198 protein-coding genes, 8 tRNA genes, 1 rRNA gene and 1 pseudogene (2 of these 208 cut by a window edge) are annotated in these 215,000 nt (G+C 30.6%); 101 read left to right on the top strand and 107 right to left on the bottom strand.

The genetic code is table 11. The features are described from left to right. A 16S ribosomal RNA gene (locus ABNT14_RS02105) occupies positions 1–626 on the bottom strand; it reaches 892 nt to the left of the window's first position. 1,612 nt (positions 627–2,238) lie between these two features. On the opposite strand from ABNT14_RS02105, the gene ABNT14_RS02100 reads away from it, so the two are divergent. From ABNT14_RS02100 to ABNT14_RS02085, 4 genes are read left to right on the top strand one after another with little or no spacing between them, the layout of a single operon-like run. Next, the gene (locus tag ABNT14_RS02100; protein ID WP_101902632.1) at positions 2,239–3,066 is read left to right on the top strand and encodes a prephenate dehydratase; all 828 of its coding nucleotides are present in this window, start codon (positions 2,239–2,241) and stop codon (positions 3,064–3,066) included. Beyond that, complete coding sequence (locus ABNT14_RS02095; RefSeq protein ID WP_101902631.1) at positions 3,066–4,211, top strand: pyridoxal phosphate-dependent aminotransferase; 1,146 nt, start codon at positions 3,066–3,068, stop codon at positions 4,209–4,211. The genes ABNT14_RS02100 and ABNT14_RS02095 overlap by 1 nt, the downstream gene beginning before the upstream one ends. A 52-nt stretch (positions 4,212–4,263) precedes the next feature. Next, positions 4,264–5,112, top strand: coding sequence for a prephenate dehydrogenase (locus ABNT14_RS02090; RefSeq protein ID WP_101902630.1), 849 nt, complete (start codon positions 4,264–4,266; stop codon positions 5,110–5,112). Between the two features lie 20 nt (positions 5,113–5,132). Next, entirely contained in the window at positions 5,133–6,215 is a 1,083-nt protein-coding gene (locus ABNT14_RS02085) for a bifunctional 3-deoxy-7-phosphoheptulonate synthase/chorismate mutase type II (RefSeq protein WP_101902629.1), read from the top strand. Positions 6,216–6,264: 49 nt separating this feature from the next. Here ABNT14_RS02085 and ABNT14_RS02080 read toward each other — a convergent pair whose 3' ends face one another. Continuing rightward, positions 6,265–6,723 carry a hypothetical protein gene (locus ABNT14_RS02080; protein WP_101902628.1) on the bottom strand — a complete coding sequence of 153 codons (459 nt, stop codon included), beginning with the start codon at positions 6,721–6,723 and terminating at the stop codon, positions 6,265–6,267. A 253-nt stretch (positions 6,724–6,976) separates the two neighbouring features. Here ABNT14_RS02080 and rsgA point away from each other — a divergent pair, with 253 nt between their 5' ends. The 6 genes from rsgA (at position 6,977) to ABNT14_RS02050 (ending at position 11,224) form a co-directional block, all read left to right on the top strand. Beyond that, on the top strand, positions 6,977–7,942 hold the full coding sequence (rsgA, locus tag ABNT14_RS02075) for a ribosome small subunit-dependent GTPase A (RefSeq protein ID WP_101902627.1): 966 nt from the start codon (positions 6,977–6,979) through the stop codon (positions 7,940–7,942). Further along, positions 7,943–8,395, top strand: a complete 453-nt coding sequence (gene dtd / locus ABNT14_RS02070) for a D-aminoacyl-tRNA deacylase (RefSeq protein ID WP_101902626.1) — start codon at positions 7,943–7,945, stop codon at positions 8,393–8,395. 59 nt (positions 8,396–8,454) lie between these two features. Beyond that, the gene (locus ABNT14_RS02065) at positions 8,455–9,147 is read left to right on the top strand and encodes a DTW domain-containing protein (protein ID WP_101902625.1); all 693 of its coding nucleotides are present in this window, start codon (positions 8,455–8,457) and stop codon (positions 9,145–9,147) included. Between the two features lie 11 nt (positions 9,148–9,158). Next, positions 9,159–9,797, top strand: a complete 639-nt coding sequence (locus ABNT14_RS02060) for a TatD family hydrolase (protein WP_101902624.1) — start codon at positions 9,159–9,161, stop codon at positions 9,795–9,797. Continuing rightward, positions 9,794–10,510 carry a tRNA threonylcarbamoyladenosine dehydratase gene (locus tag ABNT14_RS02055; protein ID WP_101902623.1) on the top strand — a complete coding sequence of 239 codons (717 nt, stop codon included), beginning with the start codon at positions 9,794–9,796 and terminating at the stop codon, positions 10,508–10,510. The genes ABNT14_RS02060 and ABNT14_RS02055 overlap by 4 nt, the downstream gene beginning before the upstream one ends. 69 nt (positions 10,511–10,579) lie before the next feature. Continuing rightward, on the top strand, positions 10,580–11,224 hold the full coding sequence (locus ABNT14_RS02050) for a YceI family protein (protein WP_101902622.1): 645 nt from the start codon (positions 10,580–10,582) through the stop codon (positions 11,222–11,224). Between the two features lie 61 nt (positions 11,225–11,285). Here ABNT14_RS02050 and lipB read toward each other — a convergent pair whose 3' ends face one another. Further along, complete coding sequence (gene lipB, locus ABNT14_RS02045; protein WP_101902621.1) at positions 11,286–11,990, bottom strand: lipoyl(octanoyl) transferase LipB; 705 nt, start codon at positions 11,988–11,990, stop codon at positions 11,286–11,288. 84 nt (positions 11,991–12,074) lie between these two features. Between lipB and ABNT14_RS02040 the strand changes: the two genes are divergently transcribed. Together ABNT14_RS02040 and ABNT14_RS02035 are read left to right on the top strand one after the other, a co-directional pair. Further along, positions 12,075–16,832 (top strand): GEVED domain-containing protein, encoded by a 4,758-nt coding sequence (locus ABNT14_RS02040; protein WP_101902620.1) that lies wholly within the window; start codon positions 12,075–12,077, stop codon positions 16,830–16,832. Positions 16,833–17,020: 188 nt separating this feature from the next. Next, the gene (locus ABNT14_RS02035) at positions 17,021–17,635 is read left to right on the top strand and encodes a deoxynucleoside kinase (RefSeq protein ID WP_101902619.1); all 615 of its coding nucleotides are present in this window, start codon (positions 17,021–17,023) and stop codon (positions 17,633–17,635) included. On the opposite strand, the gene ABNT14_RS02030 is transcribed toward ABNT14_RS02035, so the two are convergent. Further along, positions 17,627–18,361, bottom strand: a complete 735-nt coding sequence (locus tag ABNT14_RS02030; RefSeq protein ID WP_101902618.1) for a TrmH family RNA methyltransferase — start codon at positions 18,359–18,361, stop codon at positions 17,627–17,629. The genes ABNT14_RS02035 and ABNT14_RS02030 overlap by 9 nt on opposite strands. 72 nt (positions 18,362–18,433) lie before the next feature. Between ABNT14_RS02030 and ABNT14_RS02025 the strand changes: the two genes are divergently transcribed. From ABNT14_RS02025 to folK, 7 genes are all read left to right on the top strand, one after another. Continuing rightward, positions 18,434–20,884 (top strand): BamA/TamA family outer membrane protein, encoded by a 2,451-nt coding sequence (locus ABNT14_RS02025; RefSeq protein WP_101902617.1) that lies wholly within the window; start codon positions 18,434–18,436, stop codon positions 20,882–20,884. Between the two features lie 102 nt (positions 20,885–20,986). After that, positions 20,987–22,054, top strand: a complete 1,068-nt coding sequence (gene fbaA / locus ABNT14_RS02020) for a class II fructose-bisphosphate aldolase (protein ID WP_101902616.1) — start codon at positions 20,987–20,989, stop codon at positions 22,052–22,054. Between the two features lie 188 nt (positions 22,055–22,242). Next, positions 22,243–23,100: an acetyl-CoA carboxylase, carboxyltransferase subunit beta gene (gene accD / locus ABNT14_RS02015; protein WP_101902615.1), complete on the top strand. Its 858-nt coding sequence runs from the start codon at positions 22,243–22,245 to the stop codon at positions 23,098–23,100. 148 nt (positions 23,101–23,248) lie between these two features. Then, positions 23,249–23,518 carry a 30S ribosomal protein S15 gene (gene rpsO, locus ABNT14_RS02010; RefSeq protein WP_101902614.1) on the top strand — a complete coding sequence of 90 codons (270 nt, stop codon included), beginning with the start codon at positions 23,249–23,251 and terminating at the stop codon, positions 23,516–23,518. Between the two features lie 184 nt (positions 23,519–23,702). After that, positions 23,703–25,928: a polyribonucleotide nucleotidyltransferase gene (locus tag ABNT14_RS02005; RefSeq protein WP_101902613.1), complete on the top strand. Its 2,226-nt coding sequence runs from the start codon at positions 23,703–23,705 to the stop codon at positions 25,926–25,928. A 76-nt stretch (positions 25,929–26,004) separates the two neighbouring features. Next, on the top strand, positions 26,005–26,445 hold the full coding sequence (locus ABNT14_RS02000; protein WP_101902612.1) for a hypothetical protein: 441 nt from the start codon (positions 26,005–26,007) through the stop codon (positions 26,443–26,445). Positions 26,446–26,477: 32 nt separating this feature from the next. Then, positions 26,478–27,614, top strand: coding sequence for a 2-amino-4-hydroxy-6-hydroxymethyldihydropteridine diphosphokinase (gene folK, locus ABNT14_RS01995; protein ID WP_101902611.1), 1,137 nt, complete (start codon positions 26,478–26,480; stop codon positions 27,612–27,614). 42 nt (positions 27,615–27,656) lie between these two features. Here folK and gldC read toward each other — a convergent pair whose 3' ends face one another. Together gldC and gldB are read right to left on the bottom strand one after the other, a co-directional pair. Beyond that, complete coding sequence (gene gldC, locus ABNT14_RS01990) at positions 27,657–27,992, bottom strand: gliding motility protein GldC (RefSeq protein WP_101902610.1); 336 nt, start codon at positions 27,990–27,992, stop codon at positions 27,657–27,659. Further along, the gene (gene gldB / locus ABNT14_RS01985) at positions 27,992–28,954 is read right to left on the bottom strand and encodes a gliding motility lipoprotein GldB (protein WP_101902609.1); all 963 of its coding nucleotides are present in this window, start codon (positions 28,952–28,954) and stop codon (positions 27,992–27,994) included. The genes gldC and gldB overlap by 1 nt, the downstream gene beginning before the upstream one ends. A 96-nt stretch (positions 28,955–29,050) precedes the next feature. Between gldB and nadE the strand changes: the two genes are divergently transcribed. Further along, positions 29,051–29,839, top strand: coding sequence for an NAD(+) synthase (gene nadE / locus ABNT14_RS01980; protein WP_101902608.1), 789 nt, complete (start codon positions 29,051–29,053; stop codon positions 29,837–29,839). 400 nt (positions 29,840–30,239) lie between these two features. Here the strand turns inward: nadE and dnaG are convergent, their stop codons facing one another. Then, positions 30,240–32,234 carry a DNA primase gene (dnaG, locus tag ABNT14_RS01975; RefSeq protein WP_101902607.1) on the bottom strand — a complete coding sequence of 665 codons (1,995 nt, stop codon included), beginning with the start codon at positions 32,232–32,234 and terminating at the stop codon, positions 30,240–30,242. Positions 32,235–32,373: 139 nt separating this feature from the next. Between dnaG and ABNT14_RS01970 the strand changes: the two genes are divergently transcribed. Continuing rightward, the gene (locus tag ABNT14_RS01970) at positions 32,374–33,237 is read left to right on the top strand and encodes a leucine-rich repeat domain-containing protein (RefSeq protein WP_101902606.1); all 864 of its coding nucleotides are present in this window, start codon (positions 32,374–32,376) and stop codon (positions 33,235–33,237) included. Between the two features lie 217 nt (positions 33,238–33,454). Here the strand turns inward: ABNT14_RS01970 and clpX are convergent, their stop codons facing one another. The 6 genes from clpX to ABNT14_RS01940 all read right to left on the bottom strand — a co-directional run bounded on the left by clpX (position 33,455) and on the right by ABNT14_RS01940 (position 38,919). Next, positions 33,455–34,693, bottom strand: coding sequence for an ATP-dependent Clp protease ATP-binding subunit ClpX (gene clpX, locus ABNT14_RS01965; RefSeq protein WP_101902605.1), 1,239 nt, complete (start codon positions 34,691–34,693; stop codon positions 33,455–33,457). 112 nt (positions 34,694–34,805) lie between these two features. Further along, entirely contained in the window at positions 34,806–35,465 is a 660-nt protein-coding gene (clpP, locus tag ABNT14_RS01960) for an ATP-dependent Clp endopeptidase proteolytic subunit ClpP (RefSeq protein ID WP_101902604.1), read from the bottom strand. Between the two features lie 131 nt (positions 35,466–35,596). Beyond that, positions 35,597–36,919 (bottom strand): trigger factor, encoded by a 1,323-nt coding sequence (locus ABNT14_RS01955; RefSeq protein ID WP_101902603.1) that lies wholly within the window; start codon positions 36,917–36,919, stop codon positions 35,597–35,599. A gap of 73 nt (positions 36,920–36,992) precedes the next feature. Then, positions 36,993–37,340, bottom strand: coding sequence for a phage holin family protein (locus tag ABNT14_RS01950; protein WP_101902602.1), 348 nt, complete (start codon positions 37,338–37,340; stop codon positions 36,993–36,995). Positions 37,341–37,439: 99 nt separating this feature from the next. Then, positions 37,440–38,204, bottom strand: a complete 765-nt coding sequence (locus ABNT14_RS01945) for an alpha/beta fold hydrolase (protein WP_101902601.1) — start codon at positions 38,202–38,204, stop codon at positions 37,440–37,442. 1 nt (position 38,205) lies between these two features. After that, a complete protein-coding gene (locus ABNT14_RS01940; RefSeq protein ID WP_101902600.1) occupies positions 38,206–38,919 on the bottom strand; it encodes a pyridoxine 5'-phosphate synthase in 714 nt (237 codons plus the stop codon). Between the two features lie 59 nt (positions 38,920–38,978). Between ABNT14_RS01940 and ABNT14_RS01935 the strand changes: the two genes are divergently transcribed. From ABNT14_RS01935 to murI, 8 genes are all read left to right on the top strand, one after another. Further along, positions 38,979–39,632 carry a CBS domain-containing protein gene (locus tag ABNT14_RS01935; RefSeq protein ID WP_101902599.1) on the top strand — a complete coding sequence of 218 codons (654 nt, stop codon included), beginning with the start codon at positions 38,979–38,981 and terminating at the stop codon, positions 39,630–39,632. A 33-nt stretch (positions 39,633–39,665) separates the two neighbouring features. Next, complete coding sequence (locus ABNT14_RS01930; protein ID WP_101902598.1) at positions 39,666–40,562, top strand: NAD kinase; 897 nt, start codon at positions 39,666–39,668, stop codon at positions 40,560–40,562. Between the two features lie 104 nt (positions 40,563–40,666). Beyond that, positions 40,667–41,347 carry a DUF6089 family protein gene (locus ABNT14_RS01925; RefSeq protein WP_101902597.1) on the top strand — a complete coding sequence of 227 codons (681 nt, stop codon included), beginning with the start codon at positions 40,667–40,669 and terminating at the stop codon, positions 41,345–41,347. A 2-nt stretch (positions 41,348–41,349) separates the two neighbouring features. Next, a complete protein-coding gene (locus ABNT14_RS01920) occupies positions 41,350–42,102 on the top strand; it encodes an isoprenyl transferase (RefSeq protein WP_058884303.1) in 753 nt (250 codons plus the stop codon). Beyond that, positions 42,095–44,659, top strand: a complete 2,565-nt coding sequence (gene bamA, locus ABNT14_RS01915; RefSeq protein WP_101902596.1) for an outer membrane protein assembly factor BamA — start codon at positions 42,095–42,097, stop codon at positions 44,657–44,659. The genes ABNT14_RS01920 and bamA overlap by 8 nt, the downstream gene beginning before the upstream one ends. 58 nt (positions 44,660–44,717) lie before the next feature. Beyond that, positions 44,718–45,500 carry an OmpH family outer membrane protein gene (locus ABNT14_RS01910; RefSeq protein ID WP_232114915.1) on the top strand — a complete coding sequence of 261 codons (783 nt, stop codon included), beginning with the start codon at positions 44,718–44,720 and terminating at the stop codon, positions 45,498–45,500. A 59-nt stretch (positions 45,501–45,559) separates the two neighbouring features. Further along, positions 45,560–46,069, top strand: a complete 510-nt coding sequence (locus ABNT14_RS01905) for an OmpH family outer membrane protein (RefSeq protein ID WP_058884300.1) — start codon at positions 45,560–45,562, stop codon at positions 46,067–46,069. Between the two features lie 65 nt (positions 46,070–46,134). Then, positions 46,135–46,923, top strand: a complete 789-nt coding sequence (gene murI, locus ABNT14_RS01900; protein ID WP_101902594.1) for a glutamate racemase — start codon at positions 46,135–46,137, stop codon at positions 46,921–46,923. A 54-nt stretch (positions 46,924–46,977) separates the two neighbouring features. On the opposite strand, the gene ABNT14_RS01895 is transcribed toward murI, so the two are convergent. Next, positions 46,978–47,817, bottom strand: coding sequence for an AraC family transcriptional regulator (locus ABNT14_RS01895; RefSeq protein WP_101902593.1), 840 nt, complete (start codon positions 47,815–47,817; stop codon positions 46,978–46,980). A gap of 149 nt (positions 47,818–47,966) precedes the next feature. Here ABNT14_RS01895 and ABNT14_RS01890 point away from each other — a divergent pair, with 149 nt between their 5' ends. The 7 genes from ABNT14_RS01890 to ABNT14_RS01860 all read left to right on the top strand — a co-directional run bounded on the left by ABNT14_RS01890 (position 47,967) and on the right by ABNT14_RS01860 (position 56,105). After that, a complete protein-coding gene (locus ABNT14_RS01890; protein ID WP_101902592.1) occupies positions 47,967–48,896 on the top strand; it encodes a dihydrodipicolinate synthase family protein in 930 nt (309 codons plus the stop codon). Between the two features lie 317 nt (positions 48,897–49,213). Continuing rightward, a complete protein-coding gene (locus tag ABNT14_RS01885; protein ID WP_101902591.1) occupies positions 49,214–50,740 on the top strand; it encodes an aldehyde dehydrogenase (NADP(+)) in 1,527 nt (508 codons plus the stop codon). 203 nt (positions 50,741–50,943) lie between these two features. Continuing rightward, the gene (locus ABNT14_RS01880) at positions 50,944–51,951 is read left to right on the top strand and encodes a 4-hydroxyproline epimerase (protein WP_101902590.1); all 1,008 of its coding nucleotides are present in this window, start codon (positions 50,944–50,946) and stop codon (positions 51,949–51,951) included. 33 nt (positions 51,952–51,984) lie between these two features. After that, complete coding sequence (locus tag ABNT14_RS01875; protein WP_200809373.1) at positions 51,985–52,260, top strand: DUF3781 domain-containing protein; 276 nt, start codon at positions 51,985–51,987, stop codon at positions 52,258–52,260. An 8-nt stretch (positions 52,261–52,268) separates the two neighbouring features. Continuing rightward, positions 52,269–53,516, top strand: a complete 1,248-nt coding sequence (locus ABNT14_RS01870) for an NAD(P)/FAD-dependent oxidoreductase (RefSeq protein WP_101902588.1) — start codon at positions 52,269–52,271, stop codon at positions 53,514–53,516. A 44-nt stretch (positions 53,517–53,560) separates the two neighbouring features. Further along, the gene (locus tag ABNT14_RS01865; RefSeq protein WP_101902587.1) at positions 53,561–54,853 is read left to right on the top strand and encodes an aminopeptidase P N-terminal domain-containing protein; all 1,293 of its coding nucleotides are present in this window, start codon (positions 53,561–53,563) and stop codon (positions 54,851–54,853) included. A 31-nt stretch (positions 54,854–54,884) separates the two neighbouring features. Then, the gene (locus ABNT14_RS01860; protein ID WP_101902586.1) at positions 54,885–56,105 is read left to right on the top strand and encodes a M24 family metallopeptidase; all 1,221 of its coding nucleotides are present in this window, start codon (positions 54,885–54,887) and stop codon (positions 56,103–56,105) included. Between the two features lie 240 nt (positions 56,106–56,345). Here ABNT14_RS01860 and ABNT14_RS01855 read toward each other — a convergent pair whose 3' ends face one another. The 3 genes from ABNT14_RS01855 to ABNT14_RS01845 form a co-directional block, all read right to left on the bottom strand. Further along, entirely contained in the window at positions 56,346–59,375 is a 3,030-nt protein-coding gene (locus ABNT14_RS01855) for an aminotransferase class III-fold pyridoxal phosphate-dependent enzyme (protein ID WP_101902585.1), read from the bottom strand. Positions 59,376–59,488: 113 nt separating this feature from the next. Beyond that, positions 59,489–60,580: a proline racemase family protein gene (locus ABNT14_RS01850; RefSeq protein WP_101902584.1), complete on the bottom strand. Its 1,092-nt coding sequence runs from the start codon at positions 60,578–60,580 to the stop codon at positions 59,489–59,491. A gap of 4 nt (positions 60,581–60,584) precedes the next feature. Continuing rightward, complete coding sequence (locus ABNT14_RS01845) at positions 60,585–61,556, bottom strand: ornithine cyclodeaminase family protein (RefSeq protein ID WP_101902583.1); 972 nt, start codon at positions 61,554–61,556, stop codon at positions 60,585–60,587. A 134-nt stretch (positions 61,557–61,690) separates the two neighbouring features. On the opposite strand from ABNT14_RS01845, the gene ABNT14_RS01840 reads away from it, so the two are divergent. Further along, a complete protein-coding gene (locus ABNT14_RS01840) occupies positions 61,691–63,001 on the top strand; it encodes a S28 family serine protease (RefSeq protein ID WP_159459530.1) in 1,311 nt (436 codons plus the stop codon). Positions 63,002–63,412: 411 nt separating this feature from the next. Here ABNT14_RS01840 and ABNT14_RS01835 read toward each other — a convergent pair whose 3' ends face one another. The 5 genes from ABNT14_RS01835 to ABNT14_RS01815 form a co-directional block, all read right to left on the bottom strand. Further along, the gene (locus ABNT14_RS01835; RefSeq protein WP_101902581.1) at positions 63,413–65,374 is read right to left on the bottom strand and encodes a protein-disulfide reductase DsbD family protein; all 1,962 of its coding nucleotides are present in this window, start codon (positions 65,372–65,374) and stop codon (positions 63,413–63,415) included. Between the two features lie 18 nt (positions 65,375–65,392). Beyond that, a complete protein-coding gene (locus tag ABNT14_RS01830; protein WP_101902580.1) occupies positions 65,393–65,839 on the bottom strand; it encodes a protein-disulfide reductase DsbD domain-containing protein in 447 nt (148 codons plus the stop codon). Between the two features lie 143 nt (positions 65,840–65,982). Continuing rightward, positions 65,983–66,055, bottom strand: a tRNA-Met gene (locus ABNT14_RS01825). 118 nt (positions 66,056–66,173) lie between these two features. Next, positions 66,174–66,246, bottom strand: a tRNA-Met gene (locus ABNT14_RS01820). Positions 66,247–66,363: 117 nt separating this feature from the next. Then, a tRNA-Met gene (locus tag ABNT14_RS01815) sits at positions 66,364–66,436 on the bottom strand. Between the two features lie 137 nt (positions 66,437–66,573). Between ABNT14_RS01815 and era the strand changes: the two genes are divergently transcribed. Then, positions 66,574–67,455 carry a GTPase Era gene (gene era, locus ABNT14_RS01810; protein WP_101902579.1) on the top strand — a complete coding sequence of 294 codons (882 nt, stop codon included), beginning with the start codon at positions 66,574–66,576 and terminating at the stop codon, positions 67,453–67,455. On the opposite strand, the gene ABNT14_RS01805 is transcribed toward era, so the two are convergent. After that, positions 67,452–67,958 (bottom strand): ABC transporter ATP-binding protein, encoded by a 507-nt coding sequence (locus ABNT14_RS01805; protein ID WP_101902578.1) that lies wholly within the window; start codon positions 67,956–67,958, stop codon positions 67,452–67,454. The genes era and ABNT14_RS01805 overlap by 4 nt on opposite strands. A 114-nt stretch (positions 67,959–68,072) precedes the next feature. On the opposite strand from ABNT14_RS01805, the gene der reads away from it, so the two are divergent. Continuing rightward, a complete protein-coding gene (gene der, locus ABNT14_RS01800; RefSeq protein WP_101902577.1) occupies positions 68,073–69,380 on the top strand; it encodes a ribosome biogenesis GTPase Der in 1,308 nt (435 codons plus the stop codon). A 460-nt stretch (positions 69,381–69,840) separates the two neighbouring features. Beyond that, complete coding sequence (locus ABNT14_RS01795) at positions 69,841–72,234, top strand: GAF domain-containing protein (RefSeq protein WP_101902576.1); 2,394 nt, start codon at positions 69,841–69,843, stop codon at positions 72,232–72,234. A gap of 15 nt (positions 72,235–72,249) precedes the next feature. Here the strand turns inward: ABNT14_RS01795 and ABNT14_RS01790 are convergent, their stop codons facing one another. Beyond that, a complete protein-coding gene (locus ABNT14_RS01790; RefSeq protein ID WP_101902575.1) occupies positions 72,250–73,455 on the bottom strand; it encodes a Pycsar system effector family protein in 1,206 nt (401 codons plus the stop codon). Positions 73,456–73,573: 118 nt separating this feature from the next. Between ABNT14_RS01790 and msrB the strand changes: the two genes are divergently transcribed. From msrB to ABNT14_RS01765, 5 genes are read left to right on the top strand one after another with little or no spacing between them, the layout of a single operon-like run. After that, entirely contained in the window at positions 73,574–74,020 is a 447-nt protein-coding gene (msrB, locus tag ABNT14_RS01785) for a peptide-methionine (R)-S-oxide reductase MsrB (protein ID WP_101902574.1), read from the top strand. 14 nt (positions 74,021–74,034) lie between these two features. After that, on the top strand, positions 74,035–74,574 hold the full coding sequence (gene msrA, locus ABNT14_RS01780; RefSeq protein ID WP_101902573.1) for a peptide-methionine (S)-S-oxide reductase MsrA: 540 nt from the start codon (positions 74,035–74,037) through the stop codon (positions 74,572–74,574). Positions 74,575–74,612: 38 nt separating this feature from the next. Next, positions 74,613–76,178, top strand: coding sequence for a protein adenylyltransferase SelO (locus ABNT14_RS01775; protein WP_101902572.1), 1,566 nt, complete (start codon positions 74,613–74,615; stop codon positions 76,176–76,178). A 34-nt stretch (positions 76,179–76,212) separates the two neighbouring features. Next, complete coding sequence (locus ABNT14_RS01770) at positions 76,213–79,902, top strand: metallophosphoesterase (RefSeq protein WP_101902571.1); 3,690 nt, start codon at positions 76,213–76,215, stop codon at positions 79,900–79,902. A gap of 23 nt (positions 79,903–79,925) precedes the next feature. Then, positions 79,926–80,297: a DUF423 domain-containing protein gene (locus tag ABNT14_RS01765; protein ID WP_101902570.1), complete on the top strand. Its 372-nt coding sequence runs from the start codon at positions 79,926–79,928 to the stop codon at positions 80,295–80,297. Here the strand turns inward: ABNT14_RS01765 and ABNT14_RS01760 are convergent. The 11 genes from ABNT14_RS01760 to ABNT14_RS01710 all read right to left on the bottom strand — a co-directional run bounded on the left by ABNT14_RS01760 (position 80,290) and on the right by ABNT14_RS01710 (position 91,853). Beyond that, positions 80,290–81,138, bottom strand: a complete 849-nt coding sequence (locus tag ABNT14_RS01760; RefSeq protein ID WP_234984987.1) for a hypothetical protein — start codon at positions 81,136–81,138, stop codon at positions 80,290–80,292. The two genes, ABNT14_RS01765 and ABNT14_RS01760, sit on opposite strands and share 8 nt — an antisense overlap. Positions 81,139–81,399: 261 nt before the next feature. Continuing rightward, entirely contained in the window at positions 81,400–83,103 is a 1,704-nt protein-coding gene (locus ABNT14_RS01755) for an alkaline phosphatase D family protein (RefSeq protein WP_101902569.1), read from the bottom strand. Between the two features lie 86 nt (positions 83,104–83,189). Then, positions 83,190–84,014 carry a TPM domain-containing protein gene (locus ABNT14_RS01750; protein WP_101902568.1) on the bottom strand — a complete coding sequence of 275 codons (825 nt, stop codon included), beginning with the start codon at positions 84,012–84,014 and terminating at the stop codon, positions 83,190–83,192. Then, complete coding sequence (locus ABNT14_RS01745) at positions 84,011–84,448, bottom strand: TPM domain-containing protein (RefSeq protein WP_101902567.1); 438 nt, start codon at positions 84,446–84,448, stop codon at positions 84,011–84,013. Before ABNT14_RS01745 ends, ABNT14_RS01750 begins: the two co-directional genes overlap by 4 nt. 6 nt (positions 84,449–84,454) lie before the next feature. Beyond that, on the bottom strand, positions 84,455–85,051 hold the full coding sequence (locus tag ABNT14_RS01740) for a LemA family protein (RefSeq protein ID WP_101902566.1): 597 nt from the start codon (positions 85,049–85,051) through the stop codon (positions 84,455–84,457). A gap of 13 nt (positions 85,052–85,064) precedes the next feature. Then, positions 85,065–85,394: a MerR family transcriptional regulator gene (locus ABNT14_RS01735; protein ID WP_101902565.1), complete on the bottom strand. Its 330-nt coding sequence runs from the start codon at positions 85,392–85,394 to the stop codon at positions 85,065–85,067. 36 nt (positions 85,395–85,430) lie between these two features. Further along, the gene (locus tag ABNT14_RS01730) at positions 85,431–86,399 is read right to left on the bottom strand and encodes a M23 family metallopeptidase (RefSeq protein WP_101902564.1); all 969 of its coding nucleotides are present in this window, start codon (positions 86,397–86,399) and stop codon (positions 85,431–85,433) included. 207 nt (positions 86,400–86,606) lie between these two features. Further along, positions 86,607–87,437 (bottom strand): DUF4249 family protein, encoded by an 831-nt coding sequence (locus ABNT14_RS01725; RefSeq protein ID WP_101902563.1) that lies wholly within the window; start codon positions 87,435–87,437, stop codon positions 86,607–86,609. A 3-nt stretch (positions 87,438–87,440) separates the two neighbouring features. Continuing rightward, the gene (locus ABNT14_RS01720) at positions 87,441–90,239 is read right to left on the bottom strand and encodes a TonB-dependent receptor (protein WP_159459529.1); all 2,799 of its coding nucleotides are present in this window, start codon (positions 90,237–90,239) and stop codon (positions 87,441–87,443) included. A gap of 87 nt (positions 90,240–90,326) precedes the next feature. Then, positions 90,327–91,301: a FecR family protein gene (locus ABNT14_RS01715; RefSeq protein ID WP_101902561.1), complete on the bottom strand. Its 975-nt coding sequence runs from the start codon at positions 91,299–91,301 to the stop codon at positions 90,327–90,329. A 51-nt stretch (positions 91,302–91,352) separates the two neighbouring features. Further along, entirely contained in the window at positions 91,353–91,853 is a 501-nt protein-coding gene (locus ABNT14_RS01710; protein ID WP_101902560.1) for a sigma-70 family RNA polymerase sigma factor, read from the bottom strand. Positions 91,854–92,109: 256 nt separating this feature from the next. Between ABNT14_RS01710 and alaS the strand changes: the two genes are divergently transcribed. After that, on the top strand, positions 92,110–94,737 hold the full coding sequence (gene alaS / locus ABNT14_RS01705) for an alanine--tRNA ligase (RefSeq protein ID WP_101902559.1): 2,628 nt from the start codon (positions 92,110–92,112) through the stop codon (positions 94,735–94,737). 183 nt (positions 94,738–94,920) lie between these two features. On the opposite strand, the gene ABNT14_RS01700 is transcribed toward alaS, so the two are convergent. The 16 genes from ABNT14_RS01700 to ABNT14_RS01625 form a co-directional block, all read right to left on the bottom strand. Further along, positions 94,921–96,207, bottom strand: a complete 1,287-nt coding sequence (locus ABNT14_RS01700) for a cryptochrome/photolyase family protein (RefSeq protein WP_101902558.1) — start codon at positions 96,205–96,207, stop codon at positions 94,921–94,923. Then, entirely contained in the window at positions 96,197–96,682 is a 486-nt protein-coding gene (locus ABNT14_RS01695) for an SRPBCC family protein (protein ID WP_101902557.1), read from the bottom strand. The genes ABNT14_RS01700 and ABNT14_RS01695 overlap by 11 nt, the downstream gene beginning before the upstream one ends. Continuing rightward, complete coding sequence (locus ABNT14_RS01690) at positions 96,683–97,198, bottom strand: glutathione peroxidase (RefSeq protein ID WP_431607943.1); 516 nt, start codon at positions 97,196–97,198, stop codon at positions 96,683–96,685. 51 nt (positions 97,199–97,249) lie between these two features. Next, positions 97,250–97,774 carry a CIA30 family protein gene (locus ABNT14_RS01685; protein ID WP_101902555.1) on the bottom strand — a complete coding sequence of 175 codons (525 nt, stop codon included), beginning with the start codon at positions 97,772–97,774 and terminating at the stop codon, positions 97,250–97,252. 10 nt (positions 97,775–97,784) lie between these two features. After that, positions 97,785–98,462 carry an SDR family NAD(P)-dependent oxidoreductase gene (locus tag ABNT14_RS01680; protein WP_101902554.1) on the bottom strand — a complete coding sequence of 226 codons (678 nt, stop codon included), beginning with the start codon at positions 98,460–98,462 and terminating at the stop codon, positions 97,785–97,787. Positions 98,463–98,498: 36 nt separating this feature from the next. Continuing rightward, positions 98,499–98,765, bottom strand: coding sequence for a TIGR03643 family protein (locus ABNT14_RS01675; protein WP_101902553.1), 267 nt, complete (start codon positions 98,763–98,765; stop codon positions 98,499–98,501). Beyond that, a complete protein-coding gene (locus ABNT14_RS01670; RefSeq protein WP_101902552.1) occupies positions 98,762–100,192 on the bottom strand; it encodes an SDR family oxidoreductase in 1,431 nt (476 codons plus the stop codon). The genes ABNT14_RS01675 and ABNT14_RS01670 overlap by 4 nt, the downstream gene beginning before the upstream one ends. 32 nt (positions 100,193–100,224) lie before the next feature. Further along, on the bottom strand, positions 100,225–100,779 hold the full coding sequence (locus ABNT14_RS01665; protein WP_251009889.1) for a flavin reductase family protein: 555 nt from the start codon (positions 100,777–100,779) through the stop codon (positions 100,225–100,227). A 57-nt stretch (positions 100,780–100,836) separates the two neighbouring features. Next, positions 100,837–102,147: an ABC1 kinase family protein gene (locus tag ABNT14_RS01660; protein WP_101902550.1), complete on the bottom strand. Its 1,311-nt coding sequence runs from the start codon at positions 102,145–102,147 to the stop codon at positions 100,837–100,839. Next, complete coding sequence (locus ABNT14_RS01655; RefSeq protein WP_101902549.1) at positions 102,144–102,797, bottom strand: TetR family transcriptional regulator C-terminal domain-containing protein; 654 nt, start codon at positions 102,795–102,797, stop codon at positions 102,144–102,146. Before ABNT14_RS01655 ends, ABNT14_RS01660 begins: the two co-directional genes overlap by 4 nt. A gap of 4 nt (positions 102,798–102,801) precedes the next feature. Continuing rightward, positions 102,802–103,275 (bottom strand): TspO/MBR family protein, encoded by a 474-nt coding sequence (locus ABNT14_RS01650; protein WP_101902548.1) that lies wholly within the window; start codon positions 103,273–103,275, stop codon positions 102,802–102,804. A 2-nt stretch (positions 103,276–103,277) separates the two neighbouring features. Beyond that, on the bottom strand, positions 103,278–103,973 hold the full coding sequence (locus ABNT14_RS01645) for a lycopene cyclase domain-containing protein (RefSeq protein ID WP_101902547.1): 696 nt from the start codon (positions 103,971–103,973) through the stop codon (positions 103,278–103,280). 23 nt (positions 103,974–103,996) lie between these two features. Next, positions 103,997–104,443 (bottom strand): sterol desaturase family protein, encoded by a 447-nt coding sequence (locus tag ABNT14_RS01640; protein WP_101902546.1) that lies wholly within the window; start codon positions 104,441–104,443, stop codon positions 103,997–103,999. Positions 104,444–104,445: 2 nt separating this feature from the next. Further along, positions 104,446–105,288, bottom strand: coding sequence for a phytoene/squalene synthase family protein (locus ABNT14_RS01635; RefSeq protein ID WP_101902545.1), 843 nt, complete (start codon positions 105,286–105,288; stop codon positions 104,446–104,448). Between the two features lie 2 nt (positions 105,289–105,290). Beyond that, positions 105,291–106,754 (bottom strand): phytoene desaturase family protein, encoded by a 1,464-nt coding sequence (locus ABNT14_RS01630; RefSeq protein ID WP_101902544.1) that lies wholly within the window; start codon positions 106,752–106,754, stop codon positions 105,291–105,293. Positions 106,755–106,896: 142 nt separating this feature from the next. Further along, positions 106,897–107,829 (bottom strand): MerR family transcriptional regulator, encoded by a 933-nt coding sequence (locus ABNT14_RS01625; protein WP_101902543.1) that lies wholly within the window; start codon positions 107,827–107,829, stop codon positions 106,897–106,899. A gap of 70 nt (positions 107,830–107,899) precedes the next feature. Here ABNT14_RS01625 and ABNT14_RS01620 point away from each other — a divergent pair, with 70 nt between their 5' ends. Then, positions 107,900–108,850 (top strand): GSCFA domain-containing protein, encoded by a 951-nt coding sequence (locus tag ABNT14_RS01620; RefSeq protein WP_101902542.1) that lies wholly within the window; start codon positions 107,900–107,902, stop codon positions 108,848–108,850. A gap of 9 nt (positions 108,851–108,859) precedes the next feature. Here the strand turns inward: ABNT14_RS01620 and ABNT14_RS01615 are convergent, their stop codons facing one another. Both ABNT14_RS01615 and ABNT14_RS01610 read right to left on the bottom strand, forming a co-directional pair. Further along, positions 108,860–109,174 carry a rhodanese-like domain-containing protein gene (locus ABNT14_RS01615; protein ID WP_232114830.1) on the bottom strand — a complete coding sequence of 105 codons (315 nt, stop codon included), beginning with the start codon at positions 109,172–109,174 and terminating at the stop codon, positions 108,860–108,862. 8 nt (positions 109,175–109,182) lie between these two features. Next, positions 109,183–110,931, bottom strand: a complete 1,749-nt coding sequence (locus ABNT14_RS01610; RefSeq protein WP_101902541.1) for an aromatic amino acid hydroxylase — start codon at positions 110,929–110,931, stop codon at positions 109,183–109,185. A gap of 113 nt (positions 110,932–111,044) precedes the next feature. Here ABNT14_RS01610 and ABNT14_RS01605 point away from each other — a divergent pair, with 113 nt between their 5' ends. The 4 genes from ABNT14_RS01605 to ABNT14_RS01590 all read left to right on the top strand — a co-directional run bounded on the left by ABNT14_RS01605 (position 111,045) and on the right by ABNT14_RS01590 (position 115,297). Further along, on the top strand, positions 111,045–111,818 hold the full coding sequence (locus ABNT14_RS01605; RefSeq protein WP_101902540.1) for a M48 family metalloprotease: 774 nt from the start codon (positions 111,045–111,047) through the stop codon (positions 111,816–111,818). A gap of 236 nt (positions 111,819–112,054) precedes the next feature. After that, complete coding sequence (gpmI, locus tag ABNT14_RS01600) at positions 112,055–113,572, top strand: 2,3-bisphosphoglycerate-independent phosphoglycerate mutase (protein WP_101902539.1); 1,518 nt, start codon at positions 112,055–112,057, stop codon at positions 113,570–113,572. An 86-nt stretch (positions 113,573–113,658) separates the two neighbouring features. After that, a complete protein-coding gene (gene map / locus ABNT14_RS01595; protein ID WP_101902538.1) occupies positions 113,659–114,462 on the top strand; it encodes a type I methionyl aminopeptidase in 804 nt (267 codons plus the stop codon). A gap of 52 nt (positions 114,463–114,514) precedes the next feature. Next, a complete protein-coding gene (locus tag ABNT14_RS01590; protein WP_101902537.1) occupies positions 114,515–115,297 on the top strand; it encodes a class I SAM-dependent methyltransferase in 783 nt (260 codons plus the stop codon). On the opposite strand, the gene ABNT14_RS01585 is transcribed toward ABNT14_RS01590, so the two are convergent. Further along, a complete protein-coding gene (locus ABNT14_RS01585; protein WP_101902536.1) occupies positions 115,294–116,274 on the bottom strand; it encodes an FAD:protein FMN transferase in 981 nt (326 codons plus the stop codon). The genes ABNT14_RS01590 and ABNT14_RS01585 overlap by 4 nt on opposite strands. A 134-nt stretch (positions 116,275–116,408) precedes the next feature. On the opposite strand from ABNT14_RS01585, the gene ABNT14_RS01580 reads away from it, so the two are divergent. The 12 genes from ABNT14_RS01580 to ABNT14_RS01525 all read left to right on the top strand — a co-directional run bounded on the left by ABNT14_RS01580 (position 116,409) and on the right by ABNT14_RS01525 (position 128,921). Continuing rightward, positions 116,409–117,257: an OmpA/MotB family protein gene (locus ABNT14_RS01580; protein WP_101902535.1), complete on the top strand. Its 849-nt coding sequence runs from the start codon at positions 116,409–116,411 to the stop codon at positions 117,255–117,257. 171 nt (positions 117,258–117,428) lie between these two features. Further along, a complete protein-coding gene (rplM, locus tag ABNT14_RS01575) occupies positions 117,429–117,884 on the top strand; it encodes a 50S ribosomal protein L13 (protein WP_101902534.1) in 456 nt (151 codons plus the stop codon). Then, complete coding sequence (rpsI, locus tag ABNT14_RS01570) at positions 117,884–118,270, top strand: 30S ribosomal protein S9 (protein WP_101902533.1); 387 nt, start codon at positions 117,884–117,886, stop codon at positions 118,268–118,270. Before rplM ends, rpsI begins: the two co-directional genes overlap by 1 nt. 162 nt (positions 118,271–118,432) lie before the next feature. Further along, on the top strand, positions 118,433–119,206 hold the full coding sequence (gene rpsB, locus ABNT14_RS01565) for a 30S ribosomal protein S2 (protein WP_101902532.1): 774 nt from the start codon (positions 118,433–118,435) through the stop codon (positions 119,204–119,206). A gap of 89 nt (positions 119,207–119,295) precedes the next feature. Further along, complete coding sequence (tsf, locus tag ABNT14_RS01560) at positions 119,296–120,264, top strand: translation elongation factor Ts (RefSeq protein ID WP_101902531.1); 969 nt, start codon at positions 119,296–119,298, stop codon at positions 120,262–120,264. Positions 120,265–120,377: 113 nt separating this feature from the next. Continuing rightward, positions 120,378–121,088, top strand: coding sequence for a UMP kinase (gene pyrH, locus ABNT14_RS01555; protein ID WP_101902530.1), 711 nt, complete (start codon positions 120,378–120,380; stop codon positions 121,086–121,088). 48 nt (positions 121,089–121,136) lie between these two features. Further along, positions 121,137–121,691, top strand: coding sequence for a ribosome recycling factor (frr, locus tag ABNT14_RS01550; protein WP_101902529.1), 555 nt, complete (start codon positions 121,137–121,139; stop codon positions 121,689–121,691). Positions 121,692–121,785: 94 nt separating this feature from the next. Beyond that, positions 121,786–124,155 carry an efflux RND transporter permease subunit gene (locus ABNT14_RS01545; protein ID WP_101902528.1) on the top strand — a complete coding sequence of 790 codons (2,370 nt, stop codon included), beginning with the start codon at positions 121,786–121,788 and terminating at the stop codon, positions 124,153–124,155. A 207-nt stretch (positions 124,156–124,362) separates the two neighbouring features. Beyond that, entirely contained in the window at positions 124,363–125,100 is a 738-nt protein-coding gene (locus ABNT14_RS01540) for a LuxR C-terminal-related transcriptional regulator (RefSeq protein WP_101902527.1), read from the top strand. A 226-nt stretch (positions 125,101–125,326) separates the two neighbouring features. After that, entirely contained in the window at positions 125,327–126,760 is a 1,434-nt protein-coding gene (asnS, locus tag ABNT14_RS01535; protein WP_101902526.1) for an asparagine--tRNA ligase, read from the top strand. Between the two features lie 85 nt (positions 126,761–126,845). Further along, positions 126,846–128,318, top strand: a complete 1,473-nt coding sequence (gene rpoN, locus ABNT14_RS01530; protein WP_101902525.1) for an RNA polymerase factor sigma-54 — start codon at positions 126,846–126,848, stop codon at positions 128,316–128,318. Positions 128,319–128,321: 3 nt separating this feature from the next. Next, positions 128,322–128,921 carry a hypothetical protein gene (locus tag ABNT14_RS01525; protein WP_101902524.1) on the top strand — a complete coding sequence of 200 codons (600 nt, stop codon included), beginning with the start codon at positions 128,322–128,324 and terminating at the stop codon, positions 128,919–128,921. Here ABNT14_RS01525 and ABNT14_RS01520 read toward each other — a convergent pair. From ABNT14_RS01520 to ABNT14_RS01495, 6 genes are all read right to left on the bottom strand, one after another. Beyond that, positions 128,916–129,587 (bottom strand): porin family protein, encoded by a 672-nt coding sequence (locus ABNT14_RS01520; RefSeq protein ID WP_101902523.1) that lies wholly within the window; start codon positions 129,585–129,587, stop codon positions 128,916–128,918. The two genes, ABNT14_RS01525 and ABNT14_RS01520, sit on opposite strands and share 6 nt — an antisense overlap. 105 nt (positions 129,588–129,692) lie before the next feature. After that, positions 129,693–130,163, bottom strand: coding sequence for an ExbD/TolR family protein (locus tag ABNT14_RS01515; RefSeq protein ID WP_058884231.1), 471 nt, complete (start codon positions 130,161–130,163; stop codon positions 129,693–129,695). A gap of 18 nt (positions 130,164–130,181) precedes the next feature. Next, positions 130,182–130,808 carry an ExbD/TolR family protein gene (locus ABNT14_RS01510; RefSeq protein WP_101902522.1) on the bottom strand — a complete coding sequence of 209 codons (627 nt, stop codon included), beginning with the start codon at positions 130,806–130,808 and terminating at the stop codon, positions 130,182–130,184. A 6-nt stretch (positions 130,809–130,814) separates the two neighbouring features. Beyond that, positions 130,815–131,252, bottom strand: a complete 438-nt coding sequence (locus ABNT14_RS01505) for a hypothetical protein (RefSeq protein WP_101902521.1) — start codon at positions 131,250–131,252, stop codon at positions 130,815–130,817. Positions 131,253–131,260: 8 nt separating this feature from the next. Then, positions 131,261–131,974: a MotA/TolQ/ExbB proton channel family protein gene (locus ABNT14_RS01500; RefSeq protein ID WP_101902520.1), complete on the bottom strand. Its 714-nt coding sequence runs from the start codon at positions 131,972–131,974 to the stop codon at positions 131,261–131,263. Positions 131,975–132,210: 236 nt separating this feature from the next. Beyond that, positions 132,211–133,251 (bottom strand): asparaginase, encoded by a 1,041-nt coding sequence (locus ABNT14_RS01495; protein ID WP_101902519.1) that lies wholly within the window; start codon positions 133,249–133,251, stop codon positions 132,211–132,213. 108 nt (positions 133,252–133,359) lie between these two features. Here ABNT14_RS01495 and ABNT14_RS01490 point away from each other — a divergent pair, with 108 nt between their 5' ends. Continuing rightward, positions 133,360–134,058, top strand: a complete 699-nt coding sequence (locus tag ABNT14_RS01490; protein ID WP_101902518.1) for a zinc metallopeptidase — start codon at positions 133,360–133,362, stop codon at positions 134,056–134,058. 133 nt (positions 134,059–134,191) lie between these two features. Here ABNT14_RS01490 and ABNT14_RS01485 read toward each other — a convergent pair whose 3' ends face one another. Further along, the gene (locus ABNT14_RS01485; RefSeq protein ID WP_101902517.1) at positions 134,192–134,593 is read right to left on the bottom strand and encodes a SusD/RagB family nutrient-binding outer membrane lipoprotein; all 402 of its coding nucleotides are present in this window, start codon (positions 134,591–134,593) and stop codon (positions 134,192–134,194) included. A 46-nt stretch (positions 134,594–134,639) separates the two neighbouring features. Here ABNT14_RS01485 and ABNT14_RS01480 point away from each other — a divergent pair. Then, a pseudogene (locus ABNT14_RS01480) lies at positions 134,640–135,331 on the top strand (IS1 family transposase). Here ABNT14_RS01480 and ABNT14_RS01475 read toward each other — a convergent pair. Beyond that, a complete protein-coding gene (locus ABNT14_RS01475) occupies positions 135,275–135,670 on the bottom strand; it encodes a carboxypeptidase-like regulatory domain-containing protein (protein ID WP_159459528.1) in 396 nt (131 codons plus the stop codon). The pseudogene ABNT14_RS01480 and the gene ABNT14_RS01475 sit on opposite strands and share 57 nt — an antisense overlap. 239 nt (positions 135,671–135,909) lie before the next feature. Here ABNT14_RS01475 and ABNT14_RS01470 point away from each other — a divergent pair, with 239 nt between their 5' ends. Further along, complete coding sequence (locus ABNT14_RS01470) at positions 135,910–136,512, top strand: TetR family transcriptional regulator (protein WP_101902515.1); 603 nt, start codon at positions 135,910–135,912, stop codon at positions 136,510–136,512. Position 136,513: 1 nt separating this feature from the next. Here the strand turns inward: ABNT14_RS01470 and ABNT14_RS01465 are convergent, their stop codons facing one another. Together ABNT14_RS01465 and lepA are read right to left on the bottom strand one after the other, a co-directional pair. Next, positions 136,514–136,756, bottom strand: a complete 243-nt coding sequence (locus ABNT14_RS01465) for a CBU_0592 family membrane protein (protein ID WP_101902514.1) — start codon at positions 136,754–136,756, stop codon at positions 136,514–136,516. A 119-nt stretch (positions 136,757–136,875) separates the two neighbouring features. Beyond that, positions 136,876–138,672, bottom strand: a complete 1,797-nt coding sequence (gene lepA, locus ABNT14_RS01460; RefSeq protein ID WP_101902513.1) for a translation elongation factor 4 — start codon at positions 138,670–138,672, stop codon at positions 136,876–136,878. Positions 138,673–138,857: 185 nt separating this feature from the next. Between lepA and ABNT14_RS01455 the strand changes: the two genes are divergently transcribed. From ABNT14_RS01455 to dusB, 4 genes are all read left to right on the top strand, one after another. Beyond that, entirely contained in the window at positions 138,858–139,307 is a 450-nt protein-coding gene (locus tag ABNT14_RS01455) for a tetratricopeptide repeat protein (RefSeq protein WP_101902512.1), read from the top strand. A gap of 39 nt (positions 139,308–139,346) precedes the next feature. Next, the gene (locus ABNT14_RS01450) at positions 139,347–139,910 is read left to right on the top strand and encodes an NADPH-dependent FMN reductase (RefSeq protein WP_101902511.1); all 564 of its coding nucleotides are present in this window, start codon (positions 139,347–139,349) and stop codon (positions 139,908–139,910) included. 126 nt (positions 139,911–140,036) lie between these two features. Further along, on the top strand, positions 140,037–140,687 hold the full coding sequence (locus ABNT14_RS01445) for a hypothetical protein (protein WP_101902510.1): 651 nt from the start codon (positions 140,037–140,039) through the stop codon (positions 140,685–140,687). Positions 140,688–140,742: 55 nt separating this feature from the next. Further along, positions 140,743–141,744 (top strand): tRNA dihydrouridine synthase DusB, encoded by a 1,002-nt coding sequence (gene dusB / locus ABNT14_RS01440; protein WP_101902509.1) that lies wholly within the window; start codon positions 140,743–140,745, stop codon positions 141,742–141,744. Between the two features lie 90 nt (positions 141,745–141,834). On the opposite strand, the gene ABNT14_RS01435 is transcribed toward dusB, so the two are convergent. Both ABNT14_RS01435 and rbfA read right to left on the bottom strand, forming a co-directional pair. Further along, complete coding sequence (locus tag ABNT14_RS01435) at positions 141,835–143,037, bottom strand: ABC transporter permease (RefSeq protein ID WP_101902508.1); 1,203 nt, start codon at positions 143,035–143,037, stop codon at positions 141,835–141,837. Positions 143,038–143,075: 38 nt separating this feature from the next. Then, positions 143,076–143,471, bottom strand: coding sequence for a 30S ribosome-binding factor RbfA (rbfA, locus tag ABNT14_RS01430; RefSeq protein ID WP_101902507.1), 396 nt, complete (start codon positions 143,469–143,471; stop codon positions 143,076–143,078). Positions 143,472–143,592: 121 nt separating this feature from the next. On the opposite strand from rbfA, the gene mce reads away from it, so the two are divergent. The 6 genes from mce (at position 143,593) to ABNT14_RS01400 (ending at position 147,299) form a co-directional block, all read left to right on the top strand. After that, positions 143,593–143,994, top strand: coding sequence for a methylmalonyl-CoA epimerase (gene mce, locus ABNT14_RS01425; protein ID WP_101902506.1), 402 nt, complete (start codon positions 143,593–143,595; stop codon positions 143,992–143,994). Between the two features lie 62 nt (positions 143,995–144,056). Continuing rightward, positions 144,057–144,935, top strand: a complete 879-nt coding sequence (locus ABNT14_RS01420) for a cell division protein FtsX (RefSeq protein WP_101902505.1) — start codon at positions 144,057–144,059, stop codon at positions 144,933–144,935. Positions 144,936–144,942: 7 nt separating this feature from the next. Next, on the top strand, positions 144,943–145,185 hold the full coding sequence (locus ABNT14_RS01415; RefSeq protein ID WP_101902504.1) for a DUF3098 domain-containing protein: 243 nt from the start codon (positions 144,943–144,945) through the stop codon (positions 145,183–145,185). Positions 145,186–145,187: 2 nt separating this feature from the next. Continuing rightward, on the top strand, positions 145,188–145,982 hold the full coding sequence (locus ABNT14_RS01410; protein WP_101902503.1) for an undecaprenyl-diphosphate phosphatase: 795 nt from the start codon (positions 145,188–145,190) through the stop codon (positions 145,980–145,982). A 39-nt stretch (positions 145,983–146,021) separates the two neighbouring features. Further along, a complete protein-coding gene (truB, locus tag ABNT14_RS01405) occupies positions 146,022–146,729 on the top strand; it encodes a tRNA pseudouridine(55) synthase TruB (RefSeq protein ID WP_101902502.1) in 708 nt (235 codons plus the stop codon). A gap of 33 nt (positions 146,730–146,762) precedes the next feature. After that, the gene (locus ABNT14_RS01400) at positions 146,763–147,299 is read left to right on the top strand and encodes a hypothetical protein (RefSeq protein ID WP_101902501.1); all 537 of its coding nucleotides are present in this window, start codon (positions 146,763–146,765) and stop codon (positions 147,297–147,299) included. Here the strand turns inward: ABNT14_RS01400 and ABNT14_RS01395 are convergent. The 5 genes from ABNT14_RS01395 to proS form a co-directional block, all read right to left on the bottom strand. Further along, positions 147,273–147,773 (bottom strand): ABC transporter ATPase, encoded by a 501-nt coding sequence (locus ABNT14_RS01395; protein ID WP_101902500.1) that lies wholly within the window; start codon positions 147,771–147,773, stop codon positions 147,273–147,275. The genes ABNT14_RS01400 and ABNT14_RS01395 overlap by 27 nt on opposite strands. Before the next feature lie 115 nt (positions 147,774–147,888). After that, on the bottom strand, positions 147,889–148,140 hold the full coding sequence (gene rpsT, locus ABNT14_RS01390) for a 30S ribosomal protein S20 (protein WP_101902499.1): 252 nt from the start codon (positions 148,138–148,140) through the stop codon (positions 147,889–147,891). A 35-nt stretch (positions 148,141–148,175) separates the two neighbouring features. Beyond that, a tRNA-Glu gene (locus tag ABNT14_RS01385) sits at positions 148,176–148,247 on the bottom strand. Between the two features lie 119 nt (positions 148,248–148,366). Then, positions 148,367–148,438 (bottom strand) — tRNA-Glu (locus ABNT14_RS01380). A gap of 658 nt (positions 148,439–149,096) precedes the next feature. Then, complete coding sequence (gene proS / locus ABNT14_RS01375; protein ID WP_101902635.1) at positions 149,097–150,575, bottom strand: proline--tRNA ligase; 1,479 nt, start codon at positions 150,573–150,575, stop codon at positions 149,097–149,099. A 146-nt stretch (positions 150,576–150,721) separates the two neighbouring features. On the opposite strand from proS, the gene ABNT14_RS01370 reads away from it, so the two are divergent. The 5 genes from ABNT14_RS01370 (at position 150,722) to ABNT14_RS01350 (ending at position 155,747) form a co-directional block, all read left to right on the top strand. Then, positions 150,722–151,882 carry a hypothetical protein gene (locus ABNT14_RS01370; RefSeq protein WP_145993571.1) on the top strand — a complete coding sequence of 387 codons (1,161 nt, stop codon included), beginning with the start codon at positions 150,722–150,724 and terminating at the stop codon, positions 151,880–151,882. A 36-nt stretch (positions 151,883–151,918) separates the two neighbouring features. Then, positions 151,919–153,307, top strand: coding sequence for an OmpP1/FadL family transporter (locus ABNT14_RS01365; protein ID WP_101902498.1), 1,389 nt, complete (start codon positions 151,919–151,921; stop codon positions 153,305–153,307). 102 nt (positions 153,308–153,409) lie between these two features. Then, positions 153,410–154,303, top strand: coding sequence for a NifU family protein (locus ABNT14_RS01360; RefSeq protein ID WP_101902497.1), 894 nt, complete (start codon positions 153,410–153,412; stop codon positions 154,301–154,303). Between the two features lie 12 nt (positions 154,304–154,315). Continuing rightward, entirely contained in the window at positions 154,316–155,044 is a 729-nt protein-coding gene (gene ubiE / locus ABNT14_RS01355; RefSeq protein WP_101902496.1) for a bifunctional demethylmenaquinone methyltransferase/2-methoxy-6-polyprenyl-1,4-benzoquinol methylase UbiE, read from the top strand. A gap of 1 nt (position 155,045) precedes the next feature. Beyond that, entirely contained in the window at positions 155,046–155,747 is a 702-nt protein-coding gene (locus ABNT14_RS01350; protein ID WP_101902495.1) for a porin family protein, read from the top strand. A gap of 253 nt (positions 155,748–156,000) precedes the next feature. On the opposite strand, the gene ABNT14_RS01345 is transcribed toward ABNT14_RS01350, so the two are convergent. The 4 genes from ABNT14_RS01345 to ABNT14_RS01330 form a co-directional block, all read right to left on the bottom strand. Further along, positions 156,001–156,822, bottom strand: coding sequence for a mechanosensitive ion channel family protein (locus ABNT14_RS01345; protein ID WP_101902494.1), 822 nt, complete (start codon positions 156,820–156,822; stop codon positions 156,001–156,003). Positions 156,823–156,857: 35 nt separating this feature from the next. Beyond that, the gene (locus ABNT14_RS01340) at positions 156,858–157,049 is read right to left on the bottom strand and encodes a hypothetical protein (RefSeq protein WP_101902493.1); all 192 of its coding nucleotides are present in this window, start codon (positions 157,047–157,049) and stop codon (positions 156,858–156,860) included. A gap of 5 nt (positions 157,050–157,054) precedes the next feature. Beyond that, positions 157,055–157,624, bottom strand: a complete 570-nt coding sequence (locus tag ABNT14_RS01335; RefSeq protein WP_101902492.1) for an RNA polymerase sigma factor — start codon at positions 157,622–157,624, stop codon at positions 157,055–157,057. Positions 157,625–157,843: 219 nt separating this feature from the next. Next, a complete protein-coding gene (locus tag ABNT14_RS01330; protein ID WP_101902491.1) occupies positions 157,844–158,410 on the bottom strand; it encodes an RNA polymerase sigma factor in 567 nt (188 codons plus the stop codon). A gap of 198 nt (positions 158,411–158,608) precedes the next feature. On the opposite strand from ABNT14_RS01330, the gene ABNT14_RS01325 reads away from it, so the two are divergent. Beyond that, positions 158,609–159,472: a sigma-70 family RNA polymerase sigma factor gene (locus tag ABNT14_RS01325; protein WP_101902490.1), complete on the top strand. Its 864-nt coding sequence runs from the start codon at positions 158,609–158,611 to the stop codon at positions 159,470–159,472. 247 nt (positions 159,473–159,719) lie between these two features. Further along, positions 159,720–160,376 (top strand): ribulose-phosphate 3-epimerase, encoded by a 657-nt coding sequence (rpe, locus tag ABNT14_RS01320; protein ID WP_101902489.1) that lies wholly within the window; start codon positions 159,720–159,722, stop codon positions 160,374–160,376. 84 nt (positions 160,377–160,460) lie between these two features. Here the strand turns inward: rpe and ABNT14_RS01315 are convergent, their stop codons facing one another. Next, positions 160,461–160,880: a CBS domain-containing protein gene (locus tag ABNT14_RS01315; RefSeq protein WP_101902488.1), complete on the bottom strand. Its 420-nt coding sequence runs from the start codon at positions 160,878–160,880 to the stop codon at positions 160,461–160,463. A 112-nt stretch (positions 160,881–160,992) separates the two neighbouring features. Between ABNT14_RS01315 and ABNT14_RS01310 the strand changes: the two genes are divergently transcribed. Further along, a complete protein-coding gene (locus ABNT14_RS01310; RefSeq protein WP_101902487.1) occupies positions 160,993–161,625 on the top strand; it encodes a Crp/Fnr family transcriptional regulator in 633 nt (210 codons plus the stop codon). 108 nt (positions 161,626–161,733) lie between these two features. Here the strand turns inward: ABNT14_RS01310 and ABNT14_RS01305 are convergent. The 15 genes from ABNT14_RS01305 to ABNT14_RS01235 all read right to left on the bottom strand — a co-directional run bounded on the left by ABNT14_RS01305 (position 161,734) and on the right by ABNT14_RS01235 (position 177,746). Then, positions 161,734–161,807, bottom strand: a tRNA-Arg gene (locus tag ABNT14_RS01305). A 15-nt stretch (positions 161,808–161,822) separates the two neighbouring features. Beyond that, positions 161,823–162,269 (bottom strand): GatB/YqeY domain-containing protein, encoded by a 447-nt coding sequence (locus ABNT14_RS01300; protein ID WP_101902486.1) that lies wholly within the window; start codon positions 162,267–162,269, stop codon positions 161,823–161,825. A 70-nt stretch (positions 162,270–162,339) separates the two neighbouring features. Further along, the gene (gene ftsZ / locus ABNT14_RS01295; protein ID WP_101902485.1) at positions 162,340–164,220 is read right to left on the bottom strand and encodes a cell division protein FtsZ; all 1,881 of its coding nucleotides are present in this window, start codon (positions 164,218–164,220) and stop codon (positions 162,340–162,342) included. A gap of 85 nt (positions 164,221–164,305) precedes the next feature. Continuing rightward, positions 164,306–165,658, bottom strand: coding sequence for a cell division protein FtsA (ftsA, locus tag ABNT14_RS01290; protein WP_101902484.1), 1,353 nt, complete (start codon positions 165,656–165,658; stop codon positions 164,306–164,308). After that, on the bottom strand, positions 165,645–166,388 hold the full coding sequence (locus ABNT14_RS01285) for a cell division protein FtsQ/DivIB (protein WP_101902483.1): 744 nt from the start codon (positions 166,386–166,388) through the stop codon (positions 165,645–165,647). Before ABNT14_RS01285 ends, ftsA begins: the two co-directional genes overlap by 14 nt. Positions 166,389–166,390: 2 nt before the next feature. Further along, positions 166,391–167,737: a UDP-N-acetylmuramate--L-alanine ligase gene (gene murC, locus ABNT14_RS01280; RefSeq protein WP_101902482.1), complete on the bottom strand. Its 1,347-nt coding sequence runs from the start codon at positions 167,735–167,737 to the stop codon at positions 166,391–166,393. Continuing rightward, positions 167,737–168,828: an undecaprenyldiphospho-muramoylpentapeptide beta-N-acetylglucosaminyltransferase gene (murG, locus tag ABNT14_RS01275; RefSeq protein WP_101902481.1), complete on the bottom strand. Its 1,092-nt coding sequence runs from the start codon at positions 168,826–168,828 to the stop codon at positions 167,737–167,739. Before murG ends, murC begins: the two co-directional genes overlap by 1 nt. Beyond that, positions 168,812–170,002: an FtsW/RodA/SpoVE family cell cycle protein gene (locus tag ABNT14_RS01270; RefSeq protein WP_101902634.1), complete on the bottom strand. Its 1,191-nt coding sequence runs from the start codon at positions 170,000–170,002 to the stop codon at positions 168,812–168,814. Before ABNT14_RS01270 ends, murG begins: the two co-directional genes overlap by 17 nt. A 14-nt stretch (positions 170,003–170,016) precedes the next feature. Beyond that, complete coding sequence (gene murD / locus ABNT14_RS01265; protein WP_101902480.1) at positions 170,017–171,348, bottom strand: UDP-N-acetylmuramoyl-L-alanine--D-glutamate ligase; 1,332 nt, start codon at positions 171,346–171,348, stop codon at positions 170,017–170,019. Between the two features lies 1 nt (position 171,349). Then, positions 171,350–172,576 carry a phospho-N-acetylmuramoyl-pentapeptide-transferase gene (mraY, locus tag ABNT14_RS01260; RefSeq protein ID WP_101902479.1) on the bottom strand — a complete coding sequence of 409 codons (1,227 nt, stop codon included), beginning with the start codon at positions 172,574–172,576 and terminating at the stop codon, positions 171,350–171,352. Next, a complete protein-coding gene (locus tag ABNT14_RS01255) occupies positions 172,577–174,043 on the bottom strand; it encodes a UDP-N-acetylmuramoyl-L-alanyl-D-glutamate--2,6-diaminopimelate ligase (protein ID WP_101902478.1) in 1,467 nt (488 codons plus the stop codon). Continuing rightward, positions 174,044–176,056: a penicillin-binding protein gene (locus ABNT14_RS01250; RefSeq protein WP_232174790.1), complete on the bottom strand. Its 2,013-nt coding sequence runs from the start codon at positions 176,054–176,056 to the stop codon at positions 174,044–174,046. 10 nt (positions 176,057–176,066) lie between these two features. Continuing rightward, positions 176,067–176,393, bottom strand: a complete 327-nt coding sequence (locus ABNT14_RS01245; protein ID WP_101902476.1) for an FtsL-like putative cell division protein — start codon at positions 176,391–176,393, stop codon at positions 176,067–176,069. Next, on the bottom strand, positions 176,393–177,289 hold the full coding sequence (rsmH, locus tag ABNT14_RS01240) for a 16S rRNA (cytosine(1402)-N(4))-methyltransferase RsmH (protein WP_101902475.1): 897 nt from the start codon (positions 177,287–177,289) through the stop codon (positions 176,393–176,395). Before rsmH ends, ABNT14_RS01245 begins: the two co-directional genes overlap by 1 nt. Next, entirely contained in the window at positions 177,276–177,746 is a 471-nt protein-coding gene (locus tag ABNT14_RS01235) for a division/cell wall cluster transcriptional repressor MraZ (protein ID WP_101902633.1), read from the bottom strand. The genes rsmH and ABNT14_RS01235 overlap by 14 nt, the downstream gene beginning before the upstream one ends. A 203-nt stretch (positions 177,747–177,949) precedes the next feature. Between ABNT14_RS01235 and ABNT14_RS01230 the strand changes: the two genes are divergently transcribed. The 4 genes from ABNT14_RS01230 to ABNT14_RS01215 are packed head-to-tail and all read left to right on the top strand — an operon-like array spanning position 177,950 to position 181,493. Further along, the gene (locus tag ABNT14_RS01230) at positions 177,950–178,714 is read left to right on the top strand and encodes an alpha/beta fold hydrolase (protein ID WP_101902474.1); all 765 of its coding nucleotides are present in this window, start codon (positions 177,950–177,952) and stop codon (positions 178,712–178,714) included. Positions 178,715–178,731: 17 nt separating this feature from the next. Next, positions 178,732–179,343, top strand: a complete 612-nt coding sequence (gene yihA / locus ABNT14_RS01225) for a ribosome biogenesis GTP-binding protein YihA/YsxC (RefSeq protein ID WP_101902473.1) — start codon at positions 178,732–178,734, stop codon at positions 179,341–179,343. Between the two features lie 33 nt (positions 179,344–179,376). Then, complete coding sequence (locus ABNT14_RS01220) at positions 179,377–180,060, top strand: RluA family pseudouridine synthase (RefSeq protein ID WP_101902472.1); 684 nt, start codon at positions 179,377–179,379, stop codon at positions 180,058–180,060. Between the two features lie 56 nt (positions 180,061–180,116). After that, positions 180,117–181,493 carry an aldehyde dehydrogenase gene (locus ABNT14_RS01215; RefSeq protein ID WP_101902471.1) on the top strand — a complete coding sequence of 459 codons (1,377 nt, stop codon included), beginning with the start codon at positions 180,117–180,119 and terminating at the stop codon, positions 181,491–181,493. 68 nt (positions 181,494–181,561) lie between these two features. Here ABNT14_RS01215 and odhB read toward each other — a convergent pair whose 3' ends face one another. Together odhB and ABNT14_RS01205 are read right to left on the bottom strand one after the other, a co-directional pair. Then, a complete protein-coding gene (odhB, locus tag ABNT14_RS01210; RefSeq protein ID WP_180947676.1) occupies positions 181,562–182,773 on the bottom strand; it encodes a 2-oxoglutarate dehydrogenase complex dihydrolipoyllysine-residue succinyltransferase in 1,212 nt (403 codons plus the stop codon). A 36-nt stretch (positions 182,774–182,809) separates the two neighbouring features. After that, positions 182,810–185,581: a 2-oxoglutarate dehydrogenase E1 component gene (locus ABNT14_RS01205; protein ID WP_262509575.1), complete on the bottom strand. Its 2,772-nt coding sequence runs from the start codon at positions 185,579–185,581 to the stop codon at positions 182,810–182,812. A gap of 239 nt (positions 185,582–185,820) precedes the next feature. On the opposite strand from ABNT14_RS01205, the gene ABNT14_RS01200 reads away from it, so the two are divergent. From ABNT14_RS01200 to bioB, 9 genes are all read left to right on the top strand, one after another. Continuing rightward, positions 185,821–185,894: transfer RNA gene (locus tag ABNT14_RS01200), tRNA-Asn, on the top strand. A 67-nt stretch (positions 185,895–185,961) separates the two neighbouring features. Next, positions 185,962–186,035, top strand: a tRNA-Asn gene (locus ABNT14_RS01195). A gap of 57 nt (positions 186,036–186,092) precedes the next feature. Then, positions 186,093–187,217: an aminotransferase class I/II-fold pyridoxal phosphate-dependent enzyme gene (locus ABNT14_RS01190; RefSeq protein WP_101902468.1), complete on the top strand. Its 1,125-nt coding sequence runs from the start codon at positions 186,093–186,095 to the stop codon at positions 187,215–187,217. 6 nt (positions 187,218–187,223) lie between these two features. After that, on the top strand, positions 187,224–187,601 hold the full coding sequence (locus ABNT14_RS01185) for a DUF2007 domain-containing protein (RefSeq protein WP_101902467.1): 378 nt from the start codon (positions 187,224–187,226) through the stop codon (positions 187,599–187,601). Continuing rightward, entirely contained in the window at positions 187,602–188,231 is a 630-nt protein-coding gene (gene bioD / locus ABNT14_RS01180) for a dethiobiotin synthase (RefSeq protein ID WP_101902466.1), read from the top strand. 123 nt (positions 188,232–188,354) lie between these two features. Beyond that, the gene (locus ABNT14_RS01175; RefSeq protein ID WP_101902465.1) at positions 188,355–188,591 is read left to right on the top strand and encodes a GIY-YIG nuclease family protein; all 237 of its coding nucleotides are present in this window, start codon (positions 188,355–188,357) and stop codon (positions 188,589–188,591) included. A gap of 117 nt (positions 188,592–188,708) precedes the next feature. Beyond that, positions 188,709–189,974, top strand: coding sequence for an adenosylmethionine--8-amino-7-oxononanoate transaminase (gene bioA, locus ABNT14_RS01170; protein ID WP_101902464.1), 1,266 nt, complete (start codon positions 188,709–188,711; stop codon positions 189,972–189,974). A 74-nt stretch (positions 189,975–190,048) separates the two neighbouring features. Continuing rightward, on the top strand, positions 190,049–191,206 hold the full coding sequence (locus ABNT14_RS01165) for a beta-ketoacyl synthase N-terminal-like domain-containing protein (protein ID WP_101902463.1): 1,158 nt from the start codon (positions 190,049–190,051) through the stop codon (positions 191,204–191,206). Positions 191,207–191,382: 176 nt separating this feature from the next. Then, positions 191,383–192,483 (top strand): biotin synthase BioB, encoded by a 1,101-nt coding sequence (gene bioB / locus ABNT14_RS01160; RefSeq protein ID WP_101902462.1) that lies wholly within the window; start codon positions 191,383–191,385, stop codon positions 192,481–192,483. Positions 192,484–192,541: 58 nt separating this feature from the next. Here bioB and ABNT14_RS01155 read toward each other — a convergent pair whose 3' ends face one another. From ABNT14_RS01155 to panB, 3 genes are all read right to left on the bottom strand, one after another. Continuing rightward, on the bottom strand, positions 192,542–192,874 hold the full coding sequence (locus ABNT14_RS01155) for a hypothetical protein (RefSeq protein WP_101902461.1): 333 nt from the start codon (positions 192,872–192,874) through the stop codon (positions 192,542–192,544). Between the two features lie 90 nt (positions 192,875–192,964). Then, the gene (locus tag ABNT14_RS01150; RefSeq protein ID WP_101902460.1) at positions 192,965–193,903 is read right to left on the bottom strand and encodes a 2-hydroxyacid dehydrogenase; all 939 of its coding nucleotides are present in this window, start codon (positions 193,901–193,903) and stop codon (positions 192,965–192,967) included. A gap of 45 nt (positions 193,904–193,948) precedes the next feature. Then, positions 193,949–194,767, bottom strand: coding sequence for a 3-methyl-2-oxobutanoate hydroxymethyltransferase (gene panB / locus ABNT14_RS01145; protein WP_101902459.1), 819 nt, complete (start codon positions 194,765–194,767; stop codon positions 193,949–193,951). A gap of 274 nt (positions 194,768–195,041) precedes the next feature. Here panB and ABNT14_RS01140 point away from each other — a divergent pair, with 274 nt between their 5' ends. Then, the gene (locus ABNT14_RS01140) at positions 195,042–195,683 is read left to right on the top strand and encodes an O-methyltransferase (RefSeq protein ID WP_101902458.1); all 642 of its coding nucleotides are present in this window, start codon (positions 195,042–195,044) and stop codon (positions 195,681–195,683) included. A gap of 3 nt (positions 195,684–195,686) precedes the next feature. Here ABNT14_RS01140 and ABNT14_RS01135 read toward each other — a convergent pair whose 3' ends face one another. From ABNT14_RS01135 to ABNT14_RS01085, 11 genes are all read right to left on the bottom strand, one after another. Beyond that, on the bottom strand, positions 195,687–195,968 hold the full coding sequence (locus ABNT14_RS01135; protein ID WP_101902457.1) for a Sec-independent protein translocase subunit TatA/TatB: 282 nt from the start codon (positions 195,966–195,968) through the stop codon (positions 195,687–195,689). 76 nt (positions 195,969–196,044) lie between these two features. Continuing rightward, positions 196,045–196,338 (bottom strand): F0F1 ATP synthase subunit epsilon, encoded by a 294-nt coding sequence (locus ABNT14_RS01130; RefSeq protein ID WP_101902456.1) that lies wholly within the window; start codon positions 196,336–196,338, stop codon positions 196,045–196,047. Between the two features lie 33 nt (positions 196,339–196,371). Beyond that, positions 196,372–197,883 (bottom strand): F0F1 ATP synthase subunit beta, encoded by a 1,512-nt coding sequence (gene atpD / locus ABNT14_RS01125; protein ID WP_101902455.1) that lies wholly within the window; start codon positions 197,881–197,883, stop codon positions 196,372–196,374. A gap of 180 nt (positions 197,884–198,063) precedes the next feature. Next, positions 198,064–199,437 carry an OmpA family protein gene (locus tag ABNT14_RS01120; protein WP_101902454.1) on the bottom strand — a complete coding sequence of 458 codons (1,374 nt, stop codon included), beginning with the start codon at positions 199,435–199,437 and terminating at the stop codon, positions 198,064–198,066. 121 nt (positions 199,438–199,558) lie between these two features. Beyond that, positions 199,559–200,752: a glycine C-acetyltransferase gene (gene kbl, locus ABNT14_RS01115; RefSeq protein WP_101902453.1), complete on the bottom strand. Its 1,194-nt coding sequence runs from the start codon at positions 200,750–200,752 to the stop codon at positions 199,559–199,561. 102 nt (positions 200,753–200,854) lie between these two features. Beyond that, a complete protein-coding gene (locus ABNT14_RS01110; RefSeq protein WP_101902452.1) occupies positions 200,855–203,983 on the bottom strand; it encodes a UvrD-helicase domain-containing protein in 3,129 nt (1,042 codons plus the stop codon). A 236-nt stretch (positions 203,984–204,219) separates the two neighbouring features. After that, positions 204,220–205,380, bottom strand: coding sequence for a metal ABC transporter permease (locus ABNT14_RS01105; protein WP_101902155.1), 1,161 nt, complete (start codon positions 205,378–205,380; stop codon positions 204,220–204,222). Positions 205,381–205,384: 4 nt separating this feature from the next. Beyond that, positions 205,385–206,506, bottom strand: coding sequence for a metal ABC transporter permease (locus ABNT14_RS01100; RefSeq protein WP_101902154.1), 1,122 nt, complete (start codon positions 206,504–206,506; stop codon positions 205,385–205,387). Then, positions 206,506–207,246, bottom strand: coding sequence for a metal ABC transporter ATP-binding protein (locus ABNT14_RS01095; protein ID WP_101902153.1), 741 nt, complete (start codon positions 207,244–207,246; stop codon positions 206,506–206,508). The genes ABNT14_RS01100 and ABNT14_RS01095 overlap by 1 nt, the downstream gene beginning before the upstream one ends. Positions 207,247–207,262: 16 nt before the next feature. Beyond that, the gene (locus ABNT14_RS01090) at positions 207,263–208,174 is read right to left on the bottom strand and encodes a metal ABC transporter solute-binding protein, Zn/Mn family (RefSeq protein ID WP_101902152.1); all 912 of its coding nucleotides are present in this window, start codon (positions 208,172–208,174) and stop codon (positions 207,263–207,265) included. 13 nt (positions 208,175–208,187) lie between these two features. Further along, positions 208,188–208,847, bottom strand: a complete 660-nt coding sequence (locus ABNT14_RS01085) for a metal-dependent transcriptional regulator (RefSeq protein WP_101902151.1) — start codon at positions 208,845–208,847, stop codon at positions 208,188–208,190. A 139-nt stretch (positions 208,848–208,986) separates the two neighbouring features. On the opposite strand from ABNT14_RS01085, the gene ABNT14_RS01080 reads away from it, so the two are divergent. From ABNT14_RS01080 to ABNT14_RS01070, 3 genes are all read left to right on the top strand, one after another. Beyond that, entirely contained in the window at positions 208,987–211,329 is a 2,343-nt protein-coding gene (locus tag ABNT14_RS01080; RefSeq protein WP_101902150.1) for a TonB-dependent receptor, read from the top strand. Between the two features lie 214 nt (positions 211,330–211,543). Then, positions 211,544–214,342, top strand: coding sequence for a TonB-dependent receptor (locus ABNT14_RS01075; RefSeq protein ID WP_101902149.1), 2,799 nt, complete (start codon positions 211,544–211,546; stop codon positions 214,340–214,342). 362 nt (positions 214,343–214,704) lie between these two features. Next, positions 214,705–215,000, top strand: the 5' portion of a protein-coding gene (locus tag ABNT14_RS01070; protein WP_214983688.1) for a hypothetical protein. 1,663 nt of this gene lie beyond the right edge of the window; the window shows 296 of its 1,959 coding nt (coding positions 1–296); it begins with the start codon at positions 214,705–214,707; the stop codon falls past the right edge of the window.

The raw sequence follows: 215,000 nt of genomic DNA, 5'->3' as shown, positions 1-215,000 counted from the left end.
GCAGTTCCATCGTTGAGCGATGGGATTTCACCTCTGACTTAATTGACCGCCTGCGGACCCTTTAAACCCAATGATTCCGGATAACGCTCGGACCCTCCGTATTACCGCGGCTGCTGGCACGGAGTTAGCCGGTCCTTATTCTTACAGTACCGTCAAGGATCTACACGTAGATCGGTTTCTTCCTGTATAAAAGCAGTTTACAACCCATAGGGCAGTCATCCTGCACGCGGCATGGCTGGTTCAGAGTTGCCTCCATTGACCAATATTCCTCACTGCTGCCTCCCGTAGGAGTCTGGTCCGTGTCTCAGTACCAGTGTGGGGGATAATCCTCTCAGACCCCCTACCTATCGTTGCCATGGTAAGCCGTTACCTTACCATCTAGCTAATAGGACGCATAGTCATCTTGTACCCATAAATGTTTAATAGTATTCCGATGCCGAAACACTACATTATGGAGTATTAATCTTCATTTCTAAAGGCTATCCTCCTGTACAAGGCAGATTCTATACGCGTTACGCACCCGTTCGCCGGTCGTCATCTATGCAAGCATAATGTTACCCCTCGACTTGCATGTGTTAAGCCTGCCGCTAGCGTTCATCCTGAGCCAGGATCAAACTCTTCATTGTATATTTTAAATAATATTAATGAATAAGTTTCAAAAGAATTTAACTTCCTTAGAAGTTGTGGTTATTCTACTCTTATTTACGCTGTCAATTTCAATATTTTCAATGAACCTAGTTCTTTTTTAAAAGAACCAGAGATAAGAATAATCTTATCATTTTTTGTAGAAACGTTAGAATCGAACTAACTGACATACTATTGTCATTTCCAAATTTCTTTAATCGTTACGCTTTATGAAAGCGGTTGCAAATATACATTCTTTTATTTGTTTTAAACAAGTAAAATTTAACTTATTTTTTACATTTTATTAAAATGATACTTAACGATATTTTAAGGAACAGTTGTTAACTTTTAAACTTGCGTTTTGTTGTTAGCGGTTGCAAATCTACGTCCTTTTATTGGACTGACAAGGGGTTTTATTTGTTTATTTTAAAAGTATTTTATTAATCGCTGATTACTAGGAGATTGATTTGTGTGTTTTTTTATCTTTTATGTTCTATTAGTTTTAAAAAGTAGGATTCTGCTAAAATTAGCACGTATTAATATCTGAAATTATGGTTTTTTGGCCTGTTAAAAGTGGTTAAAAACAGCTTCGAATGTTTTGTTTTGCTATTTTAGTAATAGATTTTTATTTGTTTTTTTGATTTTAATACTGATAAAGTTCTCGATACTATTTTTTTGAAGGAAAAAAAATCACTCGAACTGACAGTTTATTTTCGTTAATCGGAATTTGCTTCCGATTTTTAGGTTGATTTCTGGGGTTCTCATTTTGATGCGATGCTGAAATAAATTTAGCAGGATGTTTTGAATTACCTAAACAGGATGAAAATCATTAGAACTGACAATTGTTGTTCGTTAATGGGAATTTCGTTTTGAATGCTCCAAACAAGAACAAACCTCACAGGTTTTTAAAACCTGTGAGGTTTAAGTTTTACTGCTCGAAATGATAGTATAAACTTTGCCTAAATTATAGTTAAGTTCTCGAATTATTAAAAAAAGTACAAATGCCTAGCCCCGATTGATGCTTTGTTTGAGCTCTTTTTTTGATTTTTCTTCAAAAAAAAGCGAGTGCGGAAAGCGGGTAATTGCTTCTAGAAAATTATCCCTTTAATATATATTCTTGGGGTTTTCTTGTCATTATATATAGGTGTCAAATTTTCTAATTATTTTACTGCTTCTCCCCTCTTTATTTATGTTGTTCAGATTTATTCTATAAAAAATAACAAAACAAGTCTATTTGTTTGAAATAAAACTTTAAGGTATTTTATTATTCTTATTTAGGGTAAAACACTTGCTTAAATAGAGTTTAATCATCTAAATAAAATCAACCTATTGATTTACAGCAATTAAATACTCTTTGCACTAACAGATATATTTATTATTTCAGTAAATTTCCCTTTTTTTTAAAAAAATACAGCAACAAGTTTTTTTATCTGAGATTAATCTTTAGATTTGTGTTTGTACAACAAATACAAAAATGACGTTACAAAACATCTGGCAAGGTTTCTATTTTTACTTTTATTTTTTTAATAAAGGCTGAGACTTTGTATCGTATTGTTAACTAACAAATATAACTTATAAAGTCTCGATATATCGGGGCTTTTTTTTTGATTTAAAATGAAACAAATTATAGCAATTCAAGGAGCAGAAGGATCTAACCATCATAAAGTAGCTCGTGATTTTTATGGCACTACAATTGGATTAAAAGAATGTATGTCTTTTGATGTTTTAGTAGATAGCTTACTTGATAAAACAGCAGATGTTGGTATTATGGCGTTAGAGAATACTATTGCAGGCTCTATTATTCCTAATTATGCTTTAATTGATAAAAATAATTTACAAATAATTGGTGAAGAATATTTAAATATTCATCATCATTTAATGGCACTTCCTAATCAAAAAATTGAAGATATTACCGAAGTATGTTCGCATCCGATGGCACTACTACAATGTAAAGAGTTTTTAAAAAAACATAAACATATTAAATTAGTAGAAGATGTTGATACTGCCGAAGTAGCCAAAAGAATTGCTAAAAATAACTTAAAAGGAGTTGCTGCCATTGCACCAAAAATTGCAGCGGAAATTTTTGGTTTAAATGTTATTGAAGATGACATTCAAACCATGAAAGAAAATTCAACCCGATTTGTTATTGTACAAACTAAAGAATCTAGTAACGGAATTGATACGATAAATAAAGCTTCCTTGAAATTTGTACTAGACCATAAAAGAGGTAGTTTAGCTACTCTTTTAAATGTATTAAGCGATTGCAAAATGAATTTAACAAAAATACAATCGTTACCAGTAATTGAAGCTCCTTGGAAATACTCGTTTTTTGTAGATGTTACCTTTAATGAATATAAAAATTACGAAAAGGCAATTTCTATTATTAAAATAATGGCAGAAGAATTTAAAGTATTAGGAGCATATAAAAACGGAAGAAAATAATGATTCAACCAGCAAAAAGATTAGATACCGTACAAGAATACTACTTCTCTAAAAAATTAAGAGAAGTTAGAGAGTTGGCAGCAGCAGGAAAACCAATTATCAATATGGGAATTGGTAGCCCTGATTTATTGCCTCCTACTAATGTAATTAATGCTATTCAAGAAAGTTTTGGAGATGCAACTGCTCATAAATATCAAAGTTATCAAGGATTACCTGAATTAAGAAACGCAATTTCTAAGTTCTATAATGAAAAATTTGGAGTAGCCTCTAATCCTGAAAATGAAATATTACCTTTAATGGGTAGTAAAGAAGGAATTATGCATATTTCTATGGCTTTTTTAAATGAAGGCGATAAAGTATTAATTCCAAACCCTGGTTATCCGACTTATACTTCTGTTACTAAATTAGTCGGTGCAACACCACTTTTTTACAACTTAAGTGATACAACTAACTGGCAACCAAACTTTGAAGAATTAGAAAAGTTAGATTTAGAAAACGTAAAAATTATGTGGGTGAATTATCCGCATATGCCAACGGGAACAAACGCAACTTTAGAAACTTTTGAAAAATTAGTAGCTTTTGGTAAAAAACATCAAATATTAATTGTTAATGATAATCCGTATAGTTTTATATTAAATGATAATCCTATCAGTATTTTACAAGTGGATGGTGCTAAAGAGATTGCTTTAGAATTAAATTCATTAAGTAAAACATTTAACATGGCAGGCTGGCGTGTTGGTATGGTTTTGGGTAATGCTAACTTTATCAATCAAATATTAAAGGTTAAAAGTAATATGGATTCTGGTATGTTTTACGGAATTCAAAAAGGTGCTATTGAAGCTTTACATTTATCTGATGAATGGTTTATCGCTCAGAATAAAATATATGAAGAGCGTAGAAATTTAATTTTTAAACTTGCTGATAAATTAAACTGTACTTATAATAAAAACTCAACAGGTTTGTTTGTTTGGGCTAAAATCCCTGAAGGAAAAACATCCGAAGAAACTGCCGATGAAATTTTATACGGAAAAGATATATTTATTACTCCTGGAACTGTTTTTGGTTCGCAAGGAGAAGGTTATATTCGTTTTTCATTATGTATTACAAAAGAAGTAATTAAAGAAGCAATTAATAGATTTGCCTAAATAGGTAAAATAAAATATCATTTCTGTAATAGAAATGCAGTAAAATAATAATATGAACGTATTTGTAATTGGTGTTGGTTTAATTGGTGGAAGCATGGTTTTAGATATTCAAAGAGAATATCCTGAGGCTGTTGTTTATGGAATTGATGCCAGCGAAAATCATTTAGATGAAGCTAAAAAAATTGGCGTAATTCATCATAAATCAACGTTTAGCGAATTAGAAAAAGCAAGTATTGTAATTATTTCAATACCTGTTGATGTTCAAATAGCAATAATACCTAAAGTTTTAGATATTATTGCTGATGATTGTTTAGTTTTAGATGTAGGTTCTACAAAAGCAAACATTTGTGAAGCTATTAAAAATCATCCGAAGCGAAGAAATTTTTTAGCAACACACCCTATTGCAGGTACTGAATTTTCAGGACCAACAGCAGCACATGAGAATTTGTTTAAACAAAAAACAAATATTATTTGTGAAGTAGAAAAAACAGCTTTCAAATTACAAGAAATAGCTTTAGATATTTTCTCAAAATTAGGAATGAGAATTCGTTATATGGATGCAAAATCGCACGATAAACACATTGCGTATGTATCTCATTTATCGCATATCAGTTCTTTTATGTTAGGAAAAACTGTTATCGAAAAAGAAAAAAACGAACGTGATATTTTTGATATGGCAGGTTCTGGTTTTGCTTCAACAGTACGTTTAGCAAAAAGTTCACCAGCAATGTGGACAGCTATTTTTAAACAAAATAAAGACAATGTTGTAGAAACTTTGGATGAGTATATCAATAATTTACAACAATTTAAAGAATTAATACTAGAAGATGATTTTACTGAAATCCATAACGAAATGGAAAGTACAAATCACATAAAACAAATATTAAACGGCATAAAATAAAGGCCATAATAATTATTAAAATGGAAAATACAAAAGAATTAAGAACATGGTTGGATGATATGAATTTAGCACATCCACTAGTAATAGCAGGGCCTTGTAGTGCAGAAACCGAAGAGCAGGTTTTAAAAATTGCACACGAATTAAAAGATTCTGATGTAAACTATTTTAGAGCAGGAATTTGGAAACCAAGAACTAGACCTGGAAATTTTGAAGGTGTAGGTTCTTTAGGTTTAAAGTGGTTACAAAAAGTAAAAGAAGAAACAGGTATGAAAACCTGTACTGAAGTTGCCAATGCAGCCCACGTAAAATTAGCTTTAGAACATGATATAGATTTATTATGGATTGGTGCAAGAACTGCAGTCTCTCCGTTTATTATGCAGGAATTAGCAGACGCTTTACATGGTACAGATAAAATTGTATTGGTAAAAAACCCTATAAATCCAGATTTAGCTTTGTGGTTAGGTGGAATTGAAAGATTATACACTGCAGATATTAAAAACTTAGGAGCTATTCATAGAGGGTTTTCAACTTATGAAAAATCAAAATATAGAAACGTTCCTGAATGGCAAATTGCAATTGAGTTTAAAAATAGATTCCCTGATTTACCTTTAATTTGTGACCCTTCACATATTACAGGAAACAGAGAAATGATTTTTGATGTTTGTCAAACTGCTTTAGATTTAAACTTTGATGGTTTAATGGTTGAAACTCATTTTGACCCTGAAAAGGCTTGGAGTGATGCTGCTCAACAAGTAACTCCTACTAAGTTAAAGCAGATTATGACTGATTTAAAAATTAGAAAAGCAACAGAAACTGATTCTGAATACAGAGAATCTTTAGATAATTTACGTGCTCAAATTAATATTGTTGATGGACAACTAATAGAAATGATGGGCAAAAGAATGAAAGTTGCCGATAAAATTGGTGCTTTAAAGAAAGATATGAACGTTGCTGTTTTACAGTCTAGACGTTGGAATGAAATTCTTGGAAACATGATTCTTGAAGGTGAAAGCAAAGGATTAAGCGAAGAATTTGTTTTAAAAATGTTTAAAGCAATTCACCAAGAATCTATTAATCATCAAGAAAAAATTATTAAAGGATAAAAAAAAGGAGCTTCAATTGAAGCTCCTTTTTTTATAAAAGATTAAGGTATTATTTTAATCTTTTAAAAATATATCTTGTAATAAAAATACCATTTTTATCACCTTTACCTCCATAACTCTCAACTCCTGAATTTACAAAAGCTAAATCCCATCCTTCTTCAACCATGGTATTTATTTTTGAGCTAATTACAGCATCGTTTGCTACAATATTCTGAAATCTAATTCCTCCTATATTAAAGAAGTTTAATAATTTAGTTTCATCGAAGTTTTTTACTCTAATCTCAGCACGGTTAGATTTATTTCTTTTGTCTTTCTTTTTTTCACTAGACCTTGTTGATGTAAAACTCTTATAATCTCTGTCTTCATTAGATGAGATTAATCTTGACCTACCTAATCCATTAGGAATTGTTGATTCTACACTTGTAATAACCTTGTACTCAAATTTTTGAGCGTTTACTGATGTTAAACCTAATGCAATAAATACAATTAGTAATAATGCTTTTTTCATAAAAAATTATTTTATTTTTTTTAATAATTGCACAATATAATCTTTTTAAATTTAAAATATTCAAATTGTATAAGATGCCTAGCCCCGATTGAAGCATTTGTTTGAGCTCTTTTTTATTTTTCTTTTCGAAAAAATAAAAAAAGCGAGTGCGGAAAGCGGGAAATTGCTTCAAATCATTTTTATATCATTAGTAATATTAAAAATCACTCTATTTGATATTATTATTTTACATAAATTTCTGCATCTTTGTGCCATGACAGGAATCGTATATAAATCTACAGGAAGTTGGTATTGGGTAAAGTGTGAGGACGTTTTATACAAATGCCGTATTAAAGGAAAATTTCGACTAAAAGGTATTAAAAGTACCAATCCGATTGCCGTTGGAGACAAAGTTAATTTTGAATTAGAAACCAAGAATAACGAAGAAACAGGTTTAATTACCGAAATTCATGAACGTGATAATTTTATTGTTCGTAAATCGGTAAATTTATCTAAGCAAACACATATTATCGCATCTAATATTGACCAAGTTTTTTTGCTGGTTACTATTAACAATCCGCCTACTTTTACCACTTTTATTGATAGATTTTTAGTTTCTACAAGAGCTTACAGAATTGATACTATTTTAGTTTTTAATAAAATAGATTCTTACGAAATTGAAGAACGTGGTGAAATTTTATACCTAAAAGATATTTATGAAACTATCGGTTACCGATGTATTGAAGTATCTGCAAAGGAAAACACCAATGTTGATAAAATTAAAGAAATGATGCTTGGAAAAACCTCAATGTTTGTAGGACATTCAGGTGTTGGAAAAACTACTTTGGTAAATGCTATTGATACAAATCTGAACTTAAAAACAAAGGAAATTTCAGACCAACATAATCAAGGAAAACACACCACAACTTTTGCAGAAATGTTCGATTTAAGCATCGAAAACTCAAAAGATGCCCGAATTATTGATACTCCAGGTATTAAAGGTTTTGGAGTTGTTGATATTGATAAATATGAATTAGGCGATTATTTTCCTGAATTTTTTGAACTAAAACAACATTGTAAATTCAATAACTGTATTCATGTTAACGAACCTAAATGCGCTGTAAAAGATGCTTTAGAAGAAGATACTATTTCTTGGGAACGTTATAAAAGTTATTTGCAAATTTTAGAAGGTGAAGAAGAACATTATCGTACTGATATTTGGGAAAAAGATAAAGAGTAAATGAAAGCAGTTGTTCAAAGAGTAAATAAAGCTAGTGTAACTATTGAAGGAGAAAAAGTTGCTGATATTCAAAATGGTTTGCTAATTTTAGTAGGCATTACTGATGATGATAATACAGAAGATATTAACTGGTTATCTAAAAAATTAACGAATCTTCGAATTTTTAATGATGAAAATCAGGTGATGAATCAATCTTTAATTGATATTAAAGGAGATGCAATTATCGTTAGTCAATTTACATTACAAGCATCAACAAAAAAAGGAAACAGACCAAGCTACATGAACGCTTCAAAACCTGAAATCGCCATTCCTTTATATAATCAATTTATAAATCAGGTAGAAAACGACTTAGGTAAAAAAGTACAAACTGGTAAATTTGGTGCAGATATGAAAGTAGAACTTTTAAATGATGGACCTGTTACTATTATTATTGATAGTAAAAATAAAGTTTAAAACTACTGTTTTATAGTTAGTAGCAATTCAACAAAAAGATATTCACTTTTAAAGTATAAATGAAAAAACCAAGAAGCAAATGTTACAAATGCATGATGCCTTCATCTTCATGTATTTGTAAATACATTAATCGTTCCCAAACCAAAACTCGTTTTATTATTCTTATGCACCCAAAAGAGTACAAAAAAGAAAGAAACGGAACGGGACGTATGACAAATCTTCAACTTGAAAATTCTGAAATTATAGTTGGTGTAGATTTCACAAATAATAAACGTGTAAATGAAATACTGACTGAAGAAAAAAATTCTTCTTTTTTACTTTACCCTGGAGAAGATACTTTTAATTTATCAATAAGAGAAAGTTCAGACATAATTTCATTTATGGGTGATAATCCACATATTTTTATTCTTGATGGAACATGGCCTTGCGCTCGTAAAATGCTAAAATTAAGTAAAAACTTACAAAAACTAAAAAGAGTAAGCTTTGATAATAAAATAAAATCGAAATTTACGATTAAACAACAACCAGCACCTCTTTGTCTTAGCACTATTGAATCAGTTTATACAGTCTTAAATTTACTTAATCAAAGTAATTTAGAACAATGTAATACAAAGGATTTTCTTATTCCTTTTGAAAAAATGATTGACCATCAAATTAAATGTATGGTAGACACAAATAACAAAGAGCTTATCCCTAAGAATGTTTATAAAAAAAATATGGAAAGAAGTATTATTTTTGAACAAGAAAATTAGTTGTCTTTTTTGTGAAATTTATAAATATTCATACACATACTAATTCTGATGAAAATTTTAGTATTTTAAATTGTTATCCTAATTCAACAGATTTTAATACGCCTTTTTCTATCGGGATTCATCCGTGGTTTATCCTTGAAGAAAGAATTGAAGATGAAGTTCTATTTATCAAAAAAAAGCTACTTCATAAAAATTGTTATGCCATTGGCGAATGTGGTTTAGATAAATTATCTGAAGTAAATTACAGACTTCAAATTCCTGTTTTTAAAGAACATATTAAGTTATCAGAAGAATTAAAAAAACCATTAATTATACATTGTGTAAAAGCTTTTCAAGATATACTCCGTTTGAAAAAAGAATTAAAACCTACGCAAAAATGGATTATTCACGGTTTTAATAAAAATAATCAAATTGCTACTGATTTTATCAAAAATGATTGTTTTTTATCCTTCGGAAAAGCATTGTTAACATCAACTAAATTACAAGAGGTATTTTTAAATATTCCGTTGGATAAAATTTTCTTAGAAACAGATGATGCAAAAATTGATATTTCCACTGTTTATGAAAAAGCAAGTAACATCAAAAAAATTAGCATGAAAAAGCTACAAAAAAATATACATCAAAATTTTAATACAATATTTACAAAATGAGTTGGTTAGAAAGAACAGAGTTATTAGTTCAGAAAGAAGGAATGAAAAAGCTAAAAAAAGCAAACATATTAATTGTTGGCTTAGGTGGAGTTGGCTCATTTGCAGCAGAATTTATAGCAAGAGCTGGTGTTGGAAAAATGACAATTGTTGATGGTGATGCTTTTGATGAAACTAATAAAAATAGACAGTTACCCGCATTAGATAGTACTGTTGGAAAAACAAAAGTAAGCGTAATTGCCGACAGAATTAAAGATATAAACCCTGAAATAGAACTAACAGCAATAGAAGAATTTTTATCACCAGAAAGAGCTTTTGAAATAGTTAGTACTGAATATGATTATGTAATGGATTGTATTGATAGTATTACTCCTAAAATCAATTTAATTGTTGCCGCTAAAAGAAAAAAAGTAAAATTAGTTAGCTCAATGGGTGCTGGTGGAAAATTAGATGCTAGTAAAGTAGTTGTAAAAGACATCAGTAAAACAAAAAACTGTAAAATGGCACGTGCTTTAAAAAAGCGATTAAAAGAACGAAAAGTAAACAAAGGTATTACTGCTGTTTACTCTGAAGAAGTTCAAATTGCCGAAAGCTTACAACTAACAAATGGAGCTAATTTTAAAAAATCTTTTTATGGAACTATTAGCTATATGCCCGCCGCTTTTGGCTTACAAGCTAGTTCTTATGTTATTAACAAAATCTTAACGAAAAAATAATTTCCAAGGAAACTATTTTTAAAGTATATTTGTTCTAAAATAAAAATCAATTATTAAATACAAATAATCATGAAAAAATCAATTTTAGCTATTGCACTTATAGCAATTACTGCCGTTTCTTGTAAATCAGAAAAAAATAAAGTAACAGCTAACCAAGAAGTTAAAGATATTAAAAAAGTAGAAAATGTAATTAGCTCTTATAAAGCAAATATTGCAGAATCTACAGTTACCTGGAAAGGAAACAAACCAACAGGTTCTCATAATGGTACTGTTAGTATTACTAAAGGATTGTTTGAAATTGAAAACAACGTACTTAAATCTGGTGAGTTTGTTATTGATATGAATTCAATTTTATGTGCCGATTTAGAAGTTGCTGATGGTAAAGAAAAATTAGAAAATCATTTGAAAGGTTCTGACTTTTTTGATGTTAAAAAGTTTCCTACAGCTAAGTTTGAAATAGCAAATTCTGAAGTTAAAGATGGAAAATTACAAATAACAGGTAATTTAACACTTAGAGGAACTACAAAGAGTATTACAATTCCTGCAACGGTTACTCAAAGTGAAGGTGTAGCTAGTATTAAAAGTGATATTTTTAGTATTGATAGAACTGATTTTGGAGTTACTTACAAATCTAAAAAAATTGATGCTGCTTTAAAAGATAAATTTATTAACGATTTGTTAGAGATTTCTTTTAATATTAAGGCTAAAAAATAATTTTAGATACATAAAAAAGGGCTGACATTTTATTATGTCAGCCCTTTTTTTGTGTTTAGTTTTATACTTTGATATAAGATTCTACTTCAAAAAGTGTTTTAAAATGTTTTAATATTTTTTGTTTTACCTCAGCTTCTGAAATTTCATAACCTAATTCAGCCTGCATAGAAGTAACTGCTTTGCCTCTAATTCCGCAAGGAATAATATTATCAAAATAACCTAAATTTACATTTACATTTAAAGCAAAACCATGCATAGTTACCCATCTACTTGCACGAATTCCCATAGCGCAAATTTTTCGAGGAAACGGTGTTCCTACTCCTAGCCAAACACCTGTTTCGCCATCGCTACGACCTGCTTCTAAGCCGTATTCGGCAATTGTTAATATAATTGCTTCTTCTAAGAAACGTAAGTATTTATGGATGTCTGTGAAAAAATTTTCTAAATCAAGTATCGGATAGCCTACTATTTGCCCTGGACCATGATAGGTAATATCTCCTCCTCTATTTATTTTATAAAAAGTAGCTCCTTTTTCTTTTAATTGTGCTTCATTTAATAATAAATTACTTAAATCTCCTGATTTACCAAGGGTGTAAACATGTGGATGTTCAACAAATAGAAAATGATTGGGCGTGCTAATTTTCAAGGATTTATTTCTGTTTTCTCGTTTTAAAGAAACGATTTTTTCTAATAATTTAGCTTGATAATCCCAAGTGTATTTATAATCTTTTTGACCTAAATCACTAACTGTTATATTTTTATTCATAAATTTGTATCCTAAAACAATCCCCCAAAGGTACTAAAATTAACACCAAGCTGTTATAACAATGCCTATTAACAATTCATAATTATGATAAAAAAAAATCCTTCAATACTCTTTTTCTTTTTTATTTTTTTAGCAACAAATTCCTTCTCTCAAAATTTTTGGAATACAGCTGTAAAAAAAGAGACTTCTAGTCAACAAGTTAAACCTTTAAGCAGAAAAAATACGCCTGAAAAATACCGTTTAGCAACACTAAATTTAAATGGTCTTCAAAATCATTTAACAGGTTTTAAATCAAAAAGAAGTCAACATATTATAACATTACCTGATTCTGAAGGTAAATTACAACGATTTTCTATTAAAGAAACTTCTTATTTAGCTCCTGAATTAGCGGCTAAATTCCCGATGATTAAGTCTTATTCTGGGCAAGGAATTGATGATCCTACGGCTATTGCTAAAATTAGTTTAGGTGCCAATGGTGTACATGCACTTATTTATTCAGCTAATAAAAGCATTGTATATATCGACCCTTATACGGTTGATAAAAAACAATATATCATCTATAAAAAATCAGCTTTAAAAGCTAAAGAGAATGATTTTAGATGTCAAGTTGAAAGCACGGCTAAAAAAACAATGACTTCATCAATTCAAAAAAGAAATGCCAATGATGGTATTTTAAGAACTTTTAGAATTGCTATTGCCTGTACTAATGAGTATTCATCATTTCATTTAAACAGACAAAATATTGCCAGTTCAGCTACCGATGCTGTAAAAAAAGCAGTTGTTTTATCGGCAATTAATACGACAATGACTCGTGTAAACGAAGTTTATGAAAGAGATTTAGCCGTTAGAATGGTACTTGTAAATAATAACGATGAGTTAATATTTTTAGAAAGTAACGGTGATGATGGTTTAACCGATGATAATGCAGATGCTTTAATTGATGAAAGTCAAGCAAAGTGTGATGCAATTATTGGAGATGCAAATTATGATATAGGTCACACATTTAGCACCGGTGGTGGTGGTTTAGCACAAGTTCGTTCGGTATGTGTTACCGGCTATAAAGCTAGTGGTATAACAGGTAGTTCACAACCCATCAATGATCCTTATGATATTGACTATGTGTGCCATGAAATAGGGCATCAATTTGGAGGTACACACACACAAAATAACGACTGTAACAAATCATCAACCTCTGTCGAACCAGGAAGTGGTTCGACAATTATGGGGTATGCAGGTATTTGTTCACCTAATGTTCAAGGAAATAGTGATCCGTATTTTCATGCAGTAAGTATGGCTCAAATGTGGGCGCATATGCAAAATAGTGGAAGTTGTGCAACACAATCAAGCACTAATAACGATGCTCCTACAGCTAATGCAGGTAAAAATGTAAGTATTCCTAAAGGAACTCCTTTTGTTTTAGAAGGAATAGCTACCGATGCGCAAGGACTTAACAGTCTTACCTATAACTGGGAGCAAATTGATACTCAAAAAGCAACAATGCCTCCTGTTTCAACAAGTACAGCAGGCCCTACTTTTAGGTCTTTAAATCCTACAAAATCACCTAAAAGATATTTCCCTATTTTTGAAGATGTTATAAACGGAACTTCTAACCAATGGATTGTTCTTCCTACGGTAGCTAGAGAATTAAATTTTTCATTAACCGTTAGAGACAACAATGCAGGTGGTGGGAATTCGGCAAGAGATGACATGAAAATTACAGTAACCGATGCAGCGCCTTTTACTGTAACAGTACCCAACACAAATGTTACTTGGATTACAGGAGATCAGCAAACAATTTCATGGAATAAAGGAACAACAGACAGCGCACCAATAAACTGTGCAAAAGTAACTATTAAACTTTCTGTTGATGGAGGTATTACCTTTCCAATTATTTTAAAAGAGAATACTCCTAATGATGGATCTGAAGAAATTACCATACCAAATAATATCACAACACAGGCTAGAATACTTGTAGAGGCTGCCGATAACGTCTTTTATAATGTGAACCCTACTAATTTCACTATTAATTCAACAGATCCTACTTTTTTAATAACCAATAAAACAGCCAAACAAACAACCTGTAAATCAGGAACTAATGCCGTAAATTATACTGTTAATTTTAGTTTTTTAAATGGTCTTAAAGAAACAGTAACTTTAAGTGCTACTAATTTACCTACTGGTGTTACCGCTAGTTTTACTCCAGCAACTATAAACTCCAATGGCGATGCTACCCTAATGCTTAAAAATTTCAGCAACAGTATAGCTCAAGATTACATCTTTAATATTCAAGGGAAATCAGCAAGTGTTACCCAAACAACTCAAGGAGAATTACAAGTAATTCAAGATGTTTTAACAACTGTTAATCCTATCTTTCCAATAGATGCCGATACAGATACTAGTATAGCTCCCGAATTTAAGTGGACACAAGACGATAATGCTACTGCATATCAAATAGAGGTTGCTACTGATGCTAATTTTTCAACTATTGTAATTGACCAACAAGCGAACACCAACGCATATACCTCAACCACTTCATTAGTTGGTAGCACTACCTATTACTGGCGTATAAAGCCTAAAAACTCCTGTGCTGAAGGAACTTTTTCTAAGGTTTATAAATTTACAACCCAAGTACCTTCTTATTGTGCTTCAACATTTACCGATGAAGCTGGAGGTGCCAACCACATTAGCAATGTAACTTTTAATAGCATCAATAATAATTCAGGGAACGATAAGGTAGATGGTTATGAAGATTTTACTTCAAAAAGCACCACTGTAAAAAGAACAGAATCTCATCAAATAAGCGTTACTTTAAATACCGATGGATACCAAGATCATTGTTATGTATTTATCGACTGGAATCAAGATTTTATCTTTAATACTACTGATGAAAGATATGATTTAGGTACCAAATCAGGAGATAAAGTAAATTCAACATATACCATTAATATTCCTAAAAATGCCGCTTTAGGAAGCACTCGAATTAGAGTAGTTTCAGAATATGATGACCCTACTAATGGCTATGGTGATGGCGCTTGCGATTCAAACCACAAAGAAGAATGGGGTGAAACAGAAGATTATACCTTAATTGTAACAGAAAAACCTCAGCCAGACTTTACACTAACAAATACTTCAGGTAATTTTTCTATTTGTAATAAAGCGACTAATCAGCAAGTTTTTACCATGGCTTATAAAGCATTGGTAAAATTCAACGAAAACATTGTTTTTTCAGTTACAGGGCTTCCTGCAAATGCTACGGCTACCTTTTCGCCGAATCCTTTTAAAGAAAATGACACCGTAAAATTAACTGTTTCTAACTTAAAAAATGCAGCTATTGGCGATTACCAAATGGTGGTTACCGCTACAGCATCTTCTATTAAAAAATCAGTAAATATTCCTTTTAATGTAAACAATACGCTTTGTAAATCAGCAGGGAGTATGAGCTCTCAAATTAGCACAACGCTTGTTCGTTTTGGAAGTATTGATAATACCTCTACAAAAACAACAGGATATACCAACTACACAGCAATCGATACTCAGGTTATAAAAGGTGAAGCGTATCCGTTAGTGGTTAATGCAAATTCGGCAGGAAATCAAACGGTACAAACATTTGCTTGGGTTGACTGGAATCAAAATTGTTTGTTTGATGCTAATGAAAAATATGATTTAGGAACAACAAGCAACGCAAATACAGCAACTAAAAATAGTGGATTAAAAATTGCTGTTCCTTCGGATGCTTTATTAGGAACAACCATTTTAAGAATTGTAACTCAAAAAGAAGGTTCTCAAAACTCAAACGAATGTCAATTAGGTTTTAATGGTGAAGTAGAAGATTATACCATTAAAATCACACCCGATTTTACATTAAAAAGCCAAAAACCAGCAATATCTATTTGTAATAAAGCAGTGAATAAAGTAGCTTATAAAATTGATTTTAAATCATTAAATGACTTTAATGAAAACGTTACTTTCTTAGCAGAAAACGCCCCTGAAAATGCTGTTGTAACTTTTAATCCTACAACAATTAACAAAACAGGAGCCTTTACAGTACATATTAATAATTTAAACAATGCCCCTATTGGAAATTATACCGTTAAAGTAATAGCAACTGCTGGTTTACTAAAAAAATCAATTAACTTAACACTTGTTGTTAATGACCGTTATTGCAAATCAAAAGGAAATAGCACTTCAAAAATAAGCCTAACCAACGTTAGTTTTGCAGGGATTAATAATAGTTCAACAAAAACAACTGGTTATTCTAATTTTACTTCGGTTACAACACCTGTTGTTAGAGGTGAGCAATATGATTTAAATATTGAAGTTGATAGCGATGGAAATAACGCACTAAAAACCTTCGGATGGATTGATTGGAATCAAAATTTGATATTTGAAGAAAATGAATCATTTAATTTAACAACAAATAACACTACGATAACCATTCCTGAGGATGCAAAACTAGGCGCAACAATCTTACGTATTTTAACCAGAAAAGAAACTACCGACAAAGAAAATTCTTGTGAGTTTAATTTTGATGGTGAAGTAGAAGATTATACTATTAATATTGATGAAAGTTTTGCGACATCTGCAAATTTATTTACCGATTTAAAAATATACCCTGTACCTTCATACGGAACATTAACCGTAAACTTTAAGGTGAAAGAAAAAAACCTAACCATTATTAAATTAATTGATGCAAGAGGGCAATTATTAGAAACACAAACATTTTCAACAATATCTAGTAATTTTAATAAAGAAATTAAATTTAAAAAAGTAAGCCGCGGAATTTACTTTATACAAATTCAAAATGACGGTAAACTAAGTACCCGTAAAATTATGATGAAATAAAAAAAAATTACATCAAAAAAAAGCGAGCTTAACAGCTCGTTTTTTTTTACACAAACTTTAAATAACAACTTCAAACAACACGCTAAGAACACTATAAGTACAACTAGCTAGCAGCATAAATTGATTCATTAATTTTTGGCTGGCAATACTTTTTTTATGTAATTTTACCGTATTGAAATTCAAAATATATGCATATAGCAATTGCCGGAAATATAGGCGCAGGAAAAACCACGTTAACGAATCTATTAGCCAAACATTACGATTGGGAGCCTCATTATGAATCAGTAGACGAAAATCCTTATTTGGATGATTTTTATGGTGAAATGGAACGTTGGTCTTTTAATTTGCAAGTATACTTTTTAAACAGCCGTTTTCGTCAGGTTTTAGAATTAAGAGAGTCTGGAAAAAAAATAATTCAAGATAGAACTATTTATGAAGACGCTCATATTTTTGCACCCAACCTACACGCTATGGGATTAATGACTAATCGTGATTTTAGTAACTACTCTTCATTATTCGAATTAATGGAAAACTTAGTTACCCCTCCCGACTTATTAATTTATTTACGTGCAGATACAGCTACCCTTCTTGGGCAAATTCACAAACGTGGTAGAGACTATGAAAACGCTATTAGCGTTGAGTATTTAACCAGATTAAACGAACGTTACGAAGCTTGGATTAGTGAGTACACTAAAGGAAAACTACTAATTATTGATGTCGATAATTTAGATTTTATCAATAATAAAAAAGATTTAAAATTTATTATTGATAAAATAGATGCTCAAATTAAGAAGTTAAACTAAACTTCTTTTAAATTCACTTAATAAAATAGCAGTTGCTGTAGCTACATTTAAACTTTCTGTTTTTTGAATATCACCAAATCTAGGAATCGTTAATTTATGTTTTACAATAGCTGCTATTTTATTTGAAATTCCATTTGCCTCATTTCCCATTACTAAAACTGCTTTTTCAGGAAGGTTTGCTTTATAAATATTTTCGCCATCCATATCGGCAGTATAAATGGCTAATGGTGTTTCTGTTAAAAAACTTGGTAAATCAACGTACGAAATATTTACCCTCGTTAAAGATCCCATGGTTGATTGCACTACTTTTTGATTATAACAATCTACCGTATTTTTAGAGCAAACCAACTCGGTAATACCAAACCAATCACACAACCGAATAATAGTTCCTAAATTACCTGGGTCATTTACCTCATCTAAAGCAAGTGTAAAATTAGCGCTATCTTGCTCCTTTTCTTCAGGAATTTTAAACAACCCTAAAACTTTATTTGGTTTTTTTAACGTACTTATTTTCTTTAATTCAACTTCTGAAATAAGCGTACTTTGAACATTATTAGCCATTTCGAAAGAAGCGTCTACCGTAAATATATGCGCTACCTCTACTGATGACTTTAATAATTCGGTAACAACCTTTACCCCTTCAGCAACAAATAATTGATGTTTTTGTCGATACTTTTTTTGCTGTAAACTCGTTATTAACTTTAAATTGTTTTTAGATAAACTCATTATTATTTTTTTAACATATTATAATCACTAAAAAACAGTATTTTTGATACTCAAATACCAGCCGTAAAGTTAATGAAAAAACTTTCTTTCTTCTTTTTATTAGTCATCTTATTCAGTGCTTGTAGTACCATAAAATTTGTTAAAAAAAACGAATTATTACTAACAAAAAATACAGTTTATATTGACAGTGTAAAAAATACAAATCAAAATATTACAGAATTACTAATGCAACGTCCTAATGCAAAAGCCTTAGGAGTTCCATTATCACTGTATTTTTATAATTTAGGAAATCCGAAGGGAGCAAAATCACCCGCGAAATGGGGTTTTAAAAACCCAAAAATATATTCGTTTTTTAAGAAAGGATTTTCTGAAAAACAAAGTATATCTGTAGCTAAATCTTTTATAGGAATCAATCGCTGGTTTTTAAACAGTGGTGAAGCTCCTATTATTATTGATGATAAAAAAACAAAAAAAACTGCGGATAATTTAAATGCCTACTTTCAAACAGAAGGATATTTTAGGGCTAAAGTTTCCTTTAAAAAAGATACTATTGATACTAAAAAAGGTAGTATTTCTTATCAAATAACAAAAGGAAAACCTTCGTTTTTAAGTTTAATTAAAACTAAAATAGCTTCTCCAGCCCTTGATTCTTTGTACAAAAAATCAAAAGAAAACAGTTTTCTTCAAGCAGGAAATCAATATAAAGATGAACATTTTGTTAAAGAAGCAAATAGGCTAGTTACTTTTTTTAGAAATAAAGGAATTTATCATTTTAATGAAAATTATATTTCGTTTGAAAATGATACACTTCAAAATTATCAGAAAACAAAAGTAAACATTAATATTTCTGATAGAGTTATTCCTTTTAAAGTTCAAAACATAAAGAAAATCAATGTATATACCGATTATACCTATAATAAACGAAACAACGTTTACAAAGACACTGTTTTATACAAAGGAATTACTTTTTATGCACATAAAAAATTAAAATACAATCCTAAAATACTTGCACAATCATTATTTATAAAACCAAATACGGTTTATAGTGATTTTTCTAAAAAATTAACTAGAAAACATTTAAGAGGATTAAAAAACTTTAAAACAACCTCTATTCGATATGATGAATTAAATGATACCGAATTAAATGCAAATATTTTTTTAACACCTATTGAAAAATACACTTTAGGTTTTGATGCTGAATTGTCTCGTTCTAATATTAGAAATTTTGATATTTCTTTAAAATATTCGTTAATTAACCGAAATGCTTTTAAAGGTGCTGAAATATTTAAATTCTCTACTTTTGGCTCTTACTTTAATTCTAACAACGGGCTTGGGTGGGAAATTGGCGCTGACCTTACTTTAGGAATTCCTCGTTTTGTAGCACCTTTTGGACTAAAAAGACTTATTCCGAAGAAAATGTTTCCTAAAACAAAATTTTTAATTGGATTGGGTAATCAAAAAAATATTGGATTAGATAATCAGAATATTACCATTGGCTTAGATTATAAATGGGTTTACAACAAGCAAAAATCATTACAACTAGAATTACTCAATGTACAATATATTAGAAACTTAAATGTTAATAATTACTTTAGCATTTATAATTCAGAATATTTTAAGCTGAAACAAGTAGCAACTGCCTCTTCTAAATATAAATTACCTACAAATCAGCCTGGTAACTCAACCGATATTTTACAATTTATGCAAAATATTGCTACCGATGGTTCGTTTAAAAACACCCAACCTTTAAAATATCAGAATAACCTTAATATTTTTAACAGATACAATATTATTACTTCCGATTTTTTAATCCCTGAAATTGCTTTTACCTACACGTATAATAATCAACTAAATAGCAAAGATACTAATTTTTCTTTCCTTAAATTTCGAGTTGCTAATGCTGGAAACTTAATGGGAGTTATATCTAAAAAAACAAATAATCGAAATCAAAAAACAGTTTTAAAAATTCCTATCGCTCAATATTTTAAAGCAGATGTTGAATATAAAAAATATTGGAATTTAGGAAATAATACCGTTTTAGCACATCGTACATTTTTAGGAGCAATTATAACCTATAATAATGCTAGTATTCCTTTTTCACGCAGTTATTTTACAGGTGGTTCTAATGATGTTAGAGCCTGGATAACCTACTCTTTAGGACCTGGAACACGACAACCAGGATTAGAATATAATATAGGAAGTTTAAAATTTTTATCGAGTTTTGAATATCGATTTAACGTTATTGGCGCTTTAAAAGGCGCTTTATTTTTTGATACAGGAAATATTTGGGATATCACCAATTCTAAATATATAGATGATGTTGCTAAATTTAATCAACTAAAATCAATAACAGATATTGCTGTTGGCTCAGGTTTTGGGCTTCGATACGATTTTAGCTTTTTAATTGCAAGATTAGATTTAGGCTTTAAAATGCACGAACCTTATTTAAAAAATGACCGATGGTTTAAAAATCATAATTTTTCAAATTCTATATTAAATATCGGAATTAATTATCCTTTTTAAAAATTTAACAAGTAGCAAGCAGTTATTGTAAACAAAAGCATTTAAAATTTCTTATTTTTGACACGCCTAAAACAACTTAACACAACTAAAAAACATAACACAATGTCTCATACTATTAAAGCTGGAGTTGCCACCGGAAAAGAAGTCCAAGCAATATTTCAATTAGCAAAAGATAAAAAATTTGCCTTACCTGCTGTAAATGTTGTAGGTTCTAGCTCCGTAAATACCGTTTTAGAAACCGCAAAAGAATTAAATTCACCCGTAATTATTCAATTTTCTAATGGTGGTGCACAATTTAATGCTGGTAAAGGGTTATCAAACAAAGATGAAAAAGCAGCTATTGCAGGTGCTGTTGCAGGTGCAAAACACGTGCATTTATTAGCCGAAGCTTATGATATTCCAGTAATTTTACATACCGACCACGCTGCTAAAAAATTATTACCTTGGATTGATGGTTTACTTGATGCAAGTGAACAGTTTTATAAAGAAACAGGAAAATCATTATACAGTTCTCATATGATTGATTTATCTGAAGAACCGTTAGAAGAAAATATCGAAATCTGTAAGAAATACCTAGCTCGTATGAGTAAAATAGGGATGACTTTAGAAATTGAATTAGGAATTACAGGTGGTGAAGAAGATGGTGTTGACAATTCTGACGTTGATGTTTCTAAATTATACACACAACCCGAAGAAGTTGCTTATGCTTATGAAGAATTAATGAAAGTAAGCAATCAGTTTACCATTGCTGCTGCTTTTGGTAATGTTCACGGAGTTTACAAGCCTGGAAATGTAAAATTAACACCAAAAATTTTAAAAAATTCTCAAGAATATATTTCTGAAAAGTACAATGTACCTCATAATACTATCGATTTTGTTTTTCACGGAGGATCAGGTTCTACCTTAGAAGAAATTAGAGAAGCTATTGGTTATGGTACAATTAAAATGAATATTGATACTGATTTACAATACGCTTTTACTGAAGGAGCTCGTGATTATATCTTAGCTAAAAAAGACTATATAGCAAGTCAAATTGGTAACCCTGACGATTCGGAACAACCAAATAAAAAATATTACGACCCACGTAAATGGCTACGTGAAGGAGAATTAACTTTCAAAACCCGTCTAAAAAAAGCTTTTGAAGACTTAAACAACGTAAACACTTTATAAGAATTAAAATAAATTATAACTGATTACATACTGTTATAACAAACTATAAATAAGCACTTAGAACCCTCTAAGTGCTTTTTTTAATTTATAAAAAGTAAAGTTCGCAAAAATAATTTACATTTGTCGTCGGCTCTTTTCTTAAAATGAATGAGTTAATTACTAACAAACAACAAAACATAAACTAAACTATGGCTTGGTTTAAACGTAAAGACAAAGGGATTCAAACCCCTACCGAACAAAAAAAAGATACGCCTAAAGGCTTGTGGTATAAAACTCCAAGTGGTAAGGTTATTGATACAGAAGAATTAAAGAAAAACTTATATGTAAGCCCTGAAGACGGCTACCATGTTCGTATTGGAAGTAATGAATATTTTGAATTATTTTTTGATAACAATAAATTTAAAGAATTAAATTCAGCACTAACCTCTAAAGATCCTTTAAATTTTGAAGATACTAAAAATTATCCCGACCGTTTAAAAGCGGCACAAAAGAAAACGGGGTTAAAAGATGCTGTTCGTACAGCAGTAGGTAAATCAAACGGAAAAGATATTGTGATTGCCGCAATGGATTTCGCTTTTATTGGAGGATCAATGGGATCTGTAGTAGGAGAAAAAATAGCCAGAGCAATTGATTATGCTATTAAAAATCAACTTCCTTTCTTAATGGTCTCAAAATCAGGAGGAGCACGTATGATGGAAGCTTCTTTATCTTTAATGCAATTAGTAAAAACTTCTGCAAAATTAGCACAATTAGCCGAAGCTAAACTTCCGTACATTTCATTATGTACCGATCCTACAACAGGAGGTACAACAGCTTCATTTGCTATGTTAGGTGATATTAATATTGCTGAACCAAATGCTTTAATTGCTTTTGCAGGACCTCGTGTAGTAAAAGATACCACAGGAAAAGATTTACCCGAAGGATTTCAACGTTCTGAATTTGTACTAGAACATGGATTCTTAGACGCAATTTACGAACGTAAAGAATTAAAAAAACAAGTGAATTTATATATAGACTTGATACAAAATCAACCTATTAGAGCGTAAAATTAAAAGTCAGAAATTGCTGACTTTTTTGTTTTTTATCTACACAAAAACAACGATTCTCTCAATTCAACTAAAATTTTATTTGTACATTTGCAACTTCAATGAATAACTCATTGATGTACATAAAAATCATTTAAATAATATTGGAATGTATTTAACAAAAGAAGTAAAAGAAGGATTATTCGAAAAACACGGTAAAAGTAAAGCTGATACTGGAACTTCGGAAGGACAAATTGCTTTGTTCACTTTTAGAATTAACCACTTAACGGAGCACTTAAAGAAAAATCGTAAAGATTTTAACACAGAGCGTTCATTAGTGAAAATGGTAGGAAAACGTAGAAGCTTACTTGATTACTTAAAGAAAAAAGATATTACAAGATATCGTGCTATTATCAAAGAATTAGGAATTAGAAAATAATTCTCACAAAAAGAGGCTCTATAAACGTGCCTCTTTTTTTATACCTAAAAATTCATTTCTGTCTAACTAATAGAAATTTATATAAAAAACTCAAAATTTTTAACAACAATTTTGAATTTCCATTGCAACAACAAAATAACAACACAACAACAACAAACAATTTAAAAATTTAGAATTAAAATTTATGATTCCAAAAGTATTTAGAGAGGTCATTGACCTAGGAGATGGAAGAACCATTTCATTAGAAACGGGTAAACTAGCAAAACAAGCCCATGGTTCTGTTGTTGTTCAAATGGGAAAAGCAATGTTGTTATGTACTGTTGTATCTAGCTACAAAGCAGGAACAGTAGATTTTTTACCTTTAACAGTAGATTATAGAGAAAAGTTTGCTGCCGCAGGTCGTTACCCTGGTGGTTTCTTTAAAAGAGAAGCAAGACCAAGTGATGGTGAAATATTAACTATGCGTTTAGTAGACCGTGTTTTACGTCCATTATTTCCAAAAGATTATCATTCGGAAGTACAGGTAATGATTCAATTAATGTCGCATGATGAAGATGTGATGCCAGATGCTTTAGCAGGTTTAGCAGCTTCTGCAGCTATTCAATTATCTGATTTCCCTTTCGAATGCCCTATTTCTGAAGCACGTGTTGCTAGAGTAAATGGAGAATTTGTTATCAACCCAACTAGAGCGCAATTAGAAGCATCTGACATTGATATGATGATTGGAGCTTCTGAAGAATCTGTAATGATGGTGGAAGGTGAAATGGATGAAATTTCTGAAGAAGAAATGGCTGAGGCAATTAAATTTGCTCACGAGTCTATTAAAATACAATGTGCTGCTCAAACTCGTTTAGCGGAGGCTTTCGGAAAGAAAGAAACAAGAGAATACGAAGGAGAAAGAGAAGATGAAGAATTAGCAACTAAAATAAACGAATTTACTTACGATAAGTGTTATGCTATTGCTAAAAAAGGTACTTCTAAAGTAGAACGTAGTAATGCTTTTGCTGAAGTAAAAGAAGAGTTAAAAGCTACATTTACTGAAGAAGAATTAGCTGATTATGGTGATTTAGTTGGAAAATATTTCAATAAATCTCAAAAAAATGCTGTTAGAGAATTAACTTTAGCGGAAGGATTACGTTTAGATGGACGTAAAACTGATGAAATCAGACCAATTTGGTGTGAAGTAGATTATTTACCATCAACACATGGTTCATCAATTTTTACTCGTGGAGAAACTCAAGCATTAGCAACAGTAACTTTAGGAACATCAAGAGATGCTAACAAAATAGATATGCCATCTTACGAAGGTGAAGAAAATTTCTATTTACATTATAACTTCCCTCCTTTTTGTACAGGTGAAGCTCGTCCATTAAGAGGAACTTCTCGTAGAGAGGTTGGTCATGGTAACTTAGCACAACGTGGTTTAAAAGGAATGATTCCTGCTGATTGTCCTTATACAGTAAGAGTTGTATCTGAAGTATTAGAATCTAATGGTTCTTCTTCAATGGCAACTGTTTGTGCTGGTACAATGGCTTTAATGGATGCAGGTGTTAAAATGACAAGACCAGTTTCTGGTATTGCTATGGGATTAATTTCTGATGGTGACCGTTACGCAGTTTTATCTGATATTTTAGGGGATGAAGATCATTTAGGTGATATGGACTTTAAAGTAACTGGTACTTCTGAAGGAATTACTGCTTGTCAAATGGATATTAAAGTTAAAGGATTAGGTTACGAAATTTTAGTAAATGCACTAAAACAAGCTCGTGCAGGTCGTTTACATATTTTAGGAAAATTAACTGATACTATTGAATCTGCAAATCAAGAAGTAAAAGCACATGCTCCTAAAATGATTAACAGACGTATTCCTAATGAAATGATTGGAGCGTTTATTGGTCCAGGTGGAAAACATATTCAAGAATTACAGAAAGAAACAGAAACTACAATCGTAATTACTGAAGATGCTGTAACTGAAGAAGGAATTATTGAAATTTTAGGAACGAATCCTGAAGGAATTGAAAAAGTTGTTACTCGTATTGAGTCTATGCTTTTTAAACCTCAAGTTGGTAATTCTTATCAAGTAAAAGTAATTAAAATGTTAGATTTTGGTGCTGTTGTAGAATATGCAGAAGCTCCAGGAAACGAAGTTTTATTACACGTTAGTGAATTAGCTTGGGAACGTACAGAAAATGTTTCTGACGTAGTTAAAATGGGTGATGTATTTGAAGTAAAATATTTCGGACTTGACCCAAGAACTCGTAAAGAAAAAGTTTCTCGTAAAGCATTGTTACCAAAACCAGAAGGTTATGTAGCAAGACCACCAAGAGAAAATAAGCCTAGAGATAACAGAAATCGTGATGATAGAAAACCTAGAACTCCAAGAGAGCCTAGAGAAGTAAAAAAAGATTAATCATCTCGTTTTAAAATCATATTAAAAACCGCTAATTTATTTAGCGGTTTTTTTATATTCGCAAAAATCACACTGTATGAAAACTATTAAATTATCATCAAAATTCACAAATTTAAGCTTATACCTTAGTTTATTTATTCCGATACTATTAATTCCTAGTATTTTAAATACAGTTGTAAAACAAGGAATTAACGGTAAAATAATTTTTGGAAGTATTATTATTTTAGCACTTATTAGTTTTTTAGGCTACTTATTTTTATTTGTTTGCACTGCAAAAACAGAAAACAACACTTTAATTTTAAAGAAACAATTTCGCACACCCCAAACCTATACTTTTGATAAAATTGGAGATATTAGTAGCTTTAGACTAAAAACAACGAAATACACTACTGTAAAAATGAGTAAAACAGCGAGTGTATTTGAAAAATATATTATTATTAATTCTAAAAACTTATTCTTTAACGATAAAATTGACGCTGAAGAAAAACTAAAAGAATTAAAAGGAATAGCTAAATAATAACTCTTTTTTAGTTTCTTTGTAGTCTTTTTATGAAGATACAACAAATTACATATTTATCAATAGGAACTAACCAAGGTAATCGGCTAAAAAACTTGCAAAATGCAATTAATTTAATTGGTAAAAATATTGGTACTGTTCAACAAATTGCTTCGGTATATGAAACACCTTCTTTAGGTTTTAAAGGTGCCGATTTTTACAATACCTGTATTAAAGTTAGTACCTGCTTATCACCTGAAAAATTGATTAAAAACCTTCTTTATTTAGAAGATGAATTAGGTAGAACTCGAAAAAACAAAGGTGGTTATACTGATAGAATTATCGATTTAGATATTTTATTATATAATGATGAAATTATTTTTTCAGAAAATGTAATTGTACCACACCCTAGAATGTTACAACGTAAATTTGTATTAGTACCATTGGTTGAAATTGCCAAAAAAACACTTCATCCAACAGTTAAAAAACCATTATACGATTGCTTAAAAAATTGTACCGATACCTCTAAAATTTCAAAAATAGAAACAACTTTAAAAACACCCGATACAATATCAAGTACTTACAAATACATTGCTATTGAAGGAAATATTGGTGCAGGAAAAACGTCACTAACCAATATAATGTCTGAGCAATTTAAGGCTAAAATTGTTTTAGAACGTTTTGCCGATAATCCTTTTTTACCTAAATTTTATCAAGACAAAGAGCGTTATGCCCTTCCTTTAGAAATGAGTTTTTTAGCAGATAGATATCAGCAATTAACCGATGATTTGGCACAGTTTAATACACTTAAAAACTGTATTATTTCTGATTATTATATTTTTAAATCCTTAATTTTTGCACAAGTAACCTTGCCAAAAGAAGAATATACCTTGTATCAAAAAATGTTCGATTTACTTTATAAAGAAGTTAAAAAACCCGATTTATATGTGTATTTATATCAAAACACCGAACGTTTACTTGAAAATATAAAACATAGAGGAAGAGCTTACGAGCAAAATATAGCAGCAACTTATTTACAAAAAATAGAAGATGGCTATAGTAATTTCATAAAAAAAGTACCTGAATTAAATATTTTAGTAATCGATGTTTCTGATTTAGATTTTGTTAATAATAGAGAAGATTATTTATATATTATTAATAAAATTAATAATCATAAAAGATTAAAATAACTAAAAAAGCAGCTTTTTAAGCTGCTTTTTTAGGTTTTAAAACTATTTTTTCAATTCTAATTTCTCAGCAAAATACTCACAAAAATCACGCATTGTGTCACCCATTTTTTTATCATCAGTAGCTCTTTCAAATGAACTTGCCATTGACAATAATGTTTGATGATAAAATTGCTTCATTTCATCAACAGGCATATCTTTGGTCCATAGATCCATACGTAAAGTATCTTTTTTCTTATGATCCCAAACCGATAACATAATCGCTTTTGATGATTCATTATTAATGCCTCCATCTTCGGCATTCCATGAAATTTCTTCAGGAATTTTATTTTCGTCTAAGCCTATTGTAAATGTTACTTTAGAAGTGTGCTCTATCGCCATTATTTCTTTGGTTTATAGTTTGATTTTATGAAGATTTCCGCTTCATTTTTACGTAATAATTCTGGCAAAGATACATCATTCTTTTGCATGTACGAACGCACTATTTGCCAACCAATAAACTCCCCTATTCTTCCTGGAGATTGCCTATCTTTTTCCAGATAAAACTTTGAAAAAGGCGCAATATCTAAAAAGCGAATATCTAGCTCTTTATCAGTATTATATAGCATGTTTTTTTCGATAAAATATTTCCAAATTTGCGCTTCATTACTTTCTGCCCAACGCATTTTATTTTGTGAATATCCTATTTTTAACGAATCAGAAACTGCTGGTAAATACGCGTCTAATAGATACATTTTTTTACCTTTATAAATCATTTTATCAACAAAACTTCGTGGTTTTTTAGAAAACTTATGCGCATTTAAAATGGCTTTTGCTACATCGACAATAACCTGTTCTTTTTCATTATTTTGTTTTATATACGCAGGATATTCACTGTAAAAAGGATGTTTTTTACCCAAATAAGCATCCAAAGAAATAAGCAATAAACTATCGGCAAAAACAATGCGATTATCATAATCAATATTGGTAAGCATCGTAATTACTCTTGGCGTTTTAGCCTTCGGATTATAATATTTTAAATGCTTAAAAAATGAACTTAAATCAGCCGTTAAACCAGCTATATTAGAAAATACTTTTTGTGTTTCATTATACAATTCACGTTCATCTTTATTGTTTATTTTATTAATCCAAACACTGTCGGGTTCTTGCGGAAATAAAAATGGATATTTCAGTTTTGTTTTACCTAAATCGGCAGAAGTTGTTTTATAAAAATCAACATCAAATCTATCTATCTTGAGATTAATTTTAATATCAGAAACATCTACTTTTAATTTAGAATTAATTTCTTTTTTGCAAGATATTATCGCTAAAGCTAAAACACAAAGTGCTAAAAATTTTCTCATGAACTTATAGTATATTTACATTTAATATTACAACGTCGAAATTACTAAAATAGTTTATATCATTTTTATATAAACCCTTATAAAATATAGTTGATTATGAATACACCAAAAGTTTCTGAACATATTGTAAAATGGTTAAAAGAATACGCCAATAAAGCGGGAGTAAATGGTTTTGTGGTAGGTATTTCTGGCGGTATCGATAGCGCTGTTACTTCAACCTTATGTGCCCAAACTGGCTTAAAAGTTTTATGTGTTGAATTGCCGATTCATCAAGCTAAAAGCCAAGTAAACAGAGCAAATGAACATATTAAACAGTTAAAAGCGCGTTTTAGCAATGTTAATGAAGCTGAAGTAGATTTAACAAGTGTTTTTGAAGGTTTTAAAACCGTTGTTCCTGAAGTAGAAACATCTGCAAAAACCGATTTAGCCTTAGCAAACACTCGTGCTCGTTTACGTATGACTACGCTGTATTATTTTGCAGGATTACACGGTTTATTAGTTGCAGGAACAGGAAATAAAGTAGAAGATTTTGGCGTAGGTTTTTATACAAAATATGGCGATGGCGGTGTAGATTTAAGCCCAATTGCCGATTTAGTAAAATCGGAAGTTTATGCCTTGGCAGCACATTTAAAAGTACCTGATTCAATACAAAATGCCCAACCTACCGATGGACTTTTTGGCGATAGCAGAACAGATGAAGATCAAATTGGTGCTTCTTATGATGAATTAGAATGGGCAATGAAAATGCTAGATTCAGGAAAAACGGAAGGTGATTTTGAAAACAGAGAACTAGAAGTTTTTAAAATTTATACTCGATTAAATCGTATCAATCAACATAAGATGATTCCGATTCCTGTTTGTGAAATTCCTAGTGAATTGAAGTAAATTGAACTTGAAAACAGAGATGAAAGTAAATCATCTTTTATAAAAACTAAAAAGCCTATTTAAATTTCATTTAAAAACGTTTTGTAACATAAAAATAAGAAATCGAATCCGTCAAACTGAATTTAGTTCAGTTTCGCATCCTGATTTTCCGTAGTTATTCCCTTTTTTTGATTACCCTTGTCAATTCGAGTGGTTTTAATGACTAAAAGGAATTAAAATTGTATCGAGAATTTGAGTTCTTTTATGTTGATGAACTTTATACAAAAAAGTTCTCGATACAATTTTTTTGAAGGAAAAAAATCACTCGAACTGACAGTTTCTTTAATTTTTAAACAGGCTCTAAAAAGTATTAAAACTTCGGAAGACTTTTTTTACACTAAATATTTTAAAAACAAAGCGCCTAAACCACTCTGTTTAACTTATCAAAAAGACGTTTTTTTAAGTCGGTGTAGTTTACTATTTCTTCTAAATCAAGCGTTATTTTTTGCGCTTGAACTTCCTTCATTATTTCTTTAATTTTTTCTTCTATTAAAATTCTTCGCAGGTTTAAAACAGCATCAGAAACTAATTTCGGTAATACTTTTATAGCCGTTGTAACAACAATTTCTTTGCGCTCCCAATCGCTTAACGAATATTTTTCTTCATCCATTAAAATATTGGTTACCAAGCTTGCTATTTCTTGATTTTCGTGCATTATCAATCGATCAATAGAAATTTTTTCATCTTGATTTAATTGATGCACTAACTGATAATAGGTTAATTTAAAAAGCTCATTGGCAAACTCAATTTCATCTTCCTGTAAATTTAAATACAACTCGTTTGAAACCGTATTTTGATATTCTTCTTTTTCTAAAACAGGCTGCCCTTTTTCATCAACTGTAGCCACCCAATTTACAAAATCGACCGTTTCATTACCATACAATAATAATATTCTGATAATTTCTTTTTCTAAAATCTCTAATTGATTAATTTCTTTGCGTCCTTTTGCGCCGCCTTTTACAACCCCCATAGAAGCTTGCGATGCCGTTTCAGTATAAGATGCTGTTGGCTGATTTGCACTTCGTTTATTCGAATTTGCAACACTTTTATTTAACAACTGCGCTAATTCACTAAATAAAACTTGCTCTGAAATATCCATAATACGCGCACATTCTTGCACATAAACTTCTCGCTGAATACCGTCAGGAATTTTTGAAATACTCGTTACAATATCACGAATTAATCCTGCTTTTTTTACAGGATCATTCTTTGCTTCTCTCATTAATAAAGAAACTTTAAATTCAATAAAATCTTGCGATTTATCTTCTAAAAACTGTTTTAATTCAGTTGTTGAATGTGATTTTGCAAAACTATCAGGGTCTTCTCCTTCAGGAAAAGAAATTACTTTTACATTCATTCCTTGCTCTAAAATCAAGTCGATACCTCTCATAGAGGCTCTAATTCCTGCGGCATCGCCATCAAATAAAACCGTAATATTTTTTGTCAAACGGTTTACCAATCGGATTTGGTCGGGTGTTAATGCTGTTCCTGAAGAGGCTACCACATTTTCAATTCCTGATTGATAAAAAGAAACAACATCAGTATATCCTTCTACCAAATAACAATTGTCAAGCTTTGCAATTTCTTTTTTTGCCTGATAAAGTCCATATAAAATTTTACTTTTATGGTAAATATCACTTTCTGGTGAATTTAAATATTTTGCTGCCTTTTTATCATTGGTTAAAATTCGTCCTCCAAAACCTAAAATTCGCCCCGACATACTATGAATCGGAAACATTACACGTCCTTTAAAACGGTCAAATTTTCGGTCTTGCGTACCACCTTCTTTTACAATGGTTAATCCTGTCGATTTTAAATATTTTAAATCGTAGCCTTTTTTTAGCGCGGCATTGGTAAAATTATCCCACTCGTCTTTACAATATCCTAATTCAAATTTTTCAATAATATCTTCTCTAAAACCTCTTTCTTTAAAGTAAGATAAACCAATTGCACGCCCTTGTTGGCTATTCATTAATAAATCGTGAAAATAATCTTTCGCAAATTTAGATGCCAAAAACATACTTTCTCGTTCATTAAGTTGTTCTTTTTGCTGGTCAGATTGCTCGGTTTCTTCTACCTCAATATTATATTTTTTAGCCAACCATTTAATAGCCTCAGGATAAGAATAATGTTCATGTTCCATTAAAAACGACACTGCATTTCCACCTTTCCCAGTACTAAAATCTTTCCAGATTTGCTTTACTGGCGATACCATAAACGAGGGGGTTCGCTCATCAGTAAATGGGCTCAATCCTTTAAAGCTACTTCCTGATTTTTTCAATTGCACAAATTCGCCAATTACCTCAGCAACTTGGGCAGCTTCAAAAACTTTATCTATTGTTTGTTGGGTTATCATAATCGTATAAAATACAACTCGCAAAGGTACAATTTTAAAATATACCAGATTTTAACCCTTGTTTTACTTAAATAAATATCTTCTAAATTTTAGTTGATAAAAGCATATAAATAGATAATTTTGCAATAAATCCCCAATTATGAAAATAACAATACCCTTCTATTTTTTACTTTTTATCGCTTTAAATACAACGGCGCAAGAAACCATTATAATTCCTGATATTGGTTTAGAAGAATGTTTAATTGATTTAGATATTGATTCGAATGGTTTAAATGGAAATATTTTGGTTAGCGATGCAAAATATGTGGTTAATTTGAATATAAACGACCCAATAACCAACAAATTATTACCCAACGTACACTCTAAAATTAAAGATTTAACAGGGCTTGAAAGCTTCCCTAATTTAAAACGATTAGATTGTTTTGGTAATAATATTACTAAGATAGATTTATCAAAAAGTACCTCTATTACTTTTTTAAATTGTAGTGAAAACAAAATTAAAAGCCTTGACCTTAGTAACAATAATCAATTAGTTTATGTAAGTTGTGATAGCAATAATTTAGAAAGTTTAATTTTAGGCGATAATCCAAACCTTGAAACTTTGTACGCTAGTTATAATAAATTAACAAATTTAGATGTTAAAGCCTGTACAAAATTAGAAACCTTAGACATCACTACAAATAGATTAAAAAATATTTTGGTAAACGATACACAGCTTAACAATACCCCTGAAGGATGGTATAAAGATGCCACGGCAAATTACACAACAACGATAAATACTGTGCAAAAAGCGCCTGTTACAACTCCTAAAAAAATTATATCAATTCCTGTAAAAACTCATTCCGAAGAATTTAAACAAAAAGTTATTACAGCCTTTGAATCGGAAGTATTAAACGAAACACATTTACAAAACATCAAAAACAAATTAATAAAAACCTATAATTTAAAACCTGATGAAATAGCATCTTGGATAAAAAAATATAACAAACGAATTAATTATTAAAAAAATAATTTGAAGCAATTTCCTGCTTTCCGCACTCGCTTTTTTTATTTTTTTTCGAAAAGAAAAAATAAAAAAGAGCTCAAACAAATGCTTCAATCAGGGCTATAAATTTCAGTTTTTTTGATATTTTCAAGCAGTAATTAATAAAAGTACTAGATATATAAAACAGAAAAAACCATCAAATATTGATGGTTTTTTTATAAATAGTTTTAAAAAATTATGAAACTGCTTTTAATTTTTTAATACCTGATTTTGTTATTTTCGATTCGGCATATTCTCTGGTAATTATTAATTCTTTGTCATCAGAACTAGGCATTTCGAACATTGCATCGGTTAAAATAGCTTCACATAATGAACGTAATCCACGAGCTCCTAACTTGTATTCTATTGCTTTTTCTACAATATATTCCATCGCTTCTTCTGATAAAGAAAAGGCAATATCATCCATTGCAAACAACTTTGTGTATTGCTTAACTAATGAATTTTTAGGCGCTGTTAAAATAGCACGCAATGTTTTTGCATCTAAAGGATTCATGTAACTTAATACAGGTAAACGTCCAATAATTTCAGGAATTAATCCAAACGATTTTAAATCTGAAGGAATAATATATTGTAATAAATTAGTTTCATCTACTTTGTCTTCATCAATTGAAGCGCTATACCCTACCGCTTGCATATTTAAACGCTTACTGATTATTCTTTCAATTCCTGCAAAAGCACCACCTGCGATAAATAAAATATCTTTGGTATTTACTTCAATAAATTTTTGGTCTGGGTGTTTTCTTCCGCCTTTAGGCGCTACATTTACTACAGAACCTTCTAATAATTTTAACAAGGCTTGTTGCACACCTTCACCAGAAACATCACGAGTAATTGATGGATTATCGCCTTTACGAGCAATTTTATCAATTTCATCAATAAAAACAATTCCTCGCTCGGCTTTGTCTACATCATAATCTGCCGCTTGTAATAAACGACTTAAAATGCTTTCAACATCTTCACCAACATATCCTGCTTGTGTTAAAACAGTAGCATCAACAATAGAAAATGGCACGTTTAACATTCTAGCAATTGTACGTGCTATTAATGTTTTACCAGTTCCTGTTTCTCCTACTAAAACAATGTTAGATTTTTCAATTTCTACCTCATCCTGATCATCTTTAGCTTGTAATAATCGTTTATAGTGATTATATACCGCAACCGACATTCCTCTTTTCGTTTCATCTTGCCCAATAATATATTCATCTAAAAAAGCTTTAATTTCTTTTGGCTTTTTTAAGGTTAAATCTTTTGGTAAGCTTGATTCTATTGCTTCAGCTACTTCTTCAGCTACAATTCCGTGCGCTTGTTCTATACATTTATCACAAATATGAGCATCCATACCAGCGATTAATAAATCGGTTTCTGGTTTTTTACGCCCACAAAAGGAACATTGTAAGTTTTCTTCTTTCGACATTTGACTAACTTGTTATTCTTAATTATTAAAAAAATGAAACTCTTTTAATGCTTTCTTTATCTATTAAAAAAACATAAAAAGAGTCATTTATTTTATCGGTAATTCTGAAGTATTATTTTCTTTTTAATATTTCATCTACCATTCCGTACGCTTTCGCTTCTTCAGCTTTCATCCAATAATCTCTATCCGAATCTTGTTGTACTTTTTCAAAAGTTTGCCCTGAATGATCTGCAATAATATCATATAATTCAGTTTTTAACTTTCCAATTTCTTTTACGGTAATTTCCATATCAGAAGCCTGCCCTTGAGCGCCACCCATTGGTTGGTGAATCATAATACGTGAGTGTGGTAATGCCGAGCGTTTTCCTTTTGCTCCTGCACACATTAATACAGCTCCCATTGAAGCTGCCATTCCTGTACAAATTGTTGCTACATCTGGCTTGATGAATTGCATGGTATCGTAAATACCTAAACCTGCGTACACACCTCCTCCTGGCGAGTTGATATAAATTGAAATATCTTTATTTGCATCAACACTTTCTAAAAATAATAATTGTGCTTGAATTACATTAGCTACTTGGTCATTAACTCCTGTACCTAAAAAGATAATTCTGTCCATCATTAAACGAGAGAAAACATCCATTTGGGTAATGTTCATTTGACGTTCTTCCATAATATATGGCGTTAAACTACTGGTTATTTTCCCTAAATATGTGCTATTTATTCCGTGCTCTTTTGTTGCGTATTTTTCGAATTCTTTTCCGTAATCCATTTTGAAAATGTTTTTTGGGTTATAATGGTGTAAATATAAGAACTATTTAGTTAGTATTTCAATACTGTTTATACCTAAAAAAACCTGAATTTTCATTCAGGTTTTTAAAATATAAATAATAGTAATTATTCTTATTTGTAAACTTCTTGAACAAAGTCTTCATAAGATACCTCTTTGGTATCAAAAGTCATTTTTTCTTTATAAAAAGCTAATAATTTATGGCTAATTAATTGAGATTGTAATTTATGCGCTTCTTGCTGATTTTGTAAAACTCTACCAGCAATATCGTTTAATTCTTTTTCCTCAGGGTTCATATTACCCATTTGTGCCATTTGCGAACGGATAAATCCTTTTGCATAATCTACCAATTCAGCATATTCTAATTTGATATCGTTATCTCTCATAACCTTTCCTTCGATTAATTGGTAACGTAAACCTTTTTCAGATTTGCTATATTCAGCAGCAGCCTGTTCAATAGTTAATTCTTTTCCTCCTGCAGTTTGTAACCATTTTTGTAAAAATGTTGCTGGTAAATCGAACTTTGTATTTTGAACTAACTCTTCAGTAATTGCGTTTAATAATTGCTGATCGGCATGCTGCTCGAATTGTAATTCAGCATCTTCTTTTATTTTATCTTTTAATTGAGCAGTAGTAGTTACACTTCCGTCAGCGAATAATTTTTCAAATAATTCTTTTTCTAAAGGAGCAGGTTCTGTTTTTGTAACTTGGTCAATTGTAAAAGATACGTTTACGTCTAAATCGTGAACACCTTCATGAGGTACACCTAAAACTTCTTGTAATTTGTGAGCGTCTTCAAATAAACCTTTTGTTCCTAATTCTAAAACATCACCAGCTTTAGCACCTACAAACTTTTCTAAGTTTGCTTTTCCGTTAATTTCTTTTACAGAAAGCGTTGCTTTTTTGTTAATTTCTTTTTCTTCGTTTACAAAAGTTCCAGTTATGTTTGCCTCTTCATTTGCGGTATCAACAGGTAATTGACTACCAAAACGAGTTTGGATATTTTCAATTTCTTTGTCTAATAATTCATCGGTAGCAAAAATACTATATTTAGTAACATTTTTTGCTGGCGCTAAATCTACATCAAATTCAGGAGCTAATCCTAATTCGAATTCAAAAGAATAGTCTTTAGCATCCCATCTGAAATCTTTGTTTTCTACAGGTAACGGATTTCCTAAAAGATCTAACTTTTCTTCTGTTAAAAATTTATTTAAAGAATCTTGTACTACTTTGTTTACCTCTTCTATTACGATTTCTATTTCGTGTTGCTTTTTGATAAGATCCATAGGCGCTTCTCCTTTTCTAAAACCAGGATGTGTCGCTTTTTTACGACGTGCTTCTAATTCTGCATTTACCTTTGCTTGATAATCTTCAGCAACGATATCTATTTTCACAACTGCGTTTAACGCATCTACATTTTGTTTTGTAATATTCATCTTTAATTGTATTTCTTTAAAATTGGGTGTGTGATTATTTTTCGCCTTTTTTCAAAAGGCTTAAATTTTTTAATTATTTTTTATCTTCTTTTAATAATGAAAATAAAAACGACCTAAATATCGATAACAATATACTAAATAAAAGTGCTGTAAAAAATCCGTTTACGGCAAATCCTGCAATAAGGTTTCCTGCTAATAATATAATAATTGCATTAATTACAAACAAAAATAAGCCCAATGTTAAAAGAGTTGCTGGTAAGGTAAAAATCACTAATATTGGACGTACAAACATATTTAATAACGCTATTACAATTGCTACAATTATTGCCGTAGTATAACTTGTTACCACTACTCCTGGTAAAATTTCGGCTAATAAAATAACGGCTACTGCTGTTAATAGTATTTTTAAAAATGTATTCATTTATTTTGATTTTAATTGGCTATAGTTACCATGTCATTTTATGCAATGCGATAATTATACCAAATATAAAAAACTGCTATTTTGACAGGTTTACTTACTTTATACAAACCCAATTACCTGAGTATAAAAATCTGTCGGATTTTCGGCATGCAACCAATGCCCTGCTTTTGCTATTGTTTTGATAATCGCTTTTGAAAAATGTGCTTCAATAAGTGGCACTTCATCTTCAGAAATATAGCCCGAATTTTCACCTTTTAAAAATAAGGTATCGCCTTCAAAAATACTAAACGATGGTAATGCTTCGCCTACTTCATTATTATTTTCTGTTAATGATAGTAAGTTAAAACGAAAAGCAAGTTCGTCTTTTGTTTTTCGGTACACACTTTTTAATAAAAATTGTCGAATACCTAGTTCAGGAATTAATTCAGCTAGTTTATCATCAATTAATTTTCGTGAATTTTGCACGGTAAAATTAACAGAATTTAAAGCCGATAAAATATCGTGATGATGTGGCGGATACATTTTTGGTGAAATATCGGCTACAATTAATTTATGTATCAATTCTGGATATTGGGTAGCAAATAACATGGCTGTTTTTCCGCCCATTGAATGCCCTAATAAAACAATATTTTCTAAATGATAATGTGTAATATAATGGTGTAAGTCATCGACCATTAATTCATAGTCAAAAGCATCAGAATGAAAACTTCGTCCGTGGTTTCGTTGGTCAATTAAATGAACTTCAAAACCATCTTCGGCAAATTTATTAGCGTGGGTTTTCCAGTTATCGCCCATACCAAAATAACCGTGTAAAATTAAAAACGGCTTGCCCGCTCCTAGTATTTTAGAATGTAAAATTTGCATATTATTTTAATCTATCAAGATACATATTTACTACATTTTCTAATCCTAAATATAATGATTCAGAAATAAGCGCATGCCCAATAGAAACTTCTGCTAAATTAGGGATATTCTCTTTAAAAAACTGGATATTTTCTAAGCTCAAATCATGCCCTGCATTAATTCCTAAGCCTAATTTATGAGCTAAAATTGCCGCATCGGCATAAGGTTTTATTACCTCTTTATTTCCTAAAGCGTATTGGGTTGCAAATTCTTCGGTGTATAATTCAATTCTATCGGCACCTGTTTTTGCTGCAGCTTCAATCAGTTTTAAATCGGTATCAATAAAAATAGAGGTTCTTATTCCGTTGTTTTTAAACTCGGTAATTACTTCTTTCAAATACGATTGATTAGCAACTGTATCCCAACCTGCATTAGAAGTTAAATTATCAATAGCATCAGGCACTAAAGTTACTTGCGTTGGCTTTATTTCCAACACCATTTTCATGAATTTATCTATCGGGTTTCCTTCAATATTATATTCGGTAGTAACTATTGATTTTAAATCGTAGGCATCTTGATAACGAATATGACGCTCGTCAGGTCTTGGGTGAATGGTAATTCCTTGCGCTCCAAAATTTTCTATATCGGTAGCAACGCATAATAAATTAGGTGTATTTCCACCTCTAGAATTACGTAATGTTGCTATTTTATTTATATTTACACTTAACTTTGTCATCTCATAAAATTAAGCTACAAAGATAAATCATTAAAACTTTTTAAACTATATTCGTAGTGATGAATATCAATGACTTTATATTAGACGAAATTAAAGCACTTAGCTTAAAAAGCACTGTAAAAAGCGCTCAAAAGGTATGTGAAAATTTACCAATAACGCATATTCCTATTGTTGAAAATGGAAAATTAATTGGTTGTTTGCCTGAAAGTGACATTCAAACAATAGAGAATAAAGACGATAAATTAAGTGAGTATTCTTATCTATTAGATAATTTTCATTGTAATGAAAAAGCGACACTACTTGACTTAATTGTTTTATTTGCAGATAATGATTGTAATTTAATTCCTGTTTTAAATCAGGAAATGAATTATATCGGTTATTATGAGTTGAGTGATATTTTAGATACTTTTGCCGATAGTCCTTTTTTACACAACCAAAGTGAAACGTTAATTGTAGCTAAAAATGATTACTCAATGAGTCAAATTTCTCAAATAGTTGAAGCTAGTGGCGGTAAATTATTAGGGCTGTATATTTCTTCGGAAAATCAAGATACTATTCAGGTTACTTTAAAAGTAATTACAAATGACATCAATGAAATTATTCAAACTTTTCGTAGGTATGACTACGCCGTGCTTACACAACATGAAGATGATTTTTATTTGGAAGAATTAAAAGACAGGGCGGCATATTTAAAAAAATATTTAGATATGTAATTTACATACCTGAGCAAACAAACATTATAACCATTGAAAAAAGTAGCCATTTACGGACAAGCTTATAATATTTCAGCTGAAAAAGAAATTAAATTATTAGTAGCAACATTAGAACAAAACAATATCGTTATTTTTTTTGAAGAAGCGTTTTACTCGCTTTTAATTAAAAATAATTCTTTATCAAAAAAATATCCTACCTACGCACATTTTAACGATTTGTCAAACACTTTTGACCTATTATTTTCTATTGGCGGTGACGGTACTATATTAAGAGCGGCAACGTATATTCGTGATTTAAACATTCCTGTTTTAGGAATCAACACTGGGCGATTGGGGTTTTTAGCAACCGTTCAAAAAAACCAAATTCAAGAGGCTGTAAATTTATTATTAAATAAAAAATATAGCATACAAGAACGAACTTTACTACAAATAACCACTACCCCTAAAGTAAACGAATTTAACGAACTAGATTTTGCCTTAAATGAAGTTACTATTGCCCGTAGAAATACTACTTCAATGATTGGTGTAAAAACCTTTTTGAATAATGAATACTTAACAAATTATTGGGCAGATGGTTTAATTATAGCAACCCCAACAGGTTCTACGGGCTACTCTTTAAGTTGTAACGGCCCGGTAATATTACCCAATTCGAAAAGCTTTGTAATTACGCCAATAGCCCCGCATAATTTAAATGCTAGGCCTATGGTCATTCCTGACGATACTATTATTGAACTAGAGGTAAGTGCTCGTGAAAAGGATTTTTTAATTTCCTTAGACTCTCGCATAACAACTGTTAGCGAAGGAACTAAAATTAAAATACAAAAAGCTTCTTTTACTATAAAAAGTATTTTATTAGAACAGCAATCGCATTTAAAAACACTCAGAGGCAAGCTTTTATGGGGTGAAGATACTCGAAATGAATCTTTATAAAATAATTACAATACAATAATTTTATCAAAAAAAAGTTAACCAAATACAGATTATTAACTTTTTAAAGCAAATTCAATTTCCTATATTTGCGTGCTATTCTTACAATGAAGATAATTTACCTATTCATATTATTTGCTTTTACGGCAATAACAACACAATCACAAACTCACGAAGTAGGTTTTTTCGTTGGGGGTTCTAATTACGTAGGAGATATTGGTCGTACTAATTACATCTATCCTAATAAAATTGGCGGTGGTTTAATTTATAAACACAATCTAAACCCTCGAATTGCCTTACGAGCGACCTATTCGTATATTCCTATTGAAGGGAATGATGAAAAATCAAATAATTTATTTCGAAAAAATAGAGGCTTCAAATTCTCAAACACCTTACACGAGTTTGCTGCGGGTATCGAATTTAATTTTTTCAATTATAATATCAGCAATTATAAAACAAATTTCACCCCATATATTTTAGCAGAAATAGCAGCGTTTAACTACGTGATCCCTTCTAAAAGAATCGATGCAAATACCATTCGTTTAAAAAATAAAATTTCATATTCTTTACCTGTAGGTGTTGGTGTTAAAGGACGCTTGTTTAAAAATTTTGCAGCTGCTTTTGAAATAGGCGCTCGCTTTACATTGGTAGATGATATCGATTTAACAACAGATAAAATAAACAGTTTAAACTTTGGTGGAACTGGAAACGATGTATATATGTTTACAGGACTATCGATTGTTTATAGCTTTGGAAGACCACCCTGTTATAACGGATTGGCAGAATAACTATGGAAGAAAAATTACAACGCATTAATGTGCAAAAAGTACCGAATCATATTGCCGTTATTATGGACGGTAATGGACGATGGGCAAAAGGAAAAGGAATGCAGCGTATTTTTGGGCACAGAAATGCCTTAACCGCTATTAGAGAAACAGCTGACGCAGCAAGTGATGCTGGTGTTAAATTTATAACACTGTATGCTTTTTCTACCGAAAACTGGAACAGACCAAAACTAGAAGTTGATGCCTTAATGAGCCTATTGGTTAGTACCTTAAAAAAAGAGCTACCTGAATTTCAACGTAAAAATGTAAAAATAAATGCGATTGGAAATATTGTTAGTTTACCAAAAAATGCGCAGAAAATACTAGCCCATGTTATTGATCAAACTAAAAATAACACTAAAATTACCTTAACCTTTGCTTTAAGCTATGGTTCTAGAGAAGAAATTGTTAACACAATTAAAAAGATATCTAAAAAAGTTGTTAATAACGAGCTAGATATTGAAAATATAGACGAAAAAATTATAAATAACCATTTATATACATTTAATTTGCCCGACGTTGATTTAATGATACGTACAAGCGGTGAGCAGCGAATTAGTAATTTTTTACTTTGGCAAATAGCCTATGCTGAATTATATTTTACAGATATATTATGGCCCGACTTTAGAAGAGAACACCTTTTTAATGCTATAATAGATTATCAAAACAGAGAGAGAAGATTTGGAAAAACAAGCGAACAGATTGAGATCAATGAATAAATATTCTTATGTAGCCGTATTTTTAATCGCCTTTTTATCGGCGAGTGTACAAGCTCAAAAAACCGTAAATAACAACCGTACAACTACCACCCAAAATATTATTCCTTATATCAAAGGAAATCAATATATTCTTGGAGGAATTACCGTTACTGGTTTGCAAAAATTTAGCGAACAAACAATTCGTGTTTATACTGGTTTAGTTGATGGGCAACCTATTAAATTACCAGGTGATAAACTTACAAGCGCTATTAAAAAGCTTTACGAAAGCAAGCAATTTAGCCAAGTAGATGTGTACCTTTCTAAAAAAGATGGGGAAACCGTTTATTTAGTATTTGATGTGACAGAATTACCACAATTAACCAATATTTCTATTTCAGGTTTAAGCAAATCTAAAACAAAAGAGATAAAAAAAGAAACTGAGCTTAAAAAAGGAATGATGGTTACCGACAACTTAGTCACAACCACCAGAAATTACATTAAAAAGAAATATACCGATAAGGGATTTTTAAAAACCAAAGTATCTTTAAATACCAAAAAAGACAGCACTGACATCAATACTGTTAGTATGAATATTTTTGTTGATAAAGGACAGCGTGTCAAAATAAAAGAAATTAACTTTACAGGTAACAAAGCACTAGCAGGTAAAACCTTGCGTAGCGCTATGAAAAATACAAAACGTAAGTTTTTAGGGCGTTTCTGGAAATCATCAAAATATATTTTAGATGATTATAAAAAAGATTTAGAAAGTATTCTTGAAAAATATAGCGAAAACGGATACCGTGATGCACGTATTTTATCAGACCAACTTACTTGGAATAATGACAATACTATTAACCTTGATATTGCTATTGAAGAAGGACGTCAGTATCGTTTTGATGATATTAAGTTTATCGGTAATAAAAATTATTCTGATGATTTTTTAAATCGTTTTTTACGTATCGATAAAGGAGATATTTATAATGGAAAGGTTTTAAAAGAACGTATTTCTGGTGATGGAACACCTAATTCGCAAGATATTCAAACCTTATACCATAACAACGGATACTTATTTTCACAAATTAACGCCATAGAAACTAGCGTACAAAACGATTCTATTACTGTTGAGGTTCGTATTCGTGAAGACGAACAAGCAACCATTAAAAAAGTAACTGTAACAGGTAATGAAAAAACAAATGACCATGTTATTTACAGAGAATTACGTGTAAAGCCAGGTGATTTATTCAGCCGTGAAAACATTATTAGATCTATTCGTGAAATTGGTCAATTAGGATTCTTTGATGCCAATGTAACGCCCGATGTAAAACCTGATTATCAAAATAAAACAGCCGATATTGATTTTTCTGTCGTTGAAAAAGGTGGTAGTCAAATTGAACTACAAGGTGGTTATGGTGGAGGATCATTTATTGGTACTTTAGGTTTATCTTTTAATAATTTTTCGTTAAGAAACATATTTAATAAGCAAGCCTACAAACCACTACCAATGGGTGATGGACAAAAACTTTCATTGCGTTTACAAGCAAGTAGAACTTACAATACGTACAGTTTTTCTTTCTCAGAACCATGGTTAGGTGGTAAAAAACCGCAATCATTATCTTTTTCTGTGTATTTATCGAATCAATACCGATACGATTATAACACCAATAAAGTTGATAAAGATCAAAATTTAAGCATTTTAGGAGCTTCTATCGGTTTAGGAAAACGTTTACAATGGCCTGATGATTATTTCTCTTTATCACAAAATATTAGCTATCAGCAAATTGAACTTAAAAACTACGGATACCGTGTTGGTTCATCAACTGATGTTATTAATAAAGGTAGTTTAAATAATTTAGCTTATACAGTTGCCTTTAGCCGTAACTCTACCGGACCAAGTTTAATATTTCCTACCTACGGTTCAGAATTTACAATTAAAGCAAAAGCGACCTTACCTTATTCTTTAATTAACGGGAAAGATTATAGCGAACCTTTATACCCTACAACAGCCGAAAGACAAGATTATTTAGCCGATAAATACAAATGGCTAGAATATTATAAAATTTCTGCTAAAGGAAAATGGTACACATCATTGGCAAATAAATTGGTTTTAATGTCTAATTTTGAAATGGGGTATTTAGGTTCTTACAACGACAAATTAGGCGCTACTCCGGTAGAACGATTTTTTGTTGGAGGTGACGGAATTGCACAAGGGCAATTAGACGGTAGAGAAACTATTGGTGTTCGTGGATATGAAAACAACACGCTTTCTATTGGTCCTGATGGGCAGAATGAAGGTGGAACTATTTACAATAAATTTCAAATGGAAATCCGTTATTCTATAACAGACAAACCATCGGCATCAATTTATACCTTAGGATTTTTAGAGGCAGGTAATTCTTATCAAAATTTTAGTGAATTTAGCCCATTTAAATTAAAGCGTTCTGCAGGAGTTGGAGTTCGTATATTTATGCCAGCATTTGGTTTATTAGGTATTGATTTTGCACATGGATTTGATCCGTTGCCTGGACAAACTCAAAAATCGGGTTGGCAAACACATTTTATTATCGGAAGACAGTTCTAAAAATAGGCATTTTAAAAATGTTCACTTTTGGCACGGTTTTTTCTAAATACATTATAGCATGATGAAAAAAAACATTCTATTTATCGTTCTTTTACTTATTACTACAAGTAGTATTATTGCCCAGAAAAGCCAACGTTTAGCCTATATTGATACCGCATATATTCTTCAAAATATCCCTGCGTATTTAACAGCTCAAAATTCTTTAGATGCTAAAGTTGAACAATGGAAAACAACACTAGACAAACAAGCAAGAGCTATCGAAATACTAAAAACTGACTTAACCAACGAAAAAGTTATTTTAACAAAAGACTTGGTTTTAGAACGTGAAGAAGATATTACGTTAAAACAAGAAGCTTTACGCCGATTAGAATCGTTATACTTTGGTCCTAAAGGAGATATGTATAATTTAAGAAAGCAATTAATAAAACCAATTCAAGACCAAGTTTACAGTGCAGTACAAACAATTGCTTCTAGAAAGAAATATGATTTTGTTTTTGATAAATCAGGTGACTTAGTTATGCTTTATTCCAATAAAAAACACGATATTAGCGAGCTTGTTATTAAAATGATTAATATTGATCAAAAAAAACAAGTAAAAAGAGATAAAGTTGCTGCTAAAAAAGAATTGCTTAAAAATGAAAGTTTAAGCGATGCGCAAAAGGAAAAAATAACAAAAAAAGAAGCACAGAAAAAGAAAAAACAAGCAGATTTATTAGCGAAAATTAAGCGTATCGAAGAAAAAAGAGCCGCTAAATTAAAAAAAAGAGCACAAACAAAAGCTCTATTAAAAGAAAAGAAAGCCGCCGCTAAAAAATTACTAGAAGAAGCTAAAAAAAAGTAGTGACAAAAAAGAATATATAAATTAAGAATAGAGAACGTAAATTAAATTAAAAAACAAAGATGAAACATTTTAAAACCTTATTATTAGTTGCAATTTTTACAATTGGATTCGGTAGTATAGCTAATGCACAAAAAACTGCACATATAAATACTGATAAATTATTATCTGAAATGCCAGCTACCAAGTCTATGAAAGCTGAGCTAGAAAAGCTAAATAAAACATATCGTGATGATATTGAAGCGATGTACAAAAGACTAGAAGCTAAAATTAAAAAATACGAAGCGGAAGGAAAAAGTCAAACACAAGAAGTAAATCAAAAAAGAGCTATCGAAGTTCAACAAGATAGACAACGTATTAGCAAAGCAGAACAATCTGCTGGGCAAGAAATGCAAAAAAAATACCAAGAAAAAACACTTCCTATTTTAAAGAAAGCAGAACAAGCAATTAAAGATGTTGCTGCTGCTAAAGGAATTATTTACGTATATGATGCTGCTCCTGGTAAAGGATTAATCGTTTACGAAAAAGGTGAAGATATTTATGGTGCTGTAAAAGCAAAATTAGGTTTCTAAATAAAACTTTAAAATATTTTATAAAAATCCTGCTGAATTCAGCAGGATTTTTATTTTTGTAATATATGATAACACAACAACCTATCGGTATTTTTGACTCAGGAATTGGTGGCACATCTATCTGGAAAGAAATACATACATTGCTTGCTAACGAAAACACTATTTATTTATCCGATAGTAAAAATGCGCCTTATGGGCAAAAATCAACAGAAGAAATTTTAGCGCTATCTATTAAAAATACCGAATTTTTAATTAGCAAAGGATGCAAAATAATCGTGGTTGCTTGCAATACTGCTACCACAAATTCCATTGAATATTTAAGACGCAACTACCCTATTCCTATTATTGGAATTGAGCCTGCAATTAAAACAGCATCCATTCAAACTAAAACAGGTACTATAGGAATATTAGCTACCCAAGGAACACTCAATAGTCGTTTATTTGAAAAAACATCCGCCAGTATTAATAGTGATATTGTTATAATGGAACAGGTTGGTAATGGCTTGGTGGAACTTATTGAGAATGGTAAAATGTATTCTGCCGAAATGACCAAATTACTAAAGAAACATTTAAGTTTAATGCTTTCTTCTAAATGTGATTGCATTGTTTTAGGTTGCACACATTACCCCTATTTAATTCCTCAGATAAAAAAAATTGTAGGAAATACCGTTCGTATTATTGACTCTGGAGAAGCCGTAGCGAAACAAACAAAAAAAATATTAGTAAAAAATAATCTTATTAATAAATCAAAAAATAATACCTACAATACTTTTTACATTAATAAAAATAAAAGTGTTCTAGATATTATTTTAAAAGAATATAACAACGCAAGCATAACCTTTTTAGACTTTTAAAAACAAACAAAAGTTATATTTAAAATCTTTTTTTACAATGTGTAAAACTTCATTTTAATAATTTAACCTATAATTTGAAGGCGTTTTATGTTTTAACTCTTTAAATTTTCTATTAAAATTTGAAATATTTTTAAAACCCGCTTTTTCGGAAACTTCAATAATTGAATAATCTCTATTTTGTAATAACTTACATGCAGTTTCAATACGTAATTCATTTAAAAAAGTAAAAAATGTTTTATTAGTTCTTTGTTTAAAATACCTGCAAAAAGCATTTGAAGTCATATTTGCTACAGCTGCAATATCATCTAATTCTATTTTTTTATTAAAATTACTCAAGGTATAATCCATAATATCACGCATACGTTTTCCTTCATTATCTGTGTATTTTTTTTCATATACAAATGTTGATAACGATGTGATTTCTGATTTTAATATAAGTTTTATAATTTTTAAAAAAATAATAAACTTCATTAAATCTTTTTCTCCTTGAAGTTTTAAAAATAATTTTTTAATTTTATTTTGATTAGATTTCACCCTAAAACTATTTTTAACGGTATTAAAAAAACCTGCAATTTCTTTAAAATCATCTAATTCAAAAAAATTGTCACCAAATGATTTTTTAGTAAAAAAAAGTGAAATCATAAATGATTCTTTTATTTTTGAATTATCACTTTTAAAAACATGAGGTTGATTACCTGCAATCACTAAAATATCATTAGCCTTATACTCATTAACAGTATCTCCAACAATTAAAGTTCCTTCACCCTTAACAACATAACACATTTGAATTTCTTCATGTTGATGAAACTTATCATAAAAAAAAGGACCTTTATCCTCTTCATAAATTAAACCTAAATTCTTAGTTTTTGGTATTTTAAATGGTAAAACCTTCATAATTGCGAGTAAAATATTTTGTATAAATCTATAAAATATTCACCTAAAAAAGAACTAAAACTTCATAAAAAGATAATATAATATACTATCTTGTTAAAAATTAAGCATTAAGCTTTAAAAATCAATTATAAATTTGCCTAAAAAAACACATGAACATAAACTGGAAAGGCGTAATGCCAGCTGTTACTACTAAATTTACAAATGAAGACACGTTAGATTTAGTTAATTTTGAACTAAATATTAAAGCACAATTAAACGCAGGTGTTGTTGGAATTATTTTAGGGGGAACTTTAGGAGAAGCTAGCACGCTTACAGATGACGAAAAAAGAGTCATTGTAAGAAAAGCAGTCGAAGTTGTAGATGGTCAAGTACCTGTTATAATGAATGTTGCAGAACAAACTACTACTGCTGCAATCGACGCTGCTAGAAAAGCTAAAGAAGATGGAGCATCTGCATTAATGATGTTGCCTCCAATGCGTTATAAAGCTGATAGCAGAGAAACTGTAACTTACTTTAAAAAAGTAGCAAACAGTACCTCTTTACCAATTATGGTGTATAATAACCCTGTTGATTATGGTATCGAAGTTACTTTAGATATGTTTGAAGAGTTATTACGTGACTGCCCAAATATCGAAGCTGTAAAAGAATCGACTAGAGATTTATCAAATATTACACGTATTAAAAATCGTTTTGGTGATAGATTACAAATATTATCAGGAGTTGATACCTTAGCTTTAGAAAGTATCTTTATGGGTGCTGACGGTTGGGTTGCTGGTTTAGTATGTGCTTTCCCTGCTGAAACTGTTGCTATTTTTAACTTAGCAAACGCAGGAAGAGGTAACGAAGCTAGAGAAATTTACCGTTGGTTCTTACCTTTATTAGAATTAGACATCAACTCTAAATTAGTACAAAATATTAAACTAGCAGAAGTTGCTACAGGTATTGGTACTGAAAATGTGCGTGAGCCTCGTTTACCATTAATCGGTGAAGAAAGAGCAAACGTTTTAGCTATTATTGAAAATGGTTTAAAAACAAGACCTACATTACCTGAATATAAAGAATTAGCGGTTTTAGCTTAATTTTAAGTGAAATTTATCGTTTTAATCTTTAATTTTAAGATTATAGAATGTTAGATAATTTGCCATACAATTTAACAAATCATTGTCTTAATTTATAAGACAATGATTTGTTGTTTTAAATCTATTTTTTAACATTAAAAGAGCCTTTAAAATTAAAATACTTTAGTACCTTTAAATAGTTAATTTAACTTTGTTAACAACAACAACAAATAATTATTTATTTAAGCATAAGTAAGCTCTTAAAAATTATATTAAAACTATTTAAATGTTACTGTAAAAACTACTTACATTTAAAATAACAAAATCTATAAAATCAAATGATTACAGGAAAAAATTATATAGGAAATCAATTAAAAGCATCAGGAACAACAACGCATAAAACCGTAAATCCGAAGTTAAATATACAAAACCCAACAGATTTTTATCAAGCAACTTTAGAAGAGGTAAACGAAGCTGTTGAGTTAGCAGATAAGGCTTTTAAAGTATATCGTAAAGTTTCAGGAGAAAAAAGAGCCGAATTTTTAAATGCTATCGCAGATGAAATTTTAGCCTTAGATACTGAACTTACTGATATGTATATGTCAGAATCTGGTTTACCAGAAGGAAGAGCTCAAGGAGAAAGAGGTAGAACGGTTGGGCAGTTAAGAGCTTTTGCTGATTTCGTTGCTAAAGATCAATGGAGAAATGTAACAATTGACCAAGCTATCCCTACAAGACAGCCTTTACCAAAATCTGACCTTAGAAAAACATCAATTCCTTTAGGACCTGTTGTGGTATTTGCAGCAAGTAATTTTCCATTGGCATTTTCTACCGCAGGTGGAGATACTGCTAGTGCCTTAGCTTCAGGATGTCCTGTAATTGTAAAATCGCATGCAATGCACTCAGGAACGGGTGAATTAGTCGCATCAGCAATTATAAAAGCAGCCGAAAAAACAGGAATGCCAAACGGTGTATTTTCAAACATTACAGGTAGCGGAAGAGTTGTTGGTAGCGCCTTAGTAAAACATCCAAAGGTAAAAGCAGTTGGTTTTACAGGAAGTATTGCAGGTGGTAGAGCACTTTACAATTTAGGAGCACAAAGAGACCAACCAATTCCAGTATTTGCTGAAATGGGAAGTATCAACCCTGTAGTTGTATTACCAAATGTTATCAAAAATAAAGCAGCAGAAACGGCTAGTACATACGCTGGTTCAATTACTGTTGGAACAGGGCAGTTTTGTACAAACCCTGGTTTATTACTAACCATTGAAGGAGATCAAACAGATGCTTTTGTAAAAGATTTAGCCGAAAAAACTGTAGCAATTGCACCACAGTGTATGTTACACCCAAATATTAAAAACGGTTTTGTTTCAAATGCTGAAATTGTAACCTCTCAACCAGGTGTTCAGGTTGTTGGTCAAATTACAGAAACTGTTGAAGCAAATTTTGCTGCATCAACAATTTGTGCTGTATCAGGTACTGAATTTTTAGCAAATCCTAAAATGCACACCGAAGTTTTTGGTCCTTTTTCATTAGTTGTAAAAGCAAAAGATCAAGCAGAATTATTAAATGTTATTGACCATTTAGAAGGGCAATTAACAGGTACGGTTTTAGCGGAAAAAGAAGATTTTGACGCTTTACCTGCAGTAGCAGATGCTTTACAGGCAAAGGTTGGAAGAATTATTTTTAACGGTGTTCCAACAGGTGTTGAAGTTTGCGAATCAATGACACATGGAGGCCCTTACCCTGCTTCTTCAGATTCTAGATTTACAGCCGTAGGTTTAGGAGCTATTAAAAGATGGGTGCGTCCTTTTAGTTTTCAAGATTGGCCAACCGAATTACTACCTACTGAATTAAGAAATTAACAGGTAAACACTGTTAATTAATTACTTATAAAAAAAAATAAATTAATAAATATTAACATTTTCTTTAAATTATCTAATCACTTATATAGTACTTTTGGGCAATATAAAGAAATTGAAAACTATGCCAGCTTCGTATTTTTTATTAAAGAAATTTTGAAGGGTTTTTTCTAAGAAATAATACAAGCTGGCTATTCAATTTTACTATGAGAAAAACATTTTTTTGCGTTGATGCACACACTTGCGGAAATCCTGTAAGAGTTGTTGCTGGTGGTGGTCCAAACTTAATTGGAGCAAATATGAGCGAAAAACGTCAGCATTTTTTAAAAGAATATGACTGGATTCGTAAAGGATTAATGTTCGAACCAAGAGGACACGATATGATGAGTGGAAGTATTTTATTTCCACCTCACAATCCTGAAAACGATTTTGGAATCTTATTTATCGAAACTTCTGGATGTTTGCCAATGTGCGGACACGGAACTATCGGAACTATTACTATTGCGATTGAAGAAGGTTTAATTACGCCAAAAATTCCTGGTAAAATTAAAATGGAAGCACCCGCAGGTTTAGTAAATATCGAATACGGACAAACAGGTAAAAAAGTGGACTGGGTTCGTTTAACAAACGTAAAAAGTTATTTAGCTGCTGAGAATTTAACGATTGATTGCCCTGAATTAGGCGAAATTACCTTTGACGTTTCTTACGGAGGAAATTATTACGCCATTGTAGATCCACAGAAAAACTTTTCTGGAGTACACGATTTTACTGCTAGTAAAATCATCCAATATTCGCAGGTTGTAAGAGATCGTATCAATGAGAAATATCCTGATATGTTTATTCATCCTGAAAATGATACCATTAGAGATGTAACCCATATGTTATGGACAGGAAATCCTATTGACCCTACTTCATCAGGTAGAAATGCTGTTTTTTATGGTGATAAAGCCATCGATAGAAGCCCTTGTGGAACAGGAACATCTGCTAGGTTAGCACAGTTACACGCCAAAGGAAAACTTCAATTAAAAGAAGAATTTATCCACGAAAGTTTTATCGGAAGTAAGTTTATTGGGCGTGTAGAAGAAGAAACTTCTTTAAACGGAAAACCTGCAATTATACCTAGTATTCAAGGTTGGGCTAAGGTTTTTGGTTACAATAATATTATTATTGATGACCAAGATGATCCTTATGCACACGGTTTTCAAGTTATCTAAAAAAAAATGTTATCTTTCAATTTAAAAACAAAATTGGAAACAATAAAACATAAAATACTCAAAAATCATTGCTATACCGAGCTTGTTTATCAACGGATAAATAAAAAGCTCGGTATAGCTTTTTCTAAATTTGAAATAGAAACACTTATTCAAAAGGTATTGGAAGATACCGCTTTAGATGACTACGAAAAAATAGGTAAAAACTTCTACATTACTAACAAAAAACATAATATTACTATTACAGTTAATACTAGTACTTTTAGAATTATTACCGTTAATCAAATAATTAAAAGCGTAAGTTTAAAATAATATATTAAATGTCAAAAGAAGTAGTAATTATTGGTGGAGGAATTATAGGCTTATGTTCAGCGTATTACCTTCAAAAAGAAGGACACAAAGTTACCGTTATTGATAAATCTGATTTCTCAAGTGGTGCATCTTATGTAAATGCAGGATATATTACGCCAAGTCATATTATTTCTTTGGCAGCCCCAGGGATGATAAACAAAGGTATTAAATGGATGTTCGATTCAAAAAGTCCATTTTCTGTGAAACCTCGATTGGATTATGATTTTGTGAAATGGTCATGGCTCTTTAAAAAAGCTTCTACCAAACAAAAAGTAGAAAGCTCAATTAAACCTATCAAAGATATCAACCTTTTAAGTAGAGAATTATACGAAGATATTAAAGCTTCCAACGATTTTGATTTCTTTTATCAGCATAAAGGATTGTTAATGTGTTATCAAACCGATAAAACTGGTGAAGAAGAATGGAATACAGGAAAACGTGCCATTCAAGAAGGCTTAAATGTTGAGAATTTATCAAAAGAACAAGTACTGAAATTAGAACCAAATGCAGGTTTAAATATTAAAGGTGCCATTTATTATCACACCGATTCACACATGACTCCAAGTGAATTTATGCCACAATTAAAACGATATTTAGAAAAAAATGGCGTTACAATTTTAGCCAATGAAGAAGTGCTTGACATTAACGTAACTGGCAATAAAGTAACTTCTCTGAAAACAAACAAACAAGAATTTACTCCTGATGAAATAGTCGTGGCAACTGGCTCTTGGTCGCAAATTCTAATGAAAAAATTGAATACTACAATTCCTATTCAAGCTGGAAAAGGATACCGAATTAATGTATCTCAAGAAACAGGAATTACCATTCCTGCCATTTTAATGGAAGCAAAAGTTGCTGTAACGCCAATGAACGGTTTTACTCGTTTTGCAGGAACTATGGAAGTTGATAAAATTAATACCAATATCAATAAAGTACGTGTAAATGCCATCGCAAAAGCAAGTGAACGCTTTTATCAAAATTTAAAAATTAGCCAGAAAGAAATTGACGATGTAGCCTCTGGATTAAGACCCTGTTCGCCTGATGGATTGCCATATATCGGACGTTTATCAAAAGTGAAAAACGTAACCGTAGCAACAGGACACGCCATGATGGGATGGAGTTTAGGACCCGCAACAGGAAAATTAATATCCGAAGTAATTTCTGATAAAAAAACAAGCCTCGATTTAAGCCCGTTTCATACAGAAAGATACGCGTAAAATACGCTACACAATAAATTAACAGCACCTGAATCAATAATACTATGCGTTACGAACAAATTAATAACTCGTTATTTATAGAAAATAGAAAGCGTTTTACAGCCAAAATGCAACCCAACAGCATCGCTATTTTAACATCAAACGATGTGAAACACAACAATGCCGATGATGTAATGGGATTTACACAAAATAATGACCTTTTTTACCTTTCGGGAATTGACCAAGAAGAAACTATTTTAGTGCTGTATCCTGATGCTTATAAAAAAGAAAATCGCGCGATTTTATTCATAAAAGAAACTAGTGAACTCATCAAAATTTGGGACGGTGAAAAATTAACCCAAGAAAAAGCTACTGAAATTTCAGGGATTTCAAGAGTAATTTGGAACAAAGATTTTGAAAGCGTTTTACAAGCAATGGCTTTTGAAGCTGATAGTTTTTATTTAGGGCATAACGAACACTATAAACGTGCTACCAATAATCAAGAAACCCAACAAGATAGAATGATAAAATGGTGTAAACAAAAATATCCGTTACATCAATATTATCGTGCGGCAAAAATCACCCGTGATTTACGTCCTGTAAAATTAACAATTGAACACGAATTAACACAAAAAGCAACCGATATTAGCGTAGAATCTTTTTCTCGTATTTTAAAGGCATGTAAACCTGGCAAAAATGAATACGAATTAGAGGCAGAATTAACCTATAATTTAGTCAAATCTGGAGCTTCACATCACGCTTTTCAACCGATTGTTGCTTCAGGACAAAACGCTTGTGCTTTGCATTATAATACTAACGATTCGGTTTGTAAAGACGGTGAAATGATTTTACTTGATTTCGGCGTTTGCTATGCAAATTACAATAGCGATACTACTCGTTGTTTTCCTGTAAATGGGAAATTTTCTGAAAGACAAGCTGCTGTTTATACCTCGGTTTTACATTGTTTGAAAGAAGGTAGTAAACTTTTAAAAGCAGGAATTTTACCTGCTGATTATGAAAAAAATATGGCAAGTTTAGTCGAAGCTGAACTGATAAAATTAAACTTATTAGATGCCGATGAAGTGGCTAATCAAGACCCTGAAAAGCCTTTATATAAAAAATATTTTATGCACGGAACTGCCCATTATTTAGGGTTAGATGTGCATGATGTTGGTTTATATTCTCGTCCTTTTGAAGCGGGAATGATACTTACTTGTGAACCTGGAATTTATATCGCCGAAGAAGGAATTGGTTGTCGTTTAGAAGATGATTATCTAATTACAGAAAATGGAAATATCAATTTAACTGCCAAAATGCCTATCGAAATTAAGGATATTGAAGCATTAATGAACAGTTAAAAGCATTAAAAAAAATTAAAAAAAAATTAGAATGAATACATTTGGAATCGGAGGTTCTACCATAGAAGCAGAATTAAATGCCATAACTCCAACGGCTCACTTAGTTGAACCGATTCAAAAAGAAGAGTTTCAACAAAGAATAAACAAAGCTTGCCAATTGATGAAAAATCAAAATAAACAGGCAATGTATCTACACGCTGGAACAAATTTATTCTATTTTACAGGAATGAAATGGAGTTCGAGCGAACGAATGGTCGGTGCAATTTTATTTCAAAATGGTGATTTGCATTTTATCGCACCAAAATTTGAAAAAGGAACAATTTTAGATTTCATGCTAATAAAAGGCGAAGTTAATTGTTGGGAAGAACACAAAAGTCCTTATAAATTATTTACCAAAATCTTGACAAAAAACAAGGTAAATAAAGGCGTTATTTTGATGGATGAAGCAACACCTTTTTTCATTGTCGATGGGATTAATAAATGTAACGAAATATTTACCCTAGAAAGTGCAACGCCAATTACCGCAGGTTGTAGAATGATAAAATCGGATGCTGAAATTGCCATTATGCAACACGCAATGAACATCACTTTAGAGGTTCAAAAAGCCGCAGCTCGTATTTTAAGGGTTGGAATTTCAGCTAAAGAAGTCGAAGATTTTATCCACGAAGCACATATTCGTTATGGTGCAACTGCTGGTTCTTATTTTTGTATCGTACTCTTTGGGGTCGATTCATCATTTCCACACGGTGTAAAAAAACCTAAAAATTTAGCATTAAACGAAGTTGTTTTAATAGATACAGGTTGTGTTTTACACGATTATATTTCTGATATTACAAGAACCTATGTTTTTGGTGAAGCGGATGATTTACAAAGGTCAATTTGGAATATTGAAAAAGAAACCCAACAAGCCGCTTTTGATGCCGCTCAATTAGGCAATGTTTGTGCCGATATTGATGCTGCCGCTAGAAAAACATTAGAAAGTCATCAGCTTGGACCAAAATATGATTTACCTGGTTTACCACACAGAACAGGGCATGGAATTGGTTTAAATATTCATGAATGGCCATATATTGTTAAAAATGACAATACTGTTTTAGTCGAAAAAATGACTTTCAGTAATGAGCCAATGATTTGTGTTCCTAATAAATTTGGAATCCGTCATGAAGACCATATTTATATGACCGAAAATGGCCCGAAATGGTTTACGGAACCAATGTATAGCATTGAAGACCCTTTTGGAATTTCAAAATAAATTTTAAAAAATTACAGTAAATTCATAAAAAAACGCAACTCTTTATCTTTTAAGAGTTGCGTTTTTTCTTTTTTATAGTTTATTAAAAAAAATATTATTATAAAAAAATAAGTAAAAAACAAACTAAAATACCTAGCCCCGATTGTAGCATTTGTTTGAGCTCTTTTTTTGATTTTTCTTCAAAAAAAAGCGAGTGCGGAAAGCGGGAAATTGCTTCAAATGATTCTTATTTTTATAACATTAAACAACCTTCATAAAATCCTCTTTTAATATTTTCTTTAGATAAAAAAGTACTTCTTCGGCATTTTCTTTGGTGAAAACAATTGGTGGTTTTATTTTTAACACATTATGGTCTGCTCCATCGGTACTCATTAAAATTCCGTAATTTTTCATTCTGTTTGCGATATAATCGGCATGAGAAGCGAGTGGATTTAATTGAGAATCAACGAACTCAATTCCTAAGAAAAGCCCCTGCCCTCTTACATCGCCAATAATTGGAAATTCTTTAGAAAGTTCTTTTAATGATGATTTTAAATAATTCCCAACTTCTAACGCATTTTCTTGCAATTTATCTCTTTTTACAGTTCGAATTACTTCGGTTGCAATGGCACAGGAAACAGGATTTCCGCCAAAAGTGTTAAAATATTCCATACCGTTTGCAAATGCCTCGGCAACTTTTTGAGTACAGGCAACCGCCGCAATTGGATGCCCATTTCCTAAAGGTTTTCCAATAGTTATGATATCAGGAACAACATCGTGCAATTGAAAACCCCAAAAAGTTTTTCCCATTCGTCCGCAACCAGTTTGTACTTCATCAGAAATACAAACGCCACCAACTTTTCTAATTTTTTGATATGCTTCGGATAAAAAACCTGTTGGTAATTCTACCTGACCGCCACAACTAATAATTGGTTCTATAATAAATGCACCTACATTTCGTCCTTTATTTTGAATGGTATCGATACATTTTTGAACTTCATCAGCGTATTTTTTTGCGGTATTTTCACCTCTATATTTCCCTCTAAAACTATCGACTAACGGAAATATTTGCGTGTGTTCTGGTGCGCCATTTCCTCCTTTTCCATCAAATTTATACGAAGAAATATCAATACACATATTCGCATTTCCGTGATAACCGATTTCACTTGCGATAATATCTTTTTCGCCTGTAACGGCTTTTGCCATTCGAATTGCCAATTCATTTGCCTCACTTCCAGAGTTTACAAAATGTAACACATTTAATTCTGGCGGTAAAGTTTCAATGAGTTCTTTGGCTAATTCATTGATATTTTCGTGTAAATAGCGTGAGTTTGTGTTAATTAAACTCATTTGTTGCTGTCCTGCTTTTACAACATTGTAATTTTCATGCCCAACGTGTGCAACATTATTTACGGTATCTAAATATTTATTTCCAAATTGGTCGATTAAATAAACGCCTGAACCACGCACCATTTTTATGGGCGTTTTGTATTGCAAACTTAAACTTTTCCCTAAATGTTGTTTTCGATACTTGATTAAATCGTTGTTTGAAATGCTGTTATTTTGGTTTAATTCTTTCGATTTAAAAAGTAAATTCGGGTTTGGGCAAACACTTTTCCAAACCTCCATTTCGTTTAAATATGCTACGCCTGGAAAATCTGTTTTCAAATCAAATAATGATAATAAAACTTGAAAATGTAAATGAGGAACCCAATTTCCGTTTTCTGAAATATCGCCAAGTTCTGCAATTTTTTCACCTTTTAAAATTCGGTCGCCTACTTGATGTTTTTGTACACTTTCGGGCGTATTATGTCCGTATAAAGTATAAAATTCAAAATTATCGGCTTGATGTTTTAATACTAATAATCCACCGTAATTTTTATCGCCTTGATTATCCGAAGAAATAACAACTTCCCCATCTAAAATAGCGTGAACAGACGTGTTTTTTGGCAACCAGAAATCGGTTCCTAAATGAATTGTTCGGTTTTCTTTTCCGTTATTTCCTATTTTTTGATACGCATCAGCAGTATAAAAAACACGAGGTTCTAAATAACCGCCACCAATAATTTTTGTAGGATTTTCTTTTTGTAATTCATCAATTTTAAATTGAAAAAGTGCTAAATTATTTGCTTCTTTTTCATGCCCAATCCATTTGCTTGAAATACTTAAATCAATAGGAAAAATACTATTTTTTTGAACTGTTGGAAATAGATTTTCTAAAGAAAAAGTATGTTTTAAACTCCAATTTTCAAACTTTTTTTCATTCGGATGTGCCGAAAAACCACAAGCAATTCTAAAATTATATTCCGCAAAATCAGGGTGAATTTCACGCCATTTTTTAAGTACTTCCCAAGCTGGTTTTTCGCTTATCAGTAAATATTTATTGTTCGGTTCTTCAATTTTATTAATTGCCGATTTTGTTACGGAAATAACCAATCGCATAGCAATAGCATCGTATAAATGTGCCAATTCTTTTTCTTGTAAAGGAAAATTCTGATGATAGCCTTTTACAATATGTAACGCCGATTCCAACGGCTCATTATGATTCATAATTGCATAAGCACAGGCAATTGCCACATCATTAATTACTTGCGTATAAATGGCATCACCGTAATCAATCGCTGCTTTTACTGTTGGGTTTACAAGCTCTTTCGATACAATAACATTATTATCATTGGCATCATTATGAACTACTGATTTTCTTAAAGAATCATAGTTTATTTTATTATTTTCAAATTGTGTTTGATAATAAGTTATAATTTCTTTTTGCTCATTTTCAAATAAATTGATATGTTTTTTTGTCCAAAGAGATTGTGCTACGTCCCAAACAAATTCTCTTTTTGCCTCTTCATGATTAAAACCTTGTAACGCCTTGGTTAAAAGTCCGCATTGCTCGCCCAAACTAAAACGCAAACTATCTAATTGCGGATTTACAGACGACCAAACACGCCCAGAAATCCACGTTAATAATCGTACTTTTCGAACATTTCCAAAAGCGTCAATTATAGTAGAAATTACATTTCCTTCAGTATCTTTTATAACTTTCGGAGCAATAATTTCAGCATTATTTTTAGCAACATATTGCAATAATTTTTGTTGAAAATCTAAATAATTTTCGTCTTCCTTCGGACGAGAAATTTTTAAAATATACCCTTCTGAACTGAGTGTTTTTATTCGGAAATTAAAATCTAATTCGCCAGGTAATTCAGTTGCAGTTCCTTTAATATTATAGGTTTTTAAAAGAATTTCTTCCGCTTGTTGATTTGCTATTTTTATTTGATTGTAGTCCATCTTATTTTTTATAAAACTATAATGAGAAATGCTGTTTTTTTATCCGAAGAAAAAATATTTTATTTTTAAAGATTAGCCGAAATCAGCCAAAATCATTTAAAATTACCTAAGAATTACCGAAGAATAAATCCATCTTTCATCGGGTCATTTGGGTCGATTACAAAGGTATTCATTCCTGTAATATACGCCGTTCCTGATACCTGCGGAATTACGGCATTAAATTGACCATATTTTTCTTCAGAGATAACAGCACCAATAAATACCGAATCGGTAATACTTTCAATGCTCATGGTTTGATTAAAATCAATTTCATTTCTTTTTTTATGAATTGCCATTCTTCCAGAAACACCCGAACCTGTTGGGCATCTATCGACTTCTCCTTCGGCAAAAATACAGACATTTCTGCTATCGTTTCCTGAAGGTTGTTTGTTATTATCAACAAAAATAGTTCCGTATAAAAAGCTCAAATCGGCTTCTAAAGGATGAATAATTTCAGAATCATTTTGCATTACGGCATGTTTTATTTTCATTCCGTTGGCAATTAAATCACGATACGAATTACTGCTTAAATCAAAATTAAAATTATTTTTTGCCATATCGACATAAGCGTAAAAAGCACCTCCGTAAGCCAAATCGTAGGTTACAGTTCCTAAATTTTCGACCTCCACAGTTCTGTCTAAACCAACCACAAAACTCGGCACACAATGAAAACGAACGCCTGTTACTTTACCATTTTTCACATTCGCAAACGAGGTAATTCGTCCGCAAGGAGCATCAATTTTTAAAATATTTTCACCTTCTTTAACATCAATCCAATTCATTTCGACAGCCAATGTAGAAATAGCAATAATCGCATGACCACACATGGTCGAATATCCTTCATTATGAAGAAATATAATACCAAAATCGCCTATTTCTTCGTTATTTTGATTGTTTTCTTTAGGATTTGGAGGCAATAAAATACAGCCGTACATATCAGGATGTCCACGAGGTTCAAACATTAAAGCGGTTCGTAAATTATCGAAATTTTCTTTGCAATAACGTCGATATTCTAAAACTGAATTTCCTTTTAATTCAGGAAATCCATCAACAATTACACGCAAAGGTTCTCCGCCTGTGTGCATGTCGATTGTTTTAATTTGCAACCAATTTTCATTTGGTTTAAAATCAGTTTTTGAAAGTATATTTTGATATGTTTTACTCATTTTTTTACTGATTTATATATTTATGATAGAAATAATTAGCGGCGGCTAAATCTTCTAAAGCGTGTCCTACCGATTTAAAAACAGTAATTTCATCATCATTTTTACGTCCTTTTTCTTCTGCTATTTCTTTAGATGAACACAATTCAAATAAATCAGCGTTAATATCTTCTTGTTTTAAAATACCTGTTTGTAACGGTATTAAAATATCGCCACTTTCTTTTAATCCACCTTGATAAGTATCAATATAAACTGCCCCTTTTTTGATAACTTCATTATCCGCTTCACGCATATCTTTTTTATACGCTCCAACTAAATCGACATGTTGTCCTGCTTTTAAATATTTCCCTAAAACTAACGGCGTTTTTGACAGCGTTGCACACGAAATAATATCGACTTCCGATATTTTTTCTTCGATAGTTTGAACGGCTGTAATTGTAAAATCTTCTTCTTTTAATGTTTTGCAAATTGCTTGTGCTTTAGAAAAATTACGCCCCCAAATAAATACGTTTTTAATCGGACGAACCGAGGCGTGTGCTTTGATTAAATTAACCGATAAAGCGCCTGTTCCTATCATTAATAATGACGACGAATTTTCTTTGGATAAAAAAGTAGATGCCAATGCCGATGCCGATGCCGTACGTTTTACCGTTAAACTTTTGGCTTCTAAAATGGCTTTAATTGTTCCTTTAACAGCATCTAAATAAATATACGTTCCGTTGATTGAAGGCAAATCGAATTGCTGATTCTCGGGGCTTACTGTTACTATTTTTACTCCCGCATTTTTACTAGGATTCCATGCTGGCATCAATAATAAGGTAGAATCTGCATTAACTGCTGGGTTTGCAAAATCGTGATGATGACGCATCGGAACAAGGGTTTCTTGCGAAGAAAAAGCAGCTTTTAATTCAGTAATAAGTGCTGAAAAATTAGTGTTATTTTCTATATAATCGCTATCTATTTGAATAATTTTTTCCATGCTCTAAAATAACTATTTATAAAAACTTTTACATATTTTATCTATATACAGACTAATATAAGCCGTAAACTTGTTAAAATAATACCACAACAAATACCATAAAGCCTGTATTTTTAGCAAAAAACATATATAAAGTGAAAAATTTACAGTTATTTATTCTTGTATCTTTAGCCGTTTTTGCATCGTGTAAAACAACTAAAGAGAACAAAATCGTATCATTTAAAGAAAAATTACAAGCTACTTTTCCTAAAGCCCAGATAGATTCTATTGAAGCCAAAGATCATTTCACTGAGGCTTACAAAGTGGTTTTAAAGCAAAATTTAGATCCTAAAAATCCATCCGAAGGAACTTTTGATCATTATATGTATGTTTCACATGCCAATTACAACAGCCCAACAGTTTTAATTACCGATGGATATTCTTCTAGAAATAGAACCACGGAATTAAGTAAAGTATTCAAATCGAATCAGGTAATTGTAGAATACAGAATGTACGGAAAATCAAGACCCGATTCTATTCCTTGGAAACATTTAACAAACGATAACGCTATTGAAGATTATCATACTATTGTTACCAAATTAAAAAATGTTTATAGTGGTAAATGGTTGTCATCAGGAATTAGTAAAGGAGGAGAAACTACCTTAATTTACAAGGCTAAATATCCGAAAGATATTGATGTTGCTGTGCCTTATGTTGCTCCATTAATAAATACCTTAGAAGACCCTAGAACCAATGATTTAATCAACTCGGTTGGTAGTGATGCTTGTAGAGCGAGTATTAAAACTTTTCAAAGAACTGTTTTAGAAAACAGAGCGGATATCTTAAAAATATTAGCGACTTATGCGGCTAAAAACAAGATGAGTTTTACCCAAGTTCCTTTAGAAGAAACCTTAGAATATGCCGTGTTAGAATTTCCTTTTTCTTTCTGGCAATGGGGCAGCGGAAAATGTGCCGATGTACCTACAAAAGAGGCATCATCAGAAGAATTATTTAAGTATTTAATTAAAATTTCTGGTGTTCATGTTTACAACGATGCAGGATTTAAAAATTACTTACCTTCTTTTTATCAACATATGAGAGAATTAGGCTATTACGGTTTTGATTTAGCGCCTGTAAAAGATTTATTAAAAGTAGTTAAAAGCAGTACAAATAGTAGGTTTGCACCTAAAAATGTAGATTTAACTTACAACCCTACATATATTAAAGAAGTACGTAATTATGTAGAAACTAAAGGAAATAATATTTTATATATTCAGGGAGCTTACGACCCTTGGGCGGCTTGTGGACCAACACCAAAAGAAGGCGTTGATGCTTTGAAAATGGTTTTAGAAGGAGGTTCACACTTAACGAGAATTAAAAGTTTTTCTGATAAAGATCAACAAAAAATTTACGCAAAATTACAAGCTTGGTTAGGAAAGGATGTTAAATTATATCCTTTGAAATAATAAAATAAGCTTAGAGCCTGTTTAAAAATTAAATAAACTGTCAGTTCGAGTGATTTTTTTCCTTCAAAAAAATTGTATCGAGAACTTTTTTGTATAAAATTCATCAACATAAAATAATTCAAATTCTCGATACAATTTTAATTCCTTTTAGTCATTAAAATCACTCGAATTGACAAGAATCATCAAAAAAAAAGGGAATAACTACGGTAAATCAAGATGCGAAACTGAACTAAATTCAGTTTGACGAATTCGATTTCTTATTTTTATGTTACAAAACTTTTTTAGATGAAATTTAAACAGGCTTTTATTTTCATATTGATAAATAAAATTATCACAAAAAAAACACTTTAGATATTTCTAAAGTGTTTTTTGATTTTATACTATTTTTAAAATTATAAACTACGGGTTTTACTATTTTTTAAAGTTTGAAATCCCTTTTTGTAACCAATTGTAATACTCAGTAGCATCGGGTGTATAAGAAGCTGGATCGATTAAATTAGCTTCATCATGCCCCATTAATACATAAAAAGGTTGCGTATTTGCTTTGTATTTTATGGTTTGTAATTCGCTCCATTTTTGCCCAATATATTTTAATTTTTTACCAGGGTTTAACCTCGAATCTATAATTTCATCCTCTTTCAACTTTCTTTTATCATCAACATATAAAGAAATTAAAACTACCTTATTTTTTAAGACATCTAAAACATTCGGTTTTACCCAAACATTCTGTTCCATTTTACGGCAATTTACGCAGGCATGTCCTGTAAAATCTATCATTACGGGCTTTCCTACTTTTTTAGCATAAGCCAATCCTTTGTCGTAATCGTGAAAAGAAATAATATCGTGTGGAGGCATTATATGTGCTCCTTCTGGTAAACCTGTAGGTGTTTTTTCAACCTTTCCCATTGAAACTAATGCGGTACTTTTCTTGGTAAACCCTACTCCATATGGCGATTCACTATAATGTTGTGGTGGTGGAAAAGCGCTGATTAAATTTAAAGGTGCTCCCCATAAACCTGGCAACATATATACGGTAAAAGCTCCTACGATTAGTCCTAAAAACAATCTTCCTACCGATATATGATTTTGTGGGCTGTCGTGTGGTAATTGAATTTTCCCTAATAAATAAAGCGATAAAGCTCCGAATATTGCAATCCAAATAGCAATAAAAACTTCTCTTTCAAAAATATGTAATTGCAATACTAAATCGGCATTTGATAAAAATTTAAACGCCAAAGCTAGTTCTAAAAATCCTAGAACTACTTTTACCGTATTTAACCAACCTCCCGATTTTGGTAACGAATTTAACCAACCTGGGAATGCTGCAAACAGTGCAAATGGCAAAGCAATCGCTGATGAAAAACCTAACATCCCTACAATCGGTGCGATTCCTCCTTTTGATGCTGACTCAACTAATAACGTTCCTACAATTGGTCCGGTGCATGAAAATGACACAATTGCTAATGCCAAAGCCATAAAAAAGATTCCTATTAAACCACCTCTATCGGCTTGAGAATCTACTTTTGTAGCCCAAGAACTTGGTAAGGTAATTTCAAAAGCGCCTAAAAATGATGTAGCAAAAACTACTAATATTAAAAAGAAAACAACGTTAAACCAAACATTGGTAGAAAGCGCATTTAAAGCATCTGCCCCAAAAATACCCGTTACTACGGTTCCTAATAATACGTATATTCCAATTATTGATACTCCATAAATAATGGCATTTTTAATTCCTTGTGCCTTGCTTTTACTTTGTTTGGTAAAAAAGCTTACCGTCATCGGAATCATTGGAAAAACACAGGGAGTTAACAAGGCTGCAAACCCTGATAAAAAAGCGATAAAAAAGATGGCTATCATTCCTTTTTTATCTTTCTTCGTTTTATCTTTATCAACTGATTTTACAGAAACAGCCTTACTGATATCAAAAACTAAATCAAGTTCTTTTGGAGGTAAACACTGCTCATCTGTACAGGCAATAAATTCAACAAAAGCATTAATTTTAGTTGTTTTTGAGTCGATTAACTCAATTTGTTGTTCAAAAATAGCTTTATGAGCAAACGATTTAATAGTCATTCCTTGCTCATTAAACAATTTTGTAAATTTAGTTTTACCTTTAGGCTCTTTGGTTTTTCCGATTAATTTAATCTTATTTTCTTTTTCTTGATAAAAAAAAGTGGTCGGAATTGGTCCTGATTTAGGTACATCTTGCGAGTACAAACTCCAGCCCTCTTTGATGGTCGCTTGAGTTATTAATTTATAATTAGAATCGGATGTTTTTTCGACTTTAGTCTTCCACTCAATAGGATTAAATATTTGACCTTTTACTGATATGGTTATCAATAAAATAAATAGTAGTATGCAGTTTTTTTTCATCGAAATTTATTTGGGGGTTTAATTAATTTTAAAAGATAAATCTACTTCTTCTGGAGGAAAACAAGTTTCATTTGAACAAACCATGTACTCAACAGTTCCTTTTATAACAAATTTCTCATTTGTTTTTAATCGAATTCGCTGTGTAAATACTGCCGTATTATCAAAATATTTAATACGCATTTCAAATATTTCATCATCAATAACTTGTCCTGCGCCTTCTTTTGTCACTCCTTGTTTTAAATAACGCTGATCTCCTGTAAAAGAAAATAAAGTAGGTATTGGTCCACCATTAGCTATTTTTTGAGAATAAATATGCCACTCTTCATCTAAAGTTGCTGTCACTATTAATTCACTTTCTTTTTCTGATATTTTTTCTACACTCGTAGTCCATTTTATAGGGTTATCCAATTGCCCATAAGAAACAAAACTTAATAGAAAGCTTAAAATTGTTAGTAATTTACTCATTATTATATGATTAATAGTTTTATATTTTTCGTAAAAATAACATCTTTCTACATAAAATACGATTACATCAAAAAAAAAATGTTCTAATTTTGAAAATTTAACAAAAAAAAAGAGTAATCATAAGTGATTACTCTTTTTAATAGTAGCGGGAACTGGACTCGAACCAGTGACCTTCGGGTTATGAGCCCGACGAGCTACCTACTGCTCTATCCCGCGATTTCGAATGCAAAGATACACACTTTTACATACCCCACCTAATAAAAATTGTTTTTTATTTATTTTTAAATTTTAAGCATAAAAAAAGCTTCACATTTCTGTGAAGCTTTGAGCTTAGTAGCGGGAACTGGACTCGAACCAGTGACCTTCGGGTTATGAGCCCGACGAGCTACCTACTGCTCTATCCCGCGATTTGTGAGTGCAAAACTACAACCTTTTAGCATACCCACCAAATAAAATGTGTTTTTTATTTATTTTATTTTTAAGCACAAAAAAAGCTTCACATTTCTGTGAAGCTTTGAGCTTAGTAGCGGGAACTGGACTCGAACCAGTGACCTTCGGGTTATGAGCCCGACGAGCTACCTACTGCTCTATCCCGCGATTTCGAGTGCAAAGATACGTTCTTTTATCCTATCTATCCTAATAAAATTAACTTTTAAATCAAAAAAAACATAACTACTACAATAACAACACTATAAAAAAAAGAAATTTTAAATCAAACAGCTTATCTTTGCCTCATGACACATAAATCAGGATTTGTAAACATCATCGGAAACCCAAATGTTGGGAAATCAACTTTAATGAACGCATTAGTTGGTGAGAAATTATCAATAATTACGCCCAAAGCACAAACCACTAGGCATCGTATTTTAGGAATTGTAAATGATGAAAATCATCAAGTTGTTTTTTCTGATACTCCAGGGATTCTAAAACCTGCTTATGAACTACAAAATTCAATGATGGATTTTGTAAAAGCAGCGTTTGATGATGCCGATGTATTAATTTATATGGTAGAAGTTGGTGAAAAAGAACTTAAAAATGAAGCCTTCTTTAAGAGAATTATCCACAGTGAAATTCCTATTATTTTATTATTAAATAAGATAGATAAATCATCGCAAGAAGAAGTCGAAGAAAAAATAGAGTATTGGAAAAACAAAGTACCAAATGCTTTTGTATATGTAATTTCGGCTCTAGAAAAATTTAATATTGACACTGTTTTTTCTAAAATTATAGAACTACTCCCAGAAGGTCCTGCTTTTTATCCGAAGGATCAACTAACAGATAAACCAGAACGTTTTTTTGTAAATGAAAAAATACGTGAAAAAATATTAACACACTATAAAAAAGAAATTCCGTATGCTATTGAAGTAGAAACTGAAGAATTTTCTGAAGAAGAAAACATCATTAAAATTCGTTCAGTAATTATGGTAGAACGTGATACTCAAAAAGGAATTATTATAGGACATAAAGGTACTGCGCTTAAACGTGTAGGTACCGAGTCTCGTAAAGATTTAGAAATCTTTTTTGATAAAAAAGTATTTTTAGAGCTATATGTAAAAGTAAATAAAAACTGGCGTTCTAACGATAGACAATTAAAACGCTTTGGTTATAAAGACTAATTTATTTTTTTCAATAAAACTTTGGTGAATTTTTTCAATTTATCCATTTGTTTTTTACCTGTTGCCTTTCCTAGTCTTCCTACAAAATAAAGCGCTACCCATATAATTGGTAAAACCACCAACATTACTATGGGTAGTACTGCTATTCTTTTTAATGACCAATTACTATAGGCGATAATTCCGAAAATTAAAAAAAGGAACGCTACCATAAAATGTAGGAACATAAAAAAGGTCCAAACTTGTGGTTTTGGACCGAATAATCCTTTTATTTTTGATGTTGTTGATGTTAATTCTTCTACCTCTAACTGCAATTGAGGTGACCAAAAATGAGCCTCTTTTAATGGTATATCAATGATTACATGCTGGTCTATTATCCTCATTTTATAAGCAGGATCGTCAGATAAATGCTGTTTAATTTCATCGATTAACACTGCTGAATTCATTTCGAAATCAATTTGAAATCGTGGCTTTAAAAAAATTTGATTGTATAATTTATCATCCATATTATGACAACATTTAAAAGTTATTGTGTCACAATGTACTAAAAATACGATACTCTTTAAAATTCCACTGTAACTTAGTTGTGTAAGTTGTATCTTTGCAAAAATTTTAGTATAATGAGTAGTATTGTAGCCATTGTTGGAAGACCTAATGTAGGTAAATCCACTTTATTTAATCGTTTAGTACAACGTCGTGAAGCGATTGTTGATTCTGTAAGTGGAGTAACTAGAGATAGACATTACGGAAAATCGGAATGGAACGGAAAGGAATTTTCTGTAATTGATACTGGTGGATATATTGTCGGGTCTGATGATATTTTTGAAGGAGAAATACGTAAACAAGTTCAGTTAGCTATTGATGAAGCTGATATCATTGTTTTTGTTGTTGATGTTGAACAAGGAATTACCCCTATGGACAACGAAGTTGCAAAAATTTTACGCCAAGTTAAAAAGCCTATTATTATGGCAGTTAACAAGGTTGATAATGCAATGCGTGATGCGGATGCTGTTGAATTTTATAACCTTGGTTTAGGTGAATATCATACAATTTCTTCAATAAATGGTAGTGGAACTGGTGAATTATTAGACGCTGTTGCCAACGAAATTCCTGAAGAAGAAGAAATAGAAGCTGAAAATGAACTTCCTCGTTTTGCCATTGTAGGACGTCCGAATGCTGGTAAATCATCATTTATTAATGCGTTAATCGGTGAAGATAGAAATATTGTAACCAATATTGCTGGTACAACCCGTGATTCTATTGATACAAAATATAATCGTTACGGTTTTGAATTTAACTTAGTAGATACTGCTGGTATTCGTAAAAAATCAAAAGTAAAAGAAGATTTAGAGTTTTACTCTGTAATGCGTGCTGTTCGTGCAATTGAACATTGTGATGTTGCCGTATTAGTAGTAGATGCAACTCGTGATTTTGAAGGACAAGATGAAAAAATATTTTGGCTAGCAGAAAAGAATAAAAAAGGAGTTGTAATACTTGTTAACAAGTGGGATTTAGTTGAAAAGGAAACGAATACTATGCGTGATTTTGAAGCACATATCCGAAAAAAAATTGCCCCTTTTACTGATGTTCCTATTGTATTTACTTCTACCGTAACAAAACAACGTATTTTTAAAGCTATTGAAACGGCTGTTGAAGTTTTTGAAAACAGAAAACGTCGTATTCAAACAAGTAAGTTAAACGAAACGATGTTAGAGATTTTAGAACAAAATCCGCCACCTGCAATTAAAGGAAAATACATCAAAATTAAATACTGTATGCAGTTACCTACTTATACACCACAATTTGCATTTTTCGCAAATTTACCGCAGTATATTAGAGACCCGTACAGACGTTATTTAGAAAATCAATTGCGTCAGCATTATAACTTTAACGGAGTTCCTATTATTGTATATTTCAGACAAAAATAATTATTGTCTAAAAATAAATTAAAGTAGTTTTTTCATTTTCTTTCCAAATAAATCAATTTGTGAAAAACTTGAAAAAACTACTTTTTTTTGTACTCATTTTAAAATTATTTTCTTTTTAAAACAGATAAACGTCATGCTGAATTTATTTCAGCATTGCATAAAGAGAATAACTACCGCAAATCAGGATGCGAACCTGAAATAAATTCAGGTTGACGGATTCGATTTTTTATTTTTCTGTGATAATTTTTTTTCAAATGAAATTTAAACAGGCGATAAATAAACAAGTAAGCTCTAAATTCAATAAATTAGTAACAATGCCTAGCCCCGATTGAAGCATTTGTTTGAGCTCTTTTTTTGATTTTTCTTCAAAAAAAAGCGAGTGCGGAAAGCGGGAAATTGCTTCAAATAAATAATTACTTAGCATTTCGTAAATTTGTAATAGATTTAAGAAAATGATTTCATGGAAATTAGAAAATTAGACGCCTTTAAAGATATTGAATTACCCTTACAACTAAATATTAGTTTTGAGAAAATATACAATATGCTCAAACAATACGCTAATAATAACGCAAAGGAACATCCTTATCATGCCTCGGCAAATATCCTTGTTCAAAAAGTAGATACATATCCTGAACTAATTAACGGTTTTTCTGATATTTCATTGCTAAAAAAACATGAAGATATTATCGATATTTTATTAGATGCGTTGTTTCCTGAAATGTTAACATTAAATGAAATTAAAGCCGCCACAATTCCGTTTTCTTTTACGTCATTTAAATTTACAAAACGCCTCGAAAATATTCTTGAAAATGCTGGAGAAAATTATGTTTTAAAAGTGCGAGATTTTGAAAATAATAAAATGTACATTATGGCATGTACTTTTATTTTAAACATGGTTTACAACTATCCAATTGATTTAAAACGTCCTTTTTATTTTGATATTCCTGATAAAAATTTAGACGTAATAAAACATTACAGAGTGGCTTTTAATGCCGATTTTATGGAAATTACCCCCTCTAAAAATGCTCCAAAAATTACCGAAGAAGATATTAAAATACTTTTAAATAGCTACGATAATATTGATATTTGGAAAAAAAAATTCCCGCCAAATAGCTACATTTTTAAAGGCTTCGGTATCATGAATTTATTCGATGTTACTGCCGATGAAAATATATCGTCAATTAGAACAACATTGTTGCAAAAAGATGATGGAAATATTATTCAAAAACTTCGCAAAGATTTAAGTGAATTATTTAATATAAAAGGCTTAAATGTTGGTTTTTCAGTATTTAATAATACTGATTTATCCTTGCAATCTACACATATTAAACGACCTAAAAGTCTTATTTTACTTAAGGATGAAAAAAAAATAGCCTGTACTACTTTTTTTTGCAACCATATAATTACAAAGGTTTTTAAACAGCATAAAATTGTAGCTATTTCTAATACGCAACGCTATGGAAGTGCTTCAAAAAATAATGAATTCTCTCAACGTTTAAAAAAACAAAATATTGGAAGTATATTACTGATTCCTATTAAAACAAATGCTAATAATAATTTAGCCCTACTAGAAATAACCGCTCCAAGACCTTATGAATTAAACTCTGTAAATCAGCAAAAATTAAAAGATATTATTCCTGTTTTTAAAGTGGCTGTTAATCGCTCATCAGAAGAGTATTCAAACATTTTAGAAGCTACTATACAAGAACATTACACCTCTTTACACGAAACTGTAAAATGGAAATTTTATGAAGCTGCCGAACAATATCAAGCTGATATTTATGCCGAAAAAGAAAATGTGAAAATTGAACAAATAGTATTTAATGATGTGTATCCTTTATATGGTCAATCAGATATAAAAGGCTCATCTTTTGCTAGAAATGAGGCTATTAAAGAAGATTTAATTACTCAACTTACCTTAGCTATTTCGGTATTAAAAAAAGCATGTATATCTGAAAAACTGCCTATTTATAACGAATTAATGTTTCGGGTAAATGACTATTTAAAAGATGTAAATACAGGTTTAAAAGCTGGAGATGAAATTGGAATTTTAGACTTTTTAAAACGTGAAATTTATCCTGTTTTTAAACACATAAAAACACTTAATAATCATTTAACAGCAATTGTAAATACTTATATGAATCGTTTAGATAGCAATTTACATGTTGTTTATGAAAAACGAAAAGCATACGAACAAAGCGTTACTTTATTAAATGATAAATTAGCTAAATTTATAGATTGTAAACAAGAAGATGCACAAGCAATGTTTCCGCATTATTTTGAACGCTATAAAACTGATGGCGTAGAATATAATATGTACATCGGGCAATCTTTAACTAAAAAGAAAAAATTCGATGAATTATACCTTTATAACCTTCGTTTATGGCAATTACAACTCATGTGCGAAATGGAAAATGTAGCGAATACTGCACGTAAATCTATGGAGCATGATTTGCAAGTTGCATCGTTAATTTTAGTTCACAGCACGCCTTTATCTATTAAATTTAGAATGGATGAAAAACAATTTGATGTTGATGGAGCTTATAATATTCGTTATGAAATCATCAAAAAAAGAATTGACAAAATTCATATAAAAAACACCAAAAAACGACTTACCGTTCCTGGAAAAATTGCCATTGTTTATTCACAAAGTAAAGATGCTAAAGAATATTTAAAATATATTAAATACCTACAAGCTAAAAATTTATTAGGCGAAATTGAAACTTTAAACTTGGAAGATTTACAAGGAGTTTCTGGTTTAAAAGCACTTCGAGTAACGGTTCTTTATCAATCTGATTTTGACACTAAAAAAACAATAACAATTGATACTTTAATCGAAGAATTTAAAAATTAACTTAACCTAAATTATTTATAAAATATTTGAATTTTCTTGTATTTGAAACGCCACTGCAAAAGCAATTACACTTACAATAATTCCAATCATAAAAACAGTGTAAGTTGTTCTTAGTAATTTATATTTTCGGTTTAAAACTAATCCTAAAAAATATAAATCTTTAGTTAATGAACCGTATAAATAATCACGGTCTTTCATCATTTCGTGCATTGCCCATTCAAAATTAGGTAAATTCATTTGATGAAAATTTCCGAAGAATAATAAATTCACTTTTTTATTTGCAACATCTTCTTTGGTAAACTTGCCTTCCGTTACATTTGGTCGGGTGGCTATTATCGATAAAATAATAGAAGCAACTGTAAACAATATAAAAATTAACGACGGAATAATTAAATAATGATTCGTCGGATTATCTAATTTTGGAATTAAAGTCGATAAACTCATCGAAATAATAATAGCATTTACTGATAACAAAATATTTGCTTTCGTATCTGCAATATCACTTAAAGTAATATGATTTCTTAAAGCAACACGAAACATCGTTTCAATACCTCGTTCAGGTAACTCTACTTTATTTTTTTTAAAAGCTAACTCGTCTTTTTTATATTGTAATTTCTTACTTTCTTGCTGTATTTTATGTTGATTTTTTAATAATTCAGCTAAATTTTTACTTGCTATTTTACTCCAATTTTTAACTGCAAAATCTGTATAAAAACGGTGTTTTGTTAAAAATTTAATATTTTCTTCTAGCCAGTTTTCATCAGAAAAAACAACTACTTTAGTCAGCTCCCACTCTTTTCTTAATAATAATGTATAATCGCTAAAATTTTTACTTCCTAAATGCGCACAATCAGCATCTTTAATTATTTTTTGTAACTCATTTATTGGTTTAACGCAAATTTTAGTAGCTAAAATTAACTCTGAAACTTGTAAAATAACAGCTTCAGAAACATCATGTTTTTTTAAAAAATCTGTTGCTATTTTAACGCTTTCTTCTTCATGATTTTTTATTGATTTTGTATAACCTGTATCATGAAACCATGCTGTTAACAATAATATATTTGATAATTCGGTTGTTAATTTTGCTTCTTTTATTAATTCTTTCGTTTTTGCAACTACTCGTTGCGTATGAAATACATTATGATATATAAATGAAGTATCTAATTTTTCATTTAATAGCGTAATAACAAAATTTTCAGCTTCAATTAATAAATTTTCCATCAAAAATATTTTTTGCTAAATTAAGGATATTATTCTACTCTTATTAATTGTAATTTTGACAAGATTAAAACGACTATTATTTTATAAAAACTACAATTAATCATCAAAATATTTTAATATGCTTACTTGGAAAAATATTATTCACTTTGCCGTAAATGGAAATCCGACGCCAATAAAAAGAGTTGAAAAATCTGAAAAACAATGGAAAGAATTATTAACTGATGAACAATTCAGAATTACCCGTTTAAAAGGAACTGAACGTCCTTTTTCTGGTGAATTATGTAGCACTTATGATGAAGGAAAATACAATTGTACTTGTTGTGATACCCCTTTATTTGATGCTACTATTAAATTTGATTCAAACTCTGGATGGCCGAGTTTTACCCAACCAATTACCGAAAATGCTATTAAATATCATAGAGATACAACTTTTGGAATGGTACGAGTAGAAGTTTTATGCAATAGTTGTGATGCACATTTAGGACACGTTTTTCCTGATGGACCTGAACCTAGTGGTTTAAGATATTGCATTAATTCAGAATCAATGATTTTAAATAAAAATTAAAATAATTCAATTTAATGACTAATCAAAATTTACAAACAGCCACCTTAGGCGGTGGCTGTTTTTGGTGTACAGAAGCTGTTTTTCAGGAAGTAAAAGGTATTGAAAAAGTGGTTTCTGGTTATGCTGGCGGAAATGTTCCAGGACACCCAACATATAGAGAAGTTTGTAGCGGATTAACAGGACATGCCGAAGTAATTCAACTTACTTTTGATGCTGATATTATTTCATATCAAGATATTTTAATCATTTTTATGACCACTCACAATCCGACAACCTTAAATCAGCAAGGAGCGGATAAAGGAACAGAATATCGTTCTGTAATTTTTTATCATAATGAAGCTCAAAAAGAAATTTCAGAAATTGTTTTAACTGAAGTTGCTCCTTTTTACGAAGATAAAATTGTTACAGAAGTAAGTCCTTATACTATTTTTTATGAGGCAGAAAAAGCACATCAAAATTATTACAGACAAAACCAAAAACAAGGATATTGTAGTTTTGTTATTTCGCCTAAATTAGCAACACTTCGAAAATTACATGCTCATAAATTAAAGTAATTTACCTTAATTTTGTCAATCTATTTATCCAAAAAATAATGAAGCTTAATATTCAAGATACTTTTACAAAAGAATTACCTGCCGATAAAATTTTAGAAAATAACCGAAGACAAGTTTTAGATGCTTGTTTTTCGTTTGTTGAACCTAAAAAAACAGCAAATCCGAAGTTACTTCATGTTTCAAAAGAAATGTTAACTGCAATTGGATTAACTGAAAAAGATGCTAAATCAGATGAATTTTTAAAAGTTTTTACAGGAAATAAAATCTTAGAAAATACGCATCCTTTTGCGATGTGTTATGGCGGACATCAATTTGGAAATTGGGCAGGGCAATTAGGCGATGGTAGAGCCATCAATTTAACCGAAATTGTACACAATAATAAACGTTGGACACTACAATTAAAAGGTGCTGGAGAAACTCCATATTCAAGAACTGCAGATGGTTTGGCGGTTTTACGCTCATCGGTAAGAGAATATTTATGTAGCGAAGCAATGTTTCATTTGGGCGTTCCAACAACACGTGCTTTATCGTTAAGTTTATCGGGTGATGACGTTTTAAGAGATATGTTATACAACGGAAATCAAGCCTACGAAAAAGGCGCAATTGTAAGCCGTTTAGCACCTAGTTTTATTCGTTTTGGAAGTTTTGAAATTTTATCCTCTAGAAAAAATTATCCTGCTTTAAAAACATTAGCAGATTATACAATCAAGCATTTTTACCCTGAAATTACATCCGAAGGAAAACAAAAGTACCTCGATTTTTTAACCCAAATAAGAAACCGAACTATCGAAATGATTGTCGATTGGCAACGTGTTGGTTTTGTTCATGGCGTTATGAATACCGACAATATGTCTATCCTCGGATTAACCATCGATTACGGTCCTTACGGATGGTTAGAAGGCTACGATACTGGCTGGACACCAAATACAACCGATAATCAGCACAAGCGATATCGTTACGGAAATCAATCACAAATTGGTGTTTGGAATCTATTTCAATTGGCAAATGCCTTGTTTCCGCTTATTGAAGAAGCGCCGCCTTTACAAGAAATTTTAGATGAATATGCTGATATTTTTCAAAAGAAATATTTAGAAATGATGACATCTAAAATCGGTTTATTTTCTGAAGATGCTAACGATTATGAATTAATTGGACGCTTAGAAGAAACGCTACAATTAACAGAAACTGACATGACGCTTTTCTTTAGGAATTTAGCCTTAATTTCTTCAGATGATACTTTTGAAACTGCTTTTGATAAAATAAAAATTGCATTTTATACGATTATCGAAGTTAAAGATGAAATAAAAAATCATTGGCAAGATTGGTTTCATCGTTATTTAAAAAGATTACAACAAGAAACTTTTTCTGATTCAGCAAGAAGAGAAAAAATGAATGCTATAAATCCGAAATATGTATTGCGAAATTATATGGCACAATTAGCTATTGATGATGCCAATAAAGGCGATTATTCTTTAATTGATGAATTATATGAATTGTTGAAAAAGCCATATTCAGAGCAACCAAAACATCAAAAATGGTTTGCAAAACGACCAGAATGGGCTCGTAATAAAGTTGGCTGTTCTGCTTTAAGTTGTAGTTCTTAAAGTTATTTTTTATTTATCCTCTAATTAAATAAGTATGAATTTTATCAAAAAAATTAAATATTTAGCACTTTTTTTCACGGTTATATTATTAAATAATTGTGCAACTTTTAAAGCTCAATATGCAGATAAAAACGTTGTGAAAAATATTGAAAAAGAAAAAAACAAGCTAAATTCTGATAAAAAAATCGCTCATACTTTTTATTTAATTGGTGATGCTGGAAATTCTGATTTAGGAAAAATATCGCCTGCATTAAAATATTTAAATAAACATATTGATACAGCACCAAAAAATTCAACCTTACTTTTTTTAGGTGACAACGTTTATGAAACAGGCATTCCATCTCAAAAATCAAAAAAATATCCGTTAGCAAAACATCGAATTAAAGTACAAACAGATATCGCTAAAAAATTTGCTGGTAACTCAATTTTTATCCCAGGAAATCATGATTGGTACAACGGTTTAGATGGCTTAAAAAGACAAGAAAAATTAGTTGAAAAAGCAGTAGGAAAAAACTCATTTTTACCTGAAAATGGCTGTCCATTAAAAAAAGTAACTATTTCTAAAGATGTCGTATTAATTATTGTCGATACGCATTGGTATGTTACTAATTGGGATAATCACCCAAAAATAAACGACAAATGCGAAATAAAAACAAGAAAAAAATTCTTTGATGAATTTAAAGGATTACTAAAAAAATCAAGAGGAAAAACAACCATTATTGCCTTGCATCATCCAATGTTTACAAATGGTTCTCACGGTGGTTATTATTCTTTTAAAAGTCATTTAAGCCCACTTCCTGTTTTAGGAACGCTAAAAAATATCCTAAGAAAAACCACTGGTATTGCCAATGTTGATTTGCAAAATAAAAAATACAACGAACTTAAAAAACACATTACAACTTTAGCACAAGAAAACGATAAAACCATTTTTGTTTCTGGTCACGAACATAGTTTGCAATATATTATTGAAAATAATTTACCTCAAATTATTAGTGGTTCTGGTTCTAAAAGTAGTGCAACTAAATTAACAGGCGGTGCAAAATTCACTTACGGAAGCCAAGGTTTTGCTCAATTAGATATTTATAAAAATGGAAGTTCTAAGGTTCGTTTTTATTCGGTAAACGAAAATAAAATGGTTTATGAAGCTACTGTTTTCCCTGCGGATAAAAACAAAAATTTCATTACGTATCCTTATCGAAATATCACAGAAAAATCAGCTAGTATTTACACAGATAAAGAAGTAAAAAAAACAAAAACATTCGAATACTTTTGGGGTAAACGTTATCGAAAATATTTCGGAACAAAAGTAACAGTGCCAACCGTAAATTTAGATACCCTTTTAGGTGGCTTAAGACCCGTTAGAAAAGGTGGTGGAAATCAATCTAAATCATTACGATTAAAAGATAAAAAAGGACGTGAATATGTAATGCGTGCCTTGCGAAAAAATGCGGTTCAATATTTACAAGCAGTTGCCTTTAAAGAACAATATTTAAATGGTCAATTAAATAAAACATATACCGAAAACTTATTATTAGACGCATTTACAGGCTCGCATCCGTATGCACCTTTTACTATTGCTACGTTAGCAAACGCTGTTGGAATTTATCACACAAAACCTATTTTATATTATATTCCAAAACAAAATGCTTTAGGTTCTTTTAACGCTGAATTTGGCGATGAATTATATATGATTGAAGAACGTGCTAGTTCTGGTCATGGCGATAAAGCTAATTTTGGTTTTTCTGATAAAATAATTAGTACTGATGATTTATTAAAAAAATTAGCTAAAAATGAAAAACATATTTTAGACGAATCAGCGTACATAAAAGCTCGTTTATTTGATATGCTAATCGGCGATTGGGACAGACACGAAGACCAATGGCGTTGGGCTGTTTTTAAAGAAAATGGGCATACAATTTATCGCCCTGTTCCTAGAGATAGAGACCAAGCTTTTTCTATTATGGGTGATGGTTTTTTATTAAATATCGCTACTAGAATAATCCCTGCTTTACGCCTAATGAAAGCCTATAAAGAAGATTTAAAAAGTCCAAAATGGTTTAATTTAGAGCCGTATCCTTTAGATATGTCTTTAATTAATCAGTCAGATAAAAAGGTTTGGGATGCTCAAGTAAAACAAATTACCGCTACAATTACAGATGAAATTATAACGGAAGCTTTCAATCATTTTCCTGAAGAAGTACAAGGCGAAACAATTCAAATCATCAAGAAAAAATTACAAGGAAGAAGAAAAAATCTGCAAAAAATATCTGATATTTACTTTAATCATATTAATAAATTTCAAGTAATTAAAGGAACGAATAAAGATGATTGGTTTGAAATTAATCGATTGCCAAATGGACAAACAAAGGTTACTGCATATCGAATTAAAAAAGGAGAAAAAGGGGCTGTTTTTCATCAAAGAACTTATAATCATTCTGAAACTAAAGAAATATGGATATATGGTTTAGATGATGATGATGTTTTTGTGGTAAAAGGAAACGGAGATAATCTGATTAAACTTCGAATTATTGGCGGACAAAACAATGATAATTATGATATTCGAAATGGTAAAAAAGTAAAAATTTACGATTACAAATCAAAGAAAAATACTTTTATTACCAATAAAGGACGCAAAAAATTAACAGACGACTACGAAATAAATACATACAATTATAAAAAATTAAAAAATAACACCAATGTTTTAGTGCCAATTATTGGTGCAAATCCTGATGATGGTTTTAAAATTGGCGTTTCTAATACTTATACAACTTATGGTTTTGAAAGAAATCCATTTACATCACAACATAAAATTTCTGGTGCCTATTATTTTGCTACAAATGGTTTTGAATTAAATTATTCGAATGAATTTGCAAATATTATCGGTAATTGGAATTTAGGATTTAACGCACTATACACAAGTCCTAATTATTCAAAAAATTTCTTCGGATTTGGAAATAACACCATAAATTTAGAAGCTAAAAATCTTAAAAACAAAGATTATAATAGAGTTAAAATAAGTAAATTAATTACAGGTTCTTCTATTCATTGGAAAAGTGATTTGGATGCAAGAATAAAATTAGAAATTAATTATCAATCATTTAAAATTGATAAAACTTCTGGTAGATTTATTACCTCACAAGAAGTAAATTTTAATCGTCAAAACTTCTTAAATACAGAGGCTAGTTATCATTTTGAAAATACCGATAATATTGCATTTACAACAACAGGAATGAAAACAGCACTGCAAATTGGTTATACTTATAATTTAGAAAATAAAAATAGTTTTGCCTATACAATTCCGTCTATTTCTTTTGATTACAAATTAATTCCTAGCGGACGAATAGTACTGGCTACAAAATTTAAAGGACATCTTACTTTTGGTAATAATTTTGAATTTTATCAAGGAGCTAATTTAGGTGCAAACAATGGTTTACGTGGATATAGAAATGAGCGTTTTACAGGTAAAAATGCCTTTTATCATAGTACCGATATTCGTTTAAATTTAACTACTTTAAAAACAAGTTTATTACCTTTGTACATTGGAATTTACGGAGGTTTTGATTATGGTAAAGTCTGGATGAAAAATATGAATTCCGATACATGGAACACCTCTATTGGTGGAGGTATATTTTTTAATGCTACAAATATGATGACAGCTAAAGTTTCTGCATTCAATAGTAATGACGGTACACAAGTAGCTTTTTCTTTAGGTTTTAATTTTTAATTTTTATTTTAAAAGAACAATATATGATTACACAACAAATAGTATTAATATCAGGAGCTTTATTTGGAGGATTATCGGTGATTTTTGGTGCTTTTGGTGCACACGCTTTAAAGAAAATTTTATCTGAAGAACAATTAAATTCATTTGAAACAGGCGTAAAATATCAAATGTATCACGCCATTGTTTTGTTGTTTATTGGAAGCTCTTTTTCAACTCCCGACCCATTAATGAGTTTGTCTTTTATAATAGGAACACTCCTTTTTTCTTTTAGTATTTACGGATTAGTTTTATCTGATGCCAAAGGAAAAAAAATGTCGTTTTTAGGACCAATTACGCCAATCGGCGGTTTGTTATTAGTTATTGGGTGGATTATGTTATTGATTGCGTTTATTTAATCGAAAATTCATATAACTTCCCACCTTTTCCATGAGCTTTTTCATCAGCAATATAAAGGGTATTGTTATCTTTAAAAGTGATACTTTCTTTTTGAGATACATGCCCTAGCGGATATTCTTTAATTTGTCCTGATAAAAAATCATCGCCGATAAAATCTGTAAGAATAAAAACGGATTGACCATTTAATAAGGCTACTTTTTTTCCATCAGAAGATATTGCTGCTGCGGTAATCCAACAAGGTAAATCATTACAAGTTTCAAAAGTTGAAATACGCTTTGCTACATGATTTCCTTTTTTAGCAGGAATTTTATATAATGTTGTTATTCCGTACTTATTTTTAACCCTACTTTTAGTAAAAATATATAAAAATCCGTTTTTATATAGTAGACTTTCGGCATCAAAAAAACGCTTTTTCTTTTTAGGAGGAAAATTATTTTGTGAAGCATACGAAAATTTAATTTTTTCAACATCAACAATATCTTTTTCTAATAAGTCTTGATGATTTATTTTAAGAATTTTTAAATTTTTACGTTTATTATCGTTATTTCCAAAATCAGCGATATATAAGTTTCCTTTTTCATCTGATGCTATATCTTCCCAATCATTATTTTTAGCATTTACAGCAACTTCACGGATAATTTCACCCGTAATATCAACACCATAAATAATGGATTTATTTCCGCTATCATTCAGCATCCAAAGTAATTCGTTATTCTTTATTTTTTCGATTCCTGAAACTTCTTCTAGTTGTTTTGGCAAATTACATTTCAGTTTTAATTCGCCAAAGTTTTGACAACTAATTAATAAAATAAAAGCAAAACATATCATTATTATTTTCATAAAAAACACGGTTATTAAGCGCAATAATACGATTTTATTTTTTAGAGAAGTAACTTTATTTGTTTGCTTAATTTTAATAATTTGCAAATACCCCTAGCCCCGATTGAAGCTTTGTTTGAGCTCCTTTTTTTGATTTTTTTCAAAAAAAGAGCGAGTGCGGAAAGCGGGAAATTGCTTCAAAAAACACTTAAATAAAAAAAGCTCCTCAAAATAAATTTCAAGGAACTCTTTTATCTAATTTTTTAATTTAATCGGCTAATTTTAAACCGTTAGGCTATGCCCTGTTTTTGTAGTGTAACTTTCGCTAGTTACCGTGTTTACAAACTTCCAATTTGAAACAACCGATGCTTGATTTATTTGCAATTCCATGAAACCTCTTCGTGAAAAATCGCTATAATTTAAGTCATCGACTAACAGTTTTAATGCCTGTTCTAATTGCAATGCTCCTGCGCCTAAATATTTTTCTAATCCTGGTGATGATACCGAGCTTGTTGCCAATTCGACCCCTACTTTTTCACCGCTTGTATTGGTTAAATCACTTTGCCAAGCATTGTGAGTATCGCCTGCTAAAACAACTACTTTTTTATTTTTGAAGCTAGCTAAAAGTGCTTCTCTTTCCATAAAATACCCATCCCAAGCATCTAAATTATATGGTAAAACAGTTTTTATTCTTGTTATTTCTTGAGGTGTTAAACTTGGATCTTTTTGTAAAAACCTTGTTTTAATCGTTACCAATTCGGTAATCGCTTTTTGAAATGCGCCAAAAGTTGCTTCCGATGCGCCACCAATTGCTGCTGCTTCTGCCGAAACACGGGCTAAAATTGGTAATAATTCGGCAGGCATTAGCATTTTACCCATTAAAACTTGTTGCCCGATAATTTGCCAACTCGCATTTGATGCTGCTATTTGATTTGTAAACCATGTTTTTTGGGTAGTTCCTAGCATGGTTCTGTTAGGATTTAACCATTCTTTTTGAAAAGAAGCAACATCAAACTCGCCTTTTGAAGTGTAAAAGTCAGCGTATTCTAATTGTTTGTCACGTCCTATTATTCGGGTGTCTAATAAAATTAAATCGGCTAAATTTCCTATTTTTAAATTTCTGTAGATAATTTCATTATCAGCAATATTAGTCGTGTTTGGTAAATATTCGCTGTAAGCTTGTAAGGCGCTATTTTTTCTAGCAGTATAACTTCCTTCGTTTTCTTGATGATTTTCAGCCCCATCTTTATACGAATCGTTTGCAACTTCATGGTCATCCCAAATACAAATAAAGGGTTTGTTTTGATGCAATTCTTTTAGCTTGCTATCTGAACGATATTGACGGTAACGGGTTCTGTAATCATCTAAAGAAATTATTTCGCCTTTCGGATTTGGCGTTCTAAATGAGCCATACGTATTTTCGCCATATTCATAAATATAATCGCCTAAATGAACCACCACATCAGCCTGAGAATTATTAATTGCCTCATATACATTAAAATATCCGTAGGCATAATTTGCACAAGAAGTGACGGCTAATTTTACATCGGCAGTTTTAGCTCCAAAGGTTAATGTTTTACCAACTACTGAGGTTGTTTTTTCTTCAATATTGATAAAACGGTAATATAATTTTTGGTTTTCAGCTAATTCTTTCACCTCAACAGCCAGGGTATAATCACGAGAAGCATCGGTAATTACCTCTGATTGACGTACAATATTTTCAAAATTTTCATCTGTTGACAATTGCCAGGTAATTGCTACCGAAGGCTTAGAGGTTGTGTAACGTGTCCAAATAATTACCTGTGAATTTGTAGGGTCAAAACTTGCTACGCCTTCATTAAAGTTTTCTTGGGATAAATTAGTAGGAATTGGGTTTGTTATTGGATCATCAGTAGTACAGCTAATAAAATTTGCTGCGAAAAGTATTCCACCACTTGCTAAAAGAGTATTTTTTAAAAAATTTCTCCTTTTAATGTTTGTTGTCATCTTGTTGTTTTGCTAATTAATTTTCAGCAAAAGTAGTTAAGCTAGTTTTCCTTAAGGTTAATTTAAGTTTATACTACACACTCGTTCTACCAACTTCCAGAAGCACCACCACCACCAAAACTACCACCGCCAAAACCGCCACCAAAGCCACCGCCACCGCTTGATGAACCACCAAAACTTCCGCCTCCAAAACTTCCGCCTCCAAAACTACCGCGTCCTGAATTAGTTAAAATTATGGTTTCGAAAATACTACCAGTACTGCTTGTTTTTCGATATCGTTTTCCACCTCCACGGTTATTTTTATCACCTCTTGAAATAATAATAAAAAATACGACTATAATAATTATAAAAATGATAATACTAGGGTCAAATTCGTCTTTTTCTTTCCTGCTACCTGTATATTCGCCATTTAAGGTTTTGAAAATAGCATCGGCTCCGTTATTTAAACCCGTGTAATAATCACCTTGTTTAAAAGCTGAAATAATATTTCTTTCGATAATTCTTTTAGAGATAAAATCGGTTAATAAATGTTCCGTTCCTTTACCTGCTTGAATGGATATTCTACGGTCTTTATGTGCTAATAAAACAAAAACACCATTGTCTTCTTTTGCTTGCCCAAAGCCCCATTTTTCGCCCCAGTTAGCCGCTAAATAGTTAATATTTTCACCTTCGGTCGAATTAATAATTGCCACCACTATTTGAGTAGAAGTAGTATCTGAATATTTAATTAATTTACTTTCTAAACGTGATTTTTGTGAACGAGAAAGCAACCCAACATAATCATAAACACTAGTTTGAAAAGCTGGTTTTTCAGGAATTTTAAAGCCTTGCGAAAAAATAGTTTGAATACTTAAAAGTAAAAAAGCAACGCTAAAAAACACTATTTTATTCCTTATTTTTTTTTGAATCATCCTCTTGATATTTTATTAGACAATTCATCTTTATCATCTGGTTTCCAAGGAAAATGAGCTTTTAATTCTTGTCCTGTTTTTAAAACCCCTGCAACAATAGCTTCTTTAAATTTCCCTGTTATAAAATGAGCTTGCATGGTGTTTTTTGTAGTATTCCAAAAGTTTTCAGGCACTACTTTATCAATACCTTTATCGCCATAAATAACAAATTTTTTATCATGTACTGCTACATAAATTAATACCGAATTTTGCAATTTGGTAGCGTCCATTTTTAGCAGATGAAACACTTCTAGCGCACGCTGAGAAACCACTATATTAGTCGATGCTTCTATGTGAACTCTAATTTCACCAGAAGTGTTTTTCTCTGCAATTTGAATAGCAGAAATAATTTCTTGTTCTTCTTGAATAGTAAGAAAACTTTCTACTTGAAGCATTTATTTTTATTTAAAGTTAAAATCGATATTTGGTGCATTTTCAGAACCTCTATCTGCTTTGTAACGGTTCATTTCATCAAAATCAAAAAGCCCTGCTAAGAAAGATCCTGGAAATTTTTTGATTAATTTATTGTAAATATTTACGCTTTCGTTAAAACGGTCGCGTGCTACGTTAATTCTGTTTTCTGTTCCTTCTAGTTGGCTTTGTAATTCTAAAAAATTCTTATTTGCTTTAATATCAGGATAACGCTCAACCGATACTAATAATTTAGATAAAGCACCACTTAAACCTGCTTGTGCTTTTTGAAATTGCGCCATATTTTCAGGGGTTAAATCGCCCGCATTTATATTTACCGAAGTTGCTTTAGCTCTTGCATTAATAACGCCAATTAACGTGTTTTTTTCAAAATCGGCAGCGCCTTGTACAGTTTTTACTAAGTTACCGATTAAATCATTTCTACGTTGATACGAACTCTCTACATTAGACCAAGTTGTTTTTGCATTTTCTTGATATTCTACAGCAGTATTTTGAAAATTTACAGCCCATTTAAAAACTGAAAATGCTACTATAGCTACTATAATAATTGGTATGAATTTTTTCATCTTTTTTTTATTTTTATAACTGATTTTTTATCTTTTGTAAAGTTGCCTTAACAGCCTCTAATCTACTAATAATTTCGTGATTATTTATAACATCTATAGGGTTTCTCTTTAGCTTCTTTTTAGCGCCTTCTAGGGTAAAACCTCTTTCTTTTACGAGGTTGAAAATTAATTTGAAATTTTCAATGTCTTCTCTAGTAAATAATCGATTTCCTTTGGGATTTTTTTTAGGTTTAATGATGTCAAATTCTTGTTCCCAAAATCGAATTAATGATACATTAACATCAAAAGCTTTTGCTACTTCGCCTATTTTATAATATCTCTTTTCAGGTAATTCTACATACATTTACTTGGCGTTTTATTTAGCTATTTTAGTTAAATACTAATCATATGATTGTCCTTTTTGTTGCGATGCTTTTTGCATTGCAACAAATTCTTCGGGAGTTAAATCTCCATAATAATAATAAATAGGGTTTACAGGTCTTCCATTTTTATGTACTTCATAATGCAAGTGAGCTGCTGCTGAACGCCCTGTGTTTCCTACATAACCAATTACATCACCTCTTTTTACTTTCTGTCCTTTTTTAGCTTTTATTTTACTCATGTGAGCGTAAATAGTTTGATAACCATAACCATGATCTATATAAACTACATTCCCAAACGTAGTACTTCTATGTGCTTTTTTTATTTTTCCGTTTCCTGAAGCAAAAATAGGCGTTCCTTTTGGTGAGGTAAAGTCCATTCCGTTGTGCATTTTCCATGATTTTAAAATAGGGTGTAATCGCATACCATAACCAGATGCCATTCGTTTTAAATCTTGATTTTTTACAGGCTGAATAGCAGGTATTGATGCTAACATTTTTTCTTTTTCTTTAGCCAAAGCTACAATTTCATCTAACGATTTTGACTGTACCACCATTCGTTTAGATAACATTTCTATCTCTTTGGTTACATTGGTAATCATCGCGGTATTTTTAAATCCTTCTAAGTGCTTATACCTATTTACCCCACCAAAACCTGCATTACGTTGCTCTTTAGGTATTGGACTTGCCTCAAAATAAGTTCTATAAATATTATCGTCTCTTTCTTGTAATTCTGATAAACGCTCCGATAACATTTTTAATTCTTTAGACATCAATTCTGTATGCAGTTTAAAATTTTCTAGTTCTCTTTTCTGAGATCTTTCATTTGGCGACATTAAAAACTGACTAAATCCTATAAAACCAAAAAATGCAATTAATAAAGCCCCTATAACTCCTATGAACGATTTCTTATAAGTTTCGCTTTTTTTAGACTCTATTTTTCTATATGATAAAGTTTCAGAGTCATAATAATATTTTACTTTCGCCATAATGCTAATTTGTTCTATTTTCTACTTATTCAAACAATATTTTTCTTAAAAAAGTATTGCTTATAAACACACAAATTTACAAAATGTTTTAAAACTCCTTTTAATTAGTTGTTTTTTAATGATAATTTAACAAAAAATGGATTAAAAAAGGAACGTTAAAAAACGTTCCTTTTCTATTTTACTACAATTACAAAAATTATTCATTATTTAAAAATCTTGTTTTTTAACTGTAGGGTTAAATAATTCAAAAAAACCTAATTCCTTTCTTCCAGTCTTTTTATTTATAATATTACCCTCTAAATTAGCTGGCGGACCAGAAAATAATTGCGAAAAAAAATCTCCATCATCAATATCTTGTGTTTCTATTTGAGTTAAATAACTTTCCAGAAAATTATAGGTGTTAAAGCTTATACTTGATATTTCAACTTCTACACTTTCTGATATATCTTCTATTTCAAAAAAAGCATCTTCGCCTTCTTCAAAAAACACATCATTTTCAATTAAGAAATCAGTAAAAATCAAATCACCTTGTTTAGTATAAAAGCTATAAGTAACCAAATAAAAATCTTTTTTATCTCCTGAAAAATCTTCAAAAGTTATGCGGGTATTTTCTTCTTCTTTTGTAATTTTATCTATTACAACCTTAGGTTTAAATAATTCAGGAACCGACTCTAAAATAGTACCATCTTCTAAAGTTATTTTTATCCAATAATAATTATTTACTACCGGATTATACTGATTTTCGATAACATATCTTCCCTCTTTTTCATCTAAGACTAATAAATCGGCTATTTTTGTATCTAAATTATTTTCTGCTTTAGTATACAAAGATATTTTTGCTGTATTAATTGGTTTTTTCGTTATTACATCTACAGGTACAGTTTGTTGTATATCTACATAAATAAAATTATCTCTTGTTATTCCTCCTCTTATTATTACATGAGGTTCGTATATATTATCTAACGGAATAGTTTCAGAGCAACTAAAAAAAGTAATTATACTTATTAAAATTATGACTAGTATATATGATGATTTCATTTTTTAAAATTTAAAATTATACGTAATAAATGGTATTGGAGCTCCAAACAACGAAAACTGTTTCTTGTTTAATGTTTTAGATATTCCTATATTTTGATTATTATTAGAGAAAGTATAATAATTAGAAAAAGCATTTTTTCTTCCATAAATATTATAGATACCAAAACTCCAACTTCCTTGCCATTTTGAATACAAACTAGCTTCTGGAGTATATGTTAATGAAACATCTAATCGATGTGTATTTTTCATTCGGTATGCATTTCTATCAGAATATGTAAAAACAGATTTATCTTCATTTTCACCATAAACACCTCTTCCTGTTATTAATGTAGTTGGTCTTCCTGATTGGAAAGTAAAAAAAGTTCCCATAGTCCATTTATCACTAAACTTGTAATTAGCCGTTGCATTAAATATGTGAGGCTTATCATAATTTGATGAAAAATATTCACCATCATTTATATTTTCTGATGAAAATTCACTGACAGTTTTTCTTTTAGAAACCGAATATGTATAATTTAAGTTACCCGTTAATTTCCCTTTAGTTTTATGTACAGAAAATTCTGTTCCGTAAGCATATCCTTTTGCAGGAAGTAATTGTGTTTCAATATTTTTATTGATAAATAAATCGGCATTATTTACATATTCTACTAAGTTTTTAAAATCTTTATAATATCCTTCTACCGAAAAATTATAATTTCTATTTTTACTATCAAAAGCAAACCCAAAAGAATATTGATTTACCTCTAATGGCTTAACATATTTTCCCGAAAGTTTCCAAACATCAAAAGGTAATGCAGCACTACTATTACTCATTAAGTGTATATACTGATACATTTTATTATATCCTATTTTTAAAGATTTTCGGTCATCAACATCATATTTCAAAGATAAACGAGGTTCAAAACCACCATATTTTGCTATTGTTTCTCCGCTTTTATATTTAACCTGTCCTGTTATTGTACTTGGTGTTTTAGGTAAACCTGATTCGTAAGATGCTACTTCATAAGGTCCTATATTTCTGAAAAAAGAATAACGAGCACCTATATTTACAGATAATTTATCCCATTTTTTTTCTATTTCATAATATGGAGCTATCTCTAAGCCTTTTTCTACTGATAAATCTATATTTTTAATTCCTTGTTCATTATTAGTTAATTTTGCTGGCGTAAACCTATAATAAGTTCCATGAATTCCAAATCTCATCTTTGTATCTAAATTCAAATAATACGTAAAATCTGGTTTAAAAATATAGTTTTCTACAGATGATGTCCATTCAAATGAACTACCTGAATCTGTTTGCGAAGGGCCATCATTTTCAGCTGCTAACGAATATTTATATGAACTATAAATGGTTGATAAATTCATAAATAATTTATTAGAAAACACATGATTCCAACGTAAACTTGTAGTAGCATTATTCCATGAAAAATCTATTTTACCTGCTGGTTCTTTTTTCTCTGTTTTTGTTTCTTCATCATATACTACTTCTTCTTCTCCTTTAAATCTCATTACATCTTTACCAAAATACCCTGATAAGTATAATTTATTATTATCATTTATATTCCAAGATAGTTTTGTATTTAAATCATAAAAGTACATTTTTTGATTTTTTAAATCATCTCCTGCTAACGGAAAAAATATGTCAAAATAAGTTCTACGTCCCGATACTAAGAAACTAAGTTTATCTTTTTTGATAGGTCCTTCTAAGGTTAATCTTGAAAATAATAAACCTAAACCTCCTTCTCCTTTAAAAATTTTAGAACTTCCTTCTTTCTGTCTCATATCTAAAACAGAAGAAGCTCTACCACCAAAACGTGCAGGAATACCTCCTTTATAAAACTTTAAATCTTTTAAAGCATCAGCATTAATTGCTGAAAAAAGCCCCCATAAATGAGACGAATTATACAATGGAGCTTCATCTAAAAGCAATAAATTCTGATCAATATTACCTCCTCTAACATTAAATCCACTAGCGCCTTCTCCTACCGAGCTAACTCCTGGTTGTGTTAAAATAACTCTCGTTATATCTGGCTCACCAAAAAATGCTGGAAGTTTTTTAATCTCAGCTGTTTTTATGCTTGATACTCCTGTCAAAATTGTTTTAACTTGACTTTGACTTTTGTTTGTAGAATTTACAACAACTTCTTCTAATGCATTTTCGGTTAAGGTTAATTCAAAATTTCTCTTAATATTACTATTTAAGTTTATCTTAATTTCTTTGCTTTTATATCCTACATAAGAAATTTCTAAAACATAAATACCTTTTAAAAGTGTCATCGAATAGAAACCATATTCATTGGTTATAGTTCCTTTTAAAGCATCTTTTATTACAACATTTGCTCCTAATAACGTTTCACCAGTTGTAGCGTCTTTTACCGTTCCACTAATGGTATATTTTAGTTGTTGTTTTTTTAAAATATTCTTTTGAGAAATGTCTTTATCTTTAGATAAAATAATTAATTTATTTTTTATCTGATGTTTTACTAATGTATTTTTAAATAATATTTCTACGGCTTTATTAACATTTTCATTAACAATATTAATAGTAAATTTTTGTTGAACATTAACCTCATCATTATTAAAAACAAAGTTATAATTAGTTTGTTTTTCTATTTGATTTAAAATAAGTTCTAAACTTTTATTTTTATGATTTAGTGTTACATTATTTTGAGAAAAAGTATTCGTTGCTACTACTTGTAAGCAACAAAATAAAAAAATTGATAAGGTGAGTTTCATTAAAAACGAATGTTTTTTTGATACATTTTTTAACCCCAATGAGGTTATAAATTGTTTGTTTTTCATAGATTTGAATGTTGTTAAATGATTTTGTTGAATTAGAATTAAATTTATCAGCATTTTTAAATAGGAGAATTGCCGTTCTCCTATTTTTTATTTGATAATCCAAGTATTTTTTTGAGTATTAAAATGATACTCAAAAGGTGTTGTTATTGTTAATATTTCTAAAATTTCTCTTATAGGCATTATTTTTTTAAAAGTTCCTGTAAATTTTATATTTGATACTTTTTCATTTTCAAAATGAAACTTCAAATTATATTGATTTTTAAAATCAGTTGCTATTTCTTTAAATGTTTTATTCTTAAATTGAATTTTACCTTCTCTCCAAGAAATAGTATTCATTTTATTTTTGATAACAGATTTTAAAACTTGTTTATTTTCTTTTAAGATTCTTATTTTATCATTAGGTGACATTATTATATTATCTTTTTCAGAATCTGCAATATTAACTGCTACTTTACCTGTAAATAAAACGGTTTCATAATAATCATTTTCATTATAAGATTTAATATTAAAACTAGTTCCTAAAGCTTTAACGATAACATTATCTGAAGTTTCTACCGTAAACGGATGTTTTTTATCTTTTGCAACTTCAAAAAAAGCTTCACCTTCTAAACGAATAGTTCGTGGAGAACCCTCTTTATATGAAATTTTACTCGAAGCATTTAACCAAACAACTGAGCCATCTGAAAGTGTTACTTCCTTTTGTTCTCCGTAAGTTGTTGCTATATATATTTTTTGAGGTTGTGTTATAAAATAAGCGAAAAAAGAAGTGCTTAATATTATTATTGCTGCCGCAGCATATTTAAAGAAAAGCTTTTTTAAGTTATTTTTCTTTTTTCTACTTTCTATTTTTTTGAAAAAGACAGCTTTATTAATTGCTATATCAGCTTTAGGTACGCTACTATTTCCTTTAGTAATTTGATTGATTTTATTTATTTTCTCAAATAATTGCTCATCATATTCTGTTGAATTTTTCCATCGCTCAACCTTAGCTTTAATAGTAACACTTGCCGTATTTGATATATAAGCCCAAAGATCTGTTTCTTTTATTTTGTCTCGTTTCATAAATGAGATTTATTATAAAACGTTTCTCAACAACAAGTACCCTATATTTTTTTATAAAAAATTTACTAATTCTTTTTTAAAAACTTGCAAAGCTTTTGAAATATGAGCTTCTACAGTTTTTATTGATATATTTTTGATGGATGCTATTTCGGAATAAGTGTGTCCTTTATCTCTTGAAAGCTTAAAAATATCGGTTGTTTTTTGAGGAAGTAAGGTATATACTTCTTCTATTTTTTTTTGTAAATCCCATTCATTATTTATTTCTTCTTCAATATCTTTATTTAAAACATATAAATTTAAGTGCTTCTTTTTTACGCTTTCTTTTCTGAAATAATCTATAATTTTATTTTTTAATGTTATAATTAAAAAAGATTCTATAGAGCGATGATTTATTTTCATCGAATCGATATTTTCCCATAACTTTATGAAAGTATCTTGTAATAAATCATTCGATATACTCTCATCCTTTACTATTTTAATAGTATAGTTATATAATTTTTCATAATGTGTATCAAACAACGCTGAAAAATCTACCTTTTCTTTTAATTTCATCAATTTTTTTTATGCTAAAAAACCACTTAATATGTTCTTTTTAAATACACTTAAATAAAATTTAATTCATCTTATTTTTATTCAAGCTGATTAAAAAAACATTTTGCTTTCATACTACTAAATATCTTATTTTTGTCTTTTTCAAGTAAGTAATAAAAATACAATACTTAGCAACTAATATAATAACTATTTTAAAACTGCATCTAATTAGCTGTTTTTTAATGATTATTTAACAAAATTTTCGAGCTCAAAACATATGAAATCTCAAGAAATAAGATCAAAATTTTTAGAATTCTATAAATCTAAAAACCATGCTATCGTTCCATCTTCACCAATGGTGTTAAAGAATGACCCTACTTTAATGTTTGTAAATGCGGGAATGGTTCCTTTTAAAGAATATTTTTTAGGACAAAAAAAAATAGTTGATGCTAGAGTTGCCGATTCTCAAAAATGTTTGCGTGTTTCTGGAAAACATAACGATTTAGAAGAAGTTGGAAAAGACACTTATCATCATACATTATTTGAAATGCTTGGTAACTGGTCTTTTGGCGATTATTTCAAAAAAGAAGCGATTGCTTGGGCTTGGGAATTACTTACTGAAGTTTATAAAATAGATAAAGACATTTTATATGTTACTATTTTTGAAGGTGATGAAAAAGAAGGTTTAGCAAAAGATACAGAAGCTTATGATATTTGGAAACAATACATTGCTGAAGACCGTATTTTATTAGGAAATAAAAAAGATAATTTCTGGGAAATGGGCGCACAAGGACCTTGTGGACCTTGTTCTGAAATTCATATTGATATTCGTTCTGCCGAAGAAAAAGCAAAAGTTTCTGGTGCATCGTTAGTAAATTTAGACCATCCGCATGTGGTAGAAGTTTGGAATTTAGTTTTCATGCAATTCAACCGTAAAGCTGATGGAAGTTTAGAGAATTTACCTAAAACACATATCGATACTGGTATGGGATTTGAACGTTTATGTATGGCTTTACAAGGTGTACAATCTAATTATGATACTGATGTTTTTACTCCGATTATCAGAGAAATAGAAACTATTACAAACGTAAAATACGAAAATTCTGAAATTGCTGGTGATGAAACAGACATCGCAATTCGTGTTATTGCCGACCACGTTCGTGCCGTAGCATTTTCTATTGCTGATGGTCAATTACCAAGTAATACAGGTGCTGGTTATGTTATCCGAAGAATTTTAAGAAGAGCTATTCGTTACGGATTTACGTTCTTAAATCAGAAAGAACCTTTTATCTATAAATTAGTTGCCACTTTAAGCGACCAAATGGGTGATGCTTTTCCTGAAATAAAAGCACAAGAACAATTAGCTAAAAATGTTATTAAAGAAGAAGAACAATCTTTCTTAAAAACATTAGAGCAAGGGTTATTATTGCTAGATACCATAACTGCAAACGCTACTGAAAAAACAATTTCAGGAAAAAAAGTATTTGAATTAAAAGATACTTACGGTTTTCCTGAAGATTTAACGGCATTAGTTTTATCTGAAAAAGGATTAGACTATAATAAAGAAGAATATAAAGAAGCTTTAAAACAACAACAAAACCGAGGAAGAGCTGCAACAGCTATTGAAACTGATGATTGGAATGTTTTAATTGAAGATGACGAAGAGGAATTTATCGGGTATGATACTTTAACTGCTGATGTTAAATTAACTCGATACAGAAAAGTAACCACAAAAAAAGATGGTGAACAATATCAATTAGTTTTTAATATGACTCCTTTTTACCCTGAAGGCGGTGGACAAGTTGGTGATGTTGGGCATATTGAAACTTCTAACGGAGATTTAATTTACGTGGTAAACACTAAAAAAGAAAACAATTTAATTATTCACTACGCCAAAAGTTTACCTGCAGATTTATCAGAAAAATTTAAAGCCGTAGTAAATAAAAATAGTAGAGATTTATCTGCAAGTAATCATACTGCTACGCATTTATTACATCAAGCATTACGTACAATTTTAGGAACTCATGTTGAACAAAAAGGTTCGTTAGTGAGTCCTAAACATTTACGTTTCGATTTTTCTCATTTCTCTAAAGTAACTTCGGATGAATTACAAGAAATTGAGGATTTTGTAAATGCTCGTATTCGTGAAAATCTTTCTTTAATTGAAAGAAGAAATATTCCGATGCAACAAGCTATTGATGAAGGTGCAATTGCTTTATTTGGCGAAAAATATGGCGATGCCGTAAGAGCCATTAAATTTGGTCAATCAATGGAATTATGTGGAGGAACTCACGTTCCACAAACTGGTGATATTTGGTATTTTAAAATAAAATCGGAAGGAGCTGTTGCTTCAGGAATTAGAAGAATTGAAGCAATTACAAATGTAGCTGTTGGTGATTATTTTGAAGATATTGAACGTAACTTTACTGATATAAAACAACTATTTAAAAACCCTAAAGATGTTGTAAAATCTGTAACTAATTTACAAGATGAAAACGCTACTTTAAAAAAACAAGTAGAACAGTTACTTAAAGAAAAGGCCGAAAATTTATCGGGTGAATTGAGAAATCAATTACAGGAAATAAATGGTGTTCAATTTTTAGCAACTAAAGTTTCTTTAGATGCCAACGGAATCAAGAACTTAGCATTTGCTTTAGGAAAAGATTTTAAAAATTTATTCTTATTTTTTGCTTCTTCTGAAAAAGCAGATAAAGCAATGTTAACTTGTTATATTTCGAAAGAATTAGCTGCTGAACGTGGTTATGATGCTGGTAAAGTTGTTAGGGAATTAGGAAAACTAATCCACGGAGGTGGTGGTGGACAGAATTTCTTTGCAACTGCTGGAGGTAAAAATCCTGGCGGAATCCCTAAAGCTTTAGAAAAAGCGAAAGAATATATCGTTTAATAACAATATTAAAAAAGATAGCAGAAATTTCTAGCCCCGATTGAAGCATTTGTTTGAGCTCTTTTTTTGATTTTTCTTCAAAAAAAAGCGAGTGCGGAAAGCGGGAAATTGCTTCAAATAATTATAAAAAATAACTTCAAAAAGGTTCAAAGATTTAATTCTTTGAACCTTTTTATTTTGCAATTAATTTAACGCTTCTTTATAAGTCGAAATTGCTCTTTCTCGGGCAAACTTATGTTCAACCATTGGCTGTGGATAGGTTAATTCATCAAAATTTTCAATCCATTTTCTAATATATTGTAAATCTTTATCGAACTTTTTTAATTGTGCTTCAGGATTAAAAACTCTAAAATATGGCGCAGCATCACAACCCGTTCCTGCTGACCATTGCCAATTTCCATTATTTGCTGATAATTCATAATCTAATAGTTTTTCGGCAAAATAAGCTTCGCCCCAACGCCAATCAATTAACAAATGTTTGCATAAAAAACCTGCCGTAATCATACGTACTCTGTTGTGCATATAGCCCGTTTTATTTAACTGTCGCATACCTGCATCAACCATCGGATACCCAGTTTCACCTTTACACCATTTTTCAAATTCGGCTTCGTTATTTCTCCACGGAACAGCATCGTATTTTTGCTTAAAATTATTTGTAACCACTTTCGGAAAATGAAATAATACTTGCATAAAAAATTCTCGCCAAATTAGTTCATTTAAAAAAGTCGCATTGGTTTTTAAAGCAAATTGCACCATTTTACGAACACTTACCAAGCCAAATCGAAAATAAGGCGACAAATAAGATGTTTTATCAGCAAAAGGGAAATCTCGAACTTCATCGTAATTCGCTAAATTTGATAAATTATAAGGGGTTACTTTTATACTACTTTCATTAAATCCTATGGATTTTAAAGGAGGTGTTTTTGATGTAAATTGATGAAAATTATTAAAATTTATTTCATAATTTTTTAAATCTTCTTCGGCATTAAATTTCTGTAACCACTTATTTTTATAGGGCGTGTAAACCGTATATGGCAATCCGTCATTTTTAGTAACCTCAGCTTTTTCAAAAATAACTTGGTCTTTATAGCTTAAAAAATCAATACTTTTTGATTTTAAAAAATCATGAATTTCTGCATCTCTTTGTAAAGCATACGGTTCGTAATCTTTATTGGTATAAACTGCCGAAATATCAAATTCTGAAATTATTGTTTTCCAAACTTCTAGCGGATTTCCTTTTTTTATCAATAAAGATGAACCTGCATTTTTTAAATCAGTATCTAATTGCTGTAATGTTTGATAAATAAATGAAACTCGGGCATCATTTTCTGGCAATTTATCTAAAATATCTTCATCAAAAATAAATAAAGGAACTACTTTATTTGATGAATTTAAAGCGTTAAATAATGCTACGTTATCTTCTAAGCGCAAATCTCTACGAAACCAAAATATCGCTAATTTATTTGTCATTAAACATTTTTTTTAAAGTTACAAATCGATATTCGAAAATACTTTTTAATTGTTTTTTGATAAAAAGAGCTTGTGCTATATGTCCTAAAAAACCTAACGGTATTTTATACGATATTTTATCTTTCATTAAGGTATTTCCGTTTGGCAAAGCTTCAAAAAAATGTTCGTGATGCCACATTGCATAAGGTCCAAAACGTTGCTCATCAATAAAAAAAGCTTGTTCTTTTACTTGCGTTATTTCTGTTACCCAATTTGTTTTCACAAACGGAACAGGCGATACTTTATACGTTATTATTTGCCCAGGATATGCTTTTTTATCAACTTTTGAGGTTATATTAAAACCCATTGATTTTGGAGTAATATTAGCCAAATTTTCTGGTGATGAAAAATAATCCCACGCTTTTGCTAACGGCATTTTTAATTCCTGTGCTGTTTCTAGCGTATAAATTCCTGAGTGTTTTTTAAAATTCATCATTTACAAAAGACTTGTTATTTTAGAACTCATTGGTTTTGTAATTGAATAGAAAACATCAATTAACCTTCCTTCTTCATCAACTAAATATTTTTGAAAATTCCATTTTACTGATGAATCCATTTTAGCATTTTTTTCTTTTTCAGTTAACCATTGATATAATGGATGTTTATCAGCTCCTTTAACGGCTATTTTTTCGGTTAATGGAAAATCGACTCCAAAATTTAACTTACAAAACGATTTTATTTCTGATGCTTCACCAGGTTCTTGTTCTCCAAATTGATTACACGGTAAACCGATGATTACTAATTTATCATTATATTTTGAATATAATTCTTGTAATCCATCATATTGCTTGGTAAACCCGCATTTAGAGGCAACATTTACAAATAATATTTTTTTACCTTTATATTGATTTAAATCTAATTTTTCTCCATCAATTCCTTTAATTTCTATGTCATATAAAGATTGATTAGGAGATACTGTTTCTGAATTTGATAAAAAACTAAATAATGCCATAATTACTAGTATTGATAAAGTTATAAGTAAAGTTATTTTAAGTGTTTTCATTTATTGAAGTGTTATTTTTTCTATGGATATATTAAAATTTTCGTTCTTTTTGTTACCTATCAGAATTGCAATTTCTGAAATGGTAGTTGCTGAATAATTTGGCACATCAACTAAATTACCTCTAGACGAAGCATAAAATTTATGTAAAGGCAAAATAATTTCTTCTGATTTATTGGTCGTTTTAAACGGTTGAACGTACCAAAAACGCTGATTTTCTTTTGCTTTTATTCTAAACTGATACTTTTTATCATCGCCTTTTAACTTTATAACTAGATTTGTTTTTTTATCATCAAAATTAATAGCGATAGGTAAACGAGCCATTGCAAAACCGCCATTATTATCTAAAGAAACTTGTCCCGAAAAAACAAGTTGTTTATCTGTATTCAATTTCATAGAAGATGTTGATACACCTCCCATAACATCATCATTTGTGATAATCCAATTTTGGGGTGTTGTATTTTTATCAAAAATTATTACCTCATCATTCATACATAAAAAAATAGTGAATAAAATTAGCCATTTCATTCGAGTACAATTATAATTTTACACTTACAATTCCTGCATCCATAGGAATAATTTGTCCTGTTATTGAACTTGCATCCTCTGATAATAAATAACTAGCCAAACCTGCTACTTCTTGTGGCGTTAAATATTTTTTTAGCGGATGCCTGTCTTGCATACTCTCTTGCTGTTTTTCATTTCTTAACAAACGTTTTGCAAGTGGCGTATCTGTTACAGTTGGAGCAATGGCATTAAAACGAATTTTAGTTGCATACTCTGCCGCTAACGATTTTGTTAAACCTTCAACTGCCGATTTACTTGTTGCAATACTTGCATGAAATGGCATTCCTAAAGTAGAAGCAACTGTACTAAATAATACAACACTTCCGTTGTTTTTTGCCAAACTAGTTTCGTATGCTTTTAAAGTATTGATTGCGCCTACAACATTAATTTCAAAATCAGTTTTAAAATCGGCAACTTTAAGTCGCGTAAATGATTTTAAATTGATACTTCCTGGGCAGTAAACCAATCCATTAATATCTTCTAAAACTGGTAGTTCATCATTTAAAACATCGCATGAATAATGCGTTACATTTTCATGCTCTTCAGGTGCTGTTCTACTTATATTGATAATTTCATGTGTATCTTTTAATTTATTTACGATAGCTTTTCCGATACCCGAGCTACCTCCTACTATTACAATTGTTTTCATATTTTATATATTTATGATTAGCAATTACTTTCTTTTTTATCTCTTAGAAACTTTATTATTACTAATGCTTTTTTGTCTTGAACATTTAAATCGTCCTTTTTCGAAAATTCGTTTTGCTTGATGTTTGGTTGAACGACCTTGAACTCTTGCTCTCCATAATTTAAAACTAGACAGTTTTAATTCTTTGCGCATTAATTCAATTACTTGTTGTTCTTTTAAACCAAACTGAAACTGTATAGCATCAAATGTGGTTCTATCTTCCCAAGCCATTTCTATTATTCTATCTATATCTCTGTGATTCATAATTTTTGATTATTTTTTACCAAAGCGTTTATCATTCCTTTAAATACAAAAGCATGAAATGGTAAAACGGAATACCAATACAGACGCCCTAAAACTCCTTTAGGTCTGAAAACTGCTTTTTGATGTAAAGTGTCATTTACTATTTTGAATTCTAACCAAGCTTCGCCAGGTAATTTCATTTCTGCAAATAACAAAAGTCTTTTTTCTTTTTTATCAGCTAATAAAACACGCCAAAAATCTAGCGGGTCACCAGCTTCTAATGATGTATCGTGTGTTCTTCCTCTACGCAAACCAACTCCTCCAAAAATTTTATCAGCATAACCTCTTATTTTCCATAACCAATTAAAACTATACCAACCATTTTTTCCTCCAATCGACCAGATTTTATCAAGTGTAAAAGCATCATCAGAAACTTTTATAGTACGTTTATCTACAAAACAACCGTATTGTGGTATTTGAATATAATCCGATAATTGCGCTTGAAAAACACCGCTACTAATCGCATCTTTCCAACTTGATATTACAGCGTTTTGTTCTATTCTTTGAAAAGCTAAGTTTACTGCATCTTTATAACAAATAGGCGATATATTTAAAAGTTGATTGATATTACTTGGCTTGGCAATTACCTCAACTTTCATACTATCGACCAAAGCTTGTGCTAAATTAAAAGACGTAGAAGTTACAAAGTATAACCAATACGATGATAATTTTGGCGTTAAAAGTGGTAATGTTAAAATGTAACGCTTAAAGCCTCTTACCTCTCCAAATTGTAAAAGCATTTCTTTATAAGTAAGTACTTCTGTACCACAAATATCAAACGATTTATTATACAATTTTTCATTTCCAACGGCACGTTCTAAAAAAGTTAATACATCTCTAATTGCAATTGGTTGCGATTTTGTATTCAACCATTTTGGCGTAACCATTACAGGTAACTTTTCAACAATATCTCTAATAATTTCAAAGGATGCACTACCACTACCAACAATAATTCCTGCTCTAAAAGTTGTTACATTATATTTTAAAGACTGTAAATTTTGCTCTACCTGAAAACGAGAAGCTAAATGTTTAGACAAAGAACTATCGTTTACAATACCACTTAAATAAATGACTTGCTTACAGTTTGTTTTTTCAACAATATTTTTAAAATTCTTAGCACAAGTTTGCTCTAAATCTTCAAAATTATTGTCATCCGTAGCCATTGAATGAATTAAATAATACGCAACATCAATATCCGAAGGAAAAATAATTTGTTCGGTTTGTAAAAAATCAACTTTTATAAATGAAATATTGTCTTTGTATTCTATTTCATCAGGAATTCGTTTTAAATCACGTACACAACATATTAATTCATGACCAGCATCTAATAATTTCAATACCAATCTTTTTGCTATATACCCTGTTGTTCCTGTGATTAAAATCTTCATTTTATTGATGTTTTACATTATTTTACATTGTGTTACTTTGGTCTTTGATATGATAATCTTTTATATTCTTTTGCAACCATATACGTATCTAAACCATTAATTGATGCAATTTTTTCTTCGGATAAATTTAAAAAACCATCCTCAGAAAGCATTGATTCTTTAAAATATAAATCGGTTACTTCACCTAAAATTAAAATAGTTCCGTTTGCTTTTATATGATGTTCTTCTAAAAATTTCATTCCTATTTTTATAGGTGATTGTGCTACATAAGGTGCAAAAAAATCATCTTTATAAATTTCAGTTAAATCGGTTTTATCAAACTCCGAAACTCCTGACGGATACTTTGCTGATGTATGATGAGCATCTTCAATAATTACTTCATTAATAGCATTTATAGTATAAAAACCAGTTTTTTTAATGTTATCATAGGTATTTCTAGCTACGGTTGTAGGACGCAAAACGAATCCTAAAATTGCAGGACTAGAACCATAATGAACTACTGAACTAAAAACAGCTACATTACTAATCCCATCTTCCGATTTTGTAGCAATTAAATTTGCTGGTTTATAACCAGAAATACTGTTCATTAAATTTATTTTATACAGATGATTCATATCATCTATAGCTTTTCTTGATAAATGCATTTATAAATTCTTATAATTATTAATTTTTATATGAGTCGATTTTAAATCATGCATTAAATTATACAAACCAAAAAATGTTCTATTGATATAAATAAAATGTTTTGAACCTCTGTTACCGTTCATTTTTTTAAGCTCAGTACTTTTTGCATATTTTTGTCCTAAATCGGCTATTTTACCAAAGAAAACACCATCAGAAAAATCAAAAGATTCTTGCTGAAAAGGTGATGTAAATAAATACAACATTTCATAAAACAATTCTTTAAAAAAGACTTTTTCTTCTTCGGAATCATCTTTTCTTAAAATTTCTAATTCATATAATTTACTTTCAAAAAAAGCAGGATTTTCAATATTTTCTCGTTTAGCTAACTCGAAATATGGCGTATAAAAAGCCATTGGCACTTCTTTCATACATCCAAAATCGATAACAATTAAATCGTTTTCTTTGGATACTAAAAAATTACCTGGATGCGGGTCGGCATGAACTTTTTTTATAGTATGCATTTGATACATATAAAAATCCCATAAAGCTTGTCCTAATTTATTTGCCGTTTGTTCATCATATCCTTTTGATGTAAATTGCGACAAATGAATTCCATCCATCCAGTCCATTGTTAAAATTCTATCCGTAGAATATTCTTCATAATATTTCGGGAATTTTAAATTTGGAATATGTGCACAAGCATTCGCTATTTCGTTACTCTGTGCTAATTCCAAAACGTAATTTGTTTCTTCTAATAATTTATTTTCAACTTCTTTAAAATATTCATCAGAACCTTCGCCTCTTATGTTGAACATTTTCATCGCAATCGGTTTTACCAATGCTAAATCCGTAGAAATACTATTAGCAACACCTGGATATTGAATTTTAACAGCCAATACTTTTTCGCCTATCGTAGCTCTGTGAACCTGCCCGATACTTGCTGCATTTACAGATTCTGCTGTAAACGTATCAAAAACATCTTCAGGTGTTTTGTTGAAATATTTTTTAAAAGTTTTAACGACTAAAGGTCCTGAAAGTGGCGGAACAGAAAATTGTGATAACGAGAATTTTTCAACATAAGCATTTGGCAGTAAATTTTTTTCCATGCTTAGCATTTGGGCTACTTTTAATGCCGAACCTTTTAATTCTTTTAAACCGTCATAAATATCGGTTGCATTGTCTTCATTTAATTGCTCTCTTGCTTCTTCTTCCGATTTTGTGATTTTATTTCCGTAATACTTTGCATAGTTTACACCTAATTTTAGTCCTGTTGTTACTAATTTAGTTGTTCTTTCTATTTTTGATGTCGGTATTTTATCTAATCTTTTCATACTGAAGTTCCTTTTTCTTTCCATAAAAATTTCGCTAAATCAATAACGCTTTTTACGGGAGTTATTTGCTGAATATCAAAAGCAGCTTTGATTGATTTCTCAATAAAAACATCGGTTTTTTCGAAGTTTGAAGATTCATCATCAATCCAAAATTTCAGAATCATTAATAACTGTACCCAATAGGTTTCTGTTATTGTTTTATCTTGAATTTTATTGATTTTTTCATTCTTAAAATCAATTTTTTCTAATTCAATGTTACTAACATACTTTAGAAATTCTGAACGTAATTCTTTTAAAACTGATAGTTTTGAAAAATCTGATTTTATATGCTGAAATTGTAATAAAACATACGACCTGTTTGCTGTTAATAATTCAAAAAAAGTAAAATAAAAACTTAATAATTTATCTTTTGATGTATAATCTTTATACGCTTCTGTTTTATGTAACAAATGAATTGTTTCTTTTGCAAAAACTCCAAATATTGATTTTTCTAAATTTTCAAAACTTGAAAAATATTTGTAAAATTCAGACTCTTCAAACTCATTTTTTTGAGCAAAAGCGTAAATAGAGGCTGGTTTTCCTGAAATTAAAACCGTGTCCATGTACAATTCTATAATTTTATCTTCTGTAATAATTTCTTGATTTCCCATAATTTTAATTATAAAATACGATGTAGGCGTTTAAACTTGTTGCAATAGTCATCCATATTAAATATGGAAGTATAAATAATGTAATCCCTTTTAATTCTTTTAAATTTTTAAAAGTAAAATAACCGATTAACAACCATAATAAAGTAATAATTACTAATCCGATAAGAGTTAAATGTTGATTGAAAAAAAAGTAATTCCAACCTACGTTTAAAATCCACTGAACACTAAAAAGTATTGTCAGTTTTTTATCTAAAAAAGGAAAATTAAAACTCAATTTTGTCATATAAAAAGCAAATAACAACATAATTGTAGTCCAAGCTGTTCCAAAAACCCATCCTGCAGGTGTCCAAGGTGCTTTATTTAATGATAAATACCAATCTGTTTTTGGACCATCTTCCATCAATACAACACCAATTGCTAATGCTAAAAAATTAACTACTAAAAACAGTAAAAATCGTATGTATTTATTTTGTTTCATTTTTAAATTTTATATATTTTTTTAAAGTAATTAAATATCAATTGTACTGAAAACAATAACGTAAAAGCATAAAAAACATCTTCAAAAGGAATTGTAAAAATTCTAAAATTCAAATTTTCTGCATTGTTATACCAAACCACAGGAGCATCAATAAAACTTCCTGTTAAAATTCCGTTTACTACTAAAAAAGGAACTAAAACAACCAAAAAACTCGGATAATATTCCTGTAAAGCTTTTAAGTTATTTTTTAATCCGAAGAACATTAATACTAAAAAAGCACTGAAATTTACAGTTGTGTACCATTTTCCAAAATTGAAAATCAATAGTATAAATGCTATCAAAATCAATAAAAAACTAAATAAAACAGTTATCGATTTAGATAACTTAAATTGAGGATATAAATATTTTAAAACCTCATGCGTAAACAAACAAGCATAAGGAATACAAAAGAAAAATAGCCATTCTTCAATAGGCATTTCAAGTAATTTTATTCCTAAATAATAATCGGAATTAAAACCCCAAATGCCCATTTTTGTAAAAAACACATCCCAAATGACAAAAGGAAAAGCTACTAACAAAATACTGATTAGAGCAATTTTAAGGTACTGTATAAAATGAAATTTCTTCTCAAAAATACTATAACCTAAAGGAATACTTAAACTTCCTAAATTTAATATCAGATACAAGTACTCACTCATTATTTCAATTGTTTTAATTATTTTTATTGTCTTTTCTTGAAATATTTAAACGGAACAAACAGCATTCCGAAACACTCACCATCTGGTTTTCCTAAATGTTTGTGATGTATTTTATGTGCCTTTCGTAATCCTTTTAAATATTGATTATTCGTGTTTTTAAACCAATTGAAGCGTCTGTGAATTAAAACATCGTGAATTAAAAAATAGGCTAATCCGTAGCATAAAATTCCTAATCCTATAAAGAATAAATAATTTAATTCTGGATGAAATCCGAAGTAAAAAAGCAACATACTCGGTATAGCAAAAACCACAAAAAAAGCATCATTTTTTTCAAATACGTGCGGGTAACCAGGTTGATGATGGTCTTCATGTAAATACCATCCAAAACCGTGCATTATATATTTATGGGTACACCAAGTAACAGCTTCCATAGTTACAAAAGTGAGTAATGTTATAAGTATAAATAGCATTTTTAAATAAGATTTAGTTTGTATTTTACGTAACTTCTTGCTAATAAATTAATTTTCATAACATCAGAAACTCGAATTCTTGTATCCATAATTTTTGATGATGGCGTTGCTTTTAACTTTTTTAATAATTTTTTATAATATCGATATGCCATATAAACGCCAAATTTAGCTTCTACAGGTAATTTTAATATTCCATTTTGATAAGCATACTCAAAATCAGCTTCAATATCTTTAATAATAATTTCTTTAGATGTTTGATTTAATTCTTTAAGATTGATATTCGGAAAATAAGAACGATTCAAAAGTTCAAAATCATCTTTTAAATCTCTTAAAAAATTAACCTTTTGAAAAGCTGACCCTAAACGCATTGCGGGTTCTTTTAATTGATGATATTTCTGTTCATCTCCATTTACAAAAACTCGTAAACACATTAAGCCTACCACATCGGCAGAGCCATAAATATATTGTTTATACTGCTGTTCTGTTGTATATTCAGTTTGATGTAAATCGGCTTTCATGCTTTTTAAAAAAGCTTGAATTAAATCATCAGTAATTTTATATTTTTCAACAGTTTGTACAAATGAATTTAAAATAGGGTTTAAACTAATACCTGCTTTTTTTGACAAATAATACTCATTTTCAAACCTGATTAATAAATCTTCTTTATTATATTGATGAAAAGAATCTACAATTTCATCTGCAAAACGGACAAAACCATAAATATTATAAATTTCGGCACGTATGCTAGGTGATAACATTCTAGTGGCTAAAGAAAAAGAAGTGCTGTATTTTTGAGTAACTAACTTACTACAATCGTAAGAAACCTCATCAAATAATTGTTTCATTTTTAATGGTGTTTTAAAATTAAATCTGAAGCTATTTTACCCGAAATTAATGACGGTGGTACCCCCGGTCCTGGAACCGTTAATTGTCCTGTAAAAAATAAATTCTTTACTTTTTTACTTTTTATTTTTGGTCTTAAAAAAGCTGTTTGTGTTAAAATATTTGCTAATCCGTAGGCATTACCTTTATACGAGTTGTAATCTTTCACAAAATCCTTTACACAAAAACTTTCTTTAAATATAACACTTTCTTTTACAGATTGCTGTGTTAATTTCTCTAATCTACTAATAATTAAATTAAAATACTTTTCTCTAAGCTCTGGAGTATCTTCAATACCGGGTGCTATGGGAATTAAAAAAGTAGCAGCTTCTTTATTAATTGGCGCAAAAGAACCTTCTGTTATTGAAGGGAAACTTGCGTAAAACATCGGGTCTTTTGGCCAACTTGGGGTATCGTAAATAGTTTTTGCATGCGTATCAAAATCGGTATCAAAAAATAAGGTATGATGACACACATTTTTTAATTTTTTATCAAAACCAACATAAAATAATAATGATGAAGGTGCAAAAACTTTTTTATCCCAATATTTTTCAGAATACTGTCTGTATTTTTGAGGTAATAATGTTTCTGTGTGATGATAATCAGCACCGCTTAAAATAATATCCGAAGTAATAAAATCACCATTCACAACTAAACCAGTAGCTTCACCTAATTGATTAAGTTTAATTTCTTCAACATTTGCTTCAGTTTTAAAAGTTACTCCTAAATCTTTAGCCAACGTTATCATTGCTTCAATAACTTTATACATTCCTCCTTTCGGATGCCAAGTTCCTAAAACAAAATCGGCATAATTCATAAAATTATAAAAAGCGGGAGTATTACTTGGTTTTGCACCTAAAAATAAAACAGGAAATTCTAAAATTTGAATTAACTTTTTACTTTTTATTTTTCTGCGGACTTCTTTTCTTATTGATGAAAAAAACTGTGTTATTTTTCCAATGGTAACAGGCGTTATCAATTCTAAAGGCGAAACCCCTGGGTTATATACTAAATCGTTTATAGAAACATCATAATTATAGGCTGCCGATTTTAAAAACGCTTTTAAATGAACAGAACTACCTTTTTCTTCTGCTTCAAAAATTTCATAAATCTCTTGAACGCTACCTGGTATTGTTATAGAATCTGCGGTATCAAAATAAACTTGATATGCTGGGTCTAACTTTTCTAATTCATAATAATCGGAAGGTTTTTTACCGAAATCTGCAAAAAATTTTTCAAAAACATCGGGCATCCAATACCATGTTGGACCAATATCAAAAGTAAATCCATCTTTTATTAATTGACGAGCTCTACCTCCTACTGTTTCATTTTTTTCTAAAATTACAACATCGTATCCTGCTTTCGCTAAATAACAAGAAGCTGATAATGATGAAAAACCTGACCCTATTATATGTATTGTTTTTTTCAATGGTATGTCTATTTTATAAAAATTAATAATTCTCTTATTTTAAGATACTTAACAGATAAAATAATTGAAGCTGATCAAATCTACAATTTTTGTTTAACAAAAACAAGATATAATTAAACAAAATAAAATACATCAAAAAAATTTACAACACTTTTAAAAGTTCTATAACAGAATTATAAAGAGAAATATTTGCTTCAAAATTAACTTCTTTTACTTTTGATGTTTTATTACCTACAGCAATAAATTGATGTTTTTTACCTTTTAAAGCTATCTCTATTTCTTGAAAGTAATCCATTATTTTATCATCATAAGGCTGAACGGTTAATGATGTAATAAATCGAACTTCGGTATCACTTTCAAAAAAATAATTCAAGTTACTTAAAGGTAAACTCTGTCCTAAATATATGGTTTTATTTCCTCTTAAAACTAGTTCATAATTTAAATACATCAATCCTAATTCATGAACTTCATTTTCGGGTAAAAACAACACATAAATAACATCTGAATCTATTATTGAATATTCCAATTTTTCAGTGCTAATTTGAATTTTTTGAGCTATTAAATTCGATATAAAATGTTCGTGTGCATGTAGCAATGTATCTGTTTGCCACAATAAACCGATATGATTTAAAAAAGGCACAAAAACATCTTTAAAAATTCCTCTAAATGTTTTTTTATTCAATAATTGATTATAAGTATTATTAAATAAAACTTTATCAAACTGAAACATTGCCATTTTTAAAGAGTTTATAGCTTCATCATTTATGGCATTTTTAAAAGCTAATTCTCTTGCTACTAGCAAAATATCTTTATCAGACATTTGTGAAATTTTAGATATTTTGTAATTGTTTTTATTTAACAAAACAACATTTAACAATTTCAATAAATTTTCTGAAGAGTAATATCTAATATTAGTATCTGTTCTTTCTGGCGATAATAAATTATATCGCTTTTCCCAAATACGAATAGTATGTGCTTTAATTCCTGAAATATTTTCAAGGTCTTTTATTGTAAATGATTTTTTAATATTGTTCAATTTATTATCTTTTTTATTAAACAAAGATACATTTTTCATTCAATTTAATAAAAACTCTCACTAATTTGACCATTTTATAGTTATTTTTGAAGCACATTATTTTTATAAAATGAAACTTCAAACACAAATACCTTTAAAAAAACAACCTCATCATTTAATTAACTACAACTCAAAGTTACTTTTATTAGGTTCTTGTTTTTCTGAAAACATCGGAAATAAATTATCATTTTATAAATTTCAATCAGAACAAAATCCTTTCGGAATTTTATTTCATCCAAAAGCTATTGAAAAATTAATTACGGATGCTATTAATCAAAAAAAACACACAGAAGAAGCTGTTTTTTTACACAATGAATCTTGGCATTGTTTTGATGCACATTCTAGTTTAAGTTCTTCGGATAAAAAAGAAGTTTTAAATAATTTAAACACTGCAAATACGGCAACATTTGAGCATTTAAAAAATGTGAGTCATCTAATAATTACACTTGGTACTTCATGGGTTTATCGTAAAATTTCTTCGGATGCTATTGTAGCGAATTGCCATAAAATTCCGCAGAAAAATTTTTTAAAAGAAATTTTAACTATTGATGAAGTTACTGAAAGTTTAGATGCTATTATTGCTTTAACAAAATCTGTTAATCCTGATATTTCAATTATTTTCACAGTTTCGCCAGTGCGTCACATAAAAGATGGTTTTATTGAAAATCAACAAAGTAAAGCGCATTTATTAAGCGCAATTCATCAAATTATTGATGCTAAAAATAACACTTATTATTTTCCTTCTTATGAAATTATGATGGATGAATTACGTGATTATCGTTTTTATGCTGAAGATATGATTCATCCAAATAATACAGCAATCAATTATATTTGGGAAAAATTCATAGAAGTTTGGATTTCTGAAAACACCAAAAAAACGATGAGAGAAGTTGAAATAATTCAAAAAGGATTGGCACATAGTTCTTTTAACCCAACATCGGAAGCGCATCAGAAGTTTTTAAAAAATATAGCACAAAAAAAGGAAACACTTCAAAAAGCATTTCCTTTTATTATATTTTAAAAACAGTACTTATTTTGTTAAATACTGATCTACATTTTGCCAAGGACCTCCGTTAATTACGTCAATTCCTTGTGCTACTAAAAAATCAGTTGCCTGACCACTTCTAGCACCACTTCTACAAACTGCGATTACAGGTTTTTTCCATTCTTTAATTTCTGCAAACCTTGCTGAAATTGTTGTTAAAACAATGTGTTTTGCTCCTTCTGAGTGACCTTCATTCCATTCTTCTAAAGTTCTTACATCTAAAATAATTGCTTGGTTACCTAAATATTCTTGTATTTTTTCGCCCATGTTTTTTTTTCTAAATAAATTAAATAATCCCATTTGTTGTATTATTTCTCAGACAACAAATATAATCCGTTTTCTATTAATGCTTTGTAACCCTTGTTACTTTTTAAACTTTCTAAATATTTTTTTAAGGTGATTTTTATCGAAAAATCATTCTTAAAAGCCAATTCGTATAACTCTAAAACTAATAACCAATCCTTTGGATATTCACTTTTTAGTATCTTTAAAATAGTTTCAATCAGTTTTTCAGTAATAGTATCTTCTTCTCTATATTTTCTAACATCAGCATACATTTGATATAATTTATTATCAGCTTCTGAATATTTAATTTTATGTGTTTTTGTTTCAGATACTTTCCCTATATCATCAAAAGAAACAACATCTGCAGATCCTGAATATGCCGAAACTAATTCTTTTCCTATTGCCATATCGTAAATTCCCCATGATGGTTCAAATAAAATTTGTTCCTTATAAGTAACTGTACAATCTTTTAAAGACACTATTAAAATTTTACCTCTTAAATCGCGTGTTCCTGTAATTATTTTACCAGCAACAACTACACCACTTTCAAATTCTAGATTTATTATTTCGCCTTCATAAATTCCGTAGGCTTTTAAATCACGTGGACTCATATCTTCAATAGGCAAATTAATTCCTTTTAACTTTCCTACAGGACTTCCAAAACCTTCAGCATGATAACTAATTCCGTGACCAATTAATTCTTTATCTCTGTTTGATAAAGCAGTATTTCCTGTTGTTTGTATGTAGGCGATTTTACCTTTTTCATCTTCAATAACATTGGTGAAAATCCCTGATATTTGAATTCCTGTACTTAATTCAACAGTTCCTAAATTTTTAGAATTGATTAACTTTTCAACGCCTTTTAAACCTCCTGTTCTAAGTGCCATTGTATTAGCAAATTCATCTAAAACTAAACTTAAATACGCAAAATTTGGCGTAACAAATAACTGAGGTTGTGGTTTTGTAATATCAAAATTTTGAGTAGCTGCGGCAACTGAATACAGAACTTTTTTAACTTCCGATTTCATACACCATTTACTTTCTCCTATGGATGATAATAAACCTGCGCCGTATATTTTCGGATTTTCAGTAGTTCCGATTAAACCATATTCAACTGTCCACCAATGCAAATTTCTTATTTGTGCCATTTCAGATAATTCGCCCATATTATCCTGTAACAACGTTACCTTTTCTTGTGCTTCATCTATTGATTTTTTAGTCGCATTAGGATCTTCTTTTAAAATTGATAATAATCGAATTGCTTCATACATTTCATAATCTTTTGATGATGAAATTGCTTTTGAACCTATTTCACCAAAACGTCGTAAATATTCTGAATATTCAGGATTTGCAATAATTGGAGCGTGTCCTGCTGCTTCATGAATAATATCTGGTGCTGGTGTATATTCAATATGATTTATAGTACGAATATCCGAAGCTATTACCAATACATTATATGCTTGAAATTCCATAAAAGCATTTGGAGGAATAAATCCATCAACAGAAACTGCCGACCAACCGATTTCTTTTAAAATACGATTCATTCCTTCCATATAAGGAATGTTATTTATTGATATTCCTGTTTTTTCTAATCCTTTTAAATATGATGAATGAGCAACTTTACCTAAATAATCAATATTCATACGCATTACATATCGCCAAACCGCTTGATTTTGGGCGGTATATTCGTTGTATGGTTGTTTTACAATAAATTTATGTAAGTGCTTTGGTAACTTTTTAGTTACTTCATTTAACTCGAAATGAGAATTCATATTATTATATATTTTACGTTGTAAATTTAAGTTTTTTATAGTTGATTAAAATCGATATTTATTAAATTATATATTTTGTATCTTTACTTTAATCAAAAAAATTAAAATAAATTATGAGAAATCGCGGAAGTGCAAAAGTTAAACTATTAATTGGTGCTGCTATTGCACTTTTTGCTTTATTTAAATACTGTTCTAGTGCAGAAATAAATCCTTATACAGGTAAAAAACAACATATTTCTATTTCTCCAAAACAAGAAATTGCTATCGGTTTAAGTAGCGCACCACAAATGGCACAACAACACGGTGGTTTACATCCGAATAATAACGCTCAATTATTAGTAGATAAAATTGGTAAAGAATTAGTAGATAATAGTATTGCTAGAGAATCTGGATATCCTTTTGAATTTCATTTATTAAGAGATGATAGAACTATTAACGCTTTTGCTTTACCTGGCGGACAAGTTTTTATAACGTTTGCATTATTCAATAAATTAAAAAATAAAGACCAATTAGCAGGCGTTTTAGGTCATGAAATTGGACACGTTATCGGGCGACATTCGGCAGCTCGTATGGCAAAACAAGATTTAACTCAAGGTTTACTTTCAGGTGCTTCTGTTGGTTTTGACCCAAGTACTGCGCAGGGAATGGCAGGAATTGCAAATGTTATTAACATGAAATATGGTAGAGGTGACGAATTAGAAAGTGACGAAATTGGCGTTAAATTAATGCTTGATGCTGGTTATAACCCTGAAAGTTTAATCGGTGTAATGCAAATTTTAAAAGCTGCTGCAGGACCTAACAGAACTCCAGAATTTCAAAGTACTCACCCCGACCCTGAAAATAGAATCGAAAAAATTAAAAGTGCTATTCGTAAGTATCGTAAATAAATATTAAAAAATAACTCAAAATGCTTTTAGATGATTTCTGAAAGCATTTTTTTAGTACAAAACCCTAGCCCCGATTGAAGCATTTGTTTGAGCTCTTTTTTTGATTTTTCTTCAAAAAAAAGCGAGTGCGGAAAGCGGGAAATTGCTTCTAAAAAATTTTATAGCAAATAATCCATTTGTTTATTTTTTATAAAACGATAAAATGTTTCTTATTTTTACCGTCCAATTCAATAAAAATGAACAAAAAAGTAATTTTAATGATACTTGATGGCTGGGGAATTACTCAAGACCCTAAAGTATCTGCCATATACAATGCCAAAACTCCATTTATAAATTCGTTATACGATAAATTTCCACACGCAGAATTGCGTACCGATGGAAATCATGTTGGATTACCTGAAGGACAAATGGGAAATTCGGAAGTTGGACACATGAATTTAGGTGCTGGTAGAATTGTATATCAGAATCTTGCAAAAATCAACAAAGCTGTTGATGAAGGTACGTTAGCGCAAGAAACTGAATTATTAAATGCTTTTGATTACGCCAAGAAAAACAATAAAAATGTGCACTTTTTAGGGTTGGTTTCTAATGGAGGAATTCATTCTCATATAAATCATGCAAAAGGATTACTTAGTGCTGCCGCTGATTTTGGTTTATCGGATGTTTTTCTACACGCTTTTACTGATGGTAGAGATTGTGACCCTAAATCAGGGAAATATTTTATCAATGATATTGAAAAGCATATGCAAAAAACAACAGGTAAATTGGCAACAATTACAGGTCGTTACTTTGCTATGGATAGAGATAATCGTTGGGAAAGAGTGCAATTAGCTTACGATGCTTTAGTTAACGGAAAAGGAGAAATTTCTACTGATGCTACCAAAAGTATTCAAGAAAACTATGATGAAAATATTACGGATGAATTTGTAAAACCTATTATTATGGTTGATGAAAAAAATCAACCTAAAACAACGATTAAAGAAGATGATGTTGTTATCTTTTTTAACTTTAGAACAGATAGAGGTCGTGAATTAACCGAAATTCTGAATCAAAAAGATTTTCCTGAACTTAATACCAAAAAATTACCATTATACTTTGTTACCATGACAAATTATGATGAAACTTTTAAAGATATTAAAGTAATTTACAACAGTAATAATATTGAAAATACCTTAGGCGAAGTTTTAGAAAACGCAGGTAAAACTCAAATTAGAATTGCTGAAACGGAGAAATATCCACACGTAACATTTTTCTTTTCTGGAGGAAGAGAACAAGAATTTAAAGGTGAAAAACGTTTATTGTGTCCATCGCCAAAAGTAGCAACATACGATTTACAACCAGAAATGAGTGCTTACGAAATTCGTGATGCAATTGTTCCTGAATTAAAAGAAGGAGCTGTTGATTTTGTATGTTTAAACTTTGCAAATGGCGATATGGTTGGTCATACAGGTGTTTTTGAAGCAGCAGTAAAAGCTTGTGAAACGGTTGATAATTGTGTAAAAGATGTAATTACAACAGCTTTAGAAAACGATTATACAACTATTGTAATTGCCGACCACGGTAATTGTGAAACAATGATGAATCCTGACGGTTCTCCTCATACTGCTCACACCACAAACCCTGTACCAATGGTTTTAGTTGATAAAGAATTAAAAACCATAAAAGATGGTGTTTTAGGCGATATTGCCCCCACTATTTTACACTTAATGAACGTGCCACAACCCAAAGAAATGACACAAGATTCATTGCTATAAACGATTTAAAAGAGCTAAGTATTTATACTTTTAAAATCAAAAAAAAACCATAAATAAGCGTAAATTTGCCGTTCAATATTTTTAAGATGATCAAAAGAAAAACTAGAGAAGAAATAGAAATCATGCGTGAAAGCGCATTAGTCGTATCAAAAACTTTAGGGATGTTAGCTAAAGAAGTAAAACCTGGTGTTTCTACTTTATATTTAGATAAACTTGCCGAAGAATTTATTCGCGAGCAAGGTGCAATTCCTGGTTTTTTAGGATTATATGATTTCCCGAACACCCTTTGTATGAGTCCTAACTCACAAGTTGTACACGGAATCCCTAACAAAACTCCTTTAATTGAAGGTGATATTATTTCGATTGATTGTGGTTCGATTAAAAATGGTTTTTACGGTGATCATGCTTACACATTTGCTGTTGGTGAAATTGCTGCCGAAACTCAAAAACTACTAGACGTAACTAGAGAAAGTTTGTATGTTGGTATTCGTGAATTAAAAGTAGGAAATCGTGTTGGCGATGTTGGTTTTGCTATTCAAAACTTTACTGAAAAACATGGTTACGGAGTAGTTCGTGAATTGGTTGGTCATGGTTTAGGTCGTGTAATGCACGAAGACCCAGAAATGCCAAATTACGGTCAAAGAGGTCGTGGTAAAAAGTTTGTTGAAGGTATGGTTGTTGCCATTGAACCGATGACAAACCTAGGAACTCACAAGATTTTACAACATGATGATGGTTGGACAATTACTACTTTAGATGGTAAACCTTCGGCTCATTTTGAACATGATGTTGCTATTGTTAATGGTAAACCAGAATTACTTTCTACCTTTAAATATGTGCACGAAGCTTTAGGTATTGAAACTAACGAAGAAGACGAATTTAGAGCATAAAAAATATAAATCAGCCTTTAAATAAAGGCTGATTTTTTTAATTTATTACTAGTTGAAAATATTCAAATCCATATTAAACACCATTCCACGACCTTTATTAATTAAAGCTAGTTATTTGGTACGCCCAGTAATTGCGTGGTGGTTAAAAGGTGATGTATTTACCGACCCAATTGATGGAAAATCATTCCGTAAATTTTTGCCTTACGGATATGGAATCCAAAGAGAAAATGCACTTTCGCCTTCTACCCTATCATTAGAAAGACATCGTTTATTATGGTTGTATTTACAAAATGAAACAAATTTTTTATCTTCAAATAATTCTTCGGATAAAAAATTAAAAGTACTTCATATTGCACCTGAACAATGCTTTTTAGATATCTTCAGAAAACAAAAAAACTTAGATTATATTACTTCTGATTTAGAATCGCCAATTGCTGATGTAAAAGCCGATATTTGCGATTTACCTTTTAAAGACAATGAATTTGATGTTGTTTTTTGTAATCATGTTTTAGAACATATTTCTGATGATACAAAAGCAATGCAAGAATTATACAGAGTGCTAAAAGTTGGCGGATTTGGTATTTTTCAGATTCCACAAGATTTATCAAGAGAAAAAACTTTTGAAGATGATTCAATTACCGATGAAAAGGAACGCACAAAAATATTCGGACAATACGACCATGTACGTGTTTACGGTCGTGATTATTTTGATAAACTTCGCTCCATAGGTTTTAAAGTTGATGAAGTTGATTTTACAAAAAAAATCGCACCAGAAAAACTAGCACGATTTGCATTGATGAAAGGCGAAATTTTACCTGTATGTTTTAAGAGTTAATTTTCAAATTCTTTCAATTCATTGTTTTTGTCATTATATAATAGGACAACTTTTAACTCAGGATGTTTTTGTAAAAATGCTTTAGTTTTTTCTAATCCCATAGCTAAAAAAGCTGTTGCATAAGCATCTACATCGGCACAATCGCCTTTTAATCGCACTGAAACACTTAATAAATTACTTTCATTAGCTAAACCTGTTTTAGCATTAATAGTATGTACAATTTTTTTACCATTTTCATTTAGTTTAAATTTTCGATAATTACCAGAAGTAGCCATTGATTCATTATCTAAAGAAATTATTTTTTGAAGTGAGCGTGTTCCATCAATATTTGGTTTTTCTATGGCAACTTTCCATAATTTATCATTCTTTTTTCCTCTTGCTCTAATTTCTCCACCTATTTCAATCAAATAATTATGGATGTTTTTAGTTTCTAAAAACCGACCAATAACATCAACACCGTATCCTTTTGCAAAAGCATTTACGTTAAATTCAATCTGATTTGACTCACGATAAACTTTGTTATTTTTAAGTTTCACTTTATTAAAACCAACACCAACCATCAATTTTTTAATTTCTTCGGATGATAAATTTTTACGCTCCTTACCCGACCCAAATCCGTAAGCATTAATTAATTTACCAATTGTAGGGTCAAAATAGCCATCTGTTTCTTTATATATTTTTTTCGCTTTTGCAAAAACTTCAATAAACATATCATGAACAACTACGGTAGTATCACCTTTATTTATCTTTGAAATATCCGAAGTTGGTAAATACGTAGATAATGAATTATTAACTAAACTAAATAAACTATCTATTGATTTTTGATAATTAGCTTTATTTTCATTTTCAAAATAAGTAATATGATACGTTGTACCAAAAACAAAGCCTTGTAACTTATTTTTTGATGATTCTTTTTTTTGTGTGCAAGAAAGAAAAAGTATAAAAAAAGATACTATGTAAGTTAATTTATGAATCATTTTAAAAATTTATGGCAAAAATAATTTATTATCAGTTCATAAAAGATTGTTAATTCTATTTTTTTATGAAGTGATTTTCATAAATTTGCACTTGTTTACTTAAAAATTAATTCATCACTTAAAAACAGCCTAAAATGAAAAGAATATTTTTAATAATGACCGCTTCTTTTTTATTAGCATCTTGTGTTTCATCAAAAGAATTAAATGCTTTAAAAACAAAACATCAAAAGACAAAAAACGAATTATTAGCAGTCAAAGCAAACTTAACAAAATGTTTAGTTGAAAAAGAAAGCTGTCAAGACAAGGTAAATACCTTAAAATCTTCAGTAGGTGATTTAAAACAAGACAAGCAAAACTCATTAAAACAAGTTGAAAACTTAACTGTTTTAACCAAAGGAGCTAATGATAATATTAAAGAAACTTTAACGCAATTAAGTAAAAAAGATAAATATATAAACAGAATTAGAGCTGCTAATTCTAAAAAAGATTCTTTAAATTTAGCTGTTGCTTTTCACTTAAAAAAAGAATTACAACAAGGTATTGACGATGAAGACATTACTATTAACGTAGAAAAAACAGTTGTTTTTATTTCAATTTCTGATAAATTATTATTTAAAAGCGGAAGTTATACCATTTCTGAGAAAGCATCAAAAGTATTAGCCAAAGTAGCAACGGTTGTAAATGGACAACCAGAAATGGATGTAATGATTGAAGGACATACTGATAATACACCTGTTTCTAAAGGCTCTAAACTAAAAGATAACTGGGGATTAAGTGTTTTACGTGCAACATCAATTGTCCGTGAACTACAAAATAAATACAGCGTTGCCCCTGAACGATTAATCGCTGCTGGTAGAGGAAGTTATATTCCTTTAGTAGCAAATGACACCCCTGAAAATAAGGCTAAAAACAGAAGAACAAAAATTATTGTTTTACCTCGTTTAAATCAATTTTTTGAATTGTTAGAACAAAAAGCAGAGTAATTTAAACTCTTTTTAATAAAAAATTAAAAAAACGTGCAGTTGCACGTTTTTTTTTGTTTAAAATAAATTAAACTAACCTGCTATTTGTCAATAAAATAATTAGACGTATATTTGCACACCTTTTTTAAGGATAAAATTATATATTAATAAACAAAAACTAATCGTGTAATTATGAACACATTAAGTTACAAAACAGTATCAGCAAACAAAAACACTGTTAACAAAGAGTGGGTTTTAGTTGATGCGGACGGGCAAACGTTGGGTCGTCTAGCTTCTAAAGTAGCAATGCTAATTAGAGGTAAGTACAAACCAAATTATACTCCTCACGTAGATTGTGGAGATAACGTGGTTATTATCAACGCAGAAAAAATTGTTTTAACTGGTAAGAAATGGACTGATAAATCTTATATCCGTCACACAGGTTATCCAGGTGGACAAAGATCATTAACTGCTACTGAAATGTTCGAAAAAGATCCTACAAGATTAATCGAAAAAGCAGTAAAAGGAATGTTACCTAAAAATAAATTAGGAAGCGCTTTATACAAAAACTTGTATGCTTATGCAGGTACTGAGCACCAACAAACAGCTCAAAACCCAAAAGCTATTAACCTTAACGATCTTAAATAATGGAAACTGTACACAAAATAGGTAGAAGAAAAACAGCTGTTGCTCGTGTTTATCTTTCAGAAGGTAAAGGAAACATTACTGTAAATAAAAAGGAGTATAAAAACTACTTTACAACAGGAACTTTACAATACAAAATCCAACAACCTTTAATGTTAACTGAGAACTTAGAGTCTTATGACATTAAAGTTAATGTTTACGGAGGTGGTATTACAGGTCAAGCAGAAGCAATTCGTTTAGCAATTACTAGAGCATTAGTAGCTATTAACGAAGAGCACAAAGCAGTATTAAAACCAGAAGGTTTATTAACTCGTGACCCTAGAATGGTTGAACGTAAGAAATTCGGTCAGAAGAAAGCACGTAAGAAATTCCAGTTCTCTAAGCGTTAATATTTATTTTCAATGCCTTTTATCAAAGGCATTGTTATTTATTTACAATATAGAGACTGTTATTTATAAATTTATTTTTAACAGTTTAGTATCTAAATATTTCAGACTTAATTATAACTACTGAAATATTGTGAAAACAGAACGTAAACACATTTTATTAAAATGGCAAATATTCAAGAATTATTAGAAAGCGGCGTACACTTCGGTCACTTAACTAGAAAATGGAACCCAAACATGGCTCCATATATTTATACAGAACGTAACGGTGTTCACATCATCGATTTGTATAAAACATCAGCTAAAATTGATGAAGCTGCTGCAGCTTTACAAAAAATAGCAAACTCTGGACGTAAAATATTATTCGTTGCAACTAAAAAGCAAGCGAAAGATATTGTAGCTGAAAGAGCAACAAACATTAACATGCCTTTTATTACTGAGCGTTGGCCAGGTGGTATGTTAACAAACTTCGTAACTATTCGTAAAGCTGTTAAAAAAATGGCTACTATTGATAGAATGAAGCAAGATGGTTCTTTTGATGCTTTATCTAAAAGAGAAAAGTTACAAATTAACCGTCAGAGAGCTAAATTAGAAAAGAATTTAGGTTCTATTTCTGATATGACTCGTTTACCTGCAGCTGTATTTGTAATTGATGTTAAAAAAGAACACATTGCAATTGCTGAAGCTCAAAAATTAAACATTCCAATTTTTGCATTAGTTGATACAAACTCTGATCCAAGACCAGTTGATTTTGTAATTCCTGCAAATGACGATGCTTCTAAATCTATCGATAAAGTTTTATCTTATGTAACTGATGCTATTGCTGAAGGTTTATCAGAAAGAAAAGCTGATAAAGAAAAAGTAGCTGCTCCAGCTAAAGAAGAAGCAAAAGCTGTAAAAGTAACTCCTGAAGCTCCAGCTACAGAAGAAACTAAATAATTTTAATTTATTTTCAGTTAAAGGTTTCATTAATTTGAAACCTTTAACTATTTTTACAAGTATAAAACAACTAAAAAATAACAATAGATATGTCAGTAAAAATTAGCGCTGCAGACGTAAAAAAATTAAGAGAAAGTACCGGAGCTGGTATGATGGATTGTAAAAATGCATTAGTAGAAGCAGAAGGAAACTTTGATAAAGCTGTTGAAGTTTTACGTAAAAAAGGACAAAAAATCGCTGCTAAAAGAGCCGATAGAGATTCTACCGAAGGTGTAGCCATTACTAAAATTAGTGATGACAATACTTACGGTGTTGCTATTGTATTAGCATGTGAAACAGATTTCGTTTCGAAAAATGATTCTTTTAAAGATTTAGCTTCGCAATTTGTTGATATCGCTTTTACGGTAAATACTAAAGAAGAATTTTTAGCTGCTGATTTTGGTGGGGTAACTGTTGCTGAAAAATTAATCGAACAAACAGGTGTTATCGGTGAAAAAATCGATATTACTTCTTTTGAAAGATTAGAAGCGCCATACGTAGGTTCTTATACTCATATTGGTAAAATTGCTGCTATGGTTGGTTTATCTGCTCCTGCAGATAATGCTGCTGTTTTAGCAAAAGATTTAGCAATGCAAGCTGCATCAATGGGAGCAATTTCTTTATCTTACAAAGGTTTTGAAGCTGCTTATGTAGAGGCTGAAACTGAAGCAAGAATTGCTGCTATTGCTAAAGATAATATTGAATTAGGGCGTTTAGGTAAAACTTTAAAGAACGTTCCTCAATATGTTTCTAGATTACAATTAACTGATGCTGCCTTAGCACAAGCTGAGCAAGATGCTAAAGAACAATTGAAATCAGAAGGGAAACCAGAACAAATTTGGGATAAAATTTTACCAGGAAAAATGGAAAGATTTATTTCAGATAACACAACTTTAGATCAAGAACAATGTTTATTAGATCAGAAGTTTATTAAAGACGAAAAGAAAACTGTTGCAGAATATGTTTCTTCTTTTGGTGACGTAGAAGTTAAAAACTTCGTAAGAGTTACTTTAGGATAATTCTTAAACATCACAAAATATTTAAAAACCATCCATTTTTTGGGTGGTTTTTTCTTTTATCAAAATTCAAACTCAAAAAAATTGCGTAGTTTTGCAAAACTTTCAACAAGATTATGCAATATAAAAGAATCCTTTTAAAATTAAGCGGTGAATCATTAATGGGCGACCTTCAATATGGTATTGATCCTAAAAGACTTAAAGAATACGCCCAAGAAATTAAACAAGTAATAGCTAAAAACATTGAAATTGCCATTGTTATTGGTGGTGGAAATATTTTTAGAGGTGTTGCTGGAGCTAGCCAAGGAATGGATAGAGTTCAGGGTGACCACATGGGAATGTTAGCGACCTGTATTAACGGTTTAGCTTTGCAAAGTGCTTTAGAGGCTGAAGGAATTCATACTCGTTTACAAACTGCTATCGAAATTAAAGAAATTGCAGAACCTTATATTAAACGTCGTGCAAACCGTCATTTAGAAAAAGGACGTGTCGTTATTTTTGGAGGAGGTACTGGAAATCCATATTTTACTACTGATACTGCCGCTGTTTTAAGAGCTATTGAAGTAAATGCAGATGCCATTTTAAAAGGAACTAGAGTTGATGGTATTTATAATGTAGATCCTGAAAAGGATAAAAATGCCATAAAATACGAAAGTATCAGCTTTAAAGATGTTATCAGAAAAGGATTAAAAGTAATGGACATGACTGCCTTTACTTTAAGTGAAGAAAATAAACTTCCTATTATTGTTTTTGACATGAATAAAAAAGGAAACTTACTTAAATTAGTTTCTGGAGATCAAATAGGAACAATCGTTGACAACCAATAAATCAAAAGAATCCCTCACATTTTTTATAGGGCAATAAATACGAGCAAAATGAACGAAGAAATTGATTTTATTTTAGATTCTGCCAAAGAGGCAATGAATAATGCAGTTGCACATTTAGAAAAAGAATTACGTACTATTAGAGCAGGAAAAGCATCTCCTGCAATGTTGGCAAATGTACAGGTTGATTATTATGGTTCAGCAACTCCTTTAGGTCAAATAGCAAACGTAAGTACTCCTGATGCAAGAACAATTACCATTCAGCCTTGGGAAAAAAATATGCTTCATGAAGTTGAAAAAGCAATTACTTATGCTAATTTAGGATTCAACCCAATGAACAACGGTGATGTTATTATTATTAACGTTCCTGCTTTAACTGAGGAGCGTCGTAAAGAATTAGCTAAACAATGTAAAGCCGAAGCTGAACACGCTAAAGTAGGTGTTCGTAATGCTCGTAAAGATGCAAATAACGATATTAAAAAAACAGATGTTTCTGATGATGTTAAAAAAATATCAGAAGAAAGTGTTCAAAAATTAACCGATAGTTTTAGTAAAGTTATTGAAGAAAAAGTAGCCGTAAAAGAAAAAGAAATAATGACTGTTTAATTACTTTCATATTTTATCTAAAGAGTGTCTGTTATGACACTCTTTTTTTTCGTTTAATTGTTACTTTTATCATAACTTTGCAAAAAATTTTCAAATGACTTTTTGGACTAAAATTGCTGGATTTATATTGAGAAACAGATATCTTGTTTTAATTGCTATCGCTATTATTACCGGGCTATTAGTTACTCAAATAAAGTACATGCGCTTTTCCTACACCGAAGCAAATTTACTTCCTGAAGACCATCAAGCAAATATTCAATACAATCAATTTTTAGACATTTTTGGCGAAGAAGGTAACTTAGTTATTTTAGGTGTTAAAGATTCTACTATTTTTACCCCTATAAAATTTAATGCTTGGAACAAGCTTGTTAAAGAGTTAGACAGTGTTAAAGAGGTAGCTTTTAGCGTTTCTATTGCTGATGTTAAAGAATTAAAAGCCGATAGAAAACAACGAAAATTTGTGCTTGAACCTCTATTTGAAAAAAAACCTACTACAAATGAAGAAGTAGATAAAATTAAGAAGCAATTATTTGAAAAACTGCCTTTTTACAATAATTTATTATACAACGACAAAGGTACTTTACAAACCGCTATTTATATTGATAAAGCTATTGTAAATACTCCTGCTCGTAAAGATTTTATCACTAAAAGATTAATTCCTACTGTTGAAAAATTTGAAAAAGACCATCAAATAGATGTACGCATGTCAGGAATGCCGTATATAAGAACAATCAATTCTCAAAATATTATTGATGAAATGCAACTGTTCGTATTAGGTGCTTTAGGTATTACAGCACTTATATTCTTTTTCTTTTTCCGATCATTTAGAGCTACTTTTATTACACTACTTGTTGTTGGTATTGGGGTTATTTGGGCATTCGGTTTTATTGGTTTTTTCAGATATGAAATTACTGTTTTATCAGCTTTAATACCGCCATTAATTATTGTAATTGGTGTACCAAATGCAGTGTTCTTGATTAATAAATATCAACAAGAAATAAAAAAACATGGAAACCAAGCAAAGTCATTACAACGTGTAATTTCAAAGATTGGTAACGCCACTTTAATGACCAATATTACAACAGCTTCAGGGTTTGCAACCTTTGTTTTTGTTAAAAGTAGTTTGTTACGAGAATTTGGAATTTTAGCCTCTGTAAATATTATCAGTATTTTTATTTTAGCCTTATTAATTATTCCTATTCTTTATAGTTTTATGCCACTTCCTAAAGAAAAACACTTAAATCACCTAGAAAAAAAGTGGATGGAAAACATCGTTTCTTGGATGGAACGCATGGTAAAAGAACAGCGAATTACCATTTATATTACCACCGTTATTGTAATCATATTAAGTATGATTGGCCTATATCAAATTCGTGTTTCGGGTAGTTTAATTGAAGATATGCCCAAAGAAGCACAGTTTTATAAAGATATTAAGTTCTTTGAAACAGAATTTGGCGGAATTATGCCACTAGAAATATTGATTGACACCAAAAGAGAAAAAGGTGTTATGAAACTTTCTACTTTAAAGAAAATGGAAAAATTAAATGAGGCTATTCAAACGTTTCCTGAATTATCAAAGCCCATTTCAATTACCAATTTAGTTAAATACTCTAAACAGGCATACTACAAAGGAAACCCAAAATATTATCAATTACCTACAAGTCAAGAAAAAGCACATATTTTTGCCTTCTCTAAAAATTCGAATACCAATACAGGTATGCTAAATAATTTTGTAGATAGCACAGGGCGTTATACACGTATCACTACTTTTATGAAAGATGTTGGTACTGATAAAATGGATATTATTCAAGGGCGATTAGATGCGGTTATCAAAAAAGAGTTTCCTAAAGAAAAATTTACCGTTTCTATGACTGGGAAAGCCTTGGTTTTCTTAAAAGGGACTAATTATTTAATTAAAAACTTAGTCATTTCATTATCGCTTGCTATTTTATTAATTTCAATTTTTATGGCATGGATGTTTCGTTCATTTAAAATGATTTTCATATCGTTAGTTCCTAACATGCTTCCTTTGTTAATTACAGCAGGATTAATGGGCTTTTTTAGCATCCCTATAAAACCATCTACTATTTTAGTATTTAGTATCGCTTTTGGTATTTCTGTTGATGATACTATTCATTTTTTAGCGAAATATCGCCAAGAATTACTAGCCAATAACTGGAAAATTAAACCTGCCGTTTATGCAGCACTTCAAGAAACAGGTGTAAGTATGTTTTATACCTCAATTGTATTATTCTTTGGGTTTTTAGTTTTTACAATTTCTAGTTTTGGAGGAACAATTGCTTTAGGTGGATTAGTTTCTGTAACTTTATTATTAGCAATGGTATCTAATTTAATATTATTACCCTCACTCTTACTTTCGTTTGAAAATAAAATTGCAAATAAAAAAGTATTAAAAGAAACTAATTTTAAAATTCTACCACCAAAAGAAGAAACTAACAAATAAATTAAAAACGAATAAAACATATATTAAAATAAAAAAGGGACAGCTTTTGCCATCCCTTTTTTAACTTTTCCATACACATTTATCGTCTTTTTCATAACGAAAATTTTTCTTTTTACAGTTATTTTTTTACTTTCCTCAAAGCATGCCACAAATGTACAGTCAATTTAATTTTTATACAACTGTGTTTTTCCACAGGTTTTATAATTTATGAACTCAAATCAACATACTATTGGTCAATATACTAGAGAAAATGTTTCAGACACTCCTTTAACCAAAGATGATAAAGCATATCTCTTTTATAAAAAAACGATTCCTAAATTTATAGGAGAAGCTATTTCTATTTATTCTTTTAAAGAAAATAGAATGTTATATGCTCACGGATGGGAAGATTTATTAGGCTATAAAGATGAAGAAATTACCATGCTTAAAATTGTAAGTTGCACCTCACCAAGGCATTTTAATTTTTCAAACGAATTAAATGACAAAGCACTTCAATTTTTTAAAACAAAAACAACTGATTTAGAAAAATATAGCTTCACTTTAGAAATTGAAAAAATTCATGCAAACGGTAGTGTTATTCCGTTGTTTTCAAGAGTGGCAATTTTAAAAGCATCTAATGGTAAAATAGAAGAAATGATTACGGTTTCGCAGGTTATAAAATCATTAAAACATAGCAATGTAATGCAATATGCTGTTTATGGTCCTGAAAAATCAGATTTTGAAGAAATTTTAAACAAAGAATTATTTCAGCACTTGGCAATTTCTAAAAAAGAAAAACAGGCGCTTTATATGGCATCAAAAGGAATGACTTTTAAAGAAATTGCAGCCCAATTAAACGTAAGTCAGTCTGCTGTTGAAAAACGTTTAATACCACTTTACAAACGTTTTAATGTAAAAAGTTTACCTCATTTAATCAGTTTTGCACATACTAATCATATTCTTTAAAATAAAGTAGGCTTACTAAAATGCCTAGCCCCGATTGTAGCAATTGTTTGAGCTCCTTTTTTGATTTTTTTTCAAAAAAGAGCGAGTGCGGAAAGCGGGAAATTGCTTCAAATTATAAAAATCCTGTTTTTTTAACAATATCTTCTAAAAATGAATAAAAAACAATAAGAATCTACGTTGATTGTTTTATTTCAAAAAAGTATCTTTGCTATTCAATTTTTAAAAGATGAAAAGAAGTAGCGTTAACGAATTATTACATTCGGATAAATTTTTACAAGAAGTACACGTAAAAGGATGGGTTAGAACCTTTAGAAGCAATCGTTTTATTGCTTTAAATGATGGCTCTACCATTAATAATATTCAATGTGTTGTAGATTTCGAAAACACAGATGAAGAACTTTTAAAAAGAATTACCACAAGTGCCGCAGTGAGTATTACAGGTACTTTAATTGAAAGTCAAGGTAAAGGACAATCGGTAGAAATAAAAGTTACTAAACTAGAAATTTTAGGCGATTCGAATCCTGATGAATACCCTATTCAACCTAAAAAACATAGTTTAGAGTTTTTAAGAGAAAACGCGCATTTACGTATTAGAACAAATACTTTTAGTGCTGTAATGAGAGTTCGTTCTGCTTTATCTTTTGGGGTTCATAAGTATTTTCAAGAAAACGGATTTAACTACGTAAATACACCAATTGTTACTGGTTCTGATGCCGAAGGTGCTGGAGAAATGTTTCATGTTTCTAATTTTGAAACAAATAAAGCGCCCTTAAACGAAGCTGGAGAAATTGATTATACACAAGATTTCTTCGGAAAAGAAACTAATTTAACCGTTTCTGGTCAGTTAGAAGCTGAAACCTATGCCATGGCATTAGGAAAAGTATATACTTTTGGTCCTACTTTTAGAGCTGAAAATTCAAATACAACACGTCATTTAGCCGAATTTTGGATGATTGAACCTGAGGTTGCATTTAATGATTTAGATGCCAATATGGATTTATCTGAAGATTTTATCAAATCGGTTTTAAACTATGTTTTAGAAAACTGTAAAGACGATTTGGCATTTTTAGACAATCGTTTAACACAGGAAGATAAAACAAAACCACAGGCGGAGCGTAGCGAAATGGGCTTAATTGAAAAATTAAACTTTGTTGCTAATAACAACTTTAAACGTGTTTCTTACACCGAAGCTTTTGATATTTTACGTAATTGTAAGCCAAATAAAAAGAAGAAATTTCAATTTCCTATTACAGAATGGGGTGTTGATTTACAATCGGAACATGAGCGTTATTTAGTTGAAAAACACTTTAAATGCCCTGTAATTTTATTTGATTACCCTGCAACGATAAAAGCATTTTACATGCGTTTAAATGACGATGGTAAAACGGTTCGTGCAATGGATGTTTTATTTCCAGGAATTGGAGAAATGGTTGGAGGTTCTCAAAGAGAAGAGCGTTTAGATGTTTTAAAAGCTAAAATGGCCGATTTAAACATTGATGAAGAAGAATTATGGTGGTATTTAGATACTCGTAAGTTTGGTACAGCAGTACATTCAGGATTTGGTTTAGGATTTGAACGTTTAGTTTTATTTGCTACAGGAATGAGCAATATTCGTGATGTAATTCCGTTTCCTAGAACACCACAAAACGCAGAATTTTAAAAAACAATAAAATTTATAGCATATAATCGTCATTCCTCACAGAATGACGATTTTTTTTTGACCTTAATTTCATATATTTGTAAGTATGCTAAAACAAAGTTTACATTATAAATTACTTCAAAAATTATCGCCACAACAAATTCAGTTAATGAAGTTGATTCAATTGCCTACCCAAGCTTTTGAAGAGCGTTTAAAACAAGAAATTGAAGAAAACCCTGCTTTAGATACTGGTAAAGAAGAGCCTGAAAACTTTGAAGATACCTTAACAGATGCTGATTCTGATGATTATAATAATGACGAAGGAACTGAAAAAATAGATACACAAGACATCAATATTGATGAGTATTTAAGTGATGATGAGTATCCTAGTTATAAGACACAAGCAAATAATTATTCGGCGGATGATGAAGATAGACAAATTCCGTATGCAGCAGGAACGAGTTTTCATCAATCGTTAAATAATCAATTAAATACCTTTAGAATTAATGAAGAAGAACGCGCTATTGCCGATTTTTTAGTAGGAAGTATTGATGACAGCGGCTATATCCGTAGAGAAATTATCGATTTAGTAGATGATTTAGCCTTTACTCAAAATATTTTTACATCCGAAGAAAAAGTAGAACATATTTTAATTAATGTGGTTCAAAAACTAGACCCTATAGGTGTTGGTGCTCGTGATTTAAAGGAATGTTTAATTATTCAATTAAAATCAAAATCAGCAAAGCAAACAAGAAGTTTAGCTATTGATATTCTTGAAAATGCTTTTGATCACTTTGTTAAAAAACATTATAAAAAACTACTCGAAAAGTTTAATATTGATGAAGATTATTTAAAAGAGATAATTGCCGAAATTGGAAAATTAAACCCAAAACCAGGTAGTTCATATGCTGGTAATAATAAATTAGCAGAACAAATAGTTCCTGATTTTTCAATACAAATTATTGATGGAAATTTAGAATTGACTTTAAATTCACGTAATGCTCCTGAATTACATGTTTCTCGTGAATATAATAATATGCTAAAAGGGTATAGTGATGCTACAAAAAAGAGTAAAAGTCAAAAAGATGCTGTGATGTTTATTAAGCAAAAATTGGATGCTGCAAAGTGGTTTATTGATGCTATAAAACAACGTCAACAAACACTTTTAATTACCATGAATGCTATTATGCTACGTCAACAGGCTTATTTTTTAACAGGTGATGAGCGCAAGCTAAAACCAATGATTTTAAAAGATATTGCCGATGAAATCCACATGGATGTTTCAACTGTTTCAAGAGTTGCAAATAGTAAATATGTAACAACACCTTACGGAACAAAATTGATAAAGGTATTTTTCTCTGAATCAATGAAAAATGACCAAGGTGAAGATGTTTCTACTCGTGAAATTAAAAAAATATTAGAAACCGTTATTCAAGAAGAAGATAAACGCAAACCACTTACCGATGAAAAATTATCTAAAATATTAAAAGAAAAAGGCTATCCTATTGCTAGAAGAACGGTTGCTAAATATCGTGAGCAACTAGATATTTCGGTAGCAAGATTACGTAAAGAAATATAAAAAATGCGTTGGTCTAAATTCATATCTACTATTTTACATCCGATTGTTATTCCAACAATTGGCATCATTTTATATTTTATTTTAACGCCTGTTTATTTAAGCCGTTATCAGCAATATACCTTATTGGGCGTGGTATTTGTTGCCACTTATATTATTCCAATACTTTTATTGGTTTTTTTAAAAACAGTAAAATATATAAAATCGTATGAAGTTTATGGAATTAAAGAACGTAAAATTCCAGTATTTTTTATGATGTCTTTGCTATTTTTATTGGGTAAATTTTTCTCTGAAATAACAATTATTAAAGATTTAAGCTACTTGTTTTTTGGTGTAGTATTTGGCTTAGGGGTTATTTATATCCTTTTTTCATTAAAAATAAAAGCAAGTTTACATTTATTGTCTTTAGGAGCTACTACTGGCTATTTTTTACTTTTTCAAAAAATACATAACATAACAATACTTCCTTTAATTATCGTTCTAATACTACTCTCAGGGCTTTCAGCTAGTGCTAGGCTTCATTTAAAAGCACATACCGTTAAAGAAGTTTATTTGGGTTTTTTTATTGGTATATTAAGTCCTTTTATTGCATTTTACATATTATAATAAGTAAAAAGCCAATCCAAAACGTACTATATTACTTCTAACTCTACCTCCATTTGAAAAAGCATTTTTTAACAAAGGTGTTAATCCGTAATACACATGAAAATTAAAGGTTTTATACCCCGAACTAAGTGTTAATCCTGTTTGAAATTTATTATAACTAGCCGAGTTTAAAACATCGACAGCTTTAATAGTATCATCAGTATAACTAAAGGTATTACTTAAATTATAACTAAAATTAATACCTGTGTAAAGCCTCCAAAAAGAAAAACTATTTTGGGTAGATGTTCTTAACCGAAACTGAATAGGGATTTCAAGGGTATGTGTTTTTAGCTTATTGGCTGTTATCATGTAATTTAGATGTAAATTATCGGAATATTCTTTTACGGCTTCTACATTAAGATTAAATGAATCTATTGCGTAGCCAAGCCCAATACCAATAGCCATTTTACCACTTTTTACAAGCGGAATATCTTTTATATACCCTGCCGAAAAACCAAATGAAAAAGTATTTTTATCAATTTTATTTGGTTGATTTGTTAAGGTGTTAAAAGTTACGTTTAAATAAAGCTGATCTTCCCAGTAACGATCGCCTATTTGCAAGGAATCTTTTTGAGAGAAAATGGCCATTGATAAAAATAAAAAAAAGAATATAAGACTATTTTTCATACAATAAATTTCGCTAATTAAAATTAGCTAAAAATACACTTTTTTACATAAAAAAAGAGCAATCCTTATGATTGCTCTTTTTGGTATTTATCTTTTAAAAAGTAATTACTTTTTAATATCTGCTGATTTATGCGTAGATAAACTTAATTTAAGAGCATTTACGTCTCTTAATTTCTCACGAATATCAGCTAAAGTACCAACACTCGATTCTTTATCCATCTTTATAGAAGTAGTCATAAAAGGAACTTCAGCTTCCGATACATTTCCTCTTTCTAAGAAAATAAAAGAAGGTACATCTTCTGGTGTAGCAATCTTGTCGTTTAACTGAATTCTATTATAGCCCTTTCCATATTTAGCATCTTTTGCCTTACCAACATAAATAGTGCTCACTAAACTTTTACGTTCAAGCTTCTTTACTTCACTAGCACTAGGTAAACGAGGATTTTCAATAGCTAAATCGCTTTCTCTCATTACTGTTGTTACCATGAAAAAGAATAATAACATAAAAACAATATCAGGAAGTGAAGAAGTATTCACTGCTGGCATCTCTTTTTTCTTATTTTTAAATTTAGACATACTTAAATTGTTTTAATACTATTGAACATTTGTTGGCTCGGTATCCGATATAATTTGAGGATAACTATTTTTTATATCTTCTACTTTTTTCCTTAATGCGTCATCTTTTCTTGCACCTGCTTTAAAAGTTTTGTCTAATTCTGTAAAACTCATACCGTATTTTTGTTGGCATAATTTGTTACGTAATTCAGCGTAAGCTTTTAATAATTCATTTTGAACAGCAACATACATACCAAACTCAGTACCTCTATCACTTTCAACAGCAATAATGGCTTTGTTTGGATGATCTGACGAAAGTGGATCTTTAGCTCCTTGACAATAGTTACAAGTTGCACCTGCATCTTGTCCTGGCATTGGGTTACCAACACCACCACCGTTATCTATAAATTTAACAGCCGCATCTTTTAAGTCTTTTAAATCCATTCCCTCATCCTCTACGAATAATTGATTGTTTCTATTAATAGCGACTTGAAAAATGTTTTTCTCTTTTACAATAGGTGGTACAACATCTGATTTTTCAGCTAACTTTTTAGGGATACCTGAATCAACATCCATTGTAGTTGTTACAAGGAAAAAGATAAGTAGCAAGAATGCAATATCTGCCATAGAACCTGCATTAATTTCTGGATTTTCTCTTCTTGCCATGTTTACTTATGATTTAACGATTCCTTTTAATAAATCTACTACAAAAAAACCTCCTGCAATAACGCCTAAAACTAGGGTAAAAGTAATCCCTGTTCCTACCCATTTAGAAGTACTTCCTGCTGGAACTAGTACTCCTGCATCAGGACCTAATACTTGAGCATCAGAAGAGAATATATATGAAACCACTAAAATTACACCTAAAACAGAAAGACCTAATAAGGTTTTCTTTAAGGCTGCTGGGTTTTTAAACATACTCAACAGTGAAATTACTACAGCAACAATTACAATTACAATTAGTAAATAATATGAATAACTTACTAAAGGAGACACTGCATTAGAAACCGCTTCTACGTTTTCTTTGTCTATTATTACAACGTTTACAAATAGCCCAACACCAATAAGTGATATTAAAGCTACAAGTAATGTTAATATTTTATTATTCATACGATTGATTATTTTTTATACTTAGCTAATAAGTCGATTAAAGAAATTGAAGCATCTTCCATATTATTTACAATACTATCAATTTTAGAAACGATGTAATTATAAAAAATTTGTAAGATAATTGCTGCTACAAGACCAAATACCGTTGTTAAAAGTGCAATTTTAATACCACCTGCTACTACGGCTGGAGAAATATCATTTGCTACTGCGATCTTATCAAAAGCTTCAATCATACCAATTACAGTACCCATGAAACCTAACATTGGTGCTAATGCAATAAATAAAGATAACCAAGAAACGTTTTTCTCTAATAATCCCATTTGTACACCACCGTAACCTACTACCGCTTTTTCAGCAGCTTCTAAACCTTCGTCAGCTCTTTCTAATCCTTGATAAAAGATAGAAGCAACAGGTCCTTTTGTATTTCTACAAACCTCTTTAGCAGCTTCAATACCACCAGAACTTAAAGCATCATCTACACTTGCTACTAATTTTTTAGTATTCGTTGTAGCCATGTTTAAATAAATAATTCTTTCAATTGCAATTGCTAATCCTAAAATTAAAGCAACCAATACGATACCCATAAACTGAGGATCTCCTTCAATAAAACGTTGTTTTAACTCTTGGTGAAAAGTTTTTTCTGCTTCTTGAGCACTTGCTGACTGAATAGCCCCTAAAAACATAAATCCTGCAACAGTTAGGAAATTTACTACTTTCTTCATTTTGTTATAATTAATTTTAAATAGTTAATGGGTTAAAAATACAATTTTTACTAGAAAAAACTCAAATTTTCATAAATAAGTATTGATTTTCTTATTTGATAAATTTTAATTTTCAGACTGCCAAGTAACAAAAAAATCTTGGTACATTAAAAAAATTAAGGTTATTTATAACACATTTTTGTTTCTATAACTATTTCAGGTAGTTATAAGCATAAATTTAGTTAAAAAAATATCATTTAGTGAATTTCTCCACGCAACGATGTTTCAAAATAATGTTTAAACTCTTCTTTTGATAATTTTTCACCTAATAAATACATCATTTTAGCAATAGCAGTCTCTGTCGTTATATCTTTTCCATCAATAATTCCGATGCGTTTTAGGTCAGAACTAGTTTCATAATGCCCTAAGATAACACTTCCACCAGCACATTGAGTTACATTTACAATGTGAATTCCTTTAAATATTGCTTTTTCAAGTAAATTTATAAACCATTTTTGGGTAGGTGCATTTCCCGATCCGTAGGTTTCTAAAACAATTCCTTTTAAATCAGGAATATTAATCAAGCTTTTTACAACCGCAGCGGTTATCCCTGGAAATAATTTTAAAATAGCTACGTTATTATCTAATTTTTTTCTGAAGATAAGTTTATTTTCTGTTTTTTTGGGTTCAAACAACACTGGATAATTAAAATTCAAATGCACGCCACTTACCGCTAAAGGCGGATAATTCATTGATGTAAAAGCTTCAAATTGTTCGGCATTTATTTTAGTGGTTCTATTAGCTCGATATAATTTATATTCAAAATAAAGCCCAACTTCTTGTATTACTGGTTTTTCATTTTTATGTGTTGATGCTATTTGTATCGAAGTAATTAAGTTTTCCTTTGCATCGGTACGTAAGTCACCAATTGGCAATTGCGAACCTGTAAAAATTACTGGTTTTTGTAAATTTTCAAACATAAAACTAATTGCTGATGATGTATATGACATAGTATCAGAGCCTGTAAGTACTACAAAACCATCAAATCTATCATAATTGTCGGCAATAATTTGCGCAATATTAGTATAATAACTCACATTCATATTAGACGAATCAATTGCTTCATCAAATGAAATAGTTGTTATTTCACAATGTAATTGCTGTAATTCAGGTATTTTACTCGATATTTGGCTAAAATCAAAAGCTTTTAAAGCGCCTGTTTTATAATCTTTAACCATACCAATAGTTCCTCCTGTATATACGATTAAAATTTTAGGTTTTTTTTGATTTTTTGACATTTGGATATTTTATTTTTTTGATTTTTTGATAAAAAATTTAATAATGGAATAATTAATGTTGTAAATTTATCAAACAAAACAATACAAACTTTTAAAACAACATAATTTATGATAGGTTTTTATGTGCTGATAGGAATTATTTCGCTATGTAGCTGGTTAGTAAGCAATATGCTTAAACGTAAATTTAAGAAATATTCACAGGTTCATTTAAAAAATGGCATGAGTGGCGCTGAAATTGCACAAAAAATGTTAAACGATCACGGAATTAATGATGTAAAAGTAATTTCAACTCCAGGAATGTTAACAGATCATTACAACCCTCAAAACAAGACGGTTAATTTAAGTGAAGGTGTTTATAACCAACGAAATGCCGCATCAGCAGCCGTTGCAGCACACGAAGTTGGGCATGCTGTACAACATGCTAGAGCTTATGAATATTTACAAATGCGTTCAAAATTAGTACCGATGGTAAGTATTACTTCTAAGTATTCACAATGGATGGTTATTGGTGGAATTACCTTTGGAGCTGCTTCTGGTAACTCAGTAATTGGCTTTTACATTGCTATTGCAGGGTTAATTTTTATGGCAGTTGGTACGCTGTTTAGTTTTGTAACTTTACCTGTTGAATATGACGCTAGCAATAGAGCTTTGGCTTGGCTAGAAGATAAACACATTGTAACTCGTGAAGAATTAGCGGGCTCGAGAGATGCCTTAAAATGGGCAGCAAGAACCTATTTAGTTGCCGCTTTAGGATCATTAGCTATGTTATTATATTGGGGAATGCGAATTTTAGGAAATAGAGATTAGGTATCACAGCTATTTTTAGCATTTATTATAATAAAAAAAGCACTCCTTAATATAAGGAGTGCTTTTTTATGTGTTTATTTTTATTTTGAAGATTTAATAATTAATTTTCTTTGGATAAAAAAGAAATTAAATTTTACCACCACCAAGCAGCAGCATTCATGGTATCGCCTCCCATGGCACTTGATGCTTTTTTATAATTTGTTTTATTTACAGATTTTTCTAAACTCGGGTATAATAAACGAACAGGCACTAAATTACCATTTAAATTTCCTGAACCTGCTTTTATAAAAGAAGGTTTTTTGCTTCGTTTCCAATCAAACCATGCCTCTAAACCAACATGATATAATGACAGCCATTTTTGTTCGTATAATATTTCTGAAGTTGAATTATAGACCGCTGTATTTGTTAAAAAATCAGCAGGCATTTGCACTTTTAAATCATCAAAATTAGCTTTTACTGCTTTGTTATAATAAGCAGCGGCATTACCTACTGATATCAGTCCTTTTTCTTTTGCTTCAGCTAAAATAAAAGGCATTGCTAACTTAATATAGTTTACCTATCTTAGAAAAAAATAAAACAATATGGATTATTCAAAATGTAAGAGCGAAAAGAAGATTAAAAATGGCGTAATAAAAGGTATTCAGCGATACTAAGTATAAATCTTGTGGATATAATTACACCGTAGAAAGGCGCTCTTGTGATTATCCACTATCGACAAAAAAGAAAGCTTTGCAACTGTATTTAGAAGGGTTAGGTTTTCGTTCTATCGGAAGACTTTTAGGGGTAAGTAATGTTAGTATTTTGAAGTGGATTAGAGCCTTTGGAAACGAAATTTCTAGCTTACAACCAGAATCTCAAGATATAGAAATGGTAGAATTTGATGAGATGCACAGCTATATTGGGCATAAAAAAACTACTGTTTTATTTGGATTGCCGTTGATAGATACAGTAAAATATTCCTCCTCTTCATTATTGGATATAGCACAAAAACAGCCAAAAGTTTTGAGAAGGGATTAAAGACAATCAAATGAAAACTATTGCGAGTGATTATTGGAAACCATATAAGGTAATAATTCCTAAGGATAAACACATGCAATCAAAAGCAGAAACATTTACAGGGAAAGGCTACAGTAGTTTGTTTAGATATTTTTTAGCAAGAATGAGAAGAAAGTCAAAATGCTATTCTAAAAGTATCAAAATACTCGAATTATCTATATTAGCGATATTCAATATTTATATCGGCAGCTTTAAGTTTTGTAGCCGAATATCCTAAGGCTTTTTTCTCTTTTTTTATTCCTAATGAAGTAATAATAACTTCCGCTAATTGATTCGCATCTTCTTTTAAAATTATCTTTAAAAACTTTGTTGATTTCACCCTAATAAAACGAGTTTTGAACCCCATAAATGAAACCACTAATTCATCATTAATAGCAGCTTTTAATGTAAAAACACCATCAAAATTAGTACTTGTTCCTTTTGCCTTTTTTTTGATGATAATATTTGCACCCGTTATAGGCATATCAAATTCATCTACAACTTTTCCTTTAATTTCAGTCTGCGCTAGTATAACCGACGAAATCATGACAATTAAAAATGTTAAAATCTTATTCATTAGTATGTATTTAATTAAATTAGAAGTCTTAAAACAGGAGTTTATCATTTAAAAAACAACCAGAATTGATGTTTTTTTAATTTATTACTGATGCAAAACTACAGTAGATGAAAATAAGCTGAACATCTGTTCAGTTAAAAAAAAGACACTAGAATATTATTTAATTATAGCTTAAATGTTATCAATGTTAGCTAAACATCATTAGTTTTTAGTTCTTATATTTGATATAAAAACAAGCTATGGGCAGAAAAAATATGAGTGCTATTCGTAAAAAAGAAATGATTATTGGTTTTTATGAACTCTCAAAAAAAATTGGTTTAGAAAATGTTTCTATTGGTAAACTTGCCGAGCATTTACAAATAAGTAAAAGCTTGGTAATGCACTATTTTAACAATAAAGCCCTCTTACTTAAAGAATTAAACAATTATATATTAGAGCAATATTTATTAATTATAAATTCCGAAGAAAACATTTCTATAAAACACAAGGATGATTTAAATGCGTTTATCAAAAATTTATTTACAAGAAAATGGAATGATTATATTGATGATGGCGTATTTTATAGTTTATACGCTTTAATTTATAGAGATGAAGAGTTGCGTGAAAATTTTAATAATTTCAACAAAATATTACATCTAGCATTACACAAAAAATTAACACAAGCAAAAGAACGCCATATTATTAGCAATGATAATATTGATACCTTAACTGAAATTATTTTCGCAATGATTGATGGTGGCTATTATTATTTAGGAACTCAAACAAACGATTCTGAAACCTATAACAAACAGGTAGAAATTTACTTGAATCACATTAACACATTTATCATTTACAAACAATAGGTTAATTAGCACGGCGATGTATTTTTATAATGGTAAATAAGGCTATTAATCCCCAGAAAAAATTAACTACCATATTAGGATAATCTTTATTTGGCATTGCATTTACAATCAAACAGCAAGCACCTAAAATATTCAAAAAATGATATGTTTTTTTTCGGGAAGATAATTTCTCTAAACTTAAAAACAGGTACGATATAATATAAAGTATCGTTCCTAGCCAGCCTATTAAAGTAAAAAATGTCATTTTTAATTGTTATAAAAAAAGCACTCATTAATATTCTAATGAGTGCTTTTTTAGGATTACTTTTATTGTCTTTGGATAAAAAAGGTTTTAAAATAATTTTAAACAATTATTAAAAAAACTTAATCATTTAATTTTAAAACAGCCATAAATGCTTCTTGAGGAATTTCAACATTACCTACCTGACGCATTCTTTTCTTACCTTTTTTCTGCTTTTCTAATAACTTACGCTTACGTGAAATATCACCACCATAACATTTTGCTGTTACATCTTTACGTAACGCTTTTGTTGTTTCTCTGGCGATAATTTTCGCACCAATTGCTGCTTGAATAGGAATATCAAACTGTTGCCTTGGGATTAATGTTTTTAGTTTTTCAACTATTTTCTTTCCAATTGTATAGGCATTATCTGCATGTAATAATGCAGAAAGCGCATCAACAGGGTCACCATTTAATAAGATATCTACACGAACTAATTTTGAACTTCTCATTCCTATAGGTGCATAATCAAAAGAAGCATATCCTTTTGAAACTGTTTTTAATCTATCATAAAAATCAAATACAATTTCTGCTAAAGGCATATCAAAAGTTAATTCAACTCTTTCAGTCGTTAAATAAGTTTGATTTACAATTTCCCCTCTTTTTTCAATACAAAGCGACATTACTTGCCCAACAAAATCAGATTTTGTAATGATTGATGCTTTAATAAAAGGTTCTTCAACTTTTTCTAATCTTGATGGGTCTGGTAAATCTGTCGGATTATTTAATAAAATAATTTCCGTCGGATTTTTCTTTGTGTATGCGTGGTAAGAAACGTTAGGAACAGTAGTAATTACTGTCATATTAAATTCACGTTCTAAACGTTCTTGAATAATTTCCATGTGTAACATTCCTAAGAATCCACATCGAAAACCAAAACCTAAAGCCGCTGAACTTTCTGGTTGAAATACCAAAGAAGCATCATTTAATTGTAATTTTTCCATTGAATTACGTAACTCTTCGTAATCCTCTGTATCAACAGGATAAATACCTGCAAAAACCATTGGTTTTACATCTTCAAAACCATCTATAATATCAGTAGTAGGATTTTCAAAATCAGTAATTGTATCCCCTACTTTTACTTCTTTTGCAACTTTAATACCTGTAATTAGGTATCCTACATCTCCTGTTTTTACTTCTTGTTTTACCTCTTGTTCTAATTTTAAAGTACCAACTTCATCCGCTTTATATTCGGTATCTGTTGACATAAATTTAATACGCTGATTCTTTTTAATAGAACCATCAATTACTCTAAAATAAGTTTCAATTCCTCTATAAGAATTGTAAACAGAATCAAAAATTAAGGCTTTTAAAGGCGCATCAGGATTTCCTACAGGAGCAGGAACTTTATTTATAATTGCTTCTAAAATATTATCAACACCAAAACCAGTTTTTCCACTAGCATGAATTACATCTTCTGGTTCACAGCCTAATAAATCAACAATATCATCAGTTACTTCTTCAGGATTTGCTGATGGTAAATCAACTTTATTTAAAACAGGAATAATTTCCAAATCATTATCTAAAGCTAAATATAAATTAGAAATTGTTTGTGCTTGAATACTTTGTGCAGCATCAACAATTAATAATGCACCTTCACAAGCGGCAATTGAACGAGATACTTCGTACGAAAAATCTACGTGACCTGGTGTATCAATTAAATTTAAAATATAATCTTCACCCTCAAAAGTATAGTCCATTTGAATGGCGTGCGATTTAATGGTAATACCACGTTCACGCTCTAAATCCATGTTATCTAGTAACTGTGATTTCTTTTCTCGCTCCGTTACAGCTCCTGTATAATCTAGTAATCTATCGGCAAGCGTGCTTTTACCGTGATCAATATGTGCAATAATGCAAAAATTTCTAATTTTCTTCATACTTCGTATATCTAACCTCTTATGACTGACAAAGATACTTTATTGAAAAACGTTGTACAATTAAAAATTATATTGAATAAAAATTTATTAAACAAAACAACCTTATTAGCTTTATCTAAAAAAAGTTTTAGACTTATCTAAAAATAAATTACATTTGTCCTAAAATAATTTAATATCCTGTTAAAATGAGCAATACTTGTATAACTCGCATCGAGAACTATTGGAAAATAAAAACTAAAAATGCAAATGAATTGTTTAATCAAGGAAATTATAACGAAGCATTAACCTATTATACAGATGCTTTGTATCGAGCTGAAGTTTTAACAAAAAACACAGAAAATTGTGATAATGTTGGTATTCCTTTTGTGCAGGTTTATATGATTTCGTGTAACAATATTGCCAATACTTATAAAGAATTAGGAAAGCCTAAACAAGCCATTAAAATATTAAAAAATTCGGTGTATTATTTATTGTATTTAGCAGAAAACAATCAAAATTCTATACCTAGAATTCAGTCAGAATTACGAAGAGCAACCCTAAACTATTTTAATTTTACAAAAGAAATTCAATACGAAAATAACGAAGATTACTTAATGTTAGTTTTAAAAGAAAACTTATTAAAAAATGAGGCTTAAACTATAAAAATCAACAAAAAATCACTAAAAAAGATAAAAATGACTAAAAAAATAAGCATTATAGTAGGAAGTTTACGCAAAGGCTCTTACGCTCGTAAAACCGCCAAAAATGTATTAAATATGTTTCCTGAAAATTTTGAAGTAAGCATTGTTGAAATTAGAGACTTACCGTTATATAATTTTGATTATGATGACCCCATAGAAACCGATTTTCCAACCCCCAAAGAATATACCGAGTTTCGAAATACGGTAAAATCTTCAGATGGAATTTTATTTGTAACCCCCGAAAATAACAGAACAATTCCTGCCTGCTTAAAAAATGCGGTTGATGTTTGCTCAAAACCTAATCATGATGTGGCCTGGAAAAATAAACCAAATGCCATTATAAGCCATTCGGTAGGAAAAATGGGCGGTTATAGTTCACAAAAAAACCTGCGATTGGCATTATCTTATTTTGATATGCCAAGTGTTCAACAGCCCGAAGTCTTTTTAGGAAATTCCCCTACTTATTTTGATGAAAAAGGTAATATAAACGTACAAAGAACCAAAAAATTTTTACAAGATTACATCGACAGGTTTAGTCATTTAGTTGAAAATAAATAAAAGTGAAGTGAGGTAAAGTGAAATGTCTGTTAATAATTCGCTGTAACGGCTTAAAAACTGTTATGGCGAATTTTTTTATTTCTTCTATTGTATATTTGCAGGAATTAAATTTTAATTTTTTTATCGATGTTAAAAAAAACACTGCTATTTGCTGGATTATTATTACTATTAACTTCTTGTTGGAAAGATAGAAGCCCTGAAGATTTAATCCGTTTAAAGGAAAAATTTAAATCACAAGTTTCAACTTTCGAAAGCAAAAAAGAAACCGCAAACAAAAAAATAACCAAAGGTTTAACATCATTAGGAAGTTTAAAATCCGCTTTAGAAGATGCAAAAAATGAAGACAGAGAATTTGCTAAAGTATATGGAGATTGGGAAAAAGTAAATCGAAAAGTAAATAATCTTAATACAGAATTTGAAGATTTAAAGAAAAAAGCATCCAATTTATTTACCGCAATGGAAACTCAAAGTAATAGTTTAAGTGATGTGGCGACTAAAAACACCCTTTTATCGGCAATTGGAAAAGCAAAATCAAAATACAATAAAACACTTGCCAATACCGCAAAAGCAATACAAAAATTAAGACTTTTACATACTGATGCTGTTGAAATTGTAAAAGCTTTAGAGGTTGCAGCAGCACTGAATTCGTTCGATTCAATCAACGGGCAGATGAAAAGTATTGAACAAAGAGTGGACGGTATTATGCAAGAATTAAATATTGCCGTTACAGAAAGTAAAAATTTATACGAGAAAAAAATAACAGAATTAGGTAAATAATACAATATATTTTTTTAGATAGCATATAAATACAATTAAATACGACTATAAAATTTTGATAAAAATAGGCAATATAGAACTTCCTGATTTTCCGCTATTATTAGCGCCGATGGAAGATGTGAGTGACCCACCTTTTAGAGCTTTATGCAAAGAAAATGGTGCCGATGTGGTATATACTGAATTTATTTCTTCGGAAGGATTAATTCGTGATGCAGCAAAAAGCGTTATGAAATTAGATATTTACGAAAAAGAACGTCCTGTTGGGATTCAAATATTTGGTGCAAATTTAGAATCGATGCTACGATCTGTAGAAATCGTTGAAAAATCAAACCCTGATATTATTGATATTAATTTTGGCTGCCCTGTTAAAAAAGTAGTTTCTAAAGGAGCTGGAGCAGGTATTTTAAAAGATATCGATTTGATGGTTTCCCTAACCGAAGCAATGGTAAAACACACCAATTTACCTGTAACGGTTAAAACTCGTTTAGGCTGGGATGAAGACTCTATTAAAATTGTAGAAGTTGCCGAACGTTTACAAGATGTTGGCTGTGCTGCAATTTCTATCCACGGACGAACTCGTGCACAAATGTATAAAGGTGAAGCAAATTGGGCACCGATTGCCGAAGTAAAAAATAACCCTAGAATGCATATTCCTGTGTTTGGAAATGGTGATGTTGATACGCCTGAAAAAGCCATGAGAATGCGTGATGTATATGGTTTAGATGGCTGTATGATTGGTAGAGCTTCTATTGGGTATCCTTGGTTTTTTAACGAAATAAAACATTATTTTAAAACAGGAGAATATTTAGCAAAACCAACCATCGCACAGCGTGTGGAAATGGCTCGAAGACATTTGCAAATGGCAATTGATTGGAAAGGACCTGTTTTAGGGGTTTTTGAAACACGAAGACATTATACCAATTATTTTAAAGGAATCCCACATTTTAAAGAATATAGAATGAAAATGGTTACTTCGGATGCTCCAGAAGATGTTTTTAAAGCGCTTGATGAAGTAGAAGCTAAATTTGGAAATGCAATTATTCCTGATATTAAATAACCTGATACATTTCAAGTAAAAACTACCAATCCTCGCCTATTTCAAAAATATGTGAGGATTTTTTATTTCTTCTGATAAATTTACAAAAATTTACTTTTCAATAAAAGATTTTGAAATTCTCGAACTCGCAATTTTTGCTGAAATATAGCCTAATATTAAAATAGTAAGCATAACAACTAATAAATTAAACCATCTAAACTCTACTGGATAGGCTAAATTTTGGGTAATCATAAAAAGTTCGTAACGCTGTTGAATTATCACCAATAAAACACCTAAAACAAGCCCTACAAACATTCCTGCAAGAGTCAATAAAAAACCTTGTAACACAAATATTTTTTTAATTTCATCAATACTTGCTCCTAAATTATATAGTGTTTTTAGGTTTTGACGCTTGTCAATAATCATCATTATAATAGAACCGATTACATTAAATAAGGCAATGGCTATTATTAAGGTAAAAATTAAATACGAAATAAAATTTTCAGTATTAATTACTTTATAATACAAGGCATTTAATTGCGCTCTGGTTTTTACTTCAAAATTATCACCTAAAAGATGTTGTAATTTCTGTTGAAAATCATCTAAATTAGAAGTTGGTTGTAATTTTAGTTCGATTCCTGAAATTTGATTTTCAGTATAATTTAACAACTCTTGCGCTAAAGATAATTCAGTAAAAACATATTTATTTTGAAATTCTTCTGAACCTGAATACGCTCCTATTACTTGCGTATCAACAGAAGTATAGGCATTATTTGCATTTACAAAACCTTTTCCTGGCTTGGGAACCATAATTTGTAAGGGCGCTCCAAAATTTAAAGCTCCTAACGACAATTTATAAGAAATTCCGTAGCCAATAACTGCTGTATTTTTAAACTCAGGATCAACCCAAGTACCAACAGTTAATAGTGAATCTACAGGAATAATATCCTTATAACTAGCATCTACTCCTTTAATATAAGCAATATGTGTTTTATCTTTATATTTTAAAAACACACGTTCTTCTATTACTTTTGAAATTGTCTTTATTTCGGTATCTTTTATTAATTTCTGATGAACATCATCAGAATATTCAAAAGATTTTCCTTTAACAATACTTATTTTGATATCAGGATCAGAGGCATTTAACAAAGAATCACTAAAAGTTCTTAATCCTGAAAAGCCTGATAAAATTACAAACAACGCCAAAGCCCCTACAACAACGCTAAAAACAGCTATAAATGTAATAATATTTATAGCGTTGGTGCTTGTTTTAGAAAACAGGTATCTTTTAGCGATGTATAAAGGAAATTTCAAATTTTAATAAATTTTAATTAGCCATGTAAAAAAAATTATTAACGTTTTTGACGACGTGGCAATACATCTGGGTTTTGAATAGGATCTACATCATCACCTTTTAAAGACTTATCAATTTCTTCAATATAATCTAAACTATCATCACCAAAAAATAATAATTCTGGCATTCTTCTTAATTGATTTCTAGTACGTTTTGCTAATTCATGACGAATTAACGGCGTGTTAGAAATTACACCTTGTACAATTTCATCTCTTTTATCAGAAGGAAAAACGCTTAAATATATTTTAGCGACTCCTAAATCGGCAGTTACTGAAACTTTAGATACCGATATAATTACTCCTTTCATTCCATTTTGTGCCGCACGCTGTAACACATCTACCAAATCTAATTGCAATACTCCTGCAATTTTTCGTTGTCTGTTCGTTTCTTCCATGCTGCAAATTTAAGGATAAAATAACGGAGTGTAAATTTTATTTTTCAACTAATAATAAAAGCTTTAAAAGCACCTCTTTTTTAGCCGATAAAAACTTCTTATATTTTATTATTTTTACCTTATGGATAAAATAGAACATATTGGTATTGCGGTAAAAAATTTAGCCGAATCGAATACATTATTTACTGCTCTTTTAGGAAAGCCTCCCTATAAAACCGAAAAAGTAGATAGTGAAAGCGTAAAAACATCGTTTTTTAAAACAGGTAAAAATAAAATTGAACTCCTTGAAGCTACAAACCCCGAAAGTCCTATTGCTAAATTTATAGCAAAAAAAGGCGAAGGAATACATCATATCGCTTTTGCAGTTGCCGATATAAAATCAGAAATAAAACGCCTAAAAAAAGAAGGTTTTACCCTATTAAATGAAACACCCAAAAAAGGCGCAGACAATAAATTAGTCGCTTTTTTACATCCTAAAACAACAAATGGAGTTTTAATTGAGTTATGTCAAGAAATCGGATAATACATTCATTTAAAACATCGTAAATATTTGTATCTTGCAAAGTCTAAAACACCTATTCAAGCATGTCTAATTCTTTTGACTCTTTTCAAAAACGCCGCCTACAAACCTCTTACATTTCTGTAGTAGTAAGCATTGCTTTGGTGCTTTTTATGATGGGAATTTTAGGGTTGCTATTGCTTAAATCAACCAATGTAGCCAATCATTTTAAAGAAAAAGTAGTCATGACTATCTTTTTAAAAGATGCAGTTACTAAAACACAACGTCAAAAATTTATAGCAACCCTTGAAAAGGAAAAATACAGCAAAAAGGTGGTTTATATATCTAAAGAGAAAGCCGCTAAAATATACAAAGAAGATTTAGGCGAAGATTTTTTAGTCTTTTTAGGCGATAATCCACTTAAAAATGGCATTGATATTTATTTAAAAGCCGATTTTGTAACACCTGAAAAAATGGAGGTTATAAAAAAACAATTTGGTAAAAATGATTTTATTGCAGAAATAAATTACGATAAACCCTTGGTTAAACTGCTAACAGAAAATATTAAACAAATTAGTTTTTGGCTGTTAGTTTTAAGTGGTTTCTTTGGATTAATGGTTATTTTATTAATCAATAGCTCTATCCGATTATCTATTTATTCGAAACGATTTAACATAAAAACCATGCAAATGGTAGGCGCAACAAAAAGTTTTATACGCCGTCCTTTTATTTTCCAAAGCATCAAATTAGGGCTTTTAGGCGCTTTTATTTCTTTATGCGGATTAGCATTTGTGGTGTATTATATAAACAAACACATTCCTAACTTAAATTTATTAACCGATTATATTTCACTAATTTATTTAGCTGTAGGTGTTTTATTTTCGGCTTTTTTAATTACTTGTATCAGCACATTTTTTGCTACACAGCGTTTTTTAAACTTACAAACAAACGATTTATATTACTAAAATTTTCATGGAAAAAGACAGTATTTCAAAACCAGAATTTTTATTCGGCAAACTAAATTATAGCATTATGTTAATCGGTTTAGCAGTTATTTCACTAGGCTTTATTTTAATGTCAGGTGGCGGAAGCGATGACCCAACTGTGTTTAACGAAGAAATTTATAGCTGGCGCAGAATTCGATTAGCACCAACCTTTGTTATTATCGGTTTAGGAATCGAAATTTATGCTATTTTAGCCAATCCAAAAAAATAAGCATGAATTTATTAGAAGCTATTATCCTTGGTATTATTCAAGGGCTTACCGAATTTTTACCCGTATCGTCAAGCGGACATTTAGAATTAGCAAAAGCAATTTTAGGCGATACTTCGGTACCTGAAGAAAGTTTAACGTTTACCGTCGTTTTACATTTTGCAACCGCATTAAGTACCTTGGTGATATTCAGAAAAGAAGTTGCCGAAATTTTCAGCGGATTATTCCAATTTAAATGGAACGACCCAATGAAATTTTCAGTAAAAATTATAATTTCGATGCTACCAGCGGTAATTATTGGTTTAGCATTTGAAAAACAATTAGAAGCTTTTTTCGGTGGAAAAATATTATTAGTAGGAATAATGTTATTAGTTACCGCCGTATTATTATTATTTGCTGATAAAGCTAAAAACACCAATAAAGAAGTTTCTTTTAAAAATGCTTTAATTATTGGAGTTTCGCAAGCAATTGCTATGTTACCAGGAATTTCTCGTTCAGGAGCTACTATTTCAACGTCGGTTTTATTAGGAATTGACCGTAGTAAAGCCGCTCGATTTTCATTTTTAATGGTCGTTCCTCTTATATTTGGAAAAATAGCTAAAGATTTTTTAGGTGGAGATATTAATTTTCAATCTTCAGAAATTATACCGATATCAGCAGGTTTTATAGCAGCTTTCCTTTCAGGATTAGTTGCCTGTAATTGGATGATTGCTTTAGTTAAAAAGAGTAAATTATCTTATTTTTCAATTTACTGTGCTATTGTAGGATTCATAGCTATTGGATATTCTTTATTCTTTTAATTCAAGTTATTTTCAAATCATTTCAAGTTATTTTTAAGTATGAAAACAGTAGAAGATTATAAAAACGGACAAGTTTTATTAATTGATAAACCCCTAGAATGGACGTCTTTTCAGGTAGTAAATAAATTGCGTTGGCACATAAAACAACGCTTTAACATCAAAAAAATAAAAGTTGGGCATGCCGGAACTTTAGATCCGTTGGCAACAGGTTTATTAATACTTTGTACAGGTAAAAAAACCAAAATTATTGACCAATATCAGGCACAAATAAAAGAATATACTGGTACAATTACTTTAGGAGGAACAACGCCTAGTTATGATTTAGAAACCCAAGTAAATGAAATTTTTTCTACGGATCATATTACCGAAGAATTAATTCATGAAACCACCAAGCAATTTACGGGCGTAATTCAACAGAAACCACCTATTTTTTCGGCGATAAAAAAAGAAGGTGTTCGTTTATATGAACTTGCCCGAAAAGGAGAAACTACCGAAATAAAAACAAGAGAAATTACCATTCCTGTTTTTGAAATCACTAAAATAAATGGCAACAATCTTGATTTTAGAGTTGTTTGTAGCAAAGGAACCTACATTCGTTCATTAGCTTTTGATTTTGGAGCTGCTTTAAAATCAGGTGCTCATTTATCAAAATTAAGAAGAACCAAAATTGGAGATTTTCATGTAGATAATGCCGTAAGCATTGATGAATTTATAAAATCATTAGAAAAAAATTTAGAAGTGGAATAGTTTTTGTTACATAGCGTTAACTATTTTAACGCTATGAAAAAAACACTGCTACTTTTTGCCTTTATATTTACAGTCAACTATACTTTAAAAGCACAAGAAAAACATGCTTTTTTCACAAGTTCCTTAAATTTTACGTTTGCACTTAACGAAAATTACGTATTATTTGAACCTGATGATAATGAGAATATGTTTAAATTTTCCGCTATTTTTATACGTACTGGTTTTGGATATCAATTTAATAACCGCTGGGCAGGTATTGTTAATTTAGGATACGACCACCATCCGAAGTTTGGTTTAAACGCCGTACCAATGTACGGAACACTTCGTTACACTATTTCTAGAGATGATGATGATCGTTTTTTTACCCAAGCTAGTTTTGGTAATATGTGGCGTCCTTCAAAAAATTTTGAAAACGGAAATTATTATGCCCTTGGTTTAGGCATGCAAATTAGCAATTCAAGCAGATGGCTTACTGTTTTACATTTAGATTTTCACCGAAAAAAAATAACAAACTTTAAAAATGGAAACCTAGACAGTGTTTCTTTAGGACTTGGTTTTACTTTTCTTTAAAAATCGGCTATACCAGCTTTCAGAAATTGGCACTTCCCAGTAATTTTCTAACTCTTGTTTTGTTTCAATTAAATTATCAAAAATGATTGTTTTTTCGGTTACTGCTTTGTTTTTAATCAAGCCCTTAAAGTCTTTCAAATCTTTATATTGTGTGTATTCACCTTGTTTAAAACACACATTCATTCTATCTAACAATTCCACCTCGTATTGTGTCTGTAACTGTAAAATAAAACCAACTTGTGCATCAATATCGGCATTTAACAACACAGCATCTTCTGCAGCTGAAAAAATGATAAAACGATTGTATCGTACCTCAAAGGATGCTTTAAAATTCTCATCGTCTAACTTCCACCCCTCAACAAATGTTTTTAATTGCTCGTTTAATCCGTCAATTTCCTTTGGATAAAACTTTCTGTTACATGGATAAATCCAAACCTTTGCCTCTTCTGATAATGTATTAAAATCTACTAACATAATTATTCTTAATCTTAACGGCAAAGATACAGAAAACAAAAGCCTTTTTTTAACAAACAAAAAAACGTTTCGATATATCGAAACGTTTTTTTTATTTTAAGTAAACTTTAAATTCTTATAAAGAAGCTACGTGTTTAGCTAATTTTGATTTTAAGTTAGATGCTTTATTCTTGTGAATAATATTATTCTTTGCTAATTTATCTAACATAGATACAACAGTAGAAAGCATTCCTTGTGCTTCTGCCTTATCTTCAGATGCTTTTAATCTTCTAACAGCATTACGAGTTGTTTTATGCTGATATTTATTTCTTAAACGCTTAGCGTCGTTACTTCTGATTCTTTTAATTGCTGACTTATGATTTGCCATTATGCTAAATTCTTAAAGGTTTATAAAAAACTTTGTAGTCCGTACGGGAATCGAACCCGTGTTACATGGATGAAAACCATGCGTCCTAACCCCTAGACGAACGGACCAAAACAATCATTCTGATTGAGAGTGCAAATATAAAATATTATTTTACATTTACGGTAATTTTATTATTAATTTTTTGTCTTATTAAAATTATAAATTCTATAAAACATCAATTAAATTGTAGTCCGTACGGGAATCGAACCCGTGTTACATGGATGAAAACCATGCGTCCTAACCCCTAGACGAACGGACCGTGACAAACAATTCATCTGATTGCGGGTGCAAATATACAACTGTTTTTCAATCCTGCAAAACTTTTTGTTATTTTTATTTAAAAAAATTTACATGAATTATTTTAAAAGCTACCAAAAACACACTTAAAAGATTAATAAACAGGAAGATACATGTATTTTTAATTTAAATAGAAAAACGTATTATTTTTCATCAATTTCAATACATAAAGTAATTTTAGCTCTTTACCCCTAAATTTTCTCCTACTCCGAGTATTAAAAAGACTAATAAATTTCTGACTAAACTTACTGTTTTTATCAATTTATATTGACTTAACATTGATGAAGGCTTATTTAAATTTCATTTTTTAAAAAATATCACAGAAAAATAAGGAGTCGCATCCTGATTTGCCATAGTTCTCCTGTTAATGCGATGCTGAAATAAATTCAGCATGACGAGAATTTAGTCTTTATTTAATTTTTAAACAAGTTATAAAGGTTCAGGTTCTATTCTTTTTGTACAGTTCTTAAAAACAAGCACAAATGCCTAGCCCCGATTGTAGCAATTGTTTGAGCTCCTTTTTTGATTTTTTTCAAAAAAGAGCGAGTGCGGAAAGCGGGAAATTGCTTCAAAAAAAAATCCTACCGAAGCAGGATTTTTTAATAAAATGTATTTTTATATTAATATGCCTTGGCAAAAAGCACTTTTTTAGTAGATGGATTTCCTGTAAATACACAGGTTCCTGCCTCTTCTTTGGCATCGTTAGGAATACATCTAATAGTTGCTTTTGTAATTTCTTTAATTTTATCTTCAGTTTCTTCAGTTCCATCCCAGTGAGCTGACACAAATCCGCCTTTGTTTTCAATAGCGTCTTTAAACTCATCAAAAGTAGTTACTTCAGTAGTATGGTTTGCTCTATAATCTAAAGCTCTATTAAATAAATTCTCTTGAATATCTTCTAATAAGTTGGTAATAACGTCTACAACGCTATCAATAGCAACCGTTTGTTTTTCGAAAGTATCACGACGAGCAACTTCAACAGTACCGTTTTGTAAATCACGGTTACCCATTGCTACTCGCACAGGAACTCCTTTTAATTCGTATTCGGCAAATTTTGCACCTGGTCTGTAAGTATCTCTGGTATCAAACTTTACTGAAACGCCTTTTTTACGTAATTCTTTTACAATTACATTTACTTTTTCAGAAATTGCTTCTAATTGGTCGTCTCCTTTATGTATAGGGACGATTACCACTTGGATTGGTGCTAATTTTGGAGGTAAAACTAAACCTGCATCATCGGAATGTGTCATTATTAATCCTCCGATTAAACGTGTTGAAACTCCCCAAGAAGTTGCCCAAACGTATTCTTTCTTTCCTTCTTTTGATGTGTATTTTACATCAAATGCTTTGGCAAAATTCTGCCCTAAAAAGTGAGATGTTCCCGCTTGTAAAGCTTTACCGTCTTGCATTAATGCTTCAATAGTTAAGGTATCTTCGGCTCCTGCAAAACGTTCGCTTGCTGATTTTGCTCCTTTTATTACAGGCATCGCCATAAAGTCTTGCGCAAAGGTTGCATATACTTCTTGCATTTGTTTTGCTTCAGCTACTGCTTCGGTTTTTGTGGCGTGTGCTGTGTGCCCTTCTTGCCATAAAAATTCGGCGGTACGCAAAAATAAACGAGTACGCATTTCCCAACGCATTACATTTGCCCATTGGTTTATTAATAATGGTAAGTCACGGTATGACTGAATCCATCCTTTATAGGTGTTCCAAATAATTGCTTCGGATGTTGGACGAATTACTAATTCTTCTTCTAATTTTGCATTCGGATCTACTCTTAATTTCCCTTTGTTCTCTGGGTCGTTTTCTAAACGATAATGTGTTACAACGGCACATTCTTTCGCAAATCCTTCGGCATTTTTCTCTTCTGCTTCAAATAAACTTTTGGGTACAAGTAATGGGAAATAAGCATTTTCATGCCCTGTTTCTTTAAACATTCTATTTAATTCTGCTTGCATGTTTTCCCAAATAGCAAATCCGTAGGGTTTTATAACCATACATCCTCTAACGGCTGAGTTTTCAGCTAAATCAGCTTTTACCACTAATTCGTTATACCATTTCGAATAATCTTCGTCTCTTTTTGTTAAATGTTTGCTCATAATCAAAAGTTTGGCATAAATATTGTTATATTTCATGCGTAAATTGTCTATGCAAAACTACATTAAAAAGGCTACTTGCCCAACAAAGAAATCGTATTTTGTACCCCAGTTTCCCAATTAGTTTTTATAACCTTAAATTTTAAGCCATGAAGTTCCAATATAGCCACACCAAGCTTCCTTTTTACCTACTTTTATTATTGATGTCAGCTACAATTGTTTCATGCGGAACAATGCAAACCGTTGCCAATAATGATGATGGTATTTATGCCGATGACAAACCTATTCAAAAGCCACAACGTACTATTATTGTTGCGAAAACTAAAGAATATAAGGCTCCCAAAGAAAACTATTTCACCAAGGAAGTGGAGCGTTTAGGGGTTTTAAATGACACCGATATTTTTACTGATATTGAGCAATATGCCTCTGAAGAAGCACCTTTTAATGCTGATCAGGATATTAGAAATGATGATACTCAAAATAACTATACAAATAATGAACCTTGGGGTTACAACAAAAACAATAATACCGATGTTGTAATTCATATAAATACAGCACCTCAATGGGGCTATTATAATAATTGGGATGGTTATTACGGAGTAAATTACAACAGACCTTGGTGGCGTTCAAGACATTATGCCTACGGAAATTTTTATAATTACGGGTTTTATAACCGTGGTTATTATGGAATGAATTATTATAACAACCCTTATTATTACCCATACTACAGACGCAACTATTACAGTAACTATAACCGTTATTACAGCTGTCACAACGGTTCGAATCCTTACAGAAGTTACAGAGCTGCATCAAAATATAGAAGAATTGCAACCACTTCAAGAAGAAATACAAAAAGCTATAGAAGAAATACAAATGCTAGTAGAAACAATCGTTCATACAGAAATATAAGAGGTTCTAAAAATACTAGAAATACGACCAATACAAGAAACACCCGGAACACTAGAAATACACGAACAACTCGTGGTAATTCTACTAGAAAATACACACCTTCTAGAAATGCCAATAAAATAAACCGCAATACAAGAAGTACTCGAACAACTAAAAACTCTCGCAGTAATTCAACGTATTCAAGAAGGAACAGTAATAACAATACTAAAAGTTATAACAGACCAACAACATCAAGAAACTCTCGCAGTAATTCAACGTATTCAAGAAGAAATAGTAATAACAATACTAAAAATTATAACAGACCAACAACATCAAGAAACTCTCGCAGTAATTCAACGTATTCAAGAAGAAATAGTAATAGGTCGTCTAACAGCAGAAGTTCAACTAATAACAGACGCTAATTTTCTAAATCAGTTTTACAACTAATTAACAAAAAAATGAAACGAATTTTAACTTTTGCGATACTTATCGCTAGTACATATACTGGTTTTTCACAATCATTAAATTACAACGAATTAGGAACTTTGTTTTCAGGAGATGATACTAACGGAACGGCTCGTTTTGAAGCAATGAGTGGCGCTTTTGGTGCATTAGGTGGTGATATTTCTGCTATAGGGATTAACCCTGCAGGTGCTGTTGTTAGTCGAAAAAGTGTTGTGTCGGCAACTTTAAGTAATCGAAATACCGCCTACTCTTCTATGTATTATGGCAATAAAGCCAATACCGAAAACGCTGAATTTAACCTGAGTCAAGCTGGCGCAATTTTAACTTTTGATAGCGCTTATAATTCTAATTGGAATCGGTTTGCGCTAAGTGTTAATTATCGAATAAAAAAAGATTTTAACAGTGCTTATAACGCTCAAGGAAATAGTAGCGATGCGTATTTTACAGAACATCTTACCGATCCTTCTATCATTTTTGACTATCCTCAAGAACAGTTTATAGAAAACGAAACCACTGGAAAAAGTAGCGTTTACAGCTTCGGATTTTCTGCCGTTCATCTGAATAAATTATCTGTTGGAGCTACCTTAAATTTTCATAAAATTAATTTCACCCAACTTATTAAACTTAATGAGTTTAATAACGATACCGACGGAAACACCTTAGATGCCTTTAATGTTCAAGATAGTTCTTTTGATTCGAATGGTTTTTCGTTAAATGTTGGGTTTATTTATAAGTTTAATCAAAATTTACGTTTAGGATTGGCTTTTGAAACACCTACCTGGTATTATGAAGTTTATGAAAATAGTAATTTAGTACCTTATGATAAAGATGATTTTGTATATCAAAATTACAAAGGATATTTTGATTTAAAAACACCTAACATTAATAATGGAGAGCGTTTAGAAAGCGATAATCCTTTTCAAGAAAATGTTTACCGCTTTAAAACTCCTAGCAGAATTACCGCTAGTGGCGCGTACGTTTTTGGTAAAAAAGGATTAATTAGTATTGATTATACCTATAAAAATTACAAAAACATCAAATTTAGTGATGGTAATTTTTCTGTAGAAAATGACAATTTTAACAATAATTATCGAAATACACATGCTTTAAATATTGGTACAGAATGGCGTTTTGATAACATAAGTATTCGTGGTGGTTACCATTATGAAAAAAATCCAAACCTTATTTTAGGTGGCAATACAAATAAAGATAATTTAAGCGGTTTTTCAACAGGCTTAGGTTATAACTTTGGAAACACAAAAATAGATTTAGCCTACTCTAAACAGCAAAGAAAGCAATTTTACACCATCTATAACACTGGCGATTTAACTACAGATAACAAAACATCTAAAATTTCAGCAACGCTAACCTTTAATTTATAAACACAAGCATAACAGCTTATATTCAAATCCTGCTTTTGCAGGATTTTTTATATACATATATCTCAGTTTTTTACCGTAATTTTGCACTTCATTTCACAACTTATGAGCACGATAAAAATACGTATACAAGAAACCAATAACGAAACTATTTTAAAATTTACAAGCAGTACAATTTTAGTAAACGGCGGTAGTTATGAGTTTAATAATATAGACGAAGCTAAAAACTCACCTTTAGCACAACAACTTTTTTACCTTCCTTTTGTAAAAAAAATACTAATTACTGCTAATTTCATCGCAGTTCAGCGTTATGATATTGTGCAGTGGGAAGACGTAGAAGAAGAATTGCGTGAACAAATTGAAAGCTATTTACAAGATGGTAACAAATTAGTAGAAGAAGTAAATACTAAAAAAGAAGCTGTTGAAGTATATGCCGAAGTTACTCCTAACCCTGCGGTTATGAAATTTGGTTCAAATAAAGCACTTACTCAAACAGATGTTGAGTTTAAAAATATCGAAGAAGCTAGTAAATCATCGCCTTTAGCGCAAGAATTATTCGGATTTCCGTTTGTAAAAGAAATTTTTATTTCTGAAAATTACGTGTCTATTACAAAATATGACATGATTGAATGGAATGAAGTACACCAAGAAATTCGCTCTTTTATTAGAACTTATATTCAAGAAGGAAAAATAATTATAAAAGAACTTCCTAAGCAACAAACCAAAGAAAATGTTGAAATTCCGAAGGAAGATTTAACAGCTACAGAAGCTGAAATTGTTGCTATTTTAGATGAATATATTAAACCAGCCGTAGCCTCTGATGGTGGGAATATTGCCTTTCAATCGTACAATAAAGATACTAAAATAGTTAGTGTAATATTACAAGGTGCTTGTAGCGGTTGCCCCTCATCAACGGTAACTTTAAAAAATGGTATTGAAACTATGCTTAAAGATATGCTACCTAATAAAATTAATCAAGTAGTTGCTATTAACGGATAATTTATAAAAAAGATGTCTAAAACAATCAAACCATACAAAGATTCTGACTTAGGAAAAAAAGAACAAGTAGCTAAAATGTTTGACAATATTTCTGAAGATTACGACGGATTAAACCGTGTTATCTCTTTAGGGATTGATGTTAGCTGGCGAAAAAAAGTAGTAAAATTAATAGGCGAAAATAATCCTAAACAAATTTTAGATATCGCTACTGGTACTGGTGACTTAGCTTTAATGATGGCAGATTTAAACCCTGATAAAATTGTAGGTTTAGATATTTCTGCAGGAATGTTAGAAGTTGGTAAGCAAAAAATTGCCAAAGCTAATTTAACCCATAAAATAGAAATGATTGTTGGTGATAGCGAAAAAATGCCTTTTGAAAACAATACTTTTGATGCAATAACAGTTTCTTTTGGAGTTAGAAATTTTGAAAACCTAAATAAAGGATTAACTGAAATATACCGTATTTTAAAACCTGGAGGTAAATTTGTAGTCTTAGAAACCTCTAACCCTACTAAATTTCCCTTTAAACAAGGATATCAATTTCACACTAATATTTTACTACCTATTATTGGAAAATTATTTTCAAAAGATAAAGTAGCATATTCTTATTTATCAGAAAGTGCAAATTCTTTTCCTTTTGGTGAAGCTTTTAACAATATTTTACAAAAAAATGGGTTTAAGAATGTAAATAATTTACCTGTAACTTTTGGAGTTGCATCAATTTACACCGCTTTTAAATAATATGTTAAAAAAAATTTTACTTTTCGCATTTTTCGGATTTTTTACCCTATGCCTTCGGGCACAACGTGAGAAAATATTAAATCTACCTAGTTTTGATAAACATATTTTTCATTATGGTTTTTACTTAGGGGTAAACAATAATGGCTATAAAGTGAGCTATAAACCTAGCTCTTTTAAAAATGCTGAAGTTGAAGTGTCAAGTTCTGTAGGCTTTAACGTTGGTTTAATTGCCGATTTAAAATTACACAACAATCTTAATTTACGATTTGAACCAGGGTTAATGTCAAATACAAAAACATTATTTTTTAAGCATATTCCTGGAACAGAAAATATACATACTAGAGAAGTTAGTGCTACCTATTTGCACTTGCCTTTGCTACTAAAAATGAGTACTAATAGGCTTAATAACATACGTCCTTATGTATTAGGAGGAATATCGTATGATTATAATTTTTCTAGTAATGAAAAAAATAGTGATGATAATGCCGTTGGTGAATTTAGAACTACCACTAGTAATGTGCTTTACGAAATAGGTATTGGTATTGACCTCTATTTAAGTTACTTTAAATTATCACCTTCTATTAGAGGTATTTTCGCTATTAATAATGAACTCATACCCGATAACAATTCACCTAGTCAATGGACAGACCCCGTTGATTACTTAGGAACACGAGGCGTATTTTTACACCTATCATTTGAATAATTAAAAAGCCACTGTTAATATTAACAGTGGCTTTTTTGTAAAGATAGAAGTCCCCCGAAATCTACCTTACTTATTAGACACTTATTTTACTTATAAGTCACATATAATAACAAAAAAATGACCATCGATAAGATGGTCATTATGATAAAGAACAATGTCTTTATCTATAAGATAGAAGTCCCCCGAAATCTATCATGTTTATTCATTTTTATAATAAAAATGAAAGCAAATATAAGATAAAAAAGCAATTAGCCTACTCATTTTCAATAACTATTTTACTATCTACCACCTCTTTAATTGGAAAAACGACATTCCCTTGAGTTGTTGTAACAGTTAAACAAATATTATCAATTGCAGTTACAATACCTTTAACATCTCCTATTGTTACTTTTTTTCCAATACCTACATTTTTTCTTGAATAATAGCCATAAAGCAATCGAACTACAACTTCTTTAGCTCCTAAACCAAAAGATAAAGTAAATGCTAAAAGAACAGAACCTATTAAAAGTGTTAAATTACTTTTTATTACAGATGTATCAACCCCTGCCTGATCTAATGCTGTTATCGTTAAAAAAACTACAATTAAATAAAAAGCAATATTTCCAACTAAATTACCTCCAGAAATTTCTAACGATTTAAACATTGTTTGAGTTGCTTTTTTAAGAACAGTTCCTAAATAAACACCTGCTACAAAAATTCCAATTGCTGTTAATAACTTCGGTAAATAAGCAAAAAAACTTTTTATACCTTCTGATACAGCTTCTAATCCAAAAATACTAGAACCTGCCATAACAAATATTAGTATTAAAAACCACCTTAGTATAGTAAGTATTACATTAGTTAATACAATATTTATAGTTGAATTACCAAAAATTTCTGTTTTACTTAATTTTTTAGACCATTCATCAATTTTTGTTTTAGACAATCCTTTTCTTACAATATATAGAAAAACTTTAATAATTAACCAAGCTAAAATTACAAAGCCAATAAACCCAAGTACAGTTGGTAACGAATCAATAATATTTTTAAAAACATCTTTAAAAGGTTCTAAAATATCAATTTTTAATACATTCATGATGGTGTTATTATTTAATTTTATTCTTAGAGTTATTATTCGTTTTTAGTTTCTTTTTTAGACACACCGCCTCCCAATAAATCAGCAATTGTACTTGGGTATTTCACCACAAATAAATCAGCTATATCTATCGATAGCTTTATCATTGCCACATCTTTAAGTACTTTACTTTTGAGTACCTCTGGCAATTCTTCATTATGTAATATTTTCTTAAATGGATTTTCCATAATTATCACAGTGTGTTATATACTTTTATAACTTTTTCTTTGGCTCTTTTTAAACGCATTTTTACGGCACTATCACCTAAACTCAAAGCCTCTGAAATTTCTTTAATGCTCATATCATCTTGATATTTCATTAATAAAATCATTTTTTCAGGTGCAGCTATCATTTCAAGTACTTTTGCTAATTTATCCGCCTTTAGTTCAAATAATTCGGCATCGTCAATTTCATCTTCATTACTTTCTTCTTTTATTTGATCTGTTACAACAGTAACTTTTTCTTTTTTTTTCTCTTTATTTCTTTGTACATAATTTACGCAGAAATTATAAGTAAAAGAATATAACCAGGTAGAGAATTTTGATTTCCCTTTAAAAGTTCTTAATTTTACAAACAAACGGATAAACACATCGTGTGTTAAATCTTGGGCTTCTTGTTTATTTTTAGAAAAACCGTAACATTTATTATACACAACGCCCGCATAACGGTCATATAAAACAGCAAATAAATGAGAATCATTTTTCTCTACTATTTTACTAACCAGCTCTTCATCGCTTAGTTTTGTAATATCAATACTTTTCAATAGTTAAGTTTGGTTCTTAATTTATAGTTCGACTTACAATTAGTGAGACACTTTTTTTTTAAAAAGGTCACCTTCATTTTTTATAAAAGAGCTAATTTAATAATTCTTTAATTGATATTTAGTTTTAAATAACAATTATTACACATTAATTTTTAAGACTAAAAAACAATTAGTAATTGAAGAAATAATAATTATTAAAAAAAACACTAAAATAAAGATTTACAAGTTCTTATAAATTTCTGAGATTTTATCTTTAGCACGTTTTAAACGCATTTTTACAGCACTATTCCCTATATTTAATGTATTTGATATTTCTTTGATACTCATATCGTCCTGATATTTCATTAGTAAAATCTTCTTTTCAGAAACAGCAATCATACGAAATGCTTTTGCTAATCGAATTGATTTTAATTCTAAAAATAAAGCTCCTTCTTTTTCGTCTTTAATATTTTCGTCTTTAATTCGGTCTGTTATAACAGTAATTTTTGCATTCTTTTTATAACTGTTTCTTTGCACATAATTTACACAAAAATTATACGTAAAAGAATACAACCATGCTGAAAATTTAGATGTTCCTTTAAACGTTTTTAATTTAATAAATAATCTGATAAAAACATCATGCATTAAATCTTCGGCTTCCTGTTTATTTTTAGAAAATCCATAACATTTATAAAAAACCATTCTAGAAAACCGATTATATAATACACCAAATAAAGCAGTATTATTTGTACGAACAATTTGGTAAACTAAATCTTCATCTGTTATTTTTGTAGCTGTTGCATTCATAGTCGTCTGATTTATATTATAAATTAAATAAATAATAACTCTTTAAATTTTTAAACGAGATAAAACAGCATTTTGTGTAGACCAAGGGTAGTTAAGTATCTTTTAAAAAATAATTATTTTTTTTGTAACATTTACAAACAATACTACGTATAATATAGTGTAAGGACGAATGATGAATTAAAAAAGTACTTAATTACGATGAGACAACTTAAAATTACCAAGCAGGTTACCAATAGAGAAACTGCCTCTTTAGATAAATATTTACAAGAAATAGGAAAAGTAGATTTAATTACTGCTGATGAAGAAGTAGAATTAGCACAAAGAATTAAAGCTGGTGACCAAAGAGCATTAGAAAAATTAACTAAAGCTAACTTACGTTTCGTTGTTTCGGTTGCTAAACAATATCAAAATCAAGGTTTAACGTTACCTGATTTAATTAACGAAGGTAACTTAGGTTTAATTAAAGCAGCTAAACGTTTTGATGAAACTCGTGGTTTTAAGTTTATTTCATACGCTGTTTGGTGGATTCGTCAATCAATTTTACAAGCATTAGCTGAACAATCTCGTATTGTACGTTTACCGTTAAATAAAATTGGTTCTATCAATAAAATTAACAAAATGTACGCCTTTTTAGAGCAAGAAAACGAAAGACCTCCAAGTCCTGAAGAAATTGCTAAAAAGTTAGACATGACTGTGAATGACGTTAAAGAATCTATGAAAAACTCTGGTCGTCACGTATCAATGGATGCTCCTTTAATTGAAGGTGAAGATTCTAATTTATATGATGTATTAAACTCTGGTGAATCTCCAAACCCAGATAAAACTTTATTACACGACTCATTACGTATTGAAATTAACCGTGCCTTAGAAACATTAACGCCTCGTGAGGCTGATGTTGTTAAATTATATTTTGGTTTAGGAGAACACCAACCAATGACTCTTGAAGAAATTGGTGAAACTTTCGATTTAACTCGTGAGCGTGTTCGTCAAATTAAAGAAAAAGCTATCCGCAGATTAAAACATACCTCTCGTAGTAAAATTTTAATGACTTACTTAGGGTAATCAATTATTTTAAATATTTAAATTATCAGTAAAAACTCTCAAATTAATTTTTGAGAGTTTTTTTATTTGAAGCTATTTCCTGCTTTCGGCTATATCTTTTTTTCATTCTTCAAAAAAGGATGCCGCCTCTATCAGGGCTAAAAAACTAGAACTCCTATTTATACATTTGCATTATAAAAAACATTTGATTATTTTTTTATAACACTAATTATTTATCTTTGCCAACTAACAACACAACAATAAATTAATGAGTAATTTAATTGCACCTTCAGTATTAGCAGCAGATTTTGCTAACCTACAAAGAGACATCGAAATGGTAAATAATAGTGATGCCGATTGGTTTCATATTGATATTATGGATGGTGTATTTGTACCAAACATATCTTTCGGAATGCCTGTTTTAAAAGCAATTGCAAAACACGCAACAAAAACAATCGACGTGCATTTAATGATTGTTAACCCTGACCAATATATTGAAATTTTTGCCGATTTAGGAGCAGATATTTTAACTGTACATTATGAAGCTTGTACACACTTACACAGAACAATTCAAGCAATTAAAGCAGCAGGAATGAAAGCTGGTGTAGCATTAAATCCGCACACACCAATTGCTGTTTTAGAAGATATTATTCAAGACTTAGATATGGTATGTATTATGAGTGTAAATCCAGGTTTTGGAGGGCAATCATTCATTGAAAACACCTATAAGAAAGTAAGTCAGTTAAAACATTTAATTGAATTTTCTAATTCAGAATGTAAAATAGAAATTGATGGTGGTGTAACCGATAAAAATGCTAACAAACTTATTGAAGCAGGTGCAAATGTACTTGTAGCAGGTAGCTATGTTTTTAAAAGTGATAATCCTACAGAAACTATTGAAAATTTAAAAAATTTGATTAATTAAAAAGTTTAATTTTATCAAAAAACATAAAAAAAGGAGGCTTTTTCAGCTTCCTTTTTTATGATAAATTTTTATTAAAACGACTACTTAAAACTGTGCGATTAAATAATTAATTAAATCGGTACTCGTAACAATTCCTACCAATTCATTGTTGTCAACAACAGGCAAAGCGTGAAATTCTTTTTTTGCTAAAATTTTAGCCACCTCTTTTACCGTTGTAGACGAGTCTACAGAAATCAAATTTTTTGCCATCACTTGTTCAATAGTAAACATATTATAAACCACAGCATCTACCTCGTTTTCATCATCATAAATAGCATCAGCAAAACTTATTCTTAATAAATCGGTATAACTTAACATTCCTTTTATTTTTGAATCAATAACAACAGGAATATGCCGTATTTTTTCTTTTTTAAACAACTTTTCTGCTGTCATTAAATCATCCGAAGTACTTAAAGTAAGTACATTTTTAGTCATTATTTCTGAAACTTTTGTATTTTTATTCATCATATTTTATTTATCAGTATAAATTTCAGCAATTAAATCAATTTAAAAGCAAACTAAAATCAGCTATTATTCTTTTATTTTTTTGTAAATTATCGGCTAAAAATCATTAAAATTGATAGAAAAACTACAACAGCATTACGACTATTTATTTGAAGATGCTTTACTTGAACAGATAGCCAGCGTAGCAGTATATAAAGAGTTTAAAGAAAATACGGTAATCATTGATGCCGATAGCGCTATCTTTTCTATTCCGTTAATTCTTAGCGGAGCAATTAAAGTTTTAAGAGAAGACAAAGACGGCGATGAATTGGTGTTATACTACATTGAAAAAGGCGACACCTGCGCCATGACACTTTCCTGTTGTATCAACGAAACCAAAAGTAAAATTAAAGCCGTTACCGAAACCGATGTTACGGTGCTAATGATTCCAAAAACTAAAATGTCGGAATGGTTTACTAAATATAAAAGCTGGCAAGAATATATTTTACAAAGCTATCATTCAAGGCTTAATGAATTTATTGAAGCGGTCGATTCTATCGCTTTTTTAAACATGAACGACCGTTTATTAAAATACTTAAAAGATAAAGCAATGGTTGTTGGAAATGATGTTTTAAATGTTACTCACCTACAAATAGCTAACGATTTACACAGCTCAAGAGTTGTAATTTCTCGGCTTTTAAAAGCGTTAGAAAGAGAATCCAAAATTGAATTACATAGAAATCAGATAAAAATATTAGAGCTTTAATGTGTTTTTAGAGTTTTAATTTCACAAGGAAACAGTTTTACAACACAACTCTTTTCAGGAAACAATAAAGCAATAACCTTAAAATAAGATTATTGCTTTTTATTTTTGTGACTGCGAAGAGATTCGAACTCCCAACCATCAGAGCCGAAATCTGATATTCTATCCAGTTGAACTACGCAGCCATTTTAACTTAAAATTTAAGCTAATGTTTTTTTAACAATTGCTGATATTGTTGTGCCATCGGCTTTTCCTGCTAATTCTTTTGATGCCATTCCCATAACTTTCCCCATATCTTTCATTCCTGTTGCCTTTGTTTTGGCGATAACCTCAGCTACTACTTTTGCAATTTCTTCTTCGGATAAAGCCTCAGGTAAGAACTGCTCTAAAACTGCTGCTTCTTCAAGTTCTGGCTTTGCTAAATCATCTCTTTTTTGTTGGGTAAAAACAGCAGCACTATCTTTACGTTGTTTCACTTGTTTTTGAATAATTTTAAGTGCTTCTTCTTCTGATATTTCTCCTACTGATGTTTGAGTATTTGCAATCATAAAAGCCGATTTTAAAGCTCTAAGCGCCGTTAAAGCAACGGTATCTTTTGCTTTCATAGCTACTTTCATTTGTTCTATTACTTGTTTTTGCAATCCCATTTTTTTATTTTTTAGTTAAAAAATTCCCGATTAAACAGGAATTTTTAAATATTTTAAAAAGACATTTTTATTAATCTACATTATCGTGTAAAAATGAATTATTTGAACGTGATAATTTGTTGTTTTCTGTATTTAATTTCGTGTCTGATTTACTAATTGATGAATCCGTATTAATATCGACACCTAATCTTTTATAAGCAGGCTGACGCTCTATTTCATCAATATTTTTACCTACTTGGTCATTAAATTTATAATTATACCCTTTCATTTTATCACGTCGTTCTTGCGTTCTTTTTTGCAATTCCGAAATGGTAATACTTAAAGGAGATATTTCTTCAGCTGTCGCATCATTTTCATTAATGTCTTGTACTTTTTTTGTTCTTACCTGAAACCTCAATGCTTCTTCAACTTCTTCTCTAGCTACAGGGTTTGAGCTTTTTCTAATTGTTGGTTCTGCATCAAAAGTATCTAAAATATAGCGTTTTTCAACTTGCTGATTTGATTTTGAAGCATTAGAATTTGTATTTTCCTTTGGTTCGTTAATAGGAGTTTCGGTTTTTGGAGCTACCTGATCATACGAATTTGTAGGCAAATCAAATAATAAGTCTTGCTCAAAAGGTTCTTGCGGTACCTCTTTATATTCACTTGCCTGATTGGCTATATTTGTAATAATAAAATCATCTTCAGAAACTGTATCTGGTGTAATTTCATCATAAACAACATTTATAGCAGCTATATTATCCGTAGGACTATTTGATTTAAACCTTGGTACTTCTTGTTCGTCATCATCATCCTTTAAAACAGTGACAACTCTACGAGGTTTATCGGAAGAAAGCGGTTCGTTTACCGAAAGTGGTTCATTTACACCCGATGCGCCTTTTTTTCTGCTTGCAATGGTATGTGATGTAGGGTCTTCATCTTCTAAAGTATGAACAATTTTAGGTACTTCAGTATTTGTAATTGTACCTTGTTGGTCTGCAGTAAAACCTGTAGCAACAATTGTTACCGATATACCATCTTCAAGGGTTTCATCTTCTCCAACCCCCATAATAATATTGGCATCATAACCAGCTTCATCTTGAATATGCTCATTAATTTCCCCTATTTCATCTAAAGTTACTTCATTAACTCCTGAAATAATTAACAACAGTACGTTTTTAGCACCTGTAATTTTATTATCATTAAGTAAAGGAGAATCTAGGGCTTTTATAATGGCATTTTTAGCGCGATTTTCACCTGATTCTTTTGCCGATCCCATAATAGCAGTTCCACTATTAGAAAGTACTGTTTTAGCATCGTGTAAATCAATATTTTGTTTATAGTGGTGTGTAATTACTTCTGCGATTCCTTTGGCAGCAGTAGCTAAAACCTCATCGGCTTTAGAAAAACCAGCTTTAAATCCTAAGTTTCCGTAAACTTCTCTTAATTTATTGTTATTAATAACAATAAGAGAATCTACATTACTACGAAGTTCATCTATTCCATCTTGTGCTTGTTGACTACGTCTTCTTCCTTCAAATTGAAATGGCATTGTAACGATTCCTACCGTTAAAATATCCATATCTTTTGCTATTTTCGCAATAATAGGCGCAGCACCAGTACCAGTACCACCTCCCATACCAGCAGTAATAAAAACCATTTTGGTATGGGTGCTTAGCATTTGTTGAATTTCTTGAATACTTTCGGCAGCTGCTTGTGCTCCAACATCAGGATTTGCACCTGCACCTAACCCTGATGTTAAGTGTGCACCTAATTGAATTTTATTAGGAATCGGACTGCTTTCTAACGCTTGTGCATCTGTATTACAAATTACGAAATCTACTCCGTGAATTTGCTTACTAAACATGTGATCTACCGCATTACTTCCTCCCCCACCAACACCAATCACTTTAATAGCATTCGACTGTGTTTTTGGCATATCGAACGAAATGTTATTGAATTCTGTGCTCATAACTTTCCTGTTTATAATTTTTATTTACACTTCTATTTTGAGGGGATAAAAGGTGTTTTTTATTTTGTTTTATTTTTATAATAACTTATTCTGCGTTGTCTAAGAAATCTTTAAATCTTTCTGTAAATTTATCAAAAAAAGATTTAGATTTCTCTTTCTCTCTTTCTTTTTCTTCTCTTTCTTTTTCTTCTTTTTTTCTTTCTTCTTCTAAAAACGTTTCATTATCGATTTCGTTTTCAACTTCAGGTGGTACTAATTCTTCGGGTATTTCCTTGACTTCTTTTTTTAGTCCTTCCATTAGTAATCCTACAGCTGTTGCGTATGCAGGGCTAGATAAGGCTTGATCAGAATCATCTGCTAAATGTTCATCTGGATATCCTATACGAACGTCCATTCCTGTTATATATTCTACTAACTGTCTTAAATGTTTTAATTGAGAGCCTCCTCCTGTTAATACAATTCCTGCAATTAATTTTCCTTTTTCGGTTTCATGCCCATAATTTTTTATTTCTAAATATACATGCTCAATAATTTCTTGTACTCTTGCATGAATTATTTTCGATAAATTTTTAAGGGTAATTTCTTTTGGTTCTCTGCCTCTTAAACCAGGTATAGAAACAATTTCTGTTTCTTTATTTTCTCCCGGCCATGCCGAACCAAATTTCACTTTTAATAACTCGGCTTGCTTTTCAATAATTGAGCAACCTTCTTTTATATCTTCAGTAATTACATTTCCTCCAAAAGGAACTACAGCTGTATGACGAATAACACCGTCTTTAAATATTGCTAAATCAGTTGTACCTCCTCCAATATCAATTAAAGCAACTCCTGCTTCTTTTTCTTCTTGACTTAACACAGCTGCCGCCGATGCTAATGGCTCTAAAGTTATTTCTGATAAATTTAAGCCAACACTTTTTACGCATCTGCCGATATTTCTAATAGAAGATATTTGACCAACAACTACGTGAAAATTAGCTTCTAATCGTCCGCCATACATTCCAATAGGTTCTTTAACATCTGACTGACTATCTACTTTAAATTCTTGTGGTAAAACATGAATAATTTCTTCACCAGGTAGCATTACTAATTTATGTACTTGCCCTACTAGACTTTCAATATCAGTATCACTAATTACCACATCTGATTTTTCACGTGTAATATAATCGCTATGATGTAAGCTTCTAATATGTTGTCCTGCAATACCTACCACTACATTTTCTATAGACTGCCCTGAAATACTTTGTGCTTCATTAACTGCTTGTTCTATAGATTCAATTGTTTGCGTAATGTTATTTACAACACCACGTTTTACACCTAAACTTTTAGCTTTACCAATACCCAAAACCTCTAATTTGTCGTATTCATTCTTACGACCAATCATTGCTACAATTTTGGTAGTACCAATATCTAAACCAACGGCTATTTTATTGTTTTTCATCTTGCTTTTGTTTTGTGCACACAACTTGGTTGTGGTATTTTACATTTATTGTCTTATATTTTTTAATTGTTTTATCAATCAAAGCTTTATTATAAAATGCGATTAATTTTTTAAACTTAATTGCTTCTTTTTCAAGCTTTCCAAAAATTATTTTATAACTACCACTACGAACGGTAAATATATATTCCTTTTTTCTATTTTTTTGAATTGCTACAATTTCTTTACTAAAAAAATTATAGTTTTCTATTTTTTTTATCAACTGTATTAGCTCCTTTATATCTTTCGGATTATTCCTTACTCCTGATATTAAGGGTACTCTTGCCGAAAAATTTGATGATAATGGAATTTCGACACCAAATTCATCAATATAATAAGACGCATGTTCATTTACAATACGAGCTATTGGTTTACGCTGTTTTATCAATGTTTTCAATACACCATCAATGGTCAAATAAACAGTTGCTTTTTCAACATAAGGGTTTCCTAAAACATTCGTTTCTAAAAAGTGTAAATTTACTACTCTTTTTCGTTGATTTTTAACAAAGCCACTATTTTGTATTAACATTTTATCAACCATACTGTGTGTCAAAAAGTTATTATCACCCTCTTCAAATTCAACTACTGTGTTTTTTACTTCTTTTAAACCGTTTTTATTGCTTGTGAACCCATATAAAAAGCCTAAAAAAAGCAACAACAAGAAAAAAGACACGTATGTAGCTATTGTTTTCATTGTTAATTTTTATGTTTTTGGATTAAATCATCTCTTATACCATCTATCAATAAACCGATATCCCCCGCACCAATCATAACTATAATATTAGACCCTTTTTTTAAAATTTCGTCACTTAATTTATCTTTAGAAATTAATATTTTATTTTTTAATTTTACTTTTTCTAATAACCAAGATGATGTTACCCCTTTTATAGGTAATTCTCTTGCAGGATAAATATCTAACAAAAGTAAGTCATCAAACCTCGAAAGAGCCTTAGCAAAGTCAGCTACAAAGTCTTTAGTTCTACTAAACAAATGAGGTTGAAAAACTCCTAATATTTTCTGGTTAGGATACATTTCCTTTACCGAAGTAATTACAGCGTTTATTTCTGTTGGATGATGTGCATAGTCATCTATCAATACTAAGTTTTCCGTTTTAATTTTATATGAAAATCTACGCTGAACCCCAGTAAAAGTTTTCAACTGGTTTTTAATATTTTCTAACGTAACACCATAAACATCTGCCATTGCTAAAGCAGCTAAAGCGTTCATCATGTTGTGTTTCCCTGGTAAATTAAAGGTGATATTTTTTATAGTTTCTGTAGGAGTATCTACATCAAAAACATAAGCACCTGTTCCTATTTTTACGTTATATGCCCTATAGTCGGCAGCTTCATTGACAGCATAAGTTAGCCCTTTTAATGGCAGTCCTTTTGCTACAATTAAAGTATCAGAAACCTTATTTGCAAAATCTTTAAAAGATTCTTGTAGCATTTCATTTTCACCATAAATATCTAAATGATCGGCATCCATAGAAGTAATACAAGCAATATTTGGCGATAATTTTAAAAATGATCTATCAAATTCATCAGCTTCTACAACCGATATTTTATCTTCTCCTAAAATTAAATTTGAATTGTAATTTTCTGAAATTCCACCTAAAAAAGACGTTGCTTTTTCGGGCTGCATAATATGCCCTAAAATTGCCGACGTTGTTGTTTTACCATGTGTTCCTGCAACGGCTAAACATTGAGTGTTTTTGGTAATTTCACCTAAAATTTCAGCTCTTTTTAAAATCGTAAAGCCATTATTTTTAAAATAAGTCAACTCTTGATGTGTACTCGGAATTGCAGGTGTGTAAACAACCAGTGTTTTTTGAGTGTTTAAACAAGAAAGTGGTATATTTTTCACTCCATCTTCAAAATGAATTTTTACGCCAATAGTTGTTAATTTTTTTGTAATCGGACTTGATGTTTTATCGTAACCAAATACGTTTTTTCCATTTACAGAAAAATAACGTGCAATTGCACTCATACCAATACCTCCAATTCCTATAAAATAGACGTTATGTATTTCTTTTAAATCCACTAATTAATTAATTTTTCTATTTCGTTAACAATATCTTTTGTTGCCTTTGGCAATGCCAATTTTTTCATATTTTTGCTTAAATCGGCTTGTTTTTCGGTATCTTTTAACAATCCTTTCAATACTTTTGGAAATTCTGTTAGTTCTTTTTCTACTACCAAAATCGCGCCATTTTTATCAACAATAGCTTTGGCGTTTTTAGTTTGATGGTCTTCCGCTACATTTGGCGACGGAATAAAAATGGTAGGCTTACCAACAATACATAATTCTGAAACCGAACTTGCTCCTGCTCTTGATATTATAAAATCGGCAGCAGCATACGCTAAATCCATTTTATTTAAAAAGGCATGAACTTGCACGTTTTCTAAATTATTATAACGCTTATAATCGTCAATATAAAGTTTTCCACACTGCCAAATTAACTGCACGTTTTGAGCCTTAAAAAAATCTAAATTTGCTTGAATTAATTCATTTATTTTTCGAGCCCCTAAACTTCCTCCTAAAATTAAAATTGTTTTTTTAGCTTTATCTAATTTAAAAAAAGTTTTCCCTTCGGATATTTTCTCGGTAATATTCAATAAATCTTGTCGTACAGGATTTCCTGTTTTGATAATTTTATCCCTCGAAAAAAAACGTTCTAAACCATCGTAAGCAACACATATTTTATGCGCTTTTTTACTTAATAATTTGTTGGTAATTCCTGGGTAAGAGTTTTGTTCTTGTACCAGAGTTGGAATGTTTTTTTTACCTGCAACCATTAATGTGGGTCCGCTTGCAAAACCACCTGTTCCAATGGCAACATCTGGCTTAAATTTTTTAATAATAACGTGTGCTTTCCATAAACTATGGACTAATTTTACCGGAAAAAGTAAATTTTTAAAGGTTATTTTTCGTTGAATTCCTGCAATCCATAATCCTTTAATTTCATAGCCAGCTTCCGGAACTTTTTGCATTTCCATTTTATCTGAAGCACCAACAAACAAAATTTTTGCTAATGGATAACGTTCTTTTATTTCGTTTGCAATGGCAATCGCTGGGTAAATATGCCCACCAGTTCCGCCACCACTTATAATAACACTAATCGCCTGTTTCATGTAAAATATTTAAAGGGTTATCATCTAAAATAGCTTCTTCTGTTTCATTTTGAGAAGCACTTACACTCAATATCATTCCTAAGGCAAAACAAGTCATCCAAATAGATGTACCTCCACTACTAATTAGCGGAAGTGTTTGCCCAGTTACAGGTAATATATTTACGGCAACTGCCATGTTAATCATCGCTTGAAATACGATAGGTATTCCTACGGAAAGCACCATTAGTGTACCAAAAATAGTTGTTGTTTGTTTAGCAGTAATTAAAATTCTTAATAATAGTACCAGGTAAATAACAACAATTACCACAGCACCTACAAGTCCCCATTCTTCAATAATAATGGCATATATAAAATCGGAAGAAGACTGTGGTAAAAAGTTTTTCTGCACACTTTTACCTGGACCTTTTCCTATCATTCCACCTGTTACGATGGCTATTTTTGCTTTTTCTACTTGATAATTTTCTTTTATGTCAACTTTATAAAACCCTTCAATCCTACTTTGCCAAGTATTTACACGGTTTGGCATTACTTCAGGGAATGCTTTTGCTACCAAAATAAAAAACACCAATGAAAGAAGTCCTATACCAATCACATTACCAATATATTTTAACGGATACCCTCCAATAAATGTCAATAATAAAACCATTAAAAAAAGAATGGCTGTTGTTGAGAAGTTCGCTGGAAGTATCAATAATAAAATTATAGAAACAGGTAACCACAATTGTAACAAGCTTTCTTTAAAGTTGATGAATTTTTCTTTATTCTTTGCTAAATACCTTGAAACATAGGTCATCAATACCAAACCTGCTAAAGTAGAGGTTTGAAAACCGATGCCTACAAACGGAATTCGAATCCATCTACTAGCATTTGCTCCACCTATTATTTTCCCCTGTGCCAAGGTAAACACCAATAATAAAACAACTACAGGAAGCATTAAAACTGACGCACCACTAAAATACCTGTATGGAATTTTATGAACACCATAAATAACAGCAAAACCAGTTATTAATAATACAACATGCTTCATTAAATGCCCTAGCGTAGAGCCATTACCTACCACATAAACCAAGTTGGTACTTGCGCTATATATAGGCATAAATGAAAATATTGCTAGCAATGCCACAATAGTCCAAATAGTTTTATCTCCTTTTATTTGCTTAAAAATTGTTTTAATCAATCAGTTTGGTTTTATAAATTATAAATTGCTTCTTTAAATTTTGTACCTCTATCTTGATAGTTTTTAAATAAATCAAAACTCGCACATGCTGGCGATAACAAAACAGTATCGCCTGAATTTGCTAATTTACTTGCTGCTGCTACTGCTTTATCGGCTGTATTAGTTTCAATAACAGCAACAAGGTTCGCAAAGGCTTCTATAATTTTTTGATTATTTTCTCCTAAGCAAACGATCGCTTTTACTTTTTGTTTTACTAATGGTAATAATTCGGTATAATCATTTCCTTTATCAACACCGCCAACAACCCAAACTATTGGGGTTTTTATACATTCTAGTGCATAAAAAACAGCATTTACATTGGTTGCTTTACTATCATTAATAAATTGTACGCCATTTACTTTTTGGACATATTCTAATCGATGCTCAACAGCTTGAAAATCTGACAAACTTTTAGCAATTACATTAGTATTTATTTGTAATAGTTTTGCAGTTATTGCAGCTGCCATTGCATTTTTAATATTGTGTTTGCCTTTTAACGCTAAATCATCAATTTTGATTAAAACTTCTTCGGTTTCTAGTTTTATTATTATTTTATCATCCCTTAAAAAAGCACCATATTCCGATTCTTTTTCAATTGAAAAAGGGATTTTTTGAGCCTTTGTAGTATTCTTTTTTAGCCAATTTTGTATTTCTATATCATCAGCATCATAAATTAAAAAATCGGTTGCTGTTTGATTTTTTGTAATGCGAAATTTTGAATTTATATAATTACCAAAATTATAATCATATCTATCTAAATGATCTGGCGATATATTTGTAACAACAGCAATATGTGGGCTGAAATCAATAATTCCATCTAGCTGAAAGCTACTCAATTCTAATACGTAATTTTCAGGTGATTTTTCAGCCACTAACTGCGCAAAACTATCGCCAATATTACCACCAATACAAACACTTAAACCCGTATTTTTAAGCAAATGACCTGTTAATAATGTGGTCGTAGTTTTTCCGTTTGAGCCTGTGATTCCTATTATTTTAGCTGCGGTATATTTTGCGGCAAATTCAATTTCAGAAATCACTTTTATACCTTTTAAAATTAACGCTTGTATTAGCGCTATTTTATCAGGTATCCCAGGGCTTTTCATAACAATATCTGCATTAAAAATTGCCGATTCGGTATGTTTATTTTCTTCGAAATTTATAGCGTTTTCTAAAAGTACTTTTTTATATTTTTCAGCAATCGTTCCTTTATCAGAAACAAAAACCTCAAAACCTTTTTGCTTTCCCAATAATGCCGTTCCAACACCACTTTCTCCACCGCCAAGAATAACCAACCTTTTCATATTATCTTAATTTTAAGGTTACAATGGTTAAAACTGCTAGTAAAATTCCAACAATCCAAAAACGAGTTACTATTTTACTTTCGTGGTAATTTAATTTTTGATAATGATGATGTAATGGTGCCATCTTAAAAATACGTCTTCCTTCACCAAACCTCTTTTTGGTATATTTAAAGTAAAAAACTTGAAGTATTACCGATAAATTTTCCACTACAAAAATACCTGCTAATATTGGCAATAGCAATTCTTTACGAATAGCAATAGCAATTACGGCTATAATTCCACCAATTGTTAAACTTCCTGTATCACCCATAAAAACTTGAGCAGGATAAGTATTATACCAAAGAAAACCGATTAAAGCACCCGCAAAAGCGAATATAAAAACCGTCATTTCACCAGAATTAGGAATATACATGACATCTAAATAATCGGCAAAAATGATATTTCCTGAAACCCATGCAAATATTGCCAAAGCAATTACCATAATAGCCGATGTTCCAGCGGCAAGCCCATCTATTCCATCGGTTAAATTAGCACCGTTTGAAATTCCTGTTACAATAAAAACAACGACAAATATAAATACAATCCAACCGTATTTTTGATAATCATCGCCTAAAAAACTAAGTGCTTTTGCATAGTCTAACTCATTATTTTTTAAAAAAGGAACGGTAGTTTTTGTTGATTTATACGCCTCTCCAAATACCTTAACCTTACCATTAACTTGTTCTGTTTGCTGACTAGCAGGGAGCTGTTCTTTCATAGTAACATTTGGATGAAAATACAACATAGCCCCAACAATAATACCTAAACCAACCTGTCCTAACACTTTAAAGCGACCTTTTAAACCTGCTTTATCCTTTTTAAACACTTTTATATAATCATCTGTAAAACCGATAAATCCCATCCAAATAGTGGTTATCAATAAAATAATGATGTAAATATTTTCTAGTTTTGCCAATAATAATACCGGAACTAAAGTAGCAAGGATAATAATAAGCCCTCCCATTGTTGGTGTTCCTGCTTTTTGAACCTGCCCAGCTAAACCTAAATCACGTACCGTTTCGCCAATTTGTAATGTTCTTAAAAAGTTGATAATTCGTTTTCCAAAAATAGTAGAAATTAACAATGACATAATAAAAGCCATTGCTGCACGAAAGGTAATAAACTGAAAAACACTAGCGCCCGTTAAGTTAAATTCACTTTCTAAATATTGAAATATATAATATAGCATTTATGCTTTTTTTAGTTGATTAAAACAATTTTTCACTTCCTCCAAATCATCAAAATGATGTTTTACACCATTTATTTCTTGATAATCTTCGTGCCCCTTTCCTGCAATTAATATAATATCTCCTGTTTGGGCTAATTTACATGCTGTTTTTATTGCTTGTTTTCTATTTAAAACTGATAGTGTTTTTTTGTAGTTTTCAGCCGATACTCCTGCTTCCATTTGATCAATAATTAGCTGTGGATTTTCAGTTCGAGGATTATCCGAAGTAAATATTGCCTGACTACTTAATTGCGCCGCAATTAGTGCCATTTTTGGTCGTTTTGTAATATCTCTATCACCACCGCAACCTACAACAGTAAAAATACTTTGAGTATCTGTACGAATATCATTAATTGTTTGCAATACATTTTTCAGCGCATCTGGCGTGTGTGCATAATCAACAACAGCAGTTACTCCATCGCTTGAAATAATATATTCAAAGCGCCCGCTAACGCTTTTTAAATCGCTTATTAACCTCAATGTTTCTAGTTTTTCTAATCCTAATAAATTAGCAACACCAAAAATAGCTAACAAATTAGAGGCGTTAAATTCACCAATTAATTTTGTCCAAACCTCAACAGCATTTATATATAATAAACTTCCTGAAAAACGTTTTTCTAATACCTTTGCTTTAAAATCAGCAAGAGTTTTTAAAGCATAAGTTTGCTTTTTAGCTTTGGTATTTTGCAACATTATTTGCCCATTTTTATCATCAATATTTACCAAGGCAAATGCCGATTTTGGCAAAACATCAAAAAATGATTTTTTAACATCTCTATACTCTGCAAACGTTTTATGATAATCTAAATGATCGTGCGATAAATTGGTAAAAACACCCCCTGTAAAATGTAAACCTTCGGTACGTTTTTGATGAATTCCATGTGAACTCACCTCCATAAAACAATGAGTTACTCCTGCATCAATCATTAATGATAAATACTTGTTTATCGCTAATGAATTTGGCGTGGTATGTGTTGCTTTATGCTCTTTATCATCCACCATAATTTTTACGGTAGATAACAAGCCTACTTTATGCCCCGCTTTTTTAAAAAGTTGATACAATAAACTAGCAATTGTTGTTTTTCCATTAGTTCCTGTAATTCCTACTAATTGCAATTTTTTTGATGGATTATCATAAAAATTAGCCGCCATAATAGCTAAAGTGGCATCCGAATCAGTTACCTCAATATAGGTAATGTCTTGTTTTTTATCCGAAGGAATATCCTGGCAAACAATAACTGTTGCTCCTAAATCAATAGCTTTTTCTATAAATTGATGCCCATCAACAGTACCGCCTTTTTGAGCAATAAATACATCGTTTTTTTGTACCAAGCGGCTATCAAACACAACTGCATTGATCCTTTCTTGAATAGTTCCATAAATTTTATTTACAGATACTTTATGTAATATGTCTTTTAATTTTTTCAATTATAATAACTTTAAATAAACGGTTGCTCCTTTTGATACTTTTACACCATTATCAATAGATTGTTCTGTTACTTTCCCCATTCCTGAAAATTCTACATGTAATCCCATATTTTCTAATAATGCAATGGCATCCATAGCACTCATACCTATAACTTTAGGCATAATCGTTTTATATTTTATTAATTTATTGTAATAATCTTGATATTCTTTATCAATACTTTCTGATGAAATTTCATCAGAAACTAATTGATTGTTAATAGGTGTTGTAGTGTAAATTTTCTGAGCAATATCTTTAAATACTGGTGCAGCAACCTTAGCTCCATAATATCCTTTGTCTTTATCGGGGCTATGCACCACTACAATACACGAATATTTAGGTTTATCCGCAGGAAAAAAACCGACAAAAGAAGCTACATATTTTTTATTCGAATAATGCCCATAAACCGTTTTACCCGATTTATTTTTATGTTTAGGAATCCATTTTTTAGCTGTTCCTGTTTTTCCTGCCATAGAAAATCGTGAAGAATACATACTTTCAGCTGTTCCTTTTTTCACCACATTTTCCATTACCTTTCTAACTTTATTAATGGTGTTTTGAGAGGCAATTTTTTCTTTTAAAACAACCGTTTCAAAACGTTTTTCAACATTTCCTCCCATCCTTAATTCTTTTACAAAATAAGGTTTTACCAATTTCCCATTATTTGCCACTGCATTATAAAAAGTTAATGTTTGCAGAGCTGTTAAATGAACTCCATACCCCCAAGCCATCCATTCTAATGAAATAGGACTCCAACTTTTTTCTAACGGATTTGGAATATATGGTTTTCCTTCTCCTTTTATTTTAACATCGGTAAGTTTATCTAAGCCAAAAGATTTTATTCGTTTTATAAACTTCTTGGGGTTTTTATCATAATTTTTTCGAATCGTTTTTACAATTCCAACATTTGATGAAACCTCAAAAATACGTGCCAATGAAATTTTACCATGACCGCCATTTTTACTATCTTCTACCTTTCTATTGTTAATAAAAATTCTACCATTTCCACAATCAACAACATCAGAAGTATCTGCAACTCGGTCTTCTAGAACAGCCATTAAACTCGCTAATTTAAACGTAGAACCAGGCTCATGAGTTTCCCAAACCGCATAATTTCTTTTTTCGTAATATTTTCCTTCGGATGTTCTTCCTAAATTAGAAATTGCTTTAATTTCACCTGTTTCAACCTCCATAACTACGGCACATCCGTGGTCTGCCTGAAAATAATTTAACTGCCTAAGTAATGCGTGATGGGTAATATCTTGAATATTAACGTCAATCGTGGTAATAACATCACTACCATCAACTGGTTCTTTTTCATTAACATCGTTAATAGGTTTCCATTGCCCTTTGGCTATTTTTTGCTTTAAACGCCAACCATTTTCACCTTGCATATAATCGGCAAAAGCTCCTTCAATACCCGCACCTCCTTTTTTATTGTCGTAGCCAATTGTTCGAGCAGCAATCTTACCAATAGGGTGCACCCTAACAGTGCTTTGTTCGGCAATAAAACCACCCCTGTAAATACCCTCGTTAAAAATTGGAAAAGTTCTCATTTTCGCACAATTATTATAACCAATATTTCGGGCAATTAATAAATAGCGATTTTTTCGTTTTCGAGCCCGTCTAATTTTACCTTGATAATAACTAGCAGGCTTTCCTAACATTTGAGATAATGAATCCGATAAAGCGCGTATGTTTTTTTCAAACACCGCCGATTTTACCACAACAGCATCCATTCTAATGGTATATTTTGTAATCGAAGTTGCTAGCAGATTTCCATCAGCCGCATACACATTTCCTCTATTGGCAAATATGGTATCATTTTTTACTGTTTTTTCTAAAGAAAGCTTACGATACTTGTCGCCATCGAAATATTGAAGTTTAATAACCCTAAAAATAATAAACAATAAAAAAAGCGTCATTAAAACTACTACCACATAGAGCCTGTTTAATATGCTTTTTTTTATAACCATTTTTAATCTATTATTTTTTAGTTGTTACTTTTATTTTTTGAGGAGGATTTTTTGCAGGAAACAAGCCTTTTGATTTTACATTTTTTCGAATACTACTTTCTAACCTCATTTTAGTTAACTCTGTACTGGTATCAAAATCTTCGGCTCTGAGCTCTCTTTTTTTCCTATTGAGTTTCGCGATTTTCACTACTTTAGCATCTAAACGATGAGAACTCGATATCATAATTAATAGTAAACTCACTACAAAAATTAAGATACCCCAATTATTAAACGAATTATCATCTGTTAAAAATCGCCCTCGTAAAACATCGTAAATTCCCTCCTTTACTTTTGACATTATTTTAGTGTTGCTATTCGAAGTTTAGCACTTCGCGCTCTATTATTTACTTTTATTTCTTCTCTAGAAGGAATAATTAACTTGCCTATTTTTTTCAAAGGAACCGTAAAATTACCATAAAAATCTTTTTCTGGCTCACCAACAAACAATCCTGTTCTTATAAATCGTTTTACTAACCTGTCTTCTAGTGAGTGGTATGAAATAATGCTTAACCTACCTTGCTCGTTTAACAAACCAGGCATCTGCTCTAAAAGTTCTTTTAAAACCTCTAATTCTTGATTTACTTCAATTCTAACAGCTTGGAATATTTGTGCTAGTATTTTATGTTCTTTCGCTTCAGGAAGAAATTCTTTTAATACCTCTTTCAACTGAAAACTCGTATCAATTGGTTTTAGCTCTCTAGCTTCTACAATTTTTTTAGCTAACATTCTGGCATTTCTTAATTCGCCATATAAAAACAAAATATCCGCCAAACGCTCTTCGCTATATTTGTTGATAATTTTTTTAGCAGATAAATCAGATTTCTGATCCATTCTCATATCTAAATCAGCGTCAAAACGAGTAGAAAAACCTCTATCAGCTTCATCAAACTGATGAGAAGACACGCCTAAATCTGCTAAAATACCATCTACTTTTTGAATGCCATAAAAACGCAAAAATCTAGAAATAAATCTAAAGTTTTCACCAATTAAAACAAAACGACTATCGTCTATTACATTTTGTGCAGCATCAGGGTCTTGATCAAAAGCAAAAAGCCTTCCATTTTCGCCCAACCTACTTAATATTTCTTTTGAATGACCACCGCCACCAAAAGTTACATCTACATACACTCCATCCTCTTTAATATTAAGAGCATCGACACTTTCCTTTAACAAAACTGGACTATGATAATTCATCTACATCTTCTATATTTCCCATTATTTCTTCTGCTAAATCAGCAAAATCAACAACAGCGTCATCAATTACTTTTTCGTATCTTTCCTTGTCCCAAATTTCAATGATATTAACAGCCGAACAAAGCACTACCTTCTTTTCAATACCTGCAAATAAGCACAAATCTTTTGGTATTAATAACCTTCCTGAAGCATCTATTTCTAGTGGTTTTACACCAGCGGTAAACCTTCGAATAAAGTCATTGTTTTTTTTCACAAACCTATTTAATTTGTGAAGTTTTTGCATTACTAAATTCCATTCTAGCGTTGGGTACAACTCCAAGCAAGGCTGAAACACAGACCTTTTAATAATAAACCCATTTTTTAATACTGTAAAGAGTTGCTTTTTGAATACTGATGACAACATCAACCTACCTTTAGCATCTATTTTACATTGATATGTACCTGTTAAATTTATCAAATTTAAAATTCTGTAGTTTGCATCAAAAATAAAAAAAAAATACCACTTCTTACCACTTTGCTCCACTTTGTTCATAAGTTTTAACAGACCATTTAAAAAACTGATTACCAAGCCTTTTAACACCGCTAAGAAGCCCCTTATAATAAAACTGAAAATCTCATAAAAAAGAACTACATTTGTGGTTAAGTCAAACGGATAAATTAATGGGTGATTTTTTAAAGAAAGAAGGCGGTTTTACATATGCTGAAGCAGGAGAAGGAAGGACGCTAATCGTACTACATGGTTTAATGGGAGCGTTAAGCAATTTTGATGAAACATTTAAACATTTTTCTAAAAAAGGATATCGGGTTTTAATACCTGAACTTCCTTTATACACACTACCTTTACTAAAAACAAACGTAAAAAACTTAGCTGATTATGTTCATGAGTTTATTGAATATAAAAAGCTAAAAGACGTGGTTCTTTTGGGTAATTCATTGGGTGGTCATATCGCTTTATATTACACAAAATGTTACCCTGAAGATGTAGCAGCAATTGTATTAACAGGTAGTTCTGGTTTATATGAAAAATCAATGGGCGATAGCTATCCTAAAAGAGGTAATTACCAATATATTGAAAACAAAGCTAGAGAAGTTTTTTACGATCCTGAAATAGCAACAAAAGAACTTGTTGATGGTATTTATGATATTGTAAATGACCGAATTAAGGCATTAAAAACCTTGTCTATTGCTAAAAGTGCGATCCGTCATAATATGGCAAATGATTTGCCAAACATGCACCAACCAACCTGTCTTATTTGGGGTAAACAAGATGGTGTAACACCTCCAGAGGCAGCAGAAGATTTCCATAAAAAATTACCCGATTCAGATTTATTTTGGATTGATAAATGTGGGCATGCAGCAATGATGGAAACACCTAAAGAATTTAATGAAATTTTAGAAGCCTGGCTTTCTAAAAGAAATATATAACAGCACAACTTATAGTTATGAAAATAAGATCTGCAGATTTTGTAATGAGCAACAGTAATGTTATGAAGGCGCCAAAGGATAGAATTCCTGAATACGCTTTTATAGGTCGCTCAAATGTAGGTAAATCTTCGTTAATCAACATGTTGATGCAACGTAAAGATTTAGCCAAAACTTCTGGAAAACCAGGAAAAACACAGCTGATAAATCACTTTAAAATAAACCAAGAATGGTTCTTAGTCGATTTACCAGGCTATGGCTATGCGCAAATTTCTAAAAAGAAAAGAACCATTTTTCAATTTTTTATTGAAAACTACTTTAAAGAAAGAGAGCAATTAGTTTTTACCTTTATTTTAATAGATTCTCGTCACGATCCGCAAAAGATTGACTTAGAATTTATGCAGTTTTTAGGTGAAAATCAAATCCCTTTTGGTATCGTTTTTACAAAAGCCGATAAATTAGGAACAACTAAAATAAACAACCAAATAGCCAACTATAAAAAGAAATTATTAAAACATTGGGAAACACTTCCTACCTCTTTTGTTACCTCATCGGAAACAGGTTTAGGACGTGAAGATTTTTTATCTTTTATAGAAACCACCAACGAAACAATTCTTAAAGACTTCAAATAATTTACAGCAATAACATTTTTATACATTAAAAAAATGCACTCTACTAAAGACAATTTACAGGTTTTACATGAAGATAATCACTTAATGATTATCAATAAAAGAGCTGGTGATATTGTTCAGGGTGATAAAACGGGTGACAAACCCCTTTCTGATGTTGTTAAAGAATATATTAAAGAAAAATACAACAAACCTGGTGCTGTTTATTTAGGTACAGTTCACCGACTAGACAGACCAACATCGGGCGTTGTTATTTACGCCCGTACGTCAAAAGCCTTAGAGCGTTTGAATAAAATGTTGCGTGACAAAACTATCAAAAAGACCTATTGGGCGGTTGTAAAAGAGCAACCCGAAAAAACAGCCGATACTCTTATTGGTTTTTTAAAGAAAAACCCAAAGAATAATAAATCTACAGCATATAAAAAAGAAGTTGACGGCAGTAAAAAAGCGATTCTTCATTATAAAACACTTAAAAATTTAGACAATTATTCTTTATTAGAAATTGATCTAGAAACGGGGCGTCATCATCAAATTAGAGTGCAATTATCAAACATCGGTTGTATAATAAAAGGTGATTTAAAATACGGGGCAAAAAGAAGTAATAAAGACGGAGGTATTCATTTACATGCCCGTAAAATTGAATTTATACATCCTGTAAGTAAAGAACTTATTAAGGTTATAGCACCAACACCTAAAGATCCTATTTGGGGGGCTTGCTAACAAAATATTTTATTTAGATAATCTGTTAAATTTGTATCTTTAAACAAATTCTAACTATGGATATTTCTGAATTAGTACAAGCACAAAAAAACTTCTTTTCAACCCAGCAAACCAAAGATATTTCCTTTAGAAAAAATGCCTTAAAAAAGCTTCAAAAGGAACTTATCAAAAAAGAAAATGATATTATTAAAGCCTTATATGATGATTTTAAAAAATCAACATACGAAGCTGTAATGACAGAAACTGCCTTGGTATTGGCTGAATTAAAAATGACCATTAAAAACCTTAATGACTGGAGTAAACCAAAACGTGTTTTACCAACACTTTTAAACTTCCCTTCATCAGCTAAAATATACAAAGAACCCTACGGAACAACCTTAATTATTGCCCCTTGGAATTACCCACACCAATTGGCTTTTGCACCACTTATAGGAGCCGTTGCGGCAGGAAATACCATTGTTTTAAAACCTTCAGAATTAACACCAAACGTAAGTAAAATTACCCAAGAAATTATAAGCGCTGTTTTTGATAAAAATCATGTTACCGTTATTCAAGGTGGCGTGGCTGTTTCTCAAAAATTATTAGCCGAGCGCTGGGATTATATTTTTTTTACAGGAAGTGTTCCTGTGGGTAAAATTGTAGCAAAAGCAGCGGCAGAACACCTTACGCCAATCACTTTAGAACTCGGTGGAAAAAGCCCTTGTATTATTGATCAAACTGCCAATATTCCACTAGCTGCAAAGCGCTTAGTTTGGGGGAAATTTATCAACGCTGGGCAAACCTGTATTGCACCTGATTATTTATTAATTCATCAATCAGTTAAAGAAGATTTTATAAAACATTTTAAGCAAGAAATAATAAATACTTATACCGAAAACCCTCAAAATTCGACAGATTTTCCACGGATTGTAAACACCCGTAATTTTGATCGGTTAGCCTTGCTTTTAAAAGATGAAAATTGCCTAATTGGCGGACAAATCAACAGGCAAGAAAAATATATTGCACCAACACTAATTGACCAGCCAAGCTTAGATAGTGAAGTTATGAAAGAGGAGATATTTGGTCCTATATTTCCGTTAATTTCGTACGAAAAAGAAACTGATTTAGACGCTATTATTTTTAAATATGAAAAACCTTTAGCCTTATATATTTTTACAACACGCAATTATTTTGCTAAAAAAATAATTGCAAGATATTCTTTTGGTGGCGGTACAATTAACGACACTATGGTTCATTTTGCCAATCATCGTTTACCCTTTGGTGGCGTTGGCGAAAGTGGTATTGGAAATTATCACGGAAAACAAACTTTCAACACTTTTTCTCATCAAAAAGGAATCGTTAAAAGAGCCAATTGGCTAGATATTCCCGTGCGATATGCTCCTTATAAAGGCAAATTAAAACAATTAAAAATACTACTAAAAATAGGTTCTTAATACTTCTTTTAACCAAAAAAAATCCCAAGTATAAAACTTGGGATTTTTTAATATATATAAAACTTAATTTACATTTCTAATGCTTTTTTAACATCATTATTCATTAATAACTCAACAGGGTTTTCTAGAGCTTCTTTAACAGCTACTAAGAACCCTACTGATTCACGACCATCGATAACTCTGTGGTCATAAGATAACGCTACATACATAATTGGTTGAATTACTACCTCACCATTCACAGCCATTGGTCTGTTTACAATGTTGTGCATACCTAAAATTCCACTTTGTGGAGGGTTTAAAATTGGCGTTGATAACATAGATCCAAAAACACCACCATTTGTAATAGTAAATGTTCCACCAGTCATTTCATCAACAGTAATTTGCCCATCTCTAGCACGTAAAGCTAAACGCTTCACCTCGCTTTCAACACCTCTAAAAGATAAATCTTCAGCATTTCTAATTACAGGAACCATTAATCCTTTAGGACCAGAAACTGCGATAGAAATATCTTGAAATTCATTTTTAATTTGGTAATCTCCATCAATCATAGAGTTTACATCTGGGTATAATTCTAAAGCTCTAACAACTGCTAAAGTGAAAAAAGACATAAATCCTAATCCAACTCCGTGCTTTGCTTTAAAGTCTTCTTTATACTGCTTACGTAAATCAAAAATTGGCTGCATGTTTACTTCGTTAAACGTCGTTAACATTGCAGTTTCGCTTTTTACAGCTACCAAACGTTGCGCTACTTTTCTACGCAACATTGACATTTTTTTACGTTCAGTTCCACGAGAACCGTTTGTAGGTTGCGTTCCCATAGAAGGTACCGCTTTTACAGCATCTTCTTTAGTTACACGCCCATCTTTTCCTGTTCCTTTTACTGATCCTGCAGGAATTCCTTTTTCTGCTAACACTTTTTTAGCCGCAGGAGAAGCTGTTCCTGTTGCATAAGTTGCCGCCTTTGGAGCTTCAACTTTTGGAGCTGCTGCTTTAGGAGCTTCTGCTGTTTTTGCTTCAGTAGAACTTCCACCAGCAGGTTTTGCTGCGCTCATATCAATAAGACACACTACAGCACCAACTTCAACAGCATCGCCTTCTTCTGCTTTTAAGGTGATAATTCCGCTTTCTTCCGCAGGTAATTCTAAGGTTGCTTTGTCAGAATCTACTTCCGCAATTGGCTGATCTTTTTCAACATAATCACCATCTTCAACTAACCACGTTGCTATTTCTACTTCTGTAATTGACTCCCCCGGAGAAGGAACTTTCATTTCTAAAATCATCAGTACTAAATTTTATATATCTGAAATTATATTTTTTTAATCGAAAACTTTGTCTAACACCTCTTGATGACGACGTTTGTAACGTGCACTTGAACCAGCTGCTGGTGCCGAACGATAATCTCTCGATGCACATTCTAACCTCGCTAATTCAAAACGTTCTAACATATAGCTCCAAGCCCCCATGTTTTTAGGTTCTTCTTGTGCCCAAACATAACGCTCAACATTCGGATATTTATCCATAATTATTTTTATCTGCTCGTTATGTAATGGGAATAACTGCTCTATTCTTACTAAAGCAATATCTTCTCTTACTAACTGCTCACGTTCTGCTAATAAATCATAATAAAATTTACCTGTACAGAACACCATTTTTTTCACTTTTGAAGTATCAATAGTATCATCAATAACTTCTTGGAAAGTTCCGTTAGCTAAATCTTCAATAGTATTTACAGCTTTTGGTAAACGCAATAAACTTTTAGGAGTAAAAACTACTAAAGGTTTTCTAAATTCACGCTTCATTTGACGACGTAAAATATGATACATATTTGCAGGTGTCGAACAATTTGCTATGGTCCAGTTATCGGTTGCTGATGACTGTAAAAAACGCTCCATTCTACCTGATGAATGCTCAGGTCCTTGCCCTTCATATCCGTGAGGTAATAACATTACCAAACCGTTTTGTAGTTTCCATTTAGCTTCAGCTGAACAAACATATTGATCAAATACAATTTGTGCTCCGTTGGCAAAATCACCAAACTGAGCTTCCCAAATCGTTAAGGTATTTGGCGCTGCCATAGCATATCCGTAGTCAAAACCTAAAACACCATATTCCGATAAATGAGAATTATAAATTGTCATTTCTCCTTTATTCTTGGTGTTAGTGTTTAATAAATTAACACGTTCTAAAGTTTGTTCATCACGCATAATTGCATGACGATGCGAGAAAGTTCCTCTTTCTACATCTTCTCCTGAAATACGAATATTAAATCCTTCTTCTAGTAAAGTTCCGTAGGCTAAGTTTTCTGCCGTCCCCCAATCTAATAGGTTTTCTTCAAAAACCATTTTTTTACGCCCTTGTAAAATACGCTCCGCTTTACGAACAAATTTATGCCCTTGTGGCGTTGTTGAAATTACTTCTGCGATATCTTTTAATGCTTCAACTGAATACGTAGTATCTGTTGACTGTAGCATGTCTTGTAATTGCTTACGTACAAATCCATCCCATACCTCTGGCATGAATTCTTGTATCTTAGAGGTTGTTTTTTTCTTCGATTCTGTAAATTCGACTTCTAAATGTGCTTTAAATTCGTCGGTAATTTCTTTTACATAATCCGCAGAAATACTTCCTTCTGATATTAATTTTTCGGCATATATTTCTTTGGCATTTTTATGCTTAGAAATTGCTTTATATAAATCAGGCTGAGTAAAACGAGGCTCATCACCTTCATTATGCCCATATTTACGATATCCTAATAAATCAATATAAATGTCTTTTTTGAATTTCATTCGATATTCAACAGCCATTTCCATTGCATGACAAACTGCTTCGGCATCATCAGCATTTACGTGTAATACTGGCGATAAAGTTACCTTTGCAACATCGGTACAATAGGTACTCGAACGAGCATCTAAATAATTGGTTGTAAAACCTACTTGATTATTTACAACCACATGAATTGTTCCGCCTGTTTTATAACCGTTTAAGGTCATCATTTGCGCCATTTCATATACAATTCCTTGCCCTGCAATTGCGGCATCTCCATGTACTATTATAGGTAATATTTTACTATTGTCTCCTTTGTAATCTAAATCTACTTTTGCACGAACAATTCCTTCGGCAACAGCAGCTACGGTTTCTAAATGCGATGGATTTGGTACTAAATTCATCTTCATTTTCTGACCGCCTTTGTAGGCTTTACTTAGGGTTAAACCTAAGTGATACTTTACATCACCGTCAATATATTGATCTTCAAAATCTTTCCCTTCAAATTCGCTAAATAAATCACGAACGGGTTTTTTAAAGATATTTACCAAGGTATTTAAACGACCACGATGTGCCATTCCTAATACACATTCTTCTACGCCATATTTCTCGGCAGCATCACGAAGTGCTACACTAACTCCAGGAATTAATGTTTCACCACCTTCTACAGAAAAACGTTTCTGCCCAACATATTTTGTTTGTAAAAAACTTTCAAAAGTTGATGCTTGGTTTAATTTTGTTAAAATGTATTTTTTTGCTTCTACATCATAATTAGACTGGTTATCGTTTTTATTCAAACGAGTTTGCCACCAATTTAATTCATCAGGGTTGCGTAAATACATGTATTCTACCCCAATACTTTCACAAAAAATTGCTTTTAAGTGTTTAATTATTTCAGTTAAGGTTGTTGAACCTATACCTAAAATATCACCTGCATTAAAAACAGTTGTTAAATCGGCTTTGTTTAATCCGAAGGTTTCAATATCTAATGATGGTGTGTATTTTCTACGATCACGAACTGGATTTGTTTTAGTAAACAAGTGCCCTCGTGTGCGGTAACCGTTTATTAAATCAATTACCAAAAACTCTTTACGTACTTCGTCAGGTACTTCTACCGAAACTTCCTCATCAGTTAAAGAGTAATCTTCATTGGCTAGATCATAACCCTGAAAAAAACTCCGCCAACTTGGTTCTACCGTATCTGGATTTTTTTGATATTGTTCATATAAATCACTTATAAAACCTGTATGTGCTGCGTTCAAGAACGAAAACTTGTCCATATTTTTTTTACTATGCTTTTCTGTAAATAAGAATAATCGATACAAAAATACAACTTTTAGTAAAAACTAAACTTTATTTTACGCTTAATTTGATACGTTTATTTTTTTAAACAAAAAAAAGATTTTACTATAAATCCTAAACAACAACAATATAAATAACTAACTAACAACTACATACAAATAATACTGAAATTTTATTGAAAATTTTATCAAAAAAACTTTGTAGCTTTGAAAAAAGGTCTTAAATTTGCACTCGCATTTTAAAACTATTAAATGTTTTAAAATCCTCCTTAGCTCAGTTGGTTAGAGCATCTGACTGTTAATCAGAGGGTCTTAGGTTCGAGTCCTAAAGGAGGAGCAAATTAAACATAGGAAACTGTAACTTCCTTAATAGTTACAACACATATTTTGTTCTATATGAACATTCCTCCTTAGCTCAGTTGGTTAGAGCATCTGACTGTTAATCAGAGGGTCTTAGGTTCGAGTCCTAAAGGAGGAGCTTTTAAAGAAAGACTTACATTTACTTGTAAGTCTTTTTTATTTTAAATGCTATGTTATGTCATTTCCAAAAAAACTAACACAAAAATTACTTCATCGGATAGAAAACAATTCTCTAAGAACACTTGGACAAAAAAATACTTTAATTGATTTTTCTTCCAATGATTATTTAGGCTTTGCAAAATCAGAAGCAATTTTTAATAAAACACATCAGTTTTTAATTGATAATAGCATCTTACAAAATGGCGCAACGGGTTCTCGCCTACTTTCAGGAAATCATCATTTATATAATAGTATAGAAAAAGAGCTTTCTAAATTTCATCATTCCGAAGAAGCTTTAATTTTTAATTCGGGTTACGATGCTAATATTGGTTTTTTTTCGGCAGTACCTCAACGAGGCGATATTATTTTATATGATGAATTTATCCACGCTTCTATTCGCGATGGAATTCAGTTATCAAACGCACAATCTTTTAAATTCAAACATAATAATTTAGAAGATTTAGAAAAGAAAATCAGCAAACATCAATCAAAAAATGATACTGAAATTTATGTAGTAACAGAAGCTGTTTTTTCTATGGATGGCGATATGCCTGATTTAAAAAAATTATCAGAAATTATAATACAAAACAACGCTTATTTAATTATTGATGAAGCGCATGCTGTTGGAGTTTTCAATAAAGGATTAATACAAGAGTTAAATATCGAAACTGCTATTTTTGCTAGAATTATCACTTTTGGAAAAGCATTAGGATGCCACGGAGCTGTTGTTTTAGGAAGTAAGGAATTGAAACAATATTTAATAAATTTTTCGAGAAGTTTTATTTATACCACAGGATTATCGCCTCATAGTTTGGCAACCATAAAATTTGCATATTCCGAATTAATAGAAAGTGATGCTAAAGAAAAACTTCAGAAAAATATTTTATTTTTCAAACAAGAAATAAACAGATTACAACTTAATTTTATAGCAAGTAATTCAGCAATTCATTGTTGTATTATTTCGGGAAATGAAAATGTAAAAGCAATTTCAAAAAAATTGCAAGAAAAAAGATTTGATGTAAAAGCAATTTTATCGCCCACAATAAATAAAGGAGAAGAAAGGTTGCGTTTTTGTTTACATTCCTATAATTCTTTTGAAGAAATCACTGCTGTTTTAGAACATCTTACTACTTTTGTTTAAAAAACAATGCAAGATAATTATACTATTTTAACCATTTTTGAAAATTCAACAGAAGCTCATCTTTTAAAATCTAAATTAGATTCAAGTAGTATCAGAACCTCATTAATGGATGAAAAAACTATTGATACTGACCCATTAATGAGTCAAGCAATAGGTGGTGTAAAATTATTAGTTCATAATAATGATTTAGAAAAAGCGCTACATATTTTTAATGAAATAAGAGCTTATGAAAAAGATGAAAACGATAATTCTATATATTGTAAAGAATGTAATTCTTCTAGAATGTTAGTTGCTCCACCTCAACGAAAAAACTTTTTCTTTATGTTATTTCCTTTTTTTGAAAGCAGAAAATTAATTTGTAACGATTGTAAAACAATCTTTTAAATGAAAAAATATTTTATTACAGGAATTTCTACAGAAGTAGGAAAAACAGTTGCATCGGCAATATTTACCGAAGCCTTAGAAGCTGATTATTGGAAACCTATACAAGCTGGTGAATTAGAGGATTCCGATTCTCATAAAATAAAGAAATTTATTTCTAATAAAAAAACAATAATACACAATAACTCATACGCTTTAAAAACACCAATGAGTCCGCACGCTGCTGCCGAAATAGATAATATTACTATTGATTTAGCTAAAATTATCGAACCAAAAACCGATAATAAAAATTTAGTTATTGAAGGAGCTGGTGGAGTATTTGTTCCTTTAAATAATACCGATACTATTTTAGATATTATAAAACCTACTTATAACGTAATTGTGGTTTCTCGTCATTATTTAGGAAGTATTAATCATACCTTATTAACCGTAAATTTATTGAAAGAAAAAGGTTTTGACGTTTCTATTATTTTTTCTGGTGATGAACATAAAACTACCGAACAAATCATCAAAAAAATGACAAACGTTCCTGTTATTGGTAGAATTGATGAAGAACCGTATTTTGATAAGACTGTGATTAAAGAATATGCCGAACTTTTTAGAGATAAACTTCATCAACCTGAATTTATTTAAAAATTACATAAAAACAAGATTATCGTCATGCTGAATTTATTTCAGTATCGCATAAAGCTAAGAACTCTGGCAAATCAGAATGCGATTCTGAAATAAATTCAGAATAACGGAAACTTTATTGTTATGAAAGAAAGCTATATTTACATATTGACAAATAAATATCGAACTACATTTTATATCGGAATTACGTCTAATATTTCCAAAAGAATGATAGAACATAAAGAAAAAACAGCCTCAAAATTCACTGAAAAATATAATACAAGTGATTTAATTTATTTTGAAAAATTTACAGATATAAATCAAGCTATTTCAAGAGAAAAACAATTGAAAAATTGGCGTAAAGAATGGAAATTTAATTAAAAAATTAAACCCAACTTTAGAAACATTAAATTATTGATGAATTTTGATGCGATGCTGAAATAAATTCAGCATGACGGAAATTATAAAAGAAAGAAAACTTAGCCAAAACATAAACGAATGAATTTACAAGAAAGAGACAAAAAACATTTATGGCATCCGTTAAAACAACATCAAACACACCCTGACAGTTTAGGAATTGTAAAAGCAAAAGGATGTATTTTAACCGATGAAAAAGGCAATGAATATATTGATGCAATTTCATCGTGGTACACCTGTATGTTTGGGCATTGCAACGATTTTATTACAAGTCGTGTTTACAAACAAATGCAAACATTAGATCAAATAATGTTTAGCGATTTCACCCACGAACCTGCCGTAAAATTATCCGAAGAACTGATTAAAATTTTGCCTGAAAATCAAAATAGAATATTCTTTAACGACAATGGCTCAACAGCAGTTGAAGCAGCTATTAAAATGGCGTTACAATACTATTTTAATAAAGAAGAAAAACGAACTACTTTTATCGCTTTCGAAAATGGGTTTCATGGTGATACTTTTGGCGCAATGTCGGTTTCTGGCTTATCGGCTTACAATGGTCCTTTTGAAGATTTTTTAATGGATATTAAACGTATTCCTGTACCTGATGGCAAAAATAATGATGAAATTATTAAAGAACTAGAAAATATAATTTCTGAAAATGATATTGCTGGTTTCATTTACGAACCTTTAGTGCAAGGCGCTGCGGGAATGAAAATTCATGAAGCTTCAGATTTAAACGAAATTTTAAAATTCTGTAAAGAAAATAATATTTTAACAATTGCCGATGAAGTAATGACTGGTTTTGGAAAAACAGGAAATAATTTTGCTTCGGATGAAATTGCCACAAAACCCGATATTATTTGCTTGAGTAAAGCCCTAACTGGCGGATTAGTTCCAATGGCAATTACTTCGTGTACCGAAGAAATTTACAGTACTTTTTTAAGCAATGATATTGCTAAAGGATTTTTTCATTGTCATACATATTCGGCAAATCCGATTGCTTGTAGTGCAGCTTTAGCGACTATCGAATTATTACAAACCAAAGAAATTCAAGATAGTATTCAGTTTATTTCAAATTCTCACAAAGATTTTGAAGATAAAATTAAGCAACATTCAAAAGTAGCTTCAACACGTTCGAAAGGAGTTATTTTAGCTATCGACTTAAAAACAAATGCCAATCGTTACGGAACTTTACGTGACCAATTATTAAAACATTTTATGAATGATGGCGTGTTTTTACGTCCGTTAGGAAACACTATTTACATTCAGCCACCTTATATAATTACAGAAAAACAACTACAAAAGGTATATACAACTATTCAAAAGGTTTTAGATATTTTCTAAAACCTTTGGGTTATTTAATAGATTTATTTCATAATACTTGATTTTACCTTTATTTTTGCAGAAAATTAAATGTGTTGAAACAACCTATTTCTATTACCTCTTTTGCTTCTGTTTCTGCTTTAGGTAGTAATGCTAATCAAATTTGGGAGAATTATCTAAACCAAAAACATTTTCTAACATTAAAAGAAACTGTTTGGACAGGAAGCTTAACTGATGAAGATAAACAAGCAATTGATATTATCAGAAATTCTGATAATAAATACAAAAGTTTAGATGATTCGGTTTTATATACAATTTATGTTGCTAGAAAAGCAATTGAAAAAACAAACTGGACATCAGAAGATAACTTTGGAATTAATATTGGCTCGTCAAGAGGTGCGACTTCTTTGTTTGAAAAATATCATAAAGAGTTTTTAGAAACAGGAAAATCATCAACTTTAAGTTCTCCAACTACTACTTTAGGAAATATTTCGTCGTGGATTGCTCACGATTTACAATCAAATGGTCCTGAAATTTCGCATTCTATTACTTGTTCTACGGGTTTACATTCGTTATTAAATGGAATTGCTTGGTTACAATCTGGAATGTCAGAAAAATTTATGATTGGCGCAAGTGAAGCTTCTTTAACCGATTTTACCATTGCACAAATGCAAGCGTTAAAAGTTTATTCGAAAGAAACAGATGAATATCCTTGTAAAGCTTTTGATTTAGATAAACAGAAAAATACCATGGTTTTAGGTGAAGCAGCTGCTGTTTTTTGTTTAGAAAATGGTATCAAAGAAAATGCAATTGCACTTATTAAAGGTATCGGTTTTGCTACGGAAGTTTTAAAACATAATACATCGGTTACTGCAAATGCTGAATGTTTTCAAAAATCTATGAAAATGGCTTTAGCTGATATTTCTATGGATGATATTGATGCTATTGTAATGCACGCACCTGGAACTATTAAAGGTGACTTATCTGAAATTAATGCAATTCATGCAGTTTTTGGCGATAAAAAACCTTTTTTAACCACCAATAAATGGAAAGTCGGACATACTTTTGGCTCTTCTGGATTGCTAAGTTTAGAACTTGCAATACTGATGCTAAAACATCAAAAAACTATTGAAGTTCCATTTGCTGAAAAACAAAATCATCCGAAGAAAATAAAAAATATTTTAGTAAATGCTGTTGGTTTTGGCGGAAATGCTGTTTCTGTTTTAATATCAGCACAAAATATTAAAAAATAAACTATAAATTTAATTAAGAAGTTTAGCCCTGATTGAACGGCTTGTTTGAGCTCTTTTTTATTTTTCTTTTCGAAAAAATAAAAAAAGCGAGTAGTGAAAGCAGGAAATAGCTCCTAAAAATAAATAGAAAGACAATTAGTTTTTTTATTTTTGACATTACAAATAACTTGATTTTTATGAGTGAAGTAAGACATAACTGGACGAAAGAAGAAGTTCTTGAAATATATAATAAACCTTTAATGGAGCTTTTATATGAAGCTGCAACAATTCATAGAAAAAGTCATGACCCTAATGTAGTTCAGGTTTCTACATTGTTATCTATAAAAACTGGTGGCTGTTCGGAAGATTGTGGATATTGTCCGCAAGCGGCTCGTTATCATACCAATGTTGATGGAAATGATTTAATGTCAGTACGTCAAGTAAAAGCACAGGCTTTAAGAGCAAAATCGAGCGGAAGTTCTCGTGTTTGTATGGGTGCTGCTTGGAGAAATGTAAAAGATGGTCCTGAATTTGACCAAGTTTTAGACATGGTTAGAACCATTAATAAACTTGATATGGAGGTTTGCTGTACTTTAGGAATGGTTACCGAAAATCAGGCACAACGTTTAGCCGAAGCTGGTTTATATGCGTATAATCATAATTTAGATTCTTCGGAAGAATATTATAAAGAAGTAATTTCTACACGTGGATATCAAGATAGATTAGATACGATTAGTAATGTTCGAAAAACAAATGTAACGGTTTGTTCGGGTGGAATTATTGGAATGGGTGAAAATGCAGAAGATAGAGCTGGAATGTTAGTGGCTTTATCTACTTTAAGTCCTCAACCAGAATCTACACCAATTAACGCTTTAGTTGCTGTTGAAGGAACTCCTTTAGAAGACCAAAAACCTGTTGAAATTTGGGATATGATACGTATGGTAGCCACTACTCGTATTGTTTTACCTGAAACTCAGGTTCGTTTATCTGCAGGAAGAACGCAAATGAGTAGAGAAGGACAAGCAATGTGTTTCTTTGCAGGTGCGAATTCTATTTTTGCTGGTGATAAATTATTAACAACGCCAAATCCTGATGTTGATGAAGACATGAAAATGTTTAAAATGTTAGGTTTAAATCCTCAGAAACCTTTTACTAAAAAGGTACAACCACAAACGGTTGAAGCTAAGGATTCTAAATTTGAGAACTTAGGCGAAAAACCTAAATGGACAAGACCTGAACATAAAATTGAACGTAACGAAGAAAAAAAGCAAGAAGCTTTAGAATTACGTAAACAATAATAAATATACTTTTTAAAATAAAAAAGCATCGTTTATATAAACGATGCTTTTTTTATTACTAATCTAATAAATCTTTGATAATTTTCTTAGCTTTTTCTGTTGCTTCTTTAAATTCTTCTTGAGCATCTTCTGCAAAATCGGCAAGCTCTTCACTTGCTTTACTTGCTAATTCTGACGCTTTTTCAGATACTTCTTCTAAAGTTTCTTTGGCTTCATCAGCAAATTCAGTGGCTTTATTTTTGATATCTTGAACTGTTTCATCTGACAAAACTTCACCTACTTTTGCTTTCACATCTTCCATTGCATCAGCAACGTGTTCACTTGCTTTTCCAGCAAATTCTGATGCTTTTTCTTTTAGATTTTCTTTCGAAATATTGTTATTTTCTTCCATTTTATTTTTATTTAGCGTGTTTATCTCTCAAAAATTAATCTCTTATAAATATATTAAAAAAGATTTAATTTTAATAATTATTAATAAAATCTAACAAAAAATAGTCTTTATTTTATCAACAATTGTTTGCGCTAATTTTTGTTTACTTTCAACCGTCCAACCTGCAACATGAGGAGATAATAAAACATTATCAGCCTTTATTAAATATTGAAAAGCTTCGGGCATATCTTGATTTACAAATAAGTTTTCAAAAGATTTTTTTTCATATTCTAACACATCTAGACCTGCTCCTAAAACTTTTGATGATTTTAAGGCATCCACTAAATCGGAAGTAACTACTGATTTTCCTCTTGCCGTGTTTATCAACCAAAATGGTTTAGAAAAAGCATTGATAAAATTGGCATCAATCATATTTGTAGTTAATGCAGTTTGAGGTGTGTGTAAACTTAAAACATCTGCTTTTTGTTGTAATTCCTCTAAAGAAACTTGGGTACAATTTTCATCGCCAACATTTGGTTTGATATCGTAACAAAGTACTTTTACATCAAAACCTCTTAATTTTTTTGCAAATGATTTTCCCATATTACCGTAACCAATTAAACCAATGGTTCTTCCATCTAGTTCAATTCCTCTGTTATCTTCTCGTAACCATTTACCGTTTCTAACTTCATTATCTGCTTTTCTAAATTTATTAAAAAGTGATAATATCATTCCTAAAGCGTGTTCACCAACCGCATTTCTATTTCCTTCAGGAGCTGAAATTAAATGAATTCCTTTTTGATTCGCATATTCACAAGCTATATTTTCAAGTCCTGCTCCTACTCTTCCGATAAATTTTAAATTCGTTGCTTTGTCTAAAAACTGTTTATCAATAGTAAATCTACTTCGGATAATAATTCCATCATATTGATTAATTTTAGCTTCTATTACTTCTTTTGATGCTGTATAATCTTGTTCATTAACAAAACCTACATCGTTTAATTGATTTAAAAGTAATTCGTGATTTGAATCTAAGTGAAGTATTTTCATGCTATTTTAAATAAAAAAAGCCTTCTAAAAAGAAGGCTTATGTAATTAATATTGTTCCTTTTCGTTCGGAAAGTCTTTTGATTTTACATCGGCAATATAATTTTCAAAAGCTCCTGTCATTTCTGTATATAAATCTAAATATCTACGTAAAAAACGAGGATTAAATTCATGTGTCATACCAATCATATCATGAGTAACTAAAACTTGTCCGTCTACTCCGCCACCTGCTCCAATTCCGATAACAGGTATGGTTAAACTTTCGGCAACTTTTTGAGCTAAAGCTGCTGGTACTTTTTCTAAAACCAAAGCAAAACACCCTAATTCTTGTAATAGTTTGGCATCTTTTAATAATTTTTCAGCTTCCTCATCTTGCTTTGCTCTAACGGTGTATGTTCCAAATTTATAGATAGATTGTGGCGTTAATCCTAAGTGTCCCATTACAGGAATCCCTGCCGTTAAAATTCTTGATATCGATTCGCCAATTTCACTTCCTCCTTCTAATTTCACGGCGTGTCCACCCGATTCTTTCATTATTCTGATAGCAGAATCTAAAGCATTTTTAGAATTTCCTTGATAGGTTCCAAAAGGTAAATCAACAACAACTAAACAACGCTCAATAGCACGGATTACCGAACTTGCATGATAAATCATTTGGTCAAGTGTAATGGGCAAGGTGGTTTCATGCCCCGCCATTACATTCGATGCTGAATCTCCGACTAAAATGACATCAATTCCTGCTCCGTCTACAATTTTTGCCATCGTATAATCATAAGCAGTAAGCATAGAGATTTTCTCTCCATTTGCCTTCATATCTACTAATGATTTTGTTGTTACTCTTTTATATTGTTTTTTGGCTATTGACATTATGTATGTTTTATGTAAAGGTAAAAATACGGAAATTTTCAATTAAATAAGCATTCATATTTTTTGGAGCTACTCCCGCTTTCCGCACTCGCTTTTTTTGAAAAAAATCAAAAAAGAGCTCAAACAAATGCTACAATCGGGGCTAGAAATTACTGCTTTTATTAAAATAAAGTACAAACATCAAAAAATATAATTTTCAACTTTATTATATTGAAACTCTATTTATTTTCAAATAAAATTATGTTTTTACATACCTTTGTTTAAAACAAAAAACATGCACTTTCTTCCAGAAAAAATAGATACTTATGTTGTCAATCATTCACAACAAGAACCTAAAATATTACAAGAATTAACTAAAGAAACTTGGCAAAAAGTTTTAAATCCACGGATGTTGAGCGGTGCTTTTCAGGGTCGAGTTTTATCGATGATATCAAAATTAATACAGCCAAAAAACATTTTAGAAATAGGAACTTATACTGGTTATTCTGCACTTTCTTTAGCCGAAGGATTGCCAAAAGACGGGCTTCTTTATACCATTGATAAAAATGAAGAATTAGAAGAACTTCAAATTAAATATTTTAAAAAGTCAGATTATTCACATCAAATAAAGCAATATATAGGAAATGCCATTAATATTATCCCTACAATAAACACCAAATTTGACTTAGTTTTTATTGATGCTGATAAATCGAACTACTTAAATTATTTTGATTTAATTATTGATAAAATGAATACTGGAGGTGTTATTTTATCTGATAATGTACTTTGGAGCGGTAAGGTTGTCGAAGAATTAAACCCAAAAGACATCGACACAAAAATACTTTTAGAATACAATAAAAAACTAAATGAAGACCCTCGTATAGAAACGGTTTTACTGCCAATTCGTGATGGTTTAACAATTAGTAGGGTAAAATAATTTTTAAAACCTACGTTTTATAGGACCTGTTAAGTCATCAATATTTTCTTTAACTTTTGTTACTTCTTTATTGATATCTTCAACAAAATCGGTATTTACACCATTTTCGTTGGTACTATTATTAATTTCTTTTTTAATATCGTTTGTAGCATCTTTTACCTGGCGGATACCTTTTCCTAAGCCTCTGGCTATTTCAGGAATTTTATCTGCACCAAATAACATTACAACAATTAACAAGATTACAAAAATCTCTGGACCTCCGATAAATAAAAAAGCTACTTTCATATGAAACAAAGATACTTAAAATAAAAAAAAGCCAAACATAATGTTTGGCTTTTTTAATTTATGACTTTATAAGTAATTAATCAGCTAGAATAATTGCCTTATTATCTTTCATTTCTAAAGTTCCAGATTTAATAGTTAAGGTTAAAACCTTTTTATCTTCTGGTAAACTTACAATACTTTCATGTAAGTCATCAAAAATTAAATCGTCTTGTGTATGTACTTGTATTTTTATAGTTCCTTTTGTTAAAATCGACACAACAGCTGCGTGATTAGTTAACATTTGAAATTCACCATTAATACCTGGTACAGTAACAGAGTCTACATTTGATGAAAACAAAATAGCTTCTGGAGTTACAATTTCTAAAAACATAATTTAATTAATTATTGTTAATTATTCGTTGAATTATGCTTCAGTTAACATTTTTTCACCAGCATCAATAGCCTCTTGAATTGATCCTTTTAAGTTAAACGCTGCTTCTGGATATTGGTCTAATTCACCATCCATAATCATGTTAAATCCTTTAATAGTATCTTTAATATCAACTAAACATCCTTTTAATCCTGTAAACTGTTCAGCTACGTGGAAAGGCTGTGATAAGAAACGTTGTACTCTACGCGCTCTATGAACGACTAATTTATCTTCTTCAGATAATTCCTCCATACCTAAAATTGCAATAATATCTTGCAATTCTTTATAACGTTGTAAAATTTCTTTTACTCTTGTTGCAGTATTATAGTGTTCAGCTCCTAAAACCTCAGCAGATAAAATTCTTGAAGTAGAATCTAAAGGATCTACAGCAGGATAAATACCTAATTCTGCAATTTTACGAGATAATACCGTAGTAGCATCTAAGTGAGCAAATGTTGTTGCTGGTGCTGGATCTGTTAAATCATCTGCAGGTACATAAACTGCTTGTACAGATGTAATAGAACCTTTTTTAGTAGAAGTAATACGCTCTTGCATTGCTCCCATTTCGGTAGCTAATGTTGGTTGGTATCCTACTGCTGATGGCATACGACCTAATAAAGCTGATACCTCAGAACCTGCTTGTGTAAAACGGAAGATATTATCAACAAAGAAAAGAACGTCTTTTCCTTGTGCTTCTCCTGCTCCATCACGGAAATATTCTGCAATAGATAAACCAGATAAAGCAACACGTGCACGTGCTCCAGGTGGTTCGTTCATTTGTCCGAATACGAAAGTAGCTTTAGAGTCTCTCATTCCTGGTTTATCTACTTTAGATAAATCCCATCCTCCTTCTTCCATAGAGTGCATAAAATCATCACCATATTTGATAATTCCAGATTCTAACATCTCTCTTAATAAATCGTTTCCTTCACGAGTTCTTTCACCAACACCTGCGAATACAGATAAACCTCCGTGTCCTTTTGCAATGTTGTTAATTAACTCTTGAATTAATACGGTTTTACCTACTCCTGCTCCACCAAATAATCCAATTTTACCTCCTTTTGCATACGGCTCAATTAAATCAATTACTTTAATACCAGTAAATAAAACTTCAGTTGACACTGATAAGTCTTCAAATTTAGGTGCTTGACGGTGGATAGATAAACCATCATTTCCTGTTTTAGGTAAATCACCTAAACCATCAATAGCTTCACCAGTAACGTTAAATAAACGTCCGTAAATATCTTTACCTATTGGCATTTGAATTGGGTTACCCGTAGCGATTACTTCTGTACCTCTACTTAAACCATCAGTTGCATCCATCGAAATAGTACGAACTGTATCTTCACCTATATGTTGTTGAACCTCTAATACTAAAATTGAACCATCAGTTTTTTTAATTTCTAATGAATCGTAAATTTTTGGTAATTCAGCATTTTCTGTATTAAACTCAACATCGATAACTGGACCAATAATTTGAGAAACTTTACCTGTTATTCTAGACATTACTATATGTAATTAAAGTTATTTAATTTCCTATGTGAGCTTTAGCCCCTTTTTTGAAGGAGCAAAGGTAATTTTTTTAGAGGAATTTAAAAAACGTTTGAAGTTATTTTTAAAAAATTATTACATAAAAAAAGCCTCACATATTGTGAGGCTTTTAATATTATAAGTGTTTTAATTAAATTATTTTGTTAATTTAATCTCAACACGTCTGTTTTCAGCTCTACCAGCTCTAGTTTTATTATCAGCAATTGGATAGTCTTCACCAAATCCAGCAGAAGTTAATCTAGAAGAAGCAATACCAGCTTTTTTAGCTAAATAATCTAAAACAGCTTTCGCTCTTTTTTGAGATAATTTTAAGTTGTTAGCAGCTCTTCCTTGGCTATCAGTATGTCCTTGAACACTAAATTTAGCTTTAGAATATTCCTTCATAATAGAAGCAATTCTGTTTAAGTTAGCAACAACACCAGGCTTAAAAGTAGTTCTTCCTGAGTTAAAGTAAATAGCTCTTGCGAAGTCATTTAATTTCTTTTCAGCAGCCTTAGTAATTAATACTTCAGGACATCCGTTGTTAGAAGCAACACCTGCAACTTTAGGACATTTATCGTCTTTATCTAAAACGCTATCTCCATCAGTATCTACGTAAGGACAACCGTTATTTGCAACAGGACCTGCAACAGTAGGACATTTGTCTTTACCATCTACAACACCATCACCATCAGTATCAGGACATCCGTTATTAGCTTTAGTTCCTTTTACAGAAGGACAAGCGTCATCTTTATCAGCAATTCCATCACCATCAGTATCAGGACATCCGTTTAACGCAGCTAAACCTGCAACTTCAGGACATGCATCATCAGCATCTTTGATACCATCAGCATCTGTATCAGGACAACCGTTAAATTCTTTTAACCCTGCAACTTCAGGACAAGCATCGTTTTTATCAAAAATACCATCACCATCAGTATCAGTACCTCCAAATTTGAATACTAAACCTATAGAGTGTTGATAATGACCTCTTACGTTGTCACCAAAACCATGTTTTGCTCCTGTTTGAAAGTTTAAACCTAAGTTATCGTTAAACCAAGTATTGAAACCAGCTCCAGCATTTAACATACCTTCTCCTGTAGAATCAATAGAAGTATATCCTCCACCTAAATAGATATAAGGATTAAAATAAGGAGTTGTATTTTTGAATATTAAATTCACTAAAGGATCTAAATCATACTTTACATTAGCGTCAATTGCGTAATATAAGAAATCAGAATTATCTTTCTTTAAAAAAGTTTCAATTTTATTTAAAGAACCAGCTACTTGTAGAGTAAACCCATCGCTTAAATATTTTTCAGCAGAGATTCTAGATACAGAAGGAAGAATATTCCAGTCACTAGTACCTAATCCATCTTTTACTAAATTTTCGAATTTTCTACTACCTCTGATATCAACACTGTTGACACCAAAACCTACAACCCAAGGGTTATCTGAATCCTGCGCATTTGCTGTACCTAAAGTAGCAAACGTAAACAAAGCTATCACAGCTAATTTGATTTGTTTCATTATGATAAATTTAAAATTAAAATTTCGTTTTATATATTAGGCAAATGTAAGTGGTTAAAACTTATCTACAAAAGCAATTCTATAAAAACTTATAATAAAGATGATTTCTTATTATTTTTTTTTAAATTACACTCAATTCTTTTCCTATTTTTGTAAACGACTCAATAGCTTTGTCTAAGTGTTCTTTTTCATGAGCTGCTGATAACTGCACACGGATTCTTGCTTTTTCTTTTGGTACTACAGGAAAGAAAAAACCAATAACATAAATTCCTTCTTCTAATAGTTTATTTGCCATATTTTGCGAAAGTTTTGCGTCATATAGCATTACTGGTACAATTGCAGCATCGGCACCTACTAAATCGAACCCTGCTTTTTCCATTCCTGTTCTAAAATAATTTGTATTCCATTCTAATTTGTCACGTAATGTAGTGTCATCAGAAATTAATTCAAAAACTTTTAAAGATGCACCTACAATTGCAGGTGCTAAAGAGTTTGAAAATAAATACGGACGAGAACGCTGACGTAAAATTTCAATAATTTCTTTTTTACCAGTTGTATAACCACCCATCGCACCACCAAGTGCTTTTCCTAAAGTTCCTGTTACAATATCAACACGATCCATTACATTTTTTAATTCAACAGTACCACGTCCTGTTTTTCCAATAAAACCAGCTGCATGACATTCATCAACCATTACTAAGGCATCATATTTATCGGCTAAATCACAAATTTCATCAAGTTTAGCTACAATTCCATCCATAGAAAAAACACCATCTGTTACAATAATTTTAAAACGGTGATTTTGTTTATTAGCCTCAATTAACTGAGCTTCTAAAGCTTCCATATTATTATTATCATAACGGTAACGCGCTGCTTTACACAAACGAACTCCGTCAATAATAGAAGCATGATTTAAACTATCAGAAATAATTGCGTCTTCTTTTGTTAATAATGGCTCAAAAACTCCTCCATTTGCATCAAATGCTGCTGCATATAAAATAGTATCTTCTGTGGTATAGAATTCAGCTATTTTCTCTTCTAATTGCTTATGAATATCTTGAGTTCCACAAATAAAGCGAACAGATGACATTCCAAAACCATGTGTATCCATTGCGTCTTTAGCTCCTTGAATTACTTCAGGGTTATTTGATAATCCTAAATAATTATTCGCACAAAAATTTATAACCTCTTCACCTGTAGAAATTTTTATTACTGCATCTTGAGACGATGTAATAATACGTTCTGCCTTATACAATCCAGCATCTTTAATTTCTTTAATTTCTTGTTGTAATTGCTCTTTTATTTTTCCGTACATACTATAAATGTGTAATAGTTTATTTAAAATTGATTCTTCAATATTATTTCAAAAGAATAATCCTCATTTTTTAGGTAATATTTACAAAGTCAAAGGTAGTTTTTAAACCTCTTCAACCAAAATTTCTTCATTAATATATATTAACAGCTTTTTTGAGACCTTATAATTAATCGATTTTAAAACACGTTCATATTTTAATAATTGCTGATGATAACTTTTAGATGGTTTTCCTGTTTTATAATCTAAAATTGTAACTTCATTATTATCAGAAAGCACCAATCTATCAGGAATTAAAATTTGATTATCTACATCTACAATTTCTCGCTCATTATATACGACTGCATTTTTGGCGTAATATTCTTGTAATTCAGGATGAGTTACAATTTTATTAATATCGTTTTCAATAGCTACCGATTGTTTTCTATCAATAACACCTTGTTGTTCATATTGATGTATAACTCTTGAAATATCTTGCTGAGTCATAATTTTTGACATCATTTCATGAATTAAATTACCAAATTCAATAGCTTTTCCTTGCTCTGTATTCCATAATTTTGATGCACTTGCCAACATATGAATATTATGTGCTTGCCAAGGTGTTGAAATAAATTCTTCTTGAACCTCAGCTAATGAAAAAATTTCTTTCTGTACACTAGCTCTTTTAGTTTCTCCAAAAGAATAATCTAACTGTCCATCATTCCAATAGTTTTTTTCCTTTAAATAATTAATGAAAATACCTGAATAATAATTAGTGTTTTCTTTTTTCGCTTTTGTATCAATTCTATACTCTGTAATAATATGTAATTGCTCTACCGCACGGGTTAAAGCAACATATAATAAATTAAAATTATCTAATTCTAATGCTGAACGTTGTTGATTATGTATTTCTAAACCTGTTTCATTTATTAATTTTAATTCTTTGGTATATGGTACTAATAATTCATTAAAACCTTCAAAATATGTTGGTAAATCATCAAACCAAATTTTTGGTTTTATTTGTCTATAAATTTCTAAATCATACGGAAAAATAACTACAGGAAACTCTAATCCTTTTGATTTATGAATAGTCATTATTTGTACTGCATTTCCACTTTCAGGAGCTACAATACTTAAATTTGCTTTTTTCTCTTCCCAAAATTCTAAAAACTCTTGAATACTTGTTCCTTTTCGTTGTTGTTCTAAAATAATATCTAAAAAAAACTGTACATAAGCATCTGAAGAATCTATTAATTTAAAACATCTAATAATTTCTTCTACTTTTTCGTAAAAAGGCAACTGATGAAAATTCGATAATTCAAAAAATACTTCATATATTTTTAACTCTTCAAAAACAACATCAATAGGTTTTTGAATCATTTCAGAAATAAATAAATTTTTAGCTATTTCTAATTTTAAATGATAATGTAAAAAATATAAAACTTCTAATAAAGCTTCTTTATCATTCGGATGTTGAATAATTTGCAACACATAAACTATAAATTTTACACTAGCACTATTATCTAACAATAAAGTTTCTGAAGAAATAATATTAATTCCATTTTCAGACAAATAATTTGCCACTGCAATACCGTCTTTTTTCTTACGAACTAAAACACATATTTCATTTAAAGAAAATGATTTTGATGCTTTTTCAATAGTTTCTAAAATTTTCTTCGGATATTTTAATTGCTCATCCTCTTTATCTTCTTCTTTATCTAAAAAAGATAAAGACACTAAACCTCCTTTTTTGGCAGTTGTTAATTGTTTATTTCCTTCAATAAACAATTTTTTATAATTTTGATTTTCAAAAAAGTTAGCTGTGTGATTAAAAAACTGATTGTTAAAATCAATAACTTCGGTGTAACTTCTAAAATTTGTTTCTAAGGTTTTTATTTCTTTTTCAATATGAAACGGGTTATCTGTACTTGAACCTAATGAAATAAATTGCTCTGCTTTTCCTCCACGCCAACGATAAATAGCTTGTTTACCATCACCTACCAATAATAAATTACTATCCTCTTGTGCTAGTGAATTATCTATTAACGGAATTATATTTTCCCATTGTAATACTGATGTATCTTGCATTTCATCAATAAAATAATGCATAAACCGCTCTCCTATTCGCTCGTAAATAAACGGTGCAGGTTGGTCTTTTATATTATCTGAAATTAACTGATTAAACTCGGCATTTAATCGAATATTATTTTCTTCTTTAATATTGGTTAATTCTACATTTATATAATTTAAAACTGCTAACGGAATTACACTTTTTAACGCCAATCTGTTCATTAAAAACTGCTGATACAGTTTTTCAGATTCCATATATAAAGTTAAAAGTTCGGGTAAAATTCCTTCAATAGCACTTTTTATGTCATCCGATTTCGATTTTGCATAAAAATTATTTTCTTCAATACGTTCTCGAAGTTTCGATTCTTCAAAAAACTTTGCTTTTGTAAAATTTTCAGACAACGCTAAAAAATGATTTGGCAACATTGACCTATAAAAATCTTTAGCATCTAATTGCGTACCTTCAATTATTCTTAAACCTTGCTTTCCTATTTCTGAAAACCGAAGTTTAATTTGATATTGTGCTTTAGAAAGTTTACTTTTTAAATTTGTAAAATCGCTTAATTTTTTATCAGCAAGTTCTCTAAAATGTTTGTTATCATCTTCATTTAATAAAATTCTAGAAAACTCGTTTAATTCAACCGAAATATCCCAAGAAGTATCATCATCTGTTTTTTCTAAAGAAAAATCTATCAATAATTTTGTTAAATCGGTATCTGTACCAATTTTAGAAATTAACACATCAACCGCTTCATTTAATAATGAAATTGCATCCATTTCTACCTCAAAATTTAGTGGTAATCCTAAATCGTAGGCAAAACTTTTAATAACTCTATGCGTAAAACTATCAATAGTAGTAATTGAAAAAGCCGAATAATTTTGTAAAATAGCATCTAATATTTTCTTACTTCGTTCTTTTACTTTTTCTTTATCAATAGAAATTTCTTTAATAATAATTTGAAATAAATCATTTTCTTTTCCTTGTGAAAATTCTTCTAAATTTTCTAAAACACGCTCTTTCATTTCACCAGCAGCTTTGTTGGTAAATGTGATTGCTAATATTTTTTGAAACCTAAAAACATCGTTAGAATTCAATAAAACTTTAAGATATTCTTTTACTAAAGTAAACGTTTTTCCACTCCCTGCCGAGGCATTATATACTTGAAAATTTGATAGATTTTGCACAGCCTAATTTTTAATGCAAAATACCTTTTTAAAGCACATTAAACAAGATAATTAAAAGAGTAATAAAAATATTTTGAAGCAATTTCCCGCTTTCCGCACTCGCTTTTTTTGTTTTTTAAAAAGAAAAACAAAAAAGAGCTCAAACAATTGCTTCAATCGGGGCTAGGCATTTGTACTTTTTTTGATAATTTTATAAATCAATTCTAATTTAGAATATTATCAACAATATCAACCTCTTATCCTCTAAATAAAAAGAAATCTTTTTTCATTGATTCAATTTCAGAATCATCATTAGTAATAATATAATCGATTGCTTTTTCAGTAAAAGTTTTTCCTTTTTCGGTAAGCGATATAATTTTATTATCAATAAAAATCAGATTATTTTTATCCGCCAATTCAACAATTGATTTTGCTTTTACTTTATGCCAATTAATATGTTCGTTTAAATGATTAATATGGCGTTCTCTTTTTTCTTTATGATTATTTAAATGTAATAAAAAAGTAAGTAATTGTACTTCTTTTTGTTGCTGTCTATTTCTATATAAAACAGCAATCAACCCACTATTTGGAGCGAATAAATACACCAGAAAAAACACCAAACCAAGCATTGTTATCATTGAACCAGCAATAGAAGCATCTAAATAATGTGCTAACCAATACCCTGAAATTGCTGAAAAAACACCAAAAAACACTGAAAAAAACAACATTTTTTTCAAATCGTTTGTTAATAAATAAGACGTTGCGGCAGGTGCAATCATTAAAGCAACTACTAAAATTGCGCCAACGGCATCAAAAGCTCCAACAGTTGTTATCGAGGCTACACTCATTAATCCGTAATGAATTACAACAGGTGAAAAACCTAAAGCCGTTGCTAATCCTGCATCAAATGTACTTACTTTTAATTCTTTAAAAAAGGCGATTAAAAGACTTAAAGTAATCAATAAAATAGTCCCTATAAGCCACAATGATTTAGGACCAATATCAATTCCATTAATTAATAATCTATCAAACGGAGCAAAAGCCAATTCACCTAATAAAACAGCGTCTACATCTAAATGAACATCGTTTGCATTTTTAGCAATTAAAAGCACACCGATACTAAATAAAGCAGGAAATACCAACCCAATTGCAGTATCTTCTTTTACTAATTTTGTTTTCTGAATATATTCAACCAAAACCACGGTTAAAATTCCTGATAAAGCACCCATTAAAATTAATAAAGGCGAATTTAAATCGTGAGTAATAAAAAAACCTATTACCAAACCAGGTAAAATAGAATGACTAATTGCATCACTAATTAACGCCATTTTTCGCAATACCAAAAACACACCAGGGATTGCACAAGCTATGGCTACTAAACTTGCAATTAATTGTATTTCAATTTGAGCACTACTCATTTTTTTATTTTTCTATATTTTGATTGTATAAATTACCTGCAAATTGATATCCTTCTTCGGTCATTGACCACATTCTACCGTGTAATTTGATATATTTTTTTTGTTCTAACTTTTTTAAAGTTCCTTTTGTGTATCCTTGAAAATTATTTAAAATTTTTATCGCATGCGGATGTGATTTATCTTCATGAGTTTTAACAAGGTCAAACATAAAAGACAACGTTTTATGTAATTGTAAATCTCTACGATTTTTTAAAAAACGTATCTGACTAAAAAGTAAACCTCTTGAAGGCGAAAAAATAAAAGAAAACACCACAAACACAGCTGCAACTAATACAATTACAGGTCCTGTCGATAAATTTGCTTGACTCGCACTAATTCCCGTTCCTACAACCCCAGAAAGCAATCCGAAAATTGCAGCTAAAACAACCATTGTACTTAAACTATTTGTCCATTGACGGGCTGCCGCTGCTGGTGCTAATAACATCGCACTCATCAAAACAACACCAACAGTTTGTAAACCTAAAACAATTGCTAACACTATAAAACTAGTAATTAAAGCATCAATAAATTTAACATTGAAACCTAAGGTTTTTGCATAATCGGCATCAAATAATAAAAGTTTAAATTCTTTCCAAAAAAGCAATAATACCGCCAAACAAATAGCCGTTACAATTGCCATGAACCAAACATCTTCAACTAATAATGTTGCTGCCTGACCGAATAAAAACTTATCCAACCCTGACTGATTTGCATTCGGTTGTTTCTGAATAAAGGTTAAAAGTAACATTCCAAATCCGAAGAAAACAGACAAAATCAATCCTAAAGCGGTATCAGTTTTTAAATGCGTATTTTTTACAATACTACGTATCCAAAAAGCTCCTATTAACCCACTAATTAATGCACCAATCAATAACACATTGGTATCTTTTGTACCTGTTATTAAAAAGGCAATCGCAATTCCTGGAAGTGAAGCGTGTGAAATTGCATCACCAAGTAAACTTTGTTTTCTTAATACAGCAAAACTTCCTAACATTCCACAAATAGCTCCTAAAATTGCTGTTCCAATAGTAATTGTTCGAAGTGTATAATCTGAAAAAACGAGTTTAAAATATTCTTGTAAATCCATTATTGTTGTACACTTACTTTATAGTTAATTCCGTAAGTTTTGGTTAAATTATCATCATTAAAAATTTCTTTAACAGGACCTGTAGCTATTTTTTTCACATTTAAAAAAGTTACCCAATCAAAATATTCGGGAACAGTTTGTAAATCGTGATGTACTACAATTACAGTTTTTCCTGCTTTTCGGAGTTCTTTTAAAATATTGATGATGGTAATTTCGGTAGTTGCATCAACTCCCTGAAAAGGTTCATCCATAAAATAAATAGCTGCATTTTGTGCCAAAGCTCTGGCTAAAAAAACACGCTGTTGTTGTCCTCCTGAAAGTTGAGAAATTTGACGACTTTTAAAAGCTAACATTCCTACTTTTTCAAGCGCTTCTAAAGCTGTTTTTTTCTGAGCTCTTCCAGGTCTTTTAATCCAGCCTAAACTTCCGTAAGTTCCCATTAACACAACATCTAAAGCAGTTGTAGGAAAATCCCAATCGACACTTCCTTTCTGTGGAACATAGGCAACTAACTTTCGTTGTTTTTCATACGATTGCCCAAATATAGAAACACTTCCTGCAATGGGTTTTATAATACCTAAAATAGATTTTATTAAGGTAGATTTCCCTGCTCCATTTGGTCCAACGATTGCCATTAAAACACCTTCAGGAATTGCCAAATCAATATCCCAAAGTACGGGTTTATAATTATAAGCAACTGTTAAATCATCAACAGTTACTGCGTATTTTATTTCACTCATTTGTATTATCTGTTGATTATTTTAAGGCGTTTACAATCGTATTTACATTTGCGTTGTACATTCCAATATACGTTCCTTCGATAGTTCCTGCACTTCCTAAAGCATCAGAATGTAAAGTTCCGCCAATAACAACTTCTTGATTTTTCGATTTTACAGCAGCCTGTAAAGCTTCAATAGTTCGTTTAGGAACTGAACTTTCTACAAAAATTGCTTTCACTTTGTTATCAATAATAAACTTCGCTAATTTTTGAACATCCTGAACACCTGCCTCCGTAGCTGTTGATAAACCTTGTAAACCAACAACATTAAATTTGTGTTGTCTTCCGAAGTAATTAAAAGCATCGTGAGCGGTTACTAAAATTCTTTTTTCTTGAGGTAATTCATTTATTTTAGTTGCTACTTGCTTATTTAACTCCTGTAATTTTTCTAAATATATTTTTGCATTTTCTTTATAGAATGATGCATTTTTAACATCTATTTCGGCTAATTTATTAGTAACATAAGAAGTAATTTTTGTCCAATTAGTAATATCAAACCAAATATGTGGGTCGTAATTTGAAGCAAATAATTCTGAACCAATTAAGTTTTTTTTATCAATAACATCAGAAACAACAATTGTTTTTTTATTTTGATGTTGCATTTTCTCGAACACTTCTTCTAACTTTCCTTCTAAATGCAAACCATTATAAATAACAACATCGGCATTAAATAATTTAGACACATCGCCTTCGCTGGCTTTATATAAATGTGGGTCAACACCTGCTCCCATTAAACCATTTACTTCAATTTTAGTACCACCTATATTTTTTATTAAATCGGTAATCATTGTAGTTGTTGTAACTACATTTAATTTACCATTTTGTTTTTTCTCTGTTGTTTTACATCCAATTGTTATTAAAACAAGTATTACTACTATTACTTTTTTCATTTTATTTTTTTATTTATTTTATTTTTTGGATATAAATATTATTGGCAACTTTATTTGAAATGGTCATTTTTTTATCATTTATCATTACTAGAAAAGAATCATCAAAAGGTTCTTTATCTAAAACTTCTATGTGTTGTCCTAATGCAATTTCTTGTTTATCTAAAAAGCGTAAAAACTCAGAAGAAGTATCATTAACACCAACACAAACTCCTTGTTCATTTTTATGCAATGTTGCTAATAAACTTTTTTGAATTTGTGGCAAATTTCCTTCTTTATCAGGAATTGGGTCTCCGTGTGGGTCTGTTTTTGGCTGTCCTAAAAAAACATCTAATTCATCAATCAATTTAGGCGATTGAATATGCTCTAATTGCTCGGCAACCTCATGTACCTCATCCCAAGAAAAATTAAGTTTTTCTACTAAAAAAACCTCCCATAAACGATGTTTACGGATAATATTTGTGGCAGTTTTTTTACCTAAATCAGTTAAAGTAACTCCTTGATATTTTTTATAGATAACCACTTCTTTATCCGATAATTTTTTAATCATATCGGTTACTGATGATGCTTTTGTTACCAACATTTTAGCAATCGAATTAGTGGTAATTCCTTTATCAGATACTAAGGCTAAATGATATATTGTTTTTATATAATTTTCTTCGGATTGACTAAACATCTTTTTTTGATCGTATTTTTTGATACTACAAAGATATGTATTTTCATTTATATAAAATAATCTTTAGACAAGTCTAAAAATTATTTTATGTTTGCATTAAATTTAGAACAAGTCTAAGCTAAAAAATAACCACAGAGTGATGAAAAAATTACTATTATTTACACTTTTACTAATTTCAGCCTTTAGTAAAGCACAAACTATAACCGGAAAAATAACCACCTCGAAAGGCGCAATACTTCCTTTTACCAATATTTTGATAAAAAATAGCAGCACAGGAATCACTTCCGATGAAAATGGCGTATTTATTTTAGAAAACATTTCTCTAAACAATCAAAAAAAAGTTACCTTAATTGCTTCTGCTGTGGGGTTTATGTCTTCTCAAAAAAAAATAAACATATCAAAAGAAAAAGTAAATACTGTAAATTTTAGCTTAACCGAACACGCCGAATTATTAGACCAAATTACCGTAACAGGAACTCGAACCGACAGACGAAGCACTAAAAATCCTGTGATTGTAAACGTAATAAACAGCGAAACTTTAGCCGATGTACAGGCGTGTAATTTATCGGAAGGATTAAAATTTCAAACAGGTTTACGAGTAGAAACAGATTGTCAAACGTGCAACTATACACAACTTAGAATGAACGGTTTATCTGGTGGATATTCGCAAATTTTAATAAACGGTCGCCCGATTTTTAGCCCTTTAACTGGTTTGTATGGTTTGGAGCAAATTCCTACCAATATGATTGACAGAATTGAAGTTGTTCGTGGTGGTGGTTCGGCATTATACGGTTCGAGTGCCATTGGTGGAACAGTCAATGTAATTACCAATATCCCGAAGAAAAACAATTTTAGTATTGGCTATAATTATCAAAATTTCAAAGGTGCTTCTGACCATATTATTTCAGGAAATGCAACCGTTGTTAATGAAGATAAAAATGCAGGAATTTCGTTTTTTATCAATCATAGAAATCGTGAAATTTATGACCATAATGATGATAATTTTTCAGAACTTCCAGAACTTAAAAACAATTCATTTGGTACAAACTTGTTTTTTTTACCTACGGATAATCAAAAAATAGAGATTAATTTCAGCAAAATGAATGAAGACCGTTACGGTGGAGAAATCATTGAAAATGCCCCTCATTTTGCCCTACAATCTGAAAAAAGAATACACGATGTGTATGTTGGAAATATCGATTATCAACTTAATTTTAATGAAGATAAAAGTTCATTAATTACATACATAGCCTCACAATATACTGACCGAGAACACTATACAGGAATCCGTCCTGGAACTCAAAATGTAACTGAAGATACTGAACATTTGGCAAATCCACCATACGGAAATTCAGAAACTACTACCTTTCAAGGAGGACTTCAATTCAATCATAAATTAGAAGATTTTATCAAAGGAAATAATGTATTAACTCTTGGTGGAGAATTTGTTCAAGATGATGTTTTTGATGAAATTAAAGCCTATGAATATAACGTTGACCAAGTTACTCAAAACTACGGATTTTTCTTCCAAAGTGATTGGGAAATTAATAAAAAATGGAATTTATTAGCAGGGGTTCGTTATGACCATCATAAATTAGAAGCACTCAATAAAGATAAAACAAAGAAATCAATTATCAATAATGTAGCAAGTCCACGTGTTTCTTTACTTTTCAAACCTTTTGAAAAAACACAATTAAGAGCCACTTGGGGAACAGGGTTTAGAGCTCCTCAAGCCTTTGACACCGATTTACATATGGCTTTTGCTGGTGGTGGAATTTCAAGAGTTCAACTTGCTGATGATTTAAAGAAAGAGCGTTCTAATAGTTATACCGTATCCTTTAATTATGATAAACCAACCGAACATTATATCTATGGATTTACCGTAGAAAGTTTTTATACGGAATTAAATGACGCTTTTTATTTAGAAGGAATTGGAGAAGATGAATTTGGAGAGGTTTTTGAAAAGAAAAATGGAGATGGTGCTGTTGTTAGCGGAATAACGTTAGAGACTCGCTTAAATTATGATGGAATTTTTCAATTTGATGCAGGGCTTACCTATCAATCTAGTAAATACAATACGGCAGTAAGTAATTCTGATGATTTAGAAAGTAAAAAAGAATTTTTAAGAACTCCTACAACTTACGGATACGCAACAGCCACTTATACACCAAATCAGCAATTTAAAACGGCTTTAAACCTCGTTTATACAGGTAAAATGGATGTACTACATTTAGCTTCTGATAAAAATTTAAGTGCCGATGAATATTTTGAATCTCCAGCGTTTTTTAATGTAGGAATTAAAACAAGCTACAATTTTAAGTTAGAAAACTTAAAAACAAATATTGAAGTTTCGGCTGGTGTTAAAAATATTTTTGACAACTATCAAAAATCATTTGATATTGGCAAAGAACGTGATAGTAATTTTATTTACGGACCCGCAGCCCCAAGAACCTATACCTTAGGCTTTAAAATATTTCAATAACCAACATCAATATAATAACCTGTAATAGAGAGACTTAAAACAAGCCTCTCTATTTGCATAATACTACCTTAATACTTACATAACATAAAACACTTTGATTAACATTAAAGATACATTCTAATAAAACAAGCATAATTTTCATCTAACATTAGTTTTACAAGATTACATCAGATTTGCAGTGTATATATTAGAACCTAAGTAAGTATTAAATATAATGAAAAAACTAATAATTATTACTCTTTTAAGCCTTTGTAATTTTGTCTATGCACAAAGTAAAGGAACGGTATCAGGTACGATTTCTGATAAAGAGATGAGCGGTGAAGCTTTGCCATTTGCCAATGTTTTTATTAAAGGAAGCACCATTGGAGCAACCACCGATATGGATGGTAAATATTCTTTAAATGTCCCTAGCGGAAACCAAACAATTGTATTCAGTTTTGTTGGGTATCAAACCATAGAAAAAGCAATTTCTGTAAAAGCAGACAAAACTTTAATTGTTAATCAACAACTTGGCGCTAATGAAGGCGTTTCTTTAGATGAAATTGAAATTAAAGCAACTGTTAGTAGAGAAAAAGAAAGTGCTTTGTTATTACAACAAAAGAAAGCAACGGTAATTGTTGAAAGTATTGGAGCACAAGAATTATCAAAAAAAGGAGTTAGTAACGCCGCTGCGGCAACCACTAAAATATCAGGAGTAACTAAAAGTGAAGGTACTGGTGCTATTTATATTCGTGGTTTAGGAGATCGTTATTTATCTACCTCAATGAACGGTTTACCTGTTCCTTCCGATAATGTAAATAATAAGAATATCAACTTAAATTTATTTAATACCAACATCATTCAAAATGTAGGAATTTCTAAAACATATACGACTAACAACTATGCCGATCAAGGTTCAGGATCTGTAAATATTGTATCAAAAGAATATTCAAAAAAAGGTATCAAAATTGGTTTAAGCGGTGGTGGTAATACCAATGTTATCGGATTAAGCAATTTTAGAAAAACCATTATTAATGATGATGTTACTTTTGGTTTTCACGAAAAAAAATACGCTTTACAAGACGCCTTAACAAGACAAGGATGGGATACTAAAACAACAAATGTTCCATTTAACTATAGCGCATCTGTAGGTGGTGGTCATAAATTTGACATCTTCGGGAAAGAATTAAAATTTGTAGCATCTGCTTCTTATTCTTCTTCTAACTCTTATCAAGAAGGATTATTTAGAAGTTATAAAGCCAATATTTTAGACAAAGGATTTTCTAAAAATGGAGAATATGATACTGAAAAATATATTACAAACACCAATGCTACTGGATATATTAACTTCAGTTTAAAATTAAATGATAACAACAAATTAAAATACAATACTTTAATCGTTAATAAAAGTCAAGACTTATTATACGAACAAGGAAGAAAAGGTTTCGGTTATGTTTACGATCAAGACCCTAGCGAAGATGGCGCTTTTGTAAGAGATCAAAACTTTAAACAAACAACGCTTTTCGTTAACCAATTATTAGGAGAACACAAACTAGACCAAAATAATACCTTAAACTGGGCAGCGGGTTACAACTTTGTTTTAGCCGAAGAACCTAACAGAATTAGAAATGAAGTAAATATTTTAGATCCTAAAAATCCTTCATCACAAATTCAATATGCACACGTTGGAGATTATCAACAACGTAAATCAAGTCAAAAAATTGAAGACAACGATTACAATGCTTTAGTTCAAAACAAACTTGCTCTAGGACAAAGTGCAGATGAATATGAAAAGAAACCATACGCCTTAAACTATGGAATAAATATCCGTAAAAAAGAAAGAAGTTTTAAGTCATTATTTGTAGGGGTAAAAGCAAAAGGAATGAAAGCTCCTTCTGTTGATAACATTACCAATACTTTTACTGCGAGTAACTTTAATACTAATTTATACCCTAACTTAGAATTAAAAACCCGTCCTTACGATACCTATTCAGCTGATTTATTAGCTTATGCAGGTTTTGTGAATTTTGATTTTCAATTCAATGAAAAACTTTCAGGAAATTTAGGATTACGTTTTGAAAAAGATGAAATAAACATGGATTGGAGTGTTGCCAATTACATCGATAAAACAACACAAAAAGAACGAATTGGTAGTTTAAGTAAAAAATATGAAGGTCTTTACCCTAGTGTAAACTTAAAATACGAATTAAACGAAAAAAATTATTTACGTTTTGCTTCAAGTGTAACACAAACCTTACCAGAATTTAAAGAACTTGCACCCTTAGAATATGTATCACCAACAGGGCGTGTTACCAGAGGAAACCTTGATTTAGAAAAATCAGACATTTATAATATCGATTTAAAATGGGAATTCTTTCCAAGTAGAGAAGAATTGGTATCAGCAACCGTATTTTATAAGCAAATTAAAAACCCTATTAACTTAGGATTAACAAGAGGTTCATCAGGAAACTTTATTTTTGAAAACACTGGAGATAAAGCAGATGTGTTAGGTTTAGAAGTTGAAGGAAAAGTTGGATTACTTAAAAATGAAGACGATAAAAACTTGTTAAGCGCTACTGGTAATGTTACTTTAATGTATTTAAATCAAGATTTACATAAAGAATTTCAATACAAAGACGTAACAAAAACAAAATTACAAGGAGCTTCTAACTTTATTTTCAATGGATCTGTAAGTTATAACTCACAAACAGAAAAACCATTAATAGCAACGGTAACAGGAAATTATTCATCAGATAAAATATTTTCTTTAGGAGCGCCACGTAGTCAAGCACAAAGAGCTACCTTATATAACGATCAAATTATTCAAAAAGGTTTTTTCACTTTAGATGCTATTGTTAGTAAAGAAATTACGGATTACTTAACTCTTAAATTAGTAGGAAAAAACGTATTAAATCCTGAAATCAAGCAAACCCAGTTAGTTCGAAATACCAGAACAGGTCTTGAAACAAATCAAACAGTTCAGTTATACAAAAAAGGACAACAAATTAGTTTAGGATTAAGCCTTTCTTTCTAAGAAAAGAAGAAACTCTTAAACAAGATACTTACTAAAAAAATCTTTGTGAAATTTCACAAAGATTTTTTTTGCACAAAACTTAGAACCTGTTTAAAAATTAAAGAAAGTGTTTTGAAAAACAGATAAACGTCATGCTGAATTTAGTTCAGCATCACATCAACAAGAGAACTTCAGCAAATCAGGGCGAACCTAAAATTTAAACAAGCTCTTAAACGATTCAAGTTAATTATAAAAAACAAGTCACTATTTATTAACACTAAACCAAAATCGTTAACCTTCAAAACCAAAACCGTTAACCTTTAATTAAATAAAAAGAGTTAAACATAGCCTTAATTTGTATAACAGAAATTAAACAAATCAAAATGAAAAAAATAGTCTTAAGAGCTTTTGTAGTAGCAGCATTATTAACAGGAACTACGACTTTCGTTAGTTGTGGAAGTGATGAACCAGCAATTATTGGTGGTGGTACAGGAACAGGTACTGACCAAGAAGGTATTAAACTTGAAGGAAAAGTAGCAGGTACAATGACCTTAGACGCCTCAAAAACATATAACTTAACCGGTTCTTATATTGTAGAAGACGGTGGGAAATTAGTCATTCCTGCAGGAACTAAAATTAATGTAACAGGAAAAGGAACAGAAGCTTTTATTGCAGTATT

Origin of the sequence: Tenacibaculum dicentrarchi, from assembly GCF_964036635.1 — a bacterium.
Classification (GTDB): Bacteria; Bacteroidota; Bacteroidia; order Flavobacteriales; family Flavobacteriaceae; genus Polaribacter; species Polaribacter dicentrarchi.
The sequence above is the reverse complement of the archived record's forward strand: the minus strand, read 5'-3'. Positions and strand labels throughout refer to the sequence as shown.

Excerpts from the sequence above, each read along its gene's own strand:
- ABNT14_RS02100 (WP_101902632.1), top strand. The coding sequence starts at position 2,239 with ATGAAACAAATTATAGCAATTCAAGGAGCAGAAGGATCTAACCATCAT.
- ABNT14_RS02095 (WP_101902631.1), top strand. The coding sequence starts at position 3,066 with ATGATTCAACCAGCAAAAAGATTAGATACCGTACAAGAATACTACTTC.
- ABNT14_RS02090 (WP_101902630.1), top strand. The coding sequence starts at position 4,264 with ATGAACGTATTTGTAATTGGTGTTGGTTTAATTGGTGGAAGCATGGTT.
- ABNT14_RS02085 (WP_101902629.1), top strand. The coding sequence starts at position 5,133 with ATGGAAAATACAAAAGAATTAAGAACATGGTTGGATGATATGAATTTA.
- ABNT14_RS02080 (WP_101902628.1), bottom strand. The coding sequence starts at position 6,723 with ATGAAAAAAGCATTATTACTAATTGTATTTATTGCATTAGGTTTAACA.
- rsgA (WP_101902627.1), top strand. The coding sequence starts at position 6,977 with ATGACAGGAATCGTATATAAATCTACAGGAAGTTGGTATTGGGTAAAG.
- dtd (WP_101902626.1), top strand. The coding sequence starts at position 7,943 with ATGAAAGCAGTTGTTCAAAGAGTAAATAAAGCTAGTGTAACTATTGAA.
- ABNT14_RS02065 (WP_101902625.1), top strand. The coding sequence starts at position 8,455 with ATGAAAAAACCAAGAAGCAAATGTTACAAATGCATGATGCCTTCATCT.
- ABNT14_RS02055 (WP_101902623.1), top strand. The coding sequence starts at position 9,794 with ATGAGTTGGTTAGAAAGAACAGAGTTATTAGTTCAGAAAGAAGGAATG.
- ABNT14_RS02050 (WP_101902622.1), top strand. The coding sequence starts at position 10,580 with ATGAAAAAATCAATTTTAGCTATTGCACTTATAGCAATTACTGCCGTT.
- lipB (WP_101902621.1), bottom strand. The coding sequence starts at position 11,990 with ATGAATAAAAATATAACAGTTAGTGATTTAGGTCAAAAAGATTATAAA.
- ABNT14_RS02040 (WP_101902620.1), top strand. The coding sequence starts at position 12,075 with ATGATAAAAAAAAATCCTTCAATACTCTTTTTCTTTTTTATTTTTTTA.
- ABNT14_RS02035 (WP_101902619.1), top strand. The coding sequence starts at position 17,021 with ATGCATATAGCAATTGCCGGAAATATAGGCGCAGGAAAAACCACGTTA.
- ABNT14_RS02030 (WP_101902618.1), bottom strand. The coding sequence starts at position 18,361 with ATGAGTTTATCTAAAAACAATTTAAAGTTAATAACGAGTTTACAGCAA.
- ABNT14_RS02025 (WP_101902617.1), top strand. The coding sequence starts at position 18,434 with ATGAAAAAACTTTCTTTCTTCTTTTTATTAGTCATCTTATTCAGTGCT.
- fbaA (WP_101902616.1), top strand. The coding sequence starts at position 20,987 with ATGTCTCATACTATTAAAGCTGGAGTTGCCACCGGAAAAGAAGTCCAA.
- accD (WP_101902615.1), top strand. The coding sequence starts at position 22,243 with ATGGCTTGGTTTAAACGTAAAGACAAAGGGATTCAAACCCCTACCGAA.
- rpsO (WP_101902614.1), top strand. The coding sequence starts at position 23,249 with ATGTATTTAACAAAAGAAGTAAAAGAAGGATTATTCGAAAAACACGGT.
- ABNT14_RS02005 (WP_101902613.1), top strand. The coding sequence starts at position 23,703 with ATGATTCCAAAAGTATTTAGAGAGGTCATTGACCTAGGAGATGGAAGA.
- ABNT14_RS02000 (WP_101902612.1), top strand. The coding sequence starts at position 26,005 with ATGAAAACTATTAAATTATCATCAAAATTCACAAATTTAAGCTTATAC.
- folK (WP_101902611.1), top strand. The coding sequence starts at position 26,478 with ATGAAGATACAACAAATTACATATTTATCAATAGGAACTAACCAAGGT.
- gldC (WP_101902610.1), bottom strand. The coding sequence starts at position 27,992 with ATGGCGATAGAGCACACTTCTAAAGTAACATTTACAATAGGCTTAGAC.
- gldB (WP_101902609.1), bottom strand. The coding sequence starts at position 28,954 with ATGAGAAAATTTTTAGCACTTTGTGTTTTAGCTTTAGCGATAATATCT.
- nadE (WP_101902608.1), top strand. The coding sequence starts at position 29,051 with ATGAATACACCAAAAGTTTCTGAACATATTGTAAAATGGTTAAAAGAA.
- dnaG (WP_101902607.1), bottom strand. The coding sequence starts at position 32,234 with ATGATAACCCAACAAACAATAGATAAAGTTTTTGAAGCTGCCCAAGTT.
- ABNT14_RS01970 (WP_101902606.1), top strand. The coding sequence starts at position 32,374 with ATGAAAATAACAATACCCTTCTATTTTTTACTTTTTATCGCTTTAAAT.
- clpX (WP_101902605.1), bottom strand. The coding sequence starts at position 34,693 with ATGTCGAAAGAAGAAAACTTACAATGTTCCTTTTGTGGGCGTAAAAAA.
- clpP (WP_101902604.1), bottom strand. The coding sequence starts at position 35,465 with ATGGATTACGGAAAAGAATTCGAAAAATACGCAACAAAAGAGCACGGA.
- ABNT14_RS01955 (WP_101902603.1), bottom strand. The coding sequence starts at position 36,919 with ATGAATATTACAAAACAAAATGTAGATGCGTTAAACGCAGTTGTGAAA.
- ABNT14_RS01950 (WP_101902602.1), bottom strand. The coding sequence starts at position 37,340 with ATGAATACATTTTTAAAAATACTATTAACAGCAGTAGCCGTTATTTTA.
- ABNT14_RS01945 (WP_101902601.1), bottom strand. The coding sequence starts at position 38,204 with ATGCAAATTTTACATTCTAAAATACTAGGAGCGGGCAAGCCGTTTTTA.
- ABNT14_RS01940 (WP_101902600.1), bottom strand. The coding sequence starts at position 38,919 with ATGACAAAGTTAAGTGTAAATATAAATAAAATAGCAACATTACGTAAT.
- ABNT14_RS01935 (WP_101902599.1), top strand. The coding sequence starts at position 38,979 with ATGAATATCAATGACTTTATATTAGACGAAATTAAAGCACTTAGCTTA.
- ABNT14_RS01925 (WP_101902597.1), top strand. The coding sequence starts at position 40,667 with ATGAAGATAATTTACCTATTCATATTATTTGCTTTTACGGCAATAACA.
- ABNT14_RS01920 (WP_058884303.1), top strand. The coding sequence starts at position 41,350 with ATGGAAGAAAAATTACAACGCATTAATGTGCAAAAAGTACCGAATCAT.
- bamA (WP_101902596.1), top strand. The coding sequence starts at position 42,095 with ATGAATAAATATTCTTATGTAGCCGTATTTTTAATCGCCTTTTTATCG.
- ABNT14_RS01910 (WP_232114915.1), top strand. The coding sequence starts at position 44,718 with ATGATGAAAAAAAACATTCTATTTATCGTTCTTTTACTTATTACTACA.
- ABNT14_RS01905 (WP_058884300.1), top strand. The coding sequence starts at position 45,560 with ATGAAACATTTTAAAACCTTATTATTAGTTGCAATTTTTACAATTGGA.
- murI (WP_101902594.1), top strand. The coding sequence starts at position 46,135 with ATGATAACACAACAACCTATCGGTATTTTTGACTCAGGAATTGGTGGC.
- ABNT14_RS01895 (WP_101902593.1), bottom strand. The coding sequence starts at position 47,817 with ATGAAGGTTTTACCATTTAAAATACCAAAAACTAAGAATTTAGGTTTA.
- ABNT14_RS01890 (WP_101902592.1), top strand. The coding sequence starts at position 47,967 with ATGAACATAAACTGGAAAGGCGTAATGCCAGCTGTTACTACTAAATTT.
- ABNT14_RS01885 (WP_101902591.1), top strand. The coding sequence starts at position 49,214 with ATGATTACAGGAAAAAATTATATAGGAAATCAATTAAAAGCATCAGGA.
- ABNT14_RS01880 (WP_101902590.1), top strand. The coding sequence starts at position 50,944 with ATGAGAAAAACATTTTTTTGCGTTGATGCACACACTTGCGGAAATCCT.
- ABNT14_RS01870 (WP_101902588.1), top strand. The coding sequence starts at position 52,269 with ATGTCAAAAGAAGTAGTAATTATTGGTGGAGGAATTATAGGCTTATGT.
- ABNT14_RS01865 (WP_101902587.1), top strand. The coding sequence starts at position 53,561 with ATGCGTTACGAACAAATTAATAACTCGTTATTTATAGAAAATAGAAAG.
- ABNT14_RS01860 (WP_101902586.1), top strand. The coding sequence starts at position 54,885 with ATGAATACATTTGGAATCGGAGGTTCTACCATAGAAGCAGAATTAAAT.
- ABNT14_RS01855 (WP_101902585.1), bottom strand. The coding sequence starts at position 59,375 with ATGGACTACAATCAAATAAAAATAGCAAATCAACAAGCGGAAGAAATT.
- ABNT14_RS01850 (WP_101902584.1), bottom strand. The coding sequence starts at position 60,580 with ATGAGTAAAACATATCAAAATATACTTTCAAAAACTGATTTTAAACCA.
- ABNT14_RS01845 (WP_101902583.1), bottom strand. The coding sequence starts at position 61,556 with ATGGAAAAAATTATTCAAATAGATAGCGATTATATAGAAAATAACACT.
- ABNT14_RS01835 (WP_101902581.1), bottom strand. The coding sequence starts at position 65,374 with ATGAAAAAAAACTGCATACTACTATTTATTTTATTGATAACCATATCA.
- ABNT14_RS01830 (WP_101902580.1), bottom strand. The coding sequence starts at position 65,839 with ATGAGTAAATTACTAACAATTTTAAGCTTTCTATTAAGTTTTGTTTCT.
- era (WP_101902579.1), top strand. The coding sequence starts at position 66,574 with ATGACACATAAATCAGGATTTGTAAACATCATCGGAAACCCAAATGTT.
- ABNT14_RS01805 (WP_101902578.1), bottom strand. The coding sequence starts at position 67,958 with ATGGATGATAAATTATACAATCAAATTTTTTTAAAGCCACGATTTCAA.
- der (WP_101902577.1), top strand. The coding sequence starts at position 68,073 with ATGAGTAGTATTGTAGCCATTGTTGGAAGACCTAATGTAGGTAAATCC.
- ABNT14_RS01795 (WP_101902576.1), top strand. The coding sequence starts at position 69,841 with ATGGAAATTAGAAAATTAGACGCCTTTAAAGATATTGAATTACCCTTA.
- ABNT14_RS01790 (WP_101902575.1), bottom strand. The coding sequence starts at position 73,455 with ATGGAAAATTTATTAATTGAAGCTGAAAATTTTGTTATTACGCTATTA.
- msrB (WP_101902574.1), top strand. The coding sequence starts at position 73,574 with ATGCTTACTTGGAAAAATATTATTCACTTTGCCGTAAATGGAAATCCG.
- msrA (WP_101902573.1), top strand. The coding sequence starts at position 74,035 with ATGACTAATCAAAATTTACAAACAGCCACCTTAGGCGGTGGCTGTTTT.
- ABNT14_RS01775 (WP_101902572.1), top strand. The coding sequence starts at position 74,613 with ATGAAGCTTAATATTCAAGATACTTTTACAAAAGAATTACCTGCCGAT.
- ABNT14_RS01770 (WP_101902571.1), top strand. The coding sequence starts at position 76,213 with ATGAATTTTATCAAAAAAATTAAATATTTAGCACTTTTTTTCACGGTT.
- ABNT14_RS01765 (WP_101902570.1), top strand. The coding sequence starts at position 79,926 with ATGATTACACAACAAATAGTATTAATATCAGGAGCTTTATTTGGAGGA.
- ABNT14_RS01760 (WP_234984987.1), bottom strand. The coding sequence starts at position 81,138 with ATGAAAATAATAATGATATGTTTTGCTTTTATTTTATTAATTAGTTGT.
- ABNT14_RS01755 (WP_101902569.1), bottom strand. The coding sequence starts at position 83,103 with ATGACAACAAACATTAAAAGGAGAAATTTTTTAAAAAATACTCTTTTA.
- ABNT14_RS01750 (WP_101902568.1), bottom strand. The coding sequence starts at position 84,014 with ATGATTCAAAAAAAAATAAGGAATAAAATAGTGTTTTTTAGCGTTGCT.
- ABNT14_RS01745 (WP_101902567.1), bottom strand. The coding sequence starts at position 84,448 with ATGCTTCAAGTAGAAAGTTTTCTTACTATTCAAGAAGAACAAGAAATT.
- ABNT14_RS01740 (WP_101902566.1), bottom strand. The coding sequence starts at position 85,051 with ATGAAAAAATTCATACCAATTATTATAGTAGCTATAGTAGCATTTTCA.
- ABNT14_RS01735 (WP_101902565.1), bottom strand. The coding sequence starts at position 85,394 with ATGTATGTAGAATTACCTGAAAAGAGATATTATAAAATAGGCGAAGTA.
- ABNT14_RS01730 (WP_101902564.1), bottom strand. The coding sequence starts at position 86,399 with ATGGCGAAAGTAAAATATTATTATGACTCTGAAACTTTATCATATAGA.
- ABNT14_RS01725 (WP_101902563.1), bottom strand. The coding sequence starts at position 87,437 with ATGAAATCATCATATATACTAGTCATAATTTTAATAAGTATAATTACT.
- ABNT14_RS01720 (WP_159459529.1), bottom strand. The coding sequence starts at position 90,239 with ATGAAAAACAAACAATTTATAACCTCATTGGGGTTAAAAAATGTATCA.
- ABNT14_RS01715 (WP_101902561.1), bottom strand. The coding sequence starts at position 91,301 with ATGAAACGAGACAAAATAAAAGAAACAGATCTTTGGGCTTATATATCA.
- ABNT14_RS01710 (WP_101902560.1), bottom strand. The coding sequence starts at position 91,853 with ATGAAATTAAAAGAAAAGGTAGATTTTTCAGCGTTGTTTGATACACAT.
- alaS (WP_101902559.1), top strand. The coding sequence starts at position 92,110 with ATGAAATCTCAAGAAATAAGATCAAAATTTTTAGAATTCTATAAATCT.
- ABNT14_RS01700 (WP_101902558.1), bottom strand. The coding sequence starts at position 96,207 with ATGACAAATAAATTAGCGATATTTTGGTTTCGTAGAGATTTGCGCTTA.
- ABNT14_RS01695 (WP_101902557.1), bottom strand. The coding sequence starts at position 96,682 with ATGATGAATTTTAAAAAACACTCAGGAATTTATACGCTAGAAACAGCA.
- ABNT14_RS01690 (WP_431607943.1), bottom strand. The coding sequence starts at position 97,198 with ATGGCATTATTTAGTTTTTTATCAAATTCAGAAACAGTATCTCCTAAT.
- ABNT14_RS01685 (WP_101902555.1), bottom strand. The coding sequence starts at position 97,774 with ATGAAATGGCTAATTTTATTCACTATTTTTTTATGTATGAATGATGAG.
- ABNT14_RS01680 (WP_101902554.1), bottom strand. The coding sequence starts at position 98,462 with ATGAAAACAATTGTAATAGTAGGAGGTAGCTCGGGTATCGGAAAAGCT.
- ABNT14_RS01675 (WP_101902553.1), bottom strand. The coding sequence starts at position 98,765 with ATGAATCACAGAGATATAGATAGAATAATAGAAATGGCTTGGGAAGAT.
- ABNT14_RS01670 (WP_101902552.1), bottom strand. The coding sequence starts at position 100,192 with ATGAAGATTTTAATCACAGGAACAACAGGGTATATAGCAAAAAGATTG.
- ABNT14_RS01665 (WP_251009889.1), bottom strand. The coding sequence starts at position 100,779 with ATGAACAGTATTTCTGGTTATAAACCAGCAAATTTAATTGCTACAAAA.
- ABNT14_RS01660 (WP_101902550.1), bottom strand. The coding sequence starts at position 102,147 with ATGAAAAGATTAGATAAAATACCGACATCAAAAATAGAAAGAACAACT.
- ABNT14_RS01655 (WP_101902549.1), bottom strand. The coding sequence starts at position 102,797 with ATGGGAAATCAAGAAATTATTACAGAAGATAAAATTATAGAATTGTAC.
- ABNT14_RS01650 (WP_101902548.1), bottom strand. The coding sequence starts at position 103,275 with ATGAAACAAAATAAATACATACGATTTTTACTGTTTTTAGTAGTTAAT.
- ABNT14_RS01645 (WP_101902547.1), bottom strand. The coding sequence starts at position 103,973 with ATGAGTGAGTACTTGTATCTGATATTAAATTTAGGAAGTTTAAGTATT.
- ABNT14_RS01640 (WP_101902546.1), bottom strand. The coding sequence starts at position 104,443 with ATGCTATTTATACTTATAACATTACTCACTTTTGTAACTATGGAAGCT.
- ABNT14_RS01635 (WP_101902545.1), bottom strand. The coding sequence starts at position 105,288 with ATGAAACAATTATTTGATGAGGTTTCTTACGATTGTAGTAAGTTAGTT.
- ABNT14_RS01625 (WP_101902543.1), bottom strand. The coding sequence starts at position 107,829 with ATGAAAAATGTATCTTTGTTTAATAAAAAAGATAATAAATTGAACAAT.
- ABNT14_RS01620 (WP_101902542.1), top strand. The coding sequence starts at position 107,900 with ATGAAACTTCAAACACAAATACCTTTAAAAAAACAACCTCATCATTTA.
- ABNT14_RS01615 (WP_232114830.1), bottom strand. The coding sequence starts at position 109,174 with ATGGGATTATTTAATTTATTTAGAAAAAAAAACATGGGCGAAAAAATA.
- ABNT14_RS01610 (WP_101902541.1), bottom strand. The coding sequence starts at position 110,931 with ATGAATTCTCATTTCGAGTTAAATGAAGTAACTAAAAAGTTACCAAAG.
- ABNT14_RS01605 (WP_101902540.1), top strand. The coding sequence starts at position 111,045 with ATGAGAAATCGCGGAAGTGCAAAAGTTAAACTATTAATTGGTGCTGCT.
- gpmI (WP_101902539.1), top strand. The coding sequence starts at position 112,055 with ATGAACAAAAAAGTAATTTTAATGATACTTGATGGCTGGGGAATTACT.
- map (WP_101902538.1), top strand. The coding sequence starts at position 113,659 with ATGATCAAAAGAAAAACTAGAGAAGAAATAGAAATCATGCGTGAAAGC.
- ABNT14_RS01585 (WP_101902536.1), bottom strand. The coding sequence starts at position 116,274 with ATGATTCATAAATTAACTTACATAGTATCTTTTTTTATACTTTTTCTT.
- ABNT14_RS01580 (WP_101902535.1), top strand. The coding sequence starts at position 116,409 with ATGAAAAGAATATTTTTAATAATGACCGCTTCTTTTTTATTAGCATCT.
- rplM (WP_101902534.1), top strand. The coding sequence starts at position 117,429 with ATGAACACATTAAGTTACAAAACAGTATCAGCAAACAAAAACACTGTT.
- rpsI (WP_101902533.1), top strand. The coding sequence starts at position 117,884 with ATGGAAACTGTACACAAAATAGGTAGAAGAAAAACAGCTGTTGCTCGT.
- rpsB (WP_101902532.1), top strand. The coding sequence starts at position 118,433 with ATGGCAAATATTCAAGAATTATTAGAAAGCGGCGTACACTTCGGTCAC.
- tsf (WP_101902531.1), top strand. The coding sequence starts at position 119,296 with ATGTCAGTAAAAATTAGCGCTGCAGACGTAAAAAAATTAAGAGAAAGT.
- pyrH (WP_101902530.1), top strand. The coding sequence starts at position 120,378 with ATGCAATATAAAAGAATCCTTTTAAAATTAAGCGGTGAATCATTAATG.
- frr (WP_101902529.1), top strand. The coding sequence starts at position 121,137 with ATGAACGAAGAAATTGATTTTATTTTAGATTCTGCCAAAGAGGCAATG.
- ABNT14_RS01545 (WP_101902528.1), top strand. The coding sequence starts at position 121,786 with ATGACTTTTTGGACTAAAATTGCTGGATTTATATTGAGAAACAGATAT.
- ABNT14_RS01540 (WP_101902527.1), top strand. The coding sequence starts at position 124,363 with ATGAACTCAAATCAACATACTATTGGTCAATATACTAGAGAAAATGTT.
- asnS (WP_101902526.1), top strand. The coding sequence starts at position 125,327 with ATGAAAAGAAGTAGCGTTAACGAATTATTACATTCGGATAAATTTTTA.
- rpoN (WP_101902525.1), top strand. The coding sequence starts at position 126,846 with ATGCTAAAACAAAGTTTACATTATAAATTACTTCAAAAATTATCGCCA.
- ABNT14_RS01525 (WP_101902524.1), top strand. The coding sequence starts at position 128,322 with ATGCGTTGGTCTAAATTCATATCTACTATTTTACATCCGATTGTTATT.
- ABNT14_RS01520 (WP_101902523.1), bottom strand. The coding sequence starts at position 129,587 with ATGAAAAATAGTCTTATATTCTTTTTTTTATTTTTATCAATGGCCATT.
- ABNT14_RS01515 (WP_058884231.1), bottom strand. The coding sequence starts at position 130,163 with ATGTCTAAATTTAAAAATAAGAAAAAAGAGATGCCAGCAGTGAATACT.
- ABNT14_RS01510 (WP_101902522.1), bottom strand. The coding sequence starts at position 130,808 with ATGGCAAGAAGAGAAAATCCAGAAATTAATGCAGGTTCTATGGCAGAT.
- ABNT14_RS01505 (WP_101902521.1), bottom strand. The coding sequence starts at position 131,252 with ATGAATAATAAAATATTAACATTACTTGTAGCTTTAATATCACTTATT.
- ABNT14_RS01500 (WP_101902520.1), bottom strand. The coding sequence starts at position 131,974 with ATGAAGAAAGTAGTAAATTTCCTAACTGTTGCAGGATTTATGTTTTTA.
- ABNT14_RS01495 (WP_101902519.1), bottom strand. The coding sequence starts at position 133,251 with ATGTCAAAAAATCAAAAAAAACCTAAAATTTTAATCGTATATACAGGA.
- ABNT14_RS01490 (WP_101902518.1), top strand. The coding sequence starts at position 133,360 with ATGATAGGTTTTTATGTGCTGATAGGAATTATTTCGCTATGTAGCTGG.
- ABNT14_RS01485 (WP_101902517.1), bottom strand. The coding sequence starts at position 134,593 with ATGCCTTTTATTTTAGCTGAAGCAAAAGAAAAAGGACTGATATCAGTA.
- ABNT14_RS01475 (WP_159459528.1), bottom strand. The coding sequence starts at position 135,670 with ATGAATAAGATTTTAACATTTTTAATTGTCATGATTTCGTCGGTTATA.
- ABNT14_RS01470 (WP_101902515.1), top strand. The coding sequence starts at position 135,910 with ATGGGCAGAAAAAATATGAGTGCTATTCGTAAAAAAGAAATGATTATT.
- ABNT14_RS01465 (WP_101902514.1), bottom strand. The coding sequence starts at position 136,756 with ATGACATTTTTTACTTTAATAGGCTGGCTAGGAACGATACTTTATATT.
- lepA (WP_101902513.1), bottom strand. The coding sequence starts at position 138,672 with ATGAAGAAAATTAGAAATTTTTGCATTATTGCACATATTGATCACGGT.
- ABNT14_RS01455 (WP_101902512.1), top strand. The coding sequence starts at position 138,858 with ATGAGCAATACTTGTATAACTCGCATCGAGAACTATTGGAAAATAAAA.
- ABNT14_RS01450 (WP_101902511.1), top strand. The coding sequence starts at position 139,347 with ATGACTAAAAAAATAAGCATTATAGTAGGAAGTTTACGCAAAGGCTCT.
- ABNT14_RS01445 (WP_101902510.1), top strand. The coding sequence starts at position 140,037 with ATGTTAAAAAAAACACTGCTATTTGCTGGATTATTATTACTATTAACT.
- rbfA (WP_101902507.1), bottom strand. The coding sequence starts at position 143,471 with ATGGAAGAAACGAACAGACAACGAAAAATTGCAGGAGTATTGCAATTA.
- mce (WP_101902506.1), top strand. The coding sequence starts at position 143,593 with ATGGATAAAATAGAACATATTGGTATTGCGGTAAAAAATTTAGCCGAA.
- ABNT14_RS01420 (WP_101902505.1), top strand. The coding sequence starts at position 144,057 with ATGTCTAATTCTTTTGACTCTTTTCAAAAACGCCGCCTACAAACCTCT.
- ABNT14_RS01415 (WP_101902504.1), top strand. The coding sequence starts at position 144,943 with ATGGAAAAAGACAGTATTTCAAAACCAGAATTTTTATTCGGCAAACTA.
- ABNT14_RS01410 (WP_101902503.1), top strand. The coding sequence starts at position 145,188 with ATGAATTTATTAGAAGCTATTATCCTTGGTATTATTCAAGGGCTTACC.
- truB (WP_101902502.1), top strand. The coding sequence starts at position 146,022 with ATGAAAACAGTAGAAGATTATAAAAACGGACAAGTTTTATTAATTGAT.
- ABNT14_RS01400 (WP_101902501.1), top strand. The coding sequence starts at position 146,763 with ATGAAAAAAACACTGCTACTTTTTGCCTTTATATTTACAGTCAACTAT.
- ABNT14_RS01395 (WP_101902500.1), bottom strand. The coding sequence starts at position 147,773 with ATGTTAGTAGATTTTAATACATTATCAGAAGAGGCAAAGGTTTGGATT.
- rpsT (WP_101902499.1), bottom strand. The coding sequence starts at position 148,140 with ATGGCAAATCATAAGTCAGCAATTAAAAGAATCAGAAGTAACGACGCT.
- proS (WP_101902635.1), bottom strand. The coding sequence starts at position 150,575 with ATGAGCAAACATTTAACAAAAAGAGACGAAGATTATTCGAAATGGTAT.
- ABNT14_RS01370 (WP_145993571.1), top strand. The coding sequence starts at position 150,722 with ATGAAGTTCCAATATAGCCACACCAAGCTTCCTTTTTACCTACTTTTA.
- ABNT14_RS01365 (WP_101902498.1), top strand. The coding sequence starts at position 151,919 with ATGAAACGAATTTTAACTTTTGCGATACTTATCGCTAGTACATATACT.
- ABNT14_RS01360 (WP_101902497.1), top strand. The coding sequence starts at position 153,410 with ATGAGCACGATAAAAATACGTATACAAGAAACCAATAACGAAACTATT.
- ubiE (WP_101902496.1), top strand. The coding sequence starts at position 154,316 with ATGTCTAAAACAATCAAACCATACAAAGATTCTGACTTAGGAAAAAAA.
- ABNT14_RS01350 (WP_101902495.1), top strand. The coding sequence starts at position 155,046 with ATGTTAAAAAAAATTTTACTTTTCGCATTTTTCGGATTTTTTACCCTA.
- ABNT14_RS01345 (WP_101902494.1), bottom strand. The coding sequence starts at position 156,822 with ATGAATGTATTAAAAATTGATATTTTAGAACCTTTTAAAGATGTTTTT.
- ABNT14_RS01340 (WP_101902493.1), bottom strand. The coding sequence starts at position 157,049 with ATGGAAAATCCATTTAAGAAAATATTACATAATGAAGAATTGCCAGAG.
- ABNT14_RS01330 (WP_101902491.1), bottom strand. The coding sequence starts at position 158,410 with ATGAATGCAACAGCTACAAAAATAACAGATGAAGATTTAGTTTACCAA.
- ABNT14_RS01325 (WP_101902490.1), top strand. The coding sequence starts at position 158,609 with ATGAGACAACTTAAAATTACCAAGCAGGTTACCAATAGAGAAACTGCC.
- rpe (WP_101902489.1), top strand. The coding sequence starts at position 159,720 with ATGAGTAATTTAATTGCACCTTCAGTATTAGCAGCAGATTTTGCTAAC.
- ABNT14_RS01315 (WP_101902488.1), bottom strand. The coding sequence starts at position 160,880 with ATGAATAAAAATACAAAAGTTTCAGAAATAATGACTAAAAATGTACTT.
- ABNT14_RS01300 (WP_101902486.1), bottom strand. The coding sequence starts at position 162,269 with ATGGGATTGCAAAAACAAGTAATAGAACAAATGAAAGTAGCTATGAAA.
- ftsZ (WP_101902485.1), bottom strand. The coding sequence starts at position 164,220 with ATGAGCACAGAATTCAATAACATTTCGTTCGATATGCCAAAAACACAG.
- ftsA (WP_101902484.1), bottom strand. The coding sequence starts at position 165,658 with ATGAAAAACAATAAAATAGCCGTTGGTTTAGATATTGGTACTACCAAA.
- ABNT14_RS01285 (WP_101902483.1), bottom strand. The coding sequence starts at position 166,388 with ATGAAAACAATAGCTACATACGTGTCTTTTTTCTTGTTGTTGCTTTTT.
- murG (WP_101902481.1), bottom strand. The coding sequence starts at position 168,828 with ATGAAACAGGCGATTAGTGTTATTATAAGTGGTGGCGGAACTGGTGGG.
- murD (WP_101902480.1), bottom strand. The coding sequence starts at position 171,348 with ATGAAAAGGTTGGTTATTCTTGGCGGTGGAGAAAGTGGTGTTGGAACG.
- mraY (WP_101902479.1), bottom strand. The coding sequence starts at position 172,576 with ATGCTATATTATATATTTCAATATTTAGAAAGTGAATTTAACTTAACG.
- ABNT14_RS01250 (WP_232174790.1), bottom strand. The coding sequence starts at position 176,056 with ATGGTTATAAAAAAAAGCATATTAAACAGGCTCTATGTGGTAGTAGTT.
- ABNT14_RS01245 (WP_101902476.1), bottom strand. The coding sequence starts at position 176,393 with ATGTCAAAAGTAAAGGAGGGAATTTACGATGTTTTACGAGGGCGATTT.
- rsmH (WP_101902475.1), bottom strand. The coding sequence starts at position 177,289 with ATGAATTATCATAGTCCAGTTTTGTTAAAGGAAAGTGTCGATGCTCTT.
- ABNT14_RS01230 (WP_101902474.1), top strand. The coding sequence starts at position 177,950 with ATGGGTGATTTTTTAAAGAAAGAAGGCGGTTTTACATATGCTGAAGCA.
- yihA (WP_101902473.1), top strand. The coding sequence starts at position 178,732 with ATGAAAATAAGATCTGCAGATTTTGTAATGAGCAACAGTAATGTTATG.
- ABNT14_RS01220 (WP_101902472.1), top strand. The coding sequence starts at position 179,377 with ATGCACTCTACTAAAGACAATTTACAGGTTTTACATGAAGATAATCAC.
- ABNT14_RS01215 (WP_101902471.1), top strand. The coding sequence starts at position 180,117 with ATGGATATTTCTGAATTAGTACAAGCACAAAAAAACTTCTTTTCAACC.
- odhB (WP_180947676.1), bottom strand. The coding sequence starts at position 182,773 with ATGATTTTAGAAATGAAAGTTCCTTCTCCGGGGGAGTCAATTACAGAA.
- ABNT14_RS01190 (WP_101902468.1), top strand. The coding sequence starts at position 186,093 with ATGTCATTTCCAAAAAAACTAACACAAAAATTACTTCATCGGATAGAA.
- ABNT14_RS01185 (WP_101902467.1), top strand. The coding sequence starts at position 187,224 with ATGCAAGATAATTATACTATTTTAACCATTTTTGAAAATTCAACAGAA.
- bioD (WP_101902466.1), top strand. The coding sequence starts at position 187,602 with ATGAAAAAATATTTTATTACAGGAATTTCTACAGAAGTAGGAAAAACA.
- ABNT14_RS01175 (WP_101902465.1), top strand. The coding sequence starts at position 188,355 with ATGAAAGAAAGCTATATTTACATATTGACAAATAAATATCGAACTACA.
- bioA (WP_101902464.1), top strand. The coding sequence starts at position 188,709 with ATGAATTTACAAGAAAGAGACAAAAAACATTTATGGCATCCGTTAAAA.
- bioB (WP_101902462.1), top strand. The coding sequence starts at position 191,383 with ATGAGTGAAGTAAGACATAACTGGACGAAAGAAGAAGTTCTTGAAATA.
- ABNT14_RS01155 (WP_101902461.1), bottom strand. The coding sequence starts at position 192,874 with ATGGAAGAAAATAACAATATTTCGAAAGAAAATCTAAAAGAAAAAGCA.
- ABNT14_RS01150 (WP_101902460.1), bottom strand. The coding sequence starts at position 193,903 with ATGAAAATACTTCACTTAGATTCAAATCACGAATTACTTTTAAATCAA.
- panB (WP_101902459.1), bottom strand. The coding sequence starts at position 194,767 with ATGTCAATAGCCAAAAAACAATATAAAAGAGTAACAACAAAATCATTA.
- ABNT14_RS01140 (WP_101902458.1), top strand. The coding sequence starts at position 195,042 with ATGCACTTTCTTCCAGAAAAAATAGATACTTATGTTGTCAATCATTCA.
- ABNT14_RS01135 (WP_101902457.1), bottom strand. The coding sequence starts at position 195,968 with ATGAAAGTAGCTTTTTTATTTATCGGAGGTCCAGAGATTTTTGTAATC.
- ABNT14_RS01130 (WP_101902456.1), bottom strand. The coding sequence starts at position 196,338 with ATGTTTTTAGAAATTGTAACTCCAGAAGCTATTTTGTTTTCATCAAAT.
- atpD (WP_101902455.1), bottom strand. The coding sequence starts at position 197,883 with ATGTCTAGAATAACAGGTAAAGTTTCTCAAATTATTGGTCCAGTTATC.
- ABNT14_RS01120 (WP_101902454.1), bottom strand. The coding sequence starts at position 199,437 with ATGAAACAAATCAAATTAGCTGTGATAGCTTTGTTTACGTTTGCTACT.
- kbl (WP_101902453.1), bottom strand. The coding sequence starts at position 200,752 with ATGTACGGAAAAATAAAAGAGCAATTACAACAAGAAATTAAAGAAATT.
- ABNT14_RS01105 (WP_101902155.1), bottom strand. The coding sequence starts at position 205,380 with ATGAGTAGTGCTCAAATTGAAATACAATTAATTGCAAGTTTAGTAGCC.
- ABNT14_RS01100 (WP_101902154.1), bottom strand. The coding sequence starts at position 206,506 with ATGGATTTACAAGAATATTTTAAACTCGTTTTTTCAGATTATACACTT.
- ABNT14_RS01095 (WP_101902153.1), bottom strand. The coding sequence starts at position 207,246 with ATGAGTGAAATAAAATACGCAGTAACTGTTGATGATTTAACAGTTGCT.
- ABNT14_RS01090 (WP_101902152.1), bottom strand. The coding sequence starts at position 208,174 with ATGAAAAAAGTAATAGTAGTAATACTTGTTTTAATAACAATTGGATGT.
- ABNT14_RS01085 (WP_101902151.1), bottom strand. The coding sequence starts at position 208,847 with ATGTTTAGTCAATCCGAAGAAAATTATATAAAAACAATATATCATTTA.
- ABNT14_RS01080 (WP_101902150.1), top strand. The coding sequence starts at position 208,987 with ATGAAAAAATTACTATTATTTACACTTTTACTAATTTCAGCCTTTAGT.
- ABNT14_RS01075 (WP_101902149.1), top strand. The coding sequence starts at position 211,544 with ATGAAAAAACTAATAATTATTACTCTTTTAAGCCTTTGTAATTTTGTC.